The sequence below is a fragment of the Enterococcus crotali genome (genome assembly GCF_000633635.1).
GTDB classification, from domain to species: domain Bacteria; phylum Bacillota; class Bacilli; order Lactobacillales; family Enterococcaceae; genus Enterococcus_L; species Enterococcus_L crotali.
Window position 1 is genome coordinate 57,672 of sequence record NZ_AYPQ01000003.1, and the last position, 230,686, is coordinate 288,357.

A 230,686-nucleotide genomic window follows, 5' to 3' on the forward strand; every position below is an offset into this window, starting at 1 on the left:
TGACTAAATTCGTCGTAACGATCATCGGTAGCATTTCCGGGGTAAGCCCCACCGCTGTCGCAATCGCAAACATCAAAGCTTCACTCCAATTGCCTTTTGTGATGCCGTTGATCAAAAAGACTGCTGGTGTAATGACCATCATAAAACGAATCAGCAACCAAGTCGTTTTATTTACACCCAGTTCAAAGCTGGTTTTTTTTTCATCGTCTGCTACATCTTGTGCAATCTTCCCAAATAAAGTATTGTCACCAACGCGTACCGCCACACCAACTCCGCTACCGCTGACGACATTACTTCCTAAGAATAACAAATTTTCAAAATCTGTCTGATTGTTATTTGTAGAAACGAAATTTTTTACTTTCTTTTCAACAGGAAAACTTTCACCTGTCATCGCCGATTGAGATACAAATAAATCTTTTGCATGAATCAAACGAAGATCTGCTGGAATCATATCACCGGCTGAAAGCTTCACTAAATCACCACAAACCACTTCATCCATAGGAATTTCCATCTCTTTATTTTCTCTGGTAACGGTTGCTGTGATTTGGATCATATTTTGTAGCTTACTGACAGCATTGCTGGATTTAACAGACTGGATCAATGTCATTGTACCACTTAATAAAACCATAACAAGCATGATCAAAACGCCAGCAATATCTTTTTCACTCGGTTCGGCATAGACATATTCGGTAAAAAACGAAATGGTGGCAAGAATCATCAATACAACCGTAAATGGTGTGACGTAAGATTTTATCACGGTATAGATAAATGACTTCTTTTTGTCATCCGTGATTTTATTCACACCGAATTGTTCTTTTGAACGTTGAACTTCTCTGGCTTTCAATCCATCCCATGAAGAGGAAAAGCTTTCTAAGACTTTATCAATCGATAGATTGGCTAATTTTTGATAGGCTTTTTCATGGATCATGTTTTTCATTTCTTTTTGCATCTGAATTATCCTCTTTTCTTTTCGTTGATTTTTGTTTAATCGAACTATCTTCGGGCACGTTAACCACATCCTTTCCACACAAAAAGAGCGCACTGAAAACTCAGCCCGCTTTGCCGTGAGTCTTCGTAATCGTTGAGTTTTGGCACTATACAACGTAAAAAGCCTCTGCTTTTAGCTACCTTATGAAAAGCCTTCGTTCGACAATTCCTGTTCTACCCATTGGCGTCTCTCGACATTTTTGGGCAGTAGCCTGTGTTTGTATAGGAGCCTCACCTAACAAGAAGAATTACACTATCATTCTAATGTTTTTTACTATTATTTTATAGACTAAAAAAATTATGGCGCTATAACTTTTTTTGTATATCGTTTTACTCCCTATTTAAAATCGTTGATAAATCATCTATAAATAAGAATAGGCATATAAATAAAACGGAATGGTCTAATCCTCTATTTTTATTTATGATAATGTTATAGACGAACATCCCAACTTCGTTTATACAGTTATCCATACTCCTTTTTACAATGTAAAACTCTGGTAAAGCCCACTTCGTCTTTCCTGCGAAGTGGGTTTTATTTTATATGGAAATAATCCAACCCTCAAAGAATACCACTATAAGGAAAAAGAAATGGTTTCACTTGATCACTCAAGCTATAATAAACGAGTAAATAATTTATTTACAAATGCATAAGCAAAATGTTCATCGTTTCTTATCAGTGAACACCTCACTGATAAGGCCCCTTCAATTGGTGCGCTAACACCAACCGAAGGGGGCTTTTCCTTTTTATTTTTCATTTAATGTACTATTAATTTTTTATATAGTTTTAAAAAAAATGCACTATTCCAGTTAAACTTATTTTATCTTGTATAAGACTAGTTATTTTGAATAGAGGGGATGCAAACATGAAACTAAAACACTTAGACTATTTCTTAGCACTATGCAAAAATAAGAGCTTTACAAAGACTTCTGAGGAATTAGGAATTTCCCAACCTTATTTAAGTACTCATATTCGAGAATTAGAGCAAGAACTAAACGCTCAACTGATCACCAGAGATTACGGCAATAATACACTTACACCAGAAGGGGCCGTATTGAAAAGACGGGGAGAAACCATTTTTAAAGAACTTGAAACAGCCCTTGAGGAAATCAACTTGCTTGTTCATACTGGTGACACAGCAACTATCAAAATCGGAACTAATTTAGCTGACACGGATTATTTGATTGCTAAACTATTGACGAACTTCCATAAACTTTATCCATCTGTTTCCCTTGATTACGGCTATTATCCTAATTTAGAAGACGTACTGGAAAATAAAGAAATCGACATAGCTATCGGTATTCTTTCAGAAAACAATGCCACGATTACTAGTGATTTAATCTTCTCAGAATCCTACGTCGTTTATACCAGCACTAAGAACCCTTTAGCTGATTTGAATGAATTGAAAGCGAATCAATTACTTGATGTACCTCTAATCAAATATTCAAAACAGATTTATGAAGAAAATATAATCAGGTCATGGATTGAATCTAATCACCCAGAACTTAAAGAAAATCATTCTTACGAACTTCCCTCAACAATTTCTATACTAAACTTAGTTGATCAAGACTTTGGAATAGCATTTCTTCCTTACTCTTTAGTAGATTCACTACCTCTTTACCTAAACGTGTCCGCTATTGAAATCATTGATGGACCTTTTAGAAATATTTCTATTGGTTACGATGCAAACTGTACAATTTCCAATGCGCACAAGGCTCTCATCGACCAACTGCCGTTTATTTTTTAATTCATATTTCGAAAGGAAAAGGATATCATGGAACTCACTCTATTAAACTATTTTTTAGCACTTTGCGAGCAAAAACAGTTCACCCGAGCTAGTAATACATTGGGAATCTCCCAAGCAGCACTTAGCAAACAAATAAAAAATCTTGAAGAAGAAATCGGAACAGCTTTATTTTATAGAAATGGTGTAACGTGCAAGCTTACACCTGCAGGAAAAATACTCGAAGCCCACTGCTGGCGTATTAAACAAGAACTATTTTATATTCACGAAGAAATCAATGATCTTTCATCTTTAAAAAATTCTTATGAGACAATCAATCTCTCTCTCTTCCTAAATGATCTAGAATTTAAATTAAATGATACACTTTCGACTTTTTTTCGTGAACACCAAGATCTACGAATAAATACGATCGTTTCAGATAATATTTTCAATTCTCTTGAAACATTAGAATCCGACATCGGAATTGGCCCATCAATAAAAAATCTCCCATCAACGATCAAAAAAATAGATATTTATTCAAACGAATATCAAATCATCGTGCGAAATGATCATCCAATTTTAGAGCATTCAACGATTAGTTTGGACTCATTAGGTGACTACCCTTTTGTTTTCTTTAATCAAAGATTTCTTGAAACCAAAACCATTTACGACTGGATGCAGCTGAATCTTCCCACAAGATCCAAAGAAAATGATATTCAAGTTGACACAACTGAATTGATTCTTTATATGGTGAGCAATACAGAGGCGTTTTCTATCGTACCACAATATATAGAATGTCACTTAGATCCTCTAAAAATCATCTCGATCAATCATGACAGTCTTCCACTTAGGGTGATGTCGGTTTATTTCCTTAAGAATAAGTATATGAGGCCTCATTTAAAACAGGCTCTAGCTTCCTTTACCGGTATGTTATTTCACTAAAAAGGTGAGCGAGACATAACTCTTCGAGTCATATCCCACTCACACGGAATCTGGATAAATAGTGGGCACAGAAGTAATGATTTCCGAGATAAACAGAAATTGTTGTAAAGCACAGTGAATGGAATGTACTGACGTTACACAATACCTACTCAGTTCTCGGGATCAAATACTTCTGTCCCCTTCTCCTTACAAACAACGCCAAAAATTTAAAATCAATGTCTTTAATTAAACATGATCACTTTTTCATTTTAGTAGTAGATTCTACCGAACCACTTCTTTTTTCAACCTGAGAGGACGATGGTGTTTCTGATTTATTTTTATTCTTTTCCGTATGTTTCCCGCACCCTACTAATGCTATTGAGCATAGTAAGATTGTTGTTCCTAAAATAATTTTTGTCATGGACCTCATCCTCCTAAATAGTAATAAGCAACTACTTTTGCTTATTAGCTATTATGACAGAATAGTATGGATAGACCATCCTAAAATCTTTATAGTGCTATTCTTTTTCAAAAAAACTTGAATACCTGTCGATCCTAATTCGTTTCTACAGTATTCCTATCAATGAACGTGCCAACAATAATCTTTAAAAAAAAACTGAATCAACAATCAAATGGATTGTTGTTGATTCAGTTTATCGACTATCTAAAAGTCAGTGTGATTGTAAACAACCAGTCTAGTTTAATTGCCATTGTTCAAAAAATAATCCGCCGTATCTTGTTCATCTTGCTTCAACTGGATAATTAAATTATCTGCTCCATCAAACTTGACTTGATCCCGCAAATAATGATTCCAGCGAACCGTCACTTGTTCGCCATAAATATCTTGATGGAAATCTAAAATATATACTTCTACCGTCAACTCTCGGCCATCTCCAAAGGTATCGTTATGACCGATTGATCCCATACCGATATGCCATGATTCTCCAACTTGAATTTTTACAGCATAAACCCCAATTCTAGGCAAACGCACCGTACTTTTGACCTTGATATTGGCAGTCGGGAAACCCAACAAACGGCCTCTAGCATCGCCATGTACAACCGTCCCATCCGTTTCATAAACATAGCCTAATAATTCAGTAACCTCTTCCATCTTACCTTGTTCCATCAATTCGCGAATCCGCGTTGAACTGATTTTTGCTCCATCTAACTCTTCTTTACTTACTGTAGCAATCTCAAAACGATCTTTAGCATAGCCCGGCAAATGAGCAACATCTGCAATATCTTTAGGACCATAAGTGTAATCAAACCCTGAAACTGCAACTTTTGCATGCAGTCCAACAATATATTGATCCACAAATTCTTGTGGTGCTAAATGCGCAAATGCTGAGGTAAATTCAATCACATATAGCATATCTACGCCATGTTTTTCCATCAATCGTTCTTTTTGTTCTAAGCTATTCAAATATTTCATATTTTCAGGTAAAACTTTTTGAAAAACAATCGAAGGATGCTGATTAAATGTCATTACAGCTAACTTTAAGCCTTTTTCTTTGGCAATTTTTTTACCGGTCTCAATCACTTTTTGATGTCCACGGTGAACACCGTCAAAAAATCCTAATACCATTACGACCTCATCTTTTGGGATTTGTTCTAGGGTATATGGATGTCGAATTGAAATAATTTGCATGATAAAACTTCTTTCTATTAATTATTTCTTAGCACTTTGCTAGGTTTTAATACATTAGGCTTCGTTGGATGTGCCATGTACAAACTCACAACTTCGTCTTGATAAAACAAAGCTAGTAAGTCTTGCGGCATTTCTTTTAAAGCAAGTTCTGCTGGAGACAATCGAACGCCGTTTTTGACTCTCTGGTAAAGTTCTGTAGATAAATCAACTCGCTGAAATCGCTCGATCGCAGTTTCAATTGGTAATAACGTTTCAGCAATAGCATTCTGTTCCATCTTTTCTGCTACTTGTTCCAAGGTCAAACATTGCTCAGCAGTTAATCCGCCACTTGCTGTTCGCGTTAAATCGGACATATGCGCAGGTACCCCTAACACAAGACCTGTGTCTACGGATAGTGTTCTAACATACGTTCCTTTACCACAAACTACTTTAAAGCACCAGCTTTGTGTTCCACTGATTGGATCGAAGCTAGGTTCGCTTGTACGTTCAAACGAATAAATTGTTGCTTTTCTCATTGGTCGTTCGACCTCTTCGCCATTTCTAGCATATTCATAAAGACGTTTGCCGTTAACTTTAACCGCTGAAAACATTGGTGGAATTTGTGTTATAACACCCGTCATCTTGTTCATTGCAGCATCAATTTCTTCAGTTGAAAAAGGAGTTGTCAGATCGATCTTTTCTACTATTTCACCACTAACATCTTCCGTTGTTGTAGAAAAGCCCAACGTGATTTCTCCTTCATATGTTTTACCAGAATCAACCATATACTCAATTACTTTCGTCCCTTTTCCGATACAGATAGGTAAAACACCAGACACATCAGGGTCCAGTGTACCGCCATGACCGATTTTTTTTGTATGTAAAATTTTCCTCAGTTTGAAAACACAGTCATGACTCGTCATGCCGCGTTCTTTCCATAAAGGTAAAATACCGTCCATTTTTTTCCTCCAATTAGATTACTAACTTATTTATTATAGCATAGAAAATCAAAGAAATTTAGTTTTAATAGTCGCTTTTCAGGCAATTATCTACCCCAACCAAACATAAACATTATACAAAAAAGCATAAAACAAAACTAGGTAACAGCTTTGTTTTACGCTTACCACTTGCTCTCTTTTAATTTAAATCATATTGTTAGGCAGAATGCCCTACGATCACATCACCAGCATAGCCAAATCCAACGCGAGTCATGCTAGGATTCATCTCCCAATCACGATGTCCTGTTCCTGATGGAGATACCATGTTTGTTTCATTGTACCACGCCATGATCACAGAGTTTCCTGGAGCAAACATAAAGGCAATCACTTCATCTCCTCTGTTCCAGTGATCAGATGGAATTTGATAATCTTGCATCATTGAAGCTCTGCCGCTAGCTGACGCGGCAAGTCCAGCATCCCAACTCACGGGATTCAAACCATTTGCTGTACGCAATGCGTTTAATGCTTGGAAAGTTGCATCAGCTGAAGTAACGGGTGGTTCTACCGGTTTGTTAGGTGTTTCGGGCACTTCACCACTATTTTGATTACCTGAATTATTGTCATTATTATTTACTTCAGGTGTGCTTGGGTTTGTTCCTTCAGACTCTTCTGTCTTGTTAGGAGGTGTCGTTGTTGTCTCTGTGGTTTCTTTGCTTGTCTCATTAGTACTTTGGCTTTGAGCAGATTGTTCTTCTGACTTATTTGTCGTCTCAGCTTTCTTTGTTTCTTTCTTTTTCGCTTCATTGGCTAGCTGAGTTTTTAGCGCTTCTTGTTGCTCTTTTAATAATTTATTTTTTGAACTTTCAGCACCAGAAGTATCAGAGTCTACTTCTGCTTTTAAAACGTTCAAATCTGCTTGTTTAGCTACAAGGTTTTCTTTCTCTTTTTCAAGTTGTGTCGTTGCTTCTTCTACTGCAGCCAGATTCGTTTGAATATCTGTTTTTTTCGTTTCAACAAGTAATTTATCTTCTTTTTGTTGTTTAATCAAATCGTTGTTAGCTGTTAAAATAGAAGAAATTGCCTGAACTCGGCCGACTGCATCTGTAATTGATTCTGAGTTTAAGATAATATCCAGAATTTGCGTTCCTTGTCCATTGACTTGAAGGTTTCTTCCTTGCTTTTGGATTGCTTCTGTTCGTTTATTGATACGTACGTCTAATGACGCAATATCTTTTTTTAGCTGTTCAGATTCTTTTGTTAATTCTGTTTTTTGTTTATTCAACGAAATACCTTCATCAACAATCGAAGAAATTTCTTCCTCTAATGAAGAGATCTGAGTCGCTACCCCTTTTTGTTTTTCTTTTAAGGCTGAGATTTCCTTATCTTGTTGTTCTATTTTCTTATCAGCTGTCTCCGCTAGCGTACTTATCGGCATCGCTATTCCTGCAACTGTAATCATACTAACTATTAATAATGACAAATTCTTTTTCTTCACTATTAACCCTCCATTTTCTTCAACAGTGTCTTCAATCACACTTGTATTATAAATAATAGCACAAATCTATTTTAGTTGATCGATAAAAATATTACAGTTCCTTTCAATATAGTTACAAAAAATAATTCTGTTACAAAAGCACAAAAAAAGTCCAAGCCAAAACTAAAAATCAGTTTTGGCTTGGGCTCTCATCTGAATAAGCAATGGAAGTAACAGCATATCCATCCAACCTCAGCTGTTTCCCTATTCACCTTGATTCAATTTACGAATCAGTTCATCAATATGATTTCCATATTGAACTGATTCATCTTTTTCAAAGATTAGTTCAGGCGTTTTATATAGTGTCAAACGTTGACCTAATTCTTTGCGAATCAATCCTTTGGCTTTATCTAATCCTTGTTGCGCTTTTTGGTGATCAGAAGCTAGATCAGATAACAAACTGTAATAAATCGTCGCTTGTTGCAGATCTCCAGTTACTCGAACATCGGTAATTGTAATATCTTGCACACGTGGGTCTCTGACACGTTTTCTCAATATATCATTAATTTCACGCATGATTTCTTGACCCACTCGGCGGTCACGATAATTTGCCATACTGTTTCTCCTTCTCTCTATTTTTATTTTTTTATTATTGTTTGATTTCTTCCATAACGAAGCCTTCAATTACATCATCCACTTTAAGGTCATTGAAGTTTTCAACCATGGCACCACATTCAAAGCCAAGCTTCACTTCTTTCGCATCGTCTTTGAAACGTTTCAAACTAGCTAGTTTGCCTTCGAAGATTACGATGCCGTCACGAATCACACGAACGCCACTATCACGACGGATAGAGCCTTCTGTAACATAACAACCAGCAATTGTTCCAACTTTAGATACTTTATAAAGTTCACGAACTGTCATTTGACCTGTAATTTTCTCTTCAAATTCAGGATCTAGCATCCCTTTCATCGCTGTTTCGATTTCCTCGATTGCTTTGTAGATGATACGGTGTAAACGAATATCCACTTCTTCTTGATCTGATTGTTGTTTCGCTTGTGGTGTTGGGCGAACGTTAAATCCAATGATGATCGCATTACTTGCTGCAGCAAGCGTAACATCACTTTCATTGATTGCACCAACAGCCGAGTGAACGATTTTCACACGAACACCAGCAACTTCGATTTTTTGTAAACTTGCGGCTAAAGCTTCCGCTGTACCTTGTACATCAGCTTTGATAATCACGTTAACATCTTTCAATTCGCCTTCTTTTAGACTTTCAAACAAGTTGTCTAATGTTACACGATTGTTTGATGAACGTTGTTCAAGTTGCGCACGTTTGCCACGTTCTTCACCTGCTTGACGAGCTGTTTTTTCATCTTCAAAGACTACAAAACGATCGCCTGCTTGCGGTACATCATTTAACCCAGTGATTTCAACTGGTGTTGCTGGACCGACAGCTTTATCACGACGGCCGATATCATTGGTCATAACACGGACACGTCCAAATGTATTTCCGACAACGATTGGGTCACCAACACGTAATGAACCTTGTTGAACAAGTAATGTCGCAACAGGCCCCTTCCCTTTATCTAAACGAGCTTCGATTACTGTACCGATTGCACGTTGGGTTGGATCAGCCTTCAAGTCTTCTACTTCAGCAATTAATAAAATGTTTTCTAGTAATTCATCAATATTTTGATTGAATTTCGCTGAAATATTTACGAAAATCGTATCTCCGCCCCATTCTTCTGGGATCAAACCGTGTTCACTTAATTCTTGTTTCACATGATCAGGATTAGCACCTGGTTTATCCACTTTATTGACCGCTACGATGATTGGTACTTCAGCAGCTTTTGCATGGTTGATTGCTTCAATCGTTTGCGGCATGACACCGTCATCTGCTGCAACGACTAAAATCGTAATATCTGTGATACCTGCTCCGCGAGCACGCATACTTGTAAATGCAGCATGTCCTGGTGTATCCAAGAAAGTAATTGGTTTGCCATCAATGTCGATTTGATAAGCACCGATATGTTGCGTGATACCACCTGCTTCACCAGAAGTTACGCGTGAATTACGCAATGTATCTAGCAAAGTCGTTTTACCATGGTCAACGTGTCCCATGATTGTTACAACCGGCGGACGTGTGACAAGATTTTCTTCAACTAATGCTTCTGGTTCGAAGAATTTATCGATATCAGCAACATCTACTTGAACTTTTTCTTGTGGCTCCATGCCGTAATCTACTGCTAATAATTCAATCGTTTCTTTATCTAATGATTGGTTTTGATTGACCATAACACCCATCATAAATAGTTTTTTGATGATTTCAGCTGGTTCGCGGTGAATTTTCTTCGCGATATCCGCTACGTTCATTCCTTCTGTATACTCCAATACATCTGGTAATTCACGGAATTTACGAGCTGGCACTGCTGGTTTGGTAGATTCTTGGTATTTCCCTTTTTTGCCTTTTTTGTTGTATCTGTTGCGGTTTTGGTTGTTGTAGCCGTTACGGTTACGATTTTGACCGCCACCTCCGCCACCGAAACTGTTGTTACGATTTCCAGTGTTTGTGTTGTTACGGTTTTGGTTTCCTTGAGCATTACTGTTACCTTGTCCTTGTTGCGGACGACTTTGTTGTCCAGTTTGCGCAGGACGGTTTTGAGTTGTATTTTGTGTAGGACGATTTTGAGTCGTACCTTGTGTATTGCGATTTTGGTTGTTGTTACGGTTTTGATTATTTTGTTGTCCTGCTTGTGCTGGACGGTTTTGGTTTTGGTTGTTTTGTTGCGGACGGTTTTGCTGTCCTTGGTTTGAACGGTTTTGAGTCATATTTTGGCTGCTTCCTTGCATGTTTCGATTTTGGTTGTTACGGTTTTGATTATTTTGTTGTCCTTGTTGCGTTGGACGATTTTGATTGTTTTGCTGCGGACGATTTTGTTGTCCATTTGGTTGTTGCGGTTTATTTTGGTTTGGTCTATTTCCATTTTGGTTAGCTGGTTTTTGATTTGCTGGTTTTGTTTGTCCTTGAGCACTTTGAGCTACTTGCGGTTTTGGTGCCGGTTTGTGTTGAGAATTCGCAGGTTTATTTCCTCCAAATGAGTTGCGAAGTTTTGATTCGTCCTCAGAAGAAATTGCGCCCATGTGATTTTTCACATCCATACCTAAAGCATGTGCTTTTTCGACAACATCTTTACTCGATTGATTGATCTCTTTTGCTAATTCATAAATTCTTTTTTTCCCCATGCAATCACCTTCCTAACCTTTGATTAATTCCTTGAATTTCTTTGCAAAGCCTGGATCATTGATGCCGATAACCATACGTGTTCTACCAATCGCATGACTTAACTCTGCTTGAAAAAATGATTCATCACAAGGAACCTTGTAATAAGAACATTTGTCCTTAATTTTTTTTCTTGTATTATCACTAGCATCAGCGGCAACAAAAACAAATTTTGCTTTGTTACTGCGGATATCACCGATCGTCAATTCTTCACCAGTTACTAGTTTTCCAGCTCTCATAGCCAAACCTAATAAATTCAGTATTTTTTCTTTATCCATTGCCGAACAACTCATTACGCGCTTTTTGGTGTTCAACATAGTCTAATAATTCTTGGTAAAATTCATCCGTCAATGTCGTTTCCAACACACGATCTAAAATATGCTTATCCCATGCGTCTTGGACCTCTTTGGCTCAAGAGCCACATAGGCACCTCGTCCCGGCATTTTCCCTGTGGGATCGATGGCAACTTCGCCTTCTTTAGAGCGTGTGATTCGAACTAATTCTTTTTTCGGTTTCATTTCACCTGAAACAACAGATTTGCGCATCGGGATTTTTCTTTTTTTCATTTTATTCCCTCCAAATCGTTAGACTTGTTCTTCGTCTTCAGCTGTTTTTTCTTCAAACTCAACGTTTTCGTAATCATCAGCAGTCATATCAGATTCTACAATCGCATCATCGTGTAGTTGTTCTTCTGATGTTTCTGGATTCTCTGCAAGTTGTGCATAATAGTCTTCCATCTCTGACTCAGGTTTGATATCGATTTTGAAACCTGTCAATTTTGCAGCTAAACGTGCATTTTGACCTCTTTTACCAATAGCAAGTGATAACTGATAATCCGGAACAACTACTGTACAAGCTTTGTTGTTGTTTGGATCGAAAATAACATCGACTACTTGTGCTGGATTGAGTGCATTGCTGATGAAAACAGCAGGATCCTCACTCCATTCAACGATATCCATATTTTCGCCTTTTAATTCATTCACGATTGCTTGAACACGTTGTCCTTTAGGTCCAACACATGTTCCGACAGGATCGATATTCGGATCAGTTGAGCGAACAGAGACTTTTGAACGATCTCCTGCTTCACGAGCAATACTCACGATCTCTACTATTCCATCATACACTTCTGGGATTTCTTGTTCAAATAATCGCTTCAGTAAATCAGGATGACTACGGCTAACGAAAACTTGTGGACCTTTGGATGTATTTTCAACTCTTGAAACGTACACTTTGATACGATCATGAGGTTGATAAAATTCATTTGGCATTTGATCTTGCTTAGATAATACAGCTTCGATCTTGCCTAAGTTCACATAGATATAGCGGCGGTCTTGTCTTTCGACGATTCCTTGCATGATATCATTTTCGTAAGCACTGAATTCGTTATAAATGATATTTCTCTCTGCTTCACGAACACGTTGTAAGATAACTTGTTTCGCTGTTTGCGCTGCAATACGACCAAAATCTTTTGGTGTTACTTCAAAACGGATCTTATCTCCCATTTCGTAAGCTTTATTAACTTCCATCGCTTCTTTTAATGACACTTCTAATTGCGAATCAAATACTTCTTCTGTTACTTCTTTAACGGCATAAACATGGATGTTTCCTTTTTTGCCATCGAATTCTACTTCAACGTTTTGGGCTTGCCCATAATGTCTTTTATATGCGGAAACTAACGCTGCTTCCAATGCATCAATCACAATCTCTTTAGAAATACCTTTTTCAGCTTCTAATGCATCTAGTGCATTTAACATTTCTTTGCTCATTTTTTTATCATTTCCTCCTACTATCTAAATGAAAGGTGAACGGAGCTGATCAACCTTTTATAGGTCGATTTCTGCATCCTGTGATAAGCAAAAACCGGAAAGTTCTGCTTTATATTTTACTTTTTAAAACTGAATTGCTAAACGAGCTTTGGCAATGTTTTTTCGTTCAAATGTATACTCTTTGACTCTTGTTTTGATTTTGACTGTCAAGGTCAATTGATCTTTATCTACTGTTTTTAAGATACCTTCAAATTGTTTTTCACCATCGATCGTTTGATACAGTGAAACATGAATGTATTCTCCTACTGCTTTTTCATAGTCGCTTTCTTTCTTCAACGGACGTTCAGCTCCCGGAGAGGATACTTCCAGAAAGTATGCTTGAGGAATCGGATCAGGATCCATAGCATCAAGCTTTTCATCTAGTTGTTCACTAACAAGTGCACAATCTAAGATATCAATACCGCCTTCTTTATCGATAAAGACACGAAGAAACCAGTCTCTTCCTTCCTTGACAAACTCTACTTCTACAAGTTCAAAATTTTGTTTTTCTAAGATTGGTGTGACTAACTCGGTAACAGTTTCCACAACACTACTCAAAATTTTCGCCTCCTTCGAGATTTATGTAACGTACTAGTCAAAAAAACATAAAACTTGGTTAACATCAGAAAAAGCGCTAGTAATCAACCAATGAAGACAGGATAAATCAACGTATTATCCTGTTTTCTTATTAAGTTACTCCATTAAAAAGAGTGAGCAGAAATCCGCTCACTCAAACTAGTATCATTACTTATACTACATTCTACCACAGTTCTTCCTAAAACTCAAATACAGACAAATTAGCCTGCGGCTGAAACCACGCATTGGTCAAAGTCACTCTCTAAGCATAGTTATGCGATTCGTACTGGCTTTTTCTTGAAATAAAGCCAAACGATTAAAACAATGCTAATACCAGCGCTACAAATCGCTAAAAATTGATCAACCGTTAGTCCAAGCGGCGGATGGTTTAAGCTTGTTTTTAAGAACCCGTTATCCATTTCGATACCAAGCAACATGGCAGTAACGTTATTTGCTGCATGAAACGCACTTACAAAAACTAAGCTTTTTGTTTGCCTAAAAATTAACATAAAAAGAATGCCGGCAATAAATAAATCAATTATTCTAAATACTTCTAAATTCCTCCATAAGTCCATATGCATAGCTACAAACAACCCCGCTGGAACGATAATCGCAACCTTGCTTCCTAAAAAGGAGAAAGCTGCTGGAAGTAATCCCCTAAAGATACATTCTTCAACCACAGCCATACCAAAGAATGTCGAAACACCTGATAAAATAGAAAACCAATTAATATTAAAGTCATAGAATTGTATGTCCGCACCTAGCAGCCACAATATTCCAAATAAAGCCACTATCATCAAAGCCCCCATGAGAAAACCTAACCCTATTTTTCTTATGCTATCTCTTTCACCAAAGTCAAAAGTCTCAATTGATGATAAGAAATGTTTTTGATAGTAACGCTTTGTCAATAGTATCATTATTGGCGCTCCTATGAATCCCATCAGCATATTTGTTACATCGGATACTGTTTCATTCATGCCACTACGTCCAAAAAACGCAAATGCTATTCCCAATGGAATACACAACGAAATTGCCATAGATAGTAAAGCATAAATCATCGTTATAATAATTCTCCAACCTCTTTTTAGTTCTTCTTTTTTCATTTTACCGCTCCCTTTTTAATATTTTATATAAGAACAAAAAATGTTCATATACCGAAAATTACCAACAATACCAATTTCATCTAAAACAACTGATGTTATCACAACCTAAATTCGAGTATATCATTTTCAAATATGAAATCCCAGATTTTTTAAGTTCATTTATTAATAAAATAAGAGGATAGCGCCTACTAAGCTTCTCTTTTTTCTATCCTAAGAAACCTCACTTCCTTTTTTCTTTCTTTTGTTTTACTATAGATTAGACAATCTGAAAGGAGTACCATCATGTCTCAAACGCAAGTAATTAAAGTAACAAAAAATACCATGCAAAAAATGAAGTCTTTCTACGAAAAAAATTGTTTAAATAAGAATGTTCCTTATTCTGAATTTATTGCAAAGGTTGGCAACACAACTATCACAGCCTACACCTCTGGAAAAGTTGTTTTCCAAGGTCCGTCTGCAGAAAAGACGGCTGCACAATGGGGAGATTCTACCCCAAATAAAGGAACAAGCGCTGCAAAAACTAAACAAGCAAGCACCTTACCAGCTAATTTTAGTCAGCTTTCCGTCTTAGGTAGCGACGAAGTGGGCAATGGTAGTTATTTTGGTCCAGTTACTGTTTGTGCAGCCTACGTTGACAAAACAATGGTAGCTAAATTAAAAGCTCTCGGCGTCAGAGATTCTAAAGAACTGACTGACCCTCAAATCGTCCAACTTTCAAGTGTTATCAAAGAGTTGATCCCGTTTAAACTGTTGATTGTTGAACCAGAAAAATACAATCAAATCCAGCCAAAATACAACGCTGTTCACATGAAAGTTGCATTGCATAATCAAGCAATCCACTTGTTGTTGGAAGAAATCGCACCGACTAAACCTGAAGCGATTTTGATTGATCAATTCACACCAGAAGCAAATTATAAAAAATATGTACGAAGTGAACAAAATCAAGTGAAGGAAAAGTTATACTTCGTTACCAAAGGCGAACAATATCATGTAGCAGTTGCGGCTGCTTCAATCATTAGCCGAGCCGCTTTTTTAGAAGAATTAGAGAAAGAATCGAAAGAATTAGGGATGAAAGTCCCGTCTGGTGCAGGAACTGTTTCTGATAAAGTCGCAGCCAAAGTCTTGGCAAAAGGCGGCATGGAATTACTAAGTAAATATGCGAAACTTCATTTTGCAAATACAGAAAAAGCGAAAAAATTACTTTAAAGCAAAAATTCCTAAGACAAAGTTCAATAATGTCTTAGGAATTTTACTATTCCGCCTCTTGAATTTCTTTATCCAAATCAGCATAATCAATCGCTGTATGAATAAATGTTTCATCATTTTTAGGAAAATGCTGTAGTAAAGAATCCATTGGTTCAATCTCAATTTTTCCTGATTCCAATATAAAATCCATCAAATGTCCGCCGAAGGTTTGCTCATCATCAATAAAATGCAGATGAAAATCAGCTGCCGCAACCCCTTGAAACAATTCAGGTGTAAAAAAACCAACGATGGTGCCAGTAACATTCCCTTTTATAAACTCGGGCTGCTCTTTAGATACTTCAACTAAACGTTTATATGGCTTTTGTTGTTTCGGCATTGCTCGAATATGAACTTCTTTAAACGTTCCATAAATTTTAATGGCATGAAAAAGATTTTCACTCTTCAACTGTTCACGAATCAATGCATTGATCTTTAAATTGTCTATAGGACCCTCTACTGGAAAAGTGGTTGTCGGTTTAAATGTCGTCACTGCGGCGTATGGTGTCTCCTGTTTTTCATCAAGTGCAATCAACGCACCATCTTCGCGACCTTGATAAGCTTTCCCATCTAAAATGATCAACTCTCCGTCCAAACCAGATAACGTTCCAATCCCAAAGTCACCTTTTTTTAAGATATTAGCAATCGTTTCAGTTCCATCCATCAAACCAGCCATTAAAGCACCCAAAGTACCATGCTGGTATAAAACTGTTTCTTTTGTCATTGTCCTCACCTTCCTAATAAAACTGATCTGGCAAAATCGTCTCCCCTAGTTTTTCATTGTCCCGATAATCAATTGGAATATCAATTACTACTGGGCCATTTGTTTCGATCCCAGTTAAAATCGCCTCTTTCAATTCTTGAGTATTTTTAGCTCTTAAACCTTTTGCACCAAAGGCTTCAGCATATTTCACAAAATCAACGGGTCCAAAATCAACACCCGAAATTCGATGATATTTTAATTGCTCTTGAAATTCAACCATGTTGTACCGGCCATCATTCCAAATCAAATGAATGATTTTTAATTTTTTGCGAACTGCAGTCTCAAGATCTTGAGCCGAAAATAAGAAGCCGCCATCGCCCGAAATTGATATAATTTGCGTATCCGGCCGAACCAATGCAGCTGAAATCGCCCATGGAAGTGCCACACCTAATGTCTGCATACCATTACTAAATAGTAGATGTCTAGGTTCATAGCTTCTAAAATGACGAGCCATCCAAATATAGTGACTGCCCACATCAACTGTGACTGTCATTTCATCAGTTACTATGCTTTGTAATGTGTCGATAACTTCTAGCGGATGGATCAAGCCAGTTGTGCTTGGTTCTTTTACACTATCCCGCTGGATCATTTTTTCATGTAATGAATGTAAATATCGTGTAGCGTTTTCGGGGAGAACTTTCGCTTCAATACTTGGTAACAAAACAGTTAACGTCTCCCCAATATCACCGATCAATTCTCGTTCCGGCTGAAAATATTGATCGATCTCAGCAGGTGTATCATCGATCACAATGATTTTCGACTCACCTTCTGCGTTCCAGTTTCTAGCTTCATACTCGATTGGATCATATCCAACAGCGATCACTAAATCGCTGTGTTTTAATAGCATATCTCCTGGTTGGTTCCGAAACAGACCAATCCGACCAAAGAAATGCTCTTCCAAATTTCTAGAAATCACACCCGCTGCTTGGAACGTTTCAACAACAGGAATCTTGGTTTTCTCCACAATTTCACGAATCGCATGGGCCTCTTTTTCAGTCGAAGCTCTCATACCTACCAACAAAACAGGGAGTTCTGCTTCTTGAATTTGCTCGGAAAGATAGCGGATATCTTCCGTTGAAGCAGAGCCGATTTTGGGATCATTCAATGGATTAATGCCAGGAGATTCTACCATTCCATCAACAACGTCTTGAGGAATGCTAATAAAACTGGCTCCTTTTTTTGACGATTTTGCTAAACGATAGGCATTCGCAATGACTTCAGAAATGGTTTCGGGATCTTGAATTTCTGCGCTATATTTGGTAATTGGCTCAAATAACGCAGCATTGTTCATACTTTGATGTGTTAGTTTTAGTAAATCTCTACGTTTTACTTGACCACCAATTGCCAGCACAGGATCGCCTTCTGCTGTAGCTGTGACTAAGCCTGTTGCCAAATTGCTTGCGCCAGGACCACTTGTAGCAACTACTACACCAGGATTCCCAGTCAAACGCCCAACTGCGGCGGCCATAAAAGCTGCGTTTTGTTCATGACGCGTGACAATCAATTCTGGTCCATCATCAACTAAGGAATTAAATAAACCATCGATTTTTGCCCCTGGAATCCCAAAGACATAATCAACTTGATGATTTTTCAAACTCTCTACAATCACTTCAGCGCCGTTTCTGCTTTTTCCGACCATCTGTTACACTCCTTTTATATTTATGTTCCATTGGAAATAAAATCATCTATAATGGAACTTACAAATAAATAACCTTTATAAAAAACACATTTTATAATACAGTTTAAAAACCTGTAACACTTTTATAGTATAGCACCCAAACTATTTTTTGTTTAATCATTTGTTTGACAAAAAAACAGCAACGAAATGGTTAGATTTCATCACTGTTTCCATTAATTCTATTTTTGATAGTTCAACCGCTCATCTTTAATTTGATCTTCAAAATCCATCCCATAGCCAAAATCATATCTATGGCCTAATTCATCTTTATGACAAATCAGATCCAACGGAACATCTTCTTTTTGTTGTTCAACCGTTTCCATATCGGCTGGCATTTGAAACGGTAACAACCCAGATGGCGTATATTCACCGCTCAAAACACTTAATATGGCTTGGGTTTGGACCCCAAAATCAACAATGATACTATCTACAGCTCCTTCAAACTCTTTAACGATTGTTGGATTTTTCATTGTAAGAGAAACAATGATTGGCAAATCGGGAAAGTCCTTTTTAAGTGATAGGATCGTCTCAAGATCACCGCTATTAGCTGCTGTATTACTTTTATCAACATATGATCGATTTTCTCCTGCTAGGCTTTTTTCACGTGCAAGTTTAGCAGTATATGGCCGATACTGTAAGCTAATCGGCAAGTAGCCGTTTCCTTCGTCCTCCCTTGAATAGCCAACTGTTTTGGGAGACGCCAAAAACACTAAAGCAACTTCAGCTTTTTCTGGTGAATCAACTAGTTGAAAATATTTTTCTACAAAATCTGGGTTGACTGGATTCTTTTCGCAAGCTGGCTGAATATTCCCAAACCAATCTGCTGACTCACCAATTTTTTGTTTCGGAATGTAAAGTTTTGTCTGCTTTTGCAAAGGTAATAAATGATGTCTATTTTTTAATAGAACCAAGGATCTTTGCTGTGCTTTGTATCCAATCTCCATAAACTCAGGATTTCCAACTACTTGTTCTGAATGTTCTGGGATCAAATAGGGATTTTCGAACAGGCCAGTTTGAAAATATTTTTCAGTAACCGACGGGCAGAAATTCGGAATCTTTCTTGCATCACTTGCGCGCCATGATCCATAACACCCAACTCATAAGCAGCTAGTACAGGTTCAATATCATTATTTCCGCCAAATTGATCAACACCTGCCGATAATGCTTTATAATGACGTTGCTCAATGGTCAATCCTTCGACACCCCAGCTTTTTCCACCAATAAATTGATCAGGTTTAACGGCGTCCGCGTGATCGACCAATCTGTACAAACAACTCCGTCATACTCATATTTTTTTCGCAATAAATCATTAATGATGAACTCACTAAACCCATTGCCTACATTTTCTTGATTTTTTTGATCTTGATCATAAGAAATAGTGTAATACGGCATTACAGCTGATGCTTTTTCAGTTCCATTCTCCAAAGAAAATGCTCCATTAAGAAACGGCTGCAAGTGTTCCTCAAAATTTTGACCTGGGTAAACGGCATATTTCCCATAACCATAATGGGCATCGCGCCCCGCTTCACCGCTTCCTCCACCAGGCCAATGTTTGACCATTGCATTGACGCTTTCTGATCCCCAGTCACATTTTTCATGAGGCGTCGTTTGAAATCCGTCACAATAAGCTTTAGCTAAATCAGTAACTAATTTCACTCCTTCACCAAACGTACCGGAAAAACGCATCCAACGCGGTTCTGTCGCTAAATCAATTTGTGGCGATAAGGCCGTCGTAATCCCTAACGCGCGATATTCCTTACTAGCAATTTCGCCAAATTTCCGAACCAATTCAGGATCAAAGGCTGCAGCCAAGCCTAATTGTTCTGGCCATTTCGAAATATCCCCACCAGCTCCTGCATTGAACTCTGTATCAGCACTTGTACTGTGTCTAGGATCAGAGCTTATATTTACCGGTATACCTAAATCTAAGCTTTCTGCCATGGCTTGTAAATTATTAGTCCATTGTGCAGCAATTTTTGGAGAATCGACTAGTGTTAATAAGACATGGCGGATATGATCTTCTTTTAAAAACTCTTTTTGCTGATCCGTCAGCTCGGCAAGCGAGCCCTCATAACGTTCTAATGGCTGTCCGTCATAAGTGCCGGAAAACATTTCAACAAAATGATTTTGCTTTTTAGAAACTGTTTGGTGTCTGCTATATAGCATTAAGCCAGCAATCTGTTCAACAGATAATTTTGCTACCAAATCTTCTATTCGTTCTTCAAGCGGCAAACGCCAATCTTCATAGGGATCTAGCACCCCGTTTTGATTCAAATCCTTAAATGCAAAACCATCTTTTTCGATCAGAGAAACACCTGAATTTTTAGCATACCCAAGTGTTGCACCATTCTCATTTTCAACAAGGATCCAATTTCCTTGAGGCGTTTTTTTATAGCTCATGTCATTTCCTCCTCATTTCAGCATAGAAGTAAACGTATTCTTTTCCTCTTCTATTTTACAATGTTTTACAACTAGAAGCGATAGTCATTTTTAATTTAGGAAGTGTTTACTTTTTAAGAAAGAGTAAAGGAAATGTCGAATTTTATTCTGTTGATAAATTAGCTATCTTTGGTGGAAACCTGTAACAGATAGAATTCTTTTTTCAAAATTACCACGATTCTTCATTTCAAGTTATTATATTATAAAAAAATTAATATTTATGAGATTGACTTCAATACAGATATTCACTATATTTAAAGCGATCTGAATAACTTGTTAGGTGAGGCTCCTATGGAAACACAGGCTACTGCTCAAAAATGTCGAAAGACAGGAATGGGTAGGACAGGAATTGTCGAATTAAGGCTTTTCACAAAGTAGCTAAAAGCTCTGCTTTTTACGTTTCATAGTGCTAAAACTCAACGATGAGAATGATGAAAAGCTTTATTTGTGCTGTAATCAATCCCCCTTCGCTGAGTTATTTAGGCGAAGTTTTTTTGTATTGGTAACGAATGTTGATAGCATCACTATGCAGGAGGTGAATAGAACTAGGAACAAAGAAATCCAACCCTACAGGCTTCTGTTTTTTCTTAGTTCCTACAATGCTTGCTTCATCGTTAGTCCAAGCCAAAGAGCTTTTTATACTGATATCAAAGTCGATTCCTAATGCAAACTTTATTTGATGATCAATTAAAATGATTAGCGAGGAAGAGAAAATGAGAATAACGAAAAAAAGGTTACCTTACCTAGTTTCTGGCAAGAGTCTTCTTTTTACAGCACTCGAAAATACCGTTGGAATCAACTCCTATCACCAAAAAAAGAAGACACGATCTCATGGAAAAAACATCTACGCTACTAGTAAACAGCAGACGAATCTGAAAGTGATGCTGTTGATGGATGATGGGGTGACAAAATGAAGCAACCAAAGAGATTATCTAAACTACACTATTTAGACTTCTATATTTTGATTCCTTATTTGATTCTTTGTATCGTGGGTATTTTAATGGTATACAGCTCTAGTTCTTATCATTTACTTGACAGTGAACTAGGAACCGCCAGTAAAGCTATCAAACAAATGACCTATTTTGCTTTTAGTCTTGTCTGTATGGCTTTTGTTTATCGAATCAATTTAAGTATCATTCGCCATCCAAAAATAATGCAGATCATGCTAATCCTGACGTTTCTTACACTTATTGCTTTACCACTGATTGGGACAAGCGTAGGTGGTGCAAAACGTTGGATCAATTTAGGTGTGCTTTTATTTCAACCGTCTGAATTAGTTCCCTTGGTACTTGTACTTTATCTAGCTACAAACTTAGCAAAAAACGACACGTTAGTGCCCTTTTCCTTTAAACAGCATAAAAAGTCCCTATTCGTTTCTGTCTTCTTTATGCTATTAGTCGCTCTTCAACCAAATATTGCTGGGGCATCAATGATTTTTATTTTGGTGTGCGTATTATTTTTATCAAGCGGGCTCTCTCCTTGGTTTATGACGTTAGCTTTGCTTGGATTTGTCGTAATGAAGCGCTTAGGTACAATGTTGTTATTGTCGCTTCCAGCCAATTGGATGCCTCAAAAGTTCAGTTATTTGGTCACTCGTTTTGAAGTGATGCAAAATCCTTTTATTGATCCAACAGGGAAAGGATTCCAAACCTCAAATGCCTATTACGCAATGCATAACGGTGGATTTTTTGGTCGCGGTTTAGGCAACAGTATTCAAAAAAAAGGATATTTGCCAGCGGCAGACACAGATTTTATCTTCGCTATTTGTATTGAGGAATTAGGGTTACTTTTTTCTTTAGGTATTTTATTTTTGGTCTTTTTGATTGTCGGACGCTTGTTTTTATTGGCAATAAAATCAAAATCACTCTATTTTTCTTATCTTTACATTGGTTGCGGCATGTTGCTTTGTCTGCAAGTTGCTGTAAATGTTGGCAGTCTTTTAGGTTATATTCCCATGACAGGCCTAACTTTCCCATTCATTAGTTACGGCGGTTCTAGCTTGTTAATACTAAGTATCACCCTTGGGATTGCCTTGAATGCTCGTGGTACAGAAATTCGTGAAGGCTATCGGCTAGGAGGGATGATATGAATAAAGCAATCCTTTCAAAAAAAGAAGCGGTAAACTACGGCTTACTCTTACCAGTTTTTTTGTTGATTCTTGTAGGATTTATCGCTCAATATGGTGCATTCAATGCAGATCCGGCTGTGGAGTCGATTAAACCTTTACTGAAAAAACAGTTTTTATGGACTCTTTTAGGGATTGGCGTAATGTTTACTACAATGGTCATTCCAATAAAATATTTATGGAAAGCAACACCCGTACTTTACGGTTTATCGCTGTTTTTGATGGGATTACTTGTAAAATTTTATGATCCTGTGATGGCAGCGGCAACCGGAACTAAGCGTTGGCTTCGTTTGGGGTCGTTTTCCTTTCAGCCTTCAGAATTCGTAAAACTTGGCTATATTTTAATGTTAGCCTATATTGTAACAAAAAGACGTCGACACTTTTCAAATCCGTCGACTTTAAAAGAGGATTTTCGTTTGTTAGGAGAATTATCTCTTGTCAGCCTACCCGTTCTAGCATTAATGTTTTATCAAAAAGATTTTGGAACAAGTTTAGTCTTTGTTTCGATTTTTCTTGGTATAACATTAGTTTCAGGCTGTTCTTGGAAAATTTTAACAATCGGTTTCGGCCTTTTAAGTATACTTGGCGTGAGTGGTATTTTATTGGTTTTAACCGAACAAGGACAAAAAATTCTGTCCTTCTTTCATTTTCAACCTTATCAATTTAACCGAATCCACGCATGGCTTAATCCTTTTGATTATGCAGATTCGATTTCTTTTCAACAAGCACGTGGTCTAACAGCTATTGGATCTGGCGAAATGCTGGGAAAAGGGTTGACCAATTTGCGGACATATGTACCTGTTCGGGAATCTGACATGATTTTTACTGTGATCGGGGAAGCGTATGGATTTGTAGGGACGTGCTCTTTGATTCTACTTTTCTTTTATCTCATTTATCAAATGTTGATCTGTACGCTAAATGCCAAACGAGAATTTTACGCCTATATCACAACTGGCGTGATCATGTATTTCTTATTCCATATTCTTGAAAATATTGGCTCAAATATTGGTTTGTTGCCTTTGACTGGGATTCCACTGCCTTTTATCAGTCAAGGTGGGACGGCGTATTTAGCTAATTTTATTGGGATCGGGTTGATTCTTTCGATGTACTATCAGAAAGAAAAAAATGAAATTGAGAAGTGATTATAAAAAAGAGCTGAATCTAAATATAGAATTTCAGCTCTTTTTTATAGAGAAAGTAACCTATACAGCTACTTAATTATGATTTACTTGGTTATTTTTCAACGTCTCAATCAACTCTCTTGCCTCTTTAAGTGTTGTTGCTCGGGGATCAGTTGATGGGTTGTCCTCCCTAATTATATTGCCACTTTCATCTTGAACAACTGCTGCCGGTTCTCCGTTATCGGGGCCGCTAATAAAACCATACCCTTCACTTTCTGGAATTGCTAATACTTTAAAATCATCATCCTCAAAATTTGGCTCCTTTTTAAACATCTCAAAGTTCCCAGTTTTTTCTACTTCTTCTTTTATTACTTGTAAAGTAAAATTGGCGGTTTCTTTATTGATTTTCGGCTTCTCATCCGTCGTGTTTTTTACTTTTTTGTATACCATCGGCTTACTTTCCCCAGTCATTTCAGCATTAGTAGTTCCTCGGTTAAGAGTAATCGTTCCGTCTGTTTCTAAATCAATCAGATAGGCAATTTCATCATTTTTATTTTCAAATCTAAAATAGGTGCTATCTTTTTCTGATTTTTTTTCGATAAATTCTGTCACCATCTCCTCTTCATCTGCGTATTGGATCGTTACTCCAGCATCGTTTTGCTTGATAGATACTTGTTCACCTCTTGCTGCTTCATCTAAACATTCCCAAAGTCCAACAAGTGAAGTATAATCCTTTTGGGAAATACTTGCTTTTTCTTGTATTGAAGTAGTCTTTGTATCACTGGAAGAAGAGATGGATACGTTCTCTTTTCCATCTAAAGAACAACCTGTCAGTGCAATTATTGATATCGCACTGAATAAAACAATCATTTTTTTCATAGTGAAACTCCTTTTTATTAAAAGATCCATCACTAGATAGATCCATTGTTTTGATAATACAATTCTTTACTTAACAGTAACAATTTCGACTCGTTCAGCTAGAATCCACCCGTTTAATCCATAAGATGAAGTGAGGACTTGGTAATGTAAGTCAGCATCTTTTATCTCTGCTTTCAGCTCTTGTAATGAATCATACATTATCGGCCAGGCATAACTTTGTGCTTTTTCTAGCAACTCCTCATTCTCAGTAAAAAAACTTTCTATAGGCCTTTCCTCCAAATCAAAGATGATACTATAGGGCATTTCTTCATAAAATCGATAGCAAAAAACACCATAAAATATGATTTGTTTTTTTCTTGATTATAAGATACATCAAACACTATTGTCTTCTTTTTAAAATCAACAGTATAGACATCTATTTCATAGTCATGAATTGAACTCATTTATTTCTTCACCACCTGTACTTAGATCCATGACATTTATTCTTTCCACCACAAAATTATGTGTAATTAAGCTTTTTTATTTGATCGTATAAGTCCAAACAGTCTTTTTGATCGGATTTTTTATTTTCTACCTTCTGTATTTCCTATATTTTCTTATTAAGTTTAGCATATGCTAGATAATATATAAATATGAGAAACCGCTTAAAGGTAATGATATCTATACGTATGATTACTTCTAAAAAGCTCTTCTTTGGAATATTTGGTACAATAAAAAAGCTGAGTCCTACAAATTGTGGACTCAGCTTTTAAATAACTACTATTCTTCTTCCGCCATGAATGACGATCTTATTTCATAACGTTTTATCTATCGTCATTTAGTGACATTTAAGAAGTAAATATTCATAGTCAATCACCGAATATCATTAACCATTTTTTTTATGGCATTCAATTTGGCATTCACCAAAATTCTCATTAGCGTGGGGCGTTATATGTGAAAAACAGAAATTTAGATCCATAATATTGAACACTCTACATATTTACAATTTCACAGCAAAAAACATTAATTTTCTTCAAGATACTTACTTTTTAACACCATATATTCTTCATAAGCTTCATCTATTTTTTCTTTGCATACTTTTTCCCACAAACCAATTAGGTCTTTTCTCTTTTCGCTAGAATTCTCTATGGTTGAATCTATATCCATTTCTCCTCCAAAACCGATTGAATCCTCCACACCATGAACAAAACCGTTTTTTCCAGCATAAGCTATTTCATTTTCTACAATCGTACACCCTTTGCTAGAATCAATAAGCTCTTTAAGCTTTGCTCCTTGTTCCAACTCTTGATTCAGATCTGCATCGTCTTCTAAAAATAGTTCTATTAAAATATGTTCCATTTTCATTTTATTATTCACCCTTATTATTTATAATTATGTTTTGTTGTAATATCTGTAATTTTGATATTTCCGTTGCTGTCTCTTTCATACGTAATTCTACCTTGTCCCCGTCCTTTTCCCACTCCTTTTAAATCAATAGCTCTTTCACCACTTCTATTATGACCTAAAGCGTGATCGTTCAATCCTGAGCCTTCAAGTTCTCCATTTTTTAATTTGTCTAAAGCATCATCCAATGCCTTTTTTTGTTCAGGAGAAAGCTTCTTGATCTTTCTTTGTACATTTTTAGGTATTTCAATCTCAATATCGTCTGTATTTGCGTCACTAAAGGAAATAGACGGAGCATTATCAAGTGCGTTTAATATGCCAGCAGAAATGATAACTGTTCCAATTCCCTTGATTACATTTTTTATATTTCCAAAACCGCCAAACCCTGGTATAGCAACCGTTGGATCAACAATTCCTTTTTTAATCGTTACTTTTTTAAACGTGTACTGATCTTTATTTAAGTAATCTTTACACTTTTCTAATTGTTCATATAGTTCTGAGTATTTATCAGGTGAAACAATTTTACCATCTTTCATTAGATACCAATTGCCTAATTCTGTTTTAACGATTTCATAACCATTTAGTTTACCAATTGCTTGTTTTACTTGAGCATCTTTCACTTGTTGTTTCATTTTTTCACGTTGCTTCCAACGTGTATGGATTGGTTTTGCCCATGTCATGTCTAAACGTTTCAAGTCAAATGTTCCTGTTGCTGGATTCCATGCTTTAGAATTTGCTACTTGGGCCAAACCTGTATTAAATTCTTGTTGACTCGCTTCATAATCTGAAAAGAATCCCGCTGATTGACCATCGTATGCATGAAACTTTTCTAATTTCTCTCGACGCTTATCAATACTCTCACAGGCATTGATATATCTCCGTTCTAAATCTGGACGTGGTGTTTTCGCGGTACTCATTTGGTGATCTAAGCGCTGCTTTAACTGCTCAAACTGGTTAATCTCTTCTAGGATCAAATCTTCATCCGTATCAATCCCACTAACGGTTCCTTGATATTCACTAAGAAACTTTTTATGCACACTTTCCAACGCTTCACCTGTCATTATAGCAGATTGACATAATGGTGTATAAGCAACCATAAAATAACTTTTCGCTGAATCGTAGGCCTTACTAGAAAGTGGTGCAGATAAAAACAGTTGAATGCTTGCTTGTAATGATGTAATAGCCTGATTTGCTTGATTGGTCAATTGAGAAGCTTGTGATGATCGTGCCTGTGCTTCACTAACGTAAAATTTAAGCCCCATTTTCTTTTGCCTCCGGATTCTTCCAAAAAGCTTGTTGTTCTACCTTTAGATTTTCTTCTTGATCAAACAATGTACGCTCATCTTTTTTTAACTGAAGGAGTTGTTCATCAAATTCTCGTTGGGTTTTTTTAGCGAGATGAAGGCTCTCATCTCCTCTTTCTTCAAAGAAAGCTCGCTCCTCTGCTTCACAGTTTCCTAAGACAAAATCATAAGCAGCCTGTTCTTGTTGTTGTAGCTGAAAAAATTCTTCTTGTTGCTCTTCTATGTAGCGCTGTTCTTTTCTAATCGCTAACTGATCCTCTTGAAGTTGTTCCAAACGAATCCTGAACTGATAATTTTTTTGATCAAATTCTTGTTGTTTCTGGACTTCACTCATGACAACCCTCCTGGAAAATTAAATTTTGTCAATTGAGCAATATTTTGATCGATTCGTTCAAACTCTTTCGCAACGGAATGAATATTATCACCCGCAGAAACAACACTAGTAGATAATGCTGCTAATCCCTGTTGGTAGTTATTAAGCGATTGTACAGCTGGGGCATTTCCTGAAACATTCGTGTTAGAAGCTGATACAGAGACACTTATACTATTTAATGCACTGGCAGACTGACTAAAAGATGCTGAAATCCCACCAGCAATACTTGAATTACTATTAACAGTCATTTTGTTCCTCCCGTTTTATCATATTGTCTTATTTAGTTTATCATATAATAAATAAAATATAAATATGATGAAACGATTAAAATCAACTGTAACTTATGATTCTTACTTTTCTAAACTAGTAGTCCGAACAAAAAAAGAACCGAGACCTTATGCTGCATCTTAGTTCTTTCTGTGCATGTTATTCTTCTACCAACCACTATGAATGATGATTGTTGTTCATAACGTTTTATCTATTGTTATTTAGTGACTTTTAAGAAGAAAACATTCATAGCCAATCACCGAATATCATTAACTATTTTGCTAATGGCATTCATTTTGGCATTCACTATAATTCTCATTAGCGTGGGGCGCTATACATAGAAGTACAGGCAAAATCACTATGCCAATAGATATAATAATTTGATATAGTTCTCATTATTATTAGATATTGCTACTCTCCTATTTTAGCTCTATCCCATTCCGTTTTATTATAATCTCTTGCAAAAATAATGAAATATTCAATAGACGATTCTAAATCTTCTGATACTTGATATAATATACTCTGATCTTGCCTTAAGTTATCTAATCTAAGTAATTCTATTTTTCGATGTGATTGTACTAATAACTGCTTTATTCTTTCTACATTTTCTTTGATATAGAATGCTGCATCAATTACTTGTAAATCTTCTACATTTTTACCAAAATACAATCTCAGTAGTAAATAATTTTTCTGAATTCTCGTAAGCGAATTTTCAAGATCTTCCAAGTATTTATTTATTGCTTTCGCTTCTATAAAAACTCCCTGTTCGTCGTTAAATATTGCCCAACACTCTAAATATCTGACTTGATGATCAATAATTGAGTTTGCACATTTCATAAATACATTCGAATCATCAATATATTCAACTTCTAGCAATCTGACATTCTGAATCCAATCAATTCTTGCAGAAGCTTTGAGGTTTGCATCAATATTTTGTTGTGCTATTTCTTTTTGAATTTGAGCATTTTTCTTACTACTCCAAATCGAAGCACTTGCAGCAATAAATGCAGCTAACAAACTTACAAAAGCAGCAATGCTTCCCCACTGAAAGATACCATCTTTATCCATAAAAATATTCATTTCATCACCCTTTTTTACCTAATCATACCAAGAGTAAGAAAAAATAGCTATAGCGAATAGTCAAAACTTCGTTACTAATAGTAGTCTAATCCGATCAAACTCAACTAGGTTACTGATAGTAACTAAGTCGGTATTTCGTGTCAGTTCAAAAGTAACGAATTGGTACTTTAAAAATATCGTTTCGTTTTATGTCCTCGTTTTCCGCTAGGTCATCCCCACTTATGAGGAATAGCAACTAGGTAGCATTTTGATACTCTGTTGAACGCTACCAATATTGGACTGGTTACTTTTCACTAGCCCTTTCTATGCCCTAACTGTTCGTTAGGTCGTCAATTTCTAATGAGCGCAAATCTCCGCTGGTTGATGGCGCACTTTTGCGCTCTCATCCTCATAGTCAGTATAGATACCTAATACTTAGAGTAGAAATTACTAGGTTCTATTTCTATCTAACTATGACACGCTAATTTAGAAAGTGATTGCTAGTACTAAGAAATTCTTTTTTTACCTCTAAAGCATCCAATATAAATTCTTGACGTAACTCTTGATCTATCGCCTTTTCTTGCTCTTCTAAAAAAATGATAGCTTTAGGATTCTTTAGAAACTGACTGAGAACAAAAGAACACCTCAGCGATGTATAGCTCCCCTGTACCAAAAAGTACACCCTACTATCTGCAGTAGAACGGTGCAGCCCTTCCCTAACAGAATTACCGCTTTTCAACTTTTCTCTTTTTTGATTATAGTCCCCCTTACTTTGTCACCTCACCATTGATACAACAGTATTTTAGCTCAATAAGAAACCCAGTAATAACACTCAAAATATAAAGAAAACTACAATGTTATTATGGCAAGATGGTTAACATAAATGGCTTACGGTATTCACTAATTAATAAGCTAAAAATTAATTAACCATTGTATCGTTACACTCTTTATATTAAATTTTAATTACAAATAATAAGGAGTGATTTATTTTATGAAAAAGAAATTGTTAGTAGCAAGCTGTTTGGTAGTTGTAGGGATGTTCGGGGTAACTAATGCAGCAGAAGCGGAAGAACAAATCCCAGATGCGTTGAATTACTCTGTTACCCGTGCATTACCGCTTGTAAAAGAAGTGGAACTTAAATCAGGAGAGTTTGTTGAATTTAATGTTGGCGGATTTTCTAGTGATCAAATAGCTTCTAAATTCAAAGTGAAATATAAACTCGACACTTGTGAACCAGAAATCATAGTTGTTGATAGATTGGGTCTATACGATGGGCATTATCATCGATACAGTTTTTTTGATTTTGGTACTCAGGGAACATTCGATTTTTCTGTAAGTAATGATTTTCCAAGAGGGATAAATCATGTTGGGAAAGAACGAATCAGAGTAATAAACGTATCAACATCAACCCTAAGAATGAAAGTAGGACTATCTTCGGATATCTATGTTAAGTCGCAGGAAGTCATTGAATACAAAGATATTGATTTTAATTTATAAAACAAACAAGGAGACGCTTAACGGCTATCTCCTTTTTTATCTCGTGACTAACAACTAACAGCACCGTACTTAGAAGCTGGTGCAAGTAGAAGTACACGACAGATTGCGCCATACTTCAATAAAAATGACTATAGACACCTATAGCCACTTGTCACAAGAATCAAAAAAAACAGTTGAAAAACTGGTAAAACACTTAAATTTTTAACGGATGGCATTCAAAATGGCATTCACTAAAACAAAAGAAAAAGCTGAATCCTTATGTATCAAGGGTTCAGCTACTCTTTTAACTCTATTCTTCTTCTTCAGCCATGAATGTATTGAATACTTCTTCGATCATATCCCATTCAGCGTCTGTTTCGATTTGTTGTAATTCGCCTTCAGTTCCTTCATTGTTTTCAATGTAAGCATACGCTTGTAATTCAACATCTTCTTCTTCTGGAACACCAGCTGGATAAAGGAGTACGTAATTTTTACCAAATTCCTCTTGTCCGTCAACTGTTAAAAGAATTTCGTATAACGTTTCGTTTCCTTGTTCATCTACTAAAGTAATGTGCTCATGTCCTTCGTGATCGTGATCATGGTTATGTTCTTCTGCCATTGTTAAGCTCTCCTTTTATCTGACACTTGTTTTCTAACAAGTCGTTTAAATTTTATTGCCAGCGCCATCTAGATAATTTTGTAAAATCATGACAGCAGCTACTTTATCAATTACTTTTTTTCTCTTTGCCCTAGAAGTGTTCGCCTGCTCAACCAACATTCGTTCTGCTTGAACTGTCGTCAAACGTTCATCCTGATAAGTTACAGGTATGTGAAACAGGTCTTCGATTTGCTTGCCATAAGCCATTGATGCTTCTGCTCTTGGTCCAATCGAATTATTCATATTTTTCGGCAACCCTACAACAAAACGAGTCACTTCATATTCTTTGACTAATTCTGCTAACCGTTCAAAACCAAATTCTTCCTGCTCCTCATTGATTCGAATGATTTCTACGCCTTGAGCTGTCCAGCCGAATGGATCACTAACAGCGATTCCCACGGTCTTTGAGCCGACATCAAGTCCCATTACTCTCATCGAATAGTGATTCCATGATCAGATAAGTAATATTTAACTAGCTCTTCCATGATCTCATCCCGTTCGTGACGACGAATCAAATTTCGAGCGTCTTGGTAACGAGGAATGTAGGCCGGGTCTCCAGAAAGTAAATAGCCCACAATCTGATTGATCGGATTATATCCTTTTTCCTCTAAAGCCTTGTATACAGTAGCCAGAGTTTCACTTACTTCCTTCTTACGGCTGTCATCAAAATCAAAACGTACAGTTTCATCTGTAAAACCCATTTATCTACACCTCACTTTTATTCTATTCATACAGTTCCATTCTACTAAAAACAAGCCAAAACTACAAACAAAACTTAACATTTTCTGCTATATATTAAAGATTTCCTTTATTTTTAACATAATTGACGGATTAGTGAGCGAATAAATTGGTTTTTGCAGTAATTTTGTCATCATTTAAAAATGTTTTTTTCTAACAGTTGTTTTTTTATCGTATACTAGGTTAAAGAGATGAATACAAAATAAAGGAGTTTTTTTATGTTTATTGGGATTAGTGTGATAGTTGCGGTGTTATTGATTTGTTTATTTTGGCTTTTATTAAAACAATCGAAAAAGCCAACGGGGTTTTTAGGAATCTTGATGATGCGCCTTTGGAATAGAGTTTACCTACCTTAGTGAAGTGGACAATAACTAAAATCGAATTACCAGAGCACTCGAGCATTTTGGATATTGGTGTAGGCAACGGAATTTCCACTGCTTATCTTTTGAAACAAAGAAACTCACTAGCCGTAGTAGGCATCGATATTTCTGAAGATGCGATCTCACAAGCAAATAAGTCTTATTCAGACAAAATGATTCACTTTGAAACAATGGATGTCCATGCGCTGACATTTGATTCTGAAACTTTTGATTTTGTAACAGCTTTTCAAACGCATTTTCATTGGGATGACTTAGATCAAGCTTTACATGAAATTCATCGTGTACTTAAACCAAATGGCATTGTCATTTTTGCTTGTGAATCAACAAAAATAAACTACTTTTTACCGAATTTAAAAAAAACAACCGATTTTCAGGCGTATCTGTCTAAGTTTGGCTTTTCAATGATCGATCGACATACTACGAGGCAATGGGTCATGTATGCTTTTCAAAAAAATGAAGAGCCTTTGACAAAACTAAAAATCAGTTTTGTCAAAGGCTCTAAATTCGGATAAACGATGGATCAGAAGCAACCCATTCTTATTTCTCGGGGTTAAACACCTCTGACCCAAGCTCGCCATTTTATCTTTATAGATTTGCCATAACTTTGACCATCAACGCCTTTTGGGCATGGAGACGATTGGCTGCTTCTTGATAAATAGCGGAGTGAGCTCCGTCAATAATATCAGCGGACACTTCCTCTCCTCTATGTGCAGGTAAGCAATGCAGGAATAAATAATCCTTTTTGGCTTGAACGACTAATCGATTATTGACCTGAAAGTCTTTGAATACTTCCTCTCGTTCTTTTTGTTCTGATTCTGCTCCCATGCTTGCCCAAACATCTGTTACTAGAACATCTGCATCTTTGGCAGCTTGAAGCGGATCATTTAATAATTCAATTTTACTACCGCTGCTTTTTGCATTCTTTTTAGCCAGTTCAACAAATTCACTCTTCGGCTCATAGCCTACTGGTGTTGCTATCGTCACGTCCATCCCCACTATGCTTCCGCCAATCAAAAAGGAATGCGCCATATTATTGCCGTCTCCAATATACGTTAATTTAATTCCTTCAAGTCTGCCTTTTTGTTCAAAAATCGTTTGGAAATCCGCCAAAATCTGACATGGATGATGATCATCTGTCAATCCATTAATGACTGGTACTGAAGATTCTTCTGCCAGTTCTGCAACCATTTGATCTGAATAGGTACGGATCATGATTGCATCAACATAACTAGACATCACATTAGCCGTATCTTTGACAGGTTCGCCGCGACCCATTTGTGTACTTTTAGAGTCTAACACAATCGCTTGACCCCCAAGTTGAATGATGCCTGCCTCAAACGACATACGTGTTCGTGTACTATTTTTTTCAAAAATCATTGCCAAAATCTTACCTGCCAATACGCCGCGATACGCCTCTGGTTTCGCTTTGATCGCTACAGCTAACTCAATAACCGAAAGAAACTCTTCTTTGGTTAATTCAGTTAAATTTAAAATACTTTTACCATACAATGACTGAATCATTTACATCTCTCCTTACTTTAAAAGCTTTACAGGCTCGTTCAACTTCGAATGAAAAATAGGAAAATTTGAAGTGGCGCTTTTTGCTACATCCAATTTTATCTTTTTTCCGAGAAGTTAGCCTGTGTTGCTGGATGATTTAAAAGCTTTACAGGCTCGTTCAACTTCGAATGAAAAATAGRAAAATTTGAAGTGGTGCTTTTTGCCACATCCAATTTTATCTTTTTTCCGAGAAGTTAGCCTGTGTTGCTGGATGATTTAAAAGCTTTACAGGCTCGTTCAACAAAATGAGCTTATGAAACTTATTTCATTAAAACCTTTTCGATAATCGCCAGTCCTTGATCGATTTCGGTTTTTGTAATCGTTAATGGTGGTAATAGACGTAAAACCGTTTTTCCAGCCTTCAACGCAAGCAAGCCTTCTACTTCTAATTGATCTACAACTTGGCTTAAAGTTTCTTGATCAACTAACTCGATTCCTACCATCAATCCTTTGCCGCGAACGTCGATGATTAATGGATTTTTTTTAGCCAGTTGCTTAAGTCCTTTCATTAATTGCTCGCCTTTGTTTTGAACTTCCTCTAAAAACTCTGCTTGATTGATGCGATCGGCAACAGTATTAGCAACACTGAGTGCTAATTTATTTCCTCCAAAAGTTGAACCGTGGCTTCCAGGACCGAAAGCTTCCGCCAACTCTACCTTGCCTAGCATCGCGCCAACAGGAATTCCATTACCTAGTCCTTTGGCCAGCGTAAAGATATCTGGTTCTAGCTGATAGTTTTCGTAAGCGTAAAAAGTACCCGTCCGGCCAATTCCAGTTTGAATCTCGTCAATGATCAACAAAACGCCAAACTTATGACAAAGTTTTTGAACGGATTGAATCCATTGTTCATCTGCTAGAACTATTCCACCTTCACCTTGCACCAACTCCAACATAACAGCCGCTGTTTGTTGATCGATTTCCGCTTCTAATGGGGCCAATTCGTTAAAAGGAAGATAAACGAAATCTGGTACTAAAGGAGCAAATCCCGTATGGATACTTGCTTGCCCAGTTGCACTCATCGCACCATAAGTACGGCCGTGAAAAGAGTTTGTAAACGTGATGATTTTACTTCGCCCAGTTGCCTTGCGGGCCAATTTTATTGCAGCTTCATTCGCTTCTGCCCCACTGTTGCAAAAATAACCAAGATAGTCTTTGCCATTAGCCAGCTTTTCTGCCGCTTGTTCTTGTAGGTGATTTTCATACAGATTCGGTGTATGCCACAAAAGAGTCGCTTGAGTTGCCAAAACTTGGTTTAATTCTGGATCATCATATCCTAAATTCATCACACCAATCCCGCTAGTAAAATCAAGATAACTTTTCCCAAAGTGATCTGTCAGTATATTTTTAGAACCCTTGATCAATTCTAGTTGTTTTCGTTGATAGTTTGGAAATAAATAACTCATGCATAAACCTCCTTAGACTTGATGATCGTTCCAGCCTTTTGAATTTGATTTGTGATATGAACTTCTTTTACGCCACCTTTGATGGCTGCAACGGCACTTTCTAATTTTGGCAGCATCCCGCCTTTAATAACTTTTTCTGTCTTCAATTTGGGAATCTCGCTGATTGCAAGTTCTTTTAACCATTGTTGCTCTTTTTTTACACCAGGTACATCTGTTAATAAGTACAATTTCTCAGCTTGCAGTTCTTCAGCTACTTTACAAGCAACATGGTCGGCATTAATATTCAGCCATTCTCCTTCTTTAGTCAAACCTAAAGGCGCAATGATTGGAATATGATTTGTTTCAAGCAAATGCTCCAACAGCTCAGTATCGACCTGTTCCACCTCACCAACTGCTCCCAACGTATTTTTGTCAAGAAATGTTCCAGTGATGATTTGTCCACAAGAAGCGTTCAGACCAACAACAGAAAACCCTTTTTGCTGAAAATGAGCTGTGATCATCGGCTGTACTTGGCCGATCAAAACCATTTGCGTAATGTTCAAAGTTTCTTCGGTCGTTACCCGCAATCCATCTTTAATCACCACAGGCACATCTAAACGCTGCATCATTTCAGAAATATAGTGACCGCCGCCGTGAATGATCACGACTTTTTTCTCTTCTTTTTGCCATTGATCGACCTGATCAAAAAATGATTTTGTTAAATTATCGCTGGCTACTCCACCCATTTTTATAACAATGACCTTCTTCATAGTTGTCGCTCCCTTTTTAAAGCCTAACATTATTTTCGTTATCGACTAGTTTTATCTTTATGGGTAAATTGGTAATTGATCCAACCCACATCGCTCATCAAAACCTGCAAAAATATTCAAGTTTTGGATTGCTTGACCGGCAGCACCTTTTCCTAAATTATCAATAACTGCTACGATCGTAACCAGATTTGTTTTAGGATTGTAAGCCAAACCAATATCACAGTAATTAGAACCGATCACTTGTTTAAGAACAGGATAATGTCCTGTTTCTTGAATACGAACAAATACGTTTTTCTCAAAATGGCTTTGATATAACTCGGTTAATTTCTCGTCAGAAATCGGCTGCTTCAATTTGGCATATGCGGTCAAAAAAATTCCTCTCGTTACTGGAATCAACGATGTTGAAAATTGAATGGCTTTGAGTTTTGGCGCCCATTTTTTGAACTGCTGCATGATTTCAGGAATGTGCTGATGGCTGTTCATTTTATACAGCGACATATTATCATGTGTGTCAGAAAAATGAGTTGCTTGAGAGATGCCTTTTCCTGCACCTGAAATACCTGACTTAGCATCAATGATCATCGAATCTAATTCAATGATGTTTGCTTGTAATAGTGGGGCTAAAGACAATTCTGCCACTGTCGCATAGCAGCCTGGATTGGCAATCCATTTCGACTCAGGCTTTTCACGATACTCAGCTAAACCATAATCAAATTTTCCAATCACATCCAACGGTGCCCCCGTTGAACCATACCATGTTTCATACGCACCAGAAGTTTTTAAGCGAAAATCACCCGATAAATCGATCACAGGAAAATCTGCTTCGATAAAAGGGATCGCCAACTCTTTGGAAATACCGCTGGGCGTTGCTAGTAAGACCAGCTCGCTTTGCGCCATAATTTTTTTAGAATCAATCTCTTCTAGCGGCAAAGAAATGAGTTGCTTCAAATGTGGATAAACAGTCTCTAATGATTTTTTATTCATCGAGTGACTATGGATCGAGACAACTTCAACAAAAGGATGTTGTCTAAGATATCGTAAAAGCTCCAACCCGCCATAACCTGTTACTCCAACAATAGAGACCTTCATCTACTTCACTTCTTTTCGTTTTATTTTTAGTCAATTGCGTCTTGTTTTTAATAGTATATGTTTTTCCGCTTCACAAGTCAACGGTTTTTTATTAATTTATACATTTTAAATAAATATTTATGCACGAAAGTCATATGATATACAGAATAATTTGCATAAAAAAAGTGAGTGAGATATAACTCTTCGAGTCATATCCCACTCACGTGAAATCCGGATAATTGGTAGAAGCAGATACAGTCATTACACTAAAACACGTTTCAATCTCATTAACCTTCGTCTTAGTCTTTTGAACAAACGGCCTCAATTTAAACGGAAAGATAAATCGTTACCGTACCATCTTTTTTATAATATTCAAGGTCCTTCTGATAGCTACGCTTTTCCTCCAAAGCTTCGTCTTTCCAAATAGCTTGCCACGCTTCACCCACACTTTGTGGATCAGTATCTTTCACTGGAATTTCAACGTAATCACCTGCAGTAATAACTGTAAAATCAGTATATTCAGCTTGTTCATTACCAACCAACAAGTCATAGTCACCTTTAAAATTGCTTTCATAATTTGAATAAACTGCGTAAAAATCACCTTCAAGTTGCATGGTTGGCACCTGATTCCATAACCCAATGATCTCATCTAGCCGATCATTATTCGTACGTATTTTGATTCCCTTGATCTTTTTTTCTGTTAATTGAATTGTCATTTTATCCACTCCTTATTCTATTGTACCAACAGTCTAGCACAAAAATGATGACAACATTATGTCACCATTTACCACAAAATTCTAAGAGCGACTACAGATAAAACTTGGCTGTAACGATGGCAATCAATAGCAAAATTCCTGGAAGATAACTAGAGACTCTAATTTTTGTAATCCCAATGATATTCAAACCAATCGCTAAAATCATCAAGCCACCGATCGCACTGATTTCTGCCATTAAAGCTTCCAGCAGTTCTTTAGGTATATAGCGCATCAAAACACTCGCAGCTAACGCGATAATTCCTTGATAAAGAAATACTGGTACCGCAGAAAAAAGCACCCCCACGCCCAAAGTAGCCGTCAGCATGATCGACATAAAACCATCCATTACAGCTTTTGTAAATAGCGTTTGATGCTGATTAGCGACACCACTTTCAATTGCTCCGATGATTCCCATCGACCCAATCAAAAAGATCAGAGAAGCAGTTACGAATCCTTCTGCAAAATTACTGCCTGGTTTCGCAAAGCGTTTTTCTAATTTTAAGCCAAATTCATTCATATTATCTTCGATTTTCAAAAATTCTCCAATCATCGCACCTAAACACAAACTAATCAGAATTATTATAAAAGAAGATGTTTTCAAAGCCATTTGAATACCTAAGACTAATACACCTAAGCCGATCCCTTTTGTTACGGTATCTTTCATTTGTTCTGAAATATTGCGCAAAATCGCTCCTAATAAACTGCCAAAAATAATTGCTACCCCATTAATCAATGAACCCAATAAAATCATCATTTCCCTCACAATCGTTCTTTAGTTTCACACTTTTTCTTATTATACGATAAGAAATCAGAAAGTGATAATATATTTTTGTAAGGTTCTTACAAAAATGGAAACCAACCGAATAATCACTCTTTTACACCGTTTAATCCATCTGTTTTACTATTTTTGTAACTCTATGCTATTTTTTCCAACTAGAATCAACTATACTAAATTATAGACAAATGTTTGAACGAAAAGTGAGGAAAATAAATGGCAACTATTGATATAGAAAAAGTTTTAGAGACTTGCTTGTTAGCAGGGAAAATCATGCTGGAAAGTGATGCCGAAATGTATCGAGTGGAAGATACGATGAGCCGCATTGCTTTAGCATCAGGAGATTATCGCCTGGTCAGCTATGTCACCCAAACCGGCCTTTTTGTAGGGTTAGATGGCACTTCAACGATCCGGATGGTACAAATTTTAAATCGCTCGATCAATTTAGAAAAAGTCTCAAGGATCAATCAGCTTTCCAGAGAATATGTAACTGGCTCATATACATTAGACGAACTCTTAGAACAGCTTAAAGACTTAGAACGGGAGCGAAAATTTTTTCCACTATGGCTAAGATTTATCAGTGCTGCTATTGTCAGTGGAACGATTATGATTTTATTTGGCGGTGTTTGGGCAGATTTATTTTTGACCTGTCTAATCGGAGGTTTTGGTTATGTTCTGTATTACTCAAGTTTAAAGATTTTGCGTATTAAATTTCTTTCAGAGTTTTTAGCTGCATTTTTTATCGGGTGTGCCGCTCTTTTAAGCAGTCAGATCGGGTTAGGCGTTAATCAAGATATGATCATTATCGGCTGCGTTATGCCCTTAGTCCCAGGTGTGCAAATCACAAATGCTTTGCGCGACTTACTAGCTGGTCATTATCTTTCTGGCGTTTCCAGAGGAACAGAAGCAATGATGACCGCTTCGATGATCGGCTTTGCGATTGCTTTTGTTTTCCAATTATTTTATTAAGAAATAGCTATCGGGATTTATTCCCGCTCATTTATAAGAATTCGGAGGGTTCATATGGTCAATCTACTGGTTCAATTTTCATTTAGTTTTTTAGCATCTGCAGCTTATGCTATCATTACGAATGTGCCTAGACGTTCGCTAGCAGCTTGTGGTTTATCTGGCGCTTCTGGCTGGATGCTTTATTGGTTAGCAGTTCAACTAGGAGCAAACGCAGCCTTAGGTTCTTTGTTAGGTGCTTTGAGTGTGGCTGCAGTTAGTTTCATTTTTTCTAGAACTCTAAAACTACCTGTTACTATTTTCAATATTCCTGGAATGGTTCCTTTAGTCCCGGGAGGATTAGCCTATCAAGCCGTACGAAATTTAGTGATCGGTAACTACGAAACGGCGATTTATTCAACCGTTCAAGCTATTATGATCGCTGGCGCCATTGCTTTAGGCTTAGTCTTATCCGAGGTTTTGAATCATAACATACGAAATTTTAGAGAAAAACGGGAAATAGTGAGTTTGATTCGAAAAAAAGAAGATAAATAGTGATTTACTAAATAAACAAGGAGGTGGCTTAATGAGTGCATTTGTTAGTCTTTCATAAATCAAATCAGAAAGGATACTAACATGATTAAAAAATTAGACAGTCCAACAGCAAAAGAATTGGAAGAAATTTTATCGATCTGGCTGAAGGCTAATCAGGAGGCACATCCTTTTATTCCAGCTTCCTATTGGCAAGAAAATCTTGCATACGTAAAAAAACAACTGCCTCAAGCTGATCTTTATACCTACAATAAAGATGAAACGATCATTGCATTTCTAGGGATCACCGAAACCTATATAGCCGGAATATTTGTCATGAATGGGTATCGTCAGCAAGGAATTGGCAAAAAACTTTTAAATGAAGTGAAGTCGAGATACAATACATTAACTCTGTCTGTTTATGCTAAAAACCAAAAGGCTCTTGATTTCTACTTAAAACAAGGCTTTCAACAAGTCAGTGAACAAATAGATAGCACAGGTGAGTTGGAGTATCAATTGGTTTGGGAAAAGTAAATAGCTTATTGTATGTAAACTCAATACAATAAATGATAGACCTGATTCATAACATCCAAAGTTATGAGTCAGGTCTATTGTCCGTACTATTCCCTTTAACTAGTGCGAGATCACCAAATACTATTATTCGTCCAATTCTATTTAAAATGAGCGATAAACATATTGATTTTTCGGCTCTTCAACTTTTTTTACTTTTGTAACATCTACCATCGGAAGCTCTCGCTTAAACGGCGCGTAGTACCCTGAATGAATCGTACCCGTTAATTCCACCCAGTCATTATTTTTAAAGGTCTGCCCCTCAGGCATATGGTCAATAAGCCAAATACTCCGGAATCCGCCACACAATGAATAATACCAAAACGGAAAACAAATATATTCGCTTCCTCATTTTGTGAAGAATTGAAAGCAAATCCTTTATACATAATCGTTTTTCCGATAAACTCGCTTGGATAATTATAAATCAGTTCCATCACTTCTAAATAATTTTCTTCTGTCACAGTCACTTTATCATCTTTGATATATTGTTTCAACGCTTGTTTCATTTGCTTTTCATACTCTGTTTTATCAAAATAAATACTCGTGTCCGGTTTCAAATACTGTGTCTCTACGTCAGGATCTCCTACTGACTCTTTACTTAGTGGAAAATTAAACCCTTTAGCCTCAACGATCGAAGTGTCTAAGCTAACTGTAGGAAACATGAAGCCCACGACTAAAGGTAATGCTAATAAAATATAGGCAATCCCTCTTTGATAGGGTTTATTTAGGCCATGCTCATGCTCATCTTCATGATGGTGATGATGTTCAGGTGTTTTTTTATCCTCTTCTTTATTCCAAAGAATCAACTGAACCATTGCCAAGACAAAAGAAAGCACCATCGATAAAATAGCTAAGTAGCGGTAATGAACATTTATATATTGGTTCAATCTACCTGACACCTGTAAAAACATCATCAGTGTCGTATAGCCAATTAAAATCAAAAATCGAATCATTTATCCATCCTCCTTAGATTGCCAACGCATACAGACTGACAACAACCGTTACAATACCGACAAATTTTAACATGAAGGATGTTTTGAAGTAACGTTTCATCATCAGTAAATTTTTGATATCCACCATTGGGCCAAAAACGAGAAACCCTACAACCGGTCCATTACCGAATAAACTCAGCAACGATGAACCAATAAAAGCATCAGCCTCAGAGCACAATGACAATGTCGCCGCTAAAACAAGCATGACGAGAATCGCTAACAGTTTTGTATGTCCTAACTGCAACATCGCACCTGTCGGCAAATAGGTCTGCATAGCAGCTGCTAATAATGAACCGAAAATCAAATAACGACCAGTATCAAAAAACTCATCGATTCCATGAGTTAAAACAGACCAGCATTTATGCCAAATTGTTTCTTCGCTATGCTGATGCTCTTCTTCTGCTATAGTACAAGCGCTATTAAAGGCAGACTCTTGTAAAATAGGTTCCTTATTGATATACGCCAGCCAAACACCGACAATCAAGGCAACCAACAGACTGCGACCACACGCCAAATAACAAATTTCACATTATTTCCAAAAGCTATAAAAGTTGAAAAAAGAACGATTGGATTAATGATCGGCGCTGTGATCATGAAAGCAAATGCTGTATACGTTGGTACATCTTTTTTTACAAATTGATGTACGATCGGTACGATACCACATTCACAAGAAGGGAAAAAGAACCCTAAAAAACTTCCCACAAGGATCGACAATAATTTATTTTTAGGTAGTATTCTTTTCACTCGTTCTGGCGTTAAAAATACGTGTAATGCACCTGAGATTATACAACCAAGCATAACAAACGGCAACGCTTCGATCACGATCGATAGAAAAATCGTACCCATTTGTAAAACTGAATGAGGTAAAAATTGAAACATCAAATTCCTCCTACTGCTAAAAATAACACCCGTAACTTTTTATAGATGCTTTTTTTAACATTCCAAAATATAATTAACTATACTGCACCCATTCAAAAAAAACAAGGCAAGTCAGCCTATATTAAATTATCTATAAGATTTTTGTTGCATAACAAAAAGGGTAAAACAAAACTGAAAAAACAAGTTTGTCTTACCCTCATTTATCAAATCGCAAATAATTCTGATGCCGAATCTGGATCTGTATCATACACATTAAAGTCAAAATTCACACCTAAACCTTTTTCAGCTAAAATTGATTCCATCGCCATTCTAGCGTGTTCTTTCGTGTTATTTTCTTTACTTAAATGCCCTAAATAAATCCGCTTCGTATGATCTCCAATCACGTCAGCCATCGTCAATGCACCATCGTCATTTGATAGATGACCTTTATCTCCTAGAATCCGTTGCTTTAAGCTCCAGGGATATGGGCCCATTCGTAAAATTTCTAACTCATGATTGCTTTCAATCAAATAAGCATCTGCATCTTTGATCGTTCCCCGAAGATGATCACTACAATACCCCGTATCTGTCAGCATCACAAATGAGCGGTTATCTTTAAAGAAACGATAAAACTGTGGAGCTGCTGCATCATGAGAAACGCCAAAACTTTCTATATCCATATCACCAAATGTCAGCACTTTTCCCATATCAAAGATATGCTTTTGCTCAACAGCAACATTTCCAATCAAGGGATCCATCGCTGCCCACGTTTTTTCGTTCGCATAGACATCTAATTTATATTTTCTAGCAAGAACCCCTACACCATGAATATGATCACGATGTTCATGGGTCACCAAGATTGCATCTAAATCTTCTGGCTTGCGATTCACTTCTGCCAATAATGAAGTGATTTTTTTCCCGCTTAGACCTGCATCTATAAGCAGCTTTTTATGTTCCGTTTCAATAAAAAGGGAATTACCTGTACTACCGCTAGCAAGAATGCTGATATTAAAAGCTTTTTCTTGACTCATTTTTCTACTCGCTTCCCTTCTTTAGTCTACAGCTACTTATTATACATCCAACACTACTGATTTTCCACCTTTGGTACAGTATTGTTTGTAATAATCGTATTGCTCATAGCATTGACTTGTTCGATCTGCAAGTTGTTTCCACTTGACTTGATACCGACAAACCACACTGGTACATAGACATTCTTTTCACGGATTTTATAAATTCTCGTATAAGCTAGCTCCATAAATGAAATCTTTGCGTTACTTGGAATTTTATTATTTATATACAACGTTTCGATGGCATCACGTTCAGAGAACAAATCCATCTTATCTCGTAACTCTTCGATCCATTGAATATGTGTTTGGGTATATTTATAAATCTTGTGTATCCCGTCAGTTTCATCTGATTTTTCTAATTTTAGTGAAATTTGTGCAGTATCATCTTTAAAAGGAATATCTTTATAACGCTGAGAAACAATCACCTCTGGGAATTCCCCATCTAAGTTGGAAAAATCTGGTAAATAACGATATTGATCGCCAAACAAGACACTATCTTGATCACTTAAAAAAGCTTCCAACGATTTCCCCACGTTTTTTTCATCAATAAAATAACTGGTTTGAGCAGAGTTCATCTGAGGGTACACAGTGACAGAGTTATCGATCAGTTCGGCACTATTTTTAAAAAAGTTACGGTCTCTCGTTTCCCGCTCATGTTGAATGGCATCATAAAAATTAGTTTGCTCACCACTTAGATAATAGCCTTCTCGTTTCTCACTTGAAAGTGTTCCTTTAAATGTGATACCATCTTTAGCCAGTCGTTTTTCGATGCTATCGGTTTGATCAGAAAAAGAGACATTATTTTCTTCTTTTAAGCCCTCTTGATAAATACCAAATAGAAATAAATTCAAGCCTAGAAAAGCAACGAAAAAAATCCACTCAATTCGTTTGAAGTCCATTATTCCACCTCCATATTCGCCAATTGCTCCAGTAATTCACGTTCTGGATACCATTTGTCATCGTAGCGAATATACCATTCTGGGGTCAAGTCGACAACTTGAGTTATTTCTTCAATTTTATGCCAAGTGTAACCAATAACTGTTGAACTGATTTTATCTAGATCAGCACCGTTTAACGTTAACTGCTCCAGCAAGTTTTCGGTACTTTCTAAAACAACTTCCTCCTCTGAAGGAATCGGAACTTGAATCGTATCCACGCTTGTTTCAATCACAACACTAGACTTTTCAGCTTTTTCATTGCCAATCGTAACCCGAACTTGGCCTTTATCATTTTCACTAAAAACAGGAAAACCTTCTACAAATGTTCGATAGTTGATCTCAGCATTCGTCCGATCAAAATAACGAATATTTCCCATGCTAGTACCTAGCTTTTTTATATAATTAAAGCTGTCAGAATAAATATTATCTTTAGCTGTTCTAGCTTCTAAATCTCCGTTAAAATGGATCGTACCTAGTTGTTCGTCTGCTGTCAAACGCTCACTGCCGCTAGTATAAGACAAATCATTACTATCCTCATTTGTTTGAATATTATCGGTATTGGCGAAAAAAGCACTCCGAAACTTGGTCACAGGCTGAGAAGCTAAGATATAACTATATTTTTTCATTTTTAAATCTTCAGACAGATAGTAATGTTTGCCGGCTATTGCCTGTTGTTCTAAAATTTGGTTGTATTGCACGCCAACCTTGTTCATTAAATTCAACACTTTATCACTATCAATGGTGATTGGCGCTTCATAAATATCTTTGTGATTAAAATCTAAGAAACGAATCTTATTTTGTGCTAAATCAATTTGAATACACGTGAAGAAAATTTCATCTTCACTAAACTCGGCCAATTTAAGGTCCAAGTCATAAACAGAAACATATTCACTTAACAAAAAGGGCCCTTCATAAAGCAATTCTAAGCCTTGATCCATCGAGAGATATTTTTCAAATTGCTGTGAATCACCACGAGTGACTTGTGTCAACTTTCCAAAAGTACTGTGTTTGATTTCATTTTGAATATTCGTAATCAAATTCTCGCTATTGTTCATTTCTGATTTGCCATCTTGCATACGAATCAAACGTAACGGTAAAAAGACATCTGTATCAAGCCGTTCATTAACAAGCGTTGCTGCAAGTTGAGCCTCATTTTTGATGGGCTGTTCTTTTTTTGATGAACTGACCCAAATGCTAACCGAAAAATATAAACTGAGCAGGACTAAAAAAATCAACCCTATTCGTACAATTCTTTCTGCTATTTTCATTCCCACCAATCCTCCTCATAAGGTTCATAAGGCAAGGATATATAAAAGGTAGAACCTTGACCTTCCTGACTTTCCACCCAGATAGCGCCATTGTGTGCCTTGATTACTTCTCTTGAGATTGCTAGTCCAAGCCCTGTACCGCCTTGTTCACGTGCACGAGCCTTATCTACTCGATAAAAACGCTCGAACACTTTATTGACATCTTTTTTAGGGATCCCAAGACCTTGATCTGTTACACTAAAGATAACATTGTTGTGGGTTTCAAGCAGACGACAGGTGATCTCTCCTCCGTCAGGAGAGTATTTGATTGCATTGTTTAAAATATTATCTAGGACTTGAATTATTTTATCTGTATCCAATTCTACCCATAAATCACGCTTGGTAAACTCACGATGAATCGAATAGTTTTTGTCATTTGCTTCAACCATCATATCAAAACGGTCTAAAACAAAATTGATCAATTCATTAAAATTAACATATTCTAGTTGTAATTCGGCATTGCCAGAATCCATTCTTGAGAGGTTCAACAAGTCATTGATCATACGGATCATTCGATCTGTTTCTTCTAAGGTGACCTTCAAGAAATTAGGTGCAATTTCAGGATTTTCCCAAGCGCCTTCGCTTAGCGCTTCGATGTAGCTTCTCATACTAGTTAGCGGTGTCCGTAACTCATGAGACACGTTGGAAACAAATTCCCTACGCTCCCGTTCGTTTTTCTCTTGCTCCGTCACATCATGAAGAACACAAACCAGTCCCGTAATGAAGCCTGATTCTCGGCGAATCATGGCAAAGTCAACGCGAATGATCATTTGATCTTCTTCCGTTGAAGATAAGGAACGATCGATCAAAATTTCTTCCGGCTCTTCCAACAATTTACGCAAAGTATAATCTGTTTCTATATCCAACAGTTCTAGTAAAGAAGAACCAATCACGTCTTCATCTTTCACATTTAATAAAGACAAAGCCATTTCATTGATAGTGATCACTTTGCCTCGTCGATCAGTAGCAATGACCCCGTCTGTCATGTGAGCCAGTACGCTATCTAGTCGGTTTCGTTCTGCCTCCATCGTCTCTTGGGCTTCTTCGATTCGTTCAGAAAGTTGATTGAATGTTTCCGCCAGCTGCCCTAGCTCATCTTTTCCATACACTTGGACTTTCCCAGTATAATCACCTTTAGCAATCCGCAGCGCCTGTTCCCGCATTTCACCGATTGGTTGTGTGATCGAGCGAGCAATCAAAAGAGTTACGATTATCGAAATTGCTCCTGCTATGATTGAAGCTGTAAAGAAGATGCGAGCCGTATCTGTGATCTCCTTGTACTTTCCTTCGATATTACTTTTAACATAAAGAACCCCGATGACTGTGTCGCCAGTCGGGGATTGGATAGGCTGAACATTGATGTAAACACGTCTATCATTATCCATTGCTGGATATTTCTTCGCACTAAAATCATCTAGATCGCGATAATCATTTTTCTTTCCAACAGTTCCTTGTCGATTTAAATCGCTTGTAGCTCTTACGATCCCTTTATCGTCAACTACACGAGCTTCCAGCGTTTCAGAAGCCGAGAAATCACTTAATGTTTTTTTCAGATTAGCATCAATCTCCGTACGATCTCGATTTTTTTCACCCAACTTCGTGCTTAGTGTACTTGCTAATTGAGTTACCTGTAAATCAACATTTTTTTTATAATCATTGATCGTTGTCGACTCCAGTTCACGGATAAAATAACCACCAATAATTTGGATCGCAATCAACAATAGTAAAATAAATGATAAGGCGATCTTAAAATTGACCGATTGAAAAAAGTGAACTTTTTTCTTCATAAATCACTACTCCTGTTCAGGGTTTCGAAGATAATAACCGACACCACGACGCGTAACTAAATAGGTTGGATGACTTGGGCTGTCCTCGATTTTCTCTCTTAGACGACGGACTGTCACATCCACAGTTCGAACATCACCAAAGTAATCATAGCCCCAAACCGTTTGCAGTAAATGTTCACGAGTCATGACTTGACCAAGATGCTTAGCCAAATAATACAACAATTCAAATTCACGATGAGTCAATTCAATTTTGCTTCCTCGTTTTGAAACCATATACGCATCCGGATGGATCGTCAAATCCCCAATCGTCAATTCAGACTGCGTTGTTGATTCTGCTTCTTTTGCATTCGTTGCACCGCGGCGCAGATTGGCTTTTACTCTAGCTACGAGTTCTCGATTAGAAAATGGTTTTGTCACATAATCATCTGCTCCTAATTCAAGACCTAATACTTTATCGATCTCAGAATCTTTCGCTGTTACCATGATGATCGGCATATCATACGTTTTACGAACTTCTCTAGCTACTTCCAGACCGTCCATTTTCGGTAACATCAGGTCCAGGATAATCAAATCAGGTTCTACTTCTTTGACCTTTTCAACCGCTTCTTCACCATCGTATGCTGTGAAAACTTCATATCCTTCTTTTGTAAGGTTGTATTTCACAATTTCTGAAATTGGTTTTTCGTCATCTACAACTAATATTTTTTTCATATAAGAGGCACCTCTTTTTTCTTTTGTGTTTTAATTGTCTAAGCATATTCTCTATCATTATACCTTATTTTGTCCACTCTTTCACCTTTGACAAAACAGACATTACTCTTTCTTATCTACATCTTGCAAAAATAAAGGTTTTCTGACTATAATTAGGAATAAGTTTTTTTAAAGGAAGCGATAAAATGAAAGCACCACGATTACATGCCGGAGATGAAATTCGAGTCATTGCCCCATCTAATAGTTTTTCCCGTTTAACTGATTACGGCATTCAAGCAGCTGAGAAGCGATTAAATGAATTAGGCTTCAATGTCACGTTTTCTGAGCACGCAAATGAACAAGATGTGCTTGGCTCTTCTTCAATCTTGAGCCGAGTTAAAGATTTACATGAAGCCTTTTCTGATGAAAATGTGAAAGGGATTTTAACGGCAATTGGTGGATTTAATAGTAACGAATTACTCCCTTATCTTGATTTCGAATTAATCAAACGGCATCCAAAAATCTTTTGTGGTTATAGCGATATTACAGCTTTATGTAATGCCATCACGACAAAAACTGAGTTACTTACTTATGTTGGTCCCCATTTTTCTAGTTTTCAAATGAATGAGCTACAGGCTTATCAAACACAAGCATTTTTACAGGCAACTACCGAAGAAGAAGCTTTTGTAGTATCTGCATCTGAATCTTGGAGTCAAGACGAATGGTACTTGCTTGAACCTACACGCACGCTTTATACCAATGAATGGAAGGTCTATAATCAATCAAGCCCTGTTACTGGAATCTGCTATGGCGGTAATTTGAGCACCTTTCAATTGCTTTTTGGCACTCGCTTTTTACCTGATTTGGAACAGACAATTTTGTTTGTGGAAAATGCTGAAGAAGATGATTATCACGATTTTGCTCGCGGTTTAGCAGCTTTGCTACAGGTTGTAAAGCATCCACAGGCGTTGTTGATCGGGCGTTTCCCTAAAGAAACCGAAATGACAGAAGAACGACTTTTAGCTATTTTATCAAAATATCCTCTATTACGAGAAATTCCAGTGATTTACGATATGAATTTTGGTCATACACAGCCAATTTTTACTATCCCGATTGGCGACAAAGCCACAGTGGATACCTCTCAAAAAACAATCACTTTTTTCTAAAACGAAGAATCCTCAAAGGCCTATTCACTGATTATCGGATTGGGCAGTCGAGGATTTTTTAGTGTATTCTTTTTCCAGCTGATCATATAGTGTAATCTTATCGTCTAATAATTCAAGATGCCCTTTTACCTTCTCGTATTCAGCTAGAATTTTTTTTCGATGATTCAATAATAAATTTTTACGCTCTGTAATCGTTGCATCCCCGATTTTCCTCAAGTGGGTGTAATCTTTGATTTCTTTTAAAGAAATTCCTGTATTTTTTAGCTTTATCACAAAATTGGCCCAATCAAGATCCTCTTCCTGATAAACACGGTAGTTATGTTCATCCCTTAAGGGTTCGATCAAGCCTTCTTTTTCATAATACCTCAATGTATACTCACTAATCCCAATTTTTTTTGCAAATTCACTGATTGTATAGATTTTTTTCGCCCCCTTTTAAATTTCTCCTTGCTTTAGAGTCGACTCTAAACCGTACACTCTTATTGTACCACCAAATTTACTTATTAGGAGGAAATATTATGAAGTACACCGTGATTACAGGAGCAAGCTCTGGGATTGGTTTAGAAGCTGCTAAGGCTTTTGGGGGACTTGGGAAGAATCTTATTTTAATCGCACGCAGAAAAGAGCGACTTGATCAGCTGAAAAAAGATTTATTAGCTGATTTTCCGACGCTTGAGATTGTTATAAAATCTGTCGACCTCTCTTTAAATGAACATGTGATCCGATTGTATCAGGAGCTAAAGTCTTATGATATCGAAACTTGGATCAACAATGCTGGATTGGGCTATTATCATGCCGTAGCTGATCAAGATTTGGAAAAAATCAGTCAAATGTTGCATTTAAATATCGAGGCATTGACTCTTTTATCCACACTTTATGTAACTGACTATCAAGATATAGAAAATACGCAGTTAATCAATATCTCTTCAGCAGGTGGCTATCGAAATGTCCCTAACGCTGTAACTTATTGCGCTACGAAATTTTATGTGAGTGCTTTTACAGAAGGAATCTCGCTAGAGCTACAAGCAAAAGGTGCTTCTTTACAAGCCAAAGTTTTAGCACCAGCAGCTACTGAAACAGAGTTTGCCCAAGTTGCAAACGGATCAGCTTCTTATGACTATACAAAGGGATTCTCCGTGTACCATTCAGCAAAAGAGGTCGCTCAACTTCTGATTGAACTCTACCAAAGCCAGCAGGTCGTTGGACTTGTTGACCGTGATACATTTGAATTCAACCTATCCGGGCCTATTTTTGATTCCTACCAAACAGGAATTAAAATATGTAGCAATATAAAAAAACTTGCTTGACAGAATAACTCTATCAAGCAAGTTTTTATTATCCACTTTTTATGCTTCAGTATCAAGTAAATATTTAGCCACTAAAGCCGCAAGTAAGCCACCAATCAACGGTGCTACGATAAAGACCCAAACTTGAGCTAATGCATCCCCACCTACAAAAATCGCAGGTGCTAAACTTCTAGCTGGATTTACAGAGGTACCCGTTAACGGAATACCTACTAGATGGATCATCGTTAAAGTCAAACCAATTACAACACCAGCAAGCTTAGCATTGCCTTTTTTAGCACTTGTTACAGTCATGATCACTAAAACAAAAATAAAAGTTAAAATAATTTCAATTGTTAATGCACCGACTGCGTTAAAATCACCAAATCCATTTTGACCTAGGTTCGTTGTTTCTTTCCCAGAAGCATTTAAAATAGATAATAAAGCAAATGAAGCAATCAAACCACCAACGATTTGGCCTACGATATAATAAACCAACTCCATCGTTGAAATTCGTTTATTGAACCACATTCCTAATGAAACTGCTGGATTCAAATGAGCTCCCGATACTGTACCAATGCTGTATGCAGCTGCAATGATCGTCAAACCGAAAGCTAAGGCAATCCCTGTTGTACCGATTCCTTCCGTTCCATTTCCCAAAACAGCTGTCGCTGTACCAAAGAAAACTAAGATAAATGTACCAAGACATTCTGCAATTGCTTTTTTCATCATTTTCTCTCCCCTCGTTTTATGCCAGAATAGATTACCATAACCACGAAAATTTTCATGATAGTTTCAACTAAAATTGAGAGAAAATTCAATGAGGAATATCTCAATTTAGCTGATACAATTCATAATAAATGGAAAATAATAAAAATACCAACAAAAGGCATCTAAAGATACACAGTTGTTGGTATTCAAAATCAATCTAACAGTTGGATGCCAATCCCTAAAAGTCCTGGCCCTGTATGAACAACTAAGGCTGGGCTGATCGTACCAAAATAGATTTTTTCAGCTTGTGGAAAATGTTCCTTCAATTTTTCATAAAAGCTTTCTGCTTCCGCTACAGCTTGCCCTTGCGCCACTGCTAACACAAATTTTTTATGGTCTCCAACAAATGCTTTTACTAATTCAAAAGTTTTATCCAAGCTTTTCTTTCTGCCGCGTGCTTTAGCTACGGTATGATAGACACCTTCACCATTACAAGAAATGATCGGATTTAGTTTTAATGCGTTCCCTAAAATCGAAGCCACTAAACCAATTCGTCCGCCTTTTTGTAAATATTCAAGTGTTGCTACATTGAAAAAAACTTTCGCTTTGGCAACGTTATTCGTGAGTTTTCGTTTAATTTCTTCCCATGAAAGACCGGCTTCTATAAATTTTGCAGCTTCGATTGCTTGAAGTCCGCTGCCGATCCCAATATTTTTTGTATCTAATACAAAGGTCTCTAATCCTTCAAACTCTTCGGCAATCAAACGAACAACATTGTATGTTCCGCTTAATCCACTAGAAATCGTAACTGCTAGAACTTTTTCATACCCATCTGCTTTGATTTTCTCGAAAATTTTTGTGATCGTTTCACCATCAGGTAATGAAGTACTCGGAATTTCGACGGTTAAACGTTCATAAACCTCTTCCGGCGTAATATCGACTTTATCAGTATAGATACGATCTTTATAAATAATTTGTAGCGGAATCATATACATTCCGTATTGTTCAACTAATTCTTGCGGCACATCTGTCCCCGAATCTACTAATAGAGCAATCTTTTCTTTATTCATTCTCGTTATCTCCATTTTCTTCTAAGTATTTTTGTTCCAATTCAATGACTTTTTCAGTAAATAGTTTTGTTGCAAAAGATAAGGTTGCTCCTTTTACAGCCATATAGTCTACTGAAATCGGTTGATCAAATGCCGCAACTGGTTGATTGCCCAACGCCTGAGCAACCACTACGGTCAAAGCAGCTTCTTGTTCCTCACAAAATAAATTGTAAGCTTCACGGATACCGATTGCTGCTCCTTGATACAAAATGCCTTGTTTGATCTCTGGTATCGTCAGCACTTGTTTTAACAGGGTAATTGCTATTAAAAAAGCTAGATGCTTTTGATTGTATCGTTTTTTCTTAGGTGCTGGAATCAATCCTAGTTTCACATAATTATTGACCATTGAGGAGGTCAGCAACGTATGTTTTTCTTTTAAAATCACTGGAGATAAATAGCGTTCAACGAGTGTGATCACCTGATCCATATACAATTCTAATTCAGGTAATTCATGCCATCTCGGTAAATGAACATCTACCAACTCTTTGCCCCAAACTTGTAAAGAGGTTTTTATTTCATTCACAAGATCCCTCCTTCTGTTTACAAAGATAGTGTAACATTATTTTAAAAAACATTCAATCTAGTTTTTAAAACTAGATGTAACAATACAAAAAAACAAGCTTTTCAGCAAAAGAAAGCTTGTTTTTACGCATTTACTTATTACTTATTAAAAATCGTTAAAGCCATCATCGTCCTTGATATCCCGATTGAATGGATCAAAATTAAATTTTCCTCTTTTGGGAAAATCAGGCGATCCAAACATGTCACGAGGATCAAAGTTTGGATCCATTTTGCCAGGGCCACCACCAAAACCACGTCCATGTCCTCTATGTCCATCGTGCATATGACGTGCTCGATAATCACGCTCTTCTTCTAGAGCATCCAACAACTTGTCCATAATAAGTTTAAATGACTCTTGTTCCGATTCTGACAATACATCAAAGATTGTTTCTTCTTCTTGTTTATTGTTATCTGCTGCGGCCATGCCCGCTTCTGTTAAGCGAATCACCATTACACGACGATCGCTTTCTAAAGGTTCACGCTGATATAGCCATTTTTCTCTAATTTCCCTAGTAACTCACCTAAAGATTGTGGGCGCATATCCAATAAATAAGAGAGTTCTTTTTGCGTTGTTTCAGGTTTAAGCTTTAACAAGTTTAAGACTCTTCCTTGTCCTCTATGGGGATTGCCAAAAGGCCCATGCTCTTTGCGGCGCTTCATAAAATACCTTTGCATCATGGCTTGTAAACGTAAAAATTGTTCCATCAGTGTTTGATCTTCCATAATTGATTCCTCCAGATAATAGAATATAAATCAGGTACCTGCCTTATATTATAAAGGCACCTACACAAAATGTCAATATCTTAGTATCAATAAAACTATTAGGAAAAACAAAAATTGCAAAGCTGCCTTCATAATAAAAAATCACTAGATGCAACTTGTCGCGTTAGCATCTAGTGATTTGATTATTCAACTATAACTTTTTTAGCTCTCGTTTGCCAAGAAGAATTCCAACGAAAAAGAAGAGCTCTAGAAATACAAAAAATAAAATAAAGCTATGCATAAAAAATTCTTCCGGTAAAACATTGATGATAGGATCTGTTGCAGGATCAAACAACCAATCATCATTATTGAAAAAAACACCGTGAAACGCTACAAAAAATTGATCAAAGCCGATTGCCATCACAGCTCCGAAAATAACTGGAAGAATCATTCCCCATTGAAATGGACGAATCAAGCGCCAAACTCTTTTTCGTTTAGCTAAACGAAAAAGAAAGATACCACTTGGGATCACAGTAACAATCAGTATGCCATAACAGAGTAAAAAAAGACGTTTAACTTCATAAAAATGAAAGGCACCGCTTTTTGACACCGGAAAATCAGACAATTGCAATGTATGATTCAAAGGATTATTTAAATAGGACATCAGTTGTCCATAATTTTTTAACAATGTTGGTTTATCTAATGAAACATATTCTAAAATATTTAGAGTATCGATATCTACAATGTACAATGGACGAAAATTAATAGTCAATGTGATGCTAAGAGAAACGATCGTTAAAATCACGCAGACTATTCCCAATCGCTCAAACCAAATCCAGCTTTTCTCTTTTTCTCCCATATCAAAAAGTCCATTCGTCTAAAGAATCTACAATATATGTAGGCTGCTTAGGTAACGTCGAAACGTCCGATTTTGCTGTAAATCCAGATAAAACAAGTAAGCTATCGATCCCATTTTGAAGTCCCGACTGAATATCTGTTTCATAATTATCACCAATCATGATTACTTCGTCATTATTCAAATGCATGACTTTTAGTGCTTCATTCATGATGATCGCATTTGGTTTTCCGATCATGATCGGATCTGTCTGTGTTGCTGTTTGGACTAAAGAAATAAATGAGCCTGCTCCTGGCAGTAAGCCTCGTTCTGTAGGGATACTCTTATCAGGATTTGTGCCAATAAAAGTGGCACCTTTTCTAATACAAAGGGCAGCAGTCGCAAATTTCTCGTAGTTAATCTCCGTATCTAATCCGACAACAACAAAATCTGGCTTCTCTTCATCCCATTCAAAGCCAGCAGCTAAAATCAAATCAACAAGCCCAGATTCACCAATCACATAGACTTTGTTTCCTTTCCCTTGATCTTTCATGTAATCGATCGTCGCAAGACTTGCTGTATAGACAGTCTTCGCTGAAACATGAATATCAAACTCCTGAGCGAGTCGATCAGCGACAGCTTCTGGTGTTTTGGTTGTATTATTCGTTACAAATAGAAATGGCAAGTTTCGTTCTTGCAGTTGCTCAACAAAACGTTTCCCTGCTGGAATGACTTCCTTACCTAAATAAATCGTACCATCTAAATCAATAAGATACCCTTGATAATGTTTCTTCACAGATTGTTACTCCTCACGTTGACGAATGGTAAATGAACGGTTGCTAGCGTCATTTACTTGTTTACCAATGACAGGTTTTTTCGCTTCATTTTCTTTGCGGTTCTTGATCACTGGCTTCGTTCTATTATTATTAACAGGCACACGTTTTTCTTCCGTATGTGCTTGATTCTGGTGAACTGGCTTTTTATTGGTTTTCTTGCGGCGAGTTTGTTGCTTTTCTCGTTTTCCGCCGATTCGTTCAATTACAAAATAAGCACAGCCAAAATTGCAGTATTCATATAGATAGTCTTCAAGTGTATCAATTCTTTGTTCAGGTGCAGCTTTGCGATTGCTTTCATTGAAAAAGCCTTTCAAGCGTAACTGATCATATCCCCAGTCTCCAACGATGTAATCATATCTAGATAAGACATCACTAAAACGTTCGCCTAAACGATCAGCATCAAAAGCCTCTCGATGATTTTTCACCAAAAGATATTGCCGTTCACCGATTGTCACATGAACATCATCGATCAATGTAACAATCTCACCTTTTTTCTTTTCTTTGACAGGTTCTTCTTTTATCTCTTCAAGGACAGTTGTGATCTCTTCTGTTAAGGTCGCTGCTGATTCTTGTTTATGTTTGATTGGTTTATTCGATTTATATGGTTTCTTTACTTTTTCTGTCATTTCTTCACCGCCTAGATTTTATTATACCTTGTTTTTATTGGATTGGGTAGTGCTCGTTCAAGTAGTCGGCTAAAACTGTTCGAATGAATTCTGGAAAGATAAATTCTATTTCTCCAGCCAATTCGATCGTGGGAAAATACGGAATGAATATAAAATGATCAACGGTTGTAAAAGTATACTTTCGTGTTCGCTCAATAGGCTTATTTTTCCATAATACTTGCCTTTTTTGTTTATCATAGGTCAAACCGTCGTAATACAGCTCACCAAAAACTTTACCGCGAAAACCCATTCCCGTAATTGGAAACTTTCGTAAATAGTGCCGATTTTTTTCCATTTCTCTAACCATTCGAATCAGTTCAGAACCAGCCAACGTCACTCGGATCAAATGCATTGGATGAGGTAATGTTTCATGCAGTTGGTCTTCATTTACGATTCCTTTTGGGATATCAGATAAAAATAAGCCATTGTTTAAAATAGCGACCTCCGTTTTACCTTTTTCCTTTAAAGCCTTTAATGCTGTGACGATCAGTGGATGTTCGGCATTCAAGTCACTCAACAAAGGTTCAGAAATTTGAGCAACTTTTTTAGCTTGCAACAATTCATGCCCCAAAGCCAGATAGTCAGCACTTTCTTTTTGATCTGTCGAATGTGCGGGAAGTTCAGCTGTTGGAATGACTTTGGCCTCACTATGGATAATTTTACCATTTGCAATTGTTAAGTGAACTTCTCCAATGTAGTAGCCGAATTTGCCTGCAGCTGAAAGTTGCGTATCGTTGATCTTTTCACCATGCTTAAATAGATGATGGGTGTGTGAGCCCAGCAAAACATCGATTTCAGGATAGCTAGTAGCAATTTTTATATCTTCGTCAATGCCCAAATGACTCATTAAAATCAATAGATCGCATTTAGACCGAACTTCCCTAATGAGTCCTGGCAACGTCTCATTTATCGAATGAATGTCCCAACCATTGGGCTCATATGTTAAAGGAAAAGGAGCAGTTAACGCAATCAGACCGATTTTAGTCTTTTCTTTGGTTTGGATGATTTTATAAGGTTTTGCCCAAGCTGGTGCTTTTCCCGTCTCTAAATCAACTAAATTCCCAAGTAAAACATCAAAATTTCCATGATCATATAAATGATTCAGCTGCTCTTTAGAATTTCCAATCCCTTCATTATTGCCGATCGTAGCAGCATCATAGCCGATTTCATTCATCAACTCGATATTCGCTTGACCATCAGTCGCTTCGGTCAGTGGATGCCAACGATCAATAAAGTCCCCTAAGTCAAGGGTTACAACCGTTTTACCTAATTGTTTATATGCACTTTTTTGTCTGAGTAGATATCTTCTTATTTTGGGCCAATTTTCTAAATGTGAATGTAAATCATTCGTGTGAAAGATAACAATCTCTTCCATTATATCGCCCCCGATTTCAGTATATAAAAATATAGTACCATACTTCCAAAAGAAATAAATACAAGTTACCTTCAATAAATCAGTAGCAACAACTCATTACAAATTGAGCACACAATCTATTAGAAGGATCGCTTTGTTTATTTTATCATAAAAAATTTTTCCGCATGAAACGATTATGGCGTATAATGAAGAAACTAGTTAAATAAAGGAGAATTGGATGAAAATTAACGTACCTTTTGGTTCTGTTTGGTTAGATGGCGATGACGAAGGGTTAACGGCCATTTCTTTTGTCGAAAGAAACGAGTATCGAACAAATTATTATACAGAGCAAGCAGCAAAAGAACTCACAGAGTATTTTTCAGGTAAACGGACTTCCTTTACTGTCCCGTTATCTATTCACAGCGGTACTGTTTTTCAAAGAAAGGTTTGGGAAGCTTTATATGAGATTCCTTATGGTGAAACTCGCAGTTACCTAGATATTGCTCAAGCGGTTGATTCACCTAAAGCCGTTCGTGCGATCGGTCAGGCCAACAGTAAAAACCCACTCCCGATTATTATTCCCTGCCATCGAGTAATCGGTAAAAATGGTAAATTAACAGGCTATTTAGGTAGTTCTGAACAGGATGGACTTACCATCAAAAAACTTCTTCTTCAACTTGAAAAAGTATCACTCTAAAAACTGAATTACTCTTTTTAATACTCACAACAAAATAACAGGAAGCAAAACAGCATTGGTTTTGCTTCCTGTTATTTTGTTGTTGTGTAATAGAATGAAAAATACGCTTAAAAGAACTAGTTGCTACCTTTCCCTTCATCGCTGTCTTTGCCACGATACTTCTCTAAATATTGCTCTTTTGTCATTACATCATCTACGCTCATATTGAATTCAACCAATTCTAAACCTGTCATATAAGTAATTGCTTCTTTCACTTTTTCAACGGTTTGGTCAAAAACTTGGGAAATATTGACATCATATTTGCAAATCACCGATACATCAACAGCTACTTGTTTTGTTCCAACTTCTACGCCGATACCTTTTGTAACATCTTCATTGTCTCTAAAACGGTCCGCAAAATCTGTAAAAAGATTGCCGCTCAATCCTAAAATTCCGTCAATATCCGAAATAACCACACCTACGATTTTTTTGATTACGACATCACTAAATGTTAACTTTGCTTTTAATCCACCTGTATTGTTTTCTACTGCTTCTGCCATTTGCATTCACTCCTTCAAATTAGTTTTTTAAATTCCTATCATAGATCTGACTGAATCTATCAAGGAATAAATATCCAAATCTTCATCCCGCATTTTCCCAATGATATATCCTACCGCTGCAAAAATTAATAAGACAAGGGTTTTTCCAAACCCTATCAGTAGCAAAAGAAGTGCTAAAAGAAAAAATAAGGTAGTCCAAATAATCCGGAAACGATAGGGTTTAAGTTGTTTGATCCAGTATTCTTTTTTCTCTTGATTCATCGCTTTTCCTCCTAATTTAAAAACAGAACAGGCTCGTTTCTCTTTTTCCCCGAAGCTCTTAGGAATTGTTGAGATCCAAGCAAAGCGTAGTGCTAGCCTGTGAAGCTAACTAATATCAAAAGCACGCAGAGCTTGTTCAGTCTCGAAAGAAAATAGACCACTCAGGGATAATCTTTTTATCACAATCGGAGTTTATCTTTTCTAAGACTTAGCCTGCAAGGCGAGCTAAATCACTCGTGATTGTTTTTTGCTAAAAGCTGTAGATTCTGTTGGTTCTTTTTCTCTCAATTGAACTGTTACCTGACTATCAATTGATTCTAAAGCTGAAGTTAAAGCACTTTGTATTGTTACTTTGATTTCATCCGCTAAAGGCTGATAGCGTTCTTTACTTCTAACATCCACTCTTAATTTCACTGCTACTTTTTCTTTCCCTTTGATTTTTACTTTCATTTTAGTCTTATCCGGGTGAATAATTGTACTGTACGCGTCTTCTACTATTTGTTCTACCGTGCTTTTTGGAATTTCGATCCGATTCTTACCGTCTTTAATGATCAAATGTTTTCTTTGCCCAGAAACAGAAAGAACGATAATCAAACTGAGCAACAAGAAGCCGCCCAAAATAAGCAAGGTCCATTCAAAAAACGTAAACAGCCAAGGATAATTATAAAGAAGCCCATCAACTTCATAGGATAACCAAGGTATGTCGATCAACTGACTAAGTAAACCTAATGTTCCGACAAACAATAGGAGTATAACCAACGCAAAAATAATTTTCAGCAATCGTTTCATATACTTCCCTCCTTTGAGACTAATTGTTTTGCTGTTGATTAAATTGTAACGCCTAAAAAAAAGTATTACAAAAGATACGAATTTCTTTTTTGTTATTAGGAAAAAATTAATCTTGATTGCATCATAAAAAAAGCGATCAAACCTCTACACAGCGGCAAATAGCCAACTGTTTTCGACATTCAATCACTTATTCTAATTATTCATCTAAATATTCTTCTTTTGAAAATTCAGTATCCTCATACTCACCGCTATCTCCATAAAATTGATTATAACGTTGTTTAAATTTACGAAAAATATACGTGACTAAAACTTTAGCAATCGCATAAATAGGAATACCAAATATCAAACCAAACATCCCTAATAAATCACCCATTACTAACAATACGATTACAATCGTTAATGGATGCACCACCAATTTTTTCCCCATCACTTGAGGAGAAATCAAATGACCATTCAACATTTGGACGATCATCCAGACAATAGTCATTTTGATAAACATGCCAAACGAAACCATTAATGCCACAATTGCCGCAGGAATGAAGGCGATCACAGGTCCAATGTAAGGAATTACCGCTGTAATCCCAACAATAATCGATAACGTTCCTGAATAAGGCACTTTTATCAACCAAAACCCGATAAACGTCAAAATTCCAATCGAAATTGATACGAGAATTTGCCCCTTCAAATACGCACCGACCTGACTACTCATCGTTGCCCCAATCTCTCTTGCGTCACTTCTAAAGCGTGGTGGAATAATTTTTAAAACAAAAGAGAAAAACTTTTGATCATCTTTTAATAGGAAAAAAGTAATAATTGGTGCCGTAACCATTACTAGTGCAAAACCAGTCAAAGTAGAAAAAACAGTAGACGCTCCTTCGACAGCCTTACTAAAATAACTTCCTATTCCGTCTGATACATTGTCAAACCAGCGTTGAATACCATCTAATGCATTCGCTAAAGGTTTTTCCAAAGCTGAATTATGGAAAAAGTCAGTCACCATCTTGTTTAGGTCATTCATATACTGCGGAAAGCTTTCTATTAATCCATCCACCTGTTTTTGCAACATTGGAACAACCAGAATAATGCCAATAACGATTAGAGCTATTAAAATAATAAAAATAGCTGAAACACCATATACTCGTTTTACCTTATGTTTTTCTAGCCAATTGACGACTGGGTTAAATAAATAATATAAAATCAATGCTAAAATCGTCGGACCAATAACCGTTTTGAAAACTACACCGATTGGACCAAAAATAAAACCAACCTGGTGAAAAATAAAAATAACAGCGCCCAACAATAACAGGGCAACTAATGTAAATAATAAATTTTTTCCACCTAGAAATTTAATCCAGCGTGTCTCTTGTTTCTTTTCCATTTACTTCCCTCCTTAAATTAAAAGCATAGTAGGCTCATTTAGCCTTGAATGAAAAATAGGAAAATAAGACTGAGGTGCTTTTTGCCTCTTTCTTATTTTATCTTTTTTCCGAAAGGCTAGCCTACGAAGCTAGATAACATTAAAAGCATAGTAGGCTCGTTTAGTCTTGAATGAAAAATAGGAAAATAAGACTGAGGTGCTTTTTGCCTCTTTCTTATTTTATCTTTTTTCCGAAAGGCTAGCCTACGAAGCTAGATAACATTAAAAGCATAGTAGGCTCATTTAGTCTTGACTGAAAAATAGAAAAATAAGATGGTATCGTTTTAAGAACACTTAAATCCCATCCAAAACACTAGTCTACTAGCCAGAGAACAGCACTTCTTTATTGTAGCGAAAAATTCAGCATCTGTAAAAAATAGTCCCTTCACTGTTGACACAAAAAATCACTCAGCCATTGAATAACTGACTGAGTGATTTTATCTACTAATTCGCTGCTTTACGTCCTTTGCGTTGTGTCGCTTCCATAATAACTGGTAGGATCACAGGACGGCGTTTTGTTTGTTCAAACAGGTAACGGCTTAATTGCTCACGAATATCTTGCTTTAATTTGCTCCACTCAAAATCGCTACTTTCAAGATGTTTTTCAACAATCTCAGTCACGATATTACTACTTTCTTTCATCAAATCTTTACTGGTTTTCACATAGACAAACCCTCTTGATGTGATTTTAGCAGGTGAAACGATCCGTTTTTCACGGCGATTGATCGTCACAACCGCGACGAAAATACCATCCTCAGATAGAATGCGACGATCGCGAAGTACGATATTACCGATATCTCCAACACCGATTCCATCGATCATGATATTGTCTGCCGTTGTGCTGCCGGCCACATTCATTTTTTGCTTACTGTATTCAAGGATATCCCCTCGACCAGTAATAAAGATATTTTTGTAAGGAATTCCTAATTCATGGGCTAAATCTGCATGCGCTGCTAATTGACGATACTCACCTTGAATTGGAATAAAGTATTTAGGTTTGATCAAGTTCAGCATCAATTGTAGATCGTTTGGATTGGCATGACCAGAAACGCGCATATTATCAGAGATTTGTTTAACGACGCCACCTGCACGATAAACAATATCTTCTGTTTTAGCAACAGCAGTTTCCATCGCAGTTGTCGGTGTCGTTGTGATATATACCAAATCGCCTTCTTTGATTTTGACCACACGGTGAGTCCCATTTGCCATTTTTTGTAATGATTTAATTGGTTCTCCCATTGTTCCTGTCTCTAAAATTACTAATTGATCATCTTGGTATTTTTTCATCTCTTTTACGCCGATGATTAAATCTTCACTTGGTAATTTTAGCTTATCTAACTTGATTGCCGTATTGATAATTCGTTGAAAATCTTGCCCCGTCAATACGATTTTACGGTCAGAACGATGTGCAGCATCTAGTATTTGTTGAACACGTTGTAAATTACTGGCCACACAAGCGACAATGATCCGACCTTCCCAATAGCGGATTGTATCAAAGACTTCATCAGCTATTTGAAGCTCAGACACAACTTGTGCCGGGTTTTCAGCATTAGAAGAATCGCTCAATAATGCCAACACGCCTTCATTACCGATCTCAGCTAATCGACCAAAATCTGTTTGATACATCGGAATCGCACTCTGGTCAAACTTGAAATCTCCCGTGTAGACGATGTTCCCTTCTTTGGTTTTCAAATTGATTCCGATAGAATCCGGAATCGTATGTGTTGTCCGGAAAAAACTGATCGTAGCATGCGCAAAATCGATTTCCGTATGGGCATCGACTACGTGAAAATCATTGAAGTCTTTAGAATCTGCATGATCTCCTACGTTTAATTTTGCTAACTCGATTGTTAATTCCGTACCGAATACTGGTACATGAACTTTAGATAAAAGATATGGTAGTGCTCCGATTGCATCGGCATGACCATGTGTTAAGAAAATCCCTGCAACACGATCGATATTTTCCACCAAATACGTAAAATCGGGAATCACCACATCAATTCCTAATAGCTCATTTTCTGGATATTTTAATCCACAATCCAGTACAAAAATTTCATCTTCCACTTCTGCGATGTACATATTTTTACCATTTTCACGAACGCCGCCTAAGGGAACGATTTTTATTGTACTCACTCATTTCACCTCTCTATATTCTCATACCGAATCAAAGATCCAGTATGCTTAAAATTTTCGCTTTTTCTTCAGTTGTACATGACACAAGAGGTAAACGTAAATCACCAACGGAAATGCCCATATGATTCAACACAGCTTTTACTGGAGCTGGAGACGGTACTGAAAATAATGCATTCATTTTCGGTAACAACTGACGCTGAATGCTTGCAGCTTTTTTGATTTCTCCATGATCCAACGCTTGGAACATATCGTACATTTCATTACCAAACACATGGCTGGCAACTGAAATCACCCCGTGTCCGCCTATCGCTTTTATTGAGAAAGCTAAGGAGTCTTCTCCAGTATACACTAAAAAGTCTTTTGGCGCCTTTTCTACCAACTCTGTCAATGCATCCAAACCGAAACACTCTTTGATGGCAATGATATTATCTAATTCGGCTAAGCGTAAGGTTGTTGCTACATCAAGGCTGGCTACCGTTCTTCCCGGAACGTTATATAAAATGATCGGTAGATCGCTTGCCTCAGCTATCGCTTTAAAATGTTGATATAGCCCTTCTTGATTTGGTTTATTATAATAAGGCACGACTGCCAAACCTGCATCGATTCCTCGAATAGCTGAAAGTTCTTTTACAAACTCAACTGAATCCCGCGTATCATTGGTTCCCACACCGCAAATGATCGGCACTCTTCCATCAACTAAGCGAATCACTTCATTAAACAACTCGATTTCTTCATCATGTGTCAGTGTTGGTGATTCCCCTGTCGTTCCGGCTAAAATAATTCCTTCTGTATGATGATCAAGCAAATGGTCCACTAACTGAGGCAGCTTAGCAAAATCGATTGCGCCGCTTTCATCAAAAGGTGTGACCATCGCTGTAATTATCGTTGCATTTTCTAAATTCATACTTACTACCTCCTAATTTAAAAGCGTAGCGGGCTCGTTTAGCTCTGACTGGAAAATAGGAAAATAGGTTTGTGACGCTTTTTGTCACTGGCAGATTTTATCTTTTTCCCGAAGAGCTAGCCCGCGAAGCTAGATAACACATGGTGACAACGTTTCATTTCGCTAAATCTTGTACTTTTCAACGTCACTTCACTTCATTCACTGAGGTTTACAGCAAGAGCGTAGCGGACTCGTTTAACCCTGACTGGAAAATAGGAAAATATGTTTGTGACGCTTTTTGTCACAGGCAGATTTTATCTTTTTCCCGAAGAGCTAGCCCGCGAAGCTAGATAACATTTAAACTCTCACCAAATCCATCTCATGCAGTGTTTCTGCAATTTGAACTGAATTCCAAGCAGCACCTTTTAATAAATTATCCGAAACGACCCACATATGATAGCCTTTATCGATATCGATGTCTTGACGAATTCTTCCGACAAACGTTTCTTTGCGATCAATACTTGTTAATGCTTGCGGATACAATTGCTGACTTGGATCATCTTGTAAAACAGCGCCCGGAGCATTGGCAATCAGTTCTTTGATTTTACTCACATCAGAACCTTCTTCTTTAACTTCAATATAAATCGATTCAGAATGACCAGAGATAACAGGGATTCGCACACATGTAGCAACGACTTTAATGGTGTCATCTTCCATGATTTTCTTCGTCTCATTAACCATTTTCCACTCTTCATACGTATAATCAGCCTCAGCAAAGACATCGATTTGAGGCAACGCATTGAAAGCAATCGGATAGTGTTTTTTATCGCCGCCAGCAGGTAAAATGGTTGCTTCTAATTTATCCGCAGGCGTGCCATTGATATAGGCTAACGCTTGTGATTTCAACTCTTCCATTGCGTTGATTCCGGCACCACTGACTGCTTGATAGGTTGAAACAATCAAACGATCCAACCCATAAGCTTGTCTGATCGGCTCAAGTGCTACCATCATTTGGATCGTCGAACAATTAGGATTAGCAATGATTCCTTTATGACGTTTTAACGCCTCTGGATTCACTTCTGGTACAACTAAAGGAACGTCTGGATTCATTCTATAATGACTTGTATTATCGATAACAACGGCTCCACGTTTAACCGCTTCCGGTGCAAATTGTTTTGAGATGCTGCCTCCTGCACTAAACAATGCGATATCCACGTCCGTAAATGATTCAGGTATCAACTCTTCGATTACAAGGGTCTGTCCCTTAAACGTTACCGTCTTTCCCGCAGAACGTTTTGAAGCTAAAAGTTTTACCTGATTCATGGGTAATGTTGTTTCTTCCAACATTTCGAGCATTTTTGTGCCAACAGCACCTGTAGCGCCTACCACGGCTACATTATACATTTTTTTCATACTTATTCGTCTCCTCTCAAATTCCTGAAGAAAGTTGCTTTTTCTATTTTACCATAATATTGGCTTTTACTACATAGCAAGTAAAATGATTTTGCTTTATTTTCTGAAAAAAACGGATAATACATTTCAAATAGTTCTTTAATGGCTTTCTTATGATCGATGCAACATAGTCGACTATTCCTTTTTGCAGATTTATACTGTTTTGGCAAGCTATTTTTTGAGAGGATGAGATAATTAAATGTATACTGTAGCAGATTATTTATTAGATCGTTTAAAAGAATTGGGCATCGATGAAATATTCGGCGTTCCAGGTGATTATAATTTACAATTTTTAGACCATATTACTGCCAGAGAAGATCTTGAATGGATTGGTAATGCGAATGAGTTAAATGCTGCTTATATGGCAGATGGTTATGCTAGAACAAAAGGAATTTCGGCATTTGTTACCACTTTTGGCGTAGGTGAATTAAGTGCTGTCAATGGTTTAGCAGGGAGCTTTGCAGAAAATGTGCCTGTAGTCGAAATTGTCGGTTCACCAACAACGATCGTGCAAGAAAGTAAAAAACTTGTCCATCATACATTAGGCGACGGCAACTTTTTACACTTTGAAAAAATGCATAAAGAAGTAACTGCAGCAATCGCTCATCTAACAGCAGAAAATGCTTTGACCGAGATCGATCGTGTCCTTACTATCGCATTGATTGAAAAACGACCTGTTTATATTAATTTACCGATCGATGTTGCAGAAGTTGAAGCCACTCGTCCAAGCAGTCCTCTGAGTCAAAGCTTGGAAAAACTGACAGATATTGAAACAGCTATTTTAGAGAAAGTTGAAAAAGCTCTCTCTCAAGCAAAAAATCCTGTTGTCATTGCAGGTCATGAGATTTTAAGTTATCATATCGAACATTACTTAGACGAGTTTATCCAAAAATTCAATCTGCCGATCACGACTTTACCACTTGGAAAAAGCGCATTTAATGAAGAAGATCCTCATTATTTAGGCACTTACTCAGGTTCTACAACGGAAGAGCCTCTAAAAAGTCGAGTTGACACAGCTGATTTAGTTTTACTTTTAGGTGCTAAACTGACAGACTCTGCTACGGCTGGCTTTAGTTATGGTTTTACAGACAAACAAATCATCTCAATTGGCAGCACAGAAGTCTTGTTTTATGGAGAAAAGCTCGAAACAATTCAATTGGATCGTTTCGTTTCTGCTTTGGCAACTCTCTCTTTTTCTAGATACTCAGGTGAAATACTTCCGGTCAATAGAAGCTCAATCCAAGTAATCAAAGATGAAAAACTAACACAAAAACAGTTTTGGGAAATGGTCGAAACGTTTCTTATTCCAGGTGATACTGTGATCGGCGAGCAGGGAACCTCTTTCTTTGGTTTGACGAATGTTGCACTAAAAAGAGAGATGCATTTTATTGGACAGCCTTTATGGGGATCGATCGGATACACCTTTCCTTCTGCATTAGGCAGTCAACTTGCGAATAAAACTAGTCGACATCTTTTGTTTATTGGAGATGGCTCACTGCAACTAACTGTACAGGAATTAGGAACAGCTTTAAGAGAAGAGTTGACACCCATTGTTTTTGTTATCAACAATAACGGATATACAGTTGAACGAGAAATCCATGGTGCCACAGAAAAATACAATGACATCCCTTTGTGGGATTATCAAAAATTACCGCTAGTCTTTGGCGGCACTAGTCAAACTGTTGCAACTTACAAAGTCACTACAATGATTGAACTGGATGAAGTCATGAAGGCTGCTAGAAAAGATACGAAACGATTGCAATGGATCGAAGTCGTGATGGAGCAAGAGGATGCACCTGAGTTGTTGAAAAAACTAGCGAAGATTTTTGCAAAACAAAATTCTTGATATCACCGTTGATAAGACGGAATCTATTGACTTTCTGCGCTATTTTGTTATAGTTAAAAGCGACATTTACTTAATTTGAAGGAGTGAATAATATGGCACGCGTTGAAAGTTTTGAATTAGATCATAATACAGTGAAAGCCCCTTATGTTCGTTTAGCAGGTACTGAAAAAAATGGTGAGGTCTTGATCGAAAAATACGATCTACGTTTCTTACAACCAAATGAAGACGAATTACCAACAGCTGCAGTTCACACGTTAGAACATTTATTAGCGGTGAATTTGCGCGATCACCTAGAAGGCATTATTGATATCTCTCCAATGGGTTGTCGCACTGGCTTTTATATGATCATGTGGAATGAACATTCTCCAAAAGAAATTCGCGATGCTTTAGTTAAAGTATTGAACTTTATCGCTGAGACAGATTTCGTTCCTGCTGTTTCTGCTAAAGAGTGCGGGAACTATAAAGACCATTCTTTATTTTCTGCACAAGAATATGCGAAGATCGTTTTAGAAAAAGGAATTAGTTTAGATCCTTTTGAGCGAGTTTTATAAAATAACAATAAAACGAGGTTGCTTCTGATCCCACCGTTTATTCTGATTTAGAGCCCGGTTCAAAACTGATTTTTAGTTTTGAACCGGGCTCGTTTTTCTTTATCCTAAAGCTACATCTAAAATCATCATAATAATAAAACCTAACATCACACCAAATACTGCAAAATGACGCTTACTTGTCACGGTTTGCTGCGCTTCTGGGATCAATTCTTCAACTACTACATAAATCATTGCACCTGCTGCAAATGCTAAGGCATAAGGTAACAACAACGTTACTTTTGTCACCAAAACAGCTCCAATGATTCCTGCTATTGGCTCAACAATTCCTGAAGCTTGCCCATATAAAAAGGCCTTCTTACGACTCAAATTTTCTTGTCTTAGCGGTATTGAAACCGCTGCACCTTCTGGAAAATTTTGAATACCGATTCCCAAGGCCACAGAAATCGCTGCTAGAACTGCCTTTTTGGGATCATCAGCTGAATTTGCTGCACCAAATGCGACACCTACAGCCAAGCCTTCTGGAATATTATGCAACGTGATCGAAAATACCAACAAAATTGTCCGTTTTAAATGACTAGGCAGACCTTCTTTTTCATGATTCGGACCAAAGTGCATATGCGGTAACGTTTTATCTGCAATGTATAAAAATAACCCGCCCAAGCCAAAACCAAAGCTAACCACAAGCCAAGCAATACTACCATTTTCCTCTGCTTGTTTGATTGCAGGATCCAGCAAAGACCAAAAGCTCGCAGCAATCATCACGCCAGATGCAAAGCCTAACATCATATTTAAAATATCTTTTTTGATTTCCTTAAAAAAGAAAACTAGCCCTGCTCCCAATGCAGTCAGAAAATAAGTGAAACCCGTCCCAACTAACGCTTGCTGCCAAGCTTCTAAAGATAACAGCCAATCAACTATTATGAACACCCCATCTTTCCCAATTTCTTTTCTTGACTTAACTTTATCATACCAATGATTTTATGACCATGCTTAAAGTATAAAATGCTTTCACTTGGTACAAAAAATGAGAAAGAGTATACTTTAGATAGAAGTAAAATAGAGAAACGGAGTGAGCAAAATGACAGAAACAATCAATGCGGCTGTTGCGATGATCAAAGTTTTAGAAAGTTGGGACATCGACCATATTTATGGCATTCCTGGTGGTTCCTTCAACTCCACAATGGATGCCTTATATCAAGAAAAAGAAAAGATCAACTATATTCAAGTCCGCCATGAAGAAGTTGGTGCATTAGCTGCTGCTGCCGATGCAAAACTAACAGGTAAAATCGGTGTAGCTTTTGGTTCGGCTGGGCCTGGTGCCACACATTTGATCAACGGATTATACGATGCGCAAATGGATCACGTTCCTGTCTTGGCTTTATTAGGTCAAGTTGCGACAAGTTCTATGAATTACAATTCCTTCCAAGAATTAAACGAAAATCCGATGTTTGCAGATGTCAGTATTTATAATCGAACGGTGATGACCCCAGAAAGTCTCCCTCATGTGGTGGATGAAGCCATCAAAGCCGCCTATAAAAATAAAGGGGTTGCAGTTGTCACGATCCCTGTTGATTTCGGCACAAAAGAGATTCCTTTACAAGAAGTTTCAACCGCCAAAAATCATCGAACGGGTTTGGTCATGCCACATTATAATGATTTGAAAAAAACCATTCCTTTGATTGAAGCAGCCGAAAAGCCCGTTCTCTATATTGGTCAAGGAACTCGTGGCGCTTGGTTGGAAATAAAAGCTTTTTCTGAACACTTTTCAATGCCAGTGATTTCAGCGGTGTTAGGCAAAGGCATCGTGCCTGATTCATATGAAAACTTCCTCGGATTTGCTGCTCGTGTAGCGACCAAACCCGCCAATGAAGCCTTGGCTGAAACGGATTTGATTGTGTTTGTAGGCAGTGATTTCCCCTTTGCCGCTTATTTTTTTAACCCTGACGCCAAATTCATTCAAATCGATATTGATTCAACAAAGCTAGGACGTCGTCATAAGACAGACGTTGCAATTTTAGGCGATGGGCAAGAAGCTTTAAAAAGAATGGTGGAATTAGGTGAATCACGTCCAGTGGATCGTTGGTTAAAAGCAAATCAGCAAAACAAAGAAAATTGGGTCGCTTGGTTAAGAAGCTTTAATAACAAGGATGATAAACCACTTCGCGTTGAACCTGTTTTTAAAGAAATTCGACGAATTGCTAATGAGGATGCGATTTTTGTAACGGATGTCGGTAATACAACCGTTCACGCCATTCGCCTTTTAGATATGAATGGGAACCAAAAGTTCACCACTTCTGGTTGGTTTGCCACAATGGGTAATGGTGTACCAGGAGGTATTGCCGCTCAACTTAGTTACCCTGACCGACAAGTGTTTACCTTAAGCGGTGATGGCGCCTTTGCTATGGTCATGCAGGATATCATCACCCAAGTAAAATACAAACTGCCAATCATCAATGTTGTGTTTTCAAATGACTCCTTTGGGTTTATAGAAGCCGAACAAGAAGATAGCGAACAAAAGAAATTTGGCGTCTTTTTAGAAGGAGCGATTTTGGAAAGATCGGTGAAGCAATGGGTGCCGAAGGATTTACTATTACAGAATATAATCAATTAGAACCAGCTTTTGAAGCTGCTAGAAAAAGTAGCCGCCCAGTTGTGATTGATATTAAAATCAGAAACACTCGTCCCTTACCTGTTGAGGAATTAGTTCTAGATCCTGACAAATTTAGTGAGACTGAGATCAACGCTTTTAAGGAAAAGTACGACGTTCATGATATGCCTGTGTTGAATCAGTTATTAAAATTATAAGCCACTCAAAAAGCCCTGATTGCTATTTTTTAGCAATCGGGACTTTTTGAGTGGTTTGACTACACGAGTATTTTATTCTGCTTTACGTCTGTGTAGGTATTTTCCGAAAAATGCGACGATCAAACTTAGCAAACCAATACTTACTACATCAGCATTGCTAGTTTCCCCTGTATTCGGAAGTTTCTGTTTAGTTTGCGTAGTTGTTGCCGTGCTACCTGATGAATTAGGCTTATTCGTGTTAGTCGATGAACCTGTTTCTGGCACTTTGCTTGTTAATGGGATAACTTTTCCAGCGCCTGGATCTGAGGTGGTACCTGTTAATGGATCTAAAGTGACCGCTGTTACTTTATCCCCTTTTTTCAATACTACACCTTCTGGCACCGCTGCTGTCCATTTACCCTCTTTATCGACATCTACAGTTACTTGAGCGCCACCTGGAAATGTAACGACTACTTGAGAGTTTGGCATACCTGTTCCGGAAACTTCTTTTGCCCCTTCTAATGAATCATTCACTGTTGGCGCTTCGATTTTTTTGTAAACATACGTTACTTCTGTCGGATCAACATCATGTTTACCTGAAGCGTTGCTAGGTACAGCAGTTAAAATATAGCCTGGAATCGCTTTTGCCGTTGTATTATATGGATCATCAAACAGTCCGTTGATCAAATCACCATTCGCTAAAGGTCTGCCCTTTTCATCGACATAATTAACTGTCACTTTTGTTTTTTTCTTTTTGTACACATATTTCACAGTTTGATTTTTATCAGTACGTGTACCATCAGCGTTAGTTGGCACTGTTACTAGCTCATATCCTGGGATGTCCTTTGGTGTTGTCTTGTAGTCATCACCATATTCGCCCGGAATCACTTCATTTGATGAAATAGGATTATCATTCTCATCAACATATTCAACGTTGATATCTGTTTTGATTTTTGTATAGACATACGTCACTTCTGTTGGGTCCACAGTATGTTTGCCTGTGGCATTCGTTGGCACTGTTTTGACCGTATAACCTGGAATATCTTTTGGCGTTGTATTGTATGGATCATCGAACAATCCTTTGATTAAATCACTATCAGCTAATGGGTTCCCTTGTTCATCAACAAAATTAACTATTACTTTTGTTTCTTTCTTTTTGTATACGTAGCTGACTGTTTGATCCTTGTCTGTATGAAGTCCAGTTGCATTGTCTGGTGTCGCAACTAGATCATAGCCTGGAATGTCTTTCGGTGTTGTAGTATAAGGATCTTCATACTCACCAGTAAACTTGTCATTTGGCTTCAATGGATTCCCAGCGGTATCTACATATTCAACATTGATATCTGTAATGATTTTTTTGTAATAGTATTTAACCGTCTGATCTGCAGCAGTATATTTTCCATCTTGATTATTCGGCATTTTTTCTTGCACAAGTTCATATCCCGGAATGTCGATAGGGCTTGTTGCATAATCCGTACCGATTTTACCATTGTAAGTAGTATTATCTGTGCTATGGATCTTGACTTCATTTCCATCTTTATCTAATAAAATATGTTCGACAATAACTTTTCCAGCCGTTATTTTGAATGCCCCTTGCGTTGTATCTGTGATTGGATCTGTTGCAATATACCCTGCTGGCGGTCTTTCAGTTACTGTATTCGTAATAGTATAATCCCCTGTAGGTAAGCTATTGATTTCTTCTGGCGTCGGTTGTCTATCCTTACCTGTGATCTCAACGGGATTGCCATCTTTATCCGTACCAGAAATCACCCAACTATATTCTTCAGTTTCTCCATACGTATCGTTTGCATCTCTTCCAACTGTAATAGATGATGGATTATCTACAACCGTCCCAGGGGTATTGATTACTCCATCAATGTTTACAGATGAGGTTGCTCTTTGGATATTGTTGTAAAAGAAACCTGTATCTATATCTCCACCAGTTGTCAGTCCCCTCATAGAAACCTTGTAAATTCCCTCTTCAGTATAGTTAGCAAAATCCACTGAACTACCACTTATATAACCATGTACTGGAACATCATTATAAGATAATGAATATTGATATTCATGTGAAAACTCATCAGCTAATGCTCTTTCAAATACTAAGTTTGAGACGTTTGTATAGAAATAATTTTTTTCCACCGGTAGTTCAACACCATCTACACTAACTTTAAAATCATCTGTTCGCCTAGGAGAAACTTTCAATGGCTCTTGTTGTTGAACATTTTCCACTTCCTGCAGAACACTTTCTTGTGTTTCACTTTGCAAATCAGATTCGTCTGATACTTCTTTATTAACTTCCAGCTCATCACTCTCATTAAGTAAAATGTTTTCTGATTCAATTACGCTGTCTGTTAATACTTCTGACGGTTCAGTTGCTACTTCTTTTTCTTCAGCAGTTGCTTGTTCTGCTGATACCTCGTCAGCATTCGCTTGCATTGATGAGTTTATAGCGCTATATGGTAGTGCACCTAAAACCATCGTTGAGACTAATAGTGTGTGTGTCCACTTTTTCATGTTTACCCTTCCTTTTTTGAAATTTTTATAATTACAAATTTTCAATAGTAATTATATCGTATTTATAGATTTTATTTTCTCTTATTTTTCGCAAAATCACTAAAAAAAAGAAAAATACCTTCAAGTAAAGAATATCATCATATTAGTTTATCGTATTTTCTAAAATGAGAACCTCGATTTACGTACCACAAATACTATACCTATGCATTTTCTTCTTTAATAAGTAGCAAGTATCCATTTAAAATTTTCTATAAAAACACTCTCGATTTTATTTGAAAAAAATTAGCGAGGCAAAACTCAATTGAGTTTTGCCTCGCTAATTTAAAATAAATACTAATAATTTGACAAAAATAGCTTTTTATTCTTTATAAAAAACTACTTTTCCATTTTATTACTAATTTCTCTTATTACTTATCATCATGTTTATGGAATTTTTCTTTGATATCTTCAAAGCCTTCTTTGATTTTGTCGCCTAATTTTTCAGCGCCATCTTTGATATCATCACCGGCATCACGAGCTTTGTCTTTTACATCGCCAAAAGCTGATTGCGCTTTGCCTTCAAGTTCTTTACCCTTATCATCTGTTACTTTACCTTGAACTTCTTTAGCTGTACCTTCAACTTTGTCTTTTGCATCATTTACGCGTCCATTTAAATCTGCCATGTGAAAATCCCTCCTAGTTAATTTATAATACATAACTAGCATAGCATCATTTTTGACTTGCTACAAACGATTCGCTTTGTTTTTTATAAGCGAATTATTTAGCGCCTACTCAACCATTGTTTTGCCTGATTGATTTCGTCCATGGTTATTTGATGACCTGAATTAGTCGTCGTAATTGTAACTGTTGCTTGGCGATTTTTCAATTGTTGAACCAACTGATCTGAAGCTTCCTTTGAAACAATAGGATCATTTTCACTCACAGACAACCATAGTCCCTTATCAGAAAGTGAAAAATCTTGGGTATCGACACCTAAAGACATTGGGTGAAACAAAATAGCATGTTTGATAGCAGTCTTACGTTCCAACAACATGTGGGCCGCAATATTAGCACCATTCGAATAACCAACAATGACCCATTCTTCTAATGGTATGCCTTTTTCTTCACTAACTGATGTGATCGATTGGAGTAGGCGGTCACTTTCTGCTTCTAGACTAACTAGGTCAAATTGATTCAATCCATTTCGCTTAAAAAAGCGATTCATTCCAGATTCTTGAATTGTTCCCCGAAATGAAAGTAACGTAGCCTCTTCGTCCAAGAATCGAGCAATGTCGAGCAATGATGTTTCATCCCCTCCAGTACCATGAAGTAATAGTAATTTTTTGCCGTTGGTCTCACCTTTTTCAAATAGATAATGCATTTTTTCCTCCCTTTTTCATTATTTTTAGGACGAAAAACTATTCACCCAAAACGCTTACTTTTTGTAAGTTAATTTCATTTTAGCATCTTTTATGTTATTTGTCACTTTTGCAAAATGCTATAACTGACGCCAGTAAGCAGCAAGAGATGCCGCTCTTTTTGACAGACTTGTTTTTAATTGAACCGGATCGATTTGTATAATTGATTTTCCAAACTGAAGTAGGTAGTTTATAATAAATTCTTCCTCGGCTATATGGTAGTACCCGCTGATCAGGTAATTTTCTTCAGATGCTTGGATTGACATTGAAGGGTAGTTTTCCTTCGAAAAAATATCTTTGCCCTTTTCATTGACTCTGATTGAAAATGACGTTAGTTGATCCTTTTGATAAAACGTTTCAGCTTTTTCTAATAGCGTTTCAAGTGGTAGTGAATCTTGTCGCTTTTCTTCTTCTAGTGACTCAATTTTATCGCAACGAATGACACGGATTTGTTGGGTTTCAATCGTCCAAATTCTAGCATACCATTGGCCAAATTTAGAAGAAAGCTGAATAAATTGAGCCTTGATAGATACTTTTTCTCTTTTTTTTGCATACTGAATATTAAAGATCTTTTCAAGAAGAATTCCTTCAACGATTTCTTTTAAATAGTGACTGACATTGCTATGGTTGACTTGCTCAAGTGTAATGACTTTACGCATTAATAAAAGCTTTTGCTGTAACTTCTCTGGCAGAACCTGACTATATTTTAATTCAAGCGTACTACTTTCCATGTTAAATGGTGTAGAGCGATACCCTTTTAGCGTTAACAAAGCAAAATAAAGAGCATAAATTTCACCTTCTGTAAACAAGCCTGGAGCCACTATCCGAGTATCCAACAGTTGATATTTACCATATCTTCCAAGTTCAGAGTAAATCGGTAGACCAATTTCTTCAAGTGACTGTATATCTCGCAGTGCTGTACTTTTTGAAATGCTATATCGATCGATCAATTCTTTTAAATTAAAACTATTTCTATCCGCTAAAAAAAGAATCATATCATTGATGCGTTCTGCTTTTTTCATAACTCCTCCTAAAAAGTATCATGTTTTAACACCTTTAAGCAGTATACTAAAGGTGGAAAGAAAATAAAAGAAATGAGGAATTCATATGACTTTAGAAATTGCAGTATTTTTATCCATGAACGGACGTGCTGGGGAGGCTTTAGCTTTTTATAAGAAGCATTTAGGTGCTGAAGAATTACTCGTTGTGACCTACGAAGACATGGCAAAAAAAGATGACAGTTTCCTGGTGACAGAAGAAAATAAACAGTTCATTTCCCATTCAGTTTTACAAATTGGTCAAACGAAACTAATGATTGCAGAAGATTCAATGGACCCAACCCAATCATTTAAAGTAGGTACTAACTTTTCTTTGTGTATTCAAAGTGCTGATTTAGTCGAGATTGAAACTTTTTATTCTAATCTAACATCAGATGATCGTGTCAAAATCATTGTACCTTTGAACCAAAATATTTTTAGTGGTGCTTATGGGATTGTAGAGGATCCTTTTGGGGTGCAAATTCAGTTGATGTATGATGAACGTTTAAAATAAATCCTATCTTTATCTATAACTAAAAAATAAGCAATCAAGGATATTTTTCGTCCTGATTGCTCATTTTTCAATCTTTTTCTAATTCTTTTCTAGCCAATGCTAAACACCCAATCGTTCCTGGATCATCCTCTAACTTAGGTGTCACAATATACTCTTCTAACGGAGGTGTTTTTACATAACCATTGATCAGTTTTTCAAATTCATGATGGACTTTTGCTATCATGTGTTCTTGCTTCATCACTCCTCCTCCAAAAATTATGACATCTGGTGCAAGCATTAACGTGGTATTATAGGCTGCTTGTGCAATATAATATGCTTCGATAGCCCAAATTGGATCGTCTTCTGTTAATTCCTGTCCCTTTTTTCCAGCTCTTTTTTCAATCGCAGGACCTGCTGCCATCCCTTCTAAGCAATCGCTATGAAATGGACAACTTCCCTTAAATTGATCCTCTGGATGACGTTTTACGATCATATGCCCCATTTCAGGATGACTGAACCCTTCAATAAAACGTCCGTCTTGAATGGCACCTGCTCCGACGCCCGTTCCGATCGTGTAATAGATGCAACTAGATAAATCTTTCCCACTACCAGCGACATATTCGCCATACGCTGCAGCATTTACATCTGTTGTAAATGCGATAGGAAGATCAAATTCTTTTTTCATCGCCCCAACAAAATCATAATCCTGCCAAGCTAATTTAGGTGTCGAGGTAATATGTCCATAAGTAGGTGAATCTTTATGGATATCGATTGGGCCAAACGAACCGATGCCAATTGCTTTTAAGTTATATCTTTTGAAAAATTCAATCACTAATGCCATCGTTTCTTCAGGTGTCGTGGTGGGGAAACTAACTCTTTCAATAATATCGAGATTGTCATTACCAATACCACATACAAATTTTGTGCCACCTGCTTCAATACTGCCTAAAAATTTTTCCGTCATCTTTGCCACTCCTAAATGTATTTTCTATATCACTATAGTAAAATTATGATTACTTTGAATCAATTGATTTTATAAATCGTCCGACTTTTAAATGAAGTCTCTGGATATAAAATAATATCGCCAAATCCATCGAATTCAATAGCTCCTGGACTGACTTGCGTTTCTAAAGTAAGTCCACCATGATTGACTAATTTCTTTCCTCGAACCTCTGGACCCGTATCTCCAAATTGTGCTGTGAAAATAACCACTGCTGGTCGATCAGTATACATCTCAACAGAAAGATCTTTTTTGGTGCAGTAATAATTGCTTGGGGCTGATCAAAACCCGTCCGATTCAACATAAATGGATGATCCAAACCATCGACCAAGTTCTTTTGCTCATAATTTGTCTCAAATACTTGATTCATACTCTTTGATTCTCTAAAATCGAAAGGTGTTTCATCAACTGAGCGTAATTCACCTGTAACAGTTGTATCACTGTCGACTACTGCAAAGCGGTCAGCATCTACAAATAATTCATGCTCACCAACTGATTGTGTGACATCCCCTGTCAAATTAAAATACACATGATTTGTTGGGTTATATAACGTTGGTTGATCTGTTTCAGCTTGATAGTCAATGATCCATTCATTTTCGTTTGTTAAGGAGTAGATTACGCGAGCTTTTAATTCTCCTGGAAAACCATGTTCTTTGTCAGGACTCATATAAGAAAATATAACAGAAACTTGATTGCTTTTTTCTTCTATTTCCGCCTCCCAGATTTTTGCCTCAAAACTTTCCGCCCCTCCATGCAAGGTATGACCATTTTCGGGAGATACTGGCAACTGATATTTGTGCTCATCAATTGAAAACGAACCATCTTTGATTCTCCCAGCAACACGACCAATCGTTGCGCCAAAATACATGTCTTTAGACAGATATTCCTCTGCAGTGTCAAAGCCTAATACAATATTCCGCTTTTCTCCATTAACCGATACGATCAAATCAACGATTCTGGCTCCTAGGTTTGTAACAGTCATTGTTAAACCATTGTCGTTCGTAAGCGAATACAAAATAGCGTTTTCTCCAAATTTTTGATTACTGATTTTCAATACTTTCATCTCTCTTCCGTTTGAAATCGATTGTTCAATTGGGTAAGCTAACACTATTTTATCATCTTTTACAGCATTTTTTTCTCTAAACTTCAATTTAGGCTACTTTTGTCTATATTTACAACTTTTTGTCAACTTGCACTTAACAAAAACGAGGTATTCCATTTTTGCTAAACAGAATACCTCCATAATTCATTTAATTTTTTTCAGTTTTCGAGTAATTAGTTTTTCAAGTTCTACGACTACAAATACAACGACCCCTGAAAGTAACGCTAATTTGATATATGGCCAACCTATAGTTGCTGTCCCTAGCGCTAGATGCATGATCGGCGTGTAAGTCAACAACCCTTGTAAAATAACTAAAACGAGCAGAGATAACCATAATATTTTATTTGAGAGGATACTTTTATTGATCGAAAACTTATAAATTTCCCGACAATTGATCATATAGAAAACTTGACCAAACACGATGGTTGTAATCAAAGTCGTTTGCATAACAGCTTCAGAAGCATTGCGTCCTTCTAAAAATCCATTAACTAAAAAACCTAGGGCTGCTAATAAGAGTGACACATAGACGATTCGGAAAACAGCATATCGATCTAAAATATTTTCTTTGGGATTACGTGGTGGCTGCTCCATACCATTTTTTGCTAACGGTTCAAACCCTAAGGCGAATGACAATGTAATTGTAGTCACCATATTTAGCCACAGAATTTGTACAGAAGTCAACGGTAATGGTCTATCTAACAATAAGGAAACCACTACTAATAATCCTTGTGCGAACGCCGTTGGTAAAGAAAAGTAAATTGTTTTTTTCAAGTTTTCATAAACGCGTCTACCTTCTTTGATCGCTAAGGTGATAGTCGCAAAATTATCATCTGCTAAGACCATATCCGCCGCATCTTTAGTCACTTCAGTTCCTTTGATTCCCATAGCAATACCAATATCTGCTTGTTTAAGAGCTGGTGCATCATTGACACCATCGCCTGTCATTCCAACGATTTGTCCATTTTTTTGGATTGCATGAACTAAACGTAGTTTATGCTCTGGTGTCGTTCTAGCATAAACATCATTTGTTAAGACCACTTGCGCCAGTTCATCATCGCTTAGTTGTTCAATATCTTTTCCTACCAATGCATTTTCATAGTTCTCAAGCCCAATTTCTTTGGCAATCGCTACCGCAGTATCCTTATGATCCCCAGTAATCATTTTCACTGAAACGCCTGCTTTGCGACTGATACGAACTGCTTCGATTGCTTCTTTTTTTGGCGGATCGATAATCCCAAATAGACCTGCAAGTACCATCCCATTTTGCAAATCTTCATGCGCAAGTGTTGCATGATCTTTTGTCACTTCTTTAAACGCAGCAGCTAAAATTCTTTGACCTTTAGTTGCTTGTTGGCTGATTTTTTGCTGCCAATAGGGTTCATTGAACGCTTCTGATTTTTCATCTGCTAGTTGATAATCAACCATATTTAATAAAATGTCTGGTGCTCCTTTTAAATAAATATAGCGTTTATCTTGGATATCGACTAATGTCGCCATGTATTTATAAGATGAATCAAAAGGAATTTTACTGATATCATGTTCTTCTTCCACAAGAGCTGTATGATTTGCCCAATCAAGTAATGCGCCTTCTGTAGGATTTCCGATCACTTCTCGGACACCATTTTTATATCTGATTTTTGTATCATTACAATACAAAGCAATTTCAGCCATTTTTCGTAAATTTCCATCTTTTTCGACTTGGCGAATAGAATCTGATTCTGCCTTATTTTTTGTTGTATCGATCGTTTCTTTTGTAGTTACTAGTGCTACAACTTCCATCTCATTTTTTGTTAGAGTTCCTGTTTTATCCGAGCAGATCACGCCCATACTTCCCAACGTCTCAACAGCTGGCATTTTTTTGATAATAGCATGCTGACGTGCCATTCGTGTTACACCGACGGATAAAATAATAGATAAAACGGCTGGTAATCCTTCTGGAACAGCCGAAACAGCTAAAGCAATCATAGAAGAAAGTAATTCACTTGCCGACAATTCTCGGAAAAACAAACTAAACAAAACAAGAAAGACGATTAATCCCATTAAAAATAGAAAAATTTGTTTATTTAATTGTTTCATTTTTTTGATTAAAGGTGTTTCATGACTCCCCACACTTTTCAAATGCTGATTGATCTTACCGATCTCAGTTTGATCTCCGATTTGTACAACGATCCCAATACCTGTACCACTATTGACTAATGTACCGGAATACGCCATATTTGTGTGATCACCCAGATCTGCATCTTCATCAAGTGTAAGAGTATTTTTCTCAACAGGCGTTGATTCACCCGTTAAAATAGCTTCATCAATCACTAAATTATAAGCTTCCATCAATCTGAGATCTGCTGGAATAATATCTCCTGGACTTAAATAAACAATATCACCCGATACTAAAGATTCAGCTTTAACCGTTTCTTTTTCACCATCTAGTAAAACGACTGCCTCGGAGCTCATCATAGATGAAAGACTTTCCAAAGAATCCGTGGCTTTTGCTTCTTGAACATAACCGATAACTGCATTGATGATCACTACAAACAAAATAATTGCCATATCAACAAAATCGCCACTGATACCTTTTAAGACAGCTGATACAAGTAGCACATAAATCAATAAATCATGAAAGTGATGGAAAAACTTTTGTAATTTACTTGCTTCTTTTTCTTTTGAAAGAGTGTTACTCCCTTCTTCTTGTTTCTTTTTTCTTAGCGCTGTATCAAGCCCGTTTGGACCAGATTTTAACGCTGTTAACACTTGTTCTGCTGTCATTTTATACCATATCATAACGACCCCTCCTCAATACTTTATTAAAGTGTACAAAATTGGAAGAGTAATTCATAACAAAAAGCCTTTGAGTGAAACAAAAATTATCTTTTCTTTAATTCTTAGACTTCCCACTTTTAATTTATATAAAAATAAGACCCAACTCATAAATGAGTCGGGTCTTATAACCATTGCTGTTTGAATTAAGCTTCTGGGTTGGCGTTGGCATCTTTGATACCATACTTTTTGTTGAAACGGTCCACACGTCCGTCTGCTTGTGTGAATTTTTGACGTCCAGTGTAAAATGGATGAGAGTCAGATGTAACTTCGACACGGATTACTGGATAAGTATTTCCGTCTTCCCATTCAACTGTTTCATCAGAGTGCTTAGTAGAACCTGATAAGAATTTAAAACCAGTTGTTGAGTCCATAAAAATAACTGGATGATATTCTGGATGGATATCTTGTTTCATAGTCTTTTCGCTCCTTTGCCCTGATCCATTTGCTGCATCAGAGTTTATTTGTCGGTATACAACAGTACTATAATAGCATGATTCGTTTATCGATGCAATTATCTTTTAATATTTTTTTTCGCTTGTCTTCCAAAAGAGACATCGTGAAAATCTTCAAAGAATTTTTGATTGTTTTTGGTTTTACGTAAAAATTTAACGAACTGCTCTGTATACTCTAACGAATCACCTGTCATATGATTACGCAACTTCCAAATTTCTTCTAGTTGATCTGCTGACATCAACAAATCTTCTTTACGCGTACCAGATTTCTTGATATCGATTGCAGGGAAAATACGGCGGTCCGCTAAATCACGAGACAAGTGTAGCTCCATATTCCCAGTTCCTTTGAACTCTTCGAAGATCACGTCGTCCATTCGACTCCCTGTATCCACTAAAGCCGTTGCAAGAATCGTCAAACTTCCGCCCTCTTCAATATTTCTAGCTGCACCAAAGAAACGTTTTGGTTTATAGAAAGCGGCCGGATCGATTCCTCCGCTCAACGTACGACCACTAGCTGGAATCACTAGGTTATAAGCACGAGCTAAACGTGTAATACTATCCATTAAAATCACAACATCTCGTTTGTCTTCAACTAAACGCATCGCACGCTCCAAAACCAACTCAGACACACGTGTATGATTTTGCGGTTGTTGATCAAATGTCGAAGAAACAACATCCCCGTTCACACTACGCTCTAGGTCTGTCACTTCTTCTGGACGTTCATCGATCAAAAGTAAAATCAATTCTACATCTGGATAATTTTCTGAAATACCATTGGCAATCTCTTTCAACACACTTGTCTTACCTGCTTTAGGAGGTGCCACGATCAAACCACGCTGACCAAAGCCGACTGGAGAGAAAATATCGATCATGCGTGTCGATAATCTGCCGGGAGTTGTTTCTAATTTGATTTGTTTTTCGGGGTAAAGTGGTGTTAAGGCTGGGAAATGCGGGCGTTCTTTTGCTTCTTCAGGATCTTTCCCGTTGACACTTTCAACATGCATCAAGCCATAATAACGTTCTGATTCTTTTGGAGGCCGTGCCTTTCCGGCAACTTTGTCACCATTACGTAAACCAAATCGGCGAATTTGAGAAGACGAGATATAGATGTCTTCTGCACTAGGTCCATAATTGATTGGACGTAAAAAACCATAGCCGTCTTGAGAAACAATATCAAGGATTCCCTCCATGAAGAAAAACCCTTGTTTCTCAGCTTGTGCTCTGATAACTGCTAAAGAAAGTTCTTTTTTATTCATTTGACTATAATATGGGATCTTGAATTCTTTCGCATACGAATAAATATCTTTTAATGTACTGTTTTCAAGTTCCGCCATCGTTAAATAGTCACTCATTTAGCCACCTCGATTTCTTCTTCAGTTTCGATCATTTGAATGTCTGCACCAAGTGCCGTTAATTTTTCAATAATATGATCATAACCACGTAAAATGTATTCTACATTGTAGATTGTCGTTGTTCCTGTCGCCATTAAACCAGCTATCACTAAACAAGCACCTGCTCTAAGATCCGAAGCAACAACTTCTGCTCCATGTAATTGCGTTGGACCATTGATTACGATCATATTGCCTTCAATCGATGCATCTGCCCCCATTCGTACAAGTTCTGGAATATGTTTTGTCCGTTGTGCGTAGATACTATCAATAACCTCACCTGTACCCTTAGCTTTTAACATCAAAGGCGTGATCGGTTGTTGTAAATCTGTTGCAAAACCTGGATATGGATATGTTTTGACTGTTGTCATTTTTAGATCATGAGACGGATGTACTTCGATCATATCTTCTTCGATCGTCATTTTAACGCCCATTTCTTGTAATTTAGCAATAAAACTTTCTAGATGTTCGTAAATCACGTTACGAACTTTTACACCTTCACCCATTGCTGCAGCTAAGGCTAAATAAGTACCAGCTTCAATTCGATCTGGAATGATCGAATGACGACAGCCGTGTAACTTTTCAACACCTTCGATTCGGATAATATCTGTTCCTGCTCCACGGATATTTGCCCCCATATTATTCAATAAAGTGGCCACATCGATGATTTCCGGTTCACGAGCCGCATTCTCAATGATCGTTTTTCCTTCTGCTTTTACAGCAGCTAACATGACATTGATTGTTGCGCCGATCGAAACCATATCCATAAAGATTCTAGTTCCATGAAGTCCGTCTTTCGTTCTTAAATACATTGCACCGTGTTCATTCGTTACATCAGCGCCTAACGCTTCAAAGCCTTTGATATGAAGATCGATGGGGCGAGGTCCTAAATAACAGCCCCCAGGCAGTCCAACAACACCTTCACCAAACTTTCCTAATAATGAACCCATGAAGTAATATGAGGCACGCAGACTATTGATTTTTCCTTTTGGCATTGGAACAGAAACGATTTCAGTTGGATCGATGACTAATATATTGTCAGTAAAGGTTGTTTTAGCACCCATGATTTCTAAAATTTCAATTAACGAATGTACATCTTGAATATCAGGGACACCATCTAATGTTACTGGTGAATCAGCCAAAATAGCTGCTGGAATTAATGCAACTGCACTATTTTTGGCTCCGCTGATTGATACTTCTCCTGTTAAAGGACGATTACCATTGATTACGATTTTTTTCATTTATTATTCTCACCTATCTATGTAAAACAAATAGTTTTATTTTTTTGTAATATACCCAAACTATTCTAACACATTAAAGGACAATAAAAAAGCCAATAGCCGTTCGCTTTCAACTATTTTTCATCATTTACTTGTTTTTATGTCATTTTTAAAACTAATTGAACCTTGCTCAACGAAAAAACAAGACTAAACAGTCCATCCTCAGTTGAACAATTTTTTCTCATCAGTAAAAAAGAGTGTGAAACAAACCAAATTAAACATCAGTTTGTTTCACACTCTTTTTTTGAATAAGTGACTTTTTCTCAGCCGCTTAAATTTATTATGCTTTGTTAGCAGAACCGAACCATTCGATACGTTGTTCTACTAATTCAGTAACAGCTTTTGTTCCTGGTGCTAATAATTTACGAGGGTCAAATCCTTTACCTTCAAGATCTTTGCCTTCTTCGATGTATTTACGTGTTGCTGCTGCAAATACTTCTTGACACTCAGTGTTTACGTTGATTTTAGACACGCCCATTGAGATTGCTTTTTGAACTTGTTCTAAAGGAATACCTGATCCACCGTGTAATACTAATGGAATGTCACCAACAGCGTCAGCGATTTCTTGTAAGTGGTCAAATGCTAATCCAGTCCAGTTGTCTGGGTATGAACCGTGGATGTTACCGATTCCGCATGCTAGGTAATCAATACCTGTAGCAACCATTTGTACACATTCTTGAACGTCAGCTAATTCGCCAGAACCGATGATTCCGTCTTCTTCGCCGCCGATTGAACCAACTTCACATTCTACAGAAACGCCTTTAGCATGTGCTTTGGCAACAACATCTTTCGCTTTTTCGATGTTTTCTTCAAATGGTAAGTGAGATCCGTCAAACATTACTGAAGTATAGCCGATTTCGATACATTCTAATGCATCTTCATATTCACCGTGGTCTAAGTGAAGAGCTACTGGTACAGTAATACCCATTGAATCGATCAAATCTTTTACTAAATCGTAACATACTTGGTATCCGCCCATGTATTTAGCCGCACCCATAGAAGTTTGGATCAAAACTGGCGCTTTTTTAGCTTCTGCAGCTTCAAGAATCGCTTTTGTCCATTCTAGGTTGTTTGTGTTGAATCCTCCGACACCGTAGCCGCCTTTGCGAGCTGCTTTAAGAAATTCTGTTCCTGATACTAATGGCATAATAAAATTCCTCCTAAGTTTTAAAAAAACTTTATTTGTTAAGGATATCCTTAACCAACAGTTACATTTTAGCAGACTTTTTAGTACTTTTCTACTAAAATTGACTTTTTCAGAAAACTTTTGTCCAGACTTTCACAAAACTGTAGACACTTGCTGCTTTTTGTCCAAAAAAAGAGTGAAACAAGTACGGTTTCCTGTCTCACTCTGCCAAACATTATAATGATAAACGAATCCAAACAACCAGAATCGTCAATACACCTACAAACCCCATCAATCCGTAAGTCATCCATTGCACTTGTCTTGATAAACCAGCTTCCTCTTTAGCATCTAATAAGCTTCGATAGAATAAGAGACACAGTATAAACCCTGGAATATTTAATGAAACGAGTTGTTGAACCAAATTGAATTTTAAATAGGTACCCAATAACGAGTGACGACAATCACTTGAATTGCCAAGGACATATAGTCCAAACAATTGGAAAATCAACAATAACACAACTATGCTTGTTAAAGTCAAACTAGGAATATGCATAAAAACAGTCCCAACTGAAACATTTTGGACCATTGCCAAACTCAAACTATATAAACCAAATAACAGTGGGACTATAAGCCAATAACCAAATAATAGTCGTTTCATTTTCGTTGGATGTAAAAGAACTGTCATCACATTTCCTCCTCAAATTGTTTGTTTAAATATGTCACATATTTTCTATAGATCAAATCAACCAGCACACTTAACCCAACTAAGGACTGAGCAATGTGTTCTTTACCAGAAACAGTAAAAGGGGTTGAATAATAAAAATAGGCATATTGAGCATGTTCTGCAAAAAAGTTATGAGAGAAAGCAGTGATAGACGCAACAGGGATTTTCCGTGCATTCAAAGAAAGAATATTTTCTTTGACATCATCTGTTTCCCCACTTAATGATACAAATAACACAATATCTTCTTTGCTGATCATCGACATACTGATATCTAGTTCTGTTTTAACTGGAATGATAATCGAACGTTTATCACAAATCATCAACATCTTAGAAAATTCTTCAATGACTTTACGTTGTGAGTATCCTGTTGCGTAACAATAAACAGTACTTGCCTTTTGAATGGCTCTATTTAACGAAGTGAAATCAGTCTGTTGTGCTAGTTTAACTGTATTTTCAATATCTTTTGTTTGCAGATCAATCAAGTCTGTTTCTGTTGTACCAATATTATTTTGTTTTGCTTGTCGCATAAAATATTTAAATTCTGAATAGCCGGAAAAACCTAACTTTTTAGTCAAACGTAAAATCGATGATTTGGAACTATGGACTTTTTCACCTAATTCAATAATACTAAGTCGCATAATATCTTGTTCATTTTCTAAAATGTATCCTAAAATAGCCCAATCCATCTCACTCAAATTTTTTTGGTGTTTTTGCATCAACGTCTCTAAATTCATATCGGGTCCCTCATTTCCTTAGTGTTCTCCCCTTAGTATAAAGGATGAAAAATCAAAACGATACTAAGGGAATTTTCTAAGGAAAATGATAGCAAACGATTCCTATGACAACTTAGGCCAAAACTCTTTATTTGCTTCCACTAAATCATCTAAAATTTCTTGAGCGATCCGAGCATTCGGAACAATTCTCGATAACATCAGCGCTTGCCATAATTTTTGGTACGAGCCTTCTGTCCAAGCTTCGACCACTAATTTTTCAACTGCTACTTGTTGCTCCATCAATCCTTTTTGGAAACGTGGAATTTTTCCTTGAACGATTGGTTCTGGACCATTACTTCCTACAATACAAGGGACTTCTACCATCGCCGTTTCATCAAAGTTAACAACAGCTCCTTGATTTTCAACGATCAATAACATTCTTTCATGTGTGTTATAGGCAATTGCTCTTGCTAGATCAACAATATAAGAGGCGTGTTCATCTACTTCAAGCGTTGTTCCTTTCGCTGTTCCTGCTTTGGTAATGCGATTGCATTCACCAAAAACATGCTTTTCACGTCCAGCCATCACTTCGTTAGCACGCGTATATTCTGGATTTGCATGCGCTACTTCATCTTGAGGATAAAAGTAGTATTTCAAATACGTATTCGGCAATGTGGAAGGATCGACAGCATAAACTTCTTTTGCTTTAGCAAACGTGTGCTTCCAGCTAGCATCTGTATGTTGAGATTCTTCCACTTCCTCTTTTAATGAATACCCATACTCTTTTACGTGCTCTTTGATTTGTGGCATCAAATCATTGCCGTCTTTATCCCGAATATCCGTCCACCAGCCAAAATGATTCAAGCCATAATAACGAACGACCATGTCTTTTCTTGAACTTAGGCCTACAGTTTTTGCCATTCTTTCTTCAATACCAACAGGCATATCACAAATATTGATGATTTTACTTTCAGGTCGTAGCTTCCGAGTTGCTTCAGCCACGATGGCCGCTGGATTGGAATAATTCAGCATCCAAGCATCTGGTGAGTATTTTTCCATATAATCGATCAATTCTAAAACACCACCAATTGAGCGCATTCCATAAGCTATTCCACCTGGTCCACAAGTTTCTTGGCCGATTACACCATATTTCAAAGGGATTTTTTCATCCTTTTCTCTCATCGCGTACAGCCCGACACGAATATGTGCCATCACAAAATCAACATCGGTAAAGGCTGTTTTCGGGTCAGTTGTTGCAAGAAAATCAATCTCTGGTGCTTGTTCTTTAATGATGATCTGGCACGCATCTGCGATTTGTTTTTGTCTTTCTGGATTATTATCATAAAATTTGATTTGTCTGATTGGAAATTTTTCTAAATTATCCAATAACATTAAAACGATTCCAGGAGTAAATGTACTTCCTCCACCTGCAATTACGATTGAAAATTTCTTCATTTCTTCTCCAGCTCCTTCGCTTTTATTCATTTATTTGATGTTCATTTCCTAATGTTAATAAGTTCTCAAATTGCTCTCTCACTTGTGGTACATCTAAACCAACGATTACTTGAAACGCGGTACCATTTCTAACAACACCATGTGCACCACCTTCTTTGAAGGCACTATCAGGTGAAACGATTCCTTCATCCTTCACAGTAATTCTTAAACGAGTCGCGCAATTATTCACTTTTTCGATATTATCACTGCCACCAAATGCTTCTAAATAGATAGCTGCTTGTTCTGTATACTGGTTCGCACCAGCAATAGCAACATCCCCCAAAGCGCCAGCTTTTTTCGCTTCTTTATATTCCTTTTTACTATACAATTTAACTTCTTGGTCTTCTTCTTCTCTTCCAGGTGTAGCAAAATTGAACTTCAGAATCAACGCCCGAAAAATAACGAAATAGATCAAAGTGAAGGATAAACCAATAATCAATTGCGTAAAGATCATCCCTTTATGATTGGCAAACAGCGGAATCCAGTTTTTTGCCAATAAATCGATGAAACCACCGCCCATATCTCCTACCACACCAAAGAAATACATTGTCGCAGCCATTGTGGCAGCTAACACAGCATGCAAAACAAATAGTGGCGGTGCTATAAATAAGAAAGTAAACTCCAACGGTTCTGTAATACCAGCTAAAACAGCGGTCAATGTTACCGGAATCAAAATTGCTAGTACTTTTTTCCGCTTATCAGGTTTGGCTGTAAAATAAAAAGCCGCTGCAATACCAGGTGAAGCAAAGATTTTTGAGTTCCCATGTAACGCAAAACCACCTTGTGGAAATAGTTGTTTGATTGGCTTTGTCGTTTGGGCATATTCATTTAAGTGTGCCATCCAATATTTAGTGATACCATTTTCAACAACTGCCGGTCCAAAAACAAATGGCGTATAGATAAAATGATGCAATCCCGTAGGAATCAAAATTCTTTCTAAAAACGTATACAACCATACCCCAAAGGTTCCGGCACTTGCAAGAATGTCTGCATCGAACCGATACCCATTTGAATTTTCGGCCAAATCAGACAAATCAGAAAAGCAATCGGCAACATTGCGAAAAAGCCTAAAATCGCAATCAATGATGATCCTTGGAAAATCCCTAAGAAATCTGGTAATTTGGTATCAAAATAACGATTATGCAGCCAAACTACGATTGCTGAAATAAAAATCGCTCCAATGATCCCTGTATCCAATGTTTTGATCCCTGCAATCAGCTTCATGCCACTATCGCCACCGACTTCTTGAGTAAAATCAACACCAAAGAATGATCCGAAATACTCTAACATGCTGCTAATAAAATAATTGCAGGTCAGGTAGATCACAAACGCTTCCATCGCTGCTCGAGCATTGGCTTTTTTAGCTAAGCCAATCGGCAAACCTATAACAAATAATAATTCCATTTGATTGAAAACAGTCCAAGCACCGCTTTCTAAAACAGACCAAATCCCATACCAAACAGTTCCTTCATTTGCAATACTTCCAACAATCATGGGATTCTTAAAAATAATTGCCAGCGCTACCATAATTCCCGAAAATGAAAATAGTAAGACTGGGGTAAACATTGCGCCTCCAAACCGTTGCACTTTCTCCATCACTAGTGAAACACCCTCCTTCTATTTATTTACTTTACACATTAGTTATACCATCGGATGAATCCGCTATCAATCCTTTGGAGATCTTCTGGGAAGTCAGTTTCCAACAAGAGAAAAAGTGTCAAGTTCTGGGAAATTTACCAAGAATGTCTACAACAAAAATAGACTAAAGTTAAAGGATGTGGGACAAAACTAAAAATCAGTTTTGATGTGTGTTCTAAAACCGAATAAACGGCGAGAAAAAAAGCTCCTTCGGAAATAAGCTGGAATTCACAAAAATTTGAAGAACAATTTTCGTAAATTCCAGCTTATTTCTCAGAGCTAAACGCTTTTGTCTCGACCTCCTCTAATCCTAGTAAGCTGTTAGTCTATTTTACAATTTTTCTTTTATATATGAATCATGTAACCATTTTTCAGTTACTCTGCCGGCTTCCCAGACAATGCCTCTTTCAAAAGTAATCACTTCGCCATTACTTCCAACAATCAGCCAGCTATAATCACTTGTAGATGGGCGATAACATTTATACTTCATTCCTGAAACAGTTACTTCATGACCTTCTAAAATAATTGTTTCATCATGTTGGTCGATCCATAAATTCTCCAGTGTTTCAAAATATCCTGGGTCAAATTGATCTAAAAATTGTTTAGCGATTCTTTTTGTTTCTTCTTTACTCAATAATTTTTGATCATCAGACAGGGTATATTTTTGATCCATGTGAGTAAATCCAAGAATGTGCTTTGTTTCTTTTTCAATAGTAACCGAAAAATGTTCTCCGAATAAATCATTGTTTATTTTCTCAGGTATATATCGAACCAGCAGAATACCTTTCCCGTTTTGCTCCAGATCATTTGTTACACTTTTTAAATCAAATTCATCTGGAATAGATAATTTTTCTTCAATAACCGTTAAGTAGTCTTGATACTCATCTCTTAACGCTTGATTTACATTTACTTCAGCCGTCATTTTTTTATCTCCTTCCATAGATAACTTTTTATTGGTCGATTGAACGTCATTTTTTGAATCACTCACCGTCTTGTTTTGCATGAGTTGAAAACTATAAAGAACAATGCAAACCAAAAGCCCAATAAACACTTTCACTTTCCAACCTTTAAAATACCTAATAAAACCAGCTCCTCTTCATTAGAATCTCTTTATTAACGAACTATCTCTTCACAAGCACTGTGATTAATTTTGGTAAAAACGATGAACTAACCACAATAACAACAAAAGTAATCAACCAAGATACCATCCACATACACAAAGAGTAAGAATGAACTTGAGCATGTACAAATGTTAAGCTACGTAAAATGCTAGCCGTTGGAATAAAGGCATTGAGATCTCTACTAAACATTGGATATTTTCTCCTTTTTTATAACCCTAATATTGTAGATAATCTACAATAATTGTACAATATATCCATTGATTGTCAATATGTTTTTTTTGTTGTATACTGAATCAAACAAAAGTGGGAGGTCATTATGGATTTCATTGACATAGATTTATTAAGAAAAATGTCTGTAACAATTGGTGAAGCCTCTAATATCACAGGGATTTCTGTAAGAAAACTACGATATTGGGAGAGTAAAAATATCATACGTAGTGTAGATGAAGGTCTTAATAAAACGCGCAAATTTGACTACTACGAAATCAAAAAAATTATTTTAATTAAAGAACTATTAGATGAAGGGTATACCTTGGATAAGTCAGCTGAAAAAGTTGAGCTTAGAATGAAGAATCTTCAAGATATATTTAAAAAATTAGAAGTTTCAAGAAATGATAGTGACTTAACTTAGCTATTTCTAGATAACAAAAAAACAAACACTTACCAAGAGGAAGTTGTTTGTTTTTTGTATATTGATTATTTTTTCTTATGCTTTTTCATCTCAGGAAAACTTCCTGTACTTTTAAAGATCCGCTGCTCATCTTCATTCGCAAATCGTCCTAACACAGAATGCGTCGGGATAATGTTCATAAAGGCATTTTCATCTACTTCATAAACGATCTGCTCCAAATCATACAGCTCATATCGCGTGATCACCATCATGATCATACGTCCTTCAACACCAGAATAACCACCCATTGACGGTAGTAAAGTCATTCCACGAATCATCTGTTTTGAAATTGCTTGAGTCACAACTTCTGGTTGAACCGTAACGATCATCGCAGTAACTTTTTGATGACTTGTATGGATCGTGTCAACTACTTGAGTCATACAATAAATCGAAATAATCGTATATAACGCACTTTCCCAATCAAAAACAAACCCTGCGATTGCGACAATAATGCCATTTAGCATAAACATATAATTACCCACTGTTTTACCTGTTGTTTTTGATAAAACCAATGAAATAACATCCATTCCGCCAGTAGTGAACCCCATCTTAAGCGACAACCCAGCACCGATCCCAATCAGCACGCCACCTGCGATTGCATTCATCAACGGATTGGTTGTGATCACTTCAATTGGGATCAAGATCGTTGTTAAAGAAACCCAAGCTACATTTAAAAAGCTGTAAATCGTTGACTCTTTACCAAGTTTCATAAAGCCCAAAATAAAAATAGGAATATTTAATAATAGAATAAAAAGACCTGTATCCATTGTAATCCCAAGATGTGTATACAATAATGTTGCGATGATTTGCGCAACCCCATTCATTCCAGCTGAAAAAACTTTTGCCGGAATCAAAAAAAGTTCAAGCTGATTGCTACTAAAATTCCAGTAACAAAAATGACAGCAAACTTTTTCAACGTTTCACTTTGTTTATATGAAATAACCCACTTACTCATCCGAAACCTCCCAATCTTCTGGAAAGCTATAACGATTCTTTCCAGCTCCTATGCTTTATTAACTACCATAGAATTCCTCGCATTAGAATAACAGGTCACTCAAAAAAAGAAAAGTAAAAAAGCAGAAAATGAGGATTATTTTATTCTTATGTTTTAACTGTTCAACTAATTCGGTGAGTCTAGATTCAAAGCTCCTTTTTTCAATTATTTTTATACTTGTTTCTTCCCTATTTAATGGTACTATGAAAGTAAGAAATAATGGGAGGAGATCAACAAATGGCAGCAAAAGAAGCAAGCTTTGATGTAACATCTGAAATGAACATGGAAGAAGTCAAAAACTCGATCCAGATTGCTCTGAAAGAAATCAAGAATCGTTTTGACTTTAAAGGGTCGATCGCCGATATAAAATTGGAAAATAATAAATTAGTAGTCGTCGCAGAAGATGATTACAAAATCGAACAAGTGAAAGATGTTTTGTTCAGCAAATTAGTCAAACGAGCAGTTCCTATCAAAAATATCCACTTTTCAACAAGTGAAAAAGCCCTTGGTGGTTCTGCCCGCCAATACGGCGATTTGATTAGTGGAATCGACAAAGATAACGCTAAAAAAATCAATGTTGCAATCAAAAACTCTGGTATCAAAGTAAAATCACAGATTCAAGAAGACCAAATCAGAGTGACCGGAAAAAGCCGTGATGACTTACAAAAGGTAATCACCTTACTTAGAAACCTAGACTTACCTGTGGAATTACAATTTACTAACTTCCGCTAAAAACGAGCCCGAATAAACGGTGGGATCAGAAGCACCCCCTTCGGAAATAAGCTGAGATTCACAAAAATTTGAAGAGCAATTTTCGTGAATCTCTTCTTATTTCTCGGGGTTAAACACTTCTGACCCAACCTTGTTTTGTTTATATTTTTCTAAATAATCAGCCATGACTAGCCCCATTGTGGTGAAGATGGAACTAATCGAGCATATATGCAGCACCAACGTGAACATAACAATTAGTTGTTTCATGTGGCATTGAACCGTGACCTGCTCTTCCAAGAATCACGATCTTACAGCCTGATTGACCGATATGGATCAGTCCGGCCTGATAGTAGACCGCACTATTTTTTTAACTACTAATGTTGTGTAGACCTAATACATTATCTACACCATTTATTTTATTCACTCAAAAAATCAGACAGTGCTTGTGACTCTTTGCCACTATTTAACCCTACAATCAAACGAATACGCGCTTTGGGTCCATTCAATCCTCTAGAAAATATAATACCCATTTTCTTTAAGTTAACACCGCCGCCTTCATAATCGTAAATATCTTCAGCGATTCCATTAGAGCAACGTGACACTAAAACGATTGGGATGTTTCGAGCCAATAGTCGTTCTAGTGCAGGCAATGTTTCAGGTGGAAGATTCCCCGCTCCTAACGCTTCGATCACAACCCCATCTGTCCGATCATTATCAACTAAGTCAAATAAACTGCCATCCATCCCAGCATATGCTTTGATCACATAAACCTCACCAGTTACTTTTTGTATGTCACAGACTTCTTGAGAGCAAACTTCACTGGCAAAAAAAGTTCGTTCTTTAGCAATCATGCCAATTGGGCCAAACGTTGGGGTACGAAATGTTGCGACATTTGTGGTATGTGTCTTGGTTACATAGCGAGCTGTATGGATTTCATCGTTCATTACAACTAGTACACCTTTACCATACGATTCATCTGAACAGGCTGTCCAAACCGCACTAATAAAATTATACAATCCATCTGTCCCAATTTCATTACTTGAACGCATCGCGCCTGTTAAGACAACGGGAATTTTATTTTCCAGCGTAATATCCAAAAAGTAGGCTGTTTCTTCCAGAGTATCTGTTCCATGAGTGATGACCACTCCATCAATATTTTCAGTATACGCTTTTTGAATACGTTGCTTTAATACTAACATTCGTTCTAACGTCATATGAGGAGAAGGGATATTGAAAATCGGTTCAACAATTAAATCAACTTTCCCTGCTAATAATTCTTCTTGGTTCAACAATGGATTCATGTTATTAGTCGTCACATTTCCATCTGCTTCTTTTGACATCGAAATCGTGCCGCCTGTATGTAACACTAGAATTGTTTTCATTTTTAGTCTCCTTATCATTTTTATTCCTATTTCCGCTCAAAAAAGAGCCGATAAACAAAACTTCGGCCTTTTTAACATGCTATTCACTTAAACTAAATACTAACTATACAGTTTACTCGCCTGTATTAGTATACCAGTAAGAACTGTTTTTTCCTACCATCATCTTTGATCAATTCGAATGCCAAAACTGATGCAAAAACTGCTGGGTTCGTTCTGGTGAAAAAGAGGTCTGTACTTGATTCCAATGAGGTGGGAAAAAGCGCTGAACAGCTGCCGTTGAGAAACGCTGGTCTAAAAGTAAAACAGTTCCTTTGTCATCTGTGTCTCTAATAACTCTACCTGCTGCCTGCAATACTTTATTCATCCCTGGAATTTGATAAGCAAATTGGAACCCTTGATTGTTTTCTTGATCATAATAGCTTTTGATCAATTCTTGTTCATGGTTGATTTGCGGCAATCCTACCCCAATAATTGCCGTTCCAATCAAACGACTACCTTTTAAATCGATCCCTTCAGAAAAAATACCTCCTAAAACACAAAAACCAACGAGCGTTTCAGTCGGATTTGAAACGAAATCAGCCAGAAAAGCCTCCCGTTCAGACTCATTCATCAAACTTGCCTGAATCTTTGTTTTAACAGTAGGATTTTTTTGACGGAACATGTCATAGATAATATCCATATAGGAATATGAAGGGAAAAATACAAAGTAATTACCGGCCTTTTGCTGGATCATACTCGTCAGACTTTCAATGATTTTTTCATAACTATGCTCACGTTCTTTGTACGTTGTTCGAATGTAATTTTCAATTACTAACAATTGATTTTCTTTTGGAAAAGGACTTGGAATACGATAACGTAAACTTTCCTCTCCACCGCCTAAAACTTCTTGATAATAATCCAATGGTGTCAAACTTGCAGAAAATAAAATACTGGACTTACCTTTATCTAATTTTTGCTGTAAAAGATAACTTGGATCGATACAGAATTGTTTAACTGTAATATCATGATTCTGACAATTCACATAGGTGCAATAATGATCATCGTATCCTTCACTGATTTTCGTATAATTCAGTAAATCAAAATAAACAGCCAAGATTTGATTTATTTCAGCATGATCTTGATTTTCTGGAAGCCATTCTTTGATTTTTTCAGCTAAAGAATAAGCAACCTTAACCAGCGAATCAATCGGTGCATGTTGATGGATAAATTCTTTCTCTTCTTCATCACAAACTTGTTTGATTTTGTCAAATTCTTTTTCGACTTTGTTAAGTGCACGAATCAGCTTTGTTTGTTTTTTATCGAGTATCGCTTTTAAAGAAGACATGCGGCTTTTGGATAACACCGCTGAATACATTTCTCTAGAGCGATTCACTAAATTATGGACTTCATCTACTAAAAATATATTTTCTTTGACTTCTGTCTGCTCCTCAAAAAAACGTCTTAAATAGACAACCGGATCAAATAAATAATTATAATCGCAAATCACTAAATCACACCACAAACTAACATCTAAAGACAGTTCAAAAGGACATAAGGTATGTTTACGTGCGTAACGTTCGATGACTTCACGAGTAAATTGATTTTCATTATTTAACAAATCCCATAAGCCTTCATTCAATCGATCATAGTAACCATTGGCAAAAGGACATGCTTCCGGCGTACAATTTCGTTCAGTTAAGAAACAGATTTTATCTTTTGCTGTCAAGGTAACACTTTTTAGCTGCATATCCTTTCGTTTCATCGCTTCCACAGCATCTTCGGCTACTTGGCGAGTGATTGTTTTAGCAGTTAAATAGAACGCTCTTTCTGCTTGTTCTTCACCGATTGCTTTTAGTGTTGGAAATAAAGTCGAAATAGTTTTTCCCGTTCCAGTCGGTGCTTCAACAAATAATTTTTGATCACTTAAAATTGTTTTATAGACAGCCACAGCCAGTTCCCGTTGACCAGCTCGATAATCGCCATATGGAAAAGGTAATTTTTGTAATGAGCAATTCCGAATCTGACGCCAATTGGCTTTAAAAATCAGCCATTGTTCATATTTTTGAGTCAGATCGTCAAAGAATATTTTTAGCTCTTCTTTGGTAAATTCTTTTGTTTGTCGAGTGATTTCTTCGGTTGTAGTTTGATAGTAGGTCAATTGTAACGTGATTTCATCCAAGTCTTCCTGCTGGCAGTAAATATGTCCGTAGCACATCACCTGATACCAATACATGTCGATTTGTTCTTCTAACAATTCCGAAAAAGCGGGTTCAGATGTTTTGATTTCATCGATTACTGTCCGTTTTTGGTCATTGATAAAGAGGCCATCTGCTCGCCCTTCGATTATGTATGTCTGTTGATTCAATTCTATGTCAATGGCTAATTTTATTTCTTTTTGATACTTCTCACCAGCTGTTTTTTGTAGCTTCCGATGAATTTTAGCACCTTCCAGCGCAGTATGTTCACTGCTTGTATAGCGAGCATCAATGCTGCCTCTGCGTAAAATGAACTCCACTAATCTGCGGACTGCAATTCTTTGTGTACTTTGCATGTTCGATCCCACCTATCATTTACTCATTATAGAACATACATTCGTAAAATAAAAGAGGATAGAACAAAATATAGGCATTTTGTTCTATCCATACTAGCATGTATAATTTAGGTGCAACACTAAAAATTGAAGGCGGAAAAGCCTGTTCTGAGGTTGAGCCAGGAGTGTCTAACCTTGAGAAATGAGAAGAGCTGCTTCTGATCCCACCGTTTATTCGGGCTCTTCGTTCATAGTATAAGCTTACTCTAAATCAATATAATAGAGTAGGATATCTTCATACTCTCCAGAAATATTTCTATAAGCTTTTGGAACTTTACCTATTTTAGTAAATCCAATTTTTTCATACAATTGGATAGCGTACTGATTTGTTGTAACAACTGCATTGAACTGTAGTATGTTATATTTCAGTACTTTTGAGATCTCAATAGAATGTAAAACTAACTGTTTTCCAATCTTGTTTCCTCTAGCACTTTCTTTGACAGCGTAGGAAGCATTTGCGACATGATCAAGTCTTCCTATTGAGTTAGGGTGTAAAATATAAACCCCGACTACTTCGGAATTGATTATAGCAACCCCAGTAAAGTCTTGGATTTCAAAAAAGACTTTTGCTTCCGTTACTGTTAAAGTATTTTCTTGCGGAAAATACATACCTGAGGTGATTGCATCATTCCAGATGCTGGTAATTTCTTTCAAATATTTATCGTTGTATTCTTCAATAATCATGTTCTTTTCCTCCATTAATTTGTATTTATATTAACGAAAGAATGGAACATCACATTCATACAATGTTGAATAAAACATATTTTTTCTCCTTCAATTCAAAAATTATTGTTACATGAAAAGTTCCTTTACTATAATAATACTAATAATAATTTTGTAATGCAAAAAAGAATTATCAACATTTCTTTTTCTCAAAGATATATTAAATGTTGCACTTGATTTGATAATTCTAGTAGATATAAAAATCATACGTTCGTTCCGTCAGGTAGAATAATCACTATTTATTTTGACATATTCATAACTTAAATCGCAACCAACCACTTCAAAGGTTTCTGAACCTTGATGTAAATCTACGGTTAGATAGATATCTTCATTTTTTTCGATGTATTCGGCGATTTGCTTGATGTTGTGTTTTTCTTCATTGTTGTTTAAAAAAATCGGATAAGCTCCATAATAAATTTCTACTTTGTTTTGATCAAAAATCAAGCCTTCTGTTTTACCTAAAGCCATTGCGATTCGTCCCCAATTAGGATCATGACCAAATAATGCTGTTTTCACTAAAGGCGAATTGATGATCGATTTTCCAGCTTGTTTAGCTTGTTCCTTTGTCTCAGCATTTTTAACGGTGACAAACATCGTTTTTGTTGCACCTTCTGCGTCCTTTACCACATCTATTGCCAATTCTCTACACAGTTGATTCAGTGCTTTTTGTACTTGTGCTTGTTCGACTTCATAATGGTTACTAGCTAAAAAAGCGACAGTATCGCTTGTGCTCGTGTCAGAATCGATACTGATCGTATTGAAAGATTGATTTACTGCCGTTTTCAACATCGGATATATCGCTTCTTTCGCTATTTTGATATCAGTTAAAATATAGGCCAACATCGTGGCCATATTGGGTTCAATCATACCTGAGCCTTTGACAATTCCTAAAATCGTGCCAGCACCAACTTTTAAACTACGAACCTTGATTCTTTGATCTGTCGTTAAAATAGCGTGCGCAAAATTATTATAGTCCTGATCTAATTCAATTGGCTGTTGTTTCAAATACGTTTCGATCAGTTCAATTGGCAACTGAGGACCAATGACTCCTGTGGAAGAAGGCAAAATATTTTCTTTATCGATCTGTAGCTTGCTGGATAAGCAGTCTAAAATCTTGAATTCATTTTCTCGTCCAGTTTGTCCTGTTGCAACATTTGCTATACCGCTGGTTACTACGACCGCTTGTAATTCAGCATTTGCAACATGAGCTTTGCCAATCGGTATACATTCTCCACAAAAGGTATTTTTCGTGAATACAGCCGCCGCGTGACTAATTTCATCTGCTACTATCAAACCCAAATCCTTTTTTCTTTTTTTGATTCCAACATGAGCACCATAAAACTTAAACCCTTTAGGGACTTCTTCATATTCTTCCATTCGTTACACCATCCTACTATTATTAGCGATACATTAAAACCCCTCTATATTTCTCTAATTTTATAAAAGTATAAATCAAAGAAATCAAATAGTCAATGATTTTTATACACCAAATTGAAGTATAAAGTATTTTTATACAAAATAATCACGAAAAACAGTATATTAATGTAAAAAAAGAGCACTCAGATTGTTCTGAATGCTCTCGTTTTTATTCTGTTTCTAATTAATTATTTTTACCGAAAATACGCAAGAAAGCTAAGAATAAGTTGATAAAATCAAGATATAATTGTAAAGCGAAAAATACAGCAATTCCAGTACCAGCTTGTCCACCTGTTTCATTATATACTTGACGAATTCTTTGATTATCATATGCTGTGATTCCAGCGAAAATCAAAACCATCAAGATTGAAATGAAAAATGATACTGCACTGCTACGTAAGAAAAAGAAATTGATGACCATTGCAATAATAATCCCGATTAAGGCACTATATGCGGCATGACCCATTGCAGATAAATCTTTCTTTGTAAACATTCCGACAAATGCCATTGCACCAAATGTTGCTGCAGCACTCACAAAAGCACTTACTACAGTTGCTTGGGCGTATAATAACAACGTTGCAGAGATTGTCACACCATTTAAGATAGAGTAAACTAAAAATCCGCTGATTGCTAAAGTCGGATTTTTTTGTGCTCTAACACCTAAAAATAAAACTAAGCCAATCTGCAACAACCATAGTCCGAAAAATAATACTGTAGAATTTAGTAATGTTACCAATACAATTGGGAAAACGTTTAAAATCAGATAGGATACTAAGGCACTAACACCGATTCCCATTGCTAAAAATGCATATATTTTTGAATAAAACTTGTTTATTCCAACATTTGCTACTGCGCCATTATTCATTTGTTTCTCCTTCTTTCTCTTCTAAATCTTCTAATGTTACTTGAGGCGGCTGAACCATTACCACTGCATCAAGTACTCGATCTTCTTCTTCATTGACAGCTTCAATCGAAATCGTCACAACGTCTTTCATTTTATCTACCTTGATCACCTCAAACTGAAACGTCAACGTCTCATAATGAAAAACTGGTTCTACAAAGTTCACCGAAAAGTTGACCACATGAGAGCCTGGTCCTGGTAAATGCTTTGAAATTGCACTGGTGATGATTCCCATCAACATGATCGATGGAACGATCGGTTTGTTGTATTCTGTTTTTTGGGCATAATCATGTTGGATATATAAGGGATTGGCATCGTTTGTTAAGCCCAAATAAAGAAGCAACTCTTTATCTTCGATCGATTCGGTTAAAGACAGCGAATCGCCTTCCTCAATATCTTCGATGGTTTTGCCTAATTTTCTCGGTTTTCCGATATTCAAATTAGTACACCTCCACTAATGATAAGATAATTGTACCAAAATGACGACAAAAGGCAAGTTAAAAAGAAGAGGCTTCAACAAATCACAAAATAGATCGTTGAGGCTTCTTCTTCAAATTGATTATTTTATAAAACGCTTCTTGTTGTATTACTTAATAATGTTTCGTAGGCTTGTTCAAATTTTTGAACATCCCCAGCGCCCATAAAGACCATTACAGCATTTTCATGATCTAATAGTGGAGAAACATTATCTTCTTTGATGACTTGACCGCCTTTTTGAATTTTACTTCCTAGATCTTCGATTTTCACGTCACCTTGTTGTTCCCTTGCAGAACCAAAAATATCACAAAGGTAAACAGCATCCGCTAAATCCAATGCTTCAGCAAAATCATCCATTAACGCAATTGTCCGTGTAAAAGTATGCGGCTGGAAAACGGCGATGATTTCTTTATCTGGATACTTTTGACGTGCTCCATCGATCGTTGCAATGATTTCTGTTGGATGGTGCGCATAATCATCCACAATGATCATGTCAGAGACTTTTTTCTCAGTAAAACGGCGTTTCACACCTTCAAATGTCAACATTTCTTCTGCTACTTTTTTCATATCTAATTTTTCAAAATACGCCACTGCAATCACACCTAAAGCATTCATGATGTTATGTTGACCAAATGCAGGCAAGACAAAGTGTCCGACGAATGTATCGTGGTGATACACATCAAAAGAGGAACCTTGCGTTGTTCGTTTGATATTTTTAGCTTGAATATCATCATCATCTGCTAAACCATAGTAATAAACAGGCACGTCTGTTTCTAATTGACGCAGATATTTATCATCACCATAAGCAAAAATCCCTTTTTTAACTTGTTTTGCCATTGTTTGAAAAGCAGAAAATACATCTTCGATACTCTTAAAATAATCTGGATGATCAAAGTCAATATTTGTCATGATCGCATAATCTGGAGAATAGGCCAGAAAATGACGACGATACTCACAAGCCTCAAAAGCAAAAAACTCGGCATTTGGATCCCCGTGACCTGTGCCATCACCGATCAAATAACTTGTTGGCGCAATACCAGTCAATACGTGAGAAAGCAAGCCAGTTGTACTTGTTTTCCCGTGAGAGCCAGTTACCGCAACACTTGTATACGGTTGAATAAAGCGTCCAATAAAGTCATGATAACGAATGATTTCAGCACCTAATTCTTTTGCTCGCACCAATTCTTCATGTGTATCAGGGAATGCATTCCCCGCAATAACAATCATATCTTTTGTAATATTATCCGCATCAAACGGTAAAATAGTAATGCCCGCTTTTTCTAAGTCACGTTGAGTGAAAAAATATTCATCTACGTCTGAGCCCTGTACTTGATACCCTTTTTCAAATAATACAAGCGCCAACGAGCTCATTCCTGATCCTTTGATCCCAACAAAATGATGTAATTTACTTTCTTGATTGCTCATTTTAATCCTCTTCTCTTAATTCCTATATAAATATATAATTATTCTACTTATTAAATTCGTACGTTCCTCATTATCATATAAAATTTGGAAATAATCAACCCATAATATCCTTCAATTTATTAGATATCATAAATCTTTTTTCTCGCAATAACACGCAAGCAATGGGAAAAACTATTTTTAAGTTTCTTTCTCTCTATTTCGTTTGCTAAATGTTGATACAAAAGCATTCATCAAACAAATTAAATAACAGCTTCTTATAAACTCACCAAAAAAAGAGTATTACTTTCTAATTAAATACCCTGTCTTTTTTAATTTTTCTAATTGGATAAGTTATAGCTCTTTATTTCAACCCTTTATTGATCTAATCATTTTCTGTATATAAAAAACAGTAAGTATTTTAAGAAAAATACTTACTGTTCTCAAGTTCCATACTGGAATCTTCAATAATTCCGCTTAGCGGTTTATCAAGGATGCCTTTCTTTTTTTCTTGCTCTGCTTCTGCTACTTTTTGCCCGTAAGCTGTTTGGGTTTTAGCATTTTGTTTTGCAGTTTTCAATTCTTTTCTAGAGCGAGGTAAGGTTTGGCTGATATCCTCTTCTTGTCCAAAACGCTCCATATCAGGTTTGATCTGTTGATACTGACGTCTTGTGACAGGAATTTCCGGTGAATCTTTAGGAATGTTGAACTTTTGAACGGTTGGGTCTTCATTCCCTTTTACTTGAAACGCGGCCGGTTCATCGTCAAAAAGCAAATACGAACTTTTTTCTTTTTTCATCGCTGCGGCTAATTCTTGTTCTGATAAAACAGGTGCCGTAGTTTCTGGTATTACGGAAGCTGGAATATATTTCGGTACAAAATAAGAACGAGTCTCATACGTAAAATCTTTCGAGAAGGCTGCTTTATTTTTTTTAGAAGTTTGATTAGAACCAAACCCATAAGCGCTTCTTTTTGGCATATCACCAAATAAATTGTTTTTTTGCTTCGGTGACGTTGTTTTATTATGTGTCATCATATAATTCGGTAGATTAGATTTATGGCGCGCTAACTCTGCTACCTGTTCTTGACTATGAGAAACATGTTGGTTATTGGTTTGTGTAGGCTTTTTTTTCAATGTTGGTTGAACTGAGATTGGATCTATGACCGGAGCACTTTCTTGTACCTGAGTGTTCGATTGAGTCATCATTGGATCTTCTTGGAACAATGTTCGTTTATTTTCAGAAGTTAATTTCACGCCTAAGTCATCGTCATAAGCTGGAAAACGAAAATGTTTTCTTTTGATTTGAGTTGGGTTTTCCATTCGAGTCATTCCTTTATTCTACTTTCTGTCAATTTTACCACAAAATCGTGGAATTCTAAACAAATTACCTTACTTTTCTTTTTTCTAGCGACACTTTTAACAAAACAGTTCATTGTTTATAAAAATGAGTCGTTGAAACAAAGAATAAGGCTTCGTTTCAACGACTAACTAAATAGTAATTTTTAAGGGTAAATACGGTTTAATAGACGTGGGAATGGACTTGCTTCACGAACGTGCTCAATTCCAGCTAACCAAGTCACTGTGCGCTCCAAGCCTAAACCAAAACCGGAATGTGGTACAGAACCATAGCGACGTAAATCTAAATACCAAGAATATTCTTTTTCATCTAGATTGTGGTTGCGAATTTGCTCTAACAAGTAATCATGGTCAATGGCTCTTTCAGAACCACCGATGATTTCTCCATAGCCTTCAGGTGCGATCATATCGGCACAGATCACAACGTCATCACGCGTTGGATGTGGTTTCATATAGAAAGCTTTGATAGCTTTTGGATAGTTTAAGATAAATACTGGACGGTCAAATGAATTGGCAATAAATGTTTCATGCGGTGAACCAAAATCATCGCCCCACTCAATATCATCAAACCCATTTTTCTTCAATAACTCAACTGCTTCGTCATAAGATATACGTGGGAATGGTAATTGCGTATATTTTTTCAAGACTTCTCTATCACGCTCTAACACGTCTAAGGCATGATCACAATTGTCTAATACGCTTTGAACTAAGAATGCAACATATTGTTCTTGCACTTCTAAACTTTCTTCTTGGTGCATAAATGCCATTTCTGGTTCGATCATCCAGAACTCGATCAAATGACGACGCGTTTTTGATTTTTCCGCTCTAAAGGTTGGTCCGAATGAGAACACTTTACCAAAAGCTAACGCTGCTGCTTCCATGTATAGCTGTCCACTTTGAGATAGATACGCTTTTTGGTCAAAATAGTTTGTTTCAAATAAATCAGTCGTACCTTCTGCTGTACTTGCAGTTAGGATCGGCGGATCGATTTTAACAAAGTTATTGTTGTTGAAAAATTCATATGTTGCACGAATAATTTCGTTACGGATTTGCATGATTGCGTGTTGACGTGAAGAGCGTAACCATAAATGACGGTGATCCATCAAAAAGTCGGTACCATGTTCTTTGGGTGTAATTGGATAGTCATGGCTTTCACCGATCACTTCAATACCTGTCACACCAATTTCATAACCAAACTTCGAACGGCTGTCTTCTCTGATTTCACCTATGATCCAAACAGAAGTTTCTTGTGTGAGACTTTTTGCTAGCTGAAAGACTTCTTCTGGTACTTCACTTTTTACTACAATTCCTTGAAAATAAGCTGTTCCATCACGTAATTGTAAAAAGGCAATCTTTCCGCTTGAACGTTTATTGGCGATCCAAGCCCTATTTTTACTGTTTCCCCTACATGATTTTTTGAATCAATAATTTGAATTTGTTCCACAATCGTCTCTCCATTCATCTATTCTTTTACCTATCCCGAATTAAGTCATTTATTTGATCGATTTGCTTTCAATAAAGGCTGCAATCCGCTTAACAGCTTCTTTTAACGTATCTAAATCAGTTGCATAGCTGATCCGGACATTTTCTGGAGCCCCAAATCCAGCACCTGTTACTAGTGCTACTTGCGCTTCTTCTAATAAATCATCTACCCACTTGGTCACGTCTGTATAGCCGCACATCGTTAGCGTCCCTTTGATATTAGGAAACAGATAAAATGCCCCGTGAGGTTTTTCTATCTTGAATCCTGGCAATGCCGCAAATAATGGATAGATTTCATTTAACCGGGCTTCAAACGCCTGTCTCATGATTTCAACGGTGTCTTGTTCGCCTACTAAAGCTTCGACTGCTGCATATTGGCTGACAGTAGTTGGATTACTTGTTGATTGTGACGCAATATCATTCATCGCAGAAATAATCGTTTCATCTCCGACTGCATACCCAATACGCCAACCTGTCATTGCATAGCTTTTAGAAACACCATTGATGATGACCGTGTGTTTTCTGATAGCCTCAGACAAAGTTGCTATCGGTGTAAAGGTAGCGCCATTGTAGACAAGTCGACCATAGATATCATCCGATACGATCAAAATATCATTTGCAACGGCCCACTCACCGATTTTGCGTAATTCATCTTCAGAATAAATCATTCCTGTGGGATTAGATGGAGAATTTAAAATCAATAATTTTGTCTTATTTGTTTTAGCTTCTTCCAATTGTTCCACGGTCACTTTAAACTCTTTTTCCTGAGCACAGGAAATAAAAACAGGGACGCCTTCCGCTAATTTGACTTGTTCCCCGTAACTTACCCAATATGGCACGGGAATGATCACTTCATCACTTGGATTCAATACCGCTTGGAAAAGAAGATATAACGCAAATTTAGCACCATCTGTTACGATCACATTTTTTGTTTCATAGTTTAATTGATAATAGGTCTCAATATATTTTACAACAGCTTCACGCAGTTCCTTGATACCAGCAGAGGCTGTATAATAGCTAGCTTTTCCACTTTCGATTGCTTGGATTGCTGCTTGTTGGATATTTTTAGGTGTAGTGAAATCTGGTTCACCTACAGTTAAACTTAATACATCTTTCCCTGCCGCTTTCAATGCATTAGCTTTTGCTGACGCCGCTAGAGTGACTGAGGGTTCTAATTTTTGTGCACGTCTTGATATATTCATACTTTCACTCCTCATTTTTTATCAGAGATTAGGACAAGCGGATGTAACTCCTAGTAAACTAAAGGAGCTGGTCTTTTTCAGACACCATCTATCCTTGTTTCATCATGTAAATAAACATCAACATGATTATTTTTATAAGCTTGTCTCGTCAGACATTCTTAATGATCATGATCTCTTCAGCCTTTTCAAATGATAACAGATAATAATTCAATGAACCATCTTCATTTTTGGTCACGACTTCCCAAGTTGGTTTATCGTTGTATAGACCTAAGCTGATTTTTTGAATCTCTTTTTCTTTATAATCGGTCTCAATAATTTGACGAATATGCCCTTCTTCCACACCATCTTTTTGATTCAGGACTGTCACTTTTTCTCCCGTTTTTGGGATAATTACCGCAAGCTCTTCTCCCTTATGATTTTTACCAGTTACGCTGAAATAAGTTTCTTTTCTAGTAAACCAATAAAAATTATCGACTGTTTCTAGCTGTGCATATTCTTTTGCGATTTCTGTGGCTTCTTTCTTCGCTTGTGTTCTTGGATGCGTTGAGCGAATATAGAAAATAGTCATCACTACAATAATCAATAATAAGGCCGCAATTATACCTATTAGGATCTTCGTATTTCTTGTTTCCTTTTGGTCTTCTTGTTCTTGCAATCGCCTCGCCCTTTCCAAACTTACTGGCTACCATTATAGCAGAAAATCACTTTAATTTAATAGATAGTAGATAAATTTATTTATTTAAAAATTCTTTTAGTTCCAAAGCGATCGCTTCTAACGACTCTTCTTTCACCACTAACCCCTTTGGTAATGCTTTTAACATGCGCTTACCATATTTTGCAGTCACCAACCGTCTGTCTAAAACAATTAGTGCGCCTTTATCACTATCAGAACGGATCAAGCGACCTAAAGCCTGACGTAAGCGCAGTGCTGCTTTAGGGAGTGCTTCATGAGTGAACGGATTGATGCCTTTTTCCTCAAGATGATCATAACGAGCTTTGACAAAGGGACGTTGGGATTTTCAAAAGGCAAACGTGTCACTATCAAAATCGACAGCGCTTCTCCCGGTAAATCGACCCCTTCCCAAAAACTGTCAGCGCCCAATAAAATACTATTTTTTGAATGAGCAAATCGTTTTAAGATTTTTTCTCGACTACCACTGATCCCTTGCGCTAAAAGCTCTCTACCAGCATTTAGAAATTGTGGATGCAAACGATAATACACACTCGATAAAATGTCATGGGATGTAAATAAAACCAGCATGGAACGATCTTGCTGTTGCGCTAGTTCTTGAATGACAGATGCAATATATGCAGAGAACTCCGCTGCATCAGCTTGACTGATTGCAATGGCTTCTGTTGGTATATATAAGCGTGCGTTTTGTTCATAGTTATAAGGATCAGGTAAAGTTTTGAACGAAACGTTCGTCAATCCTAGTTTATTCGGCAAATATTTTTTGTCATTGCCAAATTTCAACGTTCCGCCCGTGTAAAGAATTCTCTCATATCGATCATACCAAGTAGTCTCAGGTAAAATACTTGCCTCCAGATCATTGATTGAAAGAAAACCATAGCCTTGGGGCGTAATACTGTATTCTTTGATCCACCTTGGCTCCCAACTATTCACATAAATATCAACGCATTCATAAACAAATGCGATCCGTTCAAAAAATTGGAGCAAGCTAACAAAAATAATCCGCTCGGATGCTGTATATTTTTCCAATTCATCCGCAATCGATAATTGTAATCTAGTCTGGATTTCCTGCATCTCTGTCAAAAGAATTTCGATCTTTTGAATCGACACTTCTCCATTTAATGACAAATGATCAAATAGTGGCTTCCTTAGTAGAATTGCTTCTGGATGTGACTGCTTCTCTTCTTTAAACAACTGATTCATTTCATAAAATAAATCACTAAATTCTTCAATCAAATCATTCAAAGCATTAGAATAAATTCGTAACAATCGCTGCTCCTGCGTTTTAGAACTGAAAATTTGATTGACTTGATCAAAGAGCTGATCTTCTTCCAAATACAAAGCTGCTTGCTTTTTAAGTGAACTATAATTAAACTGACGGTTGGCAATTTTCCCAGCGATATCCGGCAAATGATGCGCTTCATCAATAATCAAATAAGAACTCTTAGGCAACAGCGGCACTTCTCTAAGTGTTTCTTGTGCTAAAAATGCATGATTGACGATCAATACATTGCTTTGTCGAACCTTCTTGTAAAGAAAACGCACAAAATCCTCCTCGTATAAAGAATCTTGTTCCGATAAAAAATCAATGCCGCGATGCGCTACATCACGCCAAAAAACATGATTAAAATTGGTTAACTGTAGTTCATCAAGATCACCTGTTTTCGTTTCAACTAACCAAACTAAAATACCCATTTGATACAAAGCATATTGTTTTTGCTGTACAGGATTTTTCAACGTGGCTTTAAACCGCTGCAAATCGATATAATGACGATGACTTTTAATAATAACAGCCTTGATTGGCTTAGGACTAATTTGATTAGCTAGCGGAATATCTTTTTCAATCAATTGATTTTGCAAGACGATAGAAACCGTACTGATGATAAGCGGATTCTCAGGTGTCGCTAAATAGCTTAGCGGAAACAAATAACCTAGTGTTTTCCCAGTACCCGTGGCTGCTTCAATAAATAGATTTTTATTTTCATCATTTGTAAAATGATCATACACTAAGTTCATCATCCGGCTTTGTTCAGAACGATAGCCGATCACCTCAGCAAAAACTTTTTCTTTCGCCTTTTTCTTTTGAGGAAAAACTGGGTTTCCATATAATTTTTCTTCAAATAATTGAACTTCTTTTTTCCTCAAGGCAATTCCTGAAACAACATGCTGCTCTTTACCTAAAGGTTGAATATCTTGTTTCATGTCTTCATATATATGATGGATATAAGAGCTCGTGTCCATGCCCGTTTGTTGACTTAAGCGATCGATTGCCTCCATTGTGATCAGTGGTAAACGTCGCATTTTGGCTTCGATCAATAATAAAAGTTCTGCCGTTACTTGTGCATCACTATCCGCTTGATGAGGATTGTCATGGATCAAACCTAAACTTTCAGATAAGTCACCTAAGCGGAAACTCTTTTCTGTTGGAAAGAAAATCTGAGCTAATTCCACTGTATCGATTCCAGGAATCTTTAGTTTTGGTGTACCACATCGAATCAATTCTTGCGTCAAAAAAGAATAGTCAAAATAGATATTATGAGCAACAAAAACTGTATCCGCTAATAAATTGTAAATCGTGAGTGCCACATCTTCAAAATAAGGGGCTTTTTGCACGCGAGAATTACTAATACCAGTAAGTTGCTGAATCTGCTTAGAAATAGCCTGATTCGGATTGATATCAGTCGCAAAACGGGAAATGATTTTTCCTTCTTGGATCAATACACAGCCGAATTGAATAATCCGATCAACCATTGGATCGGTTCCAGTTGTTTCTAGATCAACTACTGCATAGGTCTGCTTTTTCCTCATGGGCTTCCCGCCTTTCCTCTATCCTTGAAAATTATACTACAAAACGGAATTTTTTTTTAGTCTTAGTTTGAATGCTTGAGAGGGAAAGGTATTTTTACTCTAGATGTGAGGCCGAGACAAAAGTGTTTAGCTCCGAAGAAGTTGCTTTTTTCTCGCCGTTTATTCGGTTTTAGAGCACACATCAAAACTGATTTTTAGTTTTGTCCCACACCCGTTTTTCTTCTCAATAAAAAAAGTAATCACTCTTTACTATTTTCAGAACGACTACTTTGATTTCTAAAAACTTTTTCTAATTTAAATGTCCATCAGCTAAAGGAGGAGCACTGTGCCAAGACTCATATGAGCAATCTTTCTCATGAGGTTGAGAGAAGCTTACTTCTCTGCATCGAACAACACACTTATTAATTCATCATACTTTTTCGGTTTATCGTTACTACCGTACATTGATTTTGACTGCCCGTCTTTATAATTAATTGCTAGTGACCATTGATACCCATCCATTATATTCTTATTGACATATTTCTCTTTCCAATTAAAAATACCTGTTTTGTTGATTTCTTTCTCAAATTTTCTTACCTCACAAATTTCATGCATTTCAAAATCTTGCTCAGGAATACCACCGATTTCACGTGGTGCTCCACCTTTACTATACTCAGGATTAATAAATATTTTTTTGGTAGCATCATCCATGTCTACTTTAACCGCTTGAGTTATTACACCAAAACTTGAAGTCGTATATAAAATTTCGGTAATTTCTTTTGTTTGCTCTTCTTTAGAGCACCCCGATAGTATCAAAACCGCGAATACCATGACTAGATACCTGTATTTTTCATTTACTCCTCCTGCTCTAATCCTTTTGCTAGCAGCTATCATCGTTCTTTTAGACTATTACAAAACTTTTTCAAATCGCCTTTGAGAATTTGTTATAACATTGATTCGTTAGAATAATAGCTGATCATTTTATTATTTAGTTTGGCATATTCTATCTCTCTTCTTGTACTTTCTCCAATGTAGCCGTCAACATCGATCACAAAAATTTCGTCAGCTATTTCTACTTTTTTAAAATGGATTCTCCCAAGTAATTGGGCTGTTTCATCTGTCATTTCAACATTTTCATTTTCTTCAAAAAAACAGGGGCTTAGCACTGCCACTCCCTTTTGAGTTAGCTTCGCTTCAACTTCTTTAAATTCTTTAATAAATTTTATTGAGCCACATAATGTTACTACCGTTATATTATTCATCACTTTCCTTCTTTCTGATTGTTTTGAGAGTAAACACTCCTTTGTCTTATGAACGATGTTTCTTATTGTAAAAATAAGAGAAATAGCTTATACACTTTTTACAACAGCTTTAAACTAAACATCATATTTTAATTTAAATTTTTTTGGATTATCTTGAGCATATAAAATAGTTACAAACTTACCTTCTTGAAAAAAAGCTCTATTTTTGGTTTTTGTCCAAACTGTTTGAGTCGCAACTACAGAATTTCCATCGTTGAGAACGATGTTGACTGTTAATTTTACTCGACGAGTTGATTCACCTTTTGCATAAGATATATCATTTCCGTATGTACGTTTTGAAAATTCACTTTTTATAATCTCCACATTGGTTTCGATCCAAGTTACATCCGCCGACTGTTGTATCCAGCGAAAATAGAGCATTCTAGCCAAAAAGAATAGTACAATACCTACAACAGATATAACAATTAAATTTTCCATATGCTAATTCTCCTTCAATTGTCCAAGTAGAAAAACTAAGAGGCCATTACTCGATCTATTTCATCATCGATTTTTTAGAGTCATTACCTGCTTCAGACTATATTATTTTTCATGGATTATTTTTAAGTTTTACTTTTTACGAGGTCTAGAAGTTAACATTTGTCTTAGTTTCCTCTAGCTAATAACCTCTATTATAACTGACGAGAATTTCAAATGAAAATCCGTTTCTCTCTGAAATTCTTCTCCAATATCAATTAGATGTTGTTCACAAAAATTATCTGCAATTATTTGCATACCGATCGGTAAATTCTTATCCGAGAAACCAATGGGGACCGTTAAAGTAGGTAATCCAGCATTTGAAAATGGAACATTAAATTTAGGAGATCCCGTTTTTTCTAGTCCTTCTGGAGCTGTTTCTGGTGTAGTCGGTGTAATTAAAAGATCAAATTCTTTAAATAACTCTCTCATACTTGATTTATAATCATTTCTTAAAAGTTGTGCATTTACATACTCGACAGCTGTATATGACATACCAACTCTAATATCATCGTTCAATTCTTTACTAAACAATTCTTTATTCACTTCTAACCTATCTTGATGGTATGCTGCTGTTTCAGAATCCACTACAAGTCCGTGGGCACGATTCGCTTCACCAAAGTTTTTAGGCATCTTGCATGACAAAATAATATGACCTTGTTTTTCAAGAACTCTAATTGCATTTTCTAAATTAGACATAACCTCTGCTGATCCTTCAAAATAGTTATCTTTTATCAGTCCAATTTTAAATTTTTTACTAGAACTACTATTTACATTTAATTCAGATACTATGCGATTCAAAGAAAAGCAATCTTTTGCGTCATATCCTTTAATTTGATTAAATACATACGTAAGATCTCTTACGTTTTTTGTAAATATACCCACACAATCTATACTCGGACTAGCAGGCAATATGCCATATTTACTTATAGTACCAAATGTTGGCTTTAAAGCTGAGAGCCCATTGTATGATGCAGGACGCATTACTGAACCTGACGTTTGAGTTCCTAGGGAGAAAAGTACCATACCACTTGCCAAGGCTGCTGCAGAACCAGTACTTGAACCTCCAGGTGTATGAGATAGATTCCATGGATTTCTTGTTTGAGGAGCCCCTCCCCCACTTGCAAATTCTGTTGTGGTCGTCTTTCCTAATAATAATGCACTCGACTTATTTAATTTTTCAATAACTGTCGCATTTTGGTCTGGTATAAATCCTTTTAACGTTTTGGAACCTGCTTCTGTTCGTATATTTTTTGTTAAGAAAATATCTTTCACTCCATATGGAATAAAAGAAAGTGGTGATAAGTTATTAGATTCTTTACTAATATTTATTTGCTTTATTACAGACATTTCACTCTTTAAAGTTTCCCAAGCTAGAATTTGTGGCTCAACAATTGTAATGTGTTTATAAAATTCATGGACTAGTTCTTCTGGTGAAATACTTTTTTTACTCAACAAATTTTTAGCTTGTTCAATCGTCAGTTTATGTATATTCATCATTATCTCCTCCTAATAATTTGAAAATCACTTCTCAGCTCTTTTACTATTAGTATACTAATCCCTATTACTATAGCTATAAAAAAATAATTATTCAACGTATCAAACCACTTTATTTGCACTGTCTTATTTTCCTGACAGTTTTGATAATTTTCTTTGCACTCTTTAGGTAATGAATAATAAAGGAAGGTAACAACAAAAACTCTTTTCCTCTTTTTATTGATCGCTCTTAGCAGATCCTATCTTTTTTAATAAATCAGCGGGTTGATTATTCTATTCACTCAGGTATATTTATTTGCTCTAAAGGATAACTTGTTAAATCACTTTCTTCTGAAGGAGCTTCTTTTCGAGCAATCATCAATGTTCCATCATATTTATAGTAAAGATAATAATATACATCTCTGTAAGTACCATCAACAGTTGGTTTATTCACTTTAATTTTTGTTTTAAGTTTAATATCAACCTGTTCATTTCTTCTAAAATCAAACACTCTATGAGTTTGTTCATTATCATCAATAATAATTTCATAATCTAATTCATTTCCAAATAGATCCTGAAACTTATTTTCATAAAACCCTTCTCTGGGTTGATTCTCAACACCAGTTGAATTTCCTTCATACCAAGATTTTCCATTAATCAACTCTTTTGTAATTTTAGGATAGGTAGTTTCATCTGAATTTTTCGTGCCATCAGAATTTATATTTCCTGTTGACTCCATTGTATTTCCAGAGTTCATAGTTTCTGTTGATTCTGTAATTATAGAATTTGACAATAAACTTTCTTTTGTTGTTTGAGAAGTATTGACTGTAGATTGTTTTGTATGACTTGTGGCAGCTTCTTTCTTTTCGTTACAGGCACTAAGTATAAAGAGAGCAGAAATTAAAATCACTAACGTTAATTTTTTCATATAAAACACTCCTTAATCAATAAGTAACTATGGAATCTCATCGGAACAATTATTGTTTCAAGCATAATACAAGTAATTAATTCTTATTCTTTTTGGGAAATTTTTTTTGTTTAATTCGATTATATTTTCTTCTTTTCAAAAATAGCCATAATACTAATAGTAAGATTGATACACATAATATTACCAAGCTTACACATACTTCAATCAATATCGCTGAACAAACTTCTTTCGTATTGCCTTTGTATAAAATTTTATAGCGTTCATAAACGCTAGGTCGTCCATATCTTCCAAAAAAAATAAAAGATATAAAAACTGAGACGACAGCACTTATACAATAAAATATCATTAGGATACTTTTATAAAGTGGCGTTGCTGGCTTACCTTTATGTTTTAATTTCCGTCTACTCATGAGTGATCCTATCCTTTTGGGTTAGTTACGGTACAATTTTGATTGATACTGTAATAGTCGTTTGTGATTTTGCTTTTTGAAGCAAACTGACATCCTCTTCAGCTAATCGAACGTGCTAATATTTTTTCGCATCTTTGGGATCACTTTTGAACAGAGGTTATCTTTTATTTCATTTTTAGAAATAAACAGCTTTAAAACTACTAGTAGTTTTAACCAGAAATCGAAACTCTATTTTCATGATCTCCCTCCTTCAGTTATTGATTCTTTTTGGGAAACATTTTATGTTTGTTATATAATAAAATAAGATTAGTTACTAAAATATAGACCAACATAAATGTTAAACTCTGGAGTACGATAATCATTATCGGAAATATCGTCAAATCTCCCCACATTGAATTGTAGCTCCCTCTTAAACTTTTTGGCAGAACGTTTACTATGAAATTTCCAATTGCCCACAAAAATACACTAAGCATGCCCGTAAAATTCACGACAAATCGTTTCGATAATTTTGTCCTTTTTTCGATTATTTTATATAGTAAATAATGTGTAGGGAACACCACTAAGAAAATTATTCCATATATTATCATTCTATTTAACTCTCTCCTACTGATCCTTTTTGAAAATCTATACCTATCATTTCTAATTTACACTTGCTTCAACATAATCTGTCTTCAATTATTTATTTCTGTATGTATATCCAGTTTTAATAACCTCTAGATTTGATTTCAAAATCCTAAATAAGCCCTCTCCTTTATTTTGAAGTTGCTTACGATTAATATATAAGACAACTTTTTCATTACTAAAATCATGATTCAGTTCTATGTTGCCTTTTACCCTAGAAATTCCATCGGAAAATCTAAAAGGTTTTGATTGTCGAATGATTTTTTTTATTGAGAAAGTATTTTTATAATTAAGTTTAGCATACTTGCTCGATACAGTTATTCCAAGTATATATTGGAAAGAAAGAGTACCTGGGATTGAAACACTTTCATCAAAAATGGTTGCTATCTCCGACCAAGGTACAAAAATTTGTTTCCTAGAAAAATTTCTGATTACTCCGTCAGGTAATATTTGAATTATTGGTTTTCCTTTCATAATGAAATTTATTATAAAGTTCCCATAGAAGTTCTTCGTGTATATCTCAGTTATTTTTCTATTTCTTGCTTCTCCCATAATTATAAAATTCCTTCCATATTAGTCTTAGGAATACTATCTGTATTTATTGATTTTGTTTTATTTGCCATACAAGACTTGCTTCTCTAAGTTATTGGTTATTTTCAGGAAATTTATACTTATACCACATATACAAGAGAAACATGATCAACGCAAATGGAATAGTTATTAGCAAGCCAGCTATCCCCCATATCATACAAATCAAAGGATAGACTCCTAAACCATTTTCACTTGAATCTAAATTGGGAAATATCTTAAAAATAAATAGAAAGACTGATGTTGGAACAATGAGTATAAATATATTGATTATTAATAGAACTTGGCTTACAACAAAGATTTTCTTCATTTCACACTCTTTCTTATACTTTTTAGAAAGTTCCTTTACTCTAGTAATGTTCAAAATAGTATTTAAAATCATAAAACGTTGAACCTTTTATACCTGTTTCATATAAGCTTCCCCATATCTGAACCTTTTCTATATTTTCATTATTAATCATTTTATCAATTTTAATATCCGGGTGATTCTTTTTTAAATACACTTCAACTTTTTCTGAATTTAGCATCTCTTTTCTCCTATTAAACTTTTTAAAACTTTCTTCAATGCCACTTATTTTTGTACTCTATATTTATACCACAAGTATAATATAATCATAACAAATGAAAATGGAATTGTTACTAGCAAACCTGCACCGCCACATATCACAAAGAGCAAAGGATACGCTCCAAGTCCATTTTCGATTGATCTTAAATTGGGGAATAGATAAAAAATAAATAAAAAAATTGATGTTGGAATAATGAGTATAAATAAATTAATAGCTACTAACACTTGGCTTACAATAAAAATCTTCTTCATCAATTCTCCTTCCCGATTCTTTTTAAGATTACTTACTATTGTTTTTTGGGTGGCTATTTCCAGAAATTTTTTTGTCTGAATCAGTCCATTCTTATACTTAAACTGTCCCCTCTTGAAACAATAAATATTTTGAAAATTTCGGTTCAATATAACCAAATCGGTTCACTGAAGGAATCTGCCCGTAATCCTTGTGCTAGATCCTTCTTTAGAGATAAGTAATCGTAGGAGCAAATAAGTAAAAATGATCTAGTTTGGGTCTCTCAAGAAGAAACTCAATAAAAAATCGACCTACAAGCGTTTCCTATCATCTCTAGTATGACAGGAAATGGTTTTTAGGTCGATCTTTTTTTATGAGGCGATAGCCACCATAAATGTTTTTCTCAACTTCTTTACAATAGTTCTTTAATTTAAAATACTATCTAATTTCCTACAATTTTTAGTAATGCTCGCGTCGGTTTTATTTCCTTAGAAACCTTTCAAATACGTTCAACCATCGGATGGCCTTCATGAAACTGTACAAGATCCCATAAGTTACCATAAAGATCTTTAAACACTGCAATAGTCCCATATGCAGCTTCTTTAGGCTCTCTAACAAATTCAATGTTATTTGCAATCATGCTATCATAATCTCTATAAAAATTATCCGTCTCTAAAAATACAAAGACTCGGCCGCCTGCTTGATTACCTATAAAAGCATGTTGAATCGCTTTTGATGCTTTTGCCAATAAAATTGTTGTACCTTTTGAGTTTGGAGGCGTAACGACGACCCATCTTTTCTCTTGCTCCGGTTGATACGTATCTTCTATCAAAGTAAAATTAAGTTTTTGAGTGTAAAAAGTGATGGCTTCATCCTAATCATCTAAGACTAATGCGATGTGAACTATAGACTGTTTCATAAAAAGGACTCCTGTTTTTCTTTTAACATTTTTTAATACGTTCCTTCTTCTCCTTGAGATGTTAAAATGACTGGTCCGTTTTTAGTAATAGCCAAACTATGTTCATATTGACAGCTTAAGCTGCCGTCTTTTGTCTTAGCAGTCCAACCATTTGGCTCCATCTCCATTTTCCATAAACCTGCATTGACCATTGGTTCTATTGTTATAGTCATGCCTTCTTTTAAACGTATGCCTTTACCTGGTTCTCCATAGTGTGCAAAAAATGGTTCCTCATGGATCGTAGGGCCAATTCCGTGAGCGATAAAGTCTCGAACAACGCTGTATCCTTGTGCCTCAACATAACTTTGAATTGCGTGTCCGATATCCCCCACACGCTGACCAACTTGAGCTTGCTCAATTCCCAAATATAAGGCTTCTTTAGTCACGTCCATCAAGCGTTGCATTTCCTCTGTCGATTCCCCTACTGCGTACGACCAGCATGAATCTGAAATTGCTCCATTTAAATCAATACACATATCTACCTTGATCAAATCACCATTTTTGAGTACTTTTTCCTAGGAAAACCATGACAAATCTCATCATTGATGCTGCAACATGTAGCATATTCATACTCATCAAAGCCAATTTGAGCCGCAATTCCACCATGACTTTCAATATAATGACGAACAAATACTTCAATATCCCAGCTCGTAATTCCTGGTTTAATGAACGTTCGTAGTTGCTTATGCACATCTGCAAGCAAAGCACCAGATTCCGCCATTTTTTCTATTTCTCTTTTTGATTTTAAGGTAATCAACTATCTTCCTCTTTTCTTTATATGAGTAAACTATTAGTTTTGTTCATTTTTTTGTATTATTCTTGTTATCTCAAATATCCACCATTATTTAGATCAAAAGTAGCTCCAGTATAATGATTACTCTCATCTGACAAAAGGAAATTGACCGTATTTGCCACATCATTGGCGGATACCGGCTCTTTAATTAAATGGTGAGCATTATACTCTTCTTTTCGCCAGGCTGGAATTATGTCCATCATTTTGTCTCGATCATAGTTGGCGCAATAGCGTTGACTAGAACAGTCGAGGCAAAACGTAAAGCTAAACTTTTAGTTAATCCGATGATAGCCGCTTTTGTGAGTCCATATAGTGCGTCTGAACTACCTTCCTGACCGGAAATAGAGGAAATATTGATAATTTTTCCTTGCTGATTATTCAACTGCAAGTTTTTTATGAAAAATGATGAACAGATTGTTGGTCCCTTAATATTTACATTCAAAACCGTGTCCATCATTCTTCGTTATACTCGAGAAGACTGATCCCTTTATAAATGCCTGCATTATTGACTAATCCAACAATAGAGGAATCATCTTTTAGTTGGTTAAAAAAGGTTGCCACCTCATTATAATTGCTAATATCGAGGACCTTAGTTTCAATATTTTCTAAATGTTCAATTGCTGTTAAAGCAACCTCATCTACATCGATGGCAATCACACCAAACCCTTCTTTAGTACTTCGCTCGCAGATTGCTTGTCCAATTCCGCCACCAGCACCTGTCACTATTATCTTTTTCATTATTGCTTTCCTCCCTTTTCTTCCGTTTATACTTATTTACTTTAGCGCTTACTCGTTGCGATTACAAGTCTGCTTTTGAGCTATTTTTAAAGTATCGTAACAAACTATAGGAAGAAGTTTTGAGGGAAATGCACTGTTTTTGGTGGTGATCAATCGTACCTGCCTATTTCGGCTTCTTACTAGACTTTTGTACAGCTTTAAATAATGTTTGAAATTGTCCTTTAAAGGTCATCGTTTGTTCGAAAATATCTTCTCCATCATTTAACATTTTTACAGTCACCCAGCCTAGCGTTTCTGTAATCGTACTTGCTACCGTAGCATTGATTGCAGCGCCTGTAACCGTTCCTACAGCTGGAATCAGTTTTATTATATTGCCGACGGCGCTTTTACCCAATCCTACAACAATGATTTCTTTGCCAATACTTTTCCCCATGCTTTCGGACCATGATTGACCAAAAATTTTATGCAAACGAGCCATCATCGTTAATTGAACAGGAACAAGTAAAAATGCATCAGAAAATGGGATCGGTGAACATCCTATAATTGCAGCAGTCAACGAGGCCGCATGAACTGTTTTATGACATTTCTTACGAGTCGCTTCATCTACACCTTGTAGAAATTCATCAAAGATACTATCAAATTGATTTTTACTGTTTGCTAGAATTTTTTCAGCACGTCCTTTGGATTTGCTGTAGCTATTCAAAATAATAGCAGATGTCTTTTCAGGAAACTTGCTGATTACTTCAGAGAAAAAAGAATCAAATTCCTTTTCATCCGTGCTCACAATTTTCTGCTCTTTTTTTATGCTACGTTTTGATGCTTTTTTTGAGCTCAATTTCTTCTCATCTGTTGTTTTTTTCTTAAACATGTTCTTCATCCAAATAACCTCCAATACATTCGTCTGATAGATTGTATAAACTGACTCTATAGTTTATATCATACATTAGAAATCTTATTTAACCAAAAGACTTCACTTTTAATGTTTTAGGCAGCCAACAGATATAGCCGCATGAAAAATAGGTTGCCCAGTCCCTTAACAAATTAAAAAACAGACTAGATCAAAACTGTACAGTTTCCTCTAATCTGTTAAAAACTATTTATTTTTCGTAACACTATTAGTTACTTCTCAACCGGCATCAAACTTAGATTTTGCATATATCGATCCATTAAGATATACCCTTCTAAACGACGTAACAAGTCAACCGAACAGCGGACTTTTTTACCAAACAATGAACGGCTGTATGCGATTTCCCGCATTTCCTGCAAAAAGTCATCCAGAGCAGAAACTAAGCCACCACAACTAAGACGTCCGCAAATCAACACATCTTCTTTTCGTTGTCTTAAGACTTGTCCCCAGGAATAATTTAAATATTCCGCTTGGCTAATTTGAGCGAGTAATTCAGAGCGAAGGATACTTTTTTTCTGTGGCTTGCTTTTTTTCGCCCCTAAACGCATCCGCTTATTCATGAAACACAAATAAATTTCATCTTCCAAGCCTTCCATCTCACTTTTAGAAAAATTAGGAATCTTCGCTGGCGCTTCGATAAGTTTGCTTGCCTTTAGCTGTTTAGAAAAACGCGGCCAATTACTTGGCGTTGCTTTTTTGATATTCTTCTTTTTCAGTACCAATAAATTTAGATCTAGCGGTTCTGGTACTACACTTTTTTGTTCTGCTTTATCTTTTATATCTGTTTCAACTGGTTCATTTGTTTGCTCCATTTGTTTACGTTTTAATTTGATTGAAGTACGTTCTTTTTTTACAGGAGCAACCTGATCTGCTTGTTCCTCATTTTTTGGCTCTTGCGTTTGGGAAGTTGTAGGTTCGTCTATGACTTGGGAATCTTCTTCCATTGGTTTTTCCGCCAATGCGGGCATCGACTTTTTTTCCGCGACTTCCTCTACTTTTTTCTTTGGCTCTGCCCCTAGATCTGCTGCGCTAGTCGTCTCCGTTGCTTCAATAGTTGATTCGTCAACTAACTCCACATTAACATCGACAGATTCATCTGATGTAGACATTTCTTCTTGTGCTTTGTTTTCCTCGATTACTAAGGGCTGAGCTCTTTTAAGATGGATCGTTTGAATACTTCTAGAAATGATGGGGTCACTTTTTGCGGCATACATTTCGATTTTTCCATGATTGATTGTATCAGTTAAATCGGTGATCATTTTACGCAAACGAAAAATCTCATTCGAGGTTTCAATCATTTGTTTCATCATTCCCTGCATTTCACTAGAGTTCAATGTAGGTTCACCTTTATGGATTAGAGAGCGTTCTTGTTTTTCAAGCGTAATTTCTTCGAACCATTGTTTCAGATTCATTCGAAGCTCTCGTCTGGTTGGCTCAAAACTTCCCATAAATAATGTATAATACATGGCATCTGTTTCAACATACATGTAAATCTTTTTAACTACTAGTTCTTCAAAATCTTCTGTTTCATCCCAGCTATCACAGATTGCATCAAAAAAAGCTTCACCTTCAGCTAAATTTTGATAATCTTTTGCCAGAGTTAACTTTCTAACTAAATAAAATGAATAAGGCGTATCTACATTATCAGCATAGACTTCGCGGCCTAAGTAATCTGGATCTACTTCTTTACAAAGATAGGTTGATCGTTCTTCTTTTTCTGGTTGACGTTGTCGCTTACTAATCGTTCTCACTTCCTCAATTTTTTTCCTTTATAAATCGTATCATTTTTTTAGAAAAAAGAACAGACTTCCCTTCCATTATACCGATAAAAACGGAAAAATGTTCTCATTTTTTTAGAAATATATGGAATTAAAAGAAAAACGGTAATTGAAATCACAATTTAATAGACAAATCATAAAAATAAATGAATAATCATAGAAATAATTATTTACGCTTCCTTCAATGTCCTCGTCAGAAAAATCAAGGTCATAGATAATAGCAAAACAAACAGTAGTGACGCATGTTGATTAAGAAAGAGTTCACTTACTAATCCCATAATAATTGGAACACAACCGCCAATGATGTATCCAAATGATTGTACCATTCCTGTCCAAGCACTTGCCTCTTCCGGCGTATGCGTCAGTTTCAGCGGCAATAATAATGCAATCGGAAATAGCCTCCTAAACCTACTGCAATTAAAAAGATAGCGCAAATAAAGAGCCAAAACGGTCCTTCAACAATTAACCCCAAAATACCGATCACAACAATCAAACTGCAAAAAAAAGCCCAGCTCTTTACCTTCCCACGATAATCCATCAGCACTGGGATCACAAAACTAAAGATCATTTGAGTCAGGGTGTAAACAGTCAACATATACCCCGCGGATACCATATTTGCCCCGCGTGAAAAAGCAATCGTACTAATCCATGTAGTCAATCCGTAAAAAATACCTGATTGAATCCCAAAAAACAATGTAACTTTCCACGCTTGAGCGTTCTTCAAAGGTAAAGACACCCGTCGGTTTCTCTGTTTAGCCTCTCTAACCGTTTTTGTGCCGCTTTTCCAAAAGAAAAATCCAAGTAAACTAAAACTACCAAAAACTGCTAACGCCAGATTCCAACGTCCCTGAAAATAACTCGTTAAACGTACCACACTCCCTGAACTAATCGAAGCACCCAAACCCATACTTAACGAATAAACACCAATCAGCAAACCAGCTCTAGTTGGAAATTCACTCTTGATATAACCAGATAAAAGTGGTCCAATGATCGCTACTGCAATTCCAATGGCAAAAGCAGTCCCAACTAATCCAACATAATTGTCAGTCACTCCTCTTAATGAGATAGCGAAGCTCAATACTAAAAGAAATGTTAAAATACCTTTTCTGCGGCCCAAATTCTGTTGGACAAAGGGAACGAATAAGGCAAATATTCCCATACAAACCACAGGGATACTTGTGAGCAAACTAGCTGCTACATCAGAGATCCTCAATTGCGTTTGAAGTAATGGCAATAAAGGCGGAATCGTAGAAATACCCACACGTAAACTAAAAGCAACTAAAAAGACCAACCAAACTTTTTTTCTATCTGCTTTTTCCATACTATTTACGCCTACTATTTTCTAAGATCGCAGTGGTAAGCTTTTCTGGATCTTTTTCCATAACCGCTTCAAACATAATCTGATGTTGTTTTGTATTATCAAGATAATTTTTTGAATCGAGTACTAATCCGCTCAACATTATTTTTAAGTCTTCCATTATTTCTTGATACCATCGAATCAGAAAAGTATTTTTACTACTCTTAATCATTAACAGATGAAACTCCAAATCTGCTTGGATATACTCCGCAAACTGACCTTGTTTCAATAAACGATTCCGTTTAAATAGTGCTTGATTCAAATCAGCTAAATCTTCTTCTGTTCGATTGTGACAAGCCAATTTACCAGCAGTGCTTTCGATCATTTCTCTTGCTTCAATCAATTCCTTTACCCGATCGTGATTCTTCTTTGCCTCTTTTACAAACGTACCTGAACCCTGTCTTACTTCCAATAAATCACTGTATTCCAAAATCTTAACCGCTTCTCTTAGTGTCGAACGACCAACTCCAAATTTTTCTGCAAGTTGTTTTTCTATTGGCAGTTTAGTGCCCGCTGCAAATTCCTCTGAAACTATATATTGCCTTAACTGTACGATAGTTTCTTGCACAAGATTCTTATTTTTCATCTGTCTCACTCCTAATCATCATATGATTTTAAATTCATCATATCATTTATCGATCAAAAAGAAAAGAGGACCGAGCTTAACTCTTCGAGTCAAGTCTCAGTCCCTTTAAAATCCGAATATACGTTGTGAAAATGCTGCTCTAACTTATTTCTCAAAGCGAAACATTTTTATCTCGATTCCTTACTCTATTCCTGATTTAAGCTTTCTTTTTATCACGTCGAGCAAGGGCTGGTAAGATCATTCCCAATAAAATCAGCACAATAGGTGTAATAACATTCGACGCTAATTGGAAGAACCATGCTTTAGGATCAGCATTGAAATCGATTTTTGGTACCATTCCTAAAATACAAGCAAACGCCGTAAACAAGAAGCACCATAAGCCAAAGGCAAAAGCAATTTTTGGATTTTTAATAAACTTATATTCTGATGTATAATTTTTATAGGCTTTATTCAACATCATATAAGCGAAGAATACCCATAGATAACGCATTGGCATTACAACAGAGTTCAAGTTAGTCAACCATTTGACCAATTCTTTGATATTGTCGATACCAAACATCGGCAACACAATGATGATGCTGACCAAAATACCTGTTAGTAGGTAACCATTGACCAACGTTCCTTTTTTACTTCTTTTACGTAACGCGGCTGGCACGTAATCAGGATCTGCATCAGCTAAAAGAATTTGTAATGGCGCATCGATTGAAAACGCCAATGCCGAAATTTGTCCGATCCCATTTGTAATAGCATAAATGATCATTAATAAATTACCCACACCATAATACTCACCTAACAATTGGAACGCTGTGTAGGCACCATTTGCCATTAAATCTTCTGGGATATTGTTACTTGCAAAAAGCATCCCCATTGCAAATGAACCTAACACTGCAGAAACACCGACCATCGCTGCTAAAAAGATCATTCCTTTTGGAAATTCCTTTGCCGGATTTCTCATTGAATTTACATATGGTGAAATTTTCTCAGCTCCACCAACAGCAAATACTAACATGGAAACAGTCGTAAAATAACTAAAATCAAATTTAGGGATATACGTACTGATCTTATCCATGTGCGGTGTAGCGAATTCAACGGTTGAATTCATCATTGGTGCGCCAACTGCTAGTAAAATGAAAAGCATAGACATCACAAAAATTGCTGTTCCTGCCATTCCTCCAATCACTTTCAAAGTCATCAAGCCTTTTGTCGACAACAATAAGAATAATAGAAAAATAGCTAACGAAATCAATGTGATTCCAACAACGGAGAAATTATTTACTATGTCCCCATTACCTTGAATCGCCCAACCAAAGGCAATCAGAACTAATTGAGGCTTTTGAGCTAGATATGGAATATGTACCACCCAATACGTCCACGCTGCATAATAAGCCAAGCGCTTCGTACTTGTATTTTGTACCCACGAACTGACGCCTCCACTGCTGTCTTTAAACGTTGAACCAAGTTGCCCTACAATCAATGCGTAGGGAATAAAATATAAGACCAAAATCAAAACCCATGATGTCACAACTGAAATTCCTTGTTGTGCATAGTTATTCACGACGTTACCTAAGCCCCAAACCATGTTGAAAGCGATCAGGCCAACGGTAAACCACCGCAACTGCTTTTGTTCCATCAAAACACTCCTACTCATAATTAAATATAAAATATCTTTTTAATCATAATCATTTTTATACATTTAAACAAGCTTTCCTCTGCATAATTATCGGTTTTATCAGCAATTTATTAGATTAATAAGAAAACTTTTTCTTATTCTCATAAGCTGATCTTACTTCTTTCATTCACCTAGCAAAAAATCCGGAAACACTAGTTATATAGTGTTTCCGGCTCTTTTCTATTTACTCATACTATCTCATTAAACTGTAGCTTTTTCTAATCCAAAACACATCAGCAAGCTTTAGGTATTGCTTACTTGGCTTTTAGTTTTTGTCTACGAGTTGGGCTTTTTACCTTAACTCAATGAAACATCTCTCTTTTTAAATAGCTGTTGCATCAATAAATAAATAACCAAACTATACACCAAGATTCCTCCAGCCATTTGCCAGAAATTCAGATAAGCTGCATAACTGTTTTCAGCTCCGGAATTTTCCATGACCGTATTTTTGATATTTAACATATTAAATGGGTTCCATTTTAACCATTGATACTTTTGGATCACCATATTCAAAAATGAATTAATAATGCTGCTGCCAAATAGAACACCTAACCCAACACCTACCGCTAAGCTTTGAGAACGAATCGCAGCGGATATAAACAAGGTGATCGTGACATATAAAAGAATCAACAGTAGATTGGCACCTGCGTAAGCACCTGCAACTGTCAGCGCATTCCACCCATGATAGCCCTTAACGATCATCAATGGAGATTGACTAGCAAGTAATAGATTTGCAGAAATCAAACTGCTCAGATATAAAATCACAGTTCCAATTACACTATAAATCATACAAACAACAAATTTTGAAAATAAAATCTGGCTTCTCGTAAAAGGACGGATCAATAGGAACTTAATTGTTCCACGACTAAATTCTTCCGCAACGATAGACGCTGCAACAATCACGATAAATAAATTGAGAAATGATGTCATTTCAGTCAAACTTGCAAATAGATCATTAGCTTTCATCATCGCTTCACCGTTTTGAGAAGTGGTGGTTGATTTGACTATTAAAGTGATTCCAAAGGTCATTGCAACTAGTATGATCCACATGATCCAAGATGATTTTTTCTTGATCAACTTGACCCATTCATTTTTTATCAATACACCCATCTTATAACCCTCCATCTTCTGTCCAACGCAAGAAATTTTCCTCTAAAGAATCAACATGGACTTTCAACTCTTTGATGCCGATCCCCGCCTCAACCAATTGTTTGACTAGAACCGTTCTAACATCCTCAATCAGTTCGATCTTCAAATATCTTTCTTCCACCGCGACACTATATTGTTGTTCCGTCAAGAACGTTAACGCCTCTTGTTGTTGATCTGTTTCCAGTAATAAAATTAATTTATTGTCTTCTTCTGGATTATTCATTGGGCCAATATAAGTAATCTCCCCTTTTTGAACAATCACCAAATCATCACACAATAATTCCATATCGCTTAGCTGATGACTTGAAATCAGAACACCCACACCTTGTTTTTTCAATGATTCAATCATCTCACGGAATTCCCGCATTCCTTTTGGGTCTAAGCCATTCATCGGCTCATCTAAAAGCAACAGATCAGGTTGATGCAAAATTGCTTGTGCTACGCCTAATCGTTGACGCATTCCTAAAGAGTAGGTTTTGACCTTTTGATCGATGTTATTTTCTAGATGAACACTGTGGATCACCTGATCCAAGGCCTCATCTGTGATTGTTTTTTGCGACATCCTTGCATATTGTTTTAAGTTTTCCATTCCCGTCATATAATTATAGAACTCGGGATTTTCAACAATTGCACCTACATGAGCCATCGCTTCTTTAAAATCAGTTGATAATGATTGTCCCTTGATTTGAATCGATCCTTCATCATGACTCATCAACCCAACTAGCATCCGAATGATCGTTGTTTTTCCAGCACCGTTAGGCCCTAACAAACCAGTAACGCTCCCGCTTTTAACTGTAAATGACGCTCCCTTGATAATTTTCTTTTTACCGACACGTTTTGAAATGTCTTTTACTTCTAAGACCTTCTTGTTTTCCATAATTTACCTTCTTTCTGCCTCAATGTAATTCTTCAAAATAAAGATGCTGACTGTAGCACTGATCACAAGTAAACATGCGTCAAAAATCAAATCTCCTAAATACAATGGGACATACCCAATAGTGATTTTGAACTGATGACTATCAATAAATGCAAGCTCTCTATAACCGTTTAACAGTTGTTCGCTGATTGTTACTTCTGCTGCAAACAAAAGGAAAAAGAGAACATACTTTGCTACTCGTTGCAATCTGATCGGTGCTTTCATGCTGATCAAACTACTTAATAAATACACCAACTGAATATAAATCGATGTTGAAAAGAAAAAGTAACTGGCAATCAAAAGATGCTTCCAGTACTCTTGAAAATTCGCCATATCTACTTGCTTATCTAACAGAAAGACTATACTGAATAAACATAAATAGTACCCGAATAAAAAAATCGTCGTCGTAAACCAGCTAAACAAGATATTGCTGAAATAAAATTTAGCATCACTGATCGGCAGTAACCGATATTGACTATTTTTCCATGATTTGATTTGTCGGTACATCTCCCAGATAAGATGAACAAACATAAATAAAAGTACGACAATTAAAACAAATTGAGAAATCCCTTCAAAATGAATGTGTTGAACGCCTAATTTATAAATAAGAAAGCCACTAACAAATAAAAAGGCAAAGCTGCTAAACATCCAAAATAAGCGGCTCTCTCTCTTATATTCATTCCACAGTTGCCACATTTATTTATCCCCCGCTTCCACATAACGATTGATCGTCCAGATGCTTAGACTAAAATAGAAACAGGCTATTACTAATTGTAGAATTACTCTAAAATAAAGTTCTTGCTCCAAACCAAGCCGATCAACCTCAAGCCATTTTATTATATTCAAATCAAAAACGGATAAACGATCCATCAAAAACGTAAATAAGATGAATAAAATAATTTCCAAGATCCAACGAAATTTTTTTTGAACAAACTGCTTAATCGCAGAGTAAATACAAACTAGAAATTGTATAATCAAAAATAGCACTATTACATCAACAGTTGCCGCTAAGCCTTCGAGCCACGTCGTATCTATAGCAAATGGGATATTAATTATCACGTAATTTGTCATCACGCCGATGATCACATTTCCTATAAAAAAACTAACACCTACAATCACACTGAACACCAAATTATAGAAATAAAGAGTTCCCGTATTAACGGGCAATAAGCGAAAATCTGTTGTTCGAAAAAACTGATAGATACGATTGGATTCCAATACAAAGAACAACAAGAAAAAAATCATAATTGAAAACACTAAAAATGCCATGCTAAATTCGACAGAATGTCGACCTACACTGTACACATTTACAAGCCCCAACAAAAAAGTCAAAACTAGACTAATACTATAAATAAGAAAAAGTGTTTTTGAAAAAAAAAGACGAAAAAACTTTGTCATATTTCATACACCTCCCGATACAACTCTTCTAAGTCCTTATGTTTTACTTCTTTGATAGCTTCTAAAGACTCATGGAGGATGATCTGCCCATCTCGCAAAAACATCACTTCGTCAATGATCATTTCGATTTCTCTTAGCTGATGTGTAGTGATAATGATCGTACTTTCTTCATCAAACCACTGGAGCAATGATTGAATGATTTTCTCTCTAGATAATAAGTCCACTCCGCTTAACGGTTCATCTAACAAATATAGTTTCGCTCTTCTTGCCAAGGTCATACTTAAAGCGAATTTTTCAGCATTTCCTTTGGATAAGTTACCTAATTTTTCTGATTCACTCAAATTCATGAAACGTAATAATTCATACGCTCTACGCTTGTCAAAATCTGAATAAAAGCGTGCATAAAATGAAATGACCTCTTCTAATTGTTGATTCGGTTGAAAATTATTTTGATCTTCTAAATAAGCCACAAAAGACTTTGTCTTTGTCCCAACAACACAATTATCGATCAAAATCTGTCCTTTGAAGTTTAAAGCTAAGCCGGAAAGCAAACGCATGATCGTTGTTTTTCCAGAACCATTCTCGCCGATCAATGCAATGATTTTCCCCGACGAAACAGAAAAATCCAGCTGACTAAAAATCTGTTTCATTCCTTTACGGTAACTTAATTGTTCAATCTTAACTAATTCCTTCATCGTTCCTTCTCCCTTTCGATGTACTCTCCCAGTAAATCTTTCGCTTGTTCTTGTGTCCAACCAAATTTTTTCATCTCAACTAAAAAGTTTTCAATTACGTTCCCAACTGCTTGTTTTTGCAGCAGTCTGATTGTTTCCCTATCTTCAGTGACAAAGCGACCCAACCCACGTTTAGAAAACAAAATAGCCTCACGCTCTAATTCTTGTAAAGCACGTTGCACAGTATTTGGATTTGTGGCTAATTCGACTGCCATTTCTCGTACAGCTTTGACTTTATCCCCAGGTTTAAGCTTTCCAGAAACGATTTGCTGAATGATAAAGTCCATAATCTGTAAATAAATCGGTCGATCTGTATGGAAATCCATGGCTTTACCTCCAATTGATTTTCACCTTCACTAGTGTTCTAGTTAAATAGTACACTAATTTTAATAAAAGTGCAAAGTATTTTTCAATAACTAGAAGTGAGTGGGACATAACTCTTCGAGTCATATCCCACTCACTTGGAATCCAGATAAACGGTGGGAGCAGAAGCAATCCCTTCGGAAATAAGCTGAAATTCACAAAAATTTGAAGAACAATTTTCGTGAATTCCTTCTTATTTCTCGGGATTAAACACTTCTGTCCCATCCTCTTCTAGTTATTCTCTTTTAATCACTGAATAGTCTTCATTTTCTAGCAATGTAATCAAACCAGACTTTCCGTATAGATGCCCTGCACCAACAACGATAAATGTTTGCTTTTGAGTTGGCAACTTTTCTTTTAGTTTTTGTAGCCAATTTAAATTCCGTTTTTCTAAAATAATTTCTGAAAATCCCTCATAAAGATTCTCTTGAAAAATCTCGCTGAAATTCTGCTCAAGTTCACCTGAAATGTACATAGTTAAAAGTCTTTCATTTTCTGTGATAGCCTCTGATAATTCTGGTATATCCTCAATCCAACTTGCCTTTTTGGTTATATCAGCTGTGGCTTCATTCATAAATTGATATTGTTCAGCAGCTGTTTCAAAACCAGTGTTGTTGATTTTACTTTTCTTAACTTCATTTGCGACGTTCATATCAACCCCTTGTAAGAAATCGCTAGCCGTCATATATTGTCCTTGCAACATAGATAATAAGCCAAAATAATTCAAATCCTTCAAATCTTCTAGCTGAAAATTGTAAGAAGCTAATTTTTTACTTAATCGTTCTTTTTCATCTTCTGTCAACTCTGTCAAGATATGCGGTTTTTCAGCCATCGCTTTTTGGGACAGCGCTATTGTGGTTGGTGAATCAAACGATGCAAAGGCGACCTCTGAAACTACTTCTGAGGAATCATGAATCGCCTCTAGAATTTCATTTGGGAAAGGGTACATTTCTTTTTTTCCAACATGAATAGAACCTAATAGATACCCCACAATTTGATCATCCGAACGGATTTCATAAAAAGGCCAATCTACCTGTTCTTTTTGTTTTACTTGCTGTTTTTGATTCCCACACCCTGAAAAAATAAATAAAACGATACTTATTAAACTAACCACTCTTCCCCAATTTTTCATTTGCTCTCTCCTAATGTTGTTTTAAGTTCCCCACTGCTTCTTTAATATCTTTTGCCAGTGTAATCGCCGTGATCACTGATACACCATCGACATGTGTCTCTAATACGCTTTGAGCATTTTTCGTATTGATACCGCCTATGGCAACAACTGGTTTACACGCTTTCTCCGTTAACTCTTTCAGTTTCGCTATGCCAATCGGCAATTCTGCATCTTCTTTTGATATCGTACCGTAGATTGGGCCGATTCCATAATAAGTGATTCCTGCCAGTTCATTTGCTACCAGAACTTCCTGTTCATCATGACAAGATAAACCAACAATTTTATCTGTGAAAAGCGTTAAGACTTCTTCGATAGCCTGATCTTTTTGCCCCACATGAATCCCGTCAGCCCCAATTTCTAAAGCTAGAGCAACATCGTCGTTGATCAAAAAAGGAACCTGATACTGCTCACATAATTGCTGACAAATTTGCGCCATCTCCTTTTTGGCCTCTGGGTGCGGCAAACTCCCTTTGCCTTTCTCCCGATATTGAAAACACGTGATCCCAGCCTTCAAAGCCGACTCCAACACGCTTGGTAAATGATCGCCATTTTGGATATCTTGAGTTCCTGCAATAAAATAAACTGATAGCATTTCTTTACTGTTCTTCATTACTTTCGACCTTTCTATACGCCCAATGATTCGTTGGACCATTGCCCAATCCAACTTGGATCCCATCAGCGATTGCTGCTTGGATAAATGCTTTCGCTATATGAACAGCTGATCTGACAGAAGATCCTTTCGCTAATTCAGCTGTAATGCAGGCTGAAAAGGTACAACCTGTACCGTGAGTGTTTTTAGTATTGATTCTAGGTGCTGATAACCAGTCCAGCTGACCATCTTCTAGTAATAATAAATCTGTTGATTGTGTCCCTTCAAGGTGATGGCCGCCTTTTACAACAATATTTTTTGCGCCCAACGCTTGGATCTTTTTCGCAGCAATAATCATTTCAGCCTTAGTTTTGATCGGCATATTGCTGATCACTTCTGCTTCTGGAATATTCGGCGTAATAACAAATGCTTGTGGTAGTAATTCTTCAATCAACGATCTGACAGCTGAATCCTTAAGTAAAGCATGTCCGCTTTTAGCAATCATCACAGGATCAATAACCAAAGGACCGAAATCGGCTGTTTTTAAAAACTCCGAAACTAAATGTGTAATTTCAGCGGTAAAAAGCATACCTGTTTTTACCGCTGAAAGCTTGAAATCCTCTTTAACAATAGCTAATTGATCTTGAATCGCTTCCAAAGGAATATCATAGACTTTTTTTACACCTTGTGCATTTTGGATCGGTAATGCTGTCAAAACAGAAGTGCCAAATACAAAGCGCTCTTGAAACGTTTTTAAATCTGCCTGCATTCCTGCTCCACCACCACTGTCGAAACCTGCTATCGTTAATGCTTGGCTAGTTTCATTCATTGCTTATTGCTCCTTTCAACATTTGCTTTTTGCTGAACTATTAAACGATCTAAAACTGATAATTGGTCCAGTAAATAGGTTCTAAATGACCCCACAGAAATCTCTGTTAGTTGTTCTGCTACTAATTCGCCCGCTAAAGCATACATCACACTCGCTGTAACAACACTTTCCAACGACTGCTCTTCATCAATTGCCAAGAAAGCACCACAGATACATCCATGCAGACAGCCTGCTCCTGTCATTTTAGTGAAATAAGACGTTCCATTTTTTACGAGATAGCTTTTGCTCCCATCTGTGATTGTATCTATTGCGCCACTGACAGCGATAAAGCAATTCAGTTTTAACGCTAGATTTTCGGCAATTTTTGTTACATCACCAGATCCAGTTCCAGCATCCACGCCTTTAGCTGCCCAATCACTACCTTCGATTGCTGCAATTTCACCCGCATTTCCTCTGATCAACGTTGGTTTAACTTGATTCAATAGTTTTTCAACCGCCTGTTTGCGATAGCTTGTTGCTCCTGCACCGACTGGATCTAAAACTACTGGTTTTCCTAATTCATTCGCTTTTTTACCAGCCAAGATCATCGCTGTTAATTGTTCCTCATTTAACGTTCCCATATTCAAAACAACTACATCCGAAATCGACACTACTTCTTCCATCTCTTCAACAGTACTAGACATAAATGGCGATGCACCAATCGCCAATAAGCCATTTGCGGAATCATTGGCAACAACGATATTCGTAATATTATGGACGAGTGGATTTTTTAAACGTAATTCATCAATCAATTGATAATCAATCATCTTTTAACCCCCATTTTTGTTTTGTATAAGCCATTTCCCAAAAATTTAATTCTTCATAGCTGCTGATAAGAAAGGCTTGTTTCATAAGTAAACGTTCTTCTGTCGCTACTTGTTCCGCTAAACGATCCGTCAATCTCCTTTGTCGACTAACAGCTGCCCGGTAAGTTTCGCTATCGTACGTTTCGATCCAGCGTTGATATAAGGGATCAGGCGAACCGCTTTCAATCAGCTCTTCTCCAATTTCTTGATACAACCAATAACAAGGTAATAGTGCGGCAGCTGTTCTAGCAAGACTTTTTGTTCCAACCTCTCGATACATATGTGAGGTATAGTGATAAGCAGTAGGTGTGATTGGTGTTTGAATGATTTCTTCTTCTGTCACGTCAAGTTCTTTGAAAAAAGTCTTTCTCACTGATATTTCTGCTGCCTCTAAACTTTTGACGCCATCTAAGAAACAAGTTCTGATCTCCTTATCCGTTGCTAGTTCTGCTGCCTTTAGATGGATTTTACTAAATTGTTCCAGATAATAGCGATCTTGAATCAAATAAAAACGAAAAATTTCAGGGGACAGTGTTCCAGCCTTTAATTCTGAGATAAATGGATGTTCCTTACTTTCTTGCCAAATTTTTTCAGCCGATGCTCTTACTTCTTCTGTAAACGTCATGCAATTCCTCCTCTAAATTTTTGAGAAGTATCTTAAAAACAGAAAAAACTCCATGAAATGACAAAGAACCATTTCATAGAGTCGAGTCGTCTTATTCTATTTCTTAGACTACTTCCCTACGCGAGTATCAACTCACAGGTTCAAAGGGTCCGTTCAAACGAACGTCTCAGTCAAAATGACTCCCCTAGTACGTGTCTAAAGTATAGCATATTATTTTGGTATTAGCTGTTAATATTGGGATTTTGCTATTTAATTTCTTCTAACGTTCAAATAAAAAAGAGCAATACGAAATATTCTCTATTTCGTGCTACTCTTTGCATGTTTTCAAATTTCAACAGAATGATCCTACCTTCGTTAAGAATCAATACGTTCTTTTTTCTCTTCTTTAACAGCATGAAGTCCTAATTTTATTTCTCGTCTTTTTTGAATCAAGACGTAAACAAAACCAATCAAAAATGGCAACACAAAACTGCCAAATCGGTATAATAGCAATGATGATACTGCATCCACAGTACCTACTAAAGGTTTAAATAATAATAAATAAACAAATTCAAACGGACCAATTCCCGCTGGAGTTGGAAAAACACCCGATAAAATAACCGAAAAACTAGTAAAAGAAAGAACCAAAAGAAAATCGATATTCGGATGATTCTCAACCAATACAACGTACGGAATCACGTACCAGAAAAGTAACTTAGCGACATTCCAACCAAAAATACGCATCATCGCTGAACGATCTTTTGTAATCGTCTGGACAGTTTCTCTCAACGAATAGATTTGTAAATTACACTTATCCACCCAATCGCGTAATCTTTTACGTTTGAAATGCTTGTTTGTCCATTTGATTAAAAGAATTTGAAGATTGATACTGCTGGAAAGAACTAGCAGCGAAAAAATAATCACAAAAGTTAACCCGACTCCTACTAATATAAAAGGAATCATTTTCGGGGCACGCTCATAAAATAAAGAAAATTGGAAAACCAGACCCAAAATAGATAAAAAAATGACAGCAACTTTATACATGATCATGTGTAAAGCTGTCACGCCAACTCCTTGAGATACAGCGAGTCCTTTCTTCTTATAAAAATAAATTTCAGAAAGCAATGTCCCTGTCCCAAACGAAATCACACGATAAAAAGCGACATAGCATGAGGTAAAAAAACCGTCTGTTGTTGTAAAATCTTTCTGAAAATAAGAAGCAATCTCTTTAATAGAACGACCTTCCACAATCTGATAGATCACACCCAACAAGATGACCAAAGCCACAACAACCCAACTCGTTTTCATTAATTGAGCAAAGATATCACTAAGTGAATTATCCATCACATAAATGATTACTCCAATAAAAATTGCCAGCAAACCGATATTCAGAAAAACCTTTGTTTTAGAATTGCTTTTCATAGTTTCTCCCCACTATATTGTATTCGCGATTATCTTTTATAACTAACACAAATAATTGCAATAGTCACAAGTGTACCAAAAATAAAAGCAAAATAAAAGCGTAACTTCCTTGTCTTATGATGAAAAAGCTGCTGCGCAAACAAACCGCCAACGCCTCCACCGATCAATCCGATAACCAGAAGATCAACTTCTGGTACTCGCCACTTTTTCCTTTTGGCTCTTTGTTTATCAAGATACATCACAAAAAATCCAACCAAATTTACAATGAGCAAATACGCCCATGGTAAATGATTCAACAAACCTGTCATTCTTCTCCCTCCAAAAACATTCTCCTAAATAGAATACCTTGAAAGCATACGTGATGTAAAGTTAATTCAACAATTAAACAAAAACTTAATTTGACACTATGATTTTGGCACAAAAACGGTCAACCCATGCTTCACGACTTTCATTTGACTGGTAGCTCCTCACTTGGATCGCCATCAACGCGTGTACCAACTTTCTTTTCCCGTGAACTTTTAATACTTATTTCAGCTGCCGTTATATATTTAATATCAGGAAGTTCATAAACTTTACCCAGAATGATCTTCGGTAGGTAAAAAGCTAATTTAAAAATATTTAATTTCGGTAAAATGGTTAGATGAAATAAACCATCATCAGGTGATGCCGAATCATCAAAGTTAGTATAGCCGCCGACCGAGTTAGTCATCGTCACGGTCACCAGTTGTGTTTTTCCACGCCATTGTTCTTTTTCTGTTTTGATTTCTAAGTGATATCTTTTTTTCTTAGCCAGTAATTTAAAAAAGTTCTTTACAAATATAAGCTTCCCATATTTTTGTTTCTCTTCTTGACTGATCCGAGCCGCTGTATCTGCTAAAATACCAATAGTCATTGTGCTGACGATGACTTTTTGATTAATCATTCCATAATCTATTTTCCTAGTAGTACCACCCAGAATAATATCAGCTGCTGCTTCAAACTTCATAGGAATCCCTAACACTCTTGCCATATTATTGACTGTCCCGCCAGGCAACAATCCCACCTTTAGATGCGGCAACTCCTCTTTAAAATCTGCCACATTATGATTGATTGTACCATCTCCGCCAATAAAAATCAGTGTATCGATTTTTTCAGCTTTTGCTTTTTCAACTGTTTTTTTACTATCACAATCTGGACCTACTTGTTCTAATAAAAAATGTGTATTTGTTTGTCCATGATTTTTTGCATAATCTACAAATTGTTCAGCTAATTCTCTACCTTTATCCTTACCAGATGTTTCATTAAAAAGAATCATTACATTTTCCATCGTCATCACATTTCCTTTCAAGTAAAACTATGCAGTGAATCATCTAACCTCGACAGAAAAATAGGAAGTAAGTCACTCCATGTAACTGTACTCCCTCTTTTCAATTTTTACTATTATTTGAGCAAAATAGTATTATTTAGCGTTAGATTCCGCAATTTTCACGATAACATTCGTTGCTTTTTCCATCGCTTGTAATGAAACGAATTCAAAGCGTCCGTGCATATTTTCACCACCGGCAAAAATATTAGGTGTTGGAATACCTAGATAAGAAATCTTTGACCCGTCTGTTCCACCACGCACTGGTTCGATCAATGGTTTGATATCCAGATCGATCATCGCATTTTTGGCTAATTCAATAATACTCATATCTTTTTCGATCACTTCACCCATATTGTAATATTGATCGAATAAATCGATTTGCACACGATCTTGGTCAAAAGGCTGATTGATGATTTCTTGAATCTTAAGAATCAACGCTTTACGAGCTTCAAATTTTTCACGATCATGGTCACGAATGATATACGTCATTTTAGCTTCTTCTGGTGTTCCGCTCATTTGTGCTAAATGGAAGAACCCTTCGTACCCGTCTGTTTTTTCTGGTACTTCGTTTTGTGGTAATTGATTATGGAAATCAATGGCTAACTGCAGAGCATTGATCATTGTATTTTTAGCCGTTCCTGGATGAACATTTTTCCCTTGAATCGTCACTTCAGCTTGGGCAGCGTTGAATGTTTCGTATTGCAACTCTCCCACTGGACCACCATCCATCGTGTAAGCAAAATCCACATTGAATTGTTCCACATCAAATTTATCTGCGCCAACACCAATTTCTTCATCTGGTCCAAATGCCACACGGATCGTACCATGCTTGATTGATGGATCCTTGATCAAGATTTCCATTGCTGTCATGATCTCAGCGATTCCAGACTTATCATCCGCTCCTAAAAGAGTGGTTCCATCCGTTGTGATCAAGGTTTGATTGGCATAATTTTTTAGATTAGGGAAATCAGTTGTATTTAAAGTAAACTTCCCTTCGCTATCTAATTTGATGGTCGATTCACCATCGTAGTTTTCAATGATTTGCGGATTCACATTGACTGCATTGAAATCTGCCGTATCCATATGGGCAATAAATCCGATTGAGCGCACCTTTTTTTCTATATTACTTGGTAAAGTAGCGATCACAAACCCATTGGCTTCATTGTAGATCACATCACTCATCCCAATTTCTTCCAATTCTTTTTTCAACGTTTGCGCAAAAGCAACTTGTGTTTGTGTTGAAGGGGTTGTTTTACTGTTTGGATTAGAACGTGTTTCTGTTTTTACGTAACGTAAAAAACGTGGTAATAAATTTTCATACATCGTTTCGTTCCCTCTTTCTTTATCTAAATTGAAATGGATTTGTATTTACCTCTGATTCGATAAATTCTATGTTCCAATTATAATCTTTTTTCCATTGATTGAATAGTTCAACCAACTTTGGCTTACATAATTGCTCGATATAATGTCCTGGATCGATCACCGGTAAGCCTTCTGTCAGCATATCATGTCCTGTATGATAATAAACGTCCCCTGTAATATAAACATCTGCTTGTTTTTTGATAGCATCACGGAAGAATTTTTCACCACTACCGCCACAAATAGCCACACGCTGAATCAGTTTTGTGTCGTCCTCTGCTACTATTCGTAATCCGTCTAAATCAAAGACTTCTTTGACGATAGATACAAATTCTTTTAGAGAAATTGGTTTAGCTAAATGACCAATACGTCCTAAGCCATATTCTTTCGTTATATTGTCTATTTGATAGACATCATAGGCGGGTTCTTCATAAGGGTGTGCCGTTCGCATTGCTGTGATGACTTGCATTTCGATCGTTTCAGGAAAAATAACTTCAATTTTTGCTTCCTGAACAGCTTCTTCTTTACCAATCGTACCTATTGTTGGGTTGGCACCTGCAACTGGCGTAAATCTGCCTGTTCCGATCAATGAATAGCTCGTATTTACATAATCTCCTTGCAAACCTGCGCCTGCTTGTCCAAGTACTTCACGCATCTTCGCAGCATCCTCTACAGGGACAAAAACAGCTAATTTCTTATAACCAACGGTATGAGTCTTGGTTAAGTAAGTCGGCTCTTGGATTCCCAACAGCTCACAAAACCAGTCATTTAACCCATTATCAATAATATCCATATTGGTATGTGCGGCAAAAACGGCAATATCGTGTTTTAATAAATCAGCATACATTTTTGTTTGAAGATCATCCGTATCTAAGCGTTTCACTGGTCTGAAAATAGGCGGATGTTTAGCAATGATCAAATCGATTTTTTTCGCGATTGCTTCTTCAACTACTTCTGGTCGGACATCTAATGTGACCATGACACGATTCAATGGTTTGTTCAATGTACCAATGTGCAGGCCAACAGGATCACCTGCTTCAGCCAGCCATTGAGGGCAATACGTTTCAAAACGATCAATAAATACTGTACCATCAAGACTCATCTGACAAAACCTCCTTAATTTCAGCGATTTCCTTTTCTATTTGTTGAATTCTAAGCGTTTGGTCACCAGATGCTTTGGCCAATTGAGCTAAAATAGTTTCACGCTGGTTTAGCTCACCTAACCATTTTTTACGAAAAATAGGGGATTGTTTTTTTAGTAAGATAGGACCGAAAAGGCGTTCTTTTTCTGAATAAGCAACTCTTAGCTCTTGTCTGGACGCGACAATGATTTCATAGATTTTATTATTTTCTTCTAAGATATCTTCTTCGATAATTGTATAGCCATGGACTGTCAACCAATCGCGTAACGGTTTTTCGCCAACATTGGGTTGTAAAACTAAGCGTTCGTTTCCTTGAAGACGCTGCTTATTCCAACCAGCATCTAAAATGTCACGAATTAGAACACCACCCATACCACAAATCGTGACAGCGGTTATTTTGTCTGTTTCTTTTACAGCATCTAAGCCATCAGCTAAACGGACGATGATTTGTTCTGTTAAACCATTTTTTCTAACTTGTTTTTTGGCTGCTTCATATGGACCTGTTACAACTTCTCCAGCCACCGCAAAATCAAGTTTCTTTTGTAAAACTAATGCTACAGGTAAATACGCATGGTCAGAACCGATATCTGCTAAACGGCTTTGTTCAGGGACTAATTCGCCCACACGTGCTAAACGCTTTGATAATTGATTTTCATTCATTCGACATATTCCTCCGTGGTTATTATACCATTGAAAAATCGGGTTGAAAACTTTGAAAGAGATAATTTAATTACAACTCTTTTTTCAGCGAATTATGTAATACATTTCCTAAAAAACGAAACAATAATCCGCCAAATAACGGACTACTATTTCGTTTCCCAGTTTTTATACATCAAATTAATCTTTGTTTTTTCAATCCCTCAACTGTTTTTGCAGGATAGTTTTGCTCTTTATAATAGTTTTTAAACCGGCTTAACCACGGTTCTGACATGTAGCCATTCTCCTTTGCATAAACTTGAAGTTGGTGCTCATATTCTTTGATTTCTTCATTTGAAGCTGTTTTATGAGCATTTGAACCAGAAAAAACAGTTGATTCTACAGATAGGCGAGGTTTAGGTACTGCCTTTTTTAATGGGCTTCCAATTGCCAATCCAACAAGTGGAAATATGTATTCGTTTATCCCAAAACTATCAATGATCTCTGTAGATACTCTTCTAAGTCCACCGATTACACAGGTTCCTAGATCAAAACTTTCTGCTGCAATCAAGGCATTTTCCAATGCTAATGAAGCATCCATTGTACCAATAATAAGCGGCTCCAACTCATTTTCAAAAGAATCCCTCGCATTTTCTAGCCCATAACGACTAAAGTCAATACAAAATAATAAAAACAGCGATGAGCTTTCGATGATCTTAGCGTTAGAAATATTTTCTTGGTCTTGACTTAAAATCTCTACAAGTTTTCGTTTTTCATCCTCTTCTTGAAACGTCAGTATACTGTAAGCTTGTCCATTCATCCAGGAAGGAGCCTGTTTACTTGCCTTGATTATTTCCGCTTTTACCTCATTGGAAATAGCATAGTCAGCATCAAACTTTCTGACCGTTGCGTGATTTTGCAATACTTTTACAACCTCATTCATTTTAAAATCATCCTTTCTTCATTACCTTTTCTATTGTAAACCATGACTATAAAATATATAATACTGTTATATTTAAGACTACTGTCAAAAAGGATAGTGATTTCAATGAGAAAAACCTATGAACAAATGACAAAATGCAATTGTGCGACAGCAAATACTCTAGCTATCATCGGAGGAAAATGGAAAATATTGATTTTATATTATCTGCTTGAATCTAATCGGCGCTTCAACGAATTGCAACGTTTATTGGATTCCATCACACCACATACTCTTAGTAAGGAATTAAAAGAACTTCAAGAGGATGGGCTGGTGAATAAGCAAGTTTTGCAAGCAATCCCTCCAAAAACAGAGTACTCATTAAGCAAAAAAGGCCAAGAATTAAAAACAGTTTTAGTAGAAATTCGAAAATTTGGTGAAAAATATCCTTTGACTAAATGATTTTCCCTTTGTGCTTACTCTATCTCTAAAAAAGAGCGAAAGACAATAATCAGATTCTCTCTGACTGTTGTCTTTCGCTCACTTTTGGGTTTCATTATGAAAAGCTAGTCTTCTGTTTTCGCCTGTCTCATCTGCATTTCTTTTTTTAATTTCTTGTGGGCTTTTTTAGAACCACGTTCCAGATCCCTGATTTTTTTACGCTCATGATAATTTTCAAATAAGGAATCTAGATCATAATTTGGTGGATATAGTTCTTTTGCGCTACGATCTAGTTTTAATTGGCGTTTATGAACGGTTATTTTTTCATTGTCCACATAAATCACAACATCATTCGTCATTTCTATGGGTTCAAATACCAAACCAATTTTCTTATTCTCTGTCCAAAAGACCCGATCCCCTTTTTCATACGTTGGAAAAATCGTTTGTTCTTTTTGTTTTTTGACTTTTTGAAGGGACGCTTCCTTCTTAGTTGAATAGTTGCGATCATGTAAATAATTTTGAGCAAGTTTAACGACATGTTTATCTAAGTTCATCTTATTTGCGATCCAAAAAGCGTTGCTTTCACCAGTTTCTCCCAAAATCAATTGGTATTTAGGCATTAAGTTCTCTGAGTCAAACGCCATTGCAGCAGTGAGAAAATCTTCATGTTGTTCAGAAAAACGTTTAATTTCTCCATAGTGCGTCGTTGTAATAATGATACTGCCTTTTTTGTAGAAAGCTTCCATGATCGCGATTGCTAATGCTGCACCTTCATTTGGTTCGGTTCCACTACCGATTTCATCGAGTAAAATCAAGCTGTTTTGTTTCGTTTTAGCAAGAATTTCAGAGATATTATGCATATGTCCTGAGAAAGTGCTCAACGCATTCTCGATACTTTGCTGATCTCCGATATCAACGAAAATCTGATCAAAAATAGCAATATTCGTGCCGTGATCAGCAATAATTTGCACACCAATCATCGTTTGCAGCGAAATCAGTCCAACCGTTTTTAGCACAACCGTTTTTCCTCCTGCATTCGGTCCGGTGATCGTCAGCCCACGATACTCTTTGCCAAGTGAGAGATTCAACGGTACAGCCGTGTCACCTAACAATGTGTGTTTCACATTGACAAATTCGATGATTCCTTCTTGATTGATTTTAGGTTCAATGCCGTTGATTTCTCTGCTGTATTTCGCTTTAGCAAAAATCATGTCATATTGTGCAACCACTTCTAAGTTTGATTGGATCGAGCTCATTTGTTCTGCAATCAAGCCAGTCAGAGTAGATAAAATTTGGTACACTTCTGTCGCTTCTTCCATCTTTAGCTGATATAACTTATCATTCAGTTTAGCTACAGTTGCCGGCTCAACAAAAACAGTCGTCCCTTTCGAAGAAGCATCTATAATGGTTCCTGAGATTTGGTTTTTATAAGTTGCTTTGATCGGTACTGTGTATCGGTCGTTTTTCTTGACCACGATTGCTTCTTGAATTTTCGGTTTATTTTGCGCATTTCTAAGAAATGAATTTAGTTTCAGTTCAATTTCTTTTTCACACTCTTGAACAGCCCGACGAATTTTACGAAGCTCACGACTGGCATCATTTTCCACTTGATTGTTGCGAATGACCTGATAAATTTCATCTTCAATATCAGAAAAGAGCTGTAACGATTCGCTATATCTAGCTAAAATTGGTGCGATAAACTGATTTTTTTGCATGAATGATTGAATCAAACGACTACTCCTAAGAAAATCTGCGTAGCTGACTAACTCATTAGGCTCTAAAATAAACCCCTTTTCAACTTGATTGGTTAGATGTTCAATATTGTTTAAGCCCATAAATGGAACATGTAGATTTGCGAGAAGCAAGGCTTTTGCTTCTGAGGTTTCTTGTAAACGTTTTTTGACCACATCTAAGTGACTACTTGGCTGTAATGCGTTGATTCGCTCTTTTCCGTAGTAACTGATTGCATAGGTCATTAGTTTTTCTTTGATTGTATTAAATTGCGTTTTATTATATGTTTCTTGATTCATTGGTATCTCCTTCTCTTTTAAGAGATACCTATCTTCTTTTGAATAGGCCAAAGAAATTCCTTTTAGCTGCGTATATGTTTTATCGATCAATAGGATATACAAAAAGGGATGAAGTGTCCCTTCATCCCTCACTAATCAATAAATAAAGATAGATATACGACAGTCTATCAGGTGATTTTTTATGAGTTAAGATAGGTATCAACATAGGTATGCTAAAGAAGCCATCTAAAAATGGTTGTTTATTCTTCAGCTATTCATTTCCTCTAGTTAGATACTTACACTCACAAAAACACCTCTATGGCTTTCTTTGGCTATTCATTTCTCGCTAAAAGTATACCGCAGTTATTTTTATTGGTCAACAAAATTATTTAGAATCCCATCATTTTTTGATATAAATCCAAGTATAATCGGCTTGATTTTTCCCAACTAAAATCCTTTGCCATTGCTGTTTCCATCAATTGTATCCATGTTTTCTGATCGTTCCAATACAAATCAATCGCCATATTTGTGCTATATAATAAGTAATAGGAACTAAAATCTGAGAAACCAAAACCTGTTCCCGTTTTTGTCACTGGATTAAAAGGAATCACCGTATCTTTCAAGCCGCCAATTTCGTGAACGATCGGTAAAGTACCGTAACGCATGGCAATCATTTGTGATAATCCGCATGGTTCTGTTGCAGATGGCATCATAAACAGATCAGAACCCGCATAAATCAATTGCGCCAAGTCAACATCAAACGTAATCTTCGCTTTAAATTTAGTTGGATAATGCTCAGAAAAATAGTTAAACGACTGTTCAATTTCCGGGTCTCCCGTTCCAAGAAGCACCAGTTGAACCTCTTTTTCCAAAAGTTTCGCTAAATCATCTAAAATCAGATGAAATCCTTTTTGAAACGTTAAACGACTGACGATACCAATCAACGGTACATCATCCCGAATGGGCAGTTCCATTTTCGTTTGCAACGCTTTTTTGTTTTTCTTTTTACCTGATAAGTCGTTTATCGAAAAATTTGCTGGGATCGATTGATCTGTCTCTGGATCATTCATATCATAGTCGATTCCATTTAAAATGCCGGTCAATTTTTCTTGTTCTAGCCGTAAAATACCATCTAGGCCAAAACCAAATTCAGGTGTTTTTATTTCTTCTGCGTATGACGGACTCACGGTATTCACTCGATCAGCGTATAAGATCCCCGTTTTTAAATAATTGACGCCATCTCCAAAGCCGACAGCAGCATCATAGTCACGATCTGGTCCCATTCCAAAAAAGTCTGACAATAACTCTTTGCTATACGCTCCTTGAAATTCAATATTATGAATCGTTAACACCGTTTTGATTGAACGATAAGCTTCGATCCATCGATCTTTTTCCTTTAACAGAAAAGGAATCATCGCTGTGTGAAAATCATTTACATGGATAATATCAGGTAGCAAGTTGATTTTCGCCAACATTTCTATGATTGCTAAAGAAAAGTAGGCAAAGCGTTCTCCGTCATCCTCATAGCCATATAGATTTTCACGATCAAAATAATATGCGTTCTCAATAAAATAATAGGTAACATCATTCCGAACTAACCGTTTAATCCCACAATATTGATGGCGCCAACCAACATCAACATAAAAGCTGGTTAGATCCTCACATTGTGCTTTAAAGGATTCGGGGATCTTTGTAAAATACGGCAAAACAACAGAAATTTTTGCCTCTTTTTTAGCTAGTTCTTTAGGCAATGCTCCTATTACATCACCTAATCCTCCCGTTTTGAAAAAAGGGGCGCATTCTGCTGCTGCAAATAATACATTCATCACTCAGTTCCCCCAATAACATCTTTCTCAACCACTTGATTTTTATGGATCACGACAGGATTTTGTGCTGTACCAGAAATTTTCACTCCGGCCTTGACCGTGACATTTTTATCTAATATAGCATATTCGATCACTGCATCTTCTTCAATTTGAGCGTTCGACATCACGATCGTTCGTGTCACTTTGGCTCCTTTTTTAATCATCGTTCTTCTTGAAATCAAGCTGTTTTCCAAATGTCCCTCGATGATACAGCCGGTTGCACACTGACTATTTTTTACACTAGAATTCTCTGAATAATAGGTCGGCACTTCATTTTTACGTTTCGTATAAATTTTTTGTTTTGTATACATCAATGCATTGAATTTTTTTACGTCCAACATATCCATATTAGCCTGATAGTAAGAAGTAACATCATCGATATTACTTAAATATCCAGTATATTCGTATGCTGTCGTCTGAGTATCCCCTATTTTTTCTCCTAAAAATTCAATCAGACTTGTCGAACTGTTATTGGCTTGACCGATTATTAATTCTTCTATCAGCCACTTGGTTTGAACGATAAAGATGTCCATAGAAAGGCTCACTTGTTTTTCTTTCTCTAATTCTTGCTCAAAGGCCTGAACACTTGCGACATTTCCTGCTTTGTCGACTTGAATGATTCGATTATTCGCTGATAGTTTTTCTGGTTCCATCCGTTTATAAACAACCGTCATCTTATTGTTTTGTTTTTGATGCGTTTTCAAAACAGCCCGCAGATCAATCGCACAAAGCATGTTACTTCCCATAAAAACTGTATACTCAGATTCTGATTTTTCAAGATAATCGATCACCGCAGAATAATAAGGCAACCCTTGTGCTTTTTGCTTTAAAAAATCCTGATAGAAATAAACAAAATAGCTATTTTGAAGAGAATCTAAATTCCATTCTTTCCCACCACCAATATGATCAAAAACTGAACGGGTTTCCCCTTCATTGAATATCATAAAAATCGAGTTGATGTTTGCATTAGCAATACTTGAAAGAGGAAAATCGATCAACCGATATTTGCAATCAAAAGGCAATGTATCTAAGGGTCGCTCTTCCGTTAATGGTAATAAGCCTTGAAATGCTGATACATTTCCTAAAATCGCACACATTTTTTTAGTCTTCATCGCTTTGCACCCCAATCACTTCAGAATAGCCGATCACTTCAATGTCATCTTCTTTATAAATCACTGCATTGTCACCAATGATCGCATTTTCACCGATAATCGCATTTTTGATTTTAACATTTTTTCCAATCGTTGCACCCGGCATGATCACGCTACTTTCAATCGTTGACCCAACCTTTACTTGCACATTCGTTGAAAGAATACTATCTTTGACTGTTCCTGCTACATAACAGCCATCAACTACTAATGAATTGCTAACTGAGGCTGTTTCAGTAATAAAATGAGGAGGAGAAATGGTGTTTTTTGAAAACATACGCCAACTTTTATCTCGCATGTGTAACTCATTTTCCAAACTTATAAATTCCATACTTGCTTCCCATAAAGACTCGATCGTTCCGACATCTTTCCAATAACCATCAAAACGATAAGCATAAACATTTTCACCAGCATCCAAGTAGGAAGGAATGACGTGTTTTCCGAAATCAAGCATTTGACCATCTTTCGAATAGTTGTTTAGTAAGACAGTTCGTAGACGTCCCCAATTAAAAATATAAATCCCCATCGAAGCCAAATTACTCTTAGGTTCTTCTGGTTTTTCGTCAAACTCGATGATCCGATTATTTTCATCTGTATTCATGATACCAAAGCGGGATGCTTCTTTAAGCGGTACTTCAATAACAGCCACGCTCAATGAGGCATTATTGGCAATATGTTCTTCTAACATCGCTTCATAATTCATTTTATAAATATGGTCCCCAGATAAAATCAATACATATTGCGGATCCATTTGATCGATATAGGAAATATTTTGATAAATTGCGTGGGCGGTCCCTTCAAACCATTTTTCACCATCAGAACTAGAATAGGGTTGTAAAATCGTCACGCCAGAATCAATCCCATCTAAGCCCCAGCTTGCGCCATTTCCAATATGGTTATTTAATGCAAGCGGCTGATATTGGGTGACGACGCCAACATTTTTGATGCCAGAATTGATACAATTACTTAATGTAAAATCAATAATTCGATATCTGCCGCCAAAAGGCACAGCAGGTTTAGCGATATTTTTCGTTAACTTTCCTAGGCGTGTTCCTTGCCCACCAGCTAAAATCATGGCCAACATTTCTGTTCTCATCTACTTCGGGTGAAATTCCACCCTGCCCCCTTTCAAAAATCCCTGTTCTTTCCTCTGAAATCAAGAATTCGCTAGTTAACTTTCGTTCTTTTTATTCCCGTGTTGATTGTTTTTGGCTTTAAAATGATTGCTCCAAGAGCAGGTACAATGGTCTGAATTCGATAATCAAATTGTTTAAAAGACTCTTTACTGGTTTCACTTATTTGATTTGGTTCGATCCATGTCCCACCGAATTCTTTCATCTCAGTATTCAGTACTTCCTCATAAGTTCCAGGAAATGGCACACCAATCGTAAAATTTTGTCTTTCTACAGGTGAAAAATTCAAGATAACGATCAAAAAATCTTTTTTGCTCTTCCCTTTCCGGATAAAACTCAATACTGTTTCTTCGCTGTTATCAGCGTCGATTATCTCAATCGTTTCGGATACATGATCTAATTCCCACAATGCCTTTTCTTTTTTATAAAACTGATTAAGGATCTTTGTAAAATACTGCATACCATCATTCATTTCATCCTCAAGATCGATCCATTCCAGACTTTTATCTGACTTCCATTCTAAAAACTGACCCCATTCACTTCCCATAAACAGAAGTTTTTTACCAGGATGGGTCATCAAGTAGACGTATAGATTACGAAGCTGAGCAAATTGCTTATACCGATCGCCCCACATTTTATGCATCAAACTTCTCTTTCCATGAACGACCTCGTCGTGAGATATGGGTAAAATGTACTTCTCGTTCATCATATACATAAACGAAAAAGTCAGTAGACGAAAATTATATTTTCGAAACACAGCATCCATTTCATAAAAACGCAACGTATCATTCATCCAGCCTAAATCCCATTTGTAGTCAAAGCCTAAAGCCCCGCTTTCAACCGTTCCAGTTATTTTAGTCTCTGAGGAACTTTCTTCGGCAATCATGACGACTTCTGGATGACTCTGTTTGATGACCGCATTTAGTTTTTGTAAAAAGTAAAAACCAGCCCAATTACGATTGCCTTCTTCTGGATCAATAAACGTAGGTCCTTCATCATAATCGAGATAAAGCATATTGGAAACAGCGTCCACACGTATCCCATCAACATGAAATACCTCGATCCAATATAAGGCGCTGGAAATCAAAAAACTCTGTACTTGAGGTTTGCTTAAATCAAAATTAAGCGATCCCCAACGAATATTCTCTGCGCGAACAGGATCGTCATACTCAAATTGCGGCGTTCCATCATAATAAGCCAATGCATCATCATTAACACAAAAATGCCCAGGCACCCAATCAATCAAAACACCAATATCATTCACATGGCAGGCTTCCACAAACTCTTGAAACTCAACTGGTGTACCATAATATGAACTTAGTGCAAAATAACCAATCAACTGATAGCCCCAAGACTCACCTAAAGGATGCTCCATCAAAGGCATAAATTCAATATGAGAAAAACCCATTTCTTTTACATAAGGAATCAGTGTGTCTTTTAACTGTTTAAATGTATAAGGCGTTCCATCCTCTTCACATTGCCAAGAACTTGCGTGAACTTCGTAAATATTTAATGGCTGTTTGAAAAAATCCTGTTGTTTTTTTTCTTGACGCCAAAGCCCATCACGCCAATTTTTCTCAGCTATTGTGTAGACCATTGAAGCATTATTGGGTCGTTTTTCGAAAAAAGGAGCAAAAGGATCGATTTTATAAACTTCTCTACCATCTGCTTGTTTCACTAAATATTTATAGAAATCCCCTTCTTTTGCCCTTGAGGTGAAAATCTCCCAGCTACCAAACGCTTCTTCTTTTGCCATAAGTAATGAACGATCCCAGTTATTAAAATCCCCCACCAACCAAACAGCTTGCGCATTTGGTGCCCACACTCGAAAAACAAATCCTTCTTGATCCTCATAAACTGCTTGGTGAGAACCAAAATAGCGTTGACTATAGAAATTTTCGCCTGTGTGAAACTGTTCGATCTGGCTTTTTTCATTAGACATTTATCTAGCCTCACTCTCTTAAAACGCATGTAGATTAATTTTCTACTTACATATGAATGAAAAAAATCATGATTATATTTCATGATAGACAAAAAAGTTACAGAAAATATTTTTTCTTTCAGACTTTTGCAAAAGAAAACACACGAAACTTTCTGAAACTATCACTGATTTTAACCGTTCAATAGAATAAAAAAATCACAGATCACTTCTATGAAATAAGGATTTTTTCACTTTATTTTTTTGTACTTATATAAACTATTCACCCCATCATTATTAAATGAATATGAGTAATACTATCTTAAATCTAACAACAAAATGAAAAAAATGAAAGAAATTGCCCTCTGAATCGAAAAAATAAAAAAGCAGACAAAACCATGTCACTCGGTTTTGTCTGCTTTTAGTATTAATTTGCTAACCAGTTGGCTACTTCATTCAATGCATCACTGATCCCCGCTGGATTTTTACCGCCAGCTTGGGCCATATCTGGACGGCCACCACCGCCACCGCCGACTTTTGGTGCGATTGTTTTGATTAAATCGCCAGCTTTTAGACCTTTTTCATTTGCTGCTTTAGACATAGCTGCTAACAAGCTGACTTTTTCCTCTTGCGCTGTTGCTAAAACTAAAACATCTGATAATTCTTTTTGTTTCCATTGATCTGCTAATTGACGTAATTGATTCATATCTTTTACATTTACTTGTGCCGCAATGTATGTTGTGCCATTGATTTCTTTAATATCTTTGAAAATGTCGCCTGCTTGTTGATTTGCTAATTTTCCAGCAAGTTGTTCATTTTCTTTTTGTAAATCGCGTAGTTGTTGTTGTAATTGTTCAGTTTTTGACACAACTTCTTTCAATTGAGGGGATTTAACAATGCCGGCAATTGTTTTTAATTGTTTTTCTTCTTCGTTCATAAGCTCATAGGCTTCTTTACTTGTCACAGCTTCGATCCGGCGTACACCAGCTCCAATACCTGATTCAGAAACAATTTTGAAAATACCTATATCTTCTGTATTTGTTACATGCGTTCCACCACAAAGCTCGATCGAGTAGCCACCGATATTGACAACACGGACCTCTTTCCCATATTTCTCACCGAATAAAGCCATAGCCCCCATATTTTTAGCAGTATCGATATCTGTTTCGACTGTTTCAACTGGAATGGCTTCCCAGATTTTTTCATTGACGATAGCTTCCATTTGAACTAACTCTTCTGGCGTAACTTGTCCAAAATGAGTGAAGTCAAAACGCAAGTGCCCTGGAGCAACCAATGAACCGGCTTGGTTGGCATGATCGCCTAAAATATCTTTCAGCGCACGATGTAGTAAGTGCGTTGCTGTATGATTTTTTAAGATGCGATTACGCATTTTTTCATCTACATGTAATTCGTATGTTGCGCCTTCAACTAATTTACCAGTCACTTGAACGGTGTGTAAAAATTGACCATTTGGTGCTTTTAAGACATTTTCTACATGAGCTACGATCGTACCATTTTGATCTTTGATCGTACCATGATCAGCAACTTGTCCACCCATTTCTGCATAGAAAGGAGTTTCAGCAAAAATCAACTGTGCTGTACCTTCTGATAGTTCGTTAAGGATTTCTTCGTCTTTTAGAATGATCAAAAGCTTGCTTGTCGCTTCTAAGTTACTATAACCGACAAAGGTACTTTCAACTTTAATATCCGTCAAAACAGCCGATTGAACCCCCATTGAAGTTGCTTTACTTCTTGCAGAACGAGCACGATCTCTTTGAGCTTCCATTTCTTTTTCAAAACCTGCATGGTCAACTTTCAAGCCAGAATCTTCTGCAACTTCTTCCGTTAATTCAACAGGGAAACCATATGTGTCATATAATTTGAAGATATCTTTACCATTTAAAGTAGCTTCATTTGCCGCTTTCACTTTTGAGATCAAGTCATTTAAAATATCTAGTCCTTCATTGATCGTTTCATGGAAACGTTCTTCTTCAGTACGCACAACTTTTTCGATAAATTCTTTTTGTTGCAGCACTTCTGGATAATAACTTACCATCACGTCTCCAACAACAGGAACTAGTTTGTATAAGAATGCTTCATTGATTCCTAATTTTTTCCCATGCATGACCGCACGGCGTAATAAGCGGCGCAACACATAGCCACGGCCTTCATTTGAAGGTAGCGCTCCGTCACCGATTGCAAAAGATAATGCACGGATATGATCAGCAATAACTTTAAAGGAAATATCTGTTTGCGGTGATTGACCATATGTTACTTGTCCACTCAATTTTTCAACCGCATGAATGATCGGCATAAACAAATCTGTTTCAAAGTTAGTTGGTGCATTTTGAACGATGGAAACCATACGCTCTAAGCCCATGCCTGTATCAATGTTTTTATGAGGTAATGGCTCATAAGTATCATCCGCTTGGTGATTAAACTCAGAGAATACTAAGTTCCAAATTTCTAAATAACGTTCATTTTCGCCACCAGGATAATTTTCTGGATCATCTTCTGCGACATCGTTGAAAGACTCACCACGATCATAGAAAATTTCTGAATCTGGACCACAAGGACCCGCACCGATATCCCAGAAGTTATCTTCGATATCAATGATATGATCCATCGATAAACCAACTTCTTCATGCCAAATACGTTTTGCTTCTGTATCTTTTGGATAAACTGTGACATATAATTTTTCAGGATCAAAGGCCATCCATTCAGGAGACGTTAAAAATTCCCACGCCCAATGGATCGCTTCTGTTTTAAAATAATCACCGATCGAAAAGTTTCCTAACATTTCAAACATTGTATGGTGACGAGCTGTTTTCCCAACATTTTCGATATCATTGGTACGAATCGATTTCTGTGCATTCGTGATTCTTGGATTTTCAGGTACAACAGAACCATCAAAATATTTCTTCAATGTCGCAACACCTGAGTTGATCCATAATAATGTTGGATCATTGACAGGAACTAAAGAAGCACTTGGCTCCACAGAGTGTCCTTTTGATTTGAAAAAGTCTAAATACATTTGACGAACTTGACTGCTTGATAATTGTTTCATTGTTCAATTCCTACTTTCTAAAATAATAGTTTATTGTTTATAGCTCAAGAAATTACTCTAATTTAAATTGTTTTATAATTTGATCCGCTGCTTGCTGGGCTGTCAATTTTGTGACATCTAATCGATAATAATACTTTTCATCGATTTCACCTGGAAACGAGTTCAATCGATGGTCTTCATTAGCTAATAAAAGTTCCTTTTCAGAATGAGCCACATTCCGCTTTGATGCTTTTTTACTTAAACGATATTCTGTTTTGTTTCTGTATAATCTTTCTTCTATCGTTGCTTCTAGTTCTACAAAATAAATATTGATTCCTTGATCAGCAAAAATTGCCTTGTATCGATTAAACTCTTCAATATCCTCTTTCATGTCAAAAGCTAAAACAAAAGTAAAAACTAAACCATTACAAGTTGGCTCTTCTACAAACTTGTTAAAAATCGCTTCACGAAATTCTTTTGAAAGAGTAAACGTTGCAGGAGTCCAACCAAATAATGGCTGCAGCAACTCCAAAGTCATATGATTATGAAGCAATGGTAGCTTTAATTGATCAGCAATACGTTCTCCAATCGTCATTTTCCCAACGGCCTGGGGACCAAAAATGAAAAATACTTTCAATCAACTACTCCTTTCTTTAGGTAGTGACTTTATGCCCCGTTGCCTCTTTAGGGACAATTCTATAAAACTAGTCCGAATACGCAAAAACACCATTGCAGTCAAGGACGAATTACTCGCGGTACCACCTTGATTGCAATGATGTTTATCATTACCTCTTAATCTCCATAACGCAGAGTCTCGTTGATATTTCTATCAAATTTATGCAAAGGGAGCAATTACATTTCCGTGCTATTCTTCTTTCAGCAATGAAGAACTTTCTGTAAGCACCATAAAACGAATCATATCCTTTAGTTTCCCTACAAATTATAAGGAAAGATTGAAAAAAAGTCAATGCTTTCAATCAACTTTCAATTTTAATGACTTTTCGATAAAGATACTCTTTTGGATTTAATTTTTGATCTGCTGAAATGCTATGATCTGGACGGAAATAGGTTGAAAGTGGCAACATTTTTTCAATCAAGGTCTCTTTTTCTACTCGTTGATTGATTAATTTACTTTTCGTTAAATCATCCGTCAGCTCAAAATGATTTTGTTCAGTATCAATCACCAAACCAAACATATTAGCTCCATCCATTTTACTTTTAATATGACGACCAGATTCATTGTCTTGAATTAGCAATTCATTTCCCCAACGAAATAAGCGACGAGTCCCACCGCCTATGGCAAACTCCCATTGATCTTCAGAAAATAAATCAAATCCTTGTTTTTTGATTGCTAATTTCAACTCTTCATGTGTAAAATCATGATGACTGTACACAAAATAATAATCTGATTCAGGTAAGAACTCTAAGTAAAATTGGTTTTTGACCAGTAAAGAGTCGGGAAATGACCATGTAAAGCTTTCCTCAGCGGATAATTCAGGAAAAAGTTGCGTACAAATAATTTCTTCATAAGGGATAAATTGTTCTACTTCCCCTTCAAATGTACCCGTTACAGTATCAAATATTCCTAAAAATTCAGTCCCTGCTGGTAATGCGTATTTTTGAACAAACATGGCAGGAATTGCTACCTTTCTTAACGTTGTCGTATACTCATTTATGTAATCAGAAATCCCCTCTAATGATGTTAGATCGTACTGCGGATCCTCTTCTAACCATTCAGATGCAGGTAAAATTGCTTCATTTGTCAAAGTTGTTTTGAAGGTATTTTTATCCAAAGCTTCCCTTTCAAAATTTAATAGCTCATGTGAGCGTAGACCTTCTGCGCCTAAATCCCAGCCAAGGATCGCCTCACTATTTCCAGGAATAAACACAAACAATTCGCCATCAAACTCTAATTCAAACGTTCGACATTTAATCCCATACAATTCAAAATTTACTAATTGAATCGTATTGATTTCAACAGTCGGTGGAACAAAATACATCAATAATTGATGCAACAACACTTCTTTTTCTGAATCCTTTAACTTTTTCCAATTTGCCCATTCAACTTGTTCAAATAAGTCCACATTATCCCCTCCTCGTGCGTTTCAAAAATATCTGTTATGATTAAGTATACCATTGAATGATTCTTTCATTAAGAAAATTATCTGGAGGTTCAAAATGCACATACATTTTGGGAATGAACGATGCATCAAGCAGCGGCTTTTGCCTTACGTTATGAGGTTTTTGTCATCGAACAGGGTATTTCAGCCCAAGACGAGTTTGATGAACTAGACACTGTAGATCGGTATTATTTTGTGGTCTATGAAGAGTCACTTGCTATTGCAACCATTCGTTATCAAGCAAAAGATGAGAACACTATCCAGCCCGATCGCTTTTGTGTTCGAAAAGGCTATCGTGGGAAAGGGATCGGAAAAAAGTTGCTTTTATTATTAGAAACTAAGGCCTTAAATGATGGATACAACTTTAGCATTCTATCTGCCGAAAAAACAGCTTGCTCTTTTTATAGATCATTAAGTTACTCAGTAAACTCTGAAGAGTATTTAGAAGATGGTATCGTATGCATAGAAATGATCAAAAATTTAAGCAGCCAAGAAGAATGAACTCTTCTTGGCTGCTTAAGTCTATTTATAACTATTCTTTTTAGATTTTTTAGCTGTTCTTGTTTGCTGACGTCGCTCAACTTTGCGTTTTTGCTTATTACTAGCTGAAATCGCCCATTCGATTTTCTTCTTGTATCCTGGTTTAATTTTTTTCTTTTTCTTTTTCACTAAACCAATCAAGGTAGGATCTTCTAAAGCGTCTTTTGATTTCTCACGCTTCGTACGTCGATTACGATCATATGTATCGACTAATTCACCATTTTTTATTTCTTTTGGTTGGAACTTGATACCTAGTTCTTCCACTTCAGAAATTGCTTCTTCATCCGCTGGCGAATAAAGAGTGATAGCTGTTCCATCTAACCCATTTCGGCCTGTTCTACCAACACGGTGAATAAAGAAGTCCAAGTCACTTGGCACTTCCGCATTGATGACATGAGACACCCCTTCAATATCGATGCCGCGTGCCGCTAAATCAGTCGCCACTACATATTGAAATTCTAAGTCTTGCACTTGACGCATAACACGTTTTCGTTCTCTAGGAGAAATATCGCCATGGATTTTGGCCACTTTTAAGCCTTGATCTTTTAAGTAGTCCGTGATTTCATCCACGCGTTGTTTTGTATTGGCAAATATGATCACAAGATAGGGATGCCCAATTGTCAATAATTGGTAAATCAGACGATTCTTATCTTTCCCTTTTGTTGATATCAACCAATTATCGATCGTTTCTGAGATAATGTTTTTAGGTTTGATATGTTCAATGATCGGATTTTCCATGTACTTCTTCAGGAACGGTTTTAATTTTTCTGGAATCGTTGCAGAGAAAACGAGCATTTGTAGTTTATCTGGCAAACGCCCAGCGATTTGATCGACCTCTTCTAAAAAGCCCATATCTAACGTCATATCTGCTTCATCTACGACAAACGAAAAAGCAGTATGTGCTTTTAGTGCTTGCTCGTTCATCAAATCTAAAATCCGACCTGGCGTTCCAATAACCACATGAGGTTGTTGATGTTTTAATTTAGCGATCTGACGTTGCTTATCTGTTCCACCGACAAAGTTCGTCACACGCATCTCTGGCTGACTGAATTTTGCGATTTGGATCGCTTCTTGATAAATTTGATTCGCTAATTCACGACTAGGCGCCGTGATCAAAATTTGTACTTCATCCAATTGAGGATTTACTTTATTCATCAATGGTAATAAAAATGTATGGGTCTTGCCGCTTCCGGTTTGCGATTGCCCGATTACACTTTTGCCTTTTTTAATGACGGGAATCAATTTTTCTTGTACTTCTGTTGGTTGTTCAAACCCTTTATCCGCTAGTGCTTCCATGATAAAATCGTTGAACTGAAATTGTTTAAATGAACTCATTTACCTCACCTCTTTCAAACTTGTTGTGTAAGTCCTCATGCATTATACCACAAAAACTACAAATCCTTATTGATTTTCTGTATTTTTCTTCTCTTTTATCGTGCTGATTGTATAGGTGTGACTTGCTTTTTCATAAAACAATCGCCGTTTTTTTCTGATCAGTACATAGAAAACATTGATAAAAAACAAGAGTAGTAAAAGTGAGCAAAATAGAAACAGCATAAAACTCACAAGCTGCAGCATCCGATTATTCGAGTTCAACAAATCAGATGCACTTGTCATATATGAACTGATCAGCCCATAAACAACATACAAATACCCATATCGAATCAATAACGCCTTAAAACGAATTTTTTCATGTCCTTCTTCCACTACTTGAATACGCACGACTTTCTTACCGATCGTTTCACCATTCGTAAGTTTTGGCAGTAACATAAATACTAAGAATACCATGACGAAAAACCAGACTTGTCCTTCCAACGCAGGATATCCTGCAAACCATTCTTTATACTGAGGAATAAAATTGAGAAGAAACATCGCCATTGTTTGAACGATCGAAATCACAAACCAATCAATCAAAAAAGCCACAAAACGCCTGAATAAGCTAACGGACTGTCCTTTTTCATAGGCCGCCTCATCCAATTCATCTCTTGTTGGAAATAAAAAGGTCAACATCGGCGTGATTGCATAACCAACCATTCCACCAAAGGTATTATTGATCAGATCATTTACATCAGCTAAACGGTAGGGTCTAGGATAAATAAGGTATAACCCGCTCAATTGCGTCAATTCAAAAAATAACGATAAGAAAAAGCTCGCTAAAACAACTTTTTTAAATGACAGTTTGTAATAATAACGCAAATACACACCGAATGGCACGAGTAACAAGACATTAAACACAGGTTCCAAGACAACGCCTTGTCTCAAAGCAGGAATAAACGTGCTTGAATCATGAATATTTAATACTGTGTCCTGTAAAAATCGACTGACGAAATAAAATGGCCGCAATTCCAAATACTGACTCGTATATTGCGCCACTTCCGCTCGAGGTGGCAAGGGTAAAATAATCAAAAAATACGCACATAGTAAATAAAAAACAAATGAATACAGGATAAGAGCTCGCCTAAATAAAAAGGTTCCGTATTTCCGATACTCACGAATAACGAGCACAAACGATATCGCAAACGCTAAAAAAGGAAAAACGAGTATCGCCGTTTTGATTGGGACGGCATAAGCTGACATCTAACATCACTCCTTCTTTCTTAGTGTAGTAGAAAATAAAAGCTTTGTCATTTCTAAAACCATAGCTTAACAAAAAATATATTTTGCAAATTGAAAAAATTGCAGTATGATTGAAGTATAAAGCAACAGACGACAATACTGCTAACACATTATAGTATTCAACTTTTACATACGGAGGCTTTTTTTATGTTAAATCCATACTTTGCATTTGGCGTTCCTATCTTTCTACTTTTTTTATACGTTGTATTTGCTATCATTAGGAAAAAAAGTAAGCTGCATTATATTGGATTCGTTCTTTTATTGATTGCAACCTTTATGATGGCCTTTAGTTTTCAGGTATTACAAGGATTGTGGACCTTGGAAGATACTCAGGCATCAGACAACTTGCTAAATTAAATTATTCGCCAGAGTTATTGTGGATCCCGCTTGTATTAGGTGGCATTTTGGCTGTTGTTAATCTTTGGCGTGGAGTGAAGAGAGTGAAGTCTTTTCGTGAAAATCAAAAGTAAAAAATAAAACGGTGGAGTGAGGGCAAGCCTGTACTCCATCGTTTTTTCTAAACTATAGCTGTTCTATGAAATGTAACCTGGTTATAATGAATAGTATCAATAGTTGAATGGAGTGAAATGATGGATATCTGGGAAACATTGTATGAAAAAGCTAAAAAAGAGTATTATCCCACAGAAGTTACACCTTTTATTTATGCGCATCATGTTGTTTGCGCATTAGAAAGTGAAAACGGTGAAATTTATACTGGCTTTTGTATTGAAAGTTGTGGTGGTGTTATGGATTTATGCGCTGAGCGGACAGCCGCATTAAATATGTACATGAATAGCGGTCAAACAGTCATTAAACGCAGCATTACATTTCGTAGTGATGCTCCTGAAGGTTTAGGTGGAATGCCTTGTGGTGGTTGTAGAGAACTATTACTCCAATTTTCTCCTAAAAATAAAGATACTGAGATCATGGTCGATTATCAGACACGAGAAACGGTTAGACTTGAAGAGTTAGTTCCAAAATGGTGGGGTTGGACGCGGTATGAAAATCAATAGATCTTAACACTTGCGAAAAGGGGTAAAAAGGACAAAAAACAATACACGCTCACTTTCTCCTATTTATTACCTATTAATTACGCACTATTTACGATTTTTCATGAAAATAAAGTTTAAAAAATTTCTTCTGTTCCCGTTGAGCCGACGTATTCAATTCGGTATACTTAAGTTGTAGAATAGAAATGAAACGAAGGTAGCTTTTCCTAGTTTAAACGATAATTAAATAATCATTGGCACTTTTCAATGGACCGCCAATCCAATGAAAAAGAACATTGTAATGACAGCACACACTGCCGGAACAACTTGCCAATAGTGCGAGAAACAAACTCGCTTGTTTTGTTGTATCTAACTTCTTTTTAGATATAAAAGACAGGTTTATTTGTTGGACTATTGTCAACGGTATTAGTGAAAGCTGATACCGTTTTTTCTATTCTGCTAGTTTTACCTGGGAGGTGAATAGTTTACACGTTGTACAAGCATAAAACAGAAAAAAATAGGCACTTTATCACTTGGCGCCAACCGAGTGATAAAGCCCTGCATAGACAGCACACACTATCTATACAAGTTGCCCTTGCTAGTTCCGAAGTTCTAGCTTCTTTATTGTACCGAACTTTTGTCTGAATTTCTAGACATGATTGTTATTTTTCGGTCGTTTTGCTAAACTTCTCTCGCATTGGAAACGATATTGGTAGTTGTGCGCTGCTTGTATCGTTTTTTTTGTATCATTTCACACATTATTTTAAACGAAAGAAAGGAAGATTTTTTATGAAAAAACCAGTAAAATGTGTTAAAGCAATTCCGTATCAGGATATTTTAGATGTAAAAGAGGTCTTAGAAAGAATGCAATCTTGGGAAAAACCGTTGTTATTATTGAATGATTTTTTTAGTGATCAAAATATACCTGTGAACAAAAAGAAAATCATTCGCGAATATTATGCATGCGGAAAAATCTATCATAGCTATTTTAAAGAAGTGGAAAGCATGCTACAAATTTTAGAGAAACAGATTTGTGTTATTACTGAAAAACAGTCGATTTCTATATAACAAAATACCGACAAAATGAATAAAATAAACATATATTCTTAATGTTTATTATGATACAATAAAAAAACAGAGAAGTTATGACGGTGGCTACTTCTGAAAGGTGGTGGTGCTTATGAAAGTAAGTACTGAAATCTTTAGAGAGGAGAATGCCTTTTGTCCGCATTGGAAGCAATTCAGCTGATTTTAAGCTTTGGTATGTTTACCATCGCCTTGATCAAACTGATTGTGGAATTGCTTAAAGACAAAAAATAACCGTCAGCTTTAGCAGGGCAACGGTTATTCTTAAAAAAATAATTTAGTCTAGTTACCGTCTTAAACGGCTCTGTCGAAGAGGGTATGTTAGCGCATATCCTCTTTACGAGCTTATTATAGCATAAAACAGAGCAAGTTTGTAGAGAAATCTACCTGATTGGTTCAAACAAAAAACGAGTGCCAGAGATAAACTCTTAACACTCGACAATGATAAACTGCTTGATTATTTATCCTTTAATTCTTCTTCACAAACTCAGATTTCAATTTCATCGGACCAAATCCTTCAACTTTACAATCAATATTATGGCCATCTGCTGCATCAACCACTAAACGAATACCTTTCACTTTCGTTCCTTGCTTGATCGCCCCACTTGCCCCTTTGACTTTTAAATCTTTGATAACTGTTACATTATCACCATCAGCTAACACGTTGCCATTTGAATCTTTGATCACAGCAGCTGTATCTTCTGCTGTATCTGTTGGTGACCATTCATGTGCGCATTCAGGCAGATCATCAGACCTCCATCCTCGTAAGTGTATGTTGAGCCACATTCAGGGCAACTTGGTAAATTTTCCATTTAGCTTAAACTCTCCTTCATTATCGTTCTCTTTTAAAGTGTTATCACTTCATTCTATCGCACTTCTAATCGAAAGAAAAGAATCATTCTCTTTACAAATAGTAAATTAAATCAAAATCTATTTACTTTCTTTCCCTTTCTCTACATAAGAAAGATCATTTACGCTATCGATCGTATATTTACCATCTTTATACGTTACTTTTGATACACTGGCATTTTTTAATCCGCCATCTGGCAGGTCTGCATTTGCATCTAATTCACCTAATAATGTAATAATACTCATTCCATGTGACACGACTAAGACATTATTTGCGCCTTCTTTTTCAGCATCCTTCACAATATCATCCAAGCCAGCTGTTAAGCGGGCAACGATCGTTTTACTATCTTCTGCCGGCCAGTTCACACCTTCTTCAACATTTTTCTTGTCTAAATCAGATAATACATCAGCAAATTCAATGATCCCTTTATAAAATCCGACTTCTTTCATCCACTCATTGTATTCTTCATATGTTTTGCCTTGTTCTTTGGCAACTGCTGTCAGCATTTCTTCATTCATCAAGCCTTCATACGTACCAAAATTATATTCTCTTAAACGTTTGTCTTTCGTCATTTCTTTTGTTAATTTTTCTTGTCCGTTATTTTTCAAGACTAATTCAGCTGTTTCAATTGCCCGTCCACTGTCACTGGTCACGACCTTATCAAAGGTAACGTCAGATAACCCTTTACCTAATTGTTCTGCTACTTCAACGCCAGCTGGTGTCAGCGGTGCATCGATCCATCCTTGAGAACGATCGACTGTATTCAACATCGTTTTACCATGGCGAGCAAGGTAGATCACTACTTCTGAATTTTCTTTTTCTTTTGTATCAGCTTTCTTTTCTTCTTTAGCAGTACCATTGCTGCACCCAACTAAAACCATTGACAATAACGCCACACCAACAACCATCTTTTTCAATTTCATACCATTTTCTCCTCCATACTATTCCTTATTTTTCGTTAAACAATACCTGGATACTTTTTTGTCTACCAGAAAAAAGAAAAAACCCAACTACACCAAATAAAGTTATTTGGCACAATCAGGTTTAGCTTGTCATAAACAATCACTATCCGCTATTCAACTAGCTTTAGTATAACGGATGTTTTTGAAAATGTAAATGCTTTCAATCGTTATTTTTTATATTCTCTGCACAACTGCTGAATCTCACTATAAATAGCATCGATTTCTTTTTGATTTTTAGCATTCGCACCACTTGCTAGCGGATGGCCGCCACCGTGATGTTTCTTAGCCAACTCGTTGATCACAGGCCCTTTTGAACGTAAACGTACTCGATAATACCCTTCAGGCTGCTCCACAAATATGCCCCATGCTAAAACACCATCGATCGCACCTGGTAATGACACAATTGCCGCCGTCTCTGAGTCAACAATACCATACTCAGTAAGTAAAGATTGTGGCAGGATCACAAACGCTGCCCCATACTCATCTACGTTGATGTTTTGGTATACATATCCAGCTAATTTAGCGACACTCATTGAAATTTTTTCTAATTCACGATTTAACTCAGCAGCATCAAAATCATAGGTCATCAATTCAGCTGCCACTTCTAATGTGTGAGGGGTTGTTGACGGATACAAAAATCTACCTGTGTCACCTATAATTCCAGCATATAACAAACGAGCAGCGTTATCATTCATCGTCAGTTCCTCTTGATTAAGATGATAAAAATCAGCAATGATCTCACTACAGCTGCTTGCTTTTGTATTGACCCAGACTAAATCACCATAAGGATCATCGTTAGGATGATGATCGATTTTGATCAATTCAGCACCTAAATTATAACGATCATCACTAATTCTTGGAGAATTAGCCGTGTCAGTAACAATCACCAACGCATTTTGATACATCTCATCAGTGACTTCATCCATTTCTGCTAAAAACGCCAACCCCTCAACAGATCCACCTGCTTGATAAATATTCTTATCTGGAAAACTCGTTCTCAAAATTTCTGCTAATCCAACTTGTGAACCGATTGCATCTGGATCTGGTCTTTGATGACGATGAATAATGATCGTCTGATACGCTTTAATTTTTGCTAAAATTTCTTTTACAACATCCATGTTCTATCTCCTCCTAAGTACGTTCCATCACTTGACAGACAACGATCGCTTTGGCCACGATCGCATTTTCCAAGTAGACCTCAATATCCAGTTTTGCGGAACGACGCCCAATTTCTAAGACTCTTGGCCGAATATCTAATTCGCTTTCCAGTTGGATCAAACGTAGATAATGCAAACTCATCTGCTCAATCAAAACATTTCTCCTTTGATTTGTAATCATTGTACGCTGTGTGACGTTTGCAATTATTTCACTTAATACACCAAAAGAAATTGTCCCCACACTGTTGACCATTTGTGGCGCTACTGAGAATTTAAATTGAGGTTCACTCGCTTTCGTTTCTTCTACTGGCATTACTTCACCAGATATTTGATCAGAGATCGTATCAGCAATTTGTGGTTGTCGTTGAACCAACTGCATCGCCTTCATCACATCTTGCCTAGAAACAAAACCAACTAAAGATAAATCATCCTCAACAACCGGCATTACTTCCAATCCATCCCAAATCATTTGATGACTGACACTGGCAACACTCATCATTTTTTTCACAACAATTGGATCTTTGGTCATAACTTTATCCATTGTTAAGGTTTCTGTTTTCCCTAAGACATCTTTAGCTGTAACGATCCCAACTAAACGCAAGCTCTTATTCACTACTGGAAAACGTGAATGATGTGTCTTTTCAGAAAGCTTTTGATACTCAGCAATTGTGTTGGTCGAAAAGAGATAATTTGTTTTTTCTAACGTTGTATAAATATCGCTGACTAGCATAATATCTTTTTTGATCAACTGATCACTTAATGCCCGATTGATCATTGTAGCCACTGTAAACGTATCATACGTTGTTCTTAACACTGGCATTTCTAATTCATCAGCTAATTCAGCAATTTCAACTTCTGTGTCAAAGCCCCCTGTAATCAAAACGGCCGCGCCATTTTCTAGCGCTAATTTCTGCACACCTTGACGATTTCCGACAATCATCAAGGAGCCTGGCGTAATATATCGTGTCATCGCTTTTTCAGTCATTGCACCAATCACGAATTTATTCAATACCTTATCCAGACCTGCTGAACCGCCCAAAACATCTCCTTCGATAATTCGAACGACTTCGCCAAATGTCAATTTTTCAATATGTTTTTTTAGTTTTCGTTCAATTCGGATCGTGCCCACACGCTGAATGGTTGAAACCAAACCGATATTTTCTGCATCCTTGATTGCTCGATAGGCAGTTCCTTCACTGACTCCAAGATTTTTCGCGATACTTCGAACCGAAATGCGATCGCCAATCGGCAATCCTTCAATGTATTTTAATATTTGATCATGTTTCGTAGCCATAATATCCTCCTCATAAAAAAGCAGTACAAACTATTTAATTAGTTGACAATCAGAAAATCGATGATAAAACCTGCTTTGTTTCACTCATCATTTATTCAGCTATTTTCCGAGAGAATCCAGTTTGTCTAGCAAGATTAGAAATCTATGTTCTTAAGTATCCATACAATTGTTCGACAATCATGGTGACTGTCACGATTCAGCTCATGTTTTTTCTGAGTAATCAATCTGTTTTAGTTCTTTTTAAATCATTACTGAGACAGAAGGCTCTTTCTCATCATTTGACTTCACTTAAAAAGTATAACAAAAAATCCTACATTTTAGTACAGTTATTCTCTTCCTATTGTAACAGAAGATAAAAATAAACGAATGACTTTTTCTTGATTTGGACAATAAACTGACCAAATCCCTCCTTTTTCCCAATATTTTGTTGATTAGAATTAGTTTCATTATTTTTTTACTGACATTTTTTTCAAAAAAGGAGTATGATAGTAGCGGATCATTTACACTTTTTGAGGAGATGGATAAATGGAAACCATAAATAGTTTTCAAGAAAATACAAAAGTACAAAAAATCGCTGGTGGATTTTGATTTCTGTGGCAATGTTTACGTTTATGTCCACATTAGATGCCAGTATCGTCAATATAGCATTGCCGACAATTTCCAAAGATATGAATGTACCGATGAATCAATCAGAATGGATCGTTTCGATTTATTTGATGATCGTCTGCGCTTGTTTATTGCTTTTCGGGAAAATCGGGGATAGTTTTGGCAAGATCAAAGTGTATCGGATCGGGACTGTAGTCTTTACGATTGGCTCTTTATTATGTGGATTTAATCAGTCGTTGGGCTTTCTTTTATTTGCACGGATTGTTCAAGGGATCGGTTCAAGTATGACGATGGCTGCAAATTCCGGGATCATCACAGAAGTTTTTCCATTTAAAGAACGTGGTCGAGCATTAGGATCGATTGGTGCTTTCGTTTCTCTGGGGTCGATTGCAGGACCTGGGATCGGTGGTTTGATCCTTTCTCAATTTTCATGGTCGTATATTTTTTGGATCAATGTTCCTGTTGGCATCATCACCATTTTGATTGGTGAGAAATTCTTACCAAAGGATATTACCAAAAGCGGCAAAAAAGTCGATATGCTTGGATTTAGTTTATTTGCGGTATTTATCATGACGTTCTTTGGTGGTATTTTTATTGGTCAGGAAATTGGCTTTAATGCTGCTTTATCAATGGTACTGTTCGTTTTTGCAGTACTTTCATTTATCATTTTCATTAGAGTGGAAAAACGTGTTAGTCACCCGTTGATCACCTTTTCGATTTTTAAAAACAAAGTCTTTACCATGAGCTTGATTACAGCTGTGTTGATTTTTTCATCTAACTTCTTTGTCAATGTTGTGATTCCGTTTTATTTGCAAAATGCACGTGGTTTACCTGCAAGTAAAGCAGGATTATTGATGATGGTCTTTCCTTTATTGATGGTCGTAGGTTCACCTATTAGCGGTTTTTTAACAGATAAAATCGGTACAAAGCTTTTAACTTTTTCTGGATTGATTTTATTATCGATCACGTCTTTGATGTATATGTTTTTAAATCAAAGCACGCCGCTTTGGTATTATATTTTAGCGACCGGCATTATGGGGTTGGGCAATGCACTTTTCCAATCGCCCAATAATACAACTGTTATGAGTAGTGTGTCCAAAGAGGATTTAGGCGTTGCCGGAAGTATGAACTCGTTTGCTCGTAACTTAGGGATGGTTTTAGGCATTGCGTTAGCTACAACGATTTTATATAACGCAATGAGCGCCGTTTATGGGCAACGTGTAACAACATTTATCAGCGAACGTCCCGATATCTTTATTTTTGGGATGAGAACCACTTTCTTAGGTTCCTTTATTTTATGTTTGACAGCTTTAGGGCTGACTTTGTTCCGTTCCTTAAAAGCTAGAAAAAATGAAATAGACTAAAAAATGAAACTGGTCAGGTCAATCTGATTCAGTTTCATTTTTTTAATAGCTACAAAAACGCGTGGAACTATTCATCTTCTTTTCCACTTTTGATATTCTTGATAAAATTCTCAAATAATTCAGTTCCGATCCCCATTTTTTTGTAATTTTCAAGGATCGACTTTAACTCCATTAGCAGATAACCAACGTATAAAACATAAATCAGCCCCACACCTGCTCCACCTGGAATCAATGGTGCTAAAGGAATAAAAAACATCAGCAAGACCATACTTGCTACTTTCCTCAAAATTCCATTGATTCCTACTTTACTTAAAAAGTTGATTTTTGGATTGATTTTTGCAGCTAAACTACCGCTTAAAAAATCAATGATCATTGCAATACAAATCAATGTCAAGACATAAATTGCTTTGTGATCTGCATCTACTAAAAAACGATCTAAATACTCAAACACCTTCATAATTACCACCTTTTTCATTATTTGCTTAAATCTATTCTTGCGTTTTGATTAGATCCGCTAGTTCGAACTAAATGTTTTTTCTATTCTTTTTGAACATTGTTTAACTAACGATCTAACAATAGTTTACCTGATTTATTTCTAGTTAGATTGGCACATTTCTCCCATAATAATGTCATTTTTCTATCAATAGTTTCCCGTTCTCATAAGACTCCGCAAACCGAATCATCGCTTTATCTAACTCTCGATAAAACTTACTCTCACTCATGTGATGTTTCATATAAATTGCAATATTTGTTGTAAAATTACGATCCATATACTTGTCGTATAATAGTTGTCTATCATACGTATCTAACTGATTCATCGTTTCTGTGATTTTGGCTAGTTCCAATTCAGCAAGATACTTACGCTCAACTACTTTATCCGCTTTACGGGAAAATTCTCCGTTAGTACTTTTCATTTCAAATGTATAAGCAGCAGTTACATTAGGTGAATGTTGTTCTCCAGCGATTCTTACTAAAGAACGGTACGTATTTAATAAATCATGGACCTTTTTTTTCGTTTTTTTTCGATCAATTTCAGGAAATAATAGCATCCTTTATCCTCTCCTTTACTTAATGTCTGATGTTCAATAGTTAACGTTTGAAGCGTTCATATAGTGTCGTTGTTTTTACCACTAAGCAATAGCTCAGCAAAATAATAGCTCTTGATTTTTTTTATAATATTTTTTATTTTCAATTCCTTTCTTTTTCTTATTTAGTGAATTAGCTAATATATAATAAAATCGTTGACTAAAATTAGCATTTACGCTATTATATAAGTATAGTTAAATAAGCTCTATTCTACTTCCGCCGCTTTCTCATTTTAGAGATTGACTGCTAGAATGCTTTGCCTAACTATTTACTGATAAATTAGCTTATAAGAACATTTTAATAGCTTAAAAGCTAATTGTCAACTAAAAATAGCTTAAAAGCTAACATTTTTTTCATTTAAGCTTATGAAAGGTTGAAAAACATGAGTTTAACTTACAGAATCAAAGAGCTTGCCGACAAGAAAAAAGTGACCTTTGCAGAAATCGAGCGAAATACTGGTATTTCTAATGGGCAAATTCGTCGCTGGGATACGTCTTCTCCAAAAATAGAAAATATCCAAAAAGTAGCGGATTATTTTGATGTTTCCACTGATTACTTGCTTGGAAGATCAGAAGTACCTTCTATTTCTGCAACAGCTCAAGAAGAAAATCTTTCCTCACAAATTATGTTTCGGATGAATACTGATGGCTTGTCTGAAAATGAAGTGGATGAATTGAAAGATGAAGTAGATCGTTTTCTTCGTTTCAGAAGATCTGAAATCGAACGTGAACGAGAATTAAAACAAGACGACAAGGCGTGATTAATGGATGACAGAGCAAATTGATGAATATCTTAGTTTTTCAGATAAAATAAACGATTATATCTCGGCCATGATGGTCGCAAATAACATCGGTTATGAAAATTATGACAGTTCCTATCTTTGGGATTTCGTAAAATCTAAGGGAGTTTCAATGCGCAGTTTTCCATTTGATGGCGTAGCAAGAGATCGTATTTCTGGTATGATCGTTAAAGACTCTTTAGAGACAACGATTGGCTATAATCAAAACATGAGTGAAAAAAGAAAAAACTTTACAATCAGTCATGAAATCACTCACTATCTATTTCATATGACTGAAAATGATACGATTTTTACTGATACAGATCGTAGCCTTCAGTATTCTTATAATGAAGTGCTGCATGAATTTCAAGCAAATATTGGTGCTTCTGCGATTCTTGTACCTGATGTTGTCTTCTTCCGTTTTTTAAAAGAAGGCTGGAATTTATGCCAACTGTCGAATCATTTTGGTATATCAGAAAGCGCCCTTTATGTCCGTTTGATTCATACGATGCAGGCTAATTTTGGTGTTTCTTATATCGCAGCTAAAACGAATGCGGATGCTATTCGTTATAAATTCAGCGGTAAAGGGCAGCATGCAGCTGTTGAATTAGGGACCAATTTAGAAACTCGACTGTTTAGGACCAATCGATTTATTGAGGCGTTGTGATACAAGCGACAGAACCAATGAGAGTGAAACTAAAAATCAGTTATGCTGATTTTAGTTTCACTCTCATTTTGTATAGAGCAAAAAAAACCACCACGACCGTCGTCTGTGGTGGAAATGAAGGTTGTTATTTACTCTTTGGTAGGAGTAAGTATGAAAAACCAATTCGGGATAATTGGCATGAAGACATGTTAACATCTTCACTTAAAATAAAAATGAATAGCTATTTTGTATTCCATAAAAAAACTATGAGGAATTACTCATAGAGTAGTATTTACGTTTCCCTTTAGTTTATATTCTTTCAAACCATATTAGTTCCAACATTTATATGCCTGTGCTACACTTTTATTAGTACCAACGAAATGTTACTGATGTATTATTTAGCTGTACAAATCACTCTCTAGAAAACTAGATAACTGTCTATGAAACAAAAATTGTTTCAATCTCACTTCCCTAATTTTCTATGTGATCGACCGATTTGTTCCGCTTTAAAATTTAGGAGGAATGTATTATGTTAGATCAAGAAAAAGACAATTTATCTGTTCTATTCTCTGACGAAGTTCAAGGTCCCTTTGTAACATTTATTCTAAATACTCATGTCGCTCACCAAGATGTCGAAAAGGATTCTTTAGCCTTAAAAAATTTTGCTAAAGCTGCCAAAATCCGCTTTGAAAAAAAATATACTGAACACTCTTGGATACCTATTCAAGAAAAGATCGATGCCTTACTTGCTGATGCGTCATTTTGGCGAAATGCAACGAAGAGTGTATCAATTATTATAAGTGAGAAAGACATTTTCATTCACCGTTTAAATGTCCCTGTTGACAATCAATACTACGTTGACGATCGACCTTATCTCCTTGGTATCATCAAAAATAATCAATTTAACTATCGTTATTATCTAATGGCTTTAAATCGTGATTCTATGCAGCTGTTTTTAGTTGAAAATAATCAAGTCAAAAAAGTCGATTTACCTGACGATGCGCCAACTGACCTTGTCAAGGCGTTAGGCGATGAGCTCACTGGCGGTAGTATGAACTACTCGATTCAAGGCGGCACAGGTTATAACGGTTCTTCAAAAGAAGGCGTCGCTTATCATGGTGTTAATACAAAAGATGAAGAAGTAAAAATCGACTGGACAAACTATTATCAAGCAATCGATAACTTTTTAAAAGACACCTTTGTAAACCCTGATAACTTACCTATTCGCTTATATGCGTTACAAGAAAATCAAACATTGTTTAAAAAAATCGCAAAAAACCCTTATCTTGTAACTGATGCTTCAATATCACTTTCACCTGCACAAGTTTCATTCCAAGAGATTGAAAAGGGTGCACATAAAATCAATGAAGAATTAGAAGCAATTGAAACCGCAACGTACAATTCGTTGCTAGATAAAAAATTTGTCGATCAGCTTGTTGACATTTTACCAGCATCTAACGAAGGGAAAATATCTCACTTCTTTATCTCTACTGCAAATTTAGTGAATGAAACCACTGAAATGTCAACAGAAGAATTTGACCGGCGGAAGGTTTTGAATAAAGTCACAGATAATGTTTTAAAAACCGGCGGAACAGTCTTCGTATTAGACCAAAAAGCTTCACCTGATGAAAAGACATTGTTAGCTATTCTACGGTATTAAGTATCTTTTCATAGTAAAATGGACAAGAGCCGCTCAACAGATACGTTGAGCGGCTCTTTAATTAAGTGTATTAAATATTTTTTTAGCTATAAACCATGTAAAAACTATCTATTAGTAAGGATAACCTTATTCTCATCTAAACAATCTGAACCCTTCCTACTTTCAAATCTATGCAGCTCCAAGGCTGCGCCTTCGGAATAGATTTCTACGACATAACTCTATCATTACTTTCATATCTAATGCTTAATACTCCTATACTATAACAGAAATAAGTTTTTTTTGACAATTAATCTTTATTTCTTAACAAATTTTTATTTAAAGGAGAGATATCACTAGTCAAACGCGGTTAAATATGCTATATTAAGAGTGTAGTTTTTGTTCGGTAATATATGTGTAGCTGTTTCAAATAAACATCTTCCACATTTTCACCTTTCAAGTAATTGCAAAATATGTGTATATCACAAGGAGGATTTTTATTATGGAAACAGGTACAGTAAAATGGTTTAACTCAGACAAAGGTTTTGGATTTATCACTGCAGAAAACGGTAACGATGTATTCGTACATTTCTCAGCTATCCAAGGCGACGGATTCAAAACTTTAGAAGAAGGTCAAGCAGTGACTTTCGACGTTGAAGAAGGCCAACGTGGTCCTCAAGCTACTAACGTTAACAAAGCATAATCAACTTAACATTAGTAAATTCAAAACCTGACGATTCTTTCGTCAGGTTTTTTTATGCAAAAAAACAAGCCCCGGACAAAACTAAAAATCAGTTTTGTCCGAAACTCTAAATCCGAATAAACGGTTGGATCAGATGTACCCCCTTCTGACCCAACCTCGTTTTTAACTATTTTCAATAAGTCGAACTAACTCTTCTCCAAATCCCGAGCAACTTAATACTGTTGCGCCTTCCATTTGCTCTGCAAAATCCTTCGTAACAGTTTTATTGATTAAAGCTTCTTCTATACTTTTCGTGATTAACTGACTAGCCTCAGTCCAACCTAAATAATCAAACATCAATACGCCAGAAAGCAACAATGATGACGGATTCAACTGATTTAACCCTGCAAATTCAGGTGCGGTTCCGTGCGTTGCCTCAAAAATTCCATGCCCTGTTTCCAAATTTAAATTCGCTCCTGGAGCAATTCCGATCCCACCAACTTGAGCAGCTAATGCATCTGAAATATAATCTCCATTTAAATTCAAGGTGGCAATCACATCATACTTTTCAGGATGTAGTAAAATTTCTTGTAAAAAAATATCAGCAATTCGATCTTTAATGATTACTTTTCCAGCTGCCTCAGCTTTGGCTAATTGCTGGTCTGCCGCTTCCTTGCCATCCTTATTTTTAATTGCTAAGTACATTTCCCACGTGAATACACTGTCTGCAAATTCATTTACAGCCAACGCATAGCCCCAGTTTTTAAAACCGCCTTCTGTAAATTTCATGATGTTCCCTTTATGAACAAGCGTGACCGATTTTCGATTATTTTTCAAAGCATGTTCAATTGCCCCTCGAATTAAGCGTTCTGTTCCTTCTTTTGATACAGGCTTTATTCCGATTGCAGATGTTTCCGGAAAGCGAATCTTATTGACTCCAAATTCTGTTCTTAAATAAGAAATCAGTTTCTCCGCTTCTGGACTTTTTGCAGGAAATTCAATTCCAGCATAAATATCTTCCGTATTTTCTCTAAAAATCATCATATCTGTTTTTTCTGGGTGTTTTAATGGAGAAGGCACTCCTTCAAAATAACGGACCGGTCGATAACAGATATATAAATCTAATTCTTGTCGCAACGCTACATTCAATGAACGAATTCCTCCACCAATTGGCGTTGTTAATGGACCTTTGATCGCTATCAGGTGGCTTTTGATCGTTTCTAATGTTTCATCTGGCAACCAGCTACCAGTTTTATTAAATGCCTTTTCTCCAGCTAACACTTCTTGCCAAATTACTTTCCGAGATCCTTTATAGGCCTTATTTACAGCTACATCGAACACATTCTTAGCAGCTTGCCAAATTTCAGGCCCAATTCCATCTCCTTCAATAAAAGGAATAATCGGAAAATCAGGAACGACTAATGCCCCATTTTCCAACACAACTTTCTTTCCACTTGTCATGCTTCCATGCCTCCCGAATGTAATCTCGTGTTCAAGTCACTATACTTCAACTGTTTAGGACCAATATAGTGCGAGCGAGGTCGAATTAAGCAATCTTCTTTCTTCTGTTCATCAATATGGCCTAACCAACCAGAAACTCGACTCATTGCAAAAATCAACGTAAATAAATCACTATCAATATCTAAACAATGATACACCGTTGCAGAATAAAAATCGACGTTTGGAATCAAGCCTTTGGTCTCTTTTAAATAGTGCTCTACTTGGCAAGATAAAAAGTACCACTGTTCTTTTTTAGCAATCGCTGTTAACTCTTTAGCCAGTTTTTTCAAATGTTTTTTCCTTGGATCTTCGGTTTTATAAACACGATGCCCAAAGCCCATAACTTTTTCTTTACGATCTAATTTTTGATTTAGATAGTCTTCTACATTTAAATTTTTAGAATCAATTTCTTTTAACATATCAAATACTTTCTCATTAGCGCCCCCGTGAAGTGGGCCTTTTAAAGAACCAATTGCAGCCGTAATGCAAGAATAAACATCTGACAATGTAGATGCACAGACTCTAGCTGTAAACGTACTGGCGTTTAAATCATGATCTGCGTGTAGCACTAGCGCTTGATTCATAGCTTCAACTTGCACAGGATCTGCTTGCACTCCTGTTAGCATATACAGAAAGTTTGCTGCCAACGATAAATCACTTCGCGGAGAAATAGGATCAAGACCTTTTCTCAAACGGGCATATGCAGCAATAATCGTGGGCATTTTTGCTTGTATCGAAATACTTTGCTGATACGCCGAAATTTCATCTGTTGCTTCAGCATTTGGATCAAATACGCCTAATAATGAAATCGTTGAACGCAACACACTCATTGGATGAAGATTTTGGCGTGTTTGGATTTTTAAACACGTAATGATCGTATCAGATATCGGCATTTGTAAAGATAGTTCTTGTTTGAATTTTGTCAACTCTTCTTTTGACGGTATTTTTAAATACCATAATAGATAAATCACTTCTTCAAATTGAACATTCTCAGCAACTAAATCATCAATATTAAAACCTGCAAAAAGCAGTTGATTTTCTACGATCGAACTAATTTTTGTTTCAGAGACAACGACTCCGTCTAACCCTCTGTGAATCTCCATCCAATCCCTCCTTATTTTAAAAGCGTAGTAGGCTCGTTTAACTCCGACTAGAAAATAGGAACCGATGACTGAGGTGCTCTTTGCCTCATTCATCAGTTATCTTTTTTCCGAGAGACTAGCCATGCAGCTAGATAACATACAGCGTAACCGTCAATTTTACTTTGCCTAAAAAATTGGAATTGATCTTTTCCAATGAATCAGCCTATCTAGCTAAAGAGAAGTAAAATAACAACCTTCATGTCATTTTATCTTATATTTTTTATCTAGAATTACCCTTGAAGTTTCTTACGAATCACCATTGGCAAAATGCCACCATGCTGATAATAGGTGATATCAACAGCCGAATCAAAACGAAGGATGGTTTCAAATTGAATGATTTCTCCATTCGTTTTCGTTGCAGTAACAACTACCGTATCTAAAATCCCTTTGGTCTCATCAATAGCAATGTCAAATAACTCGGTTCCTGTTAGTCCTAAGCTATCCGCATCTTCACCTGGCTTGAACTGTAATGGTAAAACACCCATCATAACTAAGTTAGAGCGGTGGATTCGCTCATAACTTTTCGCAATAACTGCCTCAACGCCTAATAGTTGAACACCTTTAGCTGCCCAGTCTCTTGATGAGCCCATCCCGTAGTCATCACCTGCTAAAATCACGAGCTTCGTATCTTGTTTTTGATACTTCATTGCTGCGTCATAAATAGCCATCTTTTCTTGCGTTGGTGCAAAAATAGTATAGCCACCTTCTACATCTGGTACTAGCTGATTGCGAATGCGAATATTAGCTAATGTTCCTCTCATCATCACTTCATGGTGACCACGTCTGGCACCATAAGAGTTAAATTCACGAACTGGTACCCCTCGATCTATCAAATACTCACCTGCTGGACTATTTTTTTGAATGTTTCCAGCAGGAGAAATGTGATCGGTTGTTACAGAATCACCAAACTTAGCTAAGACAGCTAATTGTTTTAATGGTTTTCTAGGTTCTCTTTCTTTAGTCATTCCTTCAAAATAAGGTGGATTCGCAATGTAAGTAGATGCTTCTTCCCAACCGTATAGCGGCTTATCATCAGTTTCGATACGATTCCATTCTTCATTGTCACTAAAGACTCGTGCATATTCTTGTTTATATAGTTCAGGTGTCACACATTCATCGATCAGTGTTTGAATTTCATCACGAGTTGGCCATAAATCGTTGAAGTAAACCGGGATATCATTTTCACCAAAACCAATTGGTTCATGGAGTACATCAAGGTTTACTGTTCCAGCTAATGCGTATAAAACAACAAGTGGTGGTGAAGCTAAATAATTTGCTTTAACTAATGGATGAATACGTCCCTCAAAGTTCCGATTTCCACTTAAAACGCCTGACATTAGAAGATCATTTTCTTTTATGACTTCTTCCACTTCTGGCTTCAACGAACCTGAATTACCAATACACGTTGTACAACCATACCCTACCAAATGAAAACCTAGTTCTTCTAAGTAAGGCAATAATCCAGCTTTTTCTAAATAAGCTGTTACGACTTTTGAACCTGGTGCTAAAGAAGTTTTTACATAATTTGGTACTTTTAACCCAAGCTGAGCAGCTTTTTTAGCTACTAATCCTGCACTTAACATCACAAATGGATTTGATGTGTTTGTACACGAGGTGATTGCTGCAATCGCTACTGCTCCTGGTTTTAATTCATGATGCACGCCCTCTAAATCTAACGCAACACTTTGCTCCTGTTGTTTTTTAGATAATCCATATCCTTGCAAACCTTCTGGCGCATTTATTGCTTGTTCAAATGCTTCTTTCATTTCTGATAAAGGAACGAGATCTTGTGGTCTTTTTGGTCCGGCAAGGTTGGCCTCAATTTCACTTAAATCAATTTCAATGACCTTAGTATAATTCGGCTCTAAATCATTTAAAGGCTCATAAAATAATTGATTTTCCTTCAAATAACGTTCGGTAACTGATACCGCTTCTGCTTCCCTCCCTGTTAGTCGCAAATAACGAATCGTTTCCTCATCGACAGGAAAAAAACCACACGTTGCGCCATATTCAGGTGCCATATTAGCTACAGTTGCCCGATCAGCCAAACTTAAACTAACTAAGCCTGCCCCAAAGAATTCAACAAATTTCCCAACCACTTTTTGTTCTCTTAATACTTGAGTTACTTTTAAAGCCAAATCGGTCGCCGTTGCGCCTTGAGATAACTCATTGACAAAGCGAACACCAACAACTTCGGGAATTGGAAAATAAGAGGGTTCACCAAGCATACTCGCCTCGGCCTCAATTCCGCCAACACCCCAACCTAATACCCCTAATCCATTGACCATCGTTGTATGTGAATCTGTTCCAACTAAGGTATCAGGATAGAGTAAAATCGTACCATCCTCTAGTTTTTTCTGTGTCACAACAGAAGCTAAATATTCAATATTGACTTGATGAACAATGCCTGTTGCAGGTGGTACGACCCGATAATTATCAAAAACTTTTTGAGCCCAACTTAAAAAACGATAACGCTCTTGATTGCGTTGAAACTCCATTTTCATATTTAACTGTAACGCTTGTTTGACCCCAGCTACATCCACTTGAACAGAATGATCCACAACCAAATCAACAGGAACTTCGGGATTTATAGTCGTAGGATCGCCACCAAAATCAGCGATTGTTTTTCGTAAAGATGCTAAATCAACGACCGCTGGCACACCTGTAAAATCCTGAAGAATTACTCGAGCTGGTTTAAATGGGACTTCGCCTTTATTTGGATGAGACGCTGACCATTGGGCTAAATTTTCAATATGCTCTTGCGTGATACCGATACCATTTTCCTGACGCAATAAAGATTCCAACAATACCCGAATACTAAACGGTAACTTTGAAACAAACTGATCTTGTTCCGTTTCTAATGAAGCTAATGAATAATATTGATACTTCTGATCCTTCATTTCAAAAACTTTTTCTGAAGATTGCTTACTCGTAATCAAAAACATCCCTCCTAATTTAAAAGCGTAGCAGGCTCGTTCTGGCTTGACAGGAAAATAGGAAAAATTGATTGAGACGCTTTTTGTCTCACTCCTTTTTTATCTTTTTCCCGAAAGGCTAGCCTGTGAAGCTAGATAACAATAAAAGCGTAGCAGGCTCGTTCAGCTCTGGCAGGAAAATAAGAAAATACGTTTGTAACGCTTTTCGTCACAAGCAGATTTTATCCTTTTTCTGTAAAGCTAGCCCATATAATCAACTATCTCAATTCATAACTATGTACAGTATCAAAAACCGTATCTCCATATATGACTTGATTTTAGCCATTATAACGGCATTATAAATAAATGTAAACCTTTATAACGATGAGAAAAGTCAGATTAATTCACACTATTATGTTATGATTATGTCATATAATAGAAGCTGATAACTAAAAGCTTTATCTCATGTTATACTATTTTAAAAAGCATAAAATTAGCTATATTACATCTTTTTCACATTTGAATCTAATTTTAAGCTCATAATAAAAAACGAAAAACTTCTCTCTGAAGATGTGACATTTACTAAGTCATTTTCACTCTATTTCCACTGATTTTTACCGCTTTCATGTAAGACAAAAAGAATTTTTTCTAGTTAATAAATTTTTTAAGAAATAGCAAAAAGCGTTGCGAAATCGACTGATTTCACAACGCTTCTCATTAAATATCTATCGTAACTTTCACTTCTTGCATTGGAACATCATAAAAGCGATCTTCTCTTCTTCCTAAGAAATCTTTTCCTTGTTGCGGGAATAACGCATACATCAATACATCTTCAGTTGATTTTGCATATTCTTCAATTTCTTTTTTGTATATAGGAAGCTCTGGTGTTAATAGATCTGCTGGTCTAACTGTAATTACTTCTTCTTCACCAATGATCAGTTTGGTCATTTCTTCGGAAATCGCAACAGGTGGTTTTCCATACAGTCCTTTAACATAGTCTTTGATCTCTTTAGGAATCATTTTGTAGCGCTCTCCACTGATCACATTCATTACAGCTTGTGTTCCTACCATTTGTGACAATGGCGTTACAAGTGGCGGATAGCCTAGATCTGCACGAACTTTCGGTACTTCTCTTAAGACTTCTTCATACTTATCTGCTAGCCCTTGTTCTGTTAACTGACTGAGCAAATTCGATAACATGCCACCGGGTACTTTATAGATCAGTGTTTTTGGTTCTGTATCTTTCACTTTAGGATTTAACAAACCTTCTTCTCTAAATTTATCACGAATCGGATTAAAATAGTCAGCTGCTTCTGCGACTTTTTTCATATCTAAATGCGTATTATATCCTAAATTTTCTAAAGCAAGTGCCATTGACTCTGTGGCTGGTTGACTTGTTCCACCAGAAAATGAAGAAATGGCTGTATCAATGATATCCGCTCCTGCTTCCACCGCTTTCAAATAAGTCATCTCAGAAATACCGCTAGTCGCATGTGTATGAACTTCCAAAGGTACTTGGATTTTACTCTTAATTTCTGTGACCAAACGATAAGCATCGTCAGGTGTGAGAATTCCTGCCATATCTTTGATACAGATCGAATCAGCCCCCATTTTTTCAAGTTCTGTCGTTAATCCCACAAAATAGTCAATTGTATGAAACTCACTGGTCGTATATGAGATTGCTGGCTGACAATGACCACCGAACTTCTTTGTTGCTTCAATCGAAGTTTGTAAGTTTCTTGTATCATTTAACGCGTCGAAAACACGAATAATATCAATCCCGTTTTCAATTGATTTTTGTACGAAGGCTTCTACAACATCATCGGCGTAATTTTTATAACCAAGTAAATTTTGTCCTCGTAAAAGCATTTGCAGCTTTGTTTTTTTAGTCGCTTTTCGAATCGCTCTTAGTCGTTCCCAAGGATCTTCATTCAAAAAACGAATACAAGCATCAAATGTTGCTCCGCCCCACATTTCTAAGGCGTGATAACCTGCTTCATCCAGAGTTTGAATGATCGGTAACATATCACTTGTCGGCATTCGTGTAGCAATTTGACTTTGTTGGCCATCACGAAGCACAGTTTCTGTAAAAAGGATTTCTTTTGTCATTTCATCCTTCCTTTCTCAATAAGTTGACGAATTGCTTGCTGCATCTCTTCTACGCTATGATTCCTTTGTCTCCCACAAACTTTTGCTTCTTCTTCACAGATAAAACAAATTCTTGGCTTGTGATTTAGTTCAGTCCGGCTAACAGAACATAGGGTTTTTGCTTTTTGATAAATAACATCTAAATCCATTAAGCGGCCGTAGACATGCGTTTCTTCAATTTCAATTAGTTTTTCCTTCAGCTCTTCTGGTGTTTCATTAAGGACTAGATAATATTCAGAACCTGTTTTTAACTCTCGCTGTTTATGCGCAACTATTTTTTCAGGAGGAAAAAGAATATTGATCTCTTTAATGACAGTTAAAAAGGCATGTTTTAGCTGCTCGTTGGTCTTGACAGGTCCTGGAATATTCATCGTAGCGCTTAACAAGGCACATGTAGGATATTGTTGTAATAGATCTTGCTGGATACTTACTCGTTTCTCTCGAGCATCCAGCATTTCTATCAGTGTAGTCGTTTCTCCCTTTAAATGGGTTTTAGACATTTCTAACCACATCAATAATTGAACCATCACGATATTCGATCAATGCAACAACTTTATCTCCATAGTTGATTGCATCTGGTCTATCTACGATACTATAGGCTTTTTCCTGAAGTTCTTTCATCGTTAATTGCGGAACGTCTAAGGCCTTAAAATGTTCTACTAAATCTTGTCGTGCCTGATTGATTGCTATTCCAACTTCTGTCACCACAACATCAATGCTACTGCCAGGTGTTACCACTGTATTCACTTCTTCAACAATTGTTGGAATTCTACCTCTGATCAATGGTGCGATCACTAAGCTCATCTTACAAGCCGCACTAGTATCCGAATGTCCTCCAGATGCCCCGCGAATCACACCATCTGATCCTGTAATAACATTGACATTGAAATTTGTATCAATTTCTAGTGCCGAAAGAATGGCGGTGTCTAGCTGATTGATCACAGAGCCTTTACTTAATGGCGAAGCATACATGTTTGCATCGATTTCGTAGTGATTTTCATTTTTGCCTAAAGAAACGGCAGACGGATGATCAAAATCTTGGACATCGATGATTTTTTCAACTAATCCTTCTTCCAACAATTCAACCATTGCATTTGTAATACCACCTAGAGCAAAACTAGCAGTAATACCATCTTTGATCATTGCCTCTTTCAAGAATCTAGAAACAGCTAGGGCTGCGCCTCCTGTTCCTGTTTGGAAAGAGAAGCCATTTTTATAATAAGGCGAATGTGTGATGACTTTCGCTGCATATTCTGCAATCAATAATTCTTTCGGATTTTTTGTAAAACGCGTAGCGCCTTTGGCAATCCCATCAGGATCACCGATCGCGTCAACTTCTACGACAAAATCCACATCAGTTTGTGGGATACTGATTGGTGTGTTCGGATAAGGCATCAAGCTATCTGTAATGACTACTACTTGATCTGCATACTTCGCATCAATCATGGCATAACCTAATGAACCACATGTTGCTTTGCCTTTCGTTCCATTTACATTACCATAGGCATCTGAACTTGGTGCACCTAAAAAGGCCACATCAATATGAATATCTCCGGTAGCAATTGCTCTAGCACGACCACCATGCGAACGTATTACAACTGGATTGTCCATGATCCCTTCAGAGATCGCCGCGCCAACTTTATCACGCAATCCACTAGAGGTAATATTTGTCACGACGCCATTTTTGATATGTTCGATCAATGGTTCATGTACATTAGCAATCGAGCTAGGTGCAATCGATAGATTTTTGATTCCTAACGCAGCGATTTCTTCTAGTACCCTATTCATCACAAAATCACCTTCGCGAAAATGATGATGGAAAGAAATCGTCATACCATCTTTTAATCCTGTTTTTTCAATGGCCTCTCTCAAACTACCTAACAGCTTCGTATCTCTTGGTCTGACCGGATTAATCGTGCGGCTGGCTTCTTTGTATTCGTGAATATTCGCTAGCTCCCCTTTAAATAAACCATATTGTTCAGCATAATTATCTGGAATTTCTTTGCCTACATTATTTTTCATTTTAGACTTCCTCCTCAGAAATTAATTTTGCTGCAATCGCTAACGCAATTACTCGCTCTGCTCGTTCAACAATCGGTTTATCCACCATTTTCCCATTGACTGAAATCACGCCTGAACCTTTTGCTTCGGCTTCGCGAATACCCCAAATCACTTCTTTGGCATTTTGAATTTCTTTTTCAGTCGGTTCATAGACACTGTTAACTAATGGTATTTGACGCGGATTGATGACAGATTTACCATCAAAGCCTAATTGTTTGATCAGCTCAACTTCAGCTAAGAACCCTTGTGTATTATCAACATCTGAATATACAGTATCAATTGCTGCAATTCCGGCTGCTCTTGCTGAGTGTAAAATAAAACTACGAGCAAAAAACAATTCTTGACCATCTGGGTAACGATGTGTTTTCATATTCGTTACATAATCCTCTGCTCCAAGTGCGATACCAATCAATCGATCACTTGCACATGCAATTTCTCGGGCGTTCAAAACACCTTCAGCTGATTCGATTGCCGCCATCATTTTAGTTTTTCCAACACTAATGCCATATTTTGTTTCCATTTCAGTGATCACTGCCGCAACATCAATAATATCTTGAGCTGTTTCTGTCTTTGGTAGACGAATCACATCAACACCTGCCAAAACCATCGCTTCAACATCTTGGCGACCAACTGTATCTAACCCATTGATTCGCACAACTGTTTCTACAGTTGAGTAATCAAATGTCCGCAAAGCATTATACACAAGCAGACGAGCACTATCTTTTTCTTTTAAAGAAACAGCATCTTCTAGGTCAAACATCAATGAATCAGCGCCATATAAGGTTGCATCTCTAAGCATTGAAGCATTGGCTCCAGGTACAAACATCATCGTTCTTCTTAAGCGTTCCATGTATTTAACACCTGCCAATCTACATTTTCTTCGCCAGCAGCACGATAAACTGCCGCAATAGTCCGCGCTTCGATCGTACAATCTAGCGCTCCTTTGTCTACTGCATTGACCTTCACATTCGTTACTTCTAATTTTTCCAATGTTTCTTGAATTTTCGCTCGAATCTGACGACCAAATTGTTTTTCAACACTGCTATCTAAATCAATTTGAATCCCCTTTACTTCATTTTGATCGAGCATGATCAAATGTCGCTTGATTCTGTTGTACCTGCGGATGCGTTTTGCTTAATTTCCAAAATGGACACCTCTTATTCTTTTTTTTGATTCATTATTTCTTTGAATGTACTATCAGGAACAAGCGATTTTATTGCTTCATACGCTTGTTTTTCCATTAAAGCTCGGACCCTTGAAGCACTGATCACTTCATTATCCGCTGTTTTTCTAGGTAGAACGATCAAGTTCAATGCAGAAGAAAATACTTTTTTCATTGCTTGATTATAGATATTTGTCACAGGTGACAATGGTTCTTCCCCAACAAACCTTGTCGTAATATCTAAAATAGGTGCAATTTTCTCTTTAAAGAGTGTCGCATCCAATTCTGCTTGAACTTTTGCTACATTGTCTTTTGCTTGGTTTTTTAAAAAATATGAAGGAAATGTTGCGCTTGAAACGATATATTCTCTTGTCGGTAAAACAACGACATTTGATAAATGACTAGTTCCTTCTTTTACCAATTCAAAACGTGTCTTTGCATCAAATAAGGAGCGTTCCTCAGACAAAACAAAGAGATAAACTGTTTCAGTACGTTTAGCTGCTTCTGTAACTAAATATAAATGACCATTCGTAAATGGGTTTGCATTCATTACGATTGCTGCATTTTGTTTTGTCATTCGTTGCTGCTTTTTGAGTTCCACTAAATAATCTTCAAAATCAGGAAAACCTTGCTCCATAAAAACTAGTTCGGCTGTTGCCGCAATTTCAGTAAAGCCTAAAGAGCGAAATAGCTTACTAGTTTCTGGCTTTGTATACAAAAAATAATGCTGATAGCCTATTTCCTGCAGCCTTTCACGTAATGCTTGAACGATTTGAGAAAGCAGGTTTTCATTTTGATAAGAGGAGTCAATTGCAACACATTTCAAAATATTTCTAAAAATCGATCCTGTTCCAATCAACTGCTCCTGATCAAAGATGCCGATTGTATAGTCTAACTGATCATCAGGTAGTAGATCAGCCGCAGCTAGAAAATCTGACCACTGCTGTTTTCCTACCTGATCTCGATCAAGCCAAATTCTTCTGACATTCATTTCTTACCACTTCCTACTTCTTCGGTGGAAATAATTTATTCAACATAAAAGACGCAAAGTAAATCACGAAAATGACAACAAACACGCCACCCCATCCAAAAACCAAAAGTTCCAATGATTTAAGTAAATCAGCTGACATAAGCCAAACCCCTTTCCTTTTCTTCTATTAAAATTCTAGGCAAGTAATGCTAGTAATAAACCGCCTGCAATAACAGACGCAATTTGTCCAGATACATTCGCACCTGCTGCATGCATTAAAATAAAGTTCTGTGGATCTTCATCTGTTGCCATTTTTTGGATCACTCGACTAGACATTGGAAAGGCAGAAATCCCAGCTGCACCAATCATCGGATTGATTTTTTCTTTTCTAAACAGATTCAATAATTTGGCAAACAAAACACCACCAACTGAATCCATGATAAAGGCAACTAATCCAAGACCAATGACCATTAAGGTATCAACTTGTAAAAATTCTTCGTACTGCATTTTTACTGAAATCGCCAATCCAAGCACAATACTGATTAGGTTTACCAACTCATTTTGAGCCGTCACAGATAAACGATCCAAGACGCCACATTCACGTAATAAGTTCCCAAACATTAAGAAACCAACTAACGGAAGCGAAACCGGCGCTACTAAGCCAGCAACGACCGTGATCACGATAGGGAATAAAATCTTCGCTGTTTGTGATACTTCACCAGCACGATAAGTCATGCGGATTTTGCGTTCTTTTTTCGTTGTAACTGCTTTGATTGCCACAGGCTGAATGATCGGAACCAAGGCCATATATGAATAAGCTGCCACCATAATTGCACCCATGTATTTCGAATTCAACGTATTCGCAACGAAAATAGAGGTTGGTCCATCAGCTGCTCCGATAATCCCGATAGAAGCCGCATCATTTAAATCAAAACCTAATAGAACGGCTGCAATAATCGTAAAGAAAATCCCAAATTGCGCGGCTGCTCCGAACAATAATAAAAATGGATTTTGTAATAATGGCCCAAAATCGATCATAGCGCCAATGCCGATAAATAGTAATAATGGAAATAACTCTGTTGAAATTCCCATATCAAACAACACTTGAAACGGGCCTGCTTCGCCGCCCGCACTTAGTACACCTGAATTGGGAAAATTGACTAAAATCGTTCCTAATCCCATTGGAACGAGTAAGGTAGGTTCGTACTCTTTTTTGATCCCTAAGTACATCAGGATGGCTCCAATCAGCATCATTACAATACGACCAGGCTCCTGTCCCATTCCCACTACGCCTTCAATTAATGTTTCCACAAACGTCACTTCCTCTTTTAAAATTTAACTACTTTTTTATTTATTTAACCGATTGTAATCAATGGTTCTCCCGGATTGACCATCTCACCTTGTTGAACATGGATCCCTGTGACCGTGCCAGCTTTGCCAGCAACGATTTCATTTTCCATTTTCATCGCTTCAAGAATCATTAATGGCTGATTTTCTTGGACAGTATCACCAACATTTACCAAGATTTTCAAGATAGTTCCAGGCATTGGTGATGGCATGGCATCGTTTCCGGCCGGCGTGTTTGCAATAGGTGCTGTTGGTTCAGTTGCAGGTGTTGGTGTTGGTGTCGCTTCTTCTACAGGAGCCACTGGTGCAACAGGTGCTGCGATTGGTGCTTGGGGTACCCCACCAATTTCTTCCATTTCTACTAAATACTCTTTTCCATCAATTGAAATTTTAAACTTACGTAACATTTTTTCTCCTCCTAAAATTTAAAGTGTAATGGACTCGTTGAGACTCGACTGAAAAATAGGAAATTATGACTGAGGTGCTTTTTGCCTCATTCATCATTTATCTTTTTTCCGAGAGTCTAGCCCATGAAACTAAATAATACATCTGTAACAACGTTCCGTTTCACTTCACCTTGTACGTTTCAACATCAGTACATCTCATAATGTACCTTTAAAAAAACGAATCGATACAGTCCAGTAATCCAAAAACTAATTCGTTCTTTTCTCCTTGATTGACTGAATGACAAACTGGCTTTTTGTGTGATCAGCTGATGCAATACTGGTGGCGATCACAGAAACCAGTTGTGCTTCTGGATTTCTTTTTGAAATGCGTTTAATCACAAACTCACTTTCTGGTTGATTCCCAGCAGCGATTGCTGTTGCAATTAATGAAACAAATTGATACTCTGTGCTATCTACTGGGATATATCCTGCAATTTCTTGCCACTCCTCTTTTTCCTCTATAGTAGAAAAAAGTAGTTGCTCCTCTGTTTTCATTTCTGCTTTTTCTTTATTAAACAGCCGTTCAAATAGACCCATGAACTCACATCCTTTCTGTTTATGAATTCATTATAGGTAAAAACGATTACAATAAAATGAAATCATCAAGCCTGAATTGTTCTTTCGCTGTTCCTCTTCACGCTAAATCCTTTAAAACACAAAAAAACGCTGATATATCAACGTTTCTACGCATTTAAGGTTTTATTAATATCTTATTAACATCTCTTTAAGAAACCGCTCCCATTTGTGTTTTTTTGGTGTTCTTTTTCCTCTTCTCGTCTATTTATCTAAACTTTCTTCGATTAAACTTAGCCTTGTTAAACGAAACAAGAAAGGGCTTTCTGAATTTACCTGACTGTTATTTTTCTATAGACCCAACACCACAAAGAGAGGCCCGATTGTTTCGGAGAACGAATTTAGTGTTGAAGGAGAGAAAAAAATGTTATTAACTGTTTTGTCTTATGTGATGATCATCGTCTTCATGTTTGTCATCATGAAAAAGAAAATGTCACCGTTTACAGCTTTGGTTTTGATTCCACTGATTTTTGCCCTGATCGCAATGTTTGCGGGTGTTTCTAAGAAAGGCTCTATTGGAGACTTTGTTATGGAAGGAATCAAAACAACATCCACCACAGGTATCATGTTATTGTTTGCCATTCTTTATTTTTCAATCATGCTGGATGCTGGGTTATTTGACCCAATCACGAAAAAAATGATCCACATTGCAAAAGGCGATCCGATGAAAGTACTGATCGCTACAGCTGTTGTTGCAGCGGCCGTTTCTCTTAACGGAGATGGTACAACAACAACCTTGATTTGCTGTTCTGCTTTTATTCCTATTTATAAAAAATTGGATATGAAATTAATGAACTTAGCGGTTATTGTTATTTTGCAAAATACGATCATGAACTTACTTCCTTGGGGTGGACCGACAGCTCGCGCGATGAGTGTGTTGAATGTTGGGGCTGAAATTTTAGCTTATTTAATTCCTGGAATGATCATTGCCTTACTTTATGTCATTTTCATCGTTGCACCTTCAATGGGTAGAAAAGAACGTGCTCGTCTAGGAATCAAACAACTGACAGATGAAGAAATCGATGCAATGACAACTGTTACAGATGAAGAAACCTTAGCAATTCGTCGACCTAAAATTTGGCTATTCAATGCGATCTTAACGATTTCTTTGATTGCGTTGTTAGTAACAGATTCATTCGTTGGACTTGGTTTACCACCGTTGTTCTTATTCTTAACAGGTACTGTGATTGCGTTGATGGTCAATTATCCTGTATTGAAAGATCAATCTAAACGGATCGGTGCAAATGGCGGCGATGCTGTGCAAGTAGTTATTTTAGTGTTTGCTGCTGGTGTTTTCATGGGACTTTTCCAAGGGACTGGTATGGCAGATGCATTAGCTCAAAGTTTCACAAAAATCATTCCAAATCAATTGGCTGGTTTCTGGGGCTTAGTGATTGCGTTGATTTCCGCTCCTGGTACCTTCTTTATTTCAAATGATGGATTCTACTTTGGTGTGCTACCTGTCTTAGCCGAAGCTGGACGTGCTTATGGTTTCACTGATATGCAAATGGCGTTAGCTTCCTTGATGGGACAAGCATTCCACTTGTTAAGTCCATTAGTTGCCTTCATCTATCTATTACTTCGTTTAACTGGTTTAGATATGGGGCAATGGCAAAAAGAATCAGCGAAATGGGCGTTAGGTATTTTCGTTATCTTTGTTGTAACAATCATTTTGACTGGTCATATGCCACTTTATATTCCGCAATAAAAAACTTATTCCTTGAAAAGGCTGAGACAAAAGCGTTTAGCTCCTAGAACCAAGTAGGTACTGTGCAACATCAACTCGTACCTCGTTGTGTTTTACAGCAATAAGAGGGAATTTACGAAAATTGCCAAGAATCACAGTGGTTTTACGAACTGATGATGATTGGTACCTACTTGGTGCTTTTCAAATTTTTGTGACCAAGTAGGTACTGTTTTACATCAGCTCATGCTTCGCTGTGTTTCATAGCAATTCCAGCTTATTTCCGAAGGAGCTGCTTTTTTCTCGCCGTTTATTCGATTTTAAAGCGGACATCAAAACTGATTTTTAGTTTTGTCCCACCCACGCATAAAATCCAAATAAATAGTGACAAACAAGCAGCACCTTCTTAGTCCTTGAAGCTAGGCGCTTTTGCTCCAACCTAGGTCGCATGTACCCTGATAAATAGTATGATCAGTTATAGTGCTATGGTGTGTATTATTCAAATTCACATCAGATCAATTATAGTGCTTCTTTTTTAAATGTAATCCAAATCAAACCAATTAAGAAACCGATGGTCGCAGGTACTACCCAACCCATGCCTATAGTAAATAAAGGCAGGTATTTTTCTGCATTAGCTAAAATAGCTGTAACGACTGTTTGGTTTTTAACAAATTCTGGAGCACTATTCAACGCATCAAGCAGTGCAGCAAACAAAGTTACATAAGTAGTCATGCGGTAGACTTCTTTTCGGTGACGGAATAAAGGACTGATGATCACTAAAATCATCAATGTCATTGCTAATGGATAAAGAAACATCAAAACAGGAACCGAAAACTGAATAATATTTGTTAGACCAACATTTGCAAATAAGCAAGGTAAAATACTAGCTGCTGCAATATAGAAGGCATAAGAACCTTTTGGAAACAGTTCGCTGAACGTTTCAGAACAAGCTGTAATCAATCCAATCGCCGTTTTTAAACAAGCTAAAATAACAATAAAAGCGAGTAAAATACTGCCTAAATTACCCAAGTAATGGTTAGCAATCTGCGCTAAAGCAATCCCACCATTCTCACTAAGAGGGAATTTTCCTAAACTCATCGTTCCCATGTAAGATAATAGCGTATAAATGATTCCCATCAAGATAATGCTGATTGCACCAGATTTTATTGTATCTTTAGCAATATCATTTGGCTTTTCTACACCCATGCCTCTAATTGTTGAAACAATGATGATTCCAAAAGCAAGAGAAGCCAGTGCATCTAATGTATTATATCCTTCAGTAAAGCCCTTGAAAAAAGGATTTGTTGCATAAGTTTCAGCGACAGGCGCAGAAGATACAGATCCTAACGGAGTCAGAAAAGCAAATAAAATCAAAATAGCCAATAAAGATAAAAATAATGGATTTAAAAATTTGCCTACATAACCTAATAATTTAGTCGGCTTACGTGAAAAGGCCCAGGCGACTAAAAAGAACAGCGCTGAAAAGATTGCTAAAATCAATTTATGCTGATCGCTTGGAATAAAAGGAGCCAACCCAATTTCAAACGATGTCGTTGCTAAACGGGGTAATGCAAAGAACGGTCCAATCGTCAGATATAATAATACAGTAAAAGCAACGGCATAACGACGGTTGACCCGAGTCGCTAAATCAAAAACTCCATTACTTTTGGAAATACCGATAGCAATCACACCTAAAAACGGTAAGCCAATTCCTGTAATCAAAAAGCCCAGATTAGCTAGAAAAATACTAGCGCCAGCTTCTTGCCCCATATGAACAGGAAAAATCAGATTTCCAGCTCCGAAAAATAGGCCAAATAGCATGGAACCAACATAAAGGTAATCGCGCCATGATAATTTCTTTGTCACACTTCAACACTCCTTAAACTTTGTCCTTACTAAAAGTACCAGAATAAGAAGGGTACAGCAAGTGAATTTTCAGAAAAAGCTTGAGGTTTTCAGAGAACATTAAAGAACGCTGAGATTAATCGACAAAATAGGCAAATTGATAATCATCACAGAACGTTTCATTGATAAAAAATTCATCCTTAAATAGTGCTTCTTGAATAAAACCGTTCTTGCGATAAAACTGGATTGCTTTGGTATTTGGGCCCATGACCCGTAAAGAAATCTTGTGGATCCCTTCTTTGACAGCAGCATCTTTTACATAGTTCAGTAGCTTTCCGCCAATCCCTAATGATTGACTATCTGGATGAACGCCTATACCAAGCATCCATTGTTTTTTATGTGCGATTAGTGGTGTTGGATGGTGAACATCGATAAAACCGTGAACCCTATCTTCACTTACTGCAACAAAAATGGTTCGTCCTTCAGTTTTTTCTTTATACTCATCAACTGAGTGATAATAGTGAAGAACAGGAGAGTTTTCATTTGTCCAAATGCTATTTTCAATTTCAAGTAATGCTGGAAAATCTTTTTCTTCAAGTAGTCTAATTTCTATTTTTTTATTCATCATATGCTCTCTTTCCCTATGTTTTGCTCATTAAAACGTTCTTCAAGTTTTTGTTTGTGAGAAGTTAAAATATCTTCAAAACGAATATCATATTTATCAGCTAAAATGAAAATGTTATCTAAAACGTCACCAAGCTCTTCAGTCAGGTCTTGAATTAAGGCTTCTGGCGCTTTTTCGTCTTCATCTGGTCGATCACGTCCAATCTCTAATGCACGAACCGCGCGTGCAACTTCACCTGTTTCTTCAGCTAAAAAGCCAACACGAGCGAATGAGTTGAGTGCATACCATCCTCTCTTTTTATAAAAATTACTGATCCATAATTGATAATGTTGAAGTTCCATATCAATCCCTCCATTCTATTTTACTATGTTAGCATATAGATAGAAAAAAAAGAGCCTTTAAGTTACTAGATATTAAAATAATAAACATTTTTTTCAAAGCAAATAGTTCCTATTTGTAGTATCATAATCAAATATAAGGAATAACTCAAAAAATGGAGGAGAATAAGCAAATGACCACATTTTATTTTGTTAGACATGGAAAAACTGAATTGAATCTAAGCTTGCGCTTTCAAGGAGGAGAGATCGATTCGCCCTTATTACCTGTAGGGATTGAACAAGCAATCCAGGCTGGCCGTTATCTTTCTGATATCTCGTTTGATGCAGTTGCAGTCAGTACTCAAAAGCGCGCGATGGACACGGCCAATTATCTTCTTAAGGAAAATAACTTTTTAGATGGTTTGACCGTTCAGTATCATAATAGTTTGAGAGAAATTAGATTTGGCAAACGAGAAGGGGCTGAGATTGATCATAACGATGAACAAACTAATTATTTACGTAACCGTCCAGATTTATATGATCCCACGGCGTTTGGCGGTGAGACGATCGATTCTTTAGTTACCCGTTCGACTGAAATGATCGAACAGCTCAGCAGAAGCTATCCAAATGGGAAAGTACTAATTGTCGCCCATGGTGTGTTATTGATTACGTTGATCAATTCATTGGCTGGAAAAGAAAAATCGAAATGGCGTGAAGGCGGACCGCTAGCAAATACCAGTATTACGATCTTAGAAAATAAACATGAGCAAAAAAACTATACGATAAAATCATTTAATGATATTTCCTACCAATCACAAAATGAAGAGGCATAAAAGTAAATAAAGGGTTATATTTAACTGGAATAGGTGGAGATTATATGAAGAAAATGGCCGTATATTGTGGTGCCAGTACAGGCAATAATGTAATATACCAAGAACGAACTGAAGAATTAGGACAATGGATGAGCAACAATGAGTATGAGCTTGTCTTTGGTGGAGGAAAAGTTGGTTTAATGGGCATTTTGGCAGATACTATTATTGAAAATGGTGGTAAAGCGATCGGTGTTATGCCGACTTTTCTAATGGAAAGAGAACTAGCCCATCAAACAATCACAGAAATGCATATTGTGAATGATATGCACGAACGTAAAAGAAAAATGATCGACTTAGCAGATTGCTATTTAGCACTACCAGGAGGTCCAGGAACATTGGAAGAAATTTCAGAGGTTGTTTCTTGGGGACGTATTGGGGAACATCAAAATCCTTGTATCTTTTTTAATGTGGCTGGCTATTATGATTTATTAGCCGATTTCTTTGATAAGATGGTTATGGATGGTTTTTTAACTAAGGAAGATCGAGCAAAAATATTCTTTTCAGAAGATCTGGATCAGATACAACAGTTTATTGAAAAATATACGCCACCTGAAATCCGTTCTTATAAATAGCTGGAAAGACTAATAAAATCCGGTGCTTGTGCGTAACTTTTAACGTTATACACAAGCACCGGATTTCTTTTCTAAACGCACCATCATTTGGCTAAAAATTCGTTATTCTTTTTTATTCCGCTTATTTCTATAGTACAAAATGACAGCTACAACAATGATGATCAATCCAATCAGCAATAACCATGACTGAACTTTTTCACCAGCATTAGGAATTTGTCCACTACTTTTTGGTGTTTCTGGAACTTTTGGATTTATGGTATCTTTTGGTTTTACAGCGTCTTTTATTTTTTTATTGACGACTTTGTAGGACCAATTTTCAGGAGTAGTAACTGCTAGTTCGCCTTTTGAATTTTGATCGATCGTTAACTGGATCGGAGCGATTGCTTCATAACCTGATAAAGGTGCAATTTCAACTAATTGATAGCTTCCTTTATCCAAATTAGTAAAGGTCACCGCACCATTTTTATCGGATGTTTGGACATCTCCAACCTGTACACCTTGTGCATTTAGCAATTTGAAGCGTACATTCTGCAGAGGTTGATCCTCTTCATCAACTTTAGTAAACGTTAAATTCGTTTTATTCAACTGATTCGTCAGAATTATTTTATCGTGAGTAGTGTCAGTGCTAGAAATATAATTGGGATCCGTATTGACTTCAGTTGCTGAATAGGTAAAGTCTTCCCCTTTATTATTAAAAGCTGCTAAAAAGACACTGTTTGTTTCATTTTGCGGCGTGATCGAATCAACAGTAAATGACCATTGATCAGAAGTTTCGGTAGGCTTACTTAATAAAATAGGCTGACTTTCTTGCCAAGCGGTACTTGTTACGACTGTACGTTTCAGAATAACGGAAATAGCATCTGGTCGTAAGCCAAGTTGGTTGTTATTATCTATCCAATTTTTTTCAATGTTCACCATTGTTCCAGGAGCTTTCACAGAAGGAATTGGAAAATCTACAAGGTTCCCTTTGCTAGTTGTATCTAAGGTTGTTCGACCATTTGCTAGATACCAATGATCCGGAATAAAGGAGGATGCTTCCGTATCGATTCGTATTTGATAAGTCATGCTTAAGTGTTCATCTTTACCTAAAGTTATTCCTGTTAGTTCCAGTTGGTTATCTGCTGCAGTAATAACCACTTTATTCACTAATTCGGGTGCAACTACCCAGAAACCAGATTCATTTTTTCGAAATCCTTGTAAAGTGTAATCTTCTGGCGAAAATGTACTACTGTTTTTTGCAGTAGAATTTGCTCCCCCATAGGATCAATTACAGTTCCATTTGGGACAGTATGTTCCACTCGTGCGGCAACGTTACTTAAAGCTTCTCCTAATTGTGAGAGATCAGCATCAATAGGTAAATATTTGGCTTCGCTGCTTGCCAAGTTTTTAGAGACATATTCGCCACGATCACTTGGTGCCACCCCAATGGAATAAAGGTCATACCCTTTTAATTTTAAGTCGACAGAAGTACCTAGAGATAAATTAGCAATTTCTTTGGCACTCATGAATGTTGCATTTGCTGGATCTTCGTCCACAGTTGTTTGACTACTTGAATAATACAGTGGGGAATTAATAGCAAAATCACGATAATAGGTTTTGTCACTAAATCCATTGTAAGGTTTTATTTGTCCATCATTTGTGTATAAAATTGCATCATCAGCAGGATGATAAGCACGGTTAACGCTGCCATCTCCAATATGCACGATCATCTTCCGTTGAACGTCAGGTTTGGCAGATGTCTCAAATAAATTATCAGCAGCTACCAAACCTTTTTGTATAAATGTTCCAGAATGGCTCTTACTGGAATCTTCAAGAAAGTTTACTAATTCTTCTTTGTTCCCAGTAAATGGTTGAACATAACTATCCCGATTATAGGCAATAATGCCAACTCTAACTTTTCCGCTGGCTAAAGAGTTATCGATTTGGTCTAAAAATTCCTCAACACCATGAATTGTATTTTGCAGCTTTTGTCCGTTCATTGTGGAAGAATAATCAATAACTAAAGCTATCTCTATCGGATTTGGTAATTCGTTTCCTTTTATGTCTAAAGTGATGTCGAATAATCCTTGTTTACCCGTTACTTCTTTTACTGTTTTTTTCACGTAAGCTTCATCATTATAATTCACATATCCTTCATTATCGAATGGTGATTCTGTTGTAGCTCCATACGCGTAATTTAATGTGTTTTCACCTGATTTCCCTTGATCATTATTTGTTATATAATCTCCACTTGAGTTAGTTGTATAATCAAAATTGATTGTTTGCAGTGTTGGTGAGATTAAATCTGGAATGACTGAATCATGGAGCGCAGGTTCAAAATCTGTTTGATCTTCTTTCGTTTGTACAGTTGTAGCTTTCTCCTGTAGCGACTGATTGTTAGGACTAGGAGTTACTTCCTTGGATGGTAAAAGAATCTCTTTAGAAAAATTGGCACTTGTGACTTTCAAAAGAGAATTAGGTGAAAATGCACTAATAGGTGACTTTAACGATAACTTGATTAAGCCTTGATAGGTTGGAGCAATTGTTAATTGAAGCTTGTTTTCTTTTAATGAGCCAACACCAACGGTTTGACTGTTCTGATCACTTAATAATAAGTTGTCGTTATCCGTGAATTGTATATCGTTTGAAAACATAATAATTTGTTCTGAAATATCACCGACAGGTTTTGATAACGATAAAGAAACATTCAATTCATTTGCTTCTTTATCGTTATCAATATGGATATCTTCTAAATCTACAAAGGCAGTGGGTTGCCCAGTTATTTCTTGGGCCGTCGCTACCAGTGGAATAAGCATCTGGACAACTGTTAGTATTAGTAGACTTACGAAAGTAATTAATTTTCCTTGATAATTTCTCATGTAAAACTCCCTGCTTTCCAAATTTTTATAATTATAATAGATGTCACCTTACATTGTAGGTTTATTTTTTATTTATTCCAAATATATTACTTTGAAAAGTCTTTTTTTTTAAACAAATGAACAAAAGTGTAAAAAAACAAACTAGAAAAAGGTCTAGTTTGTTTTGATAGTTATTTGTTTATTCCTTTGATAAAATACGATGTAAAAATTCTTTCGTCCGTTCTTCTTTTGGATGAACAAAAATATCTTCTGAGGTGCCTTCCTCTGCGATTACACCTTTATCCATAAAAATCACACGATCTGATACTTCTTTCGCAAATTCCATTTCATGGGTCACGATGATCATCGTTAATCCTGTATGGCTAAATCCTTCATTGTTTTTAGTACTTCACCAACCATTTCAGGATCAAGGGCCGAAGTAGGCTCATCGAATAACATTACATCAGGATTCATTGATAACGCGCGAGCGATAGCTACACGTTGTTTTTGCCCACCAGACAGTTGTGCTGGTTTTGCATCGATAAATCGTTTCATACCAACTTTATCTAGATTTTCTAAAGCGATTTTTTGAGCGTCTTCTTTACCACGTTTCAAGACAGTGATCTGTCCAGACGTACAATTTTCTAAAACGTTCATATTATTGAATAAGTTAAACGATTGGAAAACCATGCCTAAATGTGTGCGATATTTTGGTAAGTTATAGCCACGCTCCAAAACATTTTCACCATTGTAGATGATTTTACCACCAGTTGGTTTTTCTAATAAATTGATGCAGCGTAAAAGGGTGGATTTACCAGAACCAGAAGAACCAATGATGGTTACAACTTCTCCTTTATTTACTGTCACATTGATATCTTTTAAAACTTCATTTTCACCGAAACTTTTTCGTAAATGCTCGACGTCAATAATTGTATTCATCACTATTTCCTCCTATAGTTAAAAGTCAAACAAATCGGCTGATCCTGTAAAAATTTAGAAAACCGTCATTGAAGCGTTCGATGTTTCAATGACCATTCATCTGAATTATTAAAGATTTATTTGTACAATTAACTAGCTTTCTTTTGTATTTTCTGTTTCTTCTAATTTTACATAAGCAGAAGGGCCGTCCATTTTTTTCTCAACAACACGTAAGACACGTGTGATTGCATAGGTCATGATCAAGTACATGATTCCAACGATCGTAAATGTTTGGAAGAATTGGAAGTTCGCACCAGATGCAGAATTTCCTTGGAAGAATAGGTCAGCTACACCGATAACACTCAAAACAGCTGTATCTTTAATGTTGATGACAAATTCATTTCCGGTTGCTGGTAAAATATTGCGTAGGACTTGAGGGACTACAACTTTGCGCATTGTTTGTCCATGGGTCATTCCGATTGCTTGTGCCGCTTCAAATTGCCCTGAATCAACTGCGAAAATTCCGCCACGGACGATTTCAGACATATAAGCACCTGTATTGATAGAAACAATAAACAAAGCGGCAACTGTTCGGTCCAGAGAAATCCCAAAAGCTAAGGCTAAACCATAGAAGATGACCATGGCTTGTACCATCATAGGCGTACCACGGAAGACTTCAATATAGATCGAAAGCAAGGCATTGCCTAATTTTTGGAAGAAACGTTTCACTTTATTTTCAGATTCTGGAATCGTACGAACAACTCCGATCAATAAACCTAGAGCCGTTCCGACAAATGTACCGATCAAAGCAATAAATAAGGTTAAACCTGCACCACGTAAGAACATACCGCCGTATTGATCCCAGATATTTTTAAAATCAGCTAAAATACCTGTTTTTTCACTATCACTTGCTTCAGCAGCTGGTTGATCTTTGACTGCTTGATCCATGATTTTTGTGCGCTCGTCTGATGAAATACCTGATAAAATTTGGTTGACCTTGCTGATTTCGGGATCTGCTTTGCGCATACCCACTGCGATTTGAACATCTTCGGCATTGGTTTGGAAACCATTTTCTTTAGAGAACTCAAGCATTGTTAAATCTTTATTGACACTGGTAGCAGTTACTCCTTCAGGTCGTTCACTGACATAGCCATCGATCATGCCAGAGGCTAAAGCTGTTCTCATTGCTGAAAAATTATCCATAGCTTGTTGCTTATTTACACCAGGGATTTGATCGATCACACTATAATGGAAGGTATTTAACTGTGCTGTGATTTTAGCACCTGATAAATCGTTCAGATTTTTAGCATCTGCAAACTTGCTTTTCTTCTGAACAACGACAACTAATTGTGATTCATAGTAAGGATCTGTAAAATCAATTTCCTTACGACGTTCTGCAGTGGGGCTCATCCCAGCAATAATGGCATCGATTTTACCTGATTGTAAGGCTGGAGCCAAACCATCCCATTTTGTTTGAACGATCACTAGTTTTTTTTCTAATCCGTCTGCAATTTTTTTAGCAATTTGAACATCATATCCTCCTGCATAAGAAGAATTTCCTTGTATTGGTACTGCGCCATTTGCATCTGTTTTTTGCGACCAGTTAAAAGGGGCGTATCCTGCCTCCATCCCGACGCGGAATTCACCGTTTGTTTCTGCTTGACTGAATACTGGAGAACAGAACACACTTAAAATAATTGCAAAAAGTAAGCCAAGTGAAAATGATTTCTTGTTCATGTTTTTCTTCCTTTCTTTTTAACCACTTAATTTGTTCTACTATAATTTAGTTTAAAGAGTTTTGAAGGATCTGTCTAAACATATTCTTCCTACAAAAAAAGCAACCATACAAAAATGCATGGTTGCCTACTATCGTCAGGTACTCTCAACAAAAACATAGCGCAACTTAGCATCACTACTAAGACAGTCCGCAAGTTGTTCGCTTACGTCCCAACATATAACAGTGAGGCTGTTATACATTTCGGCGATTTTTCCTAGACTTGCTTCGATGTGTCCTCTCACTCCACAAGCTTAATAAAAACCGCAACCTCTACCTCGATTTGAGGTACTATTTAATTATTAGATTCAAGTAGAAAGTGTACGTTATTTGAGTAGAAAAGTCAATGCTTTAGGTAAAAACAGCGTGAATAATGAGAAAATTGTTTAGTAATGTTTTTCCTTTGTTATTTGAGAAAATAATCTACAAAATTAGAGAGGAATAAAGTGATAGAATGAAGAAAATATCGAAAATTTCTCAATTTTATCGAAAAAAACTACTATTTGTATTTTAATTTGTTATAATTAAATTGTAATAAAATAAGTTCATAAAGGAGAAAAAAATGAAGAAAAGGTTGTTTAAACAGTTGGTAGTGACTTCCGCATTTGCAAGTGTTGTTTTGTGTCCCAAAGTAGGTGTTGCAGATAGCATAGAAGCGAAGCAGGAAATCAAGACAGAGGTCATGGATGGGAATATTGCAGTTAAGGCTAAGAATATAAATTTATCCTTTGACAATATCAAATATGGAAATAAAGAAACACAATATATTTACCCAACGATCGATAAGGAAAGTATCAGTCAATCTGATCAACAAACGGTGATAGAGACGGTAAATCCATACAGTGGAGAGCAACCGGTAGTTCCACCAGAGCCTTGGTATCCTTGGAAAGATGTGATGATGACCATCACGAATAATAAAACGAGTGCCCCAGATTTTAAAATCACATTAAAACGTACAGGATTTACTAATAAAAAATCTGGAAAAGAAATGACGGGTGCTAATTTCTATATGGGGAAATTTCATGATAGTTTAGATTTTAAAGGAGAGAAACGCTCTAAAAATGCTGGTGAGGCTGATAAATATTGGCTAGCTGAATATGTTACTTTAGAAAAAGACAGTTCTGCTTTGATTGCTGATTATCGAGGTGAGGCAGCGATTGGTGAACATTGGTTATCACCTTTCCAAGTTCCTGAGACTGATGAAGATGGGTATAGAAAGAATCCATATCCTGGTGGGTATGCTCATGGAGAGGAAACCTATCAAGAGAAAAATATTTCATTGGGAATTGATGCAAATACTAAAATCCCAACAGCCGGTTCTTACGTGACAACATTAACTTGGTCTGTGGAACAAACGCCAGGATAAATGACAAGGAACAAACTCTTGAAACAATAGTAAAAGTCTGTAGTGAAAATCATTTTTGATTTTCACTACAGACTTAACATTTGTCTCGTCTAGGTTAAATTAGATGAAGGATAAGAAGTAGTAAATTTTAACGTTGTTCAACGATAAAGTAATCTTTCACAATTGTTGGATTTTTCTTATCTACGTACATAATAACTATTTTACTATTTTCTAATTTTCGATCAACGTCTACATCATAGAGTGTTTGAATGATCGGATGACCCAATGTTAATGGTCGAATATTATACATTCCTGTTCCACCAACAAAATCTAATTCACCGATTTTTAGATCATACATAGTATTTAGTTTATTTAAATGGAAAAGAATATGAGGTGTTCCATCTGGAATAGCTTTCATTTCAAATGTATCTGTTAGGTCTTTTTTAGAAAAATATAAGCCTTTTTTCGCTGGGAAGTTTAAGTCTACTGACTGTAATTGTTCTTTTTCTTTAACTGTAACAGTAATTCGTTTTTCAATTTCACCAAAGTTAGTCACAGATAATACTAAAATTTCAGTTGTTCCTTCTTTTTTACCTGTGATTTTACCATTATCGTCAACATCAACGATTGATTCATCCATTGAAATCCAGAATAATTCTTTGTCTGTTGTATTGGCAGGTAAAACAGAAGCTTTAAGCGTTAATGAGTTACCTAAATTTAATTCTACATTGTCTTTGTCAACAACGATTTCTTTAGGCGCGACTTCGTTTACAGTAACATTGATGTATTTTGTGATTTCTCCATTGGCTGTTTGCACGTCGATGATCGTAGAACCAGGATTTACACCTGTAATTCGCCCATTTGAATCCACTGTAGCAACTCCCTCATCAGTTGTTTCAAAATTTAATTGTTTGTTTGAGGCATTTTCAGGTAAAACTGATGCTTTAAGATCAAAAGAGTCTCCAGCATTTAATTCCACTGATTCTGTTTCAACGACGATTTCTTTAGGCTTAACGATATTTGTTACTGTCACTTCAATATATTTTGTGATTTTTCCATCATCAGTTGACACATCGATAATAGTTACACCAGGTCCAGTTGCAGTAATCTTTCCATTTTGATCTACGGTAGCGATTTGATCAGCAGTAGTGTCCCAATGTAATTTGTTATTCGCAGCGTTTACTGGTAAAACGTTCGCCTTAACGTCAGTAGATTCACCGATGTTTAATGTTACCTTTTGTTTGTCCACTTGAATATCTTTAGCTTCAATAGGGCTGTCTAAATGTTGTGAGACAAAATCAAAGTATTCTGAGTTCATTTTAGTTCCAAAATTATAATAAGTAGAAGCATACGCCACAACACCGATTATTTGTTGTTGATCATTATAAATTGGGGAACCAGATTGTCCGCCCATAACATCCATATCAAAATTGATTCTGTTTTTTGTTTCTCCAACAACTTTTCCAGAAGCTTCCCACAATGTTGCCCATGGTTTATCACCGGGATAACCAGAAGTAGTAACCTTAGTATCATTACCGACTGTGTCTGTTTCAATAAATGGCATTGGAGCAACGAGATCACCGATGCTTTGTCCATTATTTTGTTCAAGGGTTATAACCGCAATATCACTATCAGGATTATGCGCGTCAAGGTAACTTTGAGGAATAAAAACTTCTTTGATTTTAAATTTTCCATAAGGGGTTGTTGAACCTGTTCTGCCAGGAACTACATAAACATTATCTTGCGTTGGATTATTACGGATTTTATTAACAACATGAGCTGCTGTTAATACTGTATTTTTCCCAATAACTGCTCCAGATCCCGTACTACCATCTACCGCGATAAATGTAGTACTTTGATAGGGTGCCTTTGTACCGTCAGTGATTTGCACACGATCATCTGATCCAATGATCGTTCTATTTTCAATCTCGACTGCGTGTGCTTCCGGAGCAAAATTAACAAGAGATGCTCCCAATAAAGAAATACCAATTAAACCTAATTTCCAATTTTTCAATATAACTCTTTCCTTTCCCATTTGAGGTTACTATCTACTATTTATAGAATAATAGATAGTATAATTGTAATATAAATATGAAACAATAGCAATAAAGAAAAGATAGAAACCCATGCTAAATTGCAAATGATCTAGCAAAGGTTAGTTATTATTGTTGAAAAAGAAACAATCATTCCATATACTAATGGTAATAAACAAGTGGACAGGAGAAAAAAACCATGAATAAAAAGGAACAAGTAGCAAAGGAATTTAGGGCTGTATTCAACAAATTAGCTTGGTTGAATAAGTGCAAAATGGAAGAAGCTTTGAAAGAGTATAAACCTTCAGAAGTGCATTGCATTGAAGCAATTGGCAAAACTGTAGATCCAAATGTGACAAAGCTTGCGGACTCTTTATATATGACACGGGGCGCCATTAGTAAAATAACGAAAAAGCTTATTAAAAAGAATGTGATCGAAAGTTACCAAAAACTTGAGAATAAAAAGGAAATCTATTTTAAGCTCACCAAGCAAGGGCAAGAAGTGTTTGACCTTCATGAGCAACTGCACGAAGAGTTTCGAAAGCGAGATGAAGTAGTCTATGAACAAGTCACAGAAGCACAATATGATGACATGCTTCGTTTTGTAAAGCGATATAGTGAGCATATAGATGAAGAGATAGAGAAACAAGGGATAGATAGTAAGTCTGAATAAAATAATGACAGCGAACAAACGAATTCTTTAGGAGTTGGTTTGTTTTTTTGTTGACAAGGAAACAATGAGGGGTTAAGATGTATATGTTTCCAAGGAAACTAAAAAACGGTCAAGGAGAACAATCAATGTCAAAATTTAAAACAAAAAATGAAATAAATACGAGACAAATGGCGGATAAACATGCCTTAGCTTTCGGTTTAATCTCTGTATTTCTGATCGGAATAGGGTTTAGTATCATAACGCCTGTCATTCCGTTCTTAGTGCAACCCTATATTACTAATCCAAATAATCAAGCAATCGTTGTGACACTTTTAATTTCAGTCTATGCCATCTGTATGTTCTTTTCAGCTCCTATTCTGGGGGCTTTAAGTGATCGATTTGGCCGACGACCATTATTATTATGCAGTTTGTTGGGCGCGTCAGTTGGATTCTTTGTTTTTGGTATCGGCGGCTCTTTAGGGGTATTGTTTGCTGGACGAATCATTGAAGGAATCACAGGAGGCAGTATCAGCACGATTTTTGCTTACTTTGCTGATATCACGCCCAAAGAACAACGGACGAAATATTTTGGCTGGGTCAGTGCCATCACTGGCGTCGGTTCAGTGATGGGACCAGCATTAGGCGGCGTATTAGCAGCGAAATTCGGTTATGCGGCACCATTGTATTTTGGAGCAATGATCACATTGTTAAATGTTGTGTATGGTTTCTTTTTTATGCCAGAAAGTCTGCATAAAAATAATCGTCTAAAAGAGATTACTCCTTCAAGATTAAATCCATTTCTTCAGCTATTCAATGTATTATCAATGAAAAATTTAAACCGATTGCTTATTTCAGCCTTTTTACTTTGGATTCCAAGTGGCTCCTTACAAGCTATCTTGTCGCAGTTTACAATCGATACATTTAATTGGAAACCAGCTCTGATCGGTCTGGTATTTTCGATTATGGGTATTCAGGATATTATTTCACAAGGGTTGATTATGCCACGGTTATTACTCAAACTTAGTGATAAACAAATCGTCGTTTTAGGAATGTTTTCAGAAATGATCGGTTATGGGTTGATTGCTGGATCAGCGCTACTATCTTTTTATCCTTTTTTCATCATTGGGATGTTTGTCTTTGGTTTTGGTGATTCTATTTTTGGCCCTGCATTTAATGGGATGGTCTCTAAATCAGCTGACATAAGTGAGCAAGGGCGTGTTCAAGGCGGCAGTCAATCAATTCAGTCATTGGCAAGGATCGTCGGTCCGATTATTGGGGGACAACTCTATGTAACGTTTGGATCGGCTGCACCTGCTTTTATGGGGGTGTTATTGATTACAGCGGCAATCGCTGTTCTAGTTAAAGGAAAAGTCGCAGCTTAAATCCCAACACTGACTAGACCAACTTATTTCTTATGGTAAACTAGTAGATAGTGGTTTAATCAAAAAGAAGTTTTTGATGATACGTTGGGAGGAATTGGTATTATAAAATTTAAGAAAATAACAAAAGCAGCGGTGTTGTTGCCGCTTCTGATTTTTATTGCAACATTTATCTACGGATTGTTGAAATTTGATTTTTCAGGGAATACTCCGAATCAACCTTACGGATTGATTTATTCCTTTGTAGTATTGCAGTTTGTTTTTATAGGTTATATCTTTTCATTTGTAGTAAATGCGGTTGTGGTTGTATTTTTTTTGAAAAAATTTAATCAAAAGAGTCAACAGGTTCAACGTTTGATCAGTATCTATATAACATCTTGGCTTTTATTACTTATTTTATTTTTTAAGTTTGGCTACTCTGCGTTGTTTCCATATAGTACACTGTTTGCCCCTGGAACAATTGGTGTCGGGCTAATGGTGTTGTTTGTAGCGGTGTCGGGCTGGTTAGTTGTTGATCGCTCAACAGGTTTTACTCATGATCAAGGAGAAAGAGTTCGCGTAAAAGCGGTTATTTTTGGCGTGACGCTGCCAGTTTTGCTGATCATTTTGACTGTTGGAACACGCCTTGGTTTTCTTGCGTATGCCCAAAATAATCGAAATGATGAATACCAACAAGTGATTGAACAAAAGCTCCACAGTGTTGGAACAAAAGGTCAGGTAAAAATCGTCAAAGCGTATGATTCTTCAAAGTCGAAACATGTCCAGTTGAATTATACTGTGACCCAAGACGGCGTTTCTGTATCTGCCAAAGGAGTCTTAAGGCGAAAAAATACAACAGACAAGTGGAAACTAGTTGATAGTAGTCTCACTACCTATGACAACTCAATTCAAACAATTCTTCAAGTGCCAGCACATTCACAAGAAGCGAAAACGTTTCTAGATGAATTTACTGAAGAAGTCGAAAAGAGTATTGCTAAAAGTGGGTTAACAAAAGAGATAGGCACAAATATGCCACTTGAGAAAAATGAGACTCGAACAGACTATGACCTACCTTATCTAGCCTTTAACAATGAGGGTAGTACTGAAAAAATCAAGCAATGGGCAAAAGAAAACAGCCAATCTACAAACAAAAAAGAGGCAGCTTTTGGTGGCTACGCAGCATTGACAGTCAAACAATTGATGAAAAGCCATATGATCATTGCCAATGTCCCAATACAATATCCATATGTAGAAGAAAGTGATTTTGACGAAAGAACAGAGAATGCGGAGAAATATCGCGATCAAGTGATAAAAAATCTTGATTATTCCAAATTGATGGATGGATATTATGAGATACAGGTAGGCTCGTCAGGTAATCCACGATTGTTCCTTGTGAAAAATCATCAAATGAGTGAAGTAAAAGGTCTTTTAAGTAGTTCCCTGCTACGAGAACCAGCAGAGGATGTAGGAAGTTTTGGTTTTGATTGTATGGAATGGTGAGAGAGTATGTGTTTTTGCAGTAATAACAGAGTCCAAGAAATGAGCCGTTCATTCAGATATAGAGAGCGTAATAAAAACTGATTTTTAGTTTTTATTACGCTCTCTATAAAATATCGCTTAAGTTTGTTGAAACTGACTATTATACAACGATGCATACAATGAAGGTTTCGCCAATAACTCTTGGTGATTTCCTTTTTCCACGATATCGCCATCTTTCATCACTAAAATCAAATCAGCATTTTCAATCGTAGATAAACGGTGCGCAATCACAAAGCTAGTTCGGTTATTTGTTACCTCATCCATCGCTTTTTGAATGTGAGCTTCCGTTCTAGTATCCACGCTAGATGTAGCTTCGTCCAAAATAACAACAGGAGGATTAGCTAAAATGATTCTAGCAATCGTCAGTAATTGTTGCTGCCCTTGTGATAGTGAGCCATTTTCACTGGAAATAATTGAATCATAACCATTAGGCAACGTCCGAATAAAGTGATCACATTGGGCGATTTTAGCAGCTTCGATGACTTCTTCTCGTGTCGCATCCATTCGTCCATACGCAATATTCTCCGCAATCGTTCCTTCAAACAGCCACGTGTTTTGTAAAACCATTCCAAACATGGCACGTAGATTTGTTCTTGAAAGATCTGTGATATCCACGCCGTCAAAGGTGATTCGACCACCATTTAATTCGTAAAAACGCATTAGTAAGTTCACTAATGTTGTTTTACCAGCACCAGTTGGTCCAACGATGGCCACCATTTGTTTCGGTTTAACCGTGAAATCAACTTGTTTCATCAACATTTTTTCTTCTGTATAACCAAACTGAACCTTATCAAAAGCAATGGCACCAGCTGGCTGATCGATGATTTGTACGTTGGCTTTTTCTGGAACATCATCTTCGGCATCTAAAATCTCAAAAATCCGGTCAACCGCGGCTAATGCTGCTTGAATCGAGTTGATGACATAAGAAGCAGTAGAAATCGGTTCAGAGACTTGATTGATATATTGCAGATAAGCTTGAAGCAATCCAATCGTGATTCCACCTTGTAAAACTAAGAACGCACCAATGATCGCACTGACGATAAAGGCCAATTGATTGATCAAACGAATCGCTGGGTAAATGGCAAAGTTCATAAACTGAGCACTTAAAAATGCTTGGTAATGCTTTTGATTTGTTTGTGAAATAACATCTTTGGCATGAGCTTGTTGATTAAAGGTTTTCGTTACCAAATTACCTGATAGAAACTCTTCTGTTTTATTATTTAAAATCCCAAGTTCTGCCTGACTTGCTTCAGCTAATTTTTTGTTTTTGTTGGCAATTTTACCAGTTAAATAGGAACTTCCTGCAATCAGTAAAACAACGATCAAAGTTAATTTGACATCAATATAAAACAACATGATCCCAGCAAAGACGATCGTTGAGATCGAGGTGAAGAATTGGTTGATCCCAGTTAGAAAAACTTGTGACAGTTGATTTAAACTGGTTGTTGTCCGGCTTAAGATATCGCCTACTTGGTGTTGGTCGAAAAAGGCCATTGGTAATGACTTGAACTTTTTCGTGACTTCTTTTCTAACTCTTAATGTGATCCGTTCGCTTAAAGAAGCCATCACGCGTTCTTGCGTGTAAGACATTAAACTACTGATGACTGAAAAAACGATCAAAATCAACACAGGTGTCAATAAAGCATCTTGCACCATCGGAAATGTGATCTGACCGACGCCATGAGTTTTGATCAGAGTCAGCAAATCATCGATGGCGATCCCCATGATGAAAGGCATAGCAATGACTAAGGCATTCCCAATCAAACTACATAGAATCAAGCCGAAAAATATTGGACGTTCAGGTCGAATCAATTGAAAGAATCGTTTTAATGTTTGTTTGTTTAATTTTTCCATCAGACTAGCGCTCCTTCCGTGAGGATCCCTTGTGAGCGGGCAAACTCTTGGTATGTTTTATTATTTTGTAGCAGTTGGCTGTGAGTTCCTTGTCCAACGATTTTGCCTTCATCTAGGACAATAATGTTATCTGCTTGTTGGATCGTGCTTAATCTTTGAGCAACGATCAGCAACGTTTTATCAGCCATTTCTTCTTTTAATGCGACTCTTAATGCGGCATCTGTTTGATAATCAAGGGCTGAAAAGCTATCGTCAAAGATATAAATATCCGCAGGTTTGATCAAGGCGCGAGCGATACACAACCGTTGTCTTTGTCCGCCTGAGAAGTTCGTTCCACCTTGGGCTACAAATGAATCATAACCATCTTCTAAAGTATCAAGATAAGAAGAAAGTTGAGAAATTTTAGCCGCTCGATCCATATCTATTTTTGTTGCTTCTGGATAGCCCATTAATAAATTACTCTTGATGGTTCCGCTAAATAGAAAGGCTTTTTGAGGAACATAACTGATTTTTGAACGTAGCTCTTCTTGTGTAACATTTCTGATGTCTATGCCATCGAATAAAATCGCTCCTTCAGAGACATCACTAAGTCGTAATAATAATTTAGCAACGGTACTTTTACCAGATCCTGTTCCGCCAACGATCGCCGTTGTTTTTCCTTTTGGAATATTGAAATGGATGTTCTCTAAAACGGGTTCATCTGCTTGATCATAGCTGAATGTTACATGATCTAACTCAATCAAAGCATCTTGCGGACTTGTTTCTTTAAGCAAAACAGGCTGGTCAGTATCAAGAATCTGGTCTTGTGTATTCAAAATTTCTTCGATTCTTTTTACAGAAGCAAGTGATCTCGGCAACATAACTAAAACCATTGCGGCAATCATCAAGTAAGCAAGTGTTAATAAAGAGTACTCAACGACTGCTGAAACCGTTCCGATTTGCAAAGTACCAAGCGCAACAAAGTTTCCGCCAAACCATAATATAGAAGAGAAAACCACACCCATTAACAGGAAAGCGACAGGTGTAATAAAAGCGAAAATACTGTTTACGCGGATCATGCCGTTTGCATAATCAGAAAATGTTTTATTTGTTCGTTCTTCTTCATACTCTTGATTGTTGAACGCTCGAATCATATTGATTCCAGTGAAAAATTCTCGCAAGGTCACAATAATTTTATCCATTTTTGGTTGGATCAATAGTGAAAGAGGTGTTCCTTTTTTCATCAAAATATAGACGATCAATCCGAAAGCAACGATGGCAATCAGTGGAACTAAAGCCAACGTTGCGGAATAAGTGAATGTCATATAAAGTGAGAAGACTGCAATGATCGGTGCAGGTAAAATCAGTTGTAAAAACAACACAATCATTTGTTGAATGTTATCAACATCATTGGTCATTCGCGTTAGCAGGGAGCCTGTCCCAAAGTTATCTGCATCTTTAATAGAAAATGTTTGTAGTTTGTCAAAGAACATTTTTCGTGTTTCTAAACCGAATTTAGCGGCTACTTTAGCAGAAAGATAACTTCCGGCAATTGCTGAGAGCGCACCAAATAAAGCCATTGCGAGCATTTTAAGCCCAATCATTTTGATGGATTGTTCATCACCGCTTGCAATCCCCACATCGATCAATTGCGCTACGAGTAACGGGACACCAAGTGTTCCGATAATTTGTAAACATAAACAAAGAACTGTCGCTAAAATAAGTGTCAGATTCTTTTTAATGAAAAATTGAATAATTTTCATCTAAATTCCTCCTTTTCAAGACTCAAAGGGAATTCTACACCTTCAAGTTACTTGAATGTCAACGTTTTTTGTTTATAATTAAAATCAGAGGTGAGAGGATGGAAAAAGAGAAGTTATTAACTGTAGGGCAAGTGGCTGAAATCATGAAATTACCCAAGTCTAAGATTCGTTATTGGGACGATATGAATCTACTGACATCCTCAAGAAATAGACATAATGGTTATCGGATGTTCGATATGGAGGATATTTTGACGATCAGTGATATTGATTTTTACCGTAGGCTAGATATTCCCATCAATAAAATGACGAACCTTTATCGAAAATCACCAGAGGAATTATGGAGTATATTAGATGAAACAGAAACACGAGTGGCCGCAGAATTAACTGAACTTGAGAAAAAACAGCAAGGGATCAAACATAGAAAAGACCAATTATTGAGTTTGATCAAGTTGAAAGAAAAAGAATTTATTGACGAGCCGTTAGATGTAGAACGAATTATTCCAATTGATTTAAAAGATCCAAATGAATTACAAACTTACATTGATAACCCTTCAAGTTTAGTTGTCTATATCGAGAATGATCATGAAGATGAAATTATCTACGGATTTGCAGTAACAACGAAAGAATTTATGGAAGAAGAAACGATTTGGCAACAACCCGAGCAGCCAAAATATGCTTATAAACAATTTTTACTTACAATTAAGTCAGATGATCCGTTGGAAAACAATTTCCAAGTAATGAAGGAGAAATTGGAGCAAGAAGGCTATCGGACTGGAACGATGGTTGGGCGCTATATCATGACCGCAGAAGAGCAAGACGGATTTTATAGAGATTATTATAAAGCATGGATTGAAGTGGCTAAGTAATCATTGGGCAAAAAAATCGTAATCTTGATAAGAAGGTGCTATGATTTAGCCAACTACAAAAGGGTGATCAGTTTATGAAAAAATTACAAACAATTCAAGAGGTTATAACCTTTATCAATGAAAATCATCTTGCTTTCTTGTATGTCTCGCAAGAAGATTGTTCGGTGTGTCATGCGCTTAGACCTAAATTAGTCGAGCTATTAAAAAATTATCCTAAAGTTGAACTAAGAGAAGTGGAAGCAGATCAAGTCAAAGCAATTTCAGCCGAATATTTGATTTTTTCAGCCCCGACCCTACTTTTTTTCGTCAATGGAAAAGAGTATCTTCGGGAAGGAAAGTTTGTTCAGTTTAAAAAATTAGCCGACTCAATCGCGCAAATTTATTCATTTGAAGTAGATAAAGTATAATTTAAAATCAGTAAATCCAGGGGTTTTGGTAATGTGTAAGGGTGTTTGTTGTCAAAATGTAAGCGTACTATTGACAAAGGAAATCAGACGTTGTATACTTTGGTCAACGGATCGTTACTGGTTAAGCAGGCGTGACCTCTCACATTACTTTTTTTGGTGATGTTTGATATGGTCAGGTCTTTTTTCGTTTTTCAAGTCAAGAACAGGAGATAATTTCAATGAAAGTACTGAAAGTTTTTAATAATAATGTTTCTTTGGTTTTAAATGATGACAATATCGAAGAAATCATTATGGGCAAAGGTGTCGGCTTTAACAAGCGTGAAGGCGATGTGATCGATTCAGCCCTGATTGAAAAAAGATTTGTTCTTGAAGGTAATAATTCCGTTAACAATTTAGATAATCTGCTTGCACGAATCGATATTGAAGATATTGAACTGGCCAGTGATATTATTCAATTAGGCGAAGCAGAATTAGAACAATCGATCGATGACTCCATTTTGCTGACATTATCCGATCATATCGGGTTTGTTTTAAATCGAGCTGCAGAAGGATTACAAATGCGCTCACCGCTAGAATGGGACATCAAACAAATCTACACAAAAGAATATGCATTTGCGTTGAAAGCCGTTCAAATGATGCGGGAGAAAACAGGCATTGATATTCCAGATCAAGAAGCAGCTTTTATAACCCTTCATTTTGTAAATGCCTATAATTCTGCTAGCAATATGAACGAAACGATGCTGACAACGAAAATTATCCAAAGTATTATTGACATTATTAAGTATCATTATGGAAGAGAATACGATGAAACGTCCTATGATTTTACTCGTTTCATTACTCACATTCGTTACTTTGTCAAAAGACAGCTAGACAAAGAAGTTTCATCAAATGAGGATTCATCTTTGATCAATCTGATCGCTGTCAAATATGAACAAGATTATCAGTGTGCAGTCAAAATCAAAACATTTTTGGAACAACAATATGATTGGACGATTTCAAATGATGAATTGATGTACTTAACACTTCACTTAAATCGCTTATCAAGCAATCAATAGGATCGTTACTGGTTAAGCAGGCGTGACCTAAGAAAAACACTTAGTGTATAAGTGTTTCTTCTTGGGTCATTTTTTTCTTCTGTTTCCACCGTTTATCATCAATAAAAAATGAATCAAAGAGAGGGATTATCATCATGCGTTATGAAGAAGAAAGTAAAAAAATCATCGAACTGGTCGGTGGTAAATCAAATATCAATAGCTTAGTTCACTGTGCAACACGTTTAAGATTTAGTTTGAAGAATACAAAAAAAGCGGATAAAAAAGCGTTAGAAAAGCTACCTTATGTAATGTCAGTAGTCAATAGCGGTGGACAATATCAAGTAGTAATTGGCAGTAAAGTACCGGATTATTATGCGGCGATCCAATCGTTAGCTGACTTAAACGAAGATGCACCAAAAACAGAGAAAAAACTTAGTTTCAATTATGTATTTGAAGTGATTTCTGGCGCCTTTTCACCACTGATCCCAGCAATGGCAGGTTCAGGCATGATCAAAGCTGTTTTGACGATTTTAGTTGAAATGAAATTATTAGCAGATACTAGTTCAACTTATATGGTTCTAAGTGCGGCAAGTAATGCGATTTTTTATTTCTTACCTGTCTTCTTAGGGATTACCTTGACGAAAAAAATCGGTGGGAATATGTATGTCGGAGGTGTGATCGGGGCAGCATTGCTGGAACCGTCATTCACTGGTATGATCGGTCAGGAGAAACTTGATTTTCTAGGAATCAATTTAAATGTTGTTGATTATGCAACCACGATTTTCCCGATTTTTGTAGCGATTTTTATTTACTCATTCGTAGATAAATTCTTACGCAAAATTATTTTTAGAGACCTTCAATTATTTGCCGTACCAATGTTTAGTTTGATGATCATGGTTCCATTGACTGCTTTACTTTTTGGTCCATTTGGAACGGTTATTGGAGACGCATTATCACAAGGTGTCATGTGGTTGATCGGTAAAAGTGCATTGCTTTCAGGAATAGTCTTAGGCGGCGGCATGCCATTTATGGTTATGTTTGGCTTGCATTGGGGCTTTTCTCCAATCACACTTGAAAACTTGACTGTTATGGGTGGTGACCCGATCGAAGGAATGGCTGTCGCAGCCGTATTTGCTCAAATCGGGATTGCGATTGGCTTTTATTTAAAATCTAAAAAACATTCTAAGATGAAAGCTTTAGCGGGACCTTTGGCATTGACTGGTTTATTTGCAGGAGTAACGGAACCGATTGTTTATGGATTGATTTTAAGATACAAACGCTTATTACCGATCGTAGCGATTTCAGGTGCAATTGGTGGTGCCATTTGTGGCATGACTGGTGTGACCATGAATGCGTATGTATTCCATAATATTTTCTCTATTCCAGTTTATACACCGAAAGTTGGCTATTTCATCGGAGTTGGTTCAGCGTTGCTTGCTGGTGCAGTATTGACGTATTTCTTCGGTGTCAAAGAAGATGAAATGACTGATTTCTTACCTGAAACAGATCAAGGTGAAGATGATTTTCAAGAAGAAACTACAGAAGTGCCAGCCAGTGCTGTAGGCGCAACGGAAACAATTGTGTATGCACCACTTGAAGGGACAGTAATTCCGTTAAAAGAAGTTGATGATGACGTTTTTTCTAGTGAAATTGCGGGTAAAGGCGTTGCGATCATTCCATCAGGTAATAAAGTTATTGCACCATTTGACGGAACAGTTGTAGCAATTTTTCCATCAAAACATGCAATTGGTTTGAAATCAAATGGGGGCAGTGAATTATTGATTCATATCGGTATTAATACAGTGAATTTAAATGGTGAACACTTTGAAGCAAAAGTCGAAATGGGCGACACGATCACACGTGGTCAAACGTTGCTTGTCTTTGATCGTGAGAAAATCGAACAAGAGGGCTATGCGATGACATCACCAGTTATTTTGACAGATGGACCTAGTATGGATACAATGACGATCGTCAACACGAGTGAGACAGTAAAACCTGAAACGAAATTATTTGTTGTTGGTACAAATGAGGAGGAGACGAATCAATGAGAAACGATTTTCTGTGGGGCGGCGCAGTAGCAGCTCATCAAGTAGAAGGCGGTTTTACTCAAGGCGGAAAAGGTGTGAGTATTGCGGATGTGATGACTGCAGGCTCAAAAGATCATGCTAGAGAAATTACTGATGGTATTATAGAAGGAAAATTTTATCCTAACCATGAGGCCATCGATTTTTACGGACATTATCAGGAAGATATTCAGTTATTTGCTGAAATGGGTTTTAAATGTCTAAGAACTAGTATTGCCTGGACAAGAATTTTTCCTAATGGTGATGAACAAGAGCCAAACGAAGCAGGTCTTGCCTTTTACGATGATTTATTTGATGAATTATTGAAGCATGGGATCGAGCCAGTAATCACTTTATCTCACTTTGAAATGCCCTATCATTTGGTTAAACACTATGGTGGCTGGCGTAGTCGTGAGCTGATCGGCTTTTTCACTAAATTTGCTGTAACTGTGATGGAACGTTATAAAAATAAAGTGAAATATTGGATGACCTTTAATGAAATCAACAATCAACGAATCTTAGAAAATCCAATTTATTCATTTACTAATTCAGGGATTCTTTATCAAGCAGATGAAGACAAATTAAAAACGATGTATCAAGCGGCACATTATCAATTTGTAGCGGGGGCACGCACAGTAGCTGAAGGGAAAAAAATCAATCCAGATTTCCAAATCGGCTGTATGCTGGCGGCAACACCCAACTATCCGCTGACGAGTGACCCCAATGATATTATTGCGGCCCAGCAAGAAGATGAAAAGCAATTGTTTTTCACAGATGTTCAAGTCAGAGGGAATTATCCGCGTTGGGCAGTCAAGGAATGGGAAAGAAATGGCTATGAACTGGATATTACTGACGAAGATTTACAGGTACTAAAAGCGGGCACAGTGGATTATATTGGTATTAGCTACTATTTAAGTAATACGATTTCAACACGACCAGAAGCAGTTCGTTTGGAAGATGATTTACTTGGCGATAGCTCACTTGTTGAAAATCCTTATGTCAGTATGACGGAATGGGGCTGGTCGATCGATCCCGCTGGTTTACGTCATTATCTAAATCTTTTAAGTAATCGTTATGAACGTCCGATCTTTATTGTAGAAAATGGATTTGGTTATGCAGATACTCTAGTCGAAGATAAGATCCATGATATAGAAAGAATCGATTTTCTTAGTCAGCATATCAAAGAAATGAAAAAGGCCATCGAGATAGATGGAGTCGATGTCTTAGGATACACGGTTTGGGGCTGTATCGATCCGATTTCATTTACTACTGGTGAAATGCGCAAACGTTATGGGTTCATTTATGTGGATCGCGATAATCAGGGAAATGGTTCATTGAAACGGATCAAAAAAGATTCTTTTGACTGGTACAAGCATTTGATCCAAACAAACGGAGCAGAAATATAAGCAATTGTATAAAAAGTTCTCTCACTGTATTTTAGTAAATTAAAAACAGTGAGAGCTTTTTTGCGTAAAAAAGCATAAAATAGAATGGAATGCTATAGAATGGGGAACGAATAAATGAGAAAAAAGATTGGCTTGGCTTTACTGAGTATATTCATTGTGTTAGCTGCGGTCATTTATTCTGGACGGAATAAAGAGCAGAAAGAAGAAACCTTATTTAAAAAAGAAGCACTTGAGTTTTGGGTGATCAGTGATCCTCATTACATTGATAAAAGCTTAACTGATTCGGGAACTGCTTATAAAAAAATTAAACAAACAGCTGCTGGAAAAGAACTAGATTACCAAGAAGAAAGTTGGCAGGCGTTGATTGATAAAGCACTAGAGGAAAAACCAGATATGTTGATCATCACAGGGGATTTAACATTAAACGGAGAAAAAGCCAGCGCCGAAAAACTAGCTGGATTACTTAAAAGATTAACCGAAAAAGGAATCAAAACCTTTGTGATCCCGGGGAACCATGATATCAACGATGGCTGGGCTAGAAAATTTGTTGGGGATAAACAAGAGCAAACAGAAGCAATTTCAATTGCTGACTTTAAAAAAATATTTGCTGATAATGGGTATCAAAATGCAACAACGTATGATAAAAACTCATTAAGTTATTTGGTAGCTGTGAACGAACAATATAATTTTCTTTTTCTTGATTCCAATATCTATCCAGAAGATAATCAGCCCAAAACAAGACCTAACACAGGAGGAACGATTCGCAGGAAAACCATGAAATGGGTTGAAAAACAGCTAGATGAGGGAAAACAGGCAAAGAAAAAGACGCTTGTTTTTATGCACCATAACATTTATGCTCACAACAAATTATTGTCTAGCGGCTTTGTGCTTAATAATGCAAAGGCAGTTAAGCAACTTTTGGCGCAGTATCAAGTACCAGTAGTGTTTTCAGGGCATATTCATGCGCAAGATATTATGACAGAGACGGTAAATGATGAACAATTGACTGAAATTGTGTCGGGGTCTTTTTCTATCACACCGCAAGGCTATGGCGTAGTCAACTTGAAGGGGAATTCATTCAATTACCAAAGAAAAGAAAATGATGTAGCAAGTTGGGCTAAAGAAAAGAACATCACAACGCCTCAGATCAGAAATTACCAAGAATACCTCAAAGAAGTTTTCGTTGAAGATGGCAAACGCTTAGCATATGCTCAATTGATCGATAGTGGTATGACTGATGAGAAACAGATGGATACAGCAGCTGATTTTGTTGGGGAAATGAACGTTCGCTTTTTTTCTGGTAATGATTACAGTACAGATGAAGAAGTCAAAAAAATCCAGAAAGAATCTGGTTACCGTATTATTGCAGAGAATAGTAAATTTTTGAAAGACTATATTGATTCGATCATCCAAGATAGAAATGAAGAGGATAATTCCTTAGCTAAAGAATTTTGAGTGATAATAGAAAGCGAGTCCGGGACAAAACTAAAAATCAGTTTTGTTTCGGGCTCTAAATCCGAATAAACGGTGGGATCAGAAGCAACCCCTTCGGAAATAAGCTGAGATTCACAAAAATTTGAAGAGCAATTTTCGTGAATCTCTTCTTATTTCTCGGGGTTAAACACTTCTGACCCAACCTCTTTTTTCATTGATAGCTTTTAGTTATCATACCTGTGAATAAACTATTATCAGTATGCTGCATTATCGTGGTACCATAAAGAAAACGCTACAAAAGCAAAGGAGTAAATAAAATGGAATTGATTTCAAGTGAAAAGGGATTTGAATTGGTCCACCAAAGTGGTAACTGGATATTAAAAAAAGAGCTTGGCTTTTCCCCAGTTGAAATGTTAGTGGCATCGATCGGAGCTTGTGGTGCTTATGTTTATGAAAAAATCCTGACGAATTCCCATATCGATTTTACTATTGATAAAGTAGAGATCGCATATGAAAGAGCAGAAGAGAAACAAGCAAAACCGTTAAGTCGTGTTCTAATTACGTTTGCTATTCATGTTTCGCAAGAAGATCAAGGGAAAGCTGAACGGGCGCTGAAGCTGATAGGGAAAAATTGTCCAGTCATGCAGTCATTGGATCCAGAGATAGCGGTTATTGAAAAGGTTATCTTTCTATAACCGATCAAACATAACAGAAGAGAATCGTTCAATTGTTAACCACAGGGAGGCATAAAATGAAAAAAAGTTTGACTATCAGTACTCTGATGCTGCTATTGTTTTTGACTGGCTGTAATGCAACAAATAAATCGGCAACCACTGAGACAAAAAAAGCAGTCGTTCATTTTACTGAACCAGCAGAACTACTGACGCTTGATACCACGCAAGAAGAAGATTTTACCAGTTTTAATGCTCAAAACCAAGTGTTGGAAGGTCTCTATCAATTAAATGAAAAAGATGAAGCTATCCCAGCTGTAGCTAAAGAATTACCCGAAATAAGCGAAAACAAACGAACCTATACAATCTCTTTAAGAGAGGATGCAAAATGGTCAAATGGAGAAACGGTCACAGCAGCTGACTTTCTCTATGCCTGGAGACGAGCGGTTACGCCAGAAACAGCGCCGTCATATGCTAGTTTATTTGTTTCTTCTATAGAAAATGCAGATGCTATTTATCAAGGGAAAATGAAGCCGGAACAACTTGGAGTAGAAGCCCCCGATGAACACACAGTAGTGATCCATCTGCTCAAACCAATTCCTTACTTTACTTCCTTACTGACCTTTGAAACATTTTTTCCAATCAATCAAGCGTTTGCCGAAAAGCAAGGGAGTGATTATGGGACCTCAGCTAAAACGACTCTTTATAATGGACCATTTGTCTTAAAGGGCTGGGAGCAAAACTCTGATACATGGCAGTACGTCAAAAATCCAGAGTACTGGGACAAGCAGAATGTGAAAGTGGATGAAATCCAAACAACTGTTGTAAAATCAACCAGTACCGCTGTCAACTTATATCAAACAGATGAGCTAGATCGTGTTGTTTTAGACGGTGAATTTTCTAAGCAGTATAAAAATGATCCTGACTTTCAAAATCAAAACGATACAAAAATGGGGTATCTTCGTTTCAATCAAGGGCAAGGTAAACTACTGGAAAATACTCACTTACGCAAAGCGATTTCTCTGGCAATTGACCGTGAAACTTTCGTAGAAAATATCTTGGGAGACGGTTCTATTGCGGCGACAGGTTTCGTTCCGCAAAATTTAGTCCAAAATCCAAAAACAGGAGAAGACTTCCGCAAAGAAAATGGTGTTCAGCAAGAATTTGATAAAACAGAGGCGCAAAAAGCTTACGAACAAGCAAAAACAGAGTTGAATAAAAAAGAAATCAGCTTAGTCTATTTAGCCAAAGATACCGATATAGAGAAAAAAACAGCTGAATATTTGGCAAGTCAAATCGCTGAAGTATTACCAGATATCAAGTTTAAAATTACTACATTACCAAGCAATAACTTACAAGAGCGATATTTATCTGGTGATTACGATATTGCTTTTGGGCAATGGATGCCTGATTTTAAAGATGCAATCACGTTTTTAGATATGTTTGCTTCAACATCTGGATTAAATCACATTCATTATAAAAATCCCACCTATGATCGATTGATCCAAGCAGCTACTGAAACAGATGCGGCAAACGAAGAAAAAAGATGGTCCGATCTATTACAAGCAGAACATTTATTATTAGCAGAAGATTACGCAATTGCACCGATTTATCAGCAACAAACAGCATTATTACAAAAGCAAAATATTAGCGGTGTAGTAAAACATAGTTTTGGCTCACCATATAGTTTTAAATATATTCAAGTAAAAGAAACAGAATAAAGAAAGTCATAGAACAAAGCCTTTTACGCTTTGTTCTATTTTTTTGCAAAAAATCAGTTTTCGCTTGACATATGATTGAACGTTCATGTATTATGAGTATATGATATATGAACGGTCATTCATTTGAAAAGATAAGATGTATCTTTTCAGAAAATACCCAAAAGGAGGAAATATAAAATGGATACAACAAAAACACATGATCATAGTTGTTCAAACGAAAAAGGCCATAATCACGAGCACGATCATAATCATGATAGCAGTCATAGTCATAGTCATAGTCATAGCCATAGCCACGGGAAATCACCTGTCGTTTTATTTTTTACAGGATTGGTTATTTTTATCGTTGCATTTTTTATCAATGAAGGGTCACTCTTACAGAATATTCTTTTCGTGAGTGCAATGCTATTATCTGGCTATCATATTATTTTAGAAGGTATCGTTGATACAATCAGCGAGTCAAAAGAGCAAAAGAAGTTTGTACCGAATGTTCACATTTTGATGACCTTAGCCGCATTTGGTGCAACGATCATCGGAAACTATGAAGAAGGCGCGTTGCTGATCATCATTTTTGCAGCAGCTCACTTTCTTGAAGAATATGCAGAAGGACGTAGTAAAAGAGAAATCACAAATCTTCTTAAAATGAATCCGACAGAAGCTCGTCTCATTCAAGCGGATGGCAGCGTAAAGACAGTAGATGTAGCGACGCTAAAAATCGGTGATAAACTACAAGTATTGAATGGCGACCAAATTGCTACCGATGGAATCATTCTATCTGGGCGTACGTCGATCGATGAGTCGTCGATCAATGGTGAAAGTATTCCTAGAGAAAAAACAGTTGGCGATGAAGTGTTTGGCAGTACGATCAATGGTAATGGTACGTTTACTATGGAAGTGACAAAAGACAGCAGTGATACAGTCTTTGCTAAAATTCTCCAATTAGTCAATCAGTCACAATCAAACTTATCGAAAACAGCTACTAAGATCCAAAAATTAGAACCTTATTATGTTACGATCGTCTTGATTTTAGTACCGATTTTTATCGCAGCAGGTCCCTTTGTATTTAATTGGACATGGAACGAAAGTTTTTATCGCGGTATGGTATTTTTAATCTCCGCATCTCCTTGTGCCCTTGCGGCTAGTGCCATTCCAGCAACCTTATCAGGCATTTCAAATTTAGCTAAACGAGGCGTTTTATTCAAAGGCGGTTCTTTCTTAGCCAATTTAGCAACAATTAAATCTGTTGCTTTTGATAAAACTGGAACATTGACCAAAGGCAAACCATCTGTTACGGACTTTTATTTTTTAAGTGACACAGCACAGCTAACAGAACAACAGTGTATCGACTTAATTGTTGCGATGGAAAAAACAGCGAATCATCCGTTAGCCAATGCCATTTTAGCCAAATTTAAAGCAGAAACTGAACTAAGTTTAACGGTGGAAAATGAGATTGGGAAAGGGCTTGTGACAGAATATCTTGGTGATACGTATCAAATTGGTAAACCGGAAATATTCAGTCTAGTTAATACTCAAATCAATGCGCATAATGAGCAATACGCAAAAGAAGGAAAAACAGTTGTTTATTTTGCTAAAAATAATGAAGTCATTGGTTTGATCGCTATGATGGATGTACCAAATGAAAATGCTAAACCGGTGATCAGTTATCTGAAATCACAAGGAATTCATACAACCATGATCACTGGAGATGCAGAACTCACTGGACAAGCAGTTGGACGTCAAATCGGCATTGATGAAGTGGTAGGAAATGTTCTACCAGAAAATAAGGCTGCGATCATCAAAGATCAACAAGCTCGTTTTGGTAATGTAGCAATGCTAGGTGATGGTGTCAATGATGCGCCTGCTTTAGTAACGGCAGATATCGGTGTTGCAATGGGTGATGGAACGGATATTGCAATTGACGTGGCAGATGCGGTCTTGATGCAAAATGATTTAACCAAATTCAGCTATGCCCACAAGGTCTCTAAACGTCTAGATCGAGTGGTTTGGCAAAATATCATCTTTTCAATGTTTATCGTGGTTTTATTGATCACATTGAATATTCTTGGGAAAATGGACATTACGATTGGCGTGATTGCACATGAAGGAAGTACTTTATTAGTTATTTTAAATGGCTTACGATTATTGATTCCCTCAAAAGAATAAGGCGCAGTTACCTAAACAAACACCGGTGGCAGTACTTGCTATCGGTGTTTGTTTAGGTAGCTTGATGTGATGAAGCAGTTGGTAGTATAACTGTATTTTTCATGGTTTATTCATGTTCTTTTTGTAGCTGTCTTTTTTAGTATTGACAGCCCTTCCAATATTTGCTATGCTAAGCAACAAGCAGTGGATGTTATTACTTCGGGTAAGCATGCCGCAGCTCATTAATTTTAATTAACTGGATGTTATCACGAAAGTGAGCAGGACCTATTTGCACCGTTATTTAGCGACGGGTAAATGGGATTTTTTTGTAATTGGGGACTTATTATGATCATAAAACGAGTACTAAACAACAATACAGTCATTTCTAGCAACAGTAAAGGTGTCGAAGTTCTTTTAATGGGAAAAGGGATTGCGTTTGGGCAGAAAAAAGGTCAAACCGTAGATCTGGAACTGGTCGAAAAAACCTTTTTACTAAGAGATAAAGATACACAAAATAAATTTACTGAGCTATTGATCGATGTGCCGATGGAGCATATCTTAGTAGCAGAAAAAATTATTAATTTCGGTAAAATCAAGCTTGGAAAAAATTTAAGTGAAACCATTTACGTCAATCTGACTGATCATATTCATTCAGCTGTTGAGCGCTATCGAGAGGGCATCATCCTGAAAAATCCGTTAAGATGGGATATCGAACGGTTTTATCCAGACGAATACGTGGTAGGGGAAAAGGCAATAGAAATCATTCGGAAAGAACTAGACGTCGAGTTTGTTATCGACGAAGCCGCATTTATTGCTATTCATTTTGTTAATGCTGAACAGTCTAAAAGCTTTGATTTAGCCTATGAAATGGCAGAAATCACTAAAAATATCGAGGATATCGTAAAAAAGGAGTACAACACAGAATTTGATGAGTCGTCGTTAGATTATTATCGCTTTATAACTCACGTTAAATTTTTTGCCCAAAGGCTGTTGGTTGGAGAACATTATGATGATGAAGATGCTGAACTGCTTGATACACTCAAGAAAAAGTATGAGCTAGAATACCGCTGTTCATTAACGATAGGCGAGTATGTTCAAAAGGCGTTTGATTACTGCTTAAGTTCGACAGAGTTAGTTTATCTTACTGCACATATCAGAAGAATCACGAAAAATTTATAAACAAATAGGATTGTTATCCATTAGGAGCATGACCTAAAACAGGACCCAAAGAAAGGGGCTGTTTTGGGTCTTTTTTAGTTAGAAAGGAAGAAAAAAATGAACTATAAAGATTCAGCAAAACAAATACTTGATTTAGTTGGCGGTGAACAAAATGTGCAGTCAGTGACTCATTGTATGACGCGCTTACGTTTTGTTTTACGTAATGAAAGCTTGGTAGAAGATACCTTAGTTAAAGAAGCACCAGGTGTGATGGGAGTAATGAGAAAAGGTGGCCAATACCAAGTTATTATGGGCAATGATGTGGCATCTTATTATAAAGAACTGGTAAAAATAGGCCATTTTAGTAATCAAGCATCAACTGAAAGCGTTGGAGAAAAAAAGAATTTATTTGAAGCCTTTGTTGATGTGATTTCAGGCTGCATGTCGCCATTGATTCCTGCAATGCTAGGTGGCGGAATGATCAAAGTATTATTGATTTTACTACCATTAATGGGAATTTTAAATGACAGCAGTCAGACATTTGCGATTCTTTCATTCTTTGGTGATGCACCATTTTACTTTATGCCGATCATGCTGGCTTTTACAGCAGCACAAAAGTTCAATGTGACACCCATGCTAGCAGTCACTGTGGGCGGAATCATGCTACACCCGAATTTTGTTGAGATGGTCAATCTTGGTGAGCCGATCCATTTTCTAGGTTTGCCAGTAACGCTTGCATCATATGGTTCTTCTGTGATTCCCATTTTAATCATGGTTTGGCTAATGAAATATATTGAGAGCTTCTTTGACAAAATTATTCCTAATGTAATCAAAAGCTTCACAAAACCATTACTTATTTTATTGATTTCAGGACTTTTAGCTTTAGTTGTAGTCGGACCATTAGGAACATTTGCAGGGCAATTGTTATCATCTGCTATTATTTGGATCCAAGGAAAAGCTGGCTGGTTAGCTTTAGGTTTAATGGCGGCCTTTATGCCATTGATCGTAATGACTGGTATGCATTGGGCTTTTGCACCGATCTTTTTAATTGCTTCACCAGCAACACCTGATATTTTGATTCTTCCAGCAATGTTGGCAGCAAATTTAGCACAAGGCGCCGCAGCCTTAGCTGTTTCTGCGAAAACTAAAGATAAAAATTTAAAACAAGTGGCTGCAGCTTCCGGAATCTCAGCATTATTAGCCGGAGTGACTGAGCCTGCCTTATACGGAGTGACATTAAAGTATAAAAAACCATTATATGCCGCAATGATTTCAGGAGCAGTCTGCGGAGTGTATATGGGCATTACAGGATTAGAATCTTATGCATTTGCTGTGCCATCACTGGTTGCTTTACCTCAATTTATTGGTGGACAAGGTAACGGAAATATCATCAATGCGATTGTGGTTGCAGGAATTTCGATGGTGTTAACGTTCGTATTGACATGGATCTTTGGGATTGATGAAGTAGAAAAAAAGGATGCAGAGCAAGCGATTGAGATTTCAGAAGCTGTAGAAACAGGCAGTAACAATCCAAAAAAAATCTATGCACCGATAAAAGGGCAAGTGATCCCTTTAGAGCAAGTAAATGATTCAGCGTTCTCAGGGAAAATGATGGGTGAAGGCCTTGCGATCATTCCGGAAGAAGATACAATAACAGCACCATTTGATGGTGAGGTAACAGCACTGTTTCCTACAAAACATGCCATTGGTTTAACGAGTGAAAATGGGATCGAAGTATTGATTCATGTAGGAATTGATACTGTAGAGTTAGCAGGGAAATATTTTACGACTTTTGTTGAAACAGGAGACAAAGTGAAAAAAGGGCAAAAAATTCTATCGGTCGATTTTGCCAAGGTAAAAGAGGCTGGCTATGATATAACAACACCGATTGTTGTTACGAACACCGATTCATTTATTGATATTGTTGCAAAAGAAATAACTGAAACAAAGAGCCAAGAAACTATTTTATATGTTGTGTAAAAATGAATACAGGAGGAGCGATCATGTCTAAATTTCCAAAAGATTTTTTGTGGGGTGGTGCTATTGCCGCTAATCAATGTGAAGGCGCTTATAAGGAAGATGGAAAGGGACTAAGCGTAGAAGATGTTGCGCCAAACGGCTGGAAAGGTCTACCAACAAGCGAACCAACTCTAGATAATATGAAATTAGTTGGTATCGATTTTTACCATCGCTATAAAGAAGATATTAAGCTATTTGCTGAGATGGGATTTAAAGTTTTCCGATTATCGATTGCTTGGTCAAGAATTTTTCCACAAGGCGATGAACAGGTACCGAATGAAAAAGGGCTGGAATTTTATGATAAAGTCTTTGATGAATGTCATAAATATGGAATGGAGCCGTTAGTTACATTGTCACATTATGAAACGCCGCTTCATTTATCGAAAACCTACGATGGTTGGCGTAATCGTAAAATGATTGGTTTTTTTGAGCACTATGCCAGAACTGTTTTTACACGTTATCAAGGAAAGGTAAAGTATTGGTTGACATTTAATGAAATCAACTCTATTACACATGCTCCTTTTTTAAGTGGAGGCATTTATATGCCAAAAGAAAAACTCACAAATCAAGACTTGTATCAAGCAATTCATCATGAATTAGTAGCAAGTGCTAGAGCAGTAAAAGCTTGTCATGAGATACTGCCTGATGCTCAAATTGGTTGTATGATTTTAGGTATGCCGGTTTATCCGCTAACACCAGCACCTGCTGATGTACTAGCGTCCTTGCAGACAGAAAGGGAAAACTTCTTTTTTTCTGACATCCAAGTAAGAGGTACTTACCCAGCGTACGCTAAGCGGTTTTTCAAGGAAAATGATATTTGCCTTGATGTCACAAGCCAAGATCAGCAGGATTTGTTGGAAACGGTGGATTTCATATCCTTTAGTTATTATATGAGTACTTGTGAATCTTCTGATCCATCGCTTGAAACAGGAGAAGGAAACATCTTAGGTGGAGTACCTAATCCTTATTTGAAAGAGAGTGAATGGGGCTGGCAAATCGATCCAGAGGGGTTAAGATATTATCTGAATATCTTATATGATCGCTATCAAAAACCTGTATTTATTGTTGAAAATGGCTTTGGCGCAGTCGATGAATTGATAGAACTCAAAGATGGCACTAAAACTGTGATCGATGATTATCGTATCGATTATTTGAATGACCACTTGGTTCAAGTCGCAGAAGCAATTGAAGATGGCGTTGAGATCATGGGCTATACCTCATGGGGCTGTATTGATTTAGTCAGCTTTACAACCGCTGAATTAAAAAAACGCTATGGATTTATTTATGTAGATCGACACGATGACGGAACAGGTACTTTGGAGCGATACAAAAAGAAAAGTTTTGATTGGTATAAAGAAGTCATTGCGACAAACGGTCAAAGTCTAATTTGATTGAAAAAAGCTATTTCGATTCACGCAGCTTATACGTAAAAGCTGACTAAGTTTCTAACTCAGCTAAGGTGAATTGAATATTGAACGACTTCATAGTATAGTTAAGTTAGAAGGGCATTTCATAAAATGCGAAAAATTTGAGGATTTTATGTGAAAAAATGATGAATGCTCGAAAAAATAATTACAAGTGTTCGTTATTTTTTTATTGAAATAATAACAAAGAATAACCAGTCGGAAATTCGATTTTTTTGAATAATAATAATTTATAAAATAGAAAAATAGTATTTTTAAGAAAAGTGATTTCTTGTTTTATTAGAAATCACTTCTTTTTTTAGTGTTTAATCACAGAATAACAGATAGATATATCTCATGTAAATATTGTTTCGCTCATGTTTTGGAAGAGGAAAAGAGTGGGTTTATTTTTTTGTGAAAAGAGTAGAGAAAGGGATGGATAATAGCTTTTTTTAATTCATTGATTATGGTATATAAATCAAAAAAATAAAAGATTTTTTCCGCATATAATGATAAAAAACATGTATTTGATAAGTTGTAAATAAATATGTTTGAGAAATACAGATGAATGTGATTTAAGTTTCCCAAAAATGAAAATAAACCGCTAATTCAGTTTGTTTGTTTAAGCTTTATCTGATAAAATAGAAAGAGGTAGGCATGTTTTTTGAGGTCTTTTTGTGCATTGTTTTTTATCAAACAAACTAAAAGTTGAATGAGTTGCTGTTCATCTGCTGGAAAACACATTTAGAAAGTGAAGTCGATTATTTTTTAGAATAAAAAAGTTACTGCACTTGTCACTATAGTTACATATAAGACAATTCACATATTTTACTTAGTATTTAGAGTTAGAGCGCTAACAATAATCAAAAAAGAGATAGCCCGATTTTTATAGAAGGAAGTGAGCATATGCTAAAAATTTTTGGCAAAGGTAAAAAAAGAAAAAAATACGAAGATTACGATGAATATGACGACGAAGATTATGATGATGAAGATTATGATGACGACGAAGACTATGATGATGATGACTATGATGACGACGAAGACTACGACGACGATGACGAAGATTATGATGACGACGACGAAGACTACGACGATGATGATGATGAAGATTATGATGACGACGAAGACTACGACGATGATGACGACGATGATGAATATGACGATGATGAAGAAGAAGCCCGTTCACTATTCTCACGCAAAAAGAAAAAGCCTGCTCCAGCGCCATCTAGAAAGCCAAAACCAAAGAAAAAGAGACCGCCAGTCGACGAAGTCATTGATGATGATGAGTTAGAAGAACTTCAAGAAGAAAATAATCAACTTCAAGGAGAACTTCGAGAGCTAAAAGCAGAATTGCGCAAAAATAAGCGAGAGATCACTCAACTACAAAATGAAGTAGAATCAGCACGTCAAACTAATGAATCATTAGAAAATGAATTGTCAATGGTACAGGCTGTACCAAAAGATTATGATGCACGGATGGCTGAACTAGAACAAGTCAGAAGTAAATATAACAGCCTGTTGCGTGAAAGTAATCGTCAAATCGATGAAACTGATTTAAACCGCAAAAAAGCAGAGCGCTTTGCAAATAAGATCAGACAATACGAACAAGAGCTATTAGCTAAACAAGAAGAAATTGATAAACTTACTGAGGATCGAATTGTGATCATGGCATCAGATACACCAACAGACACAGGTGCTTATGAAGAGTTAGCGAAAGTTCGACAAGAGTTAGAACGTACAAAACGCCAACTAGCTCAAAAGACGATCGATGTCGATCAACAATTATCAAAAGAAGACATTGGTGAAGTGTTACTAGAGGCGAAAAGACAAGCAAAAGAAATTGTTAATCAGGCGAATCAGCGTGCGCAACTTATCAATGAAGAAACGAAGAGAAAAGCTGGCGTCTTAAAACGCCTAGAACGTGCCGAACAAGAATACCAAAATTACTATAAACGAATCAAAGATGTGAAGGAAGAATCAGAACAAGCATTCAACCAAATCATCAACTTAGTGAAAGAAGATTCAGATCAATAAGAGAGAGAGGACACAGAATTGAAAAAAAGAAATCTAAACAGTAAAAAATTACGATTATTAAGTGTAGGGTTACTTACTTCAAGTGCTGTCCTTTCTGTTACCGATGTTCAACCAATTGTTGCAAAAGAAATTGATAATCAAGCAACTTCAGGTTCCGAAGAACATGAAGATGTAGCAATTTTATCTTCAACTACGGAACATGAGACAACAGAAAGCACAATAGAAGGAATAGAATCTAGCACAAGTTCTTCTACCGAAGCTAACACAAGTTCTTCAATTACTGAAGAGACAACTAGTGATTCATCAAGTACATCAGATGATACTAGTTCTACAACCGATTCAACGACAACAAGTACTACAGACACAACAAGCACAACAAGCACGACAGATACATCAACAAGTACGACAGATACATCGACGACTTCAACGGATACCTCTACTTCGTCGAAGCCGAAACCAAGCAAACCGAAACCAAAGCCAAAGCCAAAACCAAAACCAAGTAAGCCGGCAGCAGTCAAACCAACACCGCCGGTTCAAGGACCGATTCAAAAGCCGAGTGTACCGACTCCGCAACCAAGTAGACCAAATACTGGAACAACTGTTGGAACGACAACTGGAAACAATACTGGTGGTAGCTCGGCAGGTGGCTCAGACCAGGTATTCCACATCAGTCCCAACTTAACGACGAAAAGCTTTGTTAAAGTCATTGGAGAAGATGCTCGTACTATTGCTGGTGAGAACAATTTATACGCATCAGTGATGATTGCTCAAGCAATTTTGGAAAGTGCTTCTGGGAATAGTGCATTAGCTTCAGCACCAAATTATAATTTATTTGGTATCAAAGGTAGCTACGAAGGCGCAAGCGCCAACTTCCTAACGAGTGAAGATAACGGCTCTGGAAGCATGTTTACGATTCGTTCTAATTTTAGAAAGTATCCATCTTACAAAGAGTCCTTAGGTGATTATGTAAAACTTCTTAGAGGCGGCACCGATTCAAGTAGCTCTTTTTACAGTGGTACCTGGAAAACGAACACGAAAACATATAAAGAGGCAACAAAGTATTTGACTGGTCGTTATGCCACTGATACTAGCTACAACTCAAAATTAAATGGTTTGATCGATGCGTATGATTTAACGCAGTACGATACGCTAAAGGCTAATAAGAATACTAAAAAAGCTAAAAAAATAACATTGAATACGTCCTTTGATAAATTAGAGAAAAAGGATGAGCAAAAAGATCAATCGATTGAATATCTTACACACATCGTGAAAAAAGGTGAATCACTGAAATCAATCAGCGAGTTATATAACATTTCTACGCTGGCTATTTTGGAGAAAAATCAATTAGATCGTCGAATGTTGTTTATTGGTCAAAAGTTGAGCGTGCCAAAACAAGAAGAAAAAACGACTGTAGTGCGAAAAGAAGAAGCAGTAGACCGCTCGTTAGAGATGGTCCAAAACTTATCTACCGCATTTGCAGATAAGAAAACAACTAAAAAAGAAGCCAAGATAACCGCAGCTAAACAGGCGGAAACAGCTAAAAAGGAAACAAAAGCGACAAAAGAGACAAGCGAATCAACAGCTAAAAAAGAAACAAAATCAACAAAAGAAACAAGCGAGACAACCACTAAAGAAGAAACAAAAGATTACCAAGTAAGTGCAACTCGTAAGAAGACAAAGGAAACATATGAAGTGAAAAAAGGCGATACGTTAGCAAGTATTTCCAAGAAAACTGGTATTTCAGTTTGGTCGTTAAAAGAGTGGAACGATCTAGATCAATACTTCTTAACTGAAGGACAACAGCTTATTTTAGCGCCGGTTTATGAACTTCAATCGTAACAAACAAGAAAGGAGAACGGTCTAATGAATGATTATTTCGATGTGTTTTTTCATCAACAAGCAATCCCATTCACTATAGGGGCCGTTCTCTATCAAAAAGATAGTACGGAAGAAATCGTTGAAGCGTGTGAGACACTCTATGAACGCTCAACAGGAGATTTCTTGACTTTTCGAGAGAATGAAGAGCTCTCTCGAAAAGTTATTTCTTCCTCTATCAAAAAACATGTTGAAATTCAATTTTTCCAAGCTCAATTGAATTGGGATGTTTTATTGGAAGAATTGAAAGAGCTGTTTCCACAATTTATTTGGACAAAAATCGTTGAAGAAGTTGATGGTGTTTTTAGTACATACTTATGTGAATTGATACCTGTTTCTTATAGCTCAGAGGAAGAGCCACTTCAATTTATTGTTTCAGCTAGCTTAGAACAGATGGGCTACCTTAAAGGGGAATCTGTCAGCAGTATCTTAGAAGCAAAGTTGCTCTCGATCTTTCAAGAAGAAGAGGAGTTGCCATTATCAGGTGAAACACTTAGCTTTCCTGTAGAAGTATCTATAGAAGAAACGGTTGAAGAACCAAAGGTGAAAGAACGCTCATTTTTAGATGATGACGAAATAGAAGCTGATGATGAAGTTTTTGACATTGAGCCAACTGATGAACTTGACACTATGGAACTTGTTTCGCGTTCAGAGGAAAGTGAAGTTATTTTCTTAAAGGAAAGTTTAAAGCGGGAAAAAGCGTCAAAGGATCGAGTGCGGGTAGCAAAAGAAAAATTGGAGTACGAGCTGCTCGCCATAGAAAACAGTTTACTCGTTAGCGGGTTAAAGAGATTTAAGAAGCATCAAAAAACGTCGATTGATGAAGAAGACTGGTACAAACCTGTTCGGATTGATTTAATCAAATATGACGATCTTTATAAAAAAGCCAAATTTATTGAACAATCCTGGCGTTTAAATCGCCAGTTAGTGACCATCACCGAAAAGATGACGGTAACAAAAGATCAGTGGATCTACGAGCGAGCACGCATTGAAAAAATTAAAAATAGTGTATCAGAAATGGATTTGCAGTCAATGATGGAACAATGCCATTTGATCAATGAGCGAGTTAGAATTCGCCCTGGGTTCCTATTTTTTAAACCAAGAGTTAAGCTCTATCAAATTGATTATGAACAATTAGAGAAAATCAGTGCTTTTTTTGATATTATTCAAACCGAAAATCGGCTACTAGAATCCGTGATCGAACAAAAAGAGTTTGATGCGTAATGATCTATATGGAAAATGGGTATGGAACAGAAGGAATTACTTTTGCTCCCACCGTTTATCCGAATTCCATGTGAGTGGGATATGACTCGAAGAGTTATGTCTCACTCCTATTTTTTGCATTCTATAAGGAAAGAAAATGGCTGTTTCGGTGATTTTTTATCCCTCACTCTCCCTGTATTTACTGAGAGAATTGCTGAATAACATGAGAAATCACTTGAAAATTTTGTAACAATTCTCGTTTTTTGTAATATTACATTTGTTATTTAAATTATCTTAGGAAAATTTCAGAAAAATTCCTGATTTATTTCATACATCGTTTTAAGTGGAAAGTCAGTGCGAACAGGTGTTTCTTAAGAGGTATTTTACAAGCTGTTACGTAATGAAAACACTCGTAACCAATTGTCACTATATCTTCACCTATGAAATATTTTTAGATGTTAAAGTATGCAAAGTCGATAAACAAACGACGAAAATATTTTTTACAAAGGAGAAACAACATGAAATCACTTAAAACGATTTTATTAGCAACAACTTTGACTGCAGGATTTGGTATTTTTATGGGAACGACTGACGCGCACGCTGATAGCTTATATACAGTAAAATCTGGAGATACATTATCTACTATCTCTCATCAATTCAGCGGAGACAACGGCTTGATCGATTTAATCGCAAAAGATAATAATATTTCTAATATAAATATGATCTTTGAAGGGGAACAACTAACGATCAGAACTGCTGAAGAAGCAAAGCAAGTACCAGTTCAACAGGAAACTGCTGAACAAGTAACTCCAGCACCTGAACAAGTAACACCAGTACAAGAAGCACCAGTTGCACAAGAAACAGCTTCAGCAACAGTAGCAACTACTTCTTCTGCTAAAGAATGGATCGCTCAAAAAGAATCTAGTGGTTCATATGGCGCGACAAATGGTAAATATATTGGTAGATATCAATTAGATGCTTCTTACCTAAATGGTGATTATTCAGAAGCGAATCAAGAACGTGTGGCAGATAGCTATGTAGCAGGACGCTATGGTTCATGGGAAGCAGCTCAAGCTTTCTGGATGGCTAATGGCTGGTATTAAGCCAAAATAAGCGAGTAATTAACTAAGTCATAAAATAAACAGGGAAGCAGCCATTTGAAGGGCTGCTTCTTTTTTATACAATCAGTATGCTGATAGGCGACTTTATCTTAGATGTGAGTATAATTTAAGTAGATGAGATACTATTTGTGAAAGGAGGAAGAACGATACCTGGCTGGCACATATATCTCAAAAAAGAACGCTTAGCATTATGGCAGAATAACAAGCAATAATTGCCAATTATGGGACAGAGCTAGGGAATCCACAATTTACGAGCAGGAGGGAAAGTCTACATGAAAAAACAAACACTACTGAACAGTATCTTTAGAGTACTTCGTTTTATTTTAATTGCGTTTATAGGATATTTAGTTTATAAGTCATTATTTTCAGAAATTCTAACAAGAAAAATCCATATATTCCTATACATCATTTTTTGGTTATTCAGTTCATATCTGGTTCTCCCCTTTATTAATAAACTAATGACCGGACGTTATTTGCCAGATTATTTTATAGCTCGTTCAAGGACAAGTGATGGCTTACTTGGGGATCCGATCAATCTTGCTTTTATTGGATCAGAGGATGAATTAGAACAACTTTTCATAAAAGCTGGCTGGACGAGAGCAGAGCCTTTATCTATAAGATCAAGTTTGCATATGATCACTGCAAGTGTTTTTGGGAGGTCTTATCCTACAGCACCAGTTAGTTCATTATTTTTATTTAATAAGAAACAAGACTTAGCTTTTGAACGAGAGATAGAAAACAACCCTAGAAGAAGACATCACGTTCGGTTTTGGAAAACACCTGAAAAATGGTATTTGCCTGGCGGTAGAAAAGCAGATTGGTTAGGTGCTGCAACGTATGACAAAAAAGTTGGATTTTCATTTTTTACAGGTCAGATAACACATAAAATTAATTCAGACGTTGATCAGGAGCGAGACTTTGTTTTGGAGTCCCTTAAACAATCGAATCAATCGATTTCAATTGAAGTAGTCGAACACTTTACAACGAGCTATCATGGACGTAATGGTGGTGGAGATGAAATCTTTACGGATGGTGCATTGCCATTTATCACGATAGATAAATAAAGGAAAGAGCGAAAGAAGAGGTGGGCAACAACTTTTCTTTCGCTTTTTGTGCTGCCTAATTTTCTTCGTTGAGTACGTAACGCTCATAATGAGCTTTGGTGAAAGAGATGACTC

General features: G+C 36.6%; 203 protein-coding genes, 17 pseudogenes and 4 riboswitches (2 of these 224 only partly in view). Of the genes and pseudogenes, 55 read left to right on the forward strand and 165 right to left on the reverse strand.

Features of this window, described 5'->3' with window-relative positions; translation table 11 throughout:
• Positions 1-1,018: the 5' end (the start) of a magnesium-translocating P-type ATPase gene (gene mgtA, locus V192_RS0108605; protein WP_082266000.1), read on the reverse strand. The gene continues 1,712 nt to the left of window position 1, outside the view; only the first 1,018 of its 2,730 coding nucleotides appear in the window; the start codon lies at positions 1,016-1,018; its stop codon lies off the left edge, out of view.
• Positions 1,019-1,066: 48 nt separating this feature from the next.
• Positions 1,067-1,237, reverse strand: a riboswitch (M-box (ykoK) riboswitch).
• A gap of 613 nt (positions 1,238-1,850) precedes the next feature.
• On the opposite strand from mgtA, the gene V192_RS0108615 reads away from it, so the two are divergent.
• Together V192_RS0108615 and V192_RS0108620 are read left to right on the forward strand one after the other, a co-directional pair.
• Positions 1,851-2,732, forward strand: a complete 882-nt coding sequence (locus V192_RS0108615; protein WP_025870857.1) for a LysR family transcriptional regulator — start codon at positions 1,851-1,853, stop codon at positions 2,730-2,732.
• A 27-nt stretch (positions 2,733-2,759) separates the two neighbouring features.
• Positions 2,760-3,650, forward strand: a complete 891-nt coding sequence (locus V192_RS0108620; protein WP_025870859.1) for a LysR family transcriptional regulator — start codon at positions 2,760-2,762, stop codon at positions 3,648-3,650.
• A 235-nt stretch (positions 3,651-3,885) separates the two neighbouring features.
• Here V192_RS0108620 and V192_RS21535 read toward each other — a convergent pair whose 3' ends face one another.
• From V192_RS21535 to V192_RS0108675, 11 genes and pseudogenes are all read right to left on the reverse strand, one after another.
• Positions 3,886-4,050 (reverse strand): hypothetical protein, encoded by a 165-nt coding sequence (locus tag V192_RS21535; RefSeq protein ID WP_158001098.1) that lies wholly within the window; start codon positions 4,048-4,050, stop codon positions 3,886-3,888.
• Positions 4,051-4,329: 279 nt separating this feature from the next.
• The gene (gene ribF / locus V192_RS0108630; protein WP_025870861.1) at positions 4,330-5,277 is read right to left on the reverse strand and encodes a riboflavin biosynthesis protein RibF; all 948 of its coding nucleotides are present in this window, start codon (positions 5,275-5,277) and stop codon (positions 4,330-4,332) included.
• Positions 5,278-5,294: 17 nt separating this feature from the next.
• Positions 5,295-6,215, reverse strand: coding sequence for a tRNA pseudouridine(55) synthase TruB (truB, locus tag V192_RS0108635; protein WP_025870863.1), 921 nt, complete (start codon positions 6,213-6,215; stop codon positions 5,295-5,297).
• A 196-nt stretch (positions 6,216-6,411) separates the two neighbouring features.
• Positions 6,412-7,689, reverse strand: a complete 1,278-nt coding sequence (locus V192_RS0108640; protein WP_025870865.1) for a coiled-coil domain-containing protein — start codon at positions 7,687-7,689, stop codon at positions 6,412-6,414.
• A gap of 243 nt (positions 7,690-7,932) precedes the next feature.
• Positions 7,933-8,283 carry a 30S ribosome-binding factor RbfA gene (rbfA, locus tag V192_RS0108645; RefSeq protein ID WP_025870867.1) on the reverse strand — a complete coding sequence of 117 codons (351 nt, stop codon included), beginning with the start codon at positions 8,281-8,283 and terminating at the stop codon, positions 7,933-7,935.
• A 34-nt stretch (positions 8,284-8,317) separates the two neighbouring features.
• A complete protein-coding gene (gene infB, locus V192_RS0108650) occupies positions 8,318-10,915 on the reverse strand; it encodes a translation initiation factor IF-2 (RefSeq protein WP_025870869.1) in 2,598 nt (865 codons plus the stop codon).
• Between the two features lie 12 nt (positions 10,916-10,927).
• Positions 10,928-11,230, reverse strand: a complete 303-nt coding sequence (locus V192_RS0108655; protein WP_025870871.1) for a YlxQ-related RNA-binding protein — start codon at positions 11,228-11,230, stop codon at positions 10,928-10,930.
• Positions 11,223-11,518: pseudogene (gene rnpM / locus V192_RS19750) on the reverse strand (RNase P modulator RnpM). Before rnpM ends, V192_RS0108655 begins: the two are co-directional and overlap by 8 nt.
• A gap of 18 nt (positions 11,519-11,536) precedes the next feature.
• Positions 11,537-12,718: a transcription termination factor NusA gene (gene nusA, locus V192_RS0108665; RefSeq protein ID WP_025870873.1), complete on the reverse strand. Its 1,182-nt coding sequence runs from the start codon at positions 12,716-12,718 to the stop codon at positions 11,537-11,539.
• A gap of 123 nt (positions 12,719-12,841) precedes the next feature.
• Positions 12,842-13,315 (reverse strand): ribosome maturation factor RimP, encoded by a 474-nt coding sequence (gene rimP, locus V192_RS0108670; protein WP_025870875.1) that lies wholly within the window; start codon positions 13,313-13,315, stop codon positions 12,842-12,844.
• 290 nt (positions 13,316-13,605) lie between these two features.
• Complete coding sequence (locus V192_RS0108675) at positions 13,606-14,436, reverse strand: CPBP family intramembrane glutamic endopeptidase (protein ID WP_025870877.1); 831 nt, start codon at positions 14,434-14,436, stop codon at positions 13,606-13,608.
• A gap of 282 nt (positions 14,437-14,718) precedes the next feature.
• On the opposite strand from V192_RS0108675, the gene rnhC reads away from it, so the two are divergent.
• Positions 14,719-15,642 carry a ribonuclease HIII gene (gene rnhC, locus V192_RS0108680; protein ID WP_025870880.1) on the forward strand — a complete coding sequence of 308 codons (924 nt, stop codon included), beginning with the start codon at positions 14,719-14,721 and terminating at the stop codon, positions 15,640-15,642.
• Positions 15,643-15,688: 46 nt separating this feature from the next.
• Here rnhC and budA read toward each other — a convergent pair whose 3' ends face one another.
• From budA to V192_RS22125, 5 genes are all read right to left on the reverse strand, one after another.
• Complete coding sequence (gene budA / locus V192_RS0108685; protein ID WP_025870882.1) at positions 15,689-16,402, reverse strand: acetolactate decarboxylase; 714 nt, start codon at positions 16,400-16,402, stop codon at positions 15,689-15,691.
• A 13-nt stretch (positions 16,403-16,415) separates the two neighbouring features.
• A complete protein-coding gene (gene alsS / locus V192_RS0108690; protein ID WP_025870884.1) occupies positions 16,416-18,080 on the reverse strand; it encodes an acetolactate synthase AlsS in 1,665 nt (554 codons plus the stop codon).
• Positions 18,081-18,298: 218 nt separating this feature from the next.
• Positions 18,299-19,108 (reverse strand): glycoside hydrolase family 3 C-terminal domain-containing protein, encoded by an 810-nt coding sequence (locus V192_RS22115; protein ID WP_239644619.1) that lies wholly within the window; start codon positions 19,106-19,108, stop codon positions 18,299-18,301.
• Positions 19,105-19,311, reverse strand: a complete 207-nt coding sequence (locus V192_RS22120; RefSeq protein WP_239644620.1) for a hypothetical protein — start codon at positions 19,309-19,311, stop codon at positions 19,105-19,107. Before V192_RS22120 ends, V192_RS22115 begins: the two co-directional genes overlap by 4 nt.
• A complete protein-coding gene (locus tag V192_RS22125) occupies positions 19,308-20,519 on the reverse strand; it encodes a glycoside hydrolase family 3 N-terminal domain-containing protein (protein WP_239644621.1) in 1,212 nt (403 codons plus the stop codon). Before V192_RS22125 ends, V192_RS22120 begins: the two co-directional genes overlap by 4 nt.
• A gap of 304 nt (positions 20,520-20,823) precedes the next feature.
• Positions 20,824-20,993: riboswitch (M-box (ykoK) riboswitch) on the forward strand.
• A gap of 278 nt (positions 20,994-21,271) precedes the next feature.
• On the opposite strand from V192_RS22125, the gene V192_RS0108700 reads away from it, so the two are divergent.
• From V192_RS0108700 to V192_RS0108710, 3 genes are read left to right on the forward strand one after another with little or no spacing between them, the layout of a single operon-like run.
• Entirely contained in the window at positions 21,272-21,472 is a 201-nt protein-coding gene (locus V192_RS0108700) for a hypothetical protein (RefSeq protein ID WP_025870886.1), read from the forward strand.
• Positions 21,469-22,647: an FtsW/RodA/SpoVE family cell cycle protein gene (locus V192_RS0108705; RefSeq protein WP_025870888.1), complete on the forward strand. Its 1,179-nt coding sequence runs from the start codon at positions 21,469-21,471 to the stop codon at positions 22,645-22,647. Before V192_RS0108700 ends, V192_RS0108705 begins: the two co-directional genes overlap by 4 nt.
• On the forward strand, positions 22,644-23,825 hold the full coding sequence (locus V192_RS0108710) for an FtsW/RodA/SpoVE family cell cycle protein (protein ID WP_025870890.1): 1,182 nt from the start codon (positions 22,644-22,646) through the stop codon (positions 23,823-23,825). The genes V192_RS0108705 and V192_RS0108710 overlap by 4 nt, the downstream gene beginning before the upstream one ends.
• 72 nt (positions 23,826-23,897) lie before the next feature.
• Here the strand turns inward: V192_RS0108710 and V192_RS0108720 are convergent, their stop codons facing one another.
• The 6 genes from V192_RS0108720 to V192_RS0108755 form a co-directional block, all read right to left on the reverse strand.
• A complete protein-coding gene (locus tag V192_RS0108720) occupies positions 23,898-24,683 on the reverse strand; it encodes a hypothetical protein (RefSeq protein ID WP_025870893.1) in 786 nt (261 codons plus the stop codon).
• A 1,002-nt stretch (positions 24,684-25,685) separates the two neighbouring features.
• Positions 25,686-26,027 carry a hypothetical protein gene (locus tag V192_RS20890; protein ID WP_025870897.1) on the reverse strand — a complete coding sequence of 114 codons (342 nt, stop codon included), beginning with the start codon at positions 26,025-26,027 and terminating at the stop codon, positions 25,686-25,688.
• Positions 26,028-26,044: 17 nt separating this feature from the next.
• Complete coding sequence (locus V192_RS0108740) at positions 26,045-27,328, reverse strand: T7SS effector LXG polymorphic toxin (protein WP_025870900.1); 1,284 nt, start codon at positions 27,326-27,328, stop codon at positions 26,045-26,047.
• Positions 27,318-27,704 (reverse strand): hypothetical protein, encoded by a 387-nt coding sequence (locus V192_RS0108745; protein ID WP_025870902.1) that lies wholly within the window; start codon positions 27,702-27,704, stop codon positions 27,318-27,320. Before V192_RS0108745 ends, V192_RS0108740 begins: the two co-directional genes overlap by 11 nt.
• On the reverse strand, positions 27,701-27,991 hold the full coding sequence (locus tag V192_RS0108750) for a TIGR04197 family type VII secretion effector (protein WP_025870904.1): 291 nt from the start codon (positions 27,989-27,991) through the stop codon (positions 27,701-27,703). Before V192_RS0108750 ends, V192_RS0108745 begins: the two co-directional genes overlap by 4 nt.
• A gap of 430 nt (positions 27,992-28,421) precedes the next feature.
• Positions 28,422-29,090 carry a hypothetical protein gene (locus V192_RS0108755; RefSeq protein WP_025870906.1) on the reverse strand — a complete coding sequence of 223 codons (669 nt, stop codon included), beginning with the start codon at positions 29,088-29,090 and terminating at the stop codon, positions 28,422-28,424.
• Between the two features lie 970 nt (positions 29,091-30,060).
• Between V192_RS0108755 and V192_RS0108765 the strand changes: the two genes are divergently transcribed.
• Positions 30,061-30,567, forward strand: coding sequence for a hypothetical protein (locus tag V192_RS0108765; RefSeq protein ID WP_025870910.1), 507 nt, complete (start codon positions 30,061-30,063; stop codon positions 30,565-30,567).
• Positions 30,568-30,856: 289 nt separating this feature from the next.
• Here the strand turns inward: V192_RS0108765 and V192_RS0108770 are convergent, their stop codons facing one another.
• Genes V192_RS0108770 through V192_RS0108780 form a run of 3 tightly spaced genes read right to left on the reverse strand, consistent with a single transcriptional unit; the run spans position 30,857 to position 31,905 of the window.
• Complete coding sequence (locus tag V192_RS0108770) at positions 30,857-31,165, reverse strand: DUF1292 domain-containing protein (protein ID WP_010760984.1); 309 nt, start codon at positions 31,163-31,165, stop codon at positions 30,857-30,859.
• Between the two features lie 45 nt (positions 31,166-31,210).
• Complete coding sequence (gene ruvX, locus V192_RS0108775) at positions 31,211-31,639, reverse strand: Holliday junction resolvase RuvX (protein WP_025870912.1); 429 nt, start codon at positions 31,637-31,639, stop codon at positions 31,211-31,213.
• Complete coding sequence (locus V192_RS0108780; protein ID WP_010760982.1) at positions 31,636-31,905, reverse strand: IreB family regulatory phosphoprotein; 270 nt, start codon at positions 31,903-31,905, stop codon at positions 31,636-31,638. Before V192_RS0108780 ends, ruvX begins: the two co-directional genes overlap by 4 nt.
• Before the next feature lie 392 nt (positions 31,906-32,297).
• Between V192_RS0108780 and V192_RS19765 the strand changes: the two genes are divergently transcribed.
• Entirely contained in the window at positions 32,298-32,834 is a 537-nt protein-coding gene (locus V192_RS19765) for a class I SAM-dependent methyltransferase (protein ID WP_239644622.1), read from the forward strand.
• Between the two features lie 73 nt (positions 32,835-32,907).
• Here the strand turns inward: V192_RS19765 and argF are convergent, their stop codons facing one another.
• From argF to V192_RS0108815, 6 genes are all read right to left on the reverse strand, one after another.
• Positions 32,908-33,843 (reverse strand): ornithine carbamoyltransferase, encoded by a 936-nt coding sequence (gene argF, locus V192_RS0108790; RefSeq protein WP_029948190.1) that lies wholly within the window; start codon positions 33,841-33,843, stop codon positions 32,908-32,910.
• Positions 33,844-34,142: 299 nt separating this feature from the next.
• Complete coding sequence (locus V192_RS0108795; RefSeq protein WP_025870917.1) at positions 34,143-35,285, reverse strand: acetylornithine transaminase; 1,143 nt, start codon at positions 35,283-35,285, stop codon at positions 34,143-34,145.
• The gene (argB, locus tag V192_RS0108800; RefSeq protein ID WP_025870919.1) at positions 35,282-36,034 is read right to left on the reverse strand and encodes an acetylglutamate kinase; all 753 of its coding nucleotides are present in this window, start codon (positions 36,032-36,034) and stop codon (positions 35,282-35,284) included. Before argB ends, V192_RS0108795 begins: the two co-directional genes overlap by 4 nt.
• 57 nt (positions 36,035-36,091) lie before the next feature.
• Entirely contained in the window at positions 36,092-37,123 is a 1,032-nt protein-coding gene (gene argC / locus V192_RS0108805; RefSeq protein ID WP_025870921.1) for an N-acetyl-gamma-glutamyl-phosphate reductase, read from the reverse strand.
• A gap of 305 nt (positions 37,124-37,428) precedes the next feature.
• Positions 37,429-37,818 carry a GyrI-like domain-containing protein gene (locus V192_RS0108810; protein WP_025870922.1) on the reverse strand — a complete coding sequence of 130 codons (390 nt, stop codon included), beginning with the start codon at positions 37,816-37,818 and terminating at the stop codon, positions 37,429-37,431.
• A 91-nt stretch (positions 37,819-37,909) separates the two neighbouring features.
• Positions 37,910-38,608 carry a DUF554 domain-containing protein gene (locus V192_RS0108815; protein WP_025870924.1) on the reverse strand — a complete coding sequence of 233 codons (699 nt, stop codon included), beginning with the start codon at positions 38,606-38,608 and terminating at the stop codon, positions 37,910-37,912.
• Between the two features lie 240 nt (positions 38,609-38,848).
• Between V192_RS0108815 and V192_RS0108820 the strand changes: the two genes are divergently transcribed.
• The 3 genes from V192_RS0108820 (at position 38,849) to V192_RS0108830 (ending at position 40,642) form a co-directional block, all read left to right on the forward strand.
• Positions 38,849-39,601, forward strand: a complete 753-nt coding sequence (locus tag V192_RS0108820) for a threonine/serine exporter family protein (RefSeq protein ID WP_025870926.1) — start codon at positions 38,849-38,851, stop codon at positions 39,599-39,601.
• A 39-nt stretch (positions 39,602-39,640) separates the two neighbouring features.
• On the forward strand, positions 39,641-40,132 hold the full coding sequence (locus V192_RS0108825; RefSeq protein WP_275574534.1) for a threonine/serine exporter family protein: 492 nt from the start codon (positions 39,641-39,643) through the stop codon (positions 40,130-40,132).
• Positions 40,133-40,213: 81 nt separating this feature from the next.
• Positions 40,214-40,642, forward strand: a complete 429-nt coding sequence (locus tag V192_RS0108830; protein ID WP_025870929.1) for a GNAT family N-acetyltransferase — start codon at positions 40,214-40,216, stop codon at positions 40,640-40,642.
• 141 nt (positions 40,643-40,783) lie between these two features.
• On the opposite strand, the pseudogene V192_RS19770 reads toward V192_RS0108830, so the two are convergent.
• The 7 genes and pseudogenes from V192_RS19770 to yycF form a co-directional block, all read right to left on the reverse strand.
• Positions 40,784-41,631, reverse strand: a pseudogene (locus tag V192_RS19770) (TIGR03943 family putative permease subunit).
• 13 nt (positions 41,632-41,644) lie between these two features.
• Positions 41,645-42,549: pseudogene (locus tag V192_RS19775) on the reverse strand (permease).
• Positions 42,550-42,752: 203 nt separating this feature from the next.
• Entirely contained in the window at positions 42,753-43,559 is an 807-nt protein-coding gene (locus V192_RS0108845) for an MBL fold metallo-hydrolase (protein ID WP_025870931.1), read from the reverse strand.
• 53 nt (positions 43,560-43,612) lie between these two features.
• Positions 43,613-44,494, reverse strand: a complete 882-nt coding sequence (locus V192_RS0108850; protein WP_025870933.1) for a two-component system regulatory protein YycI — start codon at positions 44,492-44,494, stop codon at positions 43,613-43,615.
• Positions 44,494-45,801: a YycH family regulatory protein gene (locus V192_RS0108855; protein ID WP_025870935.1), complete on the reverse strand. Its 1,308-nt coding sequence runs from the start codon at positions 45,799-45,801 to the stop codon at positions 44,494-44,496. Before V192_RS0108855 ends, V192_RS0108850 begins: the two co-directional genes overlap by 1 nt.
• On the reverse strand, positions 45,798-47,627 hold the full coding sequence (walK, locus tag V192_RS0108860) for a cell wall metabolism sensor histidine kinase WalK (RefSeq protein WP_025870938.1): 1,830 nt from the start codon (positions 47,625-47,627) through the stop codon (positions 45,798-45,800). Before walK ends, V192_RS0108855 begins: the two co-directional genes overlap by 4 nt.
• Positions 47,628-47,633: 6 nt before the next feature.
• A complete protein-coding gene (gene yycF / locus V192_RS0108865; RefSeq protein ID WP_025870939.1) occupies positions 47,634-48,338 on the reverse strand; it encodes a response regulator YycF in 705 nt (234 codons plus the stop codon).
• Between the two features lie 185 nt (positions 48,339-48,523).
• Here yycF and V192_RS0108870 point away from each other — a divergent pair, with 185 nt between their 5' ends.
• Positions 48,524-49,483 carry a S66 family peptidase gene (locus V192_RS0108870; RefSeq protein ID WP_025870941.1) on the forward strand — a complete coding sequence of 320 codons (960 nt, stop codon included), beginning with the start codon at positions 48,524-48,526 and terminating at the stop codon, positions 49,481-49,483.
• A 24-nt stretch (positions 49,484-49,507) separates the two neighbouring features.
• On the opposite strand, the gene V192_RS0108875 is transcribed toward V192_RS0108870, so the two are convergent.
• Positions 49,508-49,903 (reverse strand): MerR family transcriptional regulator, encoded by a 396-nt coding sequence (locus V192_RS0108875; RefSeq protein WP_025870943.1) that lies wholly within the window; start codon positions 49,901-49,903, stop codon positions 49,508-49,510.
• Between the two features lie 98 nt (positions 49,904-50,001).
• Between V192_RS0108875 and V192_RS0108880 the strand changes: the two genes are divergently transcribed.
• Entirely contained in the window at positions 50,002-50,790 is a 789-nt protein-coding gene (locus tag V192_RS0108880; RefSeq protein ID WP_035011198.1) for an SDR family NAD(P)-dependent oxidoreductase, read from the forward strand.
• Between the two features lie 39 nt (positions 50,791-50,829).
• On the opposite strand, the gene V192_RS0108885 is transcribed toward V192_RS0108880, so the two are convergent.
• The 9 genes from V192_RS0108885 to V192_RS0108920 form a co-directional block, all read right to left on the reverse strand.
• Positions 50,830-51,495 (reverse strand): MIP family channel protein, encoded by a 666-nt coding sequence (locus V192_RS0108885; RefSeq protein ID WP_025870947.1) that lies wholly within the window; start codon positions 51,493-51,495, stop codon positions 50,830-50,832.
• Positions 51,496-51,689: 194 nt separating this feature from the next.
• Complete coding sequence (locus V192_RS0108890; RefSeq protein WP_025870949.1) at positions 51,690-52,547, reverse strand: DegV family protein; 858 nt, start codon at positions 52,545-52,547, stop codon at positions 51,690-51,692.
• Positions 52,540-53,109 carry a DUF1836 domain-containing protein gene (locus V192_RS0108895; RefSeq protein WP_025870951.1) on the reverse strand — a complete coding sequence of 190 codons (570 nt, stop codon included), beginning with the start codon at positions 53,107-53,109 and terminating at the stop codon, positions 52,540-52,542. The genes V192_RS0108890 and V192_RS0108895 overlap by 8 nt, the downstream gene beginning before the upstream one ends.
• A 144-nt stretch (positions 53,110-53,253) precedes the next feature.
• On the reverse strand, positions 53,254-53,598 hold the full coding sequence (locus V192_RS22135) for a hypothetical protein (RefSeq protein ID WP_239644624.1): 345 nt from the start codon (positions 53,596-53,598) through the stop codon (positions 53,254-53,256).
• A 17-nt stretch (positions 53,599-53,615) separates the two neighbouring features.
• Entirely contained in the window at positions 53,616-53,870 is a 255-nt protein-coding gene (locus tag V192_RS22140; protein WP_239644625.1) for a MarR family transcriptional regulator, read from the reverse strand.
• Positions 53,871-54,060: 190 nt separating this feature from the next.
• Positions 54,061-54,708, reverse strand: a complete 648-nt coding sequence (locus V192_RS0108905) for a TIGR01906 family membrane protein (RefSeq protein ID WP_025870953.1) — start codon at positions 54,706-54,708, stop codon at positions 54,061-54,063.
• 1 nt (position 54,709) lies between these two features.
• Positions 54,710-55,480, reverse strand: coding sequence for a TIGR01457 family HAD-type hydrolase (locus tag V192_RS0108910; RefSeq protein WP_025870955.1), 771 nt, complete (start codon positions 55,478-55,480; stop codon positions 54,710-54,712).
• Between the two features lie 6 nt (positions 55,481-55,486).
• Positions 55,487-56,146 carry a YutD family protein gene (locus V192_RS0108915; RefSeq protein WP_025870956.1) on the reverse strand — a complete coding sequence of 220 codons (660 nt, stop codon included), beginning with the start codon at positions 56,144-56,146 and terminating at the stop codon, positions 55,487-55,489.
• A gap of 34 nt (positions 56,147-56,180) precedes the next feature.
• Complete coding sequence (locus V192_RS0108920; RefSeq protein WP_025870958.1) at positions 56,181-57,560, reverse strand: bifunctional metallophosphatase/5'-nucleotidase; 1,380 nt, start codon at positions 57,558-57,560, stop codon at positions 56,181-56,183.
• 217 nt (positions 57,561-57,777) lie between these two features.
• Here V192_RS0108920 and V192_RS0108925 point away from each other — a divergent pair, with 217 nt between their 5' ends.
• The gene (locus V192_RS0108925) at positions 57,778-58,236 is read left to right on the forward strand and encodes a methylated-DNA--[protein]-cysteine S-methyltransferase (protein WP_025870960.1); all 459 of its coding nucleotides are present in this window, start codon (positions 57,778-57,780) and stop codon (positions 58,234-58,236) included.
• A gap of 116 nt (positions 58,237-58,352) precedes the next feature.
• Here the strand turns inward: V192_RS0108925 and V192_RS0108930 are convergent, their stop codons facing one another.
• From V192_RS0108930 to V192_RS0108960, 7 genes are all read right to left on the reverse strand, one after another.
• On the reverse strand, positions 58,353-58,775 hold the full coding sequence (locus tag V192_RS0108930) for an Asp23/Gls24 family envelope stress response protein (protein ID WP_025870962.1): 423 nt from the start codon (positions 58,773-58,775) through the stop codon (positions 58,353-58,355).
• A 27-nt stretch (positions 58,776-58,802) separates the two neighbouring features.
• Complete coding sequence (locus V192_RS0108935) at positions 58,803-59,036, reverse strand: DUF2273 domain-containing protein (protein WP_025870963.1); 234 nt, start codon at positions 59,034-59,036, stop codon at positions 58,803-58,805.
• A gap of 225 nt (positions 59,037-59,261) precedes the next feature.
• Entirely contained in the window at positions 59,262-59,825 is a 564-nt protein-coding gene (gene amaP / locus V192_RS0108940) for an alkaline shock response membrane anchor protein AmaP (protein WP_025870965.1), read from the reverse strand.
• A gap of 196 nt (positions 59,826-60,021) precedes the next feature.
• A complete protein-coding gene (locus tag V192_RS0108945; protein WP_025870966.1) occupies positions 60,022-61,203 on the reverse strand; it encodes an AI-2E family transporter in 1,182 nt (393 codons plus the stop codon).
• A 483-nt stretch (positions 61,204-61,686) separates the two neighbouring features.
• Positions 61,687-63,375, reverse strand: coding sequence for a ribonuclease J (locus V192_RS0108950; RefSeq protein ID WP_025870968.1), 1,689 nt, complete (start codon positions 63,373-63,375; stop codon positions 61,687-61,689).
• Between the two features lie 31 nt (positions 63,376-63,406).
• A complete protein-coding gene (gene dapA, locus V192_RS0108955) occupies positions 63,407-64,279 on the reverse strand; it encodes a 4-hydroxy-tetrahydrodipicolinate synthase (RefSeq protein WP_025870970.1) in 873 nt (290 codons plus the stop codon).
• Between the two features lie 336 nt (positions 64,280-64,615).
• Positions 64,616-65,671, reverse strand: a complete 1,056-nt coding sequence (locus V192_RS0108960; RefSeq protein ID WP_025870972.1) for an aspartate-semialdehyde dehydrogenase — start codon at positions 65,669-65,671, stop codon at positions 64,616-64,618.
• A 238-nt stretch (positions 65,672-65,909) separates the two neighbouring features.
• On the opposite strand from V192_RS0108960, the gene V192_RS0108965 reads away from it, so the two are divergent.
• Complete coding sequence (locus tag V192_RS0108965) at positions 65,910-67,556, forward strand: alpha-keto acid decarboxylase family protein (protein WP_025870975.1); 1,647 nt, start codon at positions 65,910-65,912, stop codon at positions 67,554-67,556.
• A 92-nt stretch (positions 67,557-67,648) separates the two neighbouring features.
• Positions 67,649-68,107: an S-ribosylhomocysteine lyase gene (locus V192_RS0108970; RefSeq protein WP_025870977.1), complete on the forward strand. Its 459-nt coding sequence runs from the start codon at positions 67,649-67,651 to the stop codon at positions 68,105-68,107.
• A 99-nt stretch (positions 68,108-68,206) separates the two neighbouring features.
• Here the strand turns inward: V192_RS0108970 and V192_RS0108975 are convergent, their stop codons facing one another.
• Positions 68,207-69,025 (reverse strand): ZIP family metal transporter, encoded by an 819-nt coding sequence (locus V192_RS0108975; RefSeq protein ID WP_025870979.1) that lies wholly within the window; start codon positions 69,023-69,025, stop codon positions 68,207-68,209.
• 160 nt (positions 69,026-69,185) lie between these two features.
• Between V192_RS0108975 and spxB the strand changes: the two are divergent.
• A pseudogene (gene spxB / locus V192_RS19785) lies at positions 69,186-70,912 on the forward strand (pyruvate oxidase).
• A gap of 72 nt (positions 70,913-70,984) precedes the next feature.
• Here spxB and V192_RS0108985 read toward each other — a convergent pair.
• From V192_RS0108985 to V192_RS0109000, 4 genes are all read right to left on the reverse strand, one after another.
• The gene (locus V192_RS0108985) at positions 70,985-73,408 is read right to left on the reverse strand and encodes a MucBP domain-containing protein (RefSeq protein ID WP_025870980.1); all 2,424 of its coding nucleotides are present in this window, start codon (positions 73,406-73,408) and stop codon (positions 70,985-70,987) included.
• 407 nt (positions 73,409-73,815) lie between these two features.
• Positions 73,816-74,070: a CsbD family protein gene (locus V192_RS0108990; protein WP_010760943.1), complete on the reverse strand. Its 255-nt coding sequence runs from the start codon at positions 74,068-74,070 to the stop codon at positions 73,816-73,818.
• Between the two features lie 98 nt (positions 74,071-74,168).
• The gene (locus tag V192_RS0108995; RefSeq protein WP_025870983.1) at positions 74,169-74,768 is read right to left on the reverse strand and encodes an alpha/beta hydrolase; all 600 of its coding nucleotides are present in this window, start codon (positions 74,766-74,768) and stop codon (positions 74,169-74,171) included.
• Between the two features lie 117 nt (positions 74,769-74,885).
• Positions 74,886-75,827 (reverse strand): helix-turn-helix transcriptional regulator, encoded by a 942-nt coding sequence (locus V192_RS0109000; RefSeq protein ID WP_025870985.1) that lies wholly within the window; start codon positions 75,825-75,827, stop codon positions 74,886-74,888.
• A gap of 85 nt (positions 75,828-75,912) precedes the next feature.
• On the opposite strand from V192_RS0109000, the gene V192_RS0109005 reads away from it, so the two are divergent.
• Positions 75,913-76,356, forward strand: a complete 444-nt coding sequence (locus V192_RS0109005; RefSeq protein ID WP_025870987.1) for a VOC family protein — start codon at positions 75,913-75,915, stop codon at positions 76,354-76,356.
• 67 nt (positions 76,357-76,423) lie between these two features.
• Here V192_RS0109005 and scrK read toward each other — a convergent pair whose 3' ends face one another.
• From scrK to V192_RS0109070, 13 genes and pseudogenes are all read right to left on the reverse strand, one after another.
• On the reverse strand, positions 76,424-77,299 hold the full coding sequence (gene scrK, locus V192_RS0109010) for a fructokinase ScrK (protein ID WP_025870989.1): 876 nt from the start codon (positions 77,297-77,299) through the stop codon (positions 76,424-76,426).
• Between the two features lie 59 nt (positions 77,300-77,358).
• A pseudogene (locus V192_RS19790) lies at positions 77,359-78,398 on the reverse strand (aldose epimerase family protein).
• Between the two features lie 183 nt (positions 78,399-78,581).
• Positions 78,582-81,215, reverse strand: coding sequence for an HAD-IC family P-type ATPase (locus V192_RS0109020; RefSeq protein ID WP_025870991.1), 2,634 nt, complete (start codon positions 81,213-81,215; stop codon positions 78,582-78,584).
• A gap of 182 nt (positions 81,216-81,397) precedes the next feature.
• Positions 81,398-81,667 carry a type B 50S ribosomal protein L31 gene (locus V192_RS0109025; RefSeq protein ID WP_025870994.1) on the reverse strand — a complete coding sequence of 90 codons (270 nt, stop codon included), beginning with the start codon at positions 81,665-81,667 and terminating at the stop codon, positions 81,398-81,400.
• Between the two features lie 98 nt (positions 81,668-81,765).
• Positions 81,766-83,058 carry a transcription termination factor Rho gene (gene rho, locus V192_RS0109030; RefSeq protein WP_025870996.1) on the reverse strand — a complete coding sequence of 431 codons (1,293 nt, stop codon included), beginning with the start codon at positions 83,056-83,058 and terminating at the stop codon, positions 81,766-81,768.
• Positions 83,055-84,335, reverse strand: a complete 1,281-nt coding sequence (locus V192_RS0109035; RefSeq protein WP_025870997.1) for a UDP-N-acetylglucosamine 1-carboxyvinyltransferase — start codon at positions 84,333-84,335, stop codon at positions 83,055-83,057. Before V192_RS0109035 ends, rho begins: the two co-directional genes overlap by 4 nt.
• A gap of 319 nt (positions 84,336-84,654) precedes the next feature.
• Complete coding sequence (locus V192_RS0109040; RefSeq protein WP_010760933.1) at positions 84,655-85,521, reverse strand: class II fructose-bisphosphate aldolase; 867 nt, start codon at positions 85,519-85,521, stop codon at positions 84,655-84,657.
• 214 nt (positions 85,522-85,735) lie between these two features.
• Positions 85,736-86,185, reverse strand: a complete 450-nt coding sequence (locus V192_RS0109045) for a hypothetical protein (RefSeq protein ID WP_025870999.1) — start codon at positions 86,183-86,185, stop codon at positions 85,736-85,738.
• On the reverse strand, positions 86,185-86,958 hold the full coding sequence (locus tag V192_RS0109050) for a MurR/RpiR family transcriptional regulator (RefSeq protein WP_025871001.1): 774 nt from the start codon (positions 86,956-86,958) through the stop codon (positions 86,185-86,187). The genes V192_RS0109045 and V192_RS0109050 overlap by 1 nt, the downstream gene beginning before the upstream one ends.
• A 102-nt stretch (positions 86,959-87,060) precedes the next feature.
• Entirely contained in the window at positions 87,061-88,392 is a 1,332-nt protein-coding gene (locus V192_RS0109055) for a 6-phospho-alpha-glucosidase (RefSeq protein WP_025871003.1), read from the reverse strand.
• A 22-nt stretch (positions 88,393-88,414) separates the two neighbouring features.
• Positions 88,415-90,030, reverse strand: a pseudogene (locus V192_RS19795) (alpha-glucoside-specific PTS transporter subunit IIBC).
• 370 nt (positions 90,031-90,400) lie between these two features.
• Positions 90,401-90,991, reverse strand: a complete 591-nt coding sequence (locus tag V192_RS0109065; protein WP_029948193.1) for a hypothetical protein — start codon at positions 90,989-90,991, stop codon at positions 90,401-90,403.
• A 199-nt stretch (positions 90,992-91,190) separates the two neighbouring features.
• A complete protein-coding gene (locus V192_RS0109070; protein ID WP_025871007.1) occupies positions 91,191-91,379 on the reverse strand; it encodes a hypothetical protein in 189 nt (62 codons plus the stop codon).
• 127 nt (positions 91,380-91,506) lie between these two features.
• Here V192_RS0109070 and V192_RS0109075 point away from each other — a divergent pair, with 127 nt between their 5' ends.
• Positions 91,507-91,821, forward strand: coding sequence for a MerR family transcriptional regulator (locus tag V192_RS0109075; protein WP_025871009.1), 315 nt, complete (start codon positions 91,507-91,509; stop codon positions 91,819-91,821).
• A 65-nt stretch (positions 91,822-91,886) separates the two neighbouring features.
• On the opposite strand, the pseudogene V192_RS19800 reads toward V192_RS0109075, so the two are convergent.
• A pseudogene (locus V192_RS19800) lies at positions 91,887-92,815 on the reverse strand (YitT family protein).
• 276 nt (positions 92,816-93,091) lie between these two features.
• On the opposite strand from V192_RS19800, the gene V192_RS0109085 reads away from it, so the two are divergent.
• Positions 93,092-93,586, forward strand: a complete 495-nt coding sequence (locus tag V192_RS0109085; RefSeq protein WP_025871011.1) for a YajQ family cyclic di-GMP-binding protein — start codon at positions 93,092-93,094, stop codon at positions 93,584-93,586.
• 395 nt (positions 93,587-93,981) lie between these two features.
• On the opposite strand, the gene V192_RS0109090 is transcribed toward V192_RS0109085, so the two are convergent.
• The 49 genes and pseudogenes from V192_RS0109090 to V192_RS0109335 form a co-directional block, all read right to left on the reverse strand.
• A complete protein-coding gene (locus tag V192_RS0109090; protein ID WP_025871013.1) occupies positions 93,982-94,947 on the reverse strand; it encodes an asparaginase in 966 nt (321 codons plus the stop codon).
• Positions 94,948-95,116: 169 nt separating this feature from the next.
• Complete coding sequence (locus V192_RS0109095; RefSeq protein ID WP_025871016.1) at positions 95,117-97,477, reverse strand: ATP-dependent DNA helicase; 2,361 nt, start codon at positions 97,475-97,477, stop codon at positions 95,117-95,119.
• Positions 97,478-97,717: 240 nt separating this feature from the next.
• Positions 97,718-98,200 carry a GNAT family N-acetyltransferase gene (locus V192_RS0109100; RefSeq protein ID WP_025871018.1) on the reverse strand — a complete coding sequence of 161 codons (483 nt, stop codon included), beginning with the start codon at positions 98,198-98,200 and terminating at the stop codon, positions 97,718-97,720.
• A 258-nt stretch (positions 98,201-98,458) separates the two neighbouring features.
• On the reverse strand, positions 98,459-99,616 hold the full coding sequence (argJ, locus tag V192_RS0109105) for a bifunctional glutamate N-acetyltransferase/amino-acid acetyltransferase ArgJ (protein WP_025871020.1): 1,158 nt from the start codon (positions 99,614-99,616) through the stop codon (positions 98,459-98,461).
• Between the two features lie 223 nt (positions 99,617-99,839).
• On the reverse strand, positions 99,840-100,520 hold the full coding sequence (locus tag V192_RS0109110) for a Bax inhibitor-1/YccA family protein (protein ID WP_025871022.1): 681 nt from the start codon (positions 100,518-100,520) through the stop codon (positions 99,840-99,842).
• The gene (locus tag V192_RS0109115; protein WP_025871024.1) at positions 100,513-100,995 is read right to left on the reverse strand and encodes a MaoC family dehydratase; all 483 of its coding nucleotides are present in this window, start codon (positions 100,993-100,995) and stop codon (positions 100,513-100,515) included. The genes V192_RS0109110 and V192_RS0109115 overlap by 8 nt, the downstream gene beginning before the upstream one ends.
• 125 nt (positions 100,996-101,120) lie before the next feature.
• Complete coding sequence (murC, locus tag V192_RS0109120) at positions 101,121-102,458, reverse strand: UDP-N-acetylmuramate--L-alanine ligase (RefSeq protein ID WP_025871026.1); 1,338 nt, start codon at positions 102,456-102,458, stop codon at positions 101,121-101,123.
• 397 nt (positions 102,459-102,855) lie between these two features.
• A complete protein-coding gene (locus V192_RS0109125; RefSeq protein ID WP_035011207.1) occupies positions 102,856-103,755 on the reverse strand; it encodes a hypothetical protein in 900 nt (299 codons plus the stop codon).
• Positions 103,756-103,937: 182 nt separating this feature from the next.
• Positions 103,938-105,235 (reverse strand): annotated as a pseudogene (gene asnS / locus V192_RS19805) (asparagine--tRNA ligase).
• Positions 105,236-105,284: 49 nt separating this feature from the next.
• On the reverse strand, positions 105,285-106,475 hold the full coding sequence (locus V192_RS0109135) for a pyridoxal phosphate-dependent aminotransferase (protein WP_025871030.1): 1,191 nt from the start codon (positions 106,473-106,475) through the stop codon (positions 105,285-105,287).
• Positions 106,476-106,623: 148 nt separating this feature from the next.
• The gene (locus tag V192_RS0109140) at positions 106,624-107,130 is read right to left on the reverse strand and encodes a cell wall elongation regulator TseB-like domain-containing protein (protein WP_025871032.1); all 507 of its coding nucleotides are present in this window, start codon (positions 107,128-107,130) and stop codon (positions 106,624-106,626) included.
• A gap of 76 nt (positions 107,131-107,206) precedes the next feature.
• A pseudogene (locus tag V192_RS19810) lies at positions 107,207-109,974 on the reverse strand (helicase C-terminal domain-containing protein).
• A gap of 372 nt (positions 109,975-110,346) precedes the next feature.
• Entirely contained in the window at positions 110,347-110,784 is a 438-nt protein-coding gene (locus tag V192_RS0109150) for a hypothetical protein (RefSeq protein WP_029948195.1), read from the reverse strand.
• Between the two features lie 113 nt (positions 110,785-110,897).
• Positions 110,898-111,215 (reverse strand): hypothetical protein, encoded by a 318-nt coding sequence (locus V192_RS0109155; RefSeq protein WP_082266001.1) that lies wholly within the window; start codon positions 111,213-111,215, stop codon positions 110,898-110,900.
• 114 nt (positions 111,216-111,329) lie between these two features.
• Entirely contained in the window at positions 111,330-111,692 is a 363-nt protein-coding gene (locus V192_RS0109160) for a DUF3592 domain-containing protein (protein ID WP_025871036.1), read from the reverse strand.
• Positions 111,693-111,866: 174 nt separating this feature from the next.
• Positions 111,867-113,228 carry an amidase gene (locus tag V192_RS0109165; RefSeq protein ID WP_029948198.1) on the reverse strand — a complete coding sequence of 454 codons (1,362 nt, stop codon included), beginning with the start codon at positions 113,226-113,228 and terminating at the stop codon, positions 111,867-111,869.
• A gap of 274 nt (positions 113,229-113,502) precedes the next feature.
• The gene (locus V192_RS0109170; RefSeq protein WP_025871040.1) at positions 113,503-114,132 is read right to left on the reverse strand and encodes a hypothetical protein; all 630 of its coding nucleotides are present in this window, start codon (positions 114,130-114,132) and stop codon (positions 113,503-113,505) included.
• Positions 114,133-115,216: 1,084 nt separating this feature from the next.
• Positions 115,217-115,714 carry a hypothetical protein gene (locus V192_RS0109185; RefSeq protein ID WP_025871047.1) on the reverse strand — a complete coding sequence of 166 codons (498 nt, stop codon included), beginning with the start codon at positions 115,712-115,714 and terminating at the stop codon, positions 115,217-115,219.
• Positions 115,715-116,100: 386 nt separating this feature from the next.
• The gene (locus tag V192_RS21540; RefSeq protein ID WP_158001099.1) at positions 116,101-116,277 is read right to left on the reverse strand and encodes a hypothetical protein; all 177 of its coding nucleotides are present in this window, start codon (positions 116,275-116,277) and stop codon (positions 116,101-116,103) included.
• A 44-nt stretch (positions 116,278-116,321) separates the two neighbouring features.
• Positions 116,322-116,567: a hypothetical protein gene (locus tag V192_RS21210; RefSeq protein WP_082266007.1), complete on the reverse strand. Its 246-nt coding sequence runs from the start codon at positions 116,565-116,567 to the stop codon at positions 116,322-116,324.
• Positions 116,568-117,043: 476 nt separating this feature from the next.
• A complete protein-coding gene (locus tag V192_RS19815; RefSeq protein WP_275574535.1) occupies positions 117,044-117,409 on the reverse strand; it encodes a VOC family protein in 366 nt (121 codons plus the stop codon).
• Positions 117,410-117,495: 86 nt separating this feature from the next.
• Positions 117,496-118,259 (reverse strand): annotated as a pseudogene (map, locus tag V192_RS19820) (type I methionyl aminopeptidase).
• A 235-nt stretch (positions 118,260-118,494) separates the two neighbouring features.
• Positions 118,495-118,752, reverse strand: coding sequence for an SDR family oxidoreductase (locus V192_RS22585; protein ID WP_204367684.1), 258 nt, complete (start codon positions 118,750-118,752; stop codon positions 118,495-118,497).
• Positions 118,749-119,033 carry an SDR family NAD(P)-dependent oxidoreductase gene (locus V192_RS22590; RefSeq protein WP_204367685.1) on the reverse strand — a complete coding sequence of 95 codons (285 nt, stop codon included), beginning with the start codon at positions 119,031-119,033 and terminating at the stop codon, positions 118,749-118,751. Before V192_RS22590 ends, V192_RS22585 begins: the two co-directional genes overlap by 4 nt.
• Before the next feature lie 163 nt (positions 119,034-119,196).
• Positions 119,197-119,910 carry a YcjF family protein gene (locus V192_RS0109220; protein ID WP_025871054.1) on the reverse strand — a complete coding sequence of 238 codons (714 nt, stop codon included), beginning with the start codon at positions 119,908-119,910 and terminating at the stop codon, positions 119,197-119,199.
• Positions 119,911-120,152: 242 nt separating this feature from the next.
• On the reverse strand, positions 120,153-121,691 hold the full coding sequence (locus tag V192_RS0109225; protein ID WP_025871056.1) for a hypothetical protein: 1,539 nt from the start codon (positions 121,689-121,691) through the stop codon (positions 120,153-120,155).
• A 197-nt stretch (positions 121,692-121,888) separates the two neighbouring features.
• On the reverse strand, positions 121,889-122,095 hold the full coding sequence (locus V192_RS22150; protein WP_239644627.1) for a hypothetical protein: 207 nt from the start codon (positions 122,093-122,095) through the stop codon (positions 121,889-121,891).
• A complete protein-coding gene (locus V192_RS19830; RefSeq protein ID WP_239644628.1) occupies positions 122,086-123,039 on the reverse strand; it encodes an MFS transporter in 954 nt (317 codons plus the stop codon). Before V192_RS19830 ends, V192_RS22150 begins: the two co-directional genes overlap by 10 nt.
• Position 123,040: 1 nt before the next feature.
• Positions 123,041-123,661, reverse strand: a complete 621-nt coding sequence (locus V192_RS0109235; protein ID WP_025871058.1) for a FadR/GntR family transcriptional regulator — start codon at positions 123,659-123,661, stop codon at positions 123,041-123,043.
• Between the two features lie 196 nt (positions 123,662-123,857).
• Complete coding sequence (locus V192_RS0109240) at positions 123,858-125,291, reverse strand: amino acid permease (RefSeq protein ID WP_025871060.1); 1,434 nt, start codon at positions 125,289-125,291, stop codon at positions 123,858-123,860.
• 336 nt (positions 125,292-125,627) lie between these two features.
• Positions 125,628-126,440: an ABC transporter permease gene (locus tag V192_RS0109245; protein ID WP_025871062.1), complete on the reverse strand. Its 813-nt coding sequence runs from the start codon at positions 126,438-126,440 to the stop codon at positions 125,628-125,630.
• A gap of 1 nt (position 126,441) precedes the next feature.
• Positions 126,442-127,356: an ABC transporter ATP-binding protein gene (locus tag V192_RS0109250; RefSeq protein WP_025871064.1), complete on the reverse strand. Its 915-nt coding sequence runs from the start codon at positions 127,354-127,356 to the stop codon at positions 126,442-126,444.
• 3 nt (positions 127,357-127,359) lie between these two features.
• On the reverse strand, positions 127,360-128,091 hold the full coding sequence (locus V192_RS0109255) for a hypothetical protein (RefSeq protein ID WP_025871066.1): 732 nt from the start codon (positions 128,089-128,091) through the stop codon (positions 127,360-127,362).
• On the reverse strand, positions 128,092-128,700 hold the full coding sequence (locus V192_RS0109260; RefSeq protein WP_239644629.1) for a hypothetical protein: 609 nt from the start codon (positions 128,698-128,700) through the stop codon (positions 128,092-128,094).
• Between the two features lie 89 nt (positions 128,701-128,789).
• The gene (locus V192_RS0109265) at positions 128,790-129,488 is read right to left on the reverse strand and encodes an ABC transporter ATP-binding protein (RefSeq protein ID WP_025871070.1); all 699 of its coding nucleotides are present in this window, start codon (positions 129,486-129,488) and stop codon (positions 128,790-128,792) included.
• Entirely contained in the window at positions 129,485-129,853 is a 369-nt protein-coding gene (locus V192_RS0109270) for a GntR family transcriptional regulator (RefSeq protein WP_025871072.1), read from the reverse strand. Before V192_RS0109270 ends, V192_RS0109265 begins: the two co-directional genes overlap by 4 nt.
• A gap of 145 nt (positions 129,854-129,998) precedes the next feature.
• Positions 129,999-130,115: pseudogene (locus tag V192_RS22735) on the reverse strand (DUF3788 family protein); the annotation flags it as partial.
• Positions 130,116-130,125: 10 nt separating this feature from the next.
• Positions 130,126-131,022: a TraB/GumN family protein gene (locus tag V192_RS0109280; RefSeq protein WP_029948200.1), complete on the reverse strand. Its 897-nt coding sequence runs from the start codon at positions 131,020-131,022 to the stop codon at positions 130,126-130,128.
• A 10-nt stretch (positions 131,023-131,032) separates the two neighbouring features.
• Positions 131,033-131,671 carry a thiamine phosphate synthase gene (gene thiE, locus V192_RS0109285; protein ID WP_025871074.1) on the reverse strand — a complete coding sequence of 213 codons (639 nt, stop codon included), beginning with the start codon at positions 131,669-131,671 and terminating at the stop codon, positions 131,033-131,035.
• Positions 131,658-132,479, reverse strand: coding sequence for a bifunctional hydroxymethylpyrimidine kinase/phosphomethylpyrimidine kinase (thiD, locus tag V192_RS0109290; RefSeq protein WP_025871076.1), 822 nt, complete (start codon positions 132,477-132,479; stop codon positions 131,658-131,660). The genes thiE and thiD overlap by 14 nt, the downstream gene beginning before the upstream one ends.
• Complete coding sequence (gene thiM / locus V192_RS0109295; protein WP_029948202.1) at positions 132,476-133,285, reverse strand: hydroxyethylthiazole kinase; 810 nt, start codon at positions 133,283-133,285, stop codon at positions 132,476-132,478. The genes thiD and thiM overlap by 4 nt, the downstream gene beginning before the upstream one ends.
• On the reverse strand, positions 133,278-133,949 hold the full coding sequence (tenA, locus tag V192_RS0109300; protein ID WP_025871080.1) for a thiaminase II: 672 nt from the start codon (positions 133,947-133,949) through the stop codon (positions 133,278-133,280). The genes thiM and tenA overlap by 8 nt, the downstream gene beginning before the upstream one ends.
• 96 nt (positions 133,950-134,045) lie before the next feature.
• A riboswitch (TPP riboswitch) is annotated at positions 134,046-134,145 on the reverse strand.
• 158 nt (positions 134,146-134,303) lie between these two features.
• Positions 134,304-135,350: a lysylphosphatidylglycerol synthase transmembrane domain-containing protein gene (locus tag V192_RS0109305; RefSeq protein WP_025871082.1), complete on the reverse strand. Its 1,047-nt coding sequence runs from the start codon at positions 135,348-135,350 to the stop codon at positions 134,304-134,306.
• Between the two features lie 29 nt (positions 135,351-135,379).
• Complete coding sequence (locus tag V192_RS0109310) at positions 135,380-135,658, reverse strand: DUF1294 domain-containing protein (RefSeq protein ID WP_025871084.1); 279 nt, start codon at positions 135,656-135,658, stop codon at positions 135,380-135,382.
• A gap of 96 nt (positions 135,659-135,754) precedes the next feature.
• A pseudogene (locus tag V192_RS19840) lies at positions 135,755-136,656 on the reverse strand (diacylglycerol/lipid kinase family protein).
• Positions 136,657-136,788: 132 nt separating this feature from the next.
• A complete protein-coding gene (pepT, locus tag V192_RS0109320) occupies positions 136,789-138,018 on the reverse strand; it encodes a peptidase T (RefSeq protein ID WP_025871086.1) in 1,230 nt (409 codons plus the stop codon).
• A 19-nt stretch (positions 138,019-138,037) separates the two neighbouring features.
• Complete coding sequence (locus tag V192_RS0109325; RefSeq protein WP_025871088.1) at positions 138,038-139,156, reverse strand: Nif3-like dinuclear metal center hexameric protein; 1,119 nt, start codon at positions 139,154-139,156, stop codon at positions 138,038-138,040.
• Positions 139,146-139,856 carry a tRNA (adenine(22)-N(1))-methyltransferase gene (locus V192_RS0109330; protein ID WP_025871090.1) on the reverse strand — a complete coding sequence of 237 codons (711 nt, stop codon included), beginning with the start codon at positions 139,854-139,856 and terminating at the stop codon, positions 139,146-139,148. Before V192_RS0109330 ends, V192_RS0109325 begins: the two co-directional genes overlap by 11 nt.
• A 172-nt stretch (positions 139,857-140,028) precedes the next feature.
• A complete protein-coding gene (locus V192_RS0109335; protein WP_025871092.1) occupies positions 140,029-140,775 on the reverse strand; it encodes a nitroreductase family protein in 747 nt (248 codons plus the stop codon).
• Positions 140,776-140,880: 105 nt separating this feature from the next.
• Here V192_RS0109335 and V192_RS0109340 point away from each other — a divergent pair, with 105 nt between their 5' ends.
• The gene (locus tag V192_RS0109340) at positions 140,881-141,213 is read left to right on the forward strand and encodes a winged helix-turn-helix transcriptional regulator (RefSeq protein ID WP_025871094.1); all 333 of its coding nucleotides are present in this window, start codon (positions 140,881-140,883) and stop codon (positions 141,211-141,213) included.
• A gap of 104 nt (positions 141,214-141,317) precedes the next feature.
• On the opposite strand, the gene V192_RS0109345 is transcribed toward V192_RS0109340, so the two are convergent.
• The 8 genes from V192_RS0109345 to V192_RS0109380 all read right to left on the reverse strand — a co-directional run bounded on the left by V192_RS0109345 (position 141,318) and on the right by V192_RS0109380 (position 154,395).
• The gene (locus tag V192_RS0109345) at positions 141,318-143,222 is read right to left on the reverse strand and encodes an endonuclease MutS2 (protein ID WP_025871096.1); all 1,905 of its coding nucleotides are present in this window, start codon (positions 143,220-143,222) and stop codon (positions 141,318-141,320) included.
• A gap of 368 nt (positions 143,223-143,590) precedes the next feature.
• A complete protein-coding gene (gene glgA, locus V192_RS0109350) occupies positions 143,591-145,027 on the reverse strand; it encodes a glycogen synthase GlgA (RefSeq protein ID WP_025871098.1) in 1,437 nt (478 codons plus the stop codon).
• Complete coding sequence (gene glgD / locus V192_RS0109355; protein ID WP_025871099.1) at positions 145,027-146,178, reverse strand: glucose-1-phosphate adenylyltransferase subunit GlgD; 1,152 nt, start codon at positions 146,176-146,178, stop codon at positions 145,027-145,029. The genes glgA and glgD overlap by 1 nt, the downstream gene beginning before the upstream one ends.
• On the reverse strand, positions 146,168-147,310 hold the full coding sequence (locus V192_RS0109360; protein WP_025871100.1) for a glucose-1-phosphate adenylyltransferase: 1,143 nt from the start codon (positions 147,308-147,310) through the stop codon (positions 146,168-146,170). The genes glgD and V192_RS0109360 overlap by 11 nt, the downstream gene beginning before the upstream one ends.
• Positions 147,311-147,381: 71 nt before the next feature.
• Complete coding sequence (glgB, locus tag V192_RS0109365; protein ID WP_025871101.1) at positions 147,382-149,289, reverse strand: 1,4-alpha-glucan branching protein GlgB; 1,908 nt, start codon at positions 149,287-149,289, stop codon at positions 147,382-147,384.
• Between the two features lie 403 nt (positions 149,290-149,692).
• Complete coding sequence (gene alaS, locus V192_RS0109370) at positions 149,693-152,332, reverse strand: alanine--tRNA ligase (protein ID WP_025871102.1); 2,640 nt, start codon at positions 152,330-152,332, stop codon at positions 149,693-149,695.
• Positions 152,333-152,384: 52 nt separating this feature from the next.
• Positions 152,385-152,948 carry a hypothetical protein gene (locus V192_RS0109375; protein WP_025871103.1) on the reverse strand — a complete coding sequence of 188 codons (564 nt, stop codon included), beginning with the start codon at positions 152,946-152,948 and terminating at the stop codon, positions 152,385-152,387.
• Positions 152,949-153,288: 340 nt separating this feature from the next.
• The gene (locus tag V192_RS0109380; protein WP_025871104.1) at positions 153,289-154,395 is read right to left on the reverse strand and encodes a DUF7278 family profilin-like fold-containing protein; all 1,107 of its coding nucleotides are present in this window, start codon (positions 154,393-154,395) and stop codon (positions 153,289-153,291) included.
• A gap of 120 nt (positions 154,396-154,515) precedes the next feature.
• On the opposite strand from V192_RS0109380, the gene V192_RS0109385 reads away from it, so the two are divergent.
• A complete protein-coding gene (locus V192_RS0109385; protein ID WP_029948204.1) occupies positions 154,516-154,932 on the forward strand; it encodes a GNAT family N-acetyltransferase in 417 nt (138 codons plus the stop codon).
• A 21-nt stretch (positions 154,933-154,953) separates the two neighbouring features.
• On the opposite strand, the gene V192_RS0109390 is transcribed toward V192_RS0109385, so the two are convergent.
• The gene (locus V192_RS0109390; RefSeq protein ID WP_025871106.1) at positions 154,954-156,306 is read right to left on the reverse strand and encodes a DEAD/DEAH box helicase; all 1,353 of its coding nucleotides are present in this window, start codon (positions 156,304-156,306) and stop codon (positions 154,954-154,956) included.
• Between the two features lie 66 nt (positions 156,307-156,372).
• Positions 156,373-157,548 (reverse strand): VanZ family protein, encoded by a 1,176-nt coding sequence (locus V192_RS0109395; RefSeq protein WP_025871108.1) that lies wholly within the window; start codon positions 157,546-157,548, stop codon positions 156,373-156,375.
• Positions 157,549-157,734: 186 nt separating this feature from the next.
• Here V192_RS0109395 and V192_RS20895 point away from each other — a divergent pair, with 186 nt between their 5' ends.
• From V192_RS20895 to V192_RS21425, 4 genes are all read left to right on the forward strand, one after another.
• Positions 157,735-157,944 carry a hypothetical protein gene (locus V192_RS20895; RefSeq protein WP_239644630.1) on the forward strand — a complete coding sequence of 70 codons (210 nt, stop codon included), beginning with the start codon at positions 157,735-157,737 and terminating at the stop codon, positions 157,942-157,944.
• A gap of 233 nt (positions 157,945-158,177) precedes the next feature.
• Complete coding sequence (locus V192_RS0109405; protein ID WP_025871110.1) at positions 158,178-158,600, forward strand: cytidine deaminase family protein; 423 nt, start codon at positions 158,178-158,180, stop codon at positions 158,598-158,600.
• 765 nt (positions 158,601-159,365) lie between these two features.
• On the forward strand, positions 159,366-159,644 hold the full coding sequence (locus V192_RS0109410) for a hypothetical protein (RefSeq protein ID WP_025871111.1): 279 nt from the start codon (positions 159,366-159,368) through the stop codon (positions 159,642-159,644).
• A 153-nt stretch (positions 159,645-159,797) separates the two neighbouring features.
• Positions 159,798-159,896 carry a putative holin-like toxin gene (locus V192_RS21425; RefSeq protein WP_111247096.1) on the forward strand — a complete coding sequence of 33 codons (99 nt, stop codon included), beginning with the start codon at positions 159,798-159,800 and terminating at the stop codon, positions 159,894-159,896.
• Positions 159,897-160,130: 234 nt separating this feature from the next.
• Here the strand turns inward: V192_RS21425 and V192_RS19845 are convergent.
• The 4 genes and pseudogenes from V192_RS19845 to V192_RS0109435 form a co-directional block, all read right to left on the reverse strand.
• Positions 160,131-160,474, reverse strand: a pseudogene (locus tag V192_RS19845) (zinc ribbon domain-containing protein YjdM).
• A 118-nt stretch (positions 160,475-160,592) separates the two neighbouring features.
• Positions 160,593-161,435, reverse strand: coding sequence for a histidine phosphatase family protein (locus tag V192_RS0109425; protein ID WP_025871113.1), 843 nt, complete (start codon positions 161,433-161,435; stop codon positions 160,593-160,595).
• Between the two features lie 206 nt (positions 161,436-161,641).
• Positions 161,642-162,592, reverse strand: coding sequence for a DHH family phosphoesterase (locus V192_RS0109430; RefSeq protein WP_025871115.1), 951 nt, complete (start codon positions 162,590-162,592; stop codon positions 161,642-161,644).
• 13 nt (positions 162,593-162,605) lie between these two features.
• Complete coding sequence (locus V192_RS0109435) at positions 162,606-163,925, reverse strand: DRTGG domain-containing protein (RefSeq protein WP_025871118.1); 1,320 nt, start codon at positions 163,923-163,925, stop codon at positions 162,606-162,608.
• A 525-nt stretch (positions 163,926-164,450) separates the two neighbouring features.
• On the opposite strand from V192_RS0109435, the pseudogene V192_RS19850 reads away from it, so the two are divergent.
• A pseudogene (locus tag V192_RS19850) lies at positions 164,451-165,895 on the forward strand (MFS transporter).
• A 67-nt stretch (positions 165,896-165,962) separates the two neighbouring features.
• Here the strand turns inward: V192_RS19850 and V192_RS0109445 are convergent.
• Positions 165,963-166,352 (reverse strand): phage holin family protein, encoded by a 390-nt coding sequence (locus V192_RS0109445; RefSeq protein WP_025871120.1) that lies wholly within the window; start codon positions 166,350-166,352, stop codon positions 165,963-165,965.
• A 172-nt stretch (positions 166,353-166,524) separates the two neighbouring features.
• Positions 166,525-166,944, reverse strand: coding sequence for an ArpU family phage packaging/lysis transcriptional regulator (locus V192_RS0109450; protein ID WP_025871122.1), 420 nt, complete (start codon positions 166,942-166,944; stop codon positions 166,525-166,527).
• 419 nt (positions 166,945-167,363) lie between these two features.
• Here V192_RS0109450 and V192_RS0109455 point away from each other — a divergent pair, with 419 nt between their 5' ends.
• From V192_RS0109455 to V192_RS0109475, 4 genes are all read left to right on the forward strand, one after another.
• On the forward strand, positions 167,364-167,741 hold the full coding sequence (locus V192_RS0109455; RefSeq protein ID WP_025871124.1) for a helix-turn-helix domain-containing protein: 378 nt from the start codon (positions 167,364-167,366) through the stop codon (positions 167,739-167,741).
• Positions 167,742-167,748: 7 nt separating this feature from the next.
• Positions 167,749-168,426, forward strand: a complete 678-nt coding sequence (locus tag V192_RS0109460; protein WP_025871127.1) for an ImmA/IrrE family metallo-endopeptidase — start codon at positions 167,749-167,751, stop codon at positions 168,424-168,426.
• A 508-nt stretch (positions 168,427-168,934) separates the two neighbouring features.
• The gene (locus V192_RS0109470) at positions 168,935-170,065 is read left to right on the forward strand and encodes a baeRF6 domain-containing protein (protein WP_025871131.1); all 1,131 of its coding nucleotides are present in this window, start codon (positions 168,935-168,937) and stop codon (positions 170,063-170,065) included.
• 478 nt (positions 170,066-170,543) lie between these two features.
• Entirely contained in the window at positions 170,544-170,744 is a 201-nt protein-coding gene (locus tag V192_RS0109475) for a cold-shock protein (RefSeq protein WP_010760878.1), read from the forward strand.
• A 162-nt stretch (positions 170,745-170,906) separates the two neighbouring features.
• Here V192_RS0109475 and icd read toward each other — a convergent pair whose 3' ends face one another.
• From icd to V192_RS0109540, 13 genes and pseudogenes are all read right to left on the reverse strand, one after another.
• Positions 170,907-172,184, reverse strand: coding sequence for an NADP-dependent isocitrate dehydrogenase (gene icd / locus V192_RS0109480; protein ID WP_025871133.1), 1,278 nt, complete (start codon positions 172,182-172,184; stop codon positions 170,907-170,909).
• On the reverse strand, positions 172,181-173,326 hold the full coding sequence (locus V192_RS0109485; RefSeq protein WP_025871135.1) for a citrate synthase: 1,146 nt from the start codon (positions 173,324-173,326) through the stop codon (positions 172,181-172,183). Before V192_RS0109485 ends, icd begins: the two co-directional genes overlap by 4 nt.
• A 269-nt stretch (positions 173,327-173,595) precedes the next feature.
• Positions 173,596-176,304, reverse strand: coding sequence for an aconitate hydratase AcnA (gene acnA, locus V192_RS0109490; RefSeq protein ID WP_025871138.1), 2,709 nt, complete (start codon positions 176,302-176,304; stop codon positions 173,596-173,598).
• A gap of 693 nt (positions 176,305-176,997) precedes the next feature.
• Positions 176,998-178,389, reverse strand: a complete 1,392-nt coding sequence (locus tag V192_RS0109495; RefSeq protein WP_025871140.1) for an oxaloacetate decarboxylase subunit alpha — start codon at positions 178,387-178,389, stop codon at positions 176,998-177,000.
• A complete protein-coding gene (citX, locus tag V192_RS0109500; RefSeq protein ID WP_239644631.1) occupies positions 178,386-178,928 on the reverse strand; it encodes a citrate lyase holo-[acyl-carrier protein] synthase in 543 nt (180 codons plus the stop codon). The genes V192_RS0109495 and citX overlap by 4 nt, the downstream gene beginning before the upstream one ends.
• Entirely contained in the window at positions 178,921-180,450 is a 1,530-nt protein-coding gene (citF, locus tag V192_RS0109505; RefSeq protein ID WP_025871144.1) for a citrate lyase subunit alpha, read from the reverse strand. The genes citX and citF overlap by 8 nt, the downstream gene beginning before the upstream one ends.
• A 1-nt stretch (position 180,451) precedes the next feature.
• Entirely contained in the window at positions 180,452-181,339 is an 888-nt protein-coding gene (gene citE, locus V192_RS0109510) for a citrate (pro-3S)-lyase subunit beta (protein WP_025871146.1), read from the reverse strand.
• Positions 181,327-181,634: pseudogene (gene citD / locus V192_RS19855) on the reverse strand (citrate lyase acyl carrier protein). Before citD ends, citE begins: the two are co-directional and overlap by 13 nt.
• A 12-nt stretch (positions 181,635-181,646) precedes the next feature.
• Positions 181,647-182,642, reverse strand: coding sequence for a [citrate (pro-3S)-lyase] ligase (gene citC / locus V192_RS0109520; protein WP_025871148.1), 996 nt, complete (start codon positions 182,640-182,642; stop codon positions 181,647-181,649).
• Positions 182,643-182,655: 13 nt separating this feature from the next.
• Positions 182,656-182,781, reverse strand: coding sequence for an OadG-related small transporter subunit (locus V192_RS22595; protein ID WP_086346868.1), 126 nt, complete (start codon positions 182,779-182,781; stop codon positions 182,656-182,658).
• 35 nt (positions 182,782-182,816) lie between these two features.
• On the reverse strand, positions 182,817-183,932 hold the full coding sequence (locus V192_RS0109530; RefSeq protein ID WP_025871151.1) for a sodium ion-translocating decarboxylase subunit beta: 1,116 nt from the start codon (positions 183,930-183,932) through the stop codon (positions 182,817-182,819).
• A 44-nt stretch (positions 183,933-183,976) separates the two neighbouring features.
• Entirely contained in the window at positions 183,977-184,375 is a 399-nt protein-coding gene (locus tag V192_RS0109535) for an acetyl-CoA carboxylase biotin carboxyl carrier protein subunit (RefSeq protein ID WP_025871154.1), read from the reverse strand.
• 246 nt (positions 184,376-184,621) lie between these two features.
• Positions 184,622-184,951: a hypothetical protein gene (locus tag V192_RS0109540; protein WP_025871156.1), complete on the reverse strand. Its 330-nt coding sequence runs from the start codon at positions 184,949-184,951 to the stop codon at positions 184,622-184,624.
• A gap of 400 nt (positions 184,952-185,351) precedes the next feature.
• On the opposite strand from V192_RS0109540, the gene V192_RS0109545 reads away from it, so the two are divergent.
• A complete protein-coding gene (locus tag V192_RS0109545) occupies positions 185,352-186,695 on the forward strand; it encodes a CitMHS family transporter (protein WP_025871158.1) in 1,344 nt (447 codons plus the stop codon).
• Positions 186,696-187,190: 495 nt separating this feature from the next.
• Here the strand turns inward: V192_RS0109545 and brnQ are convergent, their stop codons facing one another.
• The 3 genes from brnQ to V192_RS0109560 form a co-directional block, all read right to left on the reverse strand.
• Positions 187,191-188,537 carry a branched-chain amino acid transport system II carrier protein gene (gene brnQ / locus V192_RS0109550; protein WP_025871159.1) on the reverse strand — a complete coding sequence of 449 codons (1,347 nt, stop codon included), beginning with the start codon at positions 188,535-188,537 and terminating at the stop codon, positions 187,191-187,193.
• 115 nt (positions 188,538-188,652) lie between these two features.
• The gene (locus V192_RS0109555) at positions 188,653-189,144 is read right to left on the reverse strand and encodes a GNAT family N-acetyltransferase (RefSeq protein WP_239644632.1); all 492 of its coding nucleotides are present in this window, start codon (positions 189,142-189,144) and stop codon (positions 188,653-188,655) included.
• The gene (locus V192_RS0109560) at positions 189,141-189,482 is read right to left on the reverse strand and encodes a MazG nucleotide pyrophosphohydrolase domain-containing protein (RefSeq protein ID WP_025871163.1); all 342 of its coding nucleotides are present in this window, start codon (positions 189,480-189,482) and stop codon (positions 189,141-189,143) included. Before V192_RS0109560 ends, V192_RS0109555 begins: the two co-directional genes overlap by 4 nt.
• A gap of 170 nt (positions 189,483-189,652) precedes the next feature.
• Between V192_RS0109560 and V192_RS0109565 the strand changes: the two genes are divergently transcribed.
• Both V192_RS0109565 and V192_RS0109570 read left to right on the forward strand, forming a co-directional pair.
• The gene (locus V192_RS0109565) at positions 189,653-190,291 is read left to right on the forward strand and encodes a histidine phosphatase family protein (protein ID WP_025871164.1); all 639 of its coding nucleotides are present in this window, start codon (positions 189,653-189,655) and stop codon (positions 190,289-190,291) included.
• Between the two features lie 44 nt (positions 190,292-190,335).
• The gene (locus tag V192_RS0109570) at positions 190,336-190,902 is read left to right on the forward strand and encodes an LOG family protein (protein ID WP_035011218.1); all 567 of its coding nucleotides are present in this window, start codon (positions 190,336-190,338) and stop codon (positions 190,900-190,902) included.
• A gap of 102 nt (positions 190,903-191,004) precedes the next feature.
• On the opposite strand, the gene V192_RS20900 is transcribed toward V192_RS0109570, so the two are convergent.
• From V192_RS20900 to V192_RS0109585, 5 genes and pseudogenes are all read right to left on the reverse strand, one after another.
• Entirely contained in the window at positions 191,005-191,820 is an 816-nt protein-coding gene (locus tag V192_RS20900) for a SpaA isopeptide-forming pilin-related protein (RefSeq protein WP_338030869.1), read from the reverse strand.
• Positions 191,821-191,892: 72 nt separating this feature from the next.
• Positions 191,893-192,051 (reverse strand): annotated as a pseudogene (locus tag V192_RS22740) (cell wall anchor protein); the annotation flags it as partial.
• Positions 192,052-192,062: 11 nt separating this feature from the next.
• Positions 192,063-193,760, reverse strand: a complete 1,698-nt coding sequence (locus V192_RS19860; RefSeq protein WP_051581945.1) for a vWA domain-containing protein — start codon at positions 193,758-193,760, stop codon at positions 192,063-192,065.
• A 178-nt stretch (positions 193,761-193,938) separates the two neighbouring features.
• Positions 193,939-194,678: pseudogene (locus V192_RS19865) on the reverse strand (amino acid ABC transporter ATP-binding protein).
• 132 nt (positions 194,679-194,810) lie between these two features.
• Positions 194,811-196,394, reverse strand: coding sequence for an ABC transporter permease subunit (locus V192_RS0109585; RefSeq protein ID WP_025871168.1), 1,584 nt, complete (start codon positions 196,392-196,394; stop codon positions 194,811-194,813).
• A 149-nt stretch (positions 196,395-196,543) separates the two neighbouring features.
• Positions 196,544-196,715, reverse strand: a riboswitch (Lysine riboswitch).
• Positions 196,716-196,993: 278 nt separating this feature from the next.
• Here V192_RS0109585 and V192_RS0109590 point away from each other — a divergent pair.
• On the forward strand, positions 196,994-197,797 hold the full coding sequence (locus V192_RS0109590; RefSeq protein WP_025871170.1) for a WxL domain-containing protein: 804 nt from the start codon (positions 196,994-196,996) through the stop codon (positions 197,795-197,797).
• 127 nt (positions 197,798-197,924) lie between these two features.
• Here V192_RS0109590 and V192_RS21225 read toward each other — a convergent pair whose 3' ends face one another.
• Positions 197,925-199,790, reverse strand: coding sequence for an Ig-like domain-containing protein (locus V192_RS21225; RefSeq protein ID WP_158001100.1), 1,866 nt, complete (start codon positions 199,788-199,790; stop codon positions 197,925-197,927).
• A 218-nt stretch (positions 199,791-200,008) separates the two neighbouring features.
• On the opposite strand from V192_RS21225, the gene V192_RS0109605 reads away from it, so the two are divergent.
• From V192_RS0109605 to V192_RS0109615, 3 genes are all read left to right on the forward strand, one after another.
• Positions 200,009-200,482: a MarR family transcriptional regulator gene (locus V192_RS0109605; protein ID WP_025871172.1), complete on the forward strand. Its 474-nt coding sequence runs from the start codon at positions 200,009-200,011 to the stop codon at positions 200,480-200,482.
• Between the two features lie 125 nt (positions 200,483-200,607).
• Entirely contained in the window at positions 200,608-201,843 is a 1,236-nt protein-coding gene (locus V192_RS0109610; protein ID WP_025871175.1) for an MFS transporter, read from the forward strand.
• An 84-nt stretch (positions 201,844-201,927) separates the two neighbouring features.
• Positions 201,928-203,319, forward strand: a complete 1,392-nt coding sequence (locus tag V192_RS0109615) for a hypothetical protein (RefSeq protein WP_025871177.1) — start codon at positions 201,928-201,930, stop codon at positions 203,317-203,319.
• Between the two features lie 117 nt (positions 203,320-203,436).
• Here V192_RS0109615 and V192_RS0109620 read toward each other — a convergent pair whose 3' ends face one another.
• Both V192_RS0109620 and V192_RS0109625 read right to left on the reverse strand, forming a co-directional pair.
• On the reverse strand, positions 203,437-205,212 hold the full coding sequence (locus V192_RS0109620; RefSeq protein WP_025871180.1) for an ABC transporter ATP-binding protein: 1,776 nt from the start codon (positions 205,210-205,212) through the stop codon (positions 203,437-203,439).
• A complete protein-coding gene (locus tag V192_RS0109625) occupies positions 205,212-206,954 on the reverse strand; it encodes an ABC transporter ATP-binding protein (protein ID WP_025871182.1) in 1,743 nt (580 codons plus the stop codon). The genes V192_RS0109620 and V192_RS0109625 overlap by 1 nt, the downstream gene beginning before the upstream one ends.
• Before the next feature lie 98 nt (positions 206,955-207,052).
• Between V192_RS0109625 and V192_RS0109630 the strand changes: the two genes are divergently transcribed.
• The 17 genes from V192_RS0109630 to V192_RS0109710 all read left to right on the forward strand — a co-directional run bounded on the left by V192_RS0109630 (position 207,053) and on the right by V192_RS0109710 (position 230,572).
• Positions 207,053-207,820 carry a MerR family transcriptional regulator gene (locus V192_RS0109630; RefSeq protein ID WP_025871184.1) on the forward strand — a complete coding sequence of 256 codons (768 nt, stop codon included), beginning with the start codon at positions 207,053-207,055 and terminating at the stop codon, positions 207,818-207,820.
• Between the two features lie 74 nt (positions 207,821-207,894).
• A complete protein-coding gene (locus tag V192_RS0109635; RefSeq protein ID WP_025871186.1) occupies positions 207,895-208,227 on the forward strand; it encodes a thioredoxin family protein in 333 nt (110 codons plus the stop codon).
• Positions 208,228-208,445: 218 nt separating this feature from the next.
• Entirely contained in the window at positions 208,446-209,282 is an 837-nt protein-coding gene (gene licT / locus V192_RS0109640) for a BglG family transcription antiterminator LicT (protein WP_025871188.1), read from the forward strand.
• Positions 209,283-209,416: 134 nt separating this feature from the next.
• Positions 209,417-211,309, forward strand: coding sequence for a beta-glucoside-specific PTS transporter subunit IIABC (locus tag V192_RS0109645; protein ID WP_025871190.1), 1,893 nt, complete (start codon positions 209,417-209,419; stop codon positions 211,307-211,309).
• Positions 211,306-212,730: a 6-phospho-beta-glucosidase gene (locus V192_RS0109650; RefSeq protein WP_025871191.1), complete on the forward strand. Its 1,425-nt coding sequence runs from the start codon at positions 211,306-211,308 to the stop codon at positions 212,728-212,730. The genes V192_RS0109645 and V192_RS0109650 overlap by 4 nt, the downstream gene beginning before the upstream one ends.
• A 114-nt stretch (positions 212,731-212,844) precedes the next feature.
• Complete coding sequence (locus V192_RS0109655) at positions 212,845-214,185, forward strand: metallophosphoesterase (protein WP_025871193.1); 1,341 nt, start codon at positions 212,845-212,847, stop codon at positions 214,183-214,185.
• A 296-nt stretch (positions 214,186-214,481) separates the two neighbouring features.
• Complete coding sequence (locus tag V192_RS0109660; RefSeq protein WP_025871195.1) at positions 214,482-214,859, forward strand: OsmC family protein; 378 nt, start codon at positions 214,482-214,484, stop codon at positions 214,857-214,859.
• 56 nt (positions 214,860-214,915) lie between these two features.
• Entirely contained in the window at positions 214,916-216,556 is a 1,641-nt protein-coding gene (locus tag V192_RS0109665) for a peptide ABC transporter substrate-binding protein (RefSeq protein ID WP_025871197.1), read from the forward strand.
• A 177-nt stretch (positions 216,557-216,733) separates the two neighbouring features.
• The gene (locus V192_RS0109670) at positions 216,734-218,716 is read left to right on the forward strand and encodes a heavy metal translocating P-type ATPase (protein WP_025871198.1); all 1,983 of its coding nucleotides are present in this window, start codon (positions 216,734-216,736) and stop codon (positions 218,714-218,716) included.
• Positions 218,717-219,040: 324 nt separating this feature from the next.
• Positions 219,041-219,874 (forward strand): BglG family transcription antiterminator LicT, encoded by an 834-nt coding sequence (licT, locus tag V192_RS0109675; RefSeq protein ID WP_025871200.1) that lies wholly within the window; start codon positions 219,041-219,043, stop codon positions 219,872-219,874.
• A gap of 96 nt (positions 219,875-219,970) precedes the next feature.
• Positions 219,971-221,833 carry a beta-glucoside-specific PTS transporter subunit IIABC gene (locus V192_RS0109680; RefSeq protein ID WP_025871202.1) on the forward strand — a complete coding sequence of 621 codons (1,863 nt, stop codon included), beginning with the start codon at positions 219,971-219,973 and terminating at the stop codon, positions 221,831-221,833.
• Between the two features lie 23 nt (positions 221,834-221,856).
• The gene (locus V192_RS0109685; protein ID WP_029948207.1) at positions 221,857-223,263 is read left to right on the forward strand and encodes a glycoside hydrolase family 1 protein; all 1,407 of its coding nucleotides are present in this window, start codon (positions 221,857-221,859) and stop codon (positions 223,261-223,263) included.
• Between the two features lie 918 nt (positions 223,264-224,181).
• The gene (locus V192_RS0109690; protein ID WP_025871207.1) at positions 224,182-225,309 is read left to right on the forward strand and encodes a coiled-coil domain-containing protein; all 1,128 of its coding nucleotides are present in this window, start codon (positions 224,182-224,184) and stop codon (positions 225,307-225,309) included.
• A gap of 18 nt (positions 225,310-225,327) precedes the next feature.
• Positions 225,328-227,148 carry a glucosaminidase domain-containing protein gene (locus tag V192_RS0109695; RefSeq protein ID WP_025871209.1) on the forward strand — a complete coding sequence of 607 codons (1,821 nt, stop codon included), beginning with the start codon at positions 225,328-225,330 and terminating at the stop codon, positions 227,146-227,148.
• A 24-nt stretch (positions 227,149-227,172) separates the two neighbouring features.
• Positions 227,173-228,408: a hypothetical protein gene (locus V192_RS0109700; RefSeq protein ID WP_025871211.1), complete on the forward strand. Its 1,236-nt coding sequence runs from the start codon at positions 227,173-227,175 to the stop codon at positions 228,406-228,408.
• 497 nt (positions 228,409-228,905) lie between these two features.
• On the forward strand, positions 228,906-229,490 hold the full coding sequence (gene apf / locus V192_RS0109705; RefSeq protein ID WP_025871213.1) for an aggregation-promoting factor: 585 nt from the start codon (positions 228,906-228,908) through the stop codon (positions 229,488-229,490).
• Between the two features lie 290 nt (positions 229,491-229,780).
• Complete coding sequence (locus V192_RS0109710) at positions 229,781-230,572, forward strand: LssY C-terminal domain-containing protein (protein WP_025871216.1); 792 nt, start codon at positions 229,781-229,783, stop codon at positions 230,570-230,572.
• A 55-nt stretch (positions 230,573-230,627) separates the two neighbouring features.
• Here the strand turns inward: V192_RS0109710 and V192_RS0109715 are convergent, their stop codons facing one another.
• On the reverse strand, positions 230,628-230,686 hold the end of the coding sequence (locus V192_RS0109715; RefSeq protein ID WP_025871218.1) for a YczE/YyaS/YitT family protein. Its footprint extends 568 nt past the window's final position; only the last 59 of its 627 coding nucleotides appear in the window; the start codon falls outside the window, past its right edge; the stop codon is at positions 230,628-230,630.

What these genes read in the sequence shown, in the direction of transcription:
- V192_RS0108615 (WP_025870857.1), top strand. Translation starts at nt 1,851, where the DNA reads ATGAAACTAAAACACTTAGACTATTTCTTAGCACTATGCAAAAATAAG.
- V192_RS0108620 (WP_025870859.1), top strand. Translation starts at nt 2,760, where the DNA reads ATGGAACTCACTCTATTAAACTATTTTTTAGCACTTTGCGAGCAAAAA.
- V192_RS21535 (WP_158001098.1), bottom strand. Translation starts at nt 4,050, where the DNA reads ATGACAAAAATTATTTTAGGAACAACAATCTTACTATGCTCAATAGCA.
- ribF (WP_025870861.1), bottom strand. Translation starts at nt 5,277, where the DNA reads ATGCAAATTATTTCAATTCGACATCCATATACCCTAGAACAAATCCCA.
- truB (WP_025870863.1), bottom strand. Translation starts at nt 6,215, where the DNA reads ATGGACGGTATTTTACCTTTATGGAAAGAACGCGGCATGACGAGTCAT.
- rbfA (WP_025870867.1), bottom strand. Translation starts at nt 8,283, where the DNA reads ATGGCAAATTATCGTGACCGCCGAGTGGGTCAAGAAATCATGCGTGAA.
- infB (WP_025870869.1), bottom strand. Translation starts at nt 10,915, where the DNA reads ATGGGGAAAAAAAGAATTTATGAATTAGCAAAAGAGATCAATCAATCG.
- V192_RS0108655 (WP_025870871.1), bottom strand. Translation starts at nt 11,230, where the DNA reads ATGGATAAAGAAAAAATACTGAATTTATTAGGTTTGGCTATGAGAGCT.
- nusA (WP_025870873.1), bottom strand. Translation starts at nt 12,718, where the DNA reads ATGAGCAAAGAAATGTTAAATGCACTAGATGCATTAGAAGCTGAAAAA.
- V192_RS0108675 (WP_025870877.1), bottom strand. Translation starts at nt 14,436, where the DNA reads ATGAAAAAAGAAGAACTAAAAAGAGGTTGGAGAATTATTATAACGATG.
- rnhC (WP_025870880.1), top strand. Translation starts at nt 14,719, where the DNA reads ATGTCTCAAACGCAAGTAATTAAAGTAACAAAAAATACCATGCAAAAA.
- budA (WP_025870882.1), bottom strand. Translation starts at nt 16,402, where the DNA reads ATGACAAAAGAAACAGTTTTATACCAGCATGGTACTTTGGGTGCTTTA.
- alsS (WP_025870884.1), bottom strand. Translation starts at nt 18,080, where the DNA reads ATGGTCGGAAAAAGCAGAAACGGCGCTGAAGTGATTGTAGAGAGTTTG.
- V192_RS22125 (WP_239644621.1), bottom strand. Translation starts at nt 20,519, where the DNA reads ATGAGCTATAAAAAAACGCCTCAAGGAAATTGGATCCTTGTTGAAAAT.
- V192_RS0108700 (WP_025870886.1), top strand. Translation starts at nt 21,272, where the DNA reads ATGAGAATAACGAAAAAAAGGTTACCTTACCTAGTTTCTGGCAAGAGT.
- V192_RS0108705 (WP_025870888.1), top strand. Translation starts at nt 21,469, where the DNA reads ATGAAGCAACCAAAGAGATTATCTAAACTACACTATTTAGACTTCTAT.
- V192_RS0108710 (WP_025870890.1), top strand. Translation starts at nt 22,644, where the DNA reads ATGAATAAAGCAATCCTTTCAAAAAAAGAAGCGGTAAACTACGGCTTA.
- V192_RS0108720 (WP_025870893.1), bottom strand. Translation starts at nt 24,683, where the DNA reads ATGAAAAAAATGATTGTTTTATTCAGTGCGATATCAATAATTGCACTG.
- V192_RS20890 (WP_025870897.1), bottom strand. Translation starts at nt 26,027, where the DNA reads ATGAAAATGGAACATATTTTAATAGAACTATTTTTAGAAGACGATGCA.
- V192_RS0108740 (WP_025870900.1), bottom strand. Translation starts at nt 27,328, where the DNA reads ATGGGGCTTAAATTTTACGTTAGTGAAGCACAGGCACGATCATCACAA.
- V192_RS0108745 (WP_025870902.1), bottom strand. Translation starts at nt 27,704, where the DNA reads ATGAGTGAAGTCCAGAAACAACAAGAATTTGATCAAAAAAATTATCAG.
- V192_RS0108750 (WP_025870904.1), bottom strand. Translation starts at nt 27,991, where the DNA reads ATGACTGTTAATAGTAATTCAAGTATTGCTGGTGGGATTTCAGCATCT.
- V192_RS0108755 (WP_025870906.1), bottom strand. Translation starts at nt 29,090, where the DNA reads ATGAATATTTTTATGGATAAAGATGGTATCTTTCAGTGGGGAAGCATT.
- V192_RS0108765 (WP_025870910.1), top strand. Translation starts at nt 30,061, where the DNA reads ATGAAAAAGAAATTGTTAGTAGCAAGCTGTTTGGTAGTTGTAGGGATG.
- V192_RS0108770 (WP_010760984.1), bottom strand. Translation starts at nt 31,165, where the DNA reads ATGGCAGAAGAACATAACCATGATCACGATCACGAAGGACATGAGCAC.
- ruvX (WP_025870912.1), bottom strand. Translation starts at nt 31,639, where the DNA reads ATGAGAGTAATGGGACTTGATGTCGGCTCAAAGACCGTGGGAATCGCT.
- V192_RS0108780 (WP_010760982.1), bottom strand. Translation starts at nt 31,905, where the DNA reads ATGGGTTTTACAGATGAAACTGTACGTTTTGATTTTGATGACAGCCGT.
- argF (WP_029948190.1), bottom strand. Translation starts at nt 33,843, where the DNA reads ATGATTCAGTCATTGTATGGTAAAAGTATTTTAAATTTAACTGAATTA.
- V192_RS0108795 (WP_025870917.1), bottom strand. Translation starts at nt 35,285, where the DNA reads ATGAGTTATTTATTTCCAAACTATCAACGAAAACAACTAGAATTGATC.
- argB (WP_025870919.1), bottom strand. Translation starts at nt 36,034, where the DNA reads ATGAAGAAGGTCATTGTTATAAAAATGGGTGGAGTAGCCAGCGATAAT.
- argC (WP_025870921.1), bottom strand. Translation starts at nt 37,123, where the DNA reads ATGAAGGTCTCTATTGTTGGAGTAACAGGTTATGGCGGGTTGGAGCTT.
- V192_RS0108810 (WP_025870922.1), bottom strand. Translation starts at nt 37,818, where the DNA reads ATGACAATTCAATTAACAGAAAAAAAGATCAAGGGAATCAAAATACGT.
- V192_RS0108815 (WP_025870924.1), bottom strand. Translation starts at nt 38,608, where the DNA reads ATGATTTTATTGGGTTCATTGATTAATGGGGTAGCAATTATTTTTGGC.
- V192_RS0108820 (WP_025870926.1), top strand. Translation starts at nt 38,849, where the DNA reads ATGGCAACTATTGATATAGAAAAAGTTTTAGAGACTTGCTTGTTAGCA.
- V192_RS0108830 (WP_025870929.1), top strand. Translation starts at nt 40,214, where the DNA reads ATGATTAAAAAATTAGACAGTCCAACAGCAAAAGAATTGGAAGAAATT.
- V192_RS0108845 (WP_025870931.1), bottom strand. Translation starts at nt 43,559, where the DNA reads ATGAGTCAAGAAAAAGCTTTTAATATCAGCATTCTTGCTAGCGGTAGT.
- V192_RS0108850 (WP_025870933.1), bottom strand. Translation starts at nt 44,494, where the DNA reads ATGGACTTCAAACGAATTGAGTGGATTTTTTTCGTTGCTTTTCTAGGC.
- V192_RS0108855 (WP_025870935.1), bottom strand. Translation starts at nt 45,801, where the DNA reads ATGAAAATAGCAGAAAGAATTGTACGAATAGGGTTGATTTTTTTAGTC.
- walK (WP_025870938.1), bottom strand. Translation starts at nt 47,627, where the DNA reads ATGAAGAAAAAAGTTCACTTTTTTCAATCGGTCAATTTTAAGATCGCC.
- yycF (WP_025870939.1), bottom strand. Translation starts at nt 48,338, where the DNA reads ATGAAAAAAATATTAGTTGTAGATGACGAAAAACCAATTTCAGAAATT.
- V192_RS0108870 (WP_025870941.1), top strand. Translation starts at nt 48,524, where the DNA reads ATGAAAGCACCACGATTACATGCCGGAGATGAAATTCGAGTCATTGCC.
- V192_RS0108880 (WP_035011198.1), top strand. Translation starts at nt 50,002, where the DNA reads ATGAAGTACACCGTGATTACAGGAGCAAGCTCTGGGATTGGTTTAGAA.
- V192_RS0108885 (WP_025870947.1), bottom strand. Translation starts at nt 51,495, where the DNA reads ATGAAAAAAGCAATTGCAGAATGTCTTGGTACATTTATCTTAGTTTTC.
- V192_RS0108890 (WP_025870949.1), bottom strand. Translation starts at nt 52,547, where the DNA reads ATGAATAAAGAAAAGATTGCTCTATTAGTAGATTCGGGGACAGATGTG.
- V192_RS22135 (WP_239644624.1), bottom strand. Translation starts at nt 53,598, where the DNA reads ATGGTGATTCGCTTAACAGAAGCGGGCATGGCCGCAGCAGATAACAAT.
- V192_RS22140 (WP_239644625.1), bottom strand. Translation starts at nt 53,870, where the DNA reads ATGGAAGATCAAACACTGATGGAACAATTTTTACGTTTACAAGCCATG.
- V192_RS0108905 (WP_025870953.1), bottom strand. Translation starts at nt 54,708, where the DNA reads ATGGGAGAAAAAGAGAAAAGCTGGATTTGGTTTGAGCGATTGGGAATA.
- V192_RS0108915 (WP_025870956.1), bottom strand. Translation starts at nt 56,146, where the DNA reads ATGACAGAAAAAGTAAAGAAACCATATAAATCGAATAAACCAATCAAA.
- V192_RS0108920 (WP_025870958.1), bottom strand. Translation starts at nt 57,560, where the DNA reads ATGGAAGAGATTGTTATCTTTCACACGAATGATTTACATTCACATTTA.
- V192_RS0108925 (WP_025870960.1), top strand. Translation starts at nt 57,778, where the DNA reads ATGAAAATTAACGTACCTTTTGGTTCTGTTTGGTTAGATGGCGATGAC.
- V192_RS0108930 (WP_025870962.1), bottom strand. Translation starts at nt 58,775, where the DNA reads ATGGCAGAAGCAGTAGAAAACAATACAGGTGGATTAAAAGCAAAGTTA.
- V192_RS0108935 (WP_025870963.1), bottom strand. Translation starts at nt 59,036, where the DNA reads ATGAATCAAGAGAAAAAAGAATACTGGATCAAACAACTTAAACCCTAT.
- amaP (WP_025870965.1), bottom strand. Translation starts at nt 59,825, where the DNA reads ATGAAACGATTGCTGAAAATTATTTTTGCGTTGGTTATACTCCTATTG.
- V192_RS0108945 (WP_025870966.1), bottom strand. Translation starts at nt 61,203, where the DNA reads ATGGAAAAGAAACAAGAGACACGCTGGATTAAATTTCTAGGTGGAAAA.
- dapA (WP_025870970.1), bottom strand. Translation starts at nt 64,279, where the DNA reads ATGAATTTAGAAAATGCAACGATAATTACAGCGATGGTCACACCTTTT.
- V192_RS0108960 (WP_025870972.1), bottom strand. Translation starts at nt 65,671, where the DNA reads ATGAAAAAAATGTATAATGTAGCCGTGGTAGGCGCTACAGGTGCTGTT.
- V192_RS0108965 (WP_025870975.1), top strand. Translation starts at nt 65,910, where the DNA reads ATGTATACTGTAGCAGATTATTTATTAGATCGTTTAAAAGAATTGGGC.
- V192_RS0108970 (WP_025870977.1), top strand. Translation starts at nt 67,649, where the DNA reads ATGGCACGCGTTGAAAGTTTTGAATTAGATCATAATACAGTGAAAGCC.
- V192_RS0108985 (WP_025870980.1), bottom strand. Translation starts at nt 73,408, where the DNA reads ATGAAAAAGTGGACACACACACTATTAGTCTCAACGATGGTTTTAGGT.
- V192_RS0108990 (WP_010760943.1), bottom strand. Translation starts at nt 74,070, where the DNA reads ATGGCAGATTTAAATGGACGCGTAAATGATGCAAAAGACAAAGTTGAA.
- V192_RS0108995 (WP_025870983.1), bottom strand. Translation starts at nt 74,768, where the DNA reads ATGCATTATCTATTTGAAAAAGGTGAGACCAACGGCAAAAAATTACTA.
- V192_RS0109000 (WP_025870985.1), bottom strand. Translation starts at nt 75,827, where the DNA reads ATGAAAAAAGCAGAACGCATCAATGATATGATTCTTTTTTTAGCGGAT.
- V192_RS0109005 (WP_025870987.1), top strand. Translation starts at nt 75,913, where the DNA reads ATGACTTTAGAAATTGCAGTATTTTTATCCATGAACGGACGTGCTGGG.
- scrK (WP_025870989.1), bottom strand. Translation starts at nt 77,299, where the DNA reads ATGACGGAAAAATTTTTAGGCAGTATTGAAGCAGGTGGCACAAAATTT.
- V192_RS0109020 (WP_025870991.1), bottom strand. Translation starts at nt 81,215, where the DNA reads ATGATATGGTATAAAATGACAGCAGAACAAGTGTTAACAGCGTTAAAA.
- V192_RS0109025 (WP_025870994.1), bottom strand. Translation starts at nt 81,667, where the DNA reads ATGAAACAAGATATCCATCCAGAATATCATCCAGTTATTTTTATGGAC.
- rho (WP_025870996.1), bottom strand. Translation starts at nt 83,058, where the DNA reads ATGAGTGACTATTTAACGATGGCGGAACTTGAAAACAGTACATTAAAA.
- V192_RS0109035 (WP_025870997.1), bottom strand. Translation starts at nt 84,335, where the DNA reads ATGAAAAAAATCGTAATCAATGGTAATCGTCCTTTAACAGGAGAAGTA.
- V192_RS0109040 (WP_010760933.1), bottom strand. Translation starts at nt 85,521, where the DNA reads ATGCCATTAGTATCAGGAACAGAATTTCTTAAAGCAGCTCGCAAAGGC.
- V192_RS0109045 (WP_025870999.1), bottom strand. Translation starts at nt 86,185, where the DNA reads ATGACAGTTCTTTTACATCCAACGAAAATGAAACGACTATTATTTGGT.
- V192_RS0109050 (WP_025871001.1), bottom strand. Translation starts at nt 86,958, where the DNA reads ATGAATTTAGAGACGTTGATGCAAAAACACCAAAAAAATTTGAGTGAG.
- V192_RS0109055 (WP_025871003.1), bottom strand. Translation starts at nt 88,392, where the DNA reads ATGAAGAAATTTTCAATCGTAATTGCAGGTGGAGGAAGTACATTTACT.
- V192_RS0109065 (WP_029948193.1), bottom strand. Translation starts at nt 90,991, where the DNA reads ATGACGGCTGAAGTAAATGTAAATCAAGCGTTAAGAGATGAGTATCAA.
- V192_RS0109070 (WP_025871007.1), bottom strand. Translation starts at nt 91,379, where the DNA reads ATGTTTAGTAGAGATCTCAATGCCTTTATTCCAACGGCTAGCATTTTA.
- V192_RS0109075 (WP_025871009.1), top strand. Translation starts at nt 91,507, where the DNA reads ATGGATTTCATTGACATAGATTTATTAAGAAAAATGTCTGTAACAATT.
- V192_RS0109085 (WP_025871011.1), top strand. Translation starts at nt 93,092, where the DNA reads ATGGCAGCAAAAGAAGCAAGCTTTGATGTAACATCTGAAATGAACATG.
- V192_RS0109090 (WP_025871013.1), bottom strand. Translation starts at nt 94,947, where the DNA reads ATGAAAACAATTCTAGTGTTACATACAGGCGGCACGATTTCGATGTCA.
- V192_RS0109095 (WP_025871016.1), bottom strand. Translation starts at nt 97,477, where the DNA reads ATGCAAAGTACACAAAGAATTGCAGTCCGCAGATTAGTGGAGTTCATT.
- V192_RS0109100 (WP_025871018.1), bottom strand. Translation starts at nt 98,200, where the DNA reads ATGATTATTGAAGAATACAACGATAAATATTTGAAAGAAATTACCAGC.
- argJ (WP_025871020.1), bottom strand. Translation starts at nt 99,616, where the DNA reads ATGGAAGAATATGAAGAAGTCCCTAAAGGGTTTAAGTTTTATGGTGCT.
- V192_RS0109110 (WP_025871022.1), bottom strand. Translation starts at nt 100,520, where the DNA reads ATGAATAATGGCGCAGTAGCAAATGTTGGAATAAACAAGTTTTATTCA.
- murC (WP_025871026.1), bottom strand. Translation starts at nt 102,458, where the DNA reads ATGAGCAATCAAGAAAGTAAATTACATCATTTTGTTGGGATCAAAGGA.
- V192_RS0109125 (WP_035011207.1), bottom strand. Translation starts at nt 103,755, where the DNA reads ATGGAAAACCCAACTCAAATCAAAAGAAAACATTTTCGTTTTCCAGCT.
- V192_RS0109135 (WP_025871030.1), bottom strand. Translation starts at nt 106,475, where the DNA reads ATGAATATATCAAGACGTGCACAAAAATTAGAACCCTCAGTCACTCTA.
- V192_RS0109150 (WP_029948195.1), bottom strand. Translation starts at nt 110,784, where the DNA reads ATGGTATTCGCGGTTTTGATACTATCGGGGTGCTCTAAAGAAGAGCAA.
- V192_RS0109155 (WP_082266001.1), bottom strand. Translation starts at nt 111,215, where the DNA reads ATGAATAATATAACGGTAGTAACATTATGTGGCTCAATAAAATTTATT.
- V192_RS0109160 (WP_025871036.1), bottom strand. Translation starts at nt 111,692, where the DNA reads ATGGAAAATTTAATTGTTATATCTGTTGTAGGTATTGTACTATTCTTT.
- V192_RS0109165 (WP_029948198.1), bottom strand. Translation starts at nt 113,228, where the DNA reads ATGATGAATATACATAAACTGACGATTGAACAAGCTAAAAATTTGTTG.
- V192_RS0109170 (WP_025871040.1), bottom strand. Translation starts at nt 114,132, where the DNA reads ATGAAAAAATTAACGTTAGTGATTTTAATTTCTGCTCTCTTTATACTT.
- V192_RS0109185 (WP_025871047.1), bottom strand. Translation starts at nt 115,714, where the DNA reads ATGGGAGAAGCAAGAAATAGAAAAATAACTGAGATATACACGAAGAAC.
- V192_RS21540 (WP_158001099.1), bottom strand. Translation starts at nt 116,277, where the DNA reads ATGCTAAATTCAGAAAAAGTTGAAGTGTATTTAAAAAAGAATCACCCG.
- V192_RS21210 (WP_082266007.1), bottom strand. Translation starts at nt 116,567, where the DNA reads ATGAAGAAGATTTTTATTGTAAGCCAAGTGTTAGTAGCTATTAATTTA.
- V192_RS22585 (WP_204367684.1), bottom strand. Translation starts at nt 118,752, where the DNA reads ATGATGGACACGGTTTTGAATGTAAATATTAAGGGACCAACAATCTGT.
- V192_RS22590 (WP_204367685.1), bottom strand. Translation starts at nt 119,033, where the DNA reads ATGAAAAAGATAATAGTGACAGGTGCTGGTGGCGGAATTGGACAAGCA.
- V192_RS0109220 (WP_025871054.1), bottom strand. Translation starts at nt 119,910, where the DNA reads ATGAAGAACATGTTTAAGAAAAAAACAACAGATGAGAAGAAATTGAGC.
- V192_RS19830 (WP_239644628.1), bottom strand. Translation starts at nt 123,039, where the DNA reads ATGGAAAAAGCAGATAGAAAAAAAGTTTGGTTGGTCTTTTTAGTTGCT.
- V192_RS0109235 (WP_025871058.1), bottom strand. Translation starts at nt 123,661, where the DNA reads ATGAAAAATAAGAATCTTGTGCAAGAAACTATCGTACAGTTAAGGCAA.
- V192_RS0109240 (WP_025871060.1), bottom strand. Translation starts at nt 125,291, where the DNA reads ATGGAACAAAAGCAGTTGCGGTGGTTTACCGTTGGCCTGATCGCTTTC.
- V192_RS0109245 (WP_025871062.1), bottom strand. Translation starts at nt 126,440, where the DNA reads ATGGGTGTATTGATAAAAAATGAATGGGTCAAGTTGATCAAGAAAAAA.
- V192_RS0109250 (WP_025871064.1), bottom strand. Translation starts at nt 127,356, where the DNA reads ATGGAAAACAAGAAGGTCTTAGAAGTAAAAGACATTTCAAAACGTGTC.
- V192_RS0109255 (WP_025871066.1), bottom strand. Translation starts at nt 128,091, where the DNA reads ATGTGGCAACTGTGGAATGAATATAAGAGAGAGAGCCGCTTATTTTGG.
- V192_RS0109265 (WP_025871070.1), bottom strand. Translation starts at nt 129,488, where the DNA reads ATGAAGGAATTAGTTAAGATTGAACAATTAAGTTACCGTAAAGGAATG.
- V192_RS0109270 (WP_025871072.1), bottom strand. Translation starts at nt 129,853, where the DNA reads ATGGATTTCCATACAGATCGACCGATTTATTTACAGATTATGGACTTT.
- V192_RS0109280 (WP_029948200.1), bottom strand. Translation starts at nt 131,022, where the DNA reads ATGAAAAATTGGGGAAGAGTGGTTAGTTTAATAAGTATCGTTTTATTT.
- thiE (WP_025871074.1), bottom strand. Translation starts at nt 131,671, where the DNA reads ATGAAGAACAGTAAAGAAATGCTATCAGTTTATTTTATTGCAGGAACT.
- thiD (WP_025871076.1), bottom strand. Translation starts at nt 132,479, where the DNA reads ATGAATGAAACTAGCCAAGCATTAACGATAGCAGGTTTCGACAGTGGT.
- thiM (WP_029948202.1), bottom strand. Translation starts at nt 133,285, where the DNA reads ATGATTGATTATCAATTGATTGATGAATTACGTTTAAAAAATCCACTC.
- tenA (WP_025871080.1), bottom strand. Translation starts at nt 133,949, where the DNA reads ATGACGTTTACAGAAGAAGTAAGAGCATCGGCTGAAAAAATTTGGCAA.
- V192_RS0109305 (WP_025871082.1), bottom strand. Translation starts at nt 135,350, where the DNA reads ATGAAAAGCAATTCTAAAACAAAGGTTTTTCTGAATATCGGTTTGCTG.
- V192_RS0109310 (WP_025871084.1), bottom strand. Translation starts at nt 135,658, where the DNA reads ATGACAGGTTTGTTGAATCATTTACCATGGGCGTATTTGCTCATTGTA.
- pepT (WP_025871086.1), bottom strand. Translation starts at nt 138,018, where the DNA reads ATGTATGAAAATTTATTACCACGTTTTTTACGTTACGTAAAAACAGAA.
- V192_RS0109325 (WP_025871088.1), bottom strand. Translation starts at nt 139,156, where the DNA reads ATGAGTCTTGATGGTACAGTATTTATTGATCGTTTTGAAACGTATTGC.
- V192_RS0109330 (WP_025871090.1), bottom strand. Translation starts at nt 139,856, where the DNA reads ATGAATGAAAATCAATTATCAAAGCGTTTAGCACGTGTGGGCGAATTA.
- V192_RS0109335 (WP_025871092.1), bottom strand. Translation starts at nt 140,775, where the DNA reads ATGAATGAGGTTGTAAAAGTATTGCAAAATCACGCAACGGTCAGAAAG.
- V192_RS0109340 (WP_025871094.1), top strand. Translation starts at nt 140,881, where the DNA reads ATGAGAAAAACCTATGAACAAATGACAAAATGCAATTGTGCGACAGCA.
- V192_RS0109345 (WP_025871096.1), bottom strand. Translation starts at nt 143,222, where the DNA reads ATGAATCAAGAAACATATAATAAAACGCAATTTAATACAATCAAAGAA.
- glgA (WP_025871098.1), bottom strand. Translation starts at nt 145,027, where the DNA reads ATGAATGTATTATTTGCAGCAGCAGAATGCGCCCCTTTTTTCAAAACG.
- glgD (WP_025871099.1), bottom strand. Translation starts at nt 146,178, where the DNA reads ATGAAGACTAAAAAAATGTGTGCGATTTTAGGAAATGTATCAGCATTT.
- V192_RS0109360 (WP_025871100.1), bottom strand. Translation starts at nt 147,310, where the DNA reads ATGAGAACAGAAATGTTGGCCATGATTTTAGCTGGTGGGCAAGGAACA.
- glgB (WP_025871101.1), bottom strand. Translation starts at nt 149,289, where the DNA reads ATGTCTAATGAAAAAAGCCAGATCGAACAGTTTCACACAGGCGAAAAT.
- alaS (WP_025871102.1), bottom strand. Translation starts at nt 152,332, where the DNA reads ATGAAACAATTATCAAGCAGTCAAGTTCGTCAAATGTATTTAGACTTT.
- V192_RS0109385 (WP_029948204.1), top strand. Translation starts at nt 154,516, where the DNA reads ATGCATCAAGCAGCGGCTTTTGCCTTACGTTATGAGGTTTTTGTCATC.
- V192_RS0109390 (WP_025871106.1), bottom strand. Translation starts at nt 156,306, where the DNA reads ATGAGTTCATTTAAACAATTTCAGTTCAACGATTTTATCATGGAAGCA.
- V192_RS0109395 (WP_025871108.1), bottom strand. Translation starts at nt 157,548, where the DNA reads ATGTCAGCTTATGCCGTCCCAATCAAAACGGCGATACTCGTTTTTCCT.
- V192_RS20895 (WP_239644630.1), top strand. Translation starts at nt 157,735, where the DNA reads ATGTTAAATCCATACTTTGCATTTGGCGTTCCTATCTTTCTACTTTTT.
- V192_RS0109405 (WP_025871110.1), top strand. Translation starts at nt 158,178, where the DNA reads ATGGATATCTGGGAAACATTGTATGAAAAAGCTAAAAAAGAGTATTAT.
- V192_RS0109410 (WP_025871111.1), top strand. Translation starts at nt 159,366, where the DNA reads ATGAAAAAACCAGTAAAATGTGTTAAAGCAATTCCGTATCAGGATATT.
- V192_RS0109425 (WP_025871113.1), bottom strand. Translation starts at nt 161,435, where the DNA reads ATGAAATTGAAAAAGATGGTTGTTGGTGTGGCGTTATTGTCAATGGTT.
- V192_RS0109430 (WP_025871115.1), bottom strand. Translation starts at nt 162,592, where the DNA reads ATGGATGTTGTAAAAGAAATTTTAGCAAAAATTAAAGCGTATCAGACG.
- V192_RS0109435 (WP_025871118.1), bottom strand. Translation starts at nt 163,925, where the DNA reads ATGGCTACGAAACATGATCAAATATTAAAATACATTGAAGGATTGCCG.
- V192_RS0109445 (WP_025871120.1), bottom strand. Translation starts at nt 166,352, where the DNA reads ATGAAGGTGTTTGAGTATTTAGATCGTTTTTTAGTAGATGCAGATCAC.
- V192_RS0109450 (WP_025871122.1), bottom strand. Translation starts at nt 166,944, where the DNA reads ATGCTATTATTTCCTGAAATTGATCGAAAAAAAACGAAAAAAAAGGTC.
- V192_RS0109455 (WP_025871124.1), top strand. Translation starts at nt 167,364, where the DNA reads ATGAGTTTAACTTACAGAATCAAAGAGCTTGCCGACAAGAAAAAAGTG.
- V192_RS0109460 (WP_025871127.1), top strand. Translation starts at nt 167,749, where the DNA reads ATGACAGAGCAAATTGATGAATATCTTAGTTTTTCAGATAAAATAAAC.
- V192_RS0109470 (WP_025871131.1), top strand. Translation starts at nt 168,935, where the DNA reads ATGTTAGATCAAGAAAAAGACAATTTATCTGTTCTATTCTCTGACGAA.
- V192_RS0109475 (WP_010760878.1), top strand. Translation starts at nt 170,544, where the DNA reads ATGGAAACAGGTACAGTAAAATGGTTTAACTCAGACAAAGGTTTTGGA.
- icd (WP_025871133.1), bottom strand. Translation starts at nt 172,184, where the DNA reads ATGACAAGTGGAAAGAAAGTTGTGTTGGAAAATGGGGCATTAGTCGTT.
- V192_RS0109485 (WP_025871135.1), bottom strand. Translation starts at nt 173,326, where the DNA reads ATGGAGATTCACAGAGGGTTAGACGGAGTCGTTGTCTCTGAAACAAAA.
- V192_RS0109495 (WP_025871140.1), bottom strand. Translation starts at nt 178,389, where the DNA reads ATGACAAAAGAAATCCTTTTTACAGAAACTGTGCTTCGTGATGGCCAA.
- citX (WP_239644631.1), bottom strand. Translation starts at nt 178,928, where the DNA reads ATGTCTAAAACCCATTTAAAGGGAGAAACGACTACACTGATAGAAATG.
- citF (WP_025871144.1), bottom strand. Translation starts at nt 180,450, where the DNA reads ATGAAAAATAATGTAGGCAAAGAAATTCCAGATAATTATGCTGAACAA.
- citE (WP_025871146.1), bottom strand. Translation starts at nt 181,339, where the DNA reads ATGGAACGCTTAAGAAGAACGATGATGTTTGTACCTGGAGCCAATGCT.
- citC (WP_025871148.1), bottom strand. Translation starts at nt 182,642, where the DNA reads ATGAATGTCAGAAGAATTTGGCTTGATCGAGATCAGGTAGGAAAACAG.
- V192_RS22595 (WP_086346868.1), bottom strand. Translation starts at nt 182,781, where the DNA reads ATGTCAGCTGATTTACTTAAATCATTGGAACTTTTGGTTTTTGGATGG.
- V192_RS0109535 (WP_025871154.1), bottom strand. Translation starts at nt 184,375, where the DNA reads ATGTTACGTAAGTTTAAAATTTCAATTGATGGAAAAGAGTATTTAGTA.
- V192_RS0109540 (WP_025871156.1), bottom strand. Translation starts at nt 184,951, where the DNA reads ATGGGTCTATTTGAACGGCTGTTTAATAAAGAAAAAGCAGAAATGAAA.
- V192_RS0109545 (WP_025871158.1), top strand. Translation starts at nt 185,352, where the DNA reads ATGTTATTAACTGTTTTGTCTTATGTGATGATCATCGTCTTCATGTTT.
- V192_RS0109555 (WP_239644632.1), bottom strand. Translation starts at nt 189,144, where the DNA reads ATGATGAATAAAAAAATAGAAATTAGACTACTTGAAGAAAAAGATTTT.
- V192_RS0109560 (WP_025871163.1), bottom strand. Translation starts at nt 189,482, where the DNA reads ATGGAACTTCAACATTATCAATTATGGATCAGTAATTTTTATAAAAAG.
- V192_RS0109565 (WP_025871164.1), top strand. Translation starts at nt 189,653, where the DNA reads ATGACCACATTTTATTTTGTTAGACATGGAAAAACTGAATTGAATCTA.
- V192_RS0109570 (WP_035011218.1), top strand. Translation starts at nt 190,336, where the DNA reads ATGAAGAAAATGGCCGTATATTGTGGTGCCAGTACAGGCAATAATGTA.
- V192_RS20900 (WP_338030869.1), bottom strand. Translation starts at nt 191,820, where the DNA reads ATGGTGAACATTGAAAAAAATTGGATAGATAATAACAACCAACTTGGC.
- V192_RS19860 (WP_051581945.1), bottom strand. Translation starts at nt 193,760, where the DNA reads ATGAGAAATTATCAAGGAAAATTAATTACTTTCGTAAGTCTACTAATA.
- V192_RS0109585 (WP_025871168.1), bottom strand. Translation starts at nt 196,394, where the DNA reads ATGAACAAGAAATCATTTTCACTTGGCTTACTTTTTGCAATTATTTTA.
- V192_RS0109590 (WP_025871170.1), top strand. Translation starts at nt 196,994, where the DNA reads ATGAAGAAAAGGTTGTTTAAACAGTTGGTAGTGACTTCCGCATTTGCA.
- V192_RS0109605 (WP_025871172.1), top strand. Translation starts at nt 200,009, where the DNA reads ATGAATAAAAAGGAACAAGTAGCAAAGGAATTTAGGGCTGTATTCAAC.
- V192_RS0109610 (WP_025871175.1), top strand. Translation starts at nt 200,608, where the DNA reads ATGTCAAAATTTAAAACAAAAAATGAAATAAATACGAGACAAATGGCG.
- V192_RS0109620 (WP_025871180.1), bottom strand. Translation starts at nt 205,212, where the DNA reads ATGGAAAAATTAAACAAACAAACATTAAAACGATTCTTTCAATTGATT.
- V192_RS0109625 (WP_025871182.1), bottom strand. Translation starts at nt 206,954, where the DNA reads ATGAAAATTATTCAATTTTTCATTAAAAAGAATCTGACACTTATTTTA.
- V192_RS0109630 (WP_025871184.1), top strand. Translation starts at nt 207,053, where the DNA reads ATGGAAAAAGAGAAGTTATTAACTGTAGGGCAAGTGGCTGAAATCATG.
- V192_RS0109635 (WP_025871186.1), top strand. Translation starts at nt 207,895, where the DNA reads ATGAAAAAATTACAAACAATTCAAGAGGTTATAACCTTTATCAATGAA.
- licT (WP_025871188.1), top strand. Translation starts at nt 208,446, where the DNA reads ATGAAAGTACTGAAAGTTTTTAATAATAATGTTTCTTTGGTTTTAAAT.
- V192_RS0109645 (WP_025871190.1), top strand. Translation starts at nt 209,417, where the DNA reads ATGCGTTATGAAGAAGAAAGTAAAAAAATCATCGAACTGGTCGGTGGT.
- V192_RS0109650 (WP_025871191.1), top strand. Translation starts at nt 211,306, where the DNA reads ATGAGAAACGATTTTCTGTGGGGCGGCGCAGTAGCAGCTCATCAAGTA.
- V192_RS0109655 (WP_025871193.1), top strand. Translation starts at nt 212,845, where the DNA reads ATGAGAAAAAAGATTGGCTTGGCTTTACTGAGTATATTCATTGTGTTA.
- V192_RS0109660 (WP_025871195.1), top strand. Translation starts at nt 214,482, where the DNA reads ATGGAATTGATTTCAAGTGAAAAGGGATTTGAATTGGTCCACCAAAGT.
- V192_RS0109665 (WP_025871197.1), top strand. Translation starts at nt 214,916, where the DNA reads ATGAAAAAAAGTTTGACTATCAGTACTCTGATGCTGCTATTGTTTTTG.
- V192_RS0109670 (WP_025871198.1), top strand. Translation starts at nt 216,734, where the DNA reads ATGGATACAACAAAAACACATGATCATAGTTGTTCAAACGAAAAAGGC.
- licT (WP_025871200.1), top strand. Translation starts at nt 219,041, where the DNA reads ATGATCATAAAACGAGTACTAAACAACAATACAGTCATTTCTAGCAAC.
- V192_RS0109680 (WP_025871202.1), top strand. Translation starts at nt 219,971, where the DNA reads ATGAACTATAAAGATTCAGCAAAACAAATACTTGATTTAGTTGGCGGT.
- V192_RS0109685 (WP_029948207.1), top strand. Translation starts at nt 221,857, where the DNA reads ATGTCTAAATTTCCAAAAGATTTTTTGTGGGGTGGTGCTATTGCCGCT.
- V192_RS0109690 (WP_025871207.1), top strand. Translation starts at nt 224,182, where the DNA reads ATGCTAAAAATTTTTGGCAAAGGTAAAAAAAGAAAAAAATACGAAGAT.
- V192_RS0109700 (WP_025871211.1), top strand. Translation starts at nt 227,173, where the DNA reads ATGAATGATTATTTCGATGTGTTTTTTCATCAACAAGCAATCCCATTC.
- apf (WP_025871213.1), top strand. Translation starts at nt 228,906, where the DNA reads ATGAAATCACTTAAAACGATTTTATTAGCAACAACTTTGACTGCAGGA.
- V192_RS0109710 (WP_025871216.1), top strand. Translation starts at nt 229,781, where the DNA reads ATGAAAAAACAAACACTACTGAACAGTATCTTTAGAGTACTTCGTTTT.